This is a genomic window from Paraburkholderia sp. CHISQ3 (assembly GCF_030464945.1).
In the GTDB taxonomy this organism is placed as follows: Bacteria; Pseudomonadota; Gammaproteobacteria; order Burkholderiales; family Burkholderiaceae; genus Paraburkholderia; species Paraburkholderia megapolitana.
The window spans coordinates 115,344-346,029 of record NZ_JALPRG010000003.1; the positions used below are offsets into that span (position 1 = coordinate 115,344).

At 63.2% G+C, this 230,686-nt stretch carries 191 protein-coding genes and 2 pseudogenes (2 of these 193 only partly in view); 99 read left to right on the forward strand and 94 right to left on the reverse strand.

All coding sequences use genetic code 11. From position 1 onward, the window contains the following. The 5 genes from M0D65_RS07620 to M0D65_RS07640 all read right to left on the reverse strand — a co-directional run. Positions 1–1,081 carry the start of an efflux RND transporter permease subunit gene (locus tag M0D65_RS07620; RefSeq protein ID WP_266252127.1) on the reverse strand. The gene continues 2,114 nt to the left of window position 1, outside the view, so 1,081 of the gene's 3,195 nt are visible here — the first part of the coding sequence; it begins with the start codon at positions 1,079–1,081; its stop codon lies off the left edge, out of view. Between the two features lie 454 nt (positions 1,082–1,535). Further along, complete coding sequence (locus tag M0D65_RS07625; RefSeq protein ID WP_266252128.1) at positions 1,536–2,369, reverse strand: class I SAM-dependent methyltransferase; 834 nt, start codon at positions 2,367–2,369, stop codon at positions 1,536–1,538. 411 nt (positions 2,370–2,780) lie between these two features. Beyond that, positions 2,781–3,704: a CPBP family intramembrane glutamic endopeptidase gene (locus M0D65_RS07630; protein WP_266252129.1), complete on the reverse strand. Its 924-nt coding sequence runs from the start codon at positions 3,702–3,704 to the stop codon at positions 2,781–2,783. Positions 3,705–3,741: 37 nt separating this feature from the next. Further along, positions 3,742–4,296: a TetR/AcrR family transcriptional regulator gene (locus M0D65_RS07635; protein ID WP_266252130.1), complete on the reverse strand. Its 555-nt coding sequence runs from the start codon at positions 4,294–4,296 to the stop codon at positions 3,742–3,744. A 110-nt stretch (positions 4,297–4,406) separates the two neighbouring features. Continuing rightward, the gene (locus M0D65_RS07640) at positions 4,407–5,303 is read right to left on the reverse strand and encodes a fructose bisphosphate aldolase (RefSeq protein ID WP_266252131.1); all 897 of its coding nucleotides are present in this window, start codon (positions 5,301–5,303) and stop codon (positions 4,407–4,409) included. Between the two features lie 238 nt (positions 5,304–5,541). Between M0D65_RS07640 and M0D65_RS07645 the strand changes: the two genes are divergently transcribed. After that, the gene (locus tag M0D65_RS07645; RefSeq protein ID WP_266252132.1) at positions 5,542–6,165 is read left to right on the forward strand and encodes a histidine phosphatase family protein; all 624 of its coding nucleotides are present in this window, start codon (positions 5,542–5,544) and stop codon (positions 6,163–6,165) included. Positions 6,166–6,220: 55 nt separating this feature from the next. Here M0D65_RS07645 and M0D65_RS07650 read toward each other — a convergent pair whose 3' ends face one another. The 8 genes from M0D65_RS07650 to M0D65_RS07685 all read right to left on the reverse strand — a co-directional run bounded on the left by M0D65_RS07650 (position 6,221) and on the right by M0D65_RS07685 (position 15,280). After that, entirely contained in the window at positions 6,221–7,372 is a 1,152-nt protein-coding gene (locus M0D65_RS07650; protein ID WP_266252133.1) for a CmpA/NrtA family ABC transporter substrate-binding protein, read from the reverse strand. A gap of 10 nt (positions 7,373–7,382) precedes the next feature. Beyond that, positions 7,383–7,958, reverse strand: coding sequence for an ANTAR domain-containing response regulator (locus M0D65_RS07655; protein WP_091007173.1), 576 nt, complete (start codon positions 7,956–7,958; stop codon positions 7,383–7,385). Between the two features lie 27 nt (positions 7,959–7,985). Then, positions 7,986–10,676, reverse strand: a complete 2,691-nt coding sequence (locus tag M0D65_RS07660; protein WP_266252134.1) for a nitrate reductase — start codon at positions 10,674–10,676, stop codon at positions 7,986–7,988. A 48-nt stretch (positions 10,677–10,724) separates the two neighbouring features. Next, complete coding sequence (gene nirD / locus M0D65_RS07665; protein WP_266252135.1) at positions 10,725–11,054, reverse strand: nitrite reductase small subunit NirD; 330 nt, start codon at positions 11,052–11,054, stop codon at positions 10,725–10,727. An 11-nt stretch (positions 11,055–11,065) separates the two neighbouring features. Continuing rightward, complete coding sequence (nirB, locus tag M0D65_RS07670; RefSeq protein ID WP_266252136.1) at positions 11,066–13,498, reverse strand: nitrite reductase large subunit NirB; 2,433 nt, start codon at positions 13,496–13,498, stop codon at positions 11,066–11,068. A 501-nt stretch (positions 13,499–13,999) separates the two neighbouring features. Next, positions 14,000–14,287 (reverse strand): translation initiation factor IF-1, encoded by a 288-nt coding sequence (gene infA, locus M0D65_RS07675; RefSeq protein WP_091007167.1) that lies wholly within the window; start codon positions 14,285–14,287, stop codon positions 14,000–14,002. Between the two features lie 21 nt (positions 14,288–14,308). Beyond that, the gene (locus tag M0D65_RS07680) at positions 14,309–14,590 is read right to left on the reverse strand and encodes a hypothetical protein (RefSeq protein WP_091008793.1); all 282 of its coding nucleotides are present in this window, start codon (positions 14,588–14,590) and stop codon (positions 14,309–14,311) included. A 474-nt stretch (positions 14,591–15,064) separates the two neighbouring features. Continuing rightward, entirely contained in the window at positions 15,065–15,280 is a 216-nt protein-coding gene (locus M0D65_RS07685; RefSeq protein WP_091007165.1) for a hypothetical protein, read from the reverse strand. A gap of 198 nt (positions 15,281–15,478) precedes the next feature. Between M0D65_RS07685 and M0D65_RS07690 the strand changes: the two genes are divergently transcribed. The 5 genes from M0D65_RS07690 to M0D65_RS07710 all read left to right on the forward strand — a co-directional run bounded on the left by M0D65_RS07690 (position 15,479) and on the right by M0D65_RS07710 (position 18,045). Then, positions 15,479–16,186 (forward strand): transcriptional regulator, encoded by a 708-nt coding sequence (locus M0D65_RS07690; protein ID WP_301718281.1) that lies wholly within the window; start codon positions 15,479–15,481, stop codon positions 16,184–16,186. A gap of 71 nt (positions 16,187–16,257) precedes the next feature. Continuing rightward, the gene (locus M0D65_RS07695) at positions 16,258–16,449 is read left to right on the forward strand and encodes a DUF1653 domain-containing protein (RefSeq protein WP_266252507.1); all 192 of its coding nucleotides are present in this window, start codon (positions 16,258–16,260) and stop codon (positions 16,447–16,449) included. A 153-nt stretch (positions 16,450–16,602) separates the two neighbouring features. Beyond that, the gene (locus M0D65_RS07700) at positions 16,603–16,884 is read left to right on the forward strand and encodes a type II toxin-antitoxin system HigB family toxin (RefSeq protein WP_266252138.1); all 282 of its coding nucleotides are present in this window, start codon (positions 16,603–16,605) and stop codon (positions 16,882–16,884) included. Continuing rightward, the gene (locus M0D65_RS07705) at positions 16,872–17,297 is read left to right on the forward strand and encodes a type II toxin-antitoxin system HigA family antitoxin (RefSeq protein WP_266252139.1); all 426 of its coding nucleotides are present in this window, start codon (positions 16,872–16,874) and stop codon (positions 17,295–17,297) included. The genes M0D65_RS07700 and M0D65_RS07705 overlap by 13 nt, the downstream gene beginning before the upstream one ends. Positions 17,298–17,526: 229 nt before the next feature. Continuing rightward, positions 17,527–18,045, forward strand: coding sequence for a hypothetical protein (locus M0D65_RS07710; protein WP_266252140.1), 519 nt, complete (start codon positions 17,527–17,529; stop codon positions 18,043–18,045). 118 nt (positions 18,046–18,163) lie between these two features. Here the strand turns inward: M0D65_RS07710 and M0D65_RS07715 are convergent, their stop codons facing one another. The 3 genes from M0D65_RS07715 to M0D65_RS07725 form a co-directional block, all read right to left on the reverse strand. Continuing rightward, the gene (locus M0D65_RS07715; protein WP_266252141.1) at positions 18,164–18,457 is read right to left on the reverse strand and encodes a 2Fe-2S iron-sulfur cluster-binding protein; all 294 of its coding nucleotides are present in this window, start codon (positions 18,455–18,457) and stop codon (positions 18,164–18,166) included. A 7-nt stretch (positions 18,458–18,464) separates the two neighbouring features. Further along, entirely contained in the window at positions 18,465–19,595 is a 1,131-nt protein-coding gene (locus tag M0D65_RS07720; protein WP_266252142.1) for a VIT1/CCC1 transporter family protein, read from the reverse strand. A 136-nt stretch (positions 19,596–19,731) separates the two neighbouring features. After that, positions 19,732–21,684, reverse strand: coding sequence for a sigma-54-dependent Fis family transcriptional regulator (locus M0D65_RS07725; RefSeq protein WP_266252508.1), 1,953 nt, complete (start codon positions 21,682–21,684; stop codon positions 19,732–19,734). 377 nt (positions 21,685–22,061) lie between these two features. Between M0D65_RS07725 and M0D65_RS07730 the strand changes: the two genes are divergently transcribed. Further along, the gene (locus M0D65_RS07730; RefSeq protein WP_091007147.1) at positions 22,062–22,352 is read left to right on the forward strand and encodes a DUF1488 domain-containing protein; all 291 of its coding nucleotides are present in this window, start codon (positions 22,062–22,064) and stop codon (positions 22,350–22,352) included. A 78-nt stretch (positions 22,353–22,430) separates the two neighbouring features. Here M0D65_RS07730 and M0D65_RS07735 read toward each other — a convergent pair whose 3' ends face one another. The 3 genes from M0D65_RS07735 to M0D65_RS07745 form a co-directional block, all read right to left on the reverse strand. Continuing rightward, positions 22,431–22,961, reverse strand: coding sequence for a cytochrome b (locus tag M0D65_RS07735; RefSeq protein ID WP_091007145.1), 531 nt, complete (start codon positions 22,959–22,961; stop codon positions 22,431–22,433). A 53-nt stretch (positions 22,962–23,014) separates the two neighbouring features. Further along, positions 23,015–24,316: an NCS2 family permease gene (locus M0D65_RS07740; protein WP_091007143.1), complete on the reverse strand. Its 1,302-nt coding sequence runs from the start codon at positions 24,314–24,316 to the stop codon at positions 23,015–23,017. A gap of 113 nt (positions 24,317–24,429) precedes the next feature. Further along, positions 24,430–25,479, reverse strand: coding sequence for an AraC family transcriptional regulator (locus M0D65_RS07745; protein ID WP_266252143.1), 1,050 nt, complete (start codon positions 25,477–25,479; stop codon positions 24,430–24,432). 263 nt (positions 25,480–25,742) lie between these two features. On the opposite strand from M0D65_RS07745, the gene M0D65_RS07750 reads away from it, so the two are divergent. Together M0D65_RS07750 and M0D65_RS07755 are read left to right on the forward strand one after the other, a co-directional pair. After that, complete coding sequence (locus M0D65_RS07750) at positions 25,743–26,876, forward strand: acyl-CoA dehydrogenase family protein (RefSeq protein ID WP_266252144.1); 1,134 nt, start codon at positions 25,743–25,745, stop codon at positions 26,874–26,876. A gap of 50 nt (positions 26,877–26,926) precedes the next feature. Further along, on the forward strand, positions 26,927–28,660 hold the full coding sequence (locus M0D65_RS07755) for an AMP-binding protein (protein ID WP_266252145.1): 1,734 nt from the start codon (positions 26,927–26,929) through the stop codon (positions 28,658–28,660). A 71-nt stretch (positions 28,661–28,731) separates the two neighbouring features. On the opposite strand, the gene M0D65_RS07760 is transcribed toward M0D65_RS07755, so the two are convergent. The 3 genes from M0D65_RS07760 to M0D65_RS07770 form a co-directional block, all read right to left on the reverse strand. Beyond that, the gene (locus tag M0D65_RS07760) at positions 28,732–29,988 is read right to left on the reverse strand and encodes an MFS transporter (RefSeq protein ID WP_266252146.1); all 1,257 of its coding nucleotides are present in this window, start codon (positions 29,986–29,988) and stop codon (positions 28,732–28,734) included. A 52-nt stretch (positions 29,989–30,040) separates the two neighbouring features. Next, positions 30,041–30,853 carry a siderophore-interacting protein gene (locus tag M0D65_RS07765; RefSeq protein WP_266252147.1) on the reverse strand — a complete coding sequence of 271 codons (813 nt, stop codon included), beginning with the start codon at positions 30,851–30,853 and terminating at the stop codon, positions 30,041–30,043. 79 nt (positions 30,854–30,932) lie between these two features. Then, positions 30,933–31,721: a PadR family transcriptional regulator gene (locus M0D65_RS07770; RefSeq protein ID WP_266252148.1), complete on the reverse strand. Its 789-nt coding sequence runs from the start codon at positions 31,719–31,721 to the stop codon at positions 30,933–30,935. Between the two features lie 208 nt (positions 31,722–31,929). Here M0D65_RS07770 and M0D65_RS07775 point away from each other — a divergent pair. Next, positions 31,930–32,124, forward strand: a pseudogene (locus tag M0D65_RS07775) (type II toxin-antitoxin system HigA family antitoxin); the annotation flags it as partial. A gap of 69 nt (positions 32,125–32,193) precedes the next feature. Here M0D65_RS07775 and M0D65_RS07780 read toward each other — a convergent pair. Next, a complete protein-coding gene (locus M0D65_RS07780; RefSeq protein ID WP_091007133.1) occupies positions 32,194–33,108 on the reverse strand; it encodes a glutaminase in 915 nt (304 codons plus the stop codon). A gap of 212 nt (positions 33,109–33,320) precedes the next feature. Between M0D65_RS07780 and M0D65_RS07785 the strand changes: the two genes are divergently transcribed. Then, a complete protein-coding gene (locus tag M0D65_RS07785; RefSeq protein ID WP_266252150.1) occupies positions 33,321–34,091 on the forward strand; it encodes a helix-turn-helix domain-containing protein in 771 nt (256 codons plus the stop codon). Positions 34,092–34,216: 125 nt separating this feature from the next. On the opposite strand, the gene M0D65_RS07790 is transcribed toward M0D65_RS07785, so the two are convergent. After that, on the reverse strand, positions 34,217–35,782 hold the full coding sequence (locus tag M0D65_RS07790; RefSeq protein ID WP_266252151.1) for a DHA2 family efflux MFS transporter permease subunit: 1,566 nt from the start codon (positions 35,780–35,782) through the stop codon (positions 34,217–34,219). 199 nt (positions 35,783–35,981) lie between these two features. Here M0D65_RS07790 and M0D65_RS07795 point away from each other — a divergent pair, with 199 nt between their 5' ends. From M0D65_RS07795 to M0D65_RS07805, 3 genes are all read left to right on the forward strand, one after another. Next, entirely contained in the window at positions 35,982–36,626 is a 645-nt protein-coding gene (locus M0D65_RS07795; protein WP_266252152.1) for an alpha/beta hydrolase, read from the forward strand. Positions 36,627–36,850: 224 nt separating this feature from the next. Beyond that, complete coding sequence (locus M0D65_RS07800; RefSeq protein ID WP_091007128.1) at positions 36,851–37,921, forward strand: rod shape-determining protein; 1,071 nt, start codon at positions 36,851–36,853, stop codon at positions 37,919–37,921. A gap of 178 nt (positions 37,922–38,099) precedes the next feature. Then, complete coding sequence (locus M0D65_RS07805) at positions 38,100–38,912, forward strand: alpha/beta fold hydrolase (protein ID WP_266252153.1); 813 nt, start codon at positions 38,100–38,102, stop codon at positions 38,910–38,912. A gap of 42 nt (positions 38,913–38,954) precedes the next feature. Here M0D65_RS07805 and M0D65_RS07810 read toward each other — a convergent pair whose 3' ends face one another. After that, the gene (locus M0D65_RS07810; protein ID WP_091007124.1) at positions 38,955–39,356 is read right to left on the reverse strand and encodes a hypothetical protein; all 402 of its coding nucleotides are present in this window, start codon (positions 39,354–39,356) and stop codon (positions 38,955–38,957) included. A gap of 443 nt (positions 39,357–39,799) precedes the next feature. On the opposite strand from M0D65_RS07810, the gene gltA reads away from it, so the two are divergent. The 5 genes from gltA (at position 39,800) to M0D65_RS07835 (ending at position 46,556) form a co-directional block, all read left to right on the forward strand. Beyond that, positions 39,800–41,101: a citrate synthase gene (gene gltA, locus M0D65_RS07815; protein WP_266252154.1), complete on the forward strand. Its 1,302-nt coding sequence runs from the start codon at positions 39,800–39,802 to the stop codon at positions 41,099–41,101. Between the two features lie 174 nt (positions 41,102–41,275). Continuing rightward, positions 41,276–43,558, forward strand: coding sequence for an amylo-alpha-1,6-glucosidase (locus M0D65_RS07820; RefSeq protein WP_091007121.1), 2,283 nt, complete (start codon positions 41,276–41,278; stop codon positions 43,556–43,558). A 123-nt stretch (positions 43,559–43,681) separates the two neighbouring features. After that, on the forward strand, positions 43,682–44,542 hold the full coding sequence (locus M0D65_RS07825; protein WP_266252155.1) for a MurR/RpiR family transcriptional regulator: 861 nt from the start codon (positions 43,682–43,684) through the stop codon (positions 44,540–44,542). Positions 44,543–44,651: 109 nt separating this feature from the next. Then, complete coding sequence (locus M0D65_RS07830) at positions 44,652–45,980, forward strand: aspartate aminotransferase family protein (protein ID WP_266252156.1); 1,329 nt, start codon at positions 44,652–44,654, stop codon at positions 45,978–45,980. Positions 45,981–46,001: 21 nt separating this feature from the next. Further along, positions 46,002–46,556, forward strand: coding sequence for a carboxymuconolactone decarboxylase family protein (locus M0D65_RS07835; protein WP_266252157.1), 555 nt, complete (start codon positions 46,002–46,004; stop codon positions 46,554–46,556). A gap of 10 nt (positions 46,557–46,566) precedes the next feature. Here the strand turns inward: M0D65_RS07835 and M0D65_RS07840 are convergent, their stop codons facing one another. Beyond that, positions 46,567–47,877, reverse strand: coding sequence for a carbohydrate porin (locus M0D65_RS07840; protein WP_266252158.1), 1,311 nt, complete (start codon positions 47,875–47,877; stop codon positions 46,567–46,569). Between the two features lie 127 nt (positions 47,878–48,004). Continuing rightward, positions 48,005–49,210 carry an MFS transporter gene (locus tag M0D65_RS07845; RefSeq protein ID WP_266252159.1) on the reverse strand — a complete coding sequence of 402 codons (1,206 nt, stop codon included), beginning with the start codon at positions 49,208–49,210 and terminating at the stop codon, positions 48,005–48,007. A 343-nt stretch (positions 49,211–49,553) separates the two neighbouring features. Here M0D65_RS07845 and M0D65_RS07850 point away from each other — a divergent pair, with 343 nt between their 5' ends. Further along, complete coding sequence (locus M0D65_RS07850; protein WP_266252160.1) at positions 49,554–50,522, forward strand: substrate-binding domain-containing protein; 969 nt, start codon at positions 49,554–49,556, stop codon at positions 50,520–50,522. Positions 50,523–50,526: 4 nt separating this feature from the next. Here the strand turns inward: M0D65_RS07850 and M0D65_RS07855 are convergent, their stop codons facing one another. After that, positions 50,527–51,456, reverse strand: coding sequence for an alpha/beta hydrolase (locus M0D65_RS07855; RefSeq protein WP_266252161.1), 930 nt, complete (start codon positions 51,454–51,456; stop codon positions 50,527–50,529). A 246-nt stretch (positions 51,457–51,702) separates the two neighbouring features. Between M0D65_RS07855 and M0D65_RS07860 the strand changes: the two genes are divergently transcribed. Together M0D65_RS07860 and M0D65_RS07865 are read left to right on the forward strand one after the other, a co-directional pair. Further along, positions 51,703–52,608: an alpha/beta hydrolase gene (locus M0D65_RS07860; protein ID WP_266252162.1), complete on the forward strand. Its 906-nt coding sequence runs from the start codon at positions 51,703–51,705 to the stop codon at positions 52,606–52,608. 36 nt (positions 52,609–52,644) lie between these two features. Beyond that, on the forward strand, positions 52,645–54,477 hold the full coding sequence (locus tag M0D65_RS07865; RefSeq protein WP_266252163.1) for a glycoside hydrolase family 15 protein: 1,833 nt from the start codon (positions 52,645–52,647) through the stop codon (positions 54,475–54,477). Positions 54,478–54,623: 146 nt separating this feature from the next. Here the strand turns inward: M0D65_RS07865 and M0D65_RS33085 are convergent, their stop codons facing one another. Continuing rightward, positions 54,624–54,935, reverse strand: coding sequence for a DUF4148 domain-containing protein (locus M0D65_RS33085; protein ID WP_308076615.1), 312 nt, complete (start codon positions 54,933–54,935; stop codon positions 54,624–54,626). Positions 54,936–55,276: 341 nt separating this feature from the next. Here M0D65_RS33085 and M0D65_RS07875 point away from each other — a divergent pair, with 341 nt between their 5' ends. The 5 genes from M0D65_RS07875 to M0D65_RS07895 all read left to right on the forward strand — a co-directional run bounded on the left by M0D65_RS07875 (position 55,277) and on the right by M0D65_RS07895 (position 59,677). After that, positions 55,277–55,702, forward strand: a complete 426-nt coding sequence (locus M0D65_RS07875) for an OsmC family protein (RefSeq protein WP_091007096.1) — start codon at positions 55,277–55,279, stop codon at positions 55,700–55,702. Positions 55,703–55,818: 116 nt separating this feature from the next. Continuing rightward, complete coding sequence (locus M0D65_RS07880) at positions 55,819–56,664, forward strand: oxaloacetate decarboxylase (RefSeq protein ID WP_266252164.1); 846 nt, start codon at positions 55,819–55,821, stop codon at positions 56,662–56,664. A gap of 111 nt (positions 56,665–56,775) precedes the next feature. After that, positions 56,776–57,402: a TetR/AcrR family transcriptional regulator gene (locus M0D65_RS07885; RefSeq protein WP_266252165.1), complete on the forward strand. Its 627-nt coding sequence runs from the start codon at positions 56,776–56,778 to the stop codon at positions 57,400–57,402. A 31-nt stretch (positions 57,403–57,433) separates the two neighbouring features. Further along, positions 57,434–58,924, forward strand: a complete 1,491-nt coding sequence (locus tag M0D65_RS07890; protein ID WP_266252166.1) for an MFS transporter — start codon at positions 57,434–57,436, stop codon at positions 58,922–58,924. A gap of 453 nt (positions 58,925–59,377) precedes the next feature. Beyond that, complete coding sequence (locus tag M0D65_RS07895) at positions 59,378–59,677, forward strand: YodC family protein (protein ID WP_266252167.1); 300 nt, start codon at positions 59,378–59,380, stop codon at positions 59,675–59,677. Here M0D65_RS07895 and M0D65_RS07900 read toward each other — a convergent pair. Beyond that, positions 59,640–60,206, reverse strand: a complete 567-nt coding sequence (locus M0D65_RS07900) for a helix-turn-helix domain-containing protein (RefSeq protein ID WP_266252168.1) — start codon at positions 60,204–60,206, stop codon at positions 59,640–59,642. The genes M0D65_RS07895 and M0D65_RS07900 overlap by 38 nt on opposite strands. 39 nt (positions 60,207–60,245) lie before the next feature. Continuing rightward, positions 60,246–60,770, reverse strand: a complete 525-nt coding sequence (locus M0D65_RS07905; protein WP_266252169.1) for a lipocalin-like domain-containing protein — start codon at positions 60,768–60,770, stop codon at positions 60,246–60,248. Positions 60,771–60,883: 113 nt separating this feature from the next. Here M0D65_RS07905 and M0D65_RS07910 point away from each other — a divergent pair, with 113 nt between their 5' ends. Then, the gene (locus M0D65_RS07910; RefSeq protein WP_091007076.1) at positions 60,884–61,777 is read left to right on the forward strand and encodes a LysR substrate-binding domain-containing protein; all 894 of its coding nucleotides are present in this window, start codon (positions 60,884–60,886) and stop codon (positions 61,775–61,777) included. A gap of 24 nt (positions 61,778–61,801) precedes the next feature. Here the strand turns inward: M0D65_RS07910 and M0D65_RS07915 are convergent, their stop codons facing one another. Beyond that, a complete protein-coding gene (locus tag M0D65_RS07915) occupies positions 61,802–62,821 on the reverse strand; it encodes a helix-turn-helix domain-containing protein (RefSeq protein WP_266252170.1) in 1,020 nt (339 codons plus the stop codon). Positions 62,822–63,359: 538 nt separating this feature from the next. On the opposite strand from M0D65_RS07915, the gene M0D65_RS07920 reads away from it, so the two are divergent. Next, on the forward strand, positions 63,360–64,880 hold the full coding sequence (locus M0D65_RS07920) for a hypothetical protein (RefSeq protein WP_308076616.1): 1,521 nt from the start codon (positions 63,360–63,362) through the stop codon (positions 64,878–64,880). A 146-nt stretch (positions 64,881–65,026) separates the two neighbouring features. Here the strand turns inward: M0D65_RS07920 and M0D65_RS07925 are convergent, their stop codons facing one another. Together M0D65_RS07925 and M0D65_RS07930 are read right to left on the reverse strand one after the other, a co-directional pair. Continuing rightward, positions 65,027–66,184 (reverse strand): epoxide hydrolase family protein, encoded by a 1,158-nt coding sequence (locus M0D65_RS07925; protein WP_266252171.1) that lies wholly within the window; start codon positions 66,182–66,184, stop codon positions 65,027–65,029. Positions 66,185–66,222: 38 nt separating this feature from the next. Then, the gene (locus tag M0D65_RS07930) at positions 66,223–66,531 is read right to left on the reverse strand and encodes a superinfection immunity protein (protein ID WP_266252172.1); all 309 of its coding nucleotides are present in this window, start codon (positions 66,529–66,531) and stop codon (positions 66,223–66,225) included. Between the two features lie 232 nt (positions 66,532–66,763). Between M0D65_RS07930 and M0D65_RS07935 the strand changes: the two genes are divergently transcribed. Both M0D65_RS07935 and M0D65_RS07940 read left to right on the forward strand, forming a co-directional pair. Beyond that, on the forward strand, positions 66,764–68,227 hold the full coding sequence (locus tag M0D65_RS07935; RefSeq protein WP_266252173.1) for a M20 family metallopeptidase: 1,464 nt from the start codon (positions 66,764–66,766) through the stop codon (positions 68,225–68,227). Between the two features lie 38 nt (positions 68,228–68,265). After that, complete coding sequence (locus tag M0D65_RS07940; RefSeq protein WP_266252174.1) at positions 68,266–69,384, forward strand: malate/lactate/ureidoglycolate dehydrogenase; 1,119 nt, start codon at positions 68,266–68,268, stop codon at positions 69,382–69,384. A gap of 139 nt (positions 69,385–69,523) precedes the next feature. Here M0D65_RS07940 and M0D65_RS07945 read toward each other — a convergent pair whose 3' ends face one another. The 5 genes from M0D65_RS07945 to M0D65_RS07965 form a co-directional block, all read right to left on the reverse strand. Beyond that, on the reverse strand, positions 69,524–71,719 hold the full coding sequence (locus tag M0D65_RS07945; RefSeq protein ID WP_266252175.1) for a winged helix-turn-helix domain-containing protein: 2,196 nt from the start codon (positions 71,717–71,719) through the stop codon (positions 69,524–69,526). Positions 71,720–72,058: 339 nt separating this feature from the next. Continuing rightward, positions 72,059–72,670 (reverse strand): ankyrin repeat domain-containing protein, encoded by a 612-nt coding sequence (locus M0D65_RS07950; RefSeq protein ID WP_266252176.1) that lies wholly within the window; start codon positions 72,668–72,670, stop codon positions 72,059–72,061. Positions 72,671–72,788: 118 nt separating this feature from the next. After that, complete coding sequence (locus tag M0D65_RS07955) at positions 72,789–74,321, reverse strand: catalase (RefSeq protein ID WP_266252177.1); 1,533 nt, start codon at positions 74,319–74,321, stop codon at positions 72,789–72,791. Positions 74,322–74,625: 304 nt separating this feature from the next. After that, entirely contained in the window at positions 74,626–75,015 is a 390-nt protein-coding gene (locus M0D65_RS07960; RefSeq protein WP_091007060.1) for an HrpB1 family type III secretion system apparatus protein, read from the reverse strand. Positions 75,016–75,023: 8 nt separating this feature from the next. Beyond that, a complete protein-coding gene (locus tag M0D65_RS07965) occupies positions 75,024–75,347 on the reverse strand; it encodes a hypothetical protein (RefSeq protein ID WP_091007058.1) in 324 nt (107 codons plus the stop codon). A gap of 315 nt (positions 75,348–75,662) precedes the next feature. Here M0D65_RS07965 and M0D65_RS07970 point away from each other — a divergent pair, with 315 nt between their 5' ends. The 10 genes and pseudogenes from M0D65_RS07970 to M0D65_RS08015 all read left to right on the forward strand — a co-directional run bounded on the left by M0D65_RS07970 (position 75,663) and on the right by M0D65_RS08015 (position 87,791). After that, entirely contained in the window at positions 75,663–76,847 is a 1,185-nt protein-coding gene (locus M0D65_RS07970; RefSeq protein WP_266252178.1) for a hypothetical protein, read from the forward strand. A 1,333-nt stretch (positions 76,848–78,180) separates the two neighbouring features. After that, positions 78,181–78,429: pseudogene (locus M0D65_RS33090) on the forward strand (toxin co-regulated pilus biosynthesis Q family protein); the annotation flags it as partial. Further along, positions 78,429–80,156, forward strand: a complete 1,728-nt coding sequence (locus tag M0D65_RS07980) for a PilN family type IVB pilus formation outer membrane protein (protein ID WP_266252180.1) — start codon at positions 78,429–78,431, stop codon at positions 80,154–80,156. The pseudogene M0D65_RS33090 and the gene M0D65_RS07980, both read left to right, overlap by 1 nt. Positions 80,157–80,181: 25 nt before the next feature. Further along, positions 80,182–81,456 carry a type 4b pilus protein PilO2 gene (gene pilO2, locus M0D65_RS07985; RefSeq protein WP_266252181.1) on the forward strand — a complete coding sequence of 425 codons (1,275 nt, stop codon included), beginning with the start codon at positions 80,182–80,184 and terminating at the stop codon, positions 81,454–81,456. Then, positions 81,446–82,039 (forward strand): type IV pilus biogenesis protein PilP, encoded by a 594-nt coding sequence (gene pilP / locus M0D65_RS07990; protein WP_266252182.1) that lies wholly within the window; start codon positions 81,446–81,448, stop codon positions 82,037–82,039. The genes pilO2 and pilP overlap by 11 nt, the downstream gene beginning before the upstream one ends. A 5-nt stretch (positions 82,040–82,044) precedes the next feature. Continuing rightward, positions 82,045–83,868 (forward strand): GspE/PulE family protein, encoded by a 1,824-nt coding sequence (locus M0D65_RS07995; protein WP_266252183.1) that lies wholly within the window; start codon positions 82,045–82,047, stop codon positions 83,866–83,868. Continuing rightward, positions 83,858–84,934 carry a type II secretion system F family protein gene (locus M0D65_RS08000; RefSeq protein ID WP_266252184.1) on the forward strand — a complete coding sequence of 359 codons (1,077 nt, stop codon included), beginning with the start codon at positions 83,858–83,860 and terminating at the stop codon, positions 84,932–84,934. Before M0D65_RS07995 ends, M0D65_RS08000 begins: the two co-directional genes overlap by 11 nt. 76 nt (positions 84,935–85,010) lie before the next feature. Then, positions 85,011–85,592, forward strand: coding sequence for a type 4 pilus major pilin (locus M0D65_RS08005; RefSeq protein WP_266252185.1), 582 nt, complete (start codon positions 85,011–85,013; stop codon positions 85,590–85,592). A 56-nt stretch (positions 85,593–85,648) separates the two neighbouring features. Further along, positions 85,649–86,122, forward strand: a complete 474-nt coding sequence (locus M0D65_RS08010; protein ID WP_266252186.1) for a pilus assembly protein PilM — start codon at positions 85,649–85,651, stop codon at positions 86,120–86,122. Then, positions 86,115–87,791 (forward strand): prepilin-type N-terminal cleavage/methylation domain-containing protein, encoded by a 1,677-nt coding sequence (locus M0D65_RS08015; RefSeq protein WP_266252187.1) that lies wholly within the window; start codon positions 86,115–86,117, stop codon positions 87,789–87,791. Before M0D65_RS08010 ends, M0D65_RS08015 begins: the two co-directional genes overlap by 8 nt. A gap of 196 nt (positions 87,792–87,987) precedes the next feature. Here the strand turns inward: M0D65_RS08015 and M0D65_RS08020 are convergent, their stop codons facing one another. Then, positions 87,988–89,088, reverse strand: coding sequence for a type IV pilus twitching motility protein PilT (locus M0D65_RS08020; protein ID WP_266252188.1), 1,101 nt, complete (start codon positions 89,086–89,088; stop codon positions 87,988–87,990). Positions 89,089–89,204: 116 nt separating this feature from the next. On the opposite strand from M0D65_RS08020, the gene sctC (M0D65_RS08025) reads away from it, so the two are divergent. Genes sctC (M0D65_RS08025) through M0D65_RS08040 form a run of 4 tightly spaced genes read left to right on the forward strand, consistent with a single transcriptional unit; the run spans position 89,205 to position 94,258 of the window. Next, positions 89,205–90,983 carry a type III secretion system outer membrane ring subunit SctC gene (gene sctC / locus M0D65_RS08025; RefSeq protein ID WP_266252510.1) on the forward strand — a complete coding sequence of 593 codons (1,779 nt, stop codon included), beginning with the start codon at positions 89,205–89,207 and terminating at the stop codon, positions 90,981–90,983. Positions 90,984–91,000: 17 nt separating this feature from the next. Further along, the gene (locus M0D65_RS08030) at positions 91,001–92,092 is read left to right on the forward strand and encodes a PAS domain-containing sensor histidine kinase (protein WP_266252189.1); all 1,092 of its coding nucleotides are present in this window, start codon (positions 91,001–91,003) and stop codon (positions 92,090–92,092) included. 33 nt (positions 92,093–92,125) lie between these two features. Continuing rightward, entirely contained in the window at positions 92,126–92,884 is a 759-nt protein-coding gene (locus tag M0D65_RS08035) for a response regulator transcription factor (protein ID WP_266252190.1), read from the forward strand. Positions 92,885–92,887: 3 nt separating this feature from the next. Beyond that, on the forward strand, positions 92,888–94,258 hold the full coding sequence (locus tag M0D65_RS08040; protein WP_266252191.1) for a type II/III secretion system family protein: 1,371 nt from the start codon (positions 92,888–92,890) through the stop codon (positions 94,256–94,258). A 62-nt stretch (positions 94,259–94,320) separates the two neighbouring features. Here M0D65_RS08040 and M0D65_RS08045 read toward each other — a convergent pair whose 3' ends face one another. From M0D65_RS08045 to M0D65_RS08095, 11 genes are all read right to left on the reverse strand, one after another. Continuing rightward, positions 94,321–94,776 (reverse strand): CesT family type III secretion system chaperone, encoded by a 456-nt coding sequence (locus tag M0D65_RS08045; RefSeq protein ID WP_091007024.1) that lies wholly within the window; start codon positions 94,774–94,776, stop codon positions 94,321–94,323. 112 nt (positions 94,777–94,888) lie between these two features. Next, positions 94,889–95,098, reverse strand: coding sequence for a hypothetical protein (locus tag M0D65_RS08050; protein ID WP_091007021.1), 210 nt, complete (start codon positions 95,096–95,098; stop codon positions 94,889–94,891). 123 nt (positions 95,099–95,221) lie between these two features. Then, positions 95,222–95,503, reverse strand: a complete 282-nt coding sequence (locus M0D65_RS08055; RefSeq protein WP_266252192.1) for a type III secretion system protein — start codon at positions 95,501–95,503, stop codon at positions 95,222–95,224. Continuing rightward, entirely contained in the window at positions 95,500–96,510 is a 1,011-nt protein-coding gene (hrpD5, locus tag M0D65_RS08060) for an HrpD5 family protein (protein WP_266252193.1), read from the reverse strand. Before hrpD5 ends, M0D65_RS08055 begins: the two co-directional genes overlap by 4 nt. Before the next feature lie 45 nt (positions 96,511–96,555). Further along, complete coding sequence (locus tag M0D65_RS08065) at positions 96,556–97,713, reverse strand: hypothetical protein (protein WP_091007015.1); 1,158 nt, start codon at positions 97,711–97,713, stop codon at positions 96,556–96,558. Then, the gene (gene sctS, locus M0D65_RS08070; protein ID WP_091007013.1) at positions 97,710–97,973 is read right to left on the reverse strand and encodes a type III secretion system export apparatus subunit SctS; all 264 of its coding nucleotides are present in this window, start codon (positions 97,971–97,973) and stop codon (positions 97,710–97,712) included. Before sctS ends, M0D65_RS08065 begins: the two co-directional genes overlap by 4 nt. Before the next feature lie 22 nt (positions 97,974–97,995). Continuing rightward, positions 97,996–98,649 carry a type III secretion system export apparatus subunit SctR gene (sctR, locus tag M0D65_RS08075; RefSeq protein ID WP_091007011.1) on the reverse strand — a complete coding sequence of 218 codons (654 nt, stop codon included), beginning with the start codon at positions 98,647–98,649 and terminating at the stop codon, positions 97,996–97,998. 3 nt (positions 98,650–98,652) lie between these two features. Next, positions 98,653–99,789: a type III secretion system cytoplasmic ring protein SctQ gene (gene sctQ, locus M0D65_RS08080; protein ID WP_266252194.1), complete on the reverse strand. Its 1,137-nt coding sequence runs from the start codon at positions 99,787–99,789 to the stop codon at positions 98,653–98,655. Between the two features lie 27 nt (positions 99,790–99,816). Beyond that, the gene (gene sctP / locus M0D65_RS08085; protein ID WP_266252195.1) at positions 99,817–100,758 is read right to left on the reverse strand and encodes a type III secretion system protein SctP; all 942 of its coding nucleotides are present in this window, start codon (positions 100,756–100,758) and stop codon (positions 99,817–99,819) included. 16 nt (positions 100,759–100,774) lie between these two features. After that, the gene (sctV, locus tag M0D65_RS08090) at positions 100,775–102,820 is read right to left on the reverse strand and encodes a type III secretion system export apparatus subunit SctV (RefSeq protein ID WP_266252196.1); all 2,046 of its coding nucleotides are present in this window, start codon (positions 102,818–102,820) and stop codon (positions 100,775–100,777) included. 5 nt (positions 102,821–102,825) lie between these two features. Then, a complete protein-coding gene (locus M0D65_RS08095; protein ID WP_091007005.1) occupies positions 102,826–103,884 on the reverse strand; it encodes an EscU/YscU/HrcU family type III secretion system export apparatus switch protein in 1,059 nt (352 codons plus the stop codon). Positions 103,885–104,248: 364 nt separating this feature from the next. Between M0D65_RS08095 and M0D65_RS08100 the strand changes: the two genes are divergently transcribed. From M0D65_RS08100 to M0D65_RS08140, 9 genes are all read left to right on the forward strand, one after another. Further along, complete coding sequence (locus M0D65_RS08100; protein WP_091007003.1) at positions 104,249–104,827, forward strand: HrpB1 family type III secretion system apparatus protein; 579 nt, start codon at positions 104,249–104,251, stop codon at positions 104,825–104,827. A gap of 62 nt (positions 104,828–104,889) precedes the next feature. Then, positions 104,890–105,279 (forward strand): serine kinase, encoded by a 390-nt coding sequence (locus M0D65_RS08105; RefSeq protein ID WP_091007001.1) that lies wholly within the window; start codon positions 104,890–104,892, stop codon positions 105,277–105,279. Between the two features lies 1 nt (position 105,280). Then, positions 105,281–106,084 (forward strand): type III secretion system inner membrane ring lipoprotein SctJ, encoded by an 804-nt coding sequence (sctJ, locus tag M0D65_RS08110; protein ID WP_266252197.1) that lies wholly within the window; start codon positions 105,281–105,283, stop codon positions 106,082–106,084. A gap of 44 nt (positions 106,085–106,128) precedes the next feature. Further along, the gene (locus tag M0D65_RS08115; protein WP_266252198.1) at positions 106,129–106,944 is read left to right on the forward strand and encodes a type III secretion protein HrpB4; all 816 of its coding nucleotides are present in this window, start codon (positions 106,129–106,131) and stop codon (positions 106,942–106,944) included. Beyond that, positions 106,938–107,945 (forward strand): type III secretion system stator protein SctL, encoded by a 1,008-nt coding sequence (sctL, locus tag M0D65_RS08120; RefSeq protein ID WP_266252199.1) that lies wholly within the window; start codon positions 106,938–106,940, stop codon positions 107,943–107,945. Before M0D65_RS08115 ends, sctL (M0D65_RS08120) begins: the two co-directional genes overlap by 7 nt. Positions 107,946–108,047: 102 nt before the next feature. Then, on the forward strand, positions 108,048–109,352 hold the full coding sequence (sctN, locus tag M0D65_RS08125; protein WP_245811383.1) for a type III secretion system ATPase SctN: 1,305 nt from the start codon (positions 108,048–108,050) through the stop codon (positions 109,350–109,352). Positions 109,353–109,368: 16 nt separating this feature from the next. Beyond that, positions 109,369–109,854, forward strand: a complete 486-nt coding sequence (locus M0D65_RS08130; protein WP_266252200.1) for a type III secretion system protein — start codon at positions 109,369–109,371, stop codon at positions 109,852–109,854. Positions 109,855–109,890: 36 nt separating this feature from the next. Then, positions 109,891–110,697 carry a type III secretion system export apparatus subunit SctT gene (gene sctT / locus M0D65_RS08135; protein ID WP_091006989.1) on the forward strand — a complete coding sequence of 269 codons (807 nt, stop codon included), beginning with the start codon at positions 109,891–109,893 and terminating at the stop codon, positions 110,695–110,697. 82 nt (positions 110,698–110,779) lie between these two features. Continuing rightward, positions 110,780–111,196 carry an HrpB1 family type III secretion system apparatus protein gene (locus M0D65_RS08140; protein WP_245811316.1) on the forward strand — a complete coding sequence of 139 codons (417 nt, stop codon included), beginning with the start codon at positions 110,780–110,782 and terminating at the stop codon, positions 111,194–111,196. 58 nt (positions 111,197–111,254) lie between these two features. Here the strand turns inward: M0D65_RS08140 and M0D65_RS08145 are convergent, their stop codons facing one another. The 13 genes from M0D65_RS08145 to M0D65_RS08205 form a co-directional block, all read right to left on the reverse strand. Next, positions 111,255–115,589, reverse strand: a complete 4,335-nt coding sequence (locus M0D65_RS08145) for a hypothetical protein (protein ID WP_266252201.1) — start codon at positions 115,587–115,589, stop codon at positions 111,255–111,257. A gap of 165 nt (positions 115,590–115,754) precedes the next feature. Beyond that, entirely contained in the window at positions 115,755–116,381 is a 627-nt protein-coding gene (locus tag M0D65_RS08150) for a hypothetical protein (protein WP_266252202.1), read from the reverse strand. Positions 116,382–116,473: 92 nt separating this feature from the next. Continuing rightward, positions 116,474–117,523, reverse strand: coding sequence for a phage tail tip lysozyme (locus M0D65_RS08155; RefSeq protein ID WP_308076622.1), 1,050 nt, complete (start codon positions 117,521–117,523; stop codon positions 116,474–116,476). Between the two features lie 250 nt (positions 117,524–117,773). Then, the gene (locus M0D65_RS08160; protein WP_266252203.1) at positions 117,774–118,361 is read right to left on the reverse strand and encodes a hypothetical protein; all 588 of its coding nucleotides are present in this window, start codon (positions 118,359–118,361) and stop codon (positions 117,774–117,776) included. Between the two features lie 134 nt (positions 118,362–118,495). Next, the gene (locus tag M0D65_RS08165; protein WP_266252204.1) at positions 118,496–119,350 is read right to left on the reverse strand and encodes a methionyl-tRNA formyltransferase; all 855 of its coding nucleotides are present in this window, start codon (positions 119,348–119,350) and stop codon (positions 118,496–118,498) included. Between the two features lie 301 nt (positions 119,351–119,651). Then, positions 119,652–120,242, reverse strand: coding sequence for a hypothetical protein (locus M0D65_RS08170; protein WP_266252205.1), 591 nt, complete (start codon positions 120,240–120,242; stop codon positions 119,652–119,654). Between the two features lie 181 nt (positions 120,243–120,423). Then, positions 120,424–120,942, reverse strand: coding sequence for an HrpB1 family type III secretion system apparatus protein (locus M0D65_RS08175; protein ID WP_266252206.1), 519 nt, complete (start codon positions 120,940–120,942; stop codon positions 120,424–120,426). Between the two features lie 197 nt (positions 120,943–121,139). Then, complete coding sequence (locus M0D65_RS08180) at positions 121,140–121,634, reverse strand: lytic transglycosylase domain-containing protein (protein ID WP_266252207.1); 495 nt, start codon at positions 121,632–121,634, stop codon at positions 121,140–121,142. Positions 121,635–121,673: 39 nt separating this feature from the next. After that, complete coding sequence (locus tag M0D65_RS08185) at positions 121,674–123,098, reverse strand: helix-turn-helix transcriptional regulator (RefSeq protein WP_266252208.1); 1,425 nt, start codon at positions 123,096–123,098, stop codon at positions 121,674–121,676. Between the two features lie 162 nt (positions 123,099–123,260). Then, positions 123,261–123,977, reverse strand: coding sequence for a hypothetical protein (locus tag M0D65_RS08190; protein WP_266252209.1), 717 nt, complete (start codon positions 123,975–123,977; stop codon positions 123,261–123,263). A 400-nt stretch (positions 123,978–124,377) separates the two neighbouring features. Beyond that, positions 124,378–125,265: a response regulator transcription factor gene (locus M0D65_RS08195; RefSeq protein WP_266252210.1), complete on the reverse strand. Its 888-nt coding sequence runs from the start codon at positions 125,263–125,265 to the stop codon at positions 124,378–124,380. A 551-nt stretch (positions 125,266–125,816) separates the two neighbouring features. Beyond that, positions 125,817–130,235: a DEAD/DEAH box helicase gene (locus tag M0D65_RS08200; protein ID WP_266252211.1), complete on the reverse strand. Its 4,419-nt coding sequence runs from the start codon at positions 130,233–130,235 to the stop codon at positions 125,817–125,819. Positions 130,236–130,284: 49 nt separating this feature from the next. Beyond that, positions 130,285–130,419: an entericidin A/B family lipoprotein gene (locus M0D65_RS08205; RefSeq protein ID WP_266252212.1), complete on the reverse strand. Its 135-nt coding sequence runs from the start codon at positions 130,417–130,419 to the stop codon at positions 130,285–130,287. A 209-nt stretch (positions 130,420–130,628) separates the two neighbouring features. On the opposite strand from M0D65_RS08205, the gene M0D65_RS08210 reads away from it, so the two are divergent. Then, positions 130,629–132,668 carry a M3 family metallopeptidase gene (locus M0D65_RS08210; protein ID WP_266252213.1) on the forward strand — a complete coding sequence of 680 codons (2,040 nt, stop codon included), beginning with the start codon at positions 130,629–130,631 and terminating at the stop codon, positions 132,666–132,668. Positions 132,669–132,754: 86 nt separating this feature from the next. On the opposite strand, the gene M0D65_RS08215 is transcribed toward M0D65_RS08210, so the two are convergent. Continuing rightward, positions 132,755–133,663 (reverse strand): LuxR family transcriptional regulator, encoded by a 909-nt coding sequence (locus tag M0D65_RS08215; protein ID WP_266252214.1) that lies wholly within the window; start codon positions 133,661–133,663, stop codon positions 132,755–132,757. A 297-nt stretch (positions 133,664–133,960) separates the two neighbouring features. Between M0D65_RS08215 and M0D65_RS08220 the strand changes: the two genes are divergently transcribed. The 3 genes from M0D65_RS08220 to M0D65_RS08230 all read left to right on the forward strand — a co-directional run bounded on the left by M0D65_RS08220 (position 133,961) and on the right by M0D65_RS08230 (position 137,220). After that, positions 133,961–134,815, forward strand: coding sequence for a LuxR family transcriptional regulator (locus tag M0D65_RS08220; protein ID WP_091006962.1), 855 nt, complete (start codon positions 133,961–133,963; stop codon positions 134,813–134,815). A 653-nt stretch (positions 134,816–135,468) separates the two neighbouring features. Next, a complete protein-coding gene (locus tag M0D65_RS08225; protein WP_266252215.1) occupies positions 135,469–136,359 on the forward strand; it encodes a LuxR family transcriptional regulator in 891 nt (296 codons plus the stop codon). Between the two features lie 63 nt (positions 136,360–136,422). Continuing rightward, a complete protein-coding gene (locus M0D65_RS08230; protein WP_266252216.1) occupies positions 136,423–137,220 on the forward strand; it encodes a putative hydro-lyase in 798 nt (265 codons plus the stop codon). A gap of 105 nt (positions 137,221–137,325) precedes the next feature. Here the strand turns inward: M0D65_RS08230 and M0D65_RS08235 are convergent, their stop codons facing one another. Next, positions 137,326–140,640, reverse strand: coding sequence for a hypothetical protein (locus M0D65_RS08235; protein ID WP_266252217.1), 3,315 nt, complete (start codon positions 140,638–140,640; stop codon positions 137,326–137,328). A 327-nt stretch (positions 140,641–140,967) separates the two neighbouring features. Between M0D65_RS08235 and M0D65_RS08240 the strand changes: the two genes are divergently transcribed. After that, positions 140,968–155,151 carry an LWXIA domain-containing protein gene (locus M0D65_RS08240; protein ID WP_266252218.1) on the forward strand — a complete coding sequence of 4,728 codons (14,184 nt, stop codon included), beginning with the start codon at positions 140,968–140,970 and terminating at the stop codon, positions 155,149–155,151. Between the two features lie 128 nt (positions 155,152–155,279). Here the strand turns inward: M0D65_RS08240 and M0D65_RS08245 are convergent, their stop codons facing one another. From M0D65_RS08245 to M0D65_RS08260, 4 genes are read right to left on the reverse strand one after another with little or no spacing between them, the layout of a single operon-like run. Next, on the reverse strand, positions 155,280–156,116 hold the full coding sequence (locus M0D65_RS08245) for a lytic transglycosylase domain-containing protein (protein ID WP_266252219.1): 837 nt from the start codon (positions 156,114–156,116) through the stop codon (positions 155,280–155,282). Between the two features lie 9 nt (positions 156,117–156,125). Beyond that, positions 156,126–156,785, reverse strand: coding sequence for a type III secretion system export apparatus subunit SctR (gene sctR, locus M0D65_RS08250; protein ID WP_266252220.1), 660 nt, complete (start codon positions 156,783–156,785; stop codon positions 156,126–156,128). Further along, a complete protein-coding gene (gene sctQ / locus M0D65_RS08255; RefSeq protein WP_266252221.1) occupies positions 156,778–157,932 on the reverse strand; it encodes a type III secretion system cytoplasmic ring protein SctQ in 1,155 nt (384 codons plus the stop codon). Before sctQ (M0D65_RS08255) ends, sctR (M0D65_RS08250) begins: the two co-directional genes overlap by 8 nt. Beyond that, positions 157,929–158,795: a LuxR family transcriptional regulator gene (locus M0D65_RS08260; RefSeq protein WP_266252222.1), complete on the reverse strand. Its 867-nt coding sequence runs from the start codon at positions 158,793–158,795 to the stop codon at positions 157,929–157,931. Before M0D65_RS08260 ends, sctQ (M0D65_RS08255) begins: the two co-directional genes overlap by 4 nt. Before the next feature lie 241 nt (positions 158,796–159,036). Between M0D65_RS08260 and sctV (M0D65_RS08265) the strand changes: the two genes are divergently transcribed. The 13 genes from sctV (M0D65_RS08265) to M0D65_RS08325 all read left to right on the forward strand — a co-directional run bounded on the left by sctV (M0D65_RS08265) (position 159,037) and on the right by M0D65_RS08325 (position 171,819). After that, entirely contained in the window at positions 159,037–161,184 is a 2,148-nt protein-coding gene (gene sctV / locus M0D65_RS08265) for a type III secretion system export apparatus subunit SctV (protein WP_266252223.1), read from the forward strand. A 69-nt stretch (positions 161,185–161,253) separates the two neighbouring features. After that, positions 161,254–161,532 carry a flagellar biosynthetic protein FliQ gene (locus tag M0D65_RS08270; protein ID WP_235851500.1) on the forward strand — a complete coding sequence of 93 codons (279 nt, stop codon included), beginning with the start codon at positions 161,254–161,256 and terminating at the stop codon, positions 161,530–161,532. A 79-nt stretch (positions 161,533–161,611) separates the two neighbouring features. Next, the gene (gene sctC, locus M0D65_RS08275; protein WP_266252512.1) at positions 161,612–163,591 is read left to right on the forward strand and encodes a type III secretion system outer membrane ring subunit SctC; all 1,980 of its coding nucleotides are present in this window, start codon (positions 161,612–161,614) and stop codon (positions 163,589–163,591) included. Further along, positions 163,578–164,924 carry an FHA domain-containing protein gene (locus tag M0D65_RS08280; protein ID WP_266252224.1) on the forward strand — a complete coding sequence of 449 codons (1,347 nt, stop codon included), beginning with the start codon at positions 163,578–163,580 and terminating at the stop codon, positions 164,922–164,924. The genes sctC (M0D65_RS08275) and M0D65_RS08280 overlap by 14 nt, the downstream gene beginning before the upstream one ends. Positions 164,925–165,027: 103 nt before the next feature. Next, positions 165,028–165,234: a hypothetical protein gene (locus M0D65_RS08285; RefSeq protein WP_266252225.1), complete on the forward strand. Its 207-nt coding sequence runs from the start codon at positions 165,028–165,030 to the stop codon at positions 165,232–165,234. Between the two features lie 109 nt (positions 165,235–165,343). Further along, entirely contained in the window at positions 165,344–165,790 is a 447-nt protein-coding gene (locus tag M0D65_RS08290) for a hypothetical protein (protein WP_266252226.1), read from the forward strand. A gap of 80 nt (positions 165,791–165,870) precedes the next feature. Then, complete coding sequence (sctJ, locus tag M0D65_RS08295) at positions 165,871–166,728, forward strand: type III secretion system inner membrane ring lipoprotein SctJ (RefSeq protein ID WP_266252227.1); 858 nt, start codon at positions 165,871–165,873, stop codon at positions 166,726–166,728. Position 166,729: 1 nt separating this feature from the next. Continuing rightward, the gene (locus M0D65_RS08300; RefSeq protein WP_266252228.1) at positions 166,730–167,380 is read left to right on the forward strand and encodes a SctK family type III secretion system sorting platform protein; all 651 of its coding nucleotides are present in this window, start codon (positions 166,730–166,732) and stop codon (positions 167,378–167,380) included. Beyond that, positions 167,362–167,976 carry a type III secretion system stator protein SctL gene (gene sctL / locus M0D65_RS08305; protein ID WP_266252229.1) on the forward strand — a complete coding sequence of 205 codons (615 nt, stop codon included), beginning with the start codon at positions 167,362–167,364 and terminating at the stop codon, positions 167,974–167,976. The genes M0D65_RS08300 and sctL (M0D65_RS08305) overlap by 19 nt, the downstream gene beginning before the upstream one ends. Next, complete coding sequence (locus M0D65_RS08310; protein ID WP_266252230.1) at positions 167,973–169,400, forward strand: FliI/YscN family ATPase; 1,428 nt, start codon at positions 167,973–167,975, stop codon at positions 169,398–169,400. Before sctL (M0D65_RS08305) ends, M0D65_RS08310 begins: the two co-directional genes overlap by 4 nt. Then, entirely contained in the window at positions 169,372–169,935 is a 564-nt protein-coding gene (locus M0D65_RS08315; RefSeq protein ID WP_266252231.1) for a hypothetical protein, read from the forward strand. The genes M0D65_RS08310 and M0D65_RS08315 overlap by 29 nt, the downstream gene beginning before the upstream one ends. After that, positions 169,919–170,710, forward strand: coding sequence for a type III secretion system export apparatus subunit SctT (sctT, locus tag M0D65_RS08320; protein WP_266252513.1), 792 nt, complete (start codon positions 169,919–169,921; stop codon positions 170,708–170,710). The genes M0D65_RS08315 and sctT (M0D65_RS08320) overlap by 17 nt, the downstream gene beginning before the upstream one ends. 17 nt (positions 170,711–170,727) lie before the next feature. Then, positions 170,728–171,819, forward strand: a complete 1,092-nt coding sequence (locus M0D65_RS08325; RefSeq protein ID WP_266252232.1) for an EscU/YscU/HrcU family type III secretion system export apparatus switch protein — start codon at positions 170,728–170,730, stop codon at positions 171,817–171,819. A 24-nt stretch (positions 171,820–171,843) separates the two neighbouring features. On the opposite strand, the gene M0D65_RS08330 is transcribed toward M0D65_RS08325, so the two are convergent. Both M0D65_RS08330 and M0D65_RS08335 read right to left on the reverse strand, forming a co-directional pair. After that, positions 171,844–172,674 carry a LuxR family transcriptional regulator gene (locus tag M0D65_RS08330; RefSeq protein WP_266252233.1) on the reverse strand — a complete coding sequence of 277 codons (831 nt, stop codon included), beginning with the start codon at positions 172,672–172,674 and terminating at the stop codon, positions 171,844–171,846. 221 nt (positions 172,675–172,895) lie between these two features. Further along, complete coding sequence (locus tag M0D65_RS08335; protein ID WP_266252234.1) at positions 172,896–173,828, reverse strand: LysR family transcriptional regulator; 933 nt, start codon at positions 173,826–173,828, stop codon at positions 172,896–172,898. 347 nt (positions 173,829–174,175) lie between these two features. Here M0D65_RS08335 and M0D65_RS08340 point away from each other — a divergent pair, with 347 nt between their 5' ends. The 3 genes from M0D65_RS08340 (at position 174,176) to M0D65_RS08350 (ending at position 179,995) form a co-directional block, all read left to right on the forward strand. Next, entirely contained in the window at positions 174,176–174,946 is a 771-nt protein-coding gene (locus M0D65_RS08340; RefSeq protein ID WP_266252235.1) for a putative hydro-lyase, read from the forward strand. 99 nt (positions 174,947–175,045) lie between these two features. Next, positions 175,046–176,281 carry an MFS transporter gene (locus M0D65_RS08345; protein WP_266252514.1) on the forward strand — a complete coding sequence of 412 codons (1,236 nt, stop codon included), beginning with the start codon at positions 175,046–175,048 and terminating at the stop codon, positions 176,279–176,281. A 36-nt stretch (positions 176,282–176,317) separates the two neighbouring features. Then, positions 176,318–179,995 carry a hydantoinase B/oxoprolinase family protein gene (locus M0D65_RS08350; RefSeq protein WP_266252236.1) on the forward strand — a complete coding sequence of 1,226 codons (3,678 nt, stop codon included), beginning with the start codon at positions 176,318–176,320 and terminating at the stop codon, positions 179,993–179,995. Between the two features lie 87 nt (positions 179,996–180,082). On the opposite strand, the gene M0D65_RS08355 is transcribed toward M0D65_RS08350, so the two are convergent. After that, a complete protein-coding gene (locus M0D65_RS08355; protein WP_266252237.1) occupies positions 180,083–180,535 on the reverse strand; it encodes a mobile mystery protein A in 453 nt (150 codons plus the stop codon). Between the two features lie 335 nt (positions 180,536–180,870). On the opposite strand from M0D65_RS08355, the gene M0D65_RS08360 reads away from it, so the two are divergent. The 3 genes from M0D65_RS08360 to M0D65_RS08370 are packed head-to-tail and all read left to right on the forward strand — an operon-like array spanning position 180,871 to position 183,272. After that, positions 180,871–181,212, forward strand: coding sequence for a PadR family transcriptional regulator (locus M0D65_RS08360; RefSeq protein WP_091006928.1), 342 nt, complete (start codon positions 180,871–180,873; stop codon positions 181,210–181,212). After that, entirely contained in the window at positions 181,209–182,414 is a 1,206-nt protein-coding gene (locus M0D65_RS08365; RefSeq protein ID WP_266252238.1) for a DUF1700 domain-containing protein, read from the forward strand. Before M0D65_RS08360 ends, M0D65_RS08365 begins: the two co-directional genes overlap by 4 nt. A 60-nt stretch (positions 182,415–182,474) precedes the next feature. Then, positions 182,475–183,272, forward strand: coding sequence for a BPSS1780 family membrane protein (locus tag M0D65_RS08370; protein ID WP_266252239.1), 798 nt, complete (start codon positions 182,475–182,477; stop codon positions 183,270–183,272). A gap of 78 nt (positions 183,273–183,350) precedes the next feature. Here the strand turns inward: M0D65_RS08370 and M0D65_RS08375 are convergent, their stop codons facing one another. Next, positions 183,351–186,638 carry an autotransporter outer membrane beta-barrel domain-containing protein gene (locus tag M0D65_RS08375; protein WP_266252240.1) on the reverse strand — a complete coding sequence of 1,096 codons (3,288 nt, stop codon included), beginning with the start codon at positions 186,636–186,638 and terminating at the stop codon, positions 183,351–183,353. A gap of 181 nt (positions 186,639–186,819) precedes the next feature. On the opposite strand from M0D65_RS08375, the gene M0D65_RS08380 reads away from it, so the two are divergent. Together M0D65_RS08380 and M0D65_RS08385 are read left to right on the forward strand one after the other, a co-directional pair. After that, the gene (locus M0D65_RS08380; RefSeq protein ID WP_091008765.1) at positions 186,820–187,869 is read left to right on the forward strand and encodes an aldo/keto reductase; all 1,050 of its coding nucleotides are present in this window, start codon (positions 186,820–186,822) and stop codon (positions 187,867–187,869) included. A 498-nt stretch (positions 187,870–188,367) separates the two neighbouring features. Continuing rightward, on the forward strand, positions 188,368–190,932 hold the full coding sequence (locus M0D65_RS08385; protein ID WP_266252241.1) for a di-heme oxidoredictase family protein: 2,565 nt from the start codon (positions 188,368–188,370) through the stop codon (positions 190,930–190,932). A 109-nt stretch (positions 190,933–191,041) separates the two neighbouring features. Here the strand turns inward: M0D65_RS08385 and M0D65_RS08390 are convergent, their stop codons facing one another. Further along, positions 191,042–191,383 (reverse strand): carboxymuconolactone decarboxylase family protein, encoded by a 342-nt coding sequence (locus M0D65_RS08390; RefSeq protein ID WP_266252242.1) that lies wholly within the window; start codon positions 191,381–191,383, stop codon positions 191,042–191,044. A gap of 116 nt (positions 191,384–191,499) precedes the next feature. Here M0D65_RS08390 and M0D65_RS08395 point away from each other — a divergent pair, with 116 nt between their 5' ends. Then, positions 191,500–192,453, forward strand: coding sequence for an AraC family transcriptional regulator (locus M0D65_RS08395; protein WP_266252243.1), 954 nt, complete (start codon positions 191,500–191,502; stop codon positions 192,451–192,453). A gap of 145 nt (positions 192,454–192,598) precedes the next feature. Here M0D65_RS08395 and M0D65_RS08400 read toward each other — a convergent pair whose 3' ends face one another. Continuing rightward, a complete protein-coding gene (locus tag M0D65_RS08400) occupies positions 192,599–193,273 on the reverse strand; it encodes an HAD family hydrolase (RefSeq protein WP_091006917.1) in 675 nt (224 codons plus the stop codon). Positions 193,274–193,506: 233 nt separating this feature from the next. On the opposite strand from M0D65_RS08400, the gene M0D65_RS08405 reads away from it, so the two are divergent. From M0D65_RS08405 to M0D65_RS08415, 3 genes are all read left to right on the forward strand, one after another. Continuing rightward, positions 193,507–193,776 (forward strand): hypothetical protein, encoded by a 270-nt coding sequence (locus M0D65_RS08405; protein WP_091006916.1) that lies wholly within the window; start codon positions 193,507–193,509, stop codon positions 193,774–193,776. Positions 193,777–193,968: 192 nt separating this feature from the next. After that, positions 193,969–194,574, forward strand: a complete 606-nt coding sequence (locus M0D65_RS08410; RefSeq protein ID WP_266252244.1) for a hypothetical protein — start codon at positions 193,969–193,971, stop codon at positions 194,572–194,574. Positions 194,575–194,786: 212 nt separating this feature from the next. Next, positions 194,787–195,239 carry a PA2169 family four-helix-bundle protein gene (locus M0D65_RS08415; protein WP_266252245.1) on the forward strand — a complete coding sequence of 151 codons (453 nt, stop codon included), beginning with the start codon at positions 194,787–194,789 and terminating at the stop codon, positions 195,237–195,239. Positions 195,240–195,324: 85 nt separating this feature from the next. Here the strand turns inward: M0D65_RS08415 and M0D65_RS08420 are convergent, their stop codons facing one another. Further along, a complete protein-coding gene (locus M0D65_RS08420; RefSeq protein ID WP_091006912.1) occupies positions 195,325–195,663 on the reverse strand; it encodes a BON domain-containing protein in 339 nt (112 codons plus the stop codon). Between the two features lie 466 nt (positions 195,664–196,129). Between M0D65_RS08420 and M0D65_RS08425 the strand changes: the two genes are divergently transcribed. Together M0D65_RS08425 and M0D65_RS08430 are read left to right on the forward strand one after the other, a co-directional pair. Next, a complete protein-coding gene (locus M0D65_RS08425) occupies positions 196,130–197,641 on the forward strand; it encodes an RNA polymerase factor sigma-54 (protein ID WP_266252246.1) in 1,512 nt (503 codons plus the stop codon). A gap of 383 nt (positions 197,642–198,024) precedes the next feature. Continuing rightward, positions 198,025–199,797: a CPBP family intramembrane glutamic endopeptidase gene (locus tag M0D65_RS08430; protein ID WP_266252247.1), complete on the forward strand. Its 1,773-nt coding sequence runs from the start codon at positions 198,025–198,027 to the stop codon at positions 199,795–199,797. A gap of 28 nt (positions 199,798–199,825) precedes the next feature. Here M0D65_RS08430 and M0D65_RS08435 read toward each other — a convergent pair whose 3' ends face one another. Then, a complete protein-coding gene (locus tag M0D65_RS08435) occupies positions 199,826–202,273 on the reverse strand; it encodes a mechanosensitive ion channel family protein (RefSeq protein WP_266252248.1) in 2,448 nt (815 codons plus the stop codon). Positions 202,274–202,388: 115 nt separating this feature from the next. Further along, complete coding sequence (locus M0D65_RS08440; RefSeq protein ID WP_266252249.1) at positions 202,389–204,008, reverse strand: MFS transporter; 1,620 nt, start codon at positions 204,006–204,008, stop codon at positions 202,389–202,391. Between the two features lie 170 nt (positions 204,009–204,178). On the opposite strand from M0D65_RS08440, the gene M0D65_RS08445 reads away from it, so the two are divergent. The 4 genes from M0D65_RS08445 (at position 204,179) to M0D65_RS08460 (ending at position 207,299) form a co-directional block, all read left to right on the forward strand. Then, a complete protein-coding gene (locus M0D65_RS08445) occupies positions 204,179–204,925 on the forward strand; it encodes an isoprenylcysteine carboxylmethyltransferase family protein (protein WP_266252250.1) in 747 nt (248 codons plus the stop codon). A gap of 65 nt (positions 204,926–204,990) precedes the next feature. Next, positions 204,991–205,563, forward strand: a complete 573-nt coding sequence (locus M0D65_RS08450) for a TetR/AcrR family transcriptional regulator (RefSeq protein WP_266252251.1) — start codon at positions 204,991–204,993, stop codon at positions 205,561–205,563. Between the two features lie 90 nt (positions 205,564–205,653). Beyond that, complete coding sequence (locus M0D65_RS08455) at positions 205,654–206,619, forward strand: SDR family oxidoreductase (protein ID WP_266252252.1); 966 nt, start codon at positions 205,654–205,656, stop codon at positions 206,617–206,619. Then, positions 206,616–207,299 carry an NAD-dependent epimerase/dehydratase family protein gene (locus M0D65_RS08460; RefSeq protein WP_266252253.1) on the forward strand — a complete coding sequence of 228 codons (684 nt, stop codon included), beginning with the start codon at positions 206,616–206,618 and terminating at the stop codon, positions 207,297–207,299. Before M0D65_RS08455 ends, M0D65_RS08460 begins: the two co-directional genes overlap by 4 nt. A gap of 23 nt (positions 207,300–207,322) precedes the next feature. On the opposite strand, the gene M0D65_RS08465 is transcribed toward M0D65_RS08460, so the two are convergent. The 3 genes from M0D65_RS08465 to M0D65_RS08475 are packed head-to-tail and all read right to left on the reverse strand — an operon-like array spanning position 207,323 to position 209,338. Next, positions 207,323–208,183 (reverse strand): 4'-phosphopantetheinyl transferase superfamily protein, encoded by an 861-nt coding sequence (locus tag M0D65_RS08465; RefSeq protein WP_266252254.1) that lies wholly within the window; start codon positions 208,181–208,183, stop codon positions 207,323–207,325. 13 nt (positions 208,184–208,196) lie between these two features. Further along, positions 208,197–208,676 carry a hypothetical protein gene (locus M0D65_RS08470; RefSeq protein WP_091006895.1) on the reverse strand — a complete coding sequence of 160 codons (480 nt, stop codon included), beginning with the start codon at positions 208,674–208,676 and terminating at the stop codon, positions 208,197–208,199. A gap of 23 nt (positions 208,677–208,699) precedes the next feature. Beyond that, positions 208,700–209,338, reverse strand: a complete 639-nt coding sequence (locus M0D65_RS08475) for a nitroreductase (protein ID WP_266252255.1) — start codon at positions 209,336–209,338, stop codon at positions 208,700–208,702. A gap of 326 nt (positions 209,339–209,664) precedes the next feature. Here M0D65_RS08475 and M0D65_RS08480 point away from each other — a divergent pair, with 326 nt between their 5' ends. Then, complete coding sequence (locus M0D65_RS08480) at positions 209,665–210,534, forward strand: MOSC domain-containing protein (RefSeq protein WP_266252256.1); 870 nt, start codon at positions 209,665–209,667, stop codon at positions 210,532–210,534. 21 nt (positions 210,535–210,555) lie between these two features. Here M0D65_RS08480 and M0D65_RS08485 read toward each other — a convergent pair whose 3' ends face one another. After that, positions 210,556–211,449, reverse strand: coding sequence for a transcriptional regulator GcvA (locus M0D65_RS08485; protein WP_266252257.1), 894 nt, complete (start codon positions 211,447–211,449; stop codon positions 210,556–210,558). 104 nt (positions 211,450–211,553) lie between these two features. Between M0D65_RS08485 and M0D65_RS08490 the strand changes: the two genes are divergently transcribed. Together M0D65_RS08490 and M0D65_RS08495 are read left to right on the forward strand one after the other, a co-directional pair. After that, positions 211,554–212,039: a VOC family protein gene (locus M0D65_RS08490; RefSeq protein ID WP_266252258.1), complete on the forward strand. Its 486-nt coding sequence runs from the start codon at positions 211,554–211,556 to the stop codon at positions 212,037–212,039. A gap of 51 nt (positions 212,040–212,090) precedes the next feature. Continuing rightward, positions 212,091–212,822 carry an SDR family oxidoreductase gene (locus tag M0D65_RS08495; protein WP_266252259.1) on the forward strand — a complete coding sequence of 244 codons (732 nt, stop codon included), beginning with the start codon at positions 212,091–212,093 and terminating at the stop codon, positions 212,820–212,822. Positions 212,823–212,947: 125 nt separating this feature from the next. On the opposite strand, the gene M0D65_RS08500 is transcribed toward M0D65_RS08495, so the two are convergent. Both M0D65_RS08500 and M0D65_RS08505 read right to left on the reverse strand, forming a co-directional pair. After that, positions 212,948–213,784 carry a cation diffusion facilitator family transporter gene (locus M0D65_RS08500; protein WP_266252260.1) on the reverse strand — a complete coding sequence of 279 codons (837 nt, stop codon included), beginning with the start codon at positions 213,782–213,784 and terminating at the stop codon, positions 212,948–212,950. A gap of 137 nt (positions 213,785–213,921) precedes the next feature. Then, positions 213,922–214,803: an arginase family protein gene (locus M0D65_RS08505; RefSeq protein ID WP_266252261.1), complete on the reverse strand. Its 882-nt coding sequence runs from the start codon at positions 214,801–214,803 to the stop codon at positions 213,922–213,924. Positions 214,804–214,983: 180 nt separating this feature from the next. Here M0D65_RS08505 and M0D65_RS08510 point away from each other — a divergent pair, with 180 nt between their 5' ends. After that, complete coding sequence (locus M0D65_RS08510) at positions 214,984–215,814, forward strand: DMT family transporter (RefSeq protein ID WP_266252262.1); 831 nt, start codon at positions 214,984–214,986, stop codon at positions 215,812–215,814. A 24-nt stretch (positions 215,815–215,838) separates the two neighbouring features. Here the strand turns inward: M0D65_RS08510 and M0D65_RS08515 are convergent, their stop codons facing one another. Then, positions 215,839–216,432, reverse strand: a complete 594-nt coding sequence (locus tag M0D65_RS08515; RefSeq protein ID WP_266252263.1) for a dihydrofolate reductase family protein — start codon at positions 216,430–216,432, stop codon at positions 215,839–215,841. Positions 216,433–216,448: 16 nt separating this feature from the next. Continuing rightward, positions 216,449–217,231, reverse strand: a complete 783-nt coding sequence (locus M0D65_RS08520) for a helix-turn-helix domain-containing protein (protein WP_266252264.1) — start codon at positions 217,229–217,231, stop codon at positions 216,449–216,451. A 151-nt stretch (positions 217,232–217,382) separates the two neighbouring features. On the opposite strand from M0D65_RS08520, the gene M0D65_RS08525 reads away from it, so the two are divergent. The 5 genes from M0D65_RS08525 to M0D65_RS08545 all read left to right on the forward strand — a co-directional run bounded on the left by M0D65_RS08525 (position 217,383) and on the right by M0D65_RS08545 (position 222,926). Then, on the forward strand, positions 217,383–218,099 hold the full coding sequence (locus tag M0D65_RS08525) for a YebB family permuted papain-like enzyme (protein ID WP_266252265.1): 717 nt from the start codon (positions 217,383–217,385) through the stop codon (positions 218,097–218,099). Beyond that, entirely contained in the window at positions 218,093–218,821 is a 729-nt protein-coding gene (locus M0D65_RS08530) for a sterol desaturase family protein (protein ID WP_266252266.1), read from the forward strand. The genes M0D65_RS08525 and M0D65_RS08530 overlap by 7 nt, the downstream gene beginning before the upstream one ends. A 270-nt stretch (positions 218,822–219,091) precedes the next feature. Next, positions 219,092–220,693 (forward strand): sugar ABC transporter ATP-binding protein, encoded by a 1,602-nt coding sequence (locus M0D65_RS08535; protein ID WP_266252267.1) that lies wholly within the window; start codon positions 219,092–219,094, stop codon positions 220,691–220,693. After that, positions 220,690–221,694: an ABC transporter permease gene (locus M0D65_RS08540; RefSeq protein WP_266252268.1), complete on the forward strand. Its 1,005-nt coding sequence runs from the start codon at positions 220,690–220,692 to the stop codon at positions 221,692–221,694. Before M0D65_RS08535 ends, M0D65_RS08540 begins: the two co-directional genes overlap by 4 nt. Positions 221,695–221,777: 83 nt before the next feature. Next, positions 221,778–222,926: a substrate-binding domain-containing protein gene (locus M0D65_RS08545; protein ID WP_266252269.1), complete on the forward strand. Its 1,149-nt coding sequence runs from the start codon at positions 221,778–221,780 to the stop codon at positions 222,924–222,926. An 86-nt stretch (positions 222,927–223,012) separates the two neighbouring features. Here the strand turns inward: M0D65_RS08545 and M0D65_RS08550 are convergent, their stop codons facing one another. The 7 genes from M0D65_RS08550 to M0D65_RS08580 all read right to left on the reverse strand — a co-directional run. Then, entirely contained in the window at positions 223,013–224,029 is a 1,017-nt protein-coding gene (locus M0D65_RS08550) for a hypothetical protein (protein ID WP_266252270.1), read from the reverse strand. A gap of 76 nt (positions 224,030–224,105) precedes the next feature. Beyond that, the gene (locus tag M0D65_RS08555; protein WP_266252271.1) at positions 224,106–225,398 is read right to left on the reverse strand and encodes an NAD(P)/FAD-dependent oxidoreductase; all 1,293 of its coding nucleotides are present in this window, start codon (positions 225,396–225,398) and stop codon (positions 224,106–224,108) included. 82 nt (positions 225,399–225,480) lie between these two features. After that, positions 225,481–226,059: a phage tail protein gene (locus M0D65_RS08560; protein WP_266252272.1), complete on the reverse strand. Its 579-nt coding sequence runs from the start codon at positions 226,057–226,059 to the stop codon at positions 225,481–225,483. Then, on the reverse strand, positions 226,056–229,001 hold the full coding sequence (locus M0D65_RS08565) for a hypothetical protein (protein ID WP_266252273.1): 2,946 nt from the start codon (positions 228,999–229,001) through the stop codon (positions 226,056–226,058). Before M0D65_RS08565 ends, M0D65_RS08560 begins: the two co-directional genes overlap by 4 nt. An 18-nt stretch (positions 229,002–229,019) precedes the next feature. Further along, positions 229,020–229,286 carry a hypothetical protein gene (locus tag M0D65_RS08570; protein WP_266252274.1) on the reverse strand — a complete coding sequence of 89 codons (267 nt, stop codon included), beginning with the start codon at positions 229,284–229,286 and terminating at the stop codon, positions 229,020–229,022. Between the two features lie 8 nt (positions 229,287–229,294). After that, a complete protein-coding gene (locus M0D65_RS08575; protein WP_266252275.1) occupies positions 229,295–230,185 on the reverse strand; it encodes a papain-like cysteine protease family protein in 891 nt (296 codons plus the stop codon). 70 nt (positions 230,186–230,255) lie between these two features. Continuing rightward, positions 230,256–230,686, reverse strand: partial view of a hypothetical protein gene (locus M0D65_RS08580; RefSeq protein WP_266252276.1) — the 3' portion only. 166 nt of this gene lie beyond the right edge of the window; only the last 431 of its 597 coding nucleotides appear in the window; the start codon falls outside the window, past its right edge; it ends in the stop codon at positions 230,256–230,258.

A 230,686-nucleotide genomic window follows, 5' to 3' on the forward strand; every position in this document is an offset into this window, starting at 1 on the left:
CCGTCGAGCGCCAGCTGCCGAGGAACAGCAGGATCATCAGGCTCGTCAGCGCGGCAGCGATCACGCCTTCGCGCGCCACACCGCTGATAGCTGCCCGCACGAACAGCGACTGGTCGCCGATCGGATCGATCCGCAGGTTATCGGGTAGCGACTGCTTCGCGATCTGCAGGCGGTCCTTGATGCCGGAAATAATCCCGAGCGTAGACGCCGAGCCGTTTTTCAACACGGACATCAGCACCGAGCGGTGACCGTTCACATGAACGATGTTGGTCTGCGGCGGGCTACCGTCCAGCACACTTGCCACATCGCGGATATACACGACGGTGCCGTTGACGGTCTTGATCGGCAGGTCGCCGAGCGCCTTGATCGCGGAGGGCGCGTTGTTCAGTTGCAGCACGTATTCGTGGTCGCCGATCTTCTCCGTGCCGACCGGTGTGATCAGGTTTTGCCCAGCCAGCGCGTTCGCGACGTCCTGCGCGGACAGACCGTGTGCCTGTAGCGCCGCCGGGTCGACATCGATCTGGACCTGGCGTGTCTTGCCGCCAAACGGGTAAGGAATCGCCGCCCCGGCCACGGTGACGAGCTGCGGACGCAACGCATTCAACCCAAGGTCGCCGAGATTCTGCTCGGAGAGGCCCGCGCCCGACAGCGCAAGCTGGATGATCGGCACGGTCGACGCGTTGTAGTTGAGGATTAGCGGCGGCGTGCTGCCGGGCGGTAACTGGCGCAGGATAGTTTGCGACACCGCGGTCACCTGCGCATTCGCCGTGCTGATGTTCACGCCAGGCTGGAAGAAGATCTTGACGATGCCGAAGCCGTTCACCGATTCCGCTTCGATGTGCTGGATGTCGTTCACGGTGGTCGTGAGCACGCGTTCGTACGGCGACGTGATCCGGCCGGCCATCTGGTCCGGCGGCAGACCCGTGTATTGCCACACGACGCTGATCACCGGGATGCGGATGTCAGGGAAGATGTCGGTCGGCGTTCCCAATGCGGAAAGAACGCCGATGATCAGAATGAAGATCGCCAGGACCACAAACGTGTACGGTCGGGAAAGGGCGATACGTACCAGGGCGAGCATTGGAATTCCAGAGCTTGGGGTCGATCGAAGCGGTATCCCGCACTGGCTGGCGTGAGGCGTCACTCAAGCGGGTCAGGGTGAGATTGAAGGCGGGGGTGGGTGGCCGTATGAGATCGTTTCCGCTCCGGCAAGCCTGCCCCGGTGTCCGTTTTTGCTACGGACTCCGCATGGTTGTCAGGTTGCCGTCAGTGGTTTCGTACGCAGTTTCAGCCGCACGCAGGTCCGCGCGAATTCTTTCTTGGATCTTACGGTTTCAGCACATCAGAAGCCTTTTGCAATCGTTCTCGACAAGGAAGACAACGGTGCAGTGACGCGAAGCGCGAATGTACACAAACGGCGGAAAGCTTGCAGCGCACCGCGCATCACGAACAGGACGAGTGATGCTAACTCAATCATTTTTTTCGCGCTGGGAGCGCGGCAGGGCGCGAGTGATATGCGATCGAACCTGAGCGCTTCAGACTGTGTGAGGTAAGCCGTGCGGCTTGCGAGCGATGAAATGAAACCACCATACGTCGCCGGTTGGCGTGTCGTCAGTGACAGGCTGGTCGTCGCTGCTTCCAAACACGGCTTCGATGGTGAGACCAAGCGATCTGAGCTGGCGCTGTTGTTCAGCCAACGTCGTATAGACGATCAAGATACCGAAGTCGTGTGCGGCCGCGGTTCTGATCGAATACCCCGGGTAATCGCGATGAAAGCGCACGTGCCGCAGGTAGTTCCAGGTGGCGGGCGGAAAGGTTCTTAGCGTGCGCAGAATCCGCCAGCCGTAACGTAACGGGTTCGGTGTAAAGCGCGGCATCAGCTGCCAGATGTTCTGGCGAAATCCGGGGCCATCGCGGTTATGGCTCGAAAACAGCATCAGGCCGCCGGGCCGCGTGACACGCGACATCTCCCGCAGGATCAACAAGCGGTCTTCGCCGGTCACGCAGTCGATGCCGTTCCAGCTGAACGTCGTGAGCGCGTAATGGTTGGACGGCAGCTTTGACATGTCGCGCGCGTCCATGTGGAACAGCCTCGCAGCAGGGAAGCGAACACGCGACTGCTCGAGCAGCCTGGCTGTGTAGTCGATACCGGTGTAGTCGGACGATATCTGCATCATCAGCGGTATCGTGCGGCCTGCACCGATGCCGATGTCGAGCAGCGGTTGATCGCGACACTCCGCGGCGACCCGGGCGAAGGCGGCTTGTTCGCCCGGGTCGGTCCATGTCTTGCTGCGGGTGAACTCACGCAATGCATCGCGTGAGTTCCACGCGCGCCGGTTGATCCGGTCGAGCGGCGGGCGGATGCTCATCGACATGCTCCTCCGTCGGGACCTTGTCGTTTTGCGTGCCGCTTGCGCACGGAACTCGAACTGCAAGTTCATCGACGGTGCCAACCCGATCGTCGAATACGGGACGAGCGAGCGCGGCGACTGTCGGCAACGACAGGACCCGGTTGTCATTCTCGTGCGATGGCTTCGCGAGACTACAGGTTCGTCGAAGTTCGCTCTGGTCTCCTCCACCCATACAGCCGGCGCAGCGGACTGCGGGCCGTATACGACGGGCATGACCGAGATTTAACGCACGCAGCGCAGGCGTATCTGTACGCCTGCGCACATCGTGGATGCGATACGTGTCGGAGATGTTCCGGAGATTGTTTCAGATGAGGATTGCAACGCGTGTGAAGCGCTTGAATCTTCGAGGTCGCGAATTTTTCGCGGTTTTTAGCCTGTCGTTTGCTGGTGGCGTGAAGGTAAGGTGCGCAGAGCGATGAGCGCCACCAGGAACATCGCAGGAAACATCAGCAGACTTCCTTCGGGACCGGTGGAACCGCCGCTCAACCAGTCGGGGCCGATCGCGCGGGTAATCAGAAAATGATTGCCGACGATTGATCCGCCGCTGTTCGCGGTACCGAACAAAAAGGATTCGCTCCAGTCCCATGCTGCATGTACGCCGATTACCCACCAGAGCGAACCTGTGCGCCACACGGCAACGCAGGCGGCCAGTCCGAACAAGGTGGCCTGGATCAGTCCTATGATGCTTTCCCCGTGATTGCTCAGGTGCGCGGCCCCGAACAGCAAAGAGGTGAGAATGGTTGCGACAAGGGGATGTGTTCCCGTTGCCAGCTTGAAAAACAGGTAACCGCGGCACGTCAGTTCTTCGGCGATGGCGACGAGCAGGAAAACCACGGCCCACAGCGCAGCCGCCGAGATCAGTGAATGAAAATCGATCCCGGAGAATTCGATCTTTGCTCCGCCAGAGAGGACCAGCGCGGCCATCGTGCCCGACACCAACACGACACCCCAGAAAAGCCCCTGTGCAAAATGCGCTGCACGATGTGGCGCTCGCAAACCGTAATCGAGCCACGACTTTCTGTCGATCAGACTCAAGACTTTGGTCGCGACTAACACCGCACAGATCAGAACGGTATCGAGGACAATCTGCCGCCCCGGCGTAAGTTCACCCCGATGTTGCAAAGGATGATGTAACACGTACGCGACATGACCGACGCCCACCACTACCGCAACGCAAATAACCATGAACAGCAGAACGGCCCATCCCGCGCGCAAACCATTTCGCCCCATCCAGATGGCCTTGAAACACGACCATGTAACCGAACGATGTTTTGTGAGTGCAGCAGTTTCCATATGCGGCCGTCCCGTTGTCGAGTGGATGAGCGTGCTGTCAGGATTTACGTTTGTCGGGCTTCGGGCCTTTCAGCATTCGCCCAAAAATATCGAGCGCCTCGGTCGTACGATCGAGATCGCCACTACTCAGATATTCCAGTATCAAACCGTCGATTACGGCGCCGCATAGCGTGGCTTTCGCACGGCGATCGGCTGACGGCGGAAGGGCGCTTTCGATCAGGTCGAGCCAGCTGGACGAATTACGTTCGACGTAACGGCCATAGTCGGTGGGGTTTTGCAACGCGAGCATCTGCACCTCGAAGAACAGGCGCAAATAAGGACTGTTTTGCGGATGCGTCGCCCACTTCCAGACCGTCGTCAAACCGTCGGATTGATCGCTTTCGCTCATCAGTGCCGCAAGCGACTGCTGGATGCGCAGGCGTGCTTCGTCCATCACCGTAGTGATCAGCCCTTCCTTGGATTCGAAGTGGTAGATGAGCAGCCGCGAGCTACTGCCGATCTCGGCGGCGAGCGGGCGCAGCGACAGATCCGCCAGCCCATGTTCAAGGAAATACTCGAGTGCCTTGTCGCAGAGTTCGTCTTTACGTTGCATGAAGCGAACGTTACATGAAGCGACTGCTTCATGCAAGTGCAGTGGCAGAACGGGCCCGCTTGCCGGGCCCGTTCTGGGGAAATGCGCGCTAAATCTTCAACCGATCCTCACTAAACCTTCACCACCGAAGCCTGATAAATTTCATCGACGGCTTCCCCCAGCGTCGCATCGAACTCGCTGTCGCTCATCGGTTCCCTGAGTTCGTTGATCAAGGCGCGCGAGAAACTGGCGATCATGCCGTGATTGTGCGCAAGGCGCTTGCAGGCATCGGTACGCGTGTAGCCGCCGGACAGCGCGACGACGCGTGCAACGCGCGGGTGGTCGATCAGTGGACGATAGAAATCGGCGACTTCGGGAATCGTCACCTTGAGCATGACTTGACGGTCAGCCGGCAACGCGTCGAGACCCTTGAGCAACTCCGCCATCAAAATCGCTTCCGCTTCTTTCTTGTCCGGAATGTTGATCGTGACCTCGGGCTCTAGGATCGGCACGAGTCCGTGCGCATCGATTTGCGCGCCCACTTCGAACTGTTGCGCGGCGATTGCGGCGATACCGGCCGGCGAGGCCTTGCCGATCACCGAACGCATCTTGGTGCCGAACACGCCGAGCCTGGCCGCGCGGTCGAGCAGCGCGTCGAGTCCGGGATTCGGTTTCATCAGACGCACCCCGTCGGCTTCGGCTTCGAGCCCCTTGTCGACCTTGAGAAACGGTACGACACCGCGGTCTTCCCACAGGAAGGAAGGGGCGGGTTTGCCGCGTACCTGTCCGTCCATGGTGGCTTCGAACAGGATGGCGCAGATGATCTTGTCGCCGGTGAAGGCGGGCGCGGTGATGATACGCACGCGCATTTCATGCATCAGCTTGAACATTTCGGCGTCGCCGTTGTAGGCGCTTTCCGGAATGCCGTACTGTTTCAACGCACCTGGCGTCGAGCCGCCGCTCTGGTCGAGAGCGGCGATAAAGCCTTGTTTTTCACGAACTTGCGCAAGCATCCTGTCATTGGCCATGAGTATTTCCCTTTTCAAAACCCAACACCGGACAGTAGCACTTCTGATCCGGGCCTTTTACGTTCATGCAACAAGTGTACCGGTATTGTCGGCCGATTCTGCCGAAACGCGGTGATGGGATGGATTGCGGCTTGCACGCGGCATTCACGCTGCCGTCGTAAAATCCACCCCTGCAGGAATCCACCCCGATGTCGCCGCGCCGTTCGTCCGGTGCGACGTCACTTCACGGAGCGCTTCGATGAACGCTGCTGTAGCCGCACACGACGCACACAATACGCACCCGCCCGAAATCTGGCTGTTCCGCCACGGCGAAACCGAATGGAGCCTGTCCGGCCAGCACACGGGCCGCACCGACATGCCGTTGACCGAGCACGGGCGCGAGCAGGCGCGTGCGCTGATTCCGGTGGTCGCGGCCCAGCCTTTCGATACGGTGCTGTCCAGTCCGCTGTCGCGTGCGATCGAAACCTGCAATCTGGCCGGACTCGGCGCGCAGATGCAGCGCGAACCCGATCTGCGCGAGTGGGACTACGGCATCTACGAAGGCCGCACCACCAAAGAGATTCGCGAGAAGCAACCGGACTGGGCCGTATGGAGTTCGCCGATTCCCGAAGGCGAGAGTCTCGAGCAGATTCAGGCGCGTGCGCTATCGCTGGTTGGGCGTCTTCTGACGATGCATGGACGTATCGCGCTGTTCTCGCACGCGCACTTTCTGCGTGTGCTCGCGGGCTGCTGGATGGGGGACTCGGCTGTGTTGGGAGCACATCTTGTGCTCGATACCGCGTCTGTCAGCGTGCTCGGTTTCGATCACGAAAACCGCGCGATACGTCAATGGAACCTGCGGCCGCCGGTGCTGGCCACCTGAGGCGGTTCTTAACCGGGTGTCCTTGCAAGAAGCGCAATCGCAGCGCGCCCGCCCGCTACGCGTGGATGTCGAAGCTCGTCGTATAGGCGGCATAGGCATCCGCATCGCGCGCATCCCACACACGCCCGTCGAGCATCACAGGCGCCGCACGTTCGTCGGGAACGGCGATGCCGACGCCTGCCGCCGCTTCGCGGTATAGCGCAGTCTGATTGATCGCCGACGCGATCGCCGCAAAATCGTGGCCCGCGTCGATCATGCCCCAGCGCTGGTACTGCGTGAGAAACCAGACACCTTCGGACGGCCGCGGGTAATTCACTGCGCCACCGTCGAAGAAGCGCATCGGCAAGCGTCGCTCACTGTGCGCGTTTTCGATCAACCGCGCGGCGATCGTCTCTGCACCGATGCCGACAAACTCGGGCCGCGCGAGCCAGTCCGCAATCTCCCGCCGATGCCCGGCATCGTCGAGCCAGCGACATGCTTCGAGCATCGTCTGCACGAGCGCACGCGCGGTGTTCGGATAACGCCGCACGAAATCGCGTCGGCATGCGAGTACCTTCTCCGGATGATCCGGCCAGATCTCGCTTGTATAGAGGTTCGTCGTGCCGAGTTCGCGCGTTTGCGCGAGCGTATTCCATGGCTCGCCGACGCAGAATCCGTCGAGCTTTTCTTCGGCGAGCGCGGCGACCATCTGCGGCGGCGGAATCGCGACACTGTCGACCTCCCGCAACGGATGCACGCCCTGCGCCGCAAGCCAGTAGTACAGCCACATCGCATGCGTGCCGGTCGGAAAGGTATGTGCGAACACGGGCGTGCGGCCAAGCGCCGCGAGCGCCCGCGGCAGCGTGCCGTGTTCGGCGAGCGCGGCGGCGAGGCGGTTCGACAGCGTGATTGCCTGGCCGTTGCGGTTGAGCACCATCAGCACGGCCATGTCCGTCTGCGGACCGCCGACGCCCAGTTCGACGCCATACACGAGCCCATACAGCGTATGCGCTGCATCGAGATCGCCGGATAGCAGCTTGTCGCGCACCGCGGCCCACGAAGGCTGGCGCTGCAGTTCGAGCGTGAGGCCGTGTGCGTGGCCAAATTCGAGCAGCTTCGCGGCGACGAGCGGGGCGGCATCGGAGAGCGCGACGAAACCGAGCCGCAGATGCGTTTTCTCGAGCCGGCCCGCGGCGGATGCAGGGGCGAGGGGAGTGGATGGGTTCATGGGCGGGGCATCATTGGGGCGACTCGGACGCGGCGACGATCTGCCGCGCGACTTCCGCGAGCTTTATGCCCTGGTTCATCGCGAGTCTGCGCAGTGCGGCGTAGGCGGCGGGTTCGGTGAGCTTCTGGCTATCCATCAGCAGACGTTTCGCGCGATCGATCAGCTTGCGTTCGGCCAGTTCGTTCTCGGCCTGCGCGAGCCGTTGTCGTAGTTGTGCTTCCTGGGCGAAGCGCGCGAGCGCGACTTCGAGTATGGGAGCCAGGCGTTCGGTGGCGAGTCCTTCGACCAGATACGCGGTTACGCCTGCGTTGACTGCATCGCGGATCAACTGCTGGTTCGAATCGTTGCTGAACATCAGCACCGGGCGCGGTGCGGTTTCGTTCATCACGGCAAGCTGTTCGAGCGTGTCGCGCGACGGCGATTCCGTATCGATGATGATCACATCGGGCCGTTCGCTTTCCACCACACGATGCAGCGCCTGCGGTGTCGCGGTGCCGGCCAGCATGTCGTAGCCGAGCCGCGCGAGCGTGTCGCGCAGATCGCCAATCGGCTTGTCGGTATCGGTGACGAGCAGTACGCGGAGCATCGAGGGTGTGTCGTTGTCGGTAAAGAATTAATGGGCGACGGCGGCTGCGTCACATAGCCGTTTCAGTTCCGGCACGCATGAGCCGCACACTGTGCCGCAGCCGAGTGTCGCTTTCAGTTCGGCCACGTCCGCGCCGCGTGCGATGGCCGCATTGATCTGCGTTTCGCCGACCTGCTTGCAACTGCATACCGTGCGTTCGCGCGGCGCAGTGTTGCCGCGTCGCGCCGCGAATACCGTGAAACGCGGGCCGACCCACGGCTTGCGTTCGCGCAGATCGGCGAGCAATGCGTCGGCGTTTGCGGTATCGCCGGCCATGACGAAGCCGTCGATCATGTTGTCGCGCCATACGACGCGCTTGTCAAGGCCGCGCCGCGCGTCGCGGTATTCGAGTGTGTCGTCGCCGGTGGTGAGGTCGAGTGCCGTGTACAGGCGCTCGAGCCAGCCAGGCGGAGCCGCAAGGTTGGCGGCGCGCAGCACGATCAGATCGTCGGCTTCGACGGCGAGCGCGGCATAAGTGCATTCCGCCAGCAACGGTTGCAGTGCGGCCTGCATCGCAAGCATTTCGCCGCGTCGCACGGCGACCGCGCGCCACGGCAGATCGACCGCTTCGATGCGCACCGCCGAGTGCTTCAGTTCGGGCTGTGCGGACAGCGGATCGACAGCCGGTACGGTCGTTTCATTGATGCCGCCACTCGCGAGAAACTGCGCGCTCCAGTGCATCGGCGCGTACACGGTGCCCGATTGCAGTTCGTCGGACAGTTGCAGCGGCAGCACGAGACTGCCGCGCCGGCTCGCGACGCGCACGAGGTCGCCTTCACGCAGACCACGCCGGGCTGCGTCGCCGCGCGCGATGCTCAACGCGGGCGCGCTTGCATGCGTGAACAGCTTCGCGGTACGTCCGCTGCGGCTCATGCCATGCCACTGGTCGCGCAGACGTCCTGTTAGCAGACGGAACGGATAGCGCGCGTTGACGGGATCGGCGACCGGCAGATAGCGCGTCGCGTGGAAGCGGGCGCGGCCGTCGGCGGTGGCGAACACGGCATCGGTGTAGCGTCGCGCGGCGCCAGTTTGCGCGCCGTCCGGGAACGGCCACTGTTGCGGACCGAGTGCTTCGAGCGTCGCATAGCCGAGCCCGCCGATGTCGAGATCGCGGCCCTTCGTCAACACACGATGCTCGTCGAAGATCGCTTCCGGCGATGCATGCTCGAACAGTTTCACCGGGCTGCCAACCAGCCGTTCGATGCGCTGCGCGACCTGCGCGGCGATCCACCAGTCCGCGCGCGCATCGCCGGCCGGCGGGACAGCTGCGCGCACGCGCGAGATGCGCCGCTCCGAATTGGTCACCGTGCCCGACTTCTCGCCCCATGTGGCGGCGGGCAACACGACATCGGCATACGGCACCGTGTCGGTCTGCATGAACGCTTCCTGCACGACGACGAATTCGGCAGTGGAGAGCGCTTCGCGTACGCGGGCGATGTCGGGCATCGAATGAACCGGGTTCGTACACGCGATCCAGACCGCCTTGACCTTGCCGCTGCGTACCGCATCGAACAGTTCGACGGCCGGCAGCCCCGGCCGGTCCGACAACGTGCGGATGCCTTCGAGCCCCCACAGTGCCTCGACTTCGCTGCGATGCGCGGGGTTGCCGATGTCGCGATGGGCGGCGAGCATCGTCGCCATGCCGCCCACTTCGCGACCACCCATTGCGTTCGGCTGGCCAGTCAGCGAGAACGGGCCTGCACCGGGACGACCGATCTGGCGCGTCGCGAGATGCAGGTTGATCAATGCGAGGTTCTTGTCGGTGCCATGGCTCGACTGGTTCAGGCCCATGCAATACAGCGACAACGCGGCGTCGCTCGCACCGAACCATTCGGCCGCTTGCATCAGGTCGCGCTCGGCGATGCCGCATATCTCAGCGGCGACACGCGGCGTGAAATCGCGCACGAGCGTCTTCAGTGCGTCGAAGCCCGAGGTGTACTCAGCGATGAACTCGCGGTCGATCAACCCTTCCCAGATCAGGTGATGCAGCATGCCGTTGAACAGCGCGACATCGGTGCCGGGCTGGATCGCGAGATGCAGATCGGCCATCGCGGCGGTGTCGGTGCGGCGCGGATCGATGACGATCCAGCGCACATCAGGGTTGGCCGCCTTCGCTTCTTCGAGCCGCCGGTACAGGACAGGGTGCGCCCAGGCCATGTTGCTGCCGGCGAACAGCACGGTCTGCGCATGTTCGAGATCTTCGTAGCAGGTAGGCGGGCCGTCGGCGCCGAGCGCCATCTTGTAGGCGACCACCGCGCTCGACATGCAGAGCCGCGAATTGGTATCGATGTTGTTCGTGCCGATCAACCCTTTCGCGAGCTTGTTGAAGACGTAATAGTCTTCGGTGAGCAACTGGCCGGAGACATAGAAGGCGACCGCATCCGGACCGTGTTGCGCGACGATATCGGTGAAGCGCTGCGCGACTGTATCGAGCGCGGTGTCCCACGTGACGGGCACGCGAGCAGCGTCGCGCGTCGTGCGCAGTTCGGGTTGCAGCGCACGGCCAGTGTCGCTCTGCGCCGTCAACGCGAGCGCCAGGCCCTTGCTGCACAGCTTGCCGAAATTCGCCGGATGATCAGGGTCTCCCGCCACGCCGGTGATGCGTCCATCCTCCGCTTCGATCAGCACGCCGCAGCCGACGCCGCAATAGCAGCAGGTGGAGCGGGTGACAGTCTTCATCGGATCTCCGGGCGGATGGGGGCGGTGTTCATGATGTACTCATGCGGCTCAGGCGAGGCTGACAAACACCGAACCATCGTCATCGACGCGCACCGGAAAATGACGCGCGCAGCCTTCGTCCGGCGCTTTTGCCTCACCCGATGCAAGATCGATATTCCATGCATGCAGCGGACACGTGACGCTCTCGCCATGCACGATACCTTGCGACAATGCGCCGCCCTTATGCGGGCAGTGATCGAGCAACGCGAACACGGCGTTCTGCGCGGTGCGGAAAATCGCGACGTTGCCGTCGGCACGCTCGAGCACGCGGCTACCGAGCGGCGGAATGTCGTTCACGTCGCACACGCGCGTCCATGAGTGAGTGACTTGCATATCCATAGAGGCGTCCTTCATGCGACGATTTTCAGCGGAATGTATTCCTGCTTCTGCACGCCGCCGATACGCGCTTCCCACGGGTCGGGCAATCCTTCGAGCGAATACAGCAGCCGTTCGTGGAGCGCCTTGCGGTTGGCCGCATCGTCGACCACCTTCTGCTTCACGTAGTCGAGCCCGACGCGCGCGTTGTAGTGCACGGTGCGATCGAGGTAATACGCTTCCTCGCGATACAACTGCAGGAACGCGCCGCTGTATTCCTTCACTTCGTCGGCGGTCTTGACCTTGACGAGGAACTGCGCGACCTCGGTCTTGATGCCGCCGTTGCCGCCCACATACAGTTCCCAGCCGCTATCCACCGCAATTACGCCGACGTCCTTGATACCCGCTTCGGCACAGTTGCGCGGACAACCGGACACCGCGAGCTTGACCTTGTGCGGCGACCACATGTTCGCAAGCATCGTCTCCAGATCGATGCCCATCTGCGTGCTGTTCTGCGTGCCGAAGCGGCAGAACTCGCTGCCGACGCAGGTCTTCACGGTGCGGATCGATTTGCCGTAGGCGTGGCCGGACTTCATGCCGAGGTCCTGCCAGACGTGCGGCAGGTCCTCCTTGCGGATGCCGAGCAGGTCGATGCGCTGGCCGCCCGTTACCTTCACCATTGGCACATGGTATTTGTCCGCGACGTCCGCGATGCGGCGCAGTTCCGCGGCGGTGGTTACGCCGCCCTTCATCTGCGGAATCACCGAGAACGTGTTGTCCTTCTGGATGTTGGCGTGCACGCGTTCGTTGACGAAACGGCTTTGCGGATCGTCGACGGCTTCGCGCGGCCAGGTGGACAGCAGGTAGTAGTTGATCGCGGGCCGGCAGGTCGCGCAACCGTTCGGCGTGCGCCATTCGAGGAAATCGTAGACCGCGCGATGCGTCAGCAGATGATGTTCGCGGATCGCCTTGCGCACTTCGCCGTGATTGCGATCGGTGCAACTGCATACCGCCTTCGTTTTCGGCGTTTCCTGGAAGCTGGAGCCGACCGTACTCATCAGGATCTGCTCGACGAGACCGGTGCAGGAGCCGCAGGAGCTCGATGCTTTCGTGTGCTTCTTCACGTCGTCGAGTGTGAAGAGACCCTTTTCGGTGATTGCCTTGACGATGGTGCCCTTGCACACACCGTTGCAGCCGCACACTTCGTCGCTGTCGGCCATCGCAGCGGCGCGGCTTTGACCCTGCACGCCCGCATCGCCGACGCTGGATTCGCCGAACATGATGTGATCGCGCAACTCGCCGAGCTTGCGGCCTTCGCGCAGCAGTTTGAAGTACCACGCGCCGTCGGTGGTGTCGCCATAGAGGCACGCGCCGACCAGTTGATCGTCCTTGATCACGAGCTTCTTGTAGACGCCGCCCGCGGGGTCCGACAGCACGATTTCCTCGGTGTGTTCGCCGCCGTAGAAATTGCCGGCCGAAAACAGGTCGATGCCGGTGACCTTGAGCTTGGTCGACAGCACCGAGCCCTTGTAGCTGCCGATGCCCATCAGCGCGAGATGGTTCGCGCAGACCTTCGCCTGTTCGAATAGCGGTGCCACGAGGCCATACGCGATACCGCGATGGCTTACGCACTCGCCGACGGCATAGATGCGCGGATCGTAGGTCTGCAACGCATCGCTGACGACGATGCCGCGATTGCAATAGAGCCCCGCCGATTCCGCCAGCGTCGTGTTCGGGCGAATGCCGGCGGCCATCACGACGAGATCGGCGGGAATGTTCTCGCCGTCCTTGAAACTGACGCCGGTCACTTCACCGGCTTCGTTGCCGGTGATCGCGGCGGTTTGCCGGTTCAGCAGAAACTGCAGGCCGCGTGCTTCGAGCGAGCGTTGCAGCAGCTTGCCCGCGGTGGCATCGAGCTGACGTTCGAGCAATGTGTCGGCCAGATGCACGACGGTTACTTCCATGCCGCGCAGCTTCAGGCCGTTCGCCGCTTCGAGACCGAGCAAGCCACCGCCGATCACGATGGCCCGACGCTTGACCGTGGCCGCATCGATCATCGATTGCGTGTCGTGAATGTCGCGATAGGTGATCACGCCTTTCAGCGTGTTGCCGGGCACCGGCAGAATGAACGGCACGGAGCCGGTGGCGATCAGCAGGCGGTCGTAGGGGGCTTCGGTACCGTCGCTGGCGGTGACGATGCGGCGCACGCGGTCGATGCGCTCGACGGTCTTGCCGACGTGCAGACGGATGCCATGCTCCTCGTACCACGCGAGCGGATTGAGCACGATATCGTTGAAGGTCTGTTCGCCCGCGAGCACCGGCGAAAGCAGGATGCGGTTGTAGTTCGGATGCGGTTCCGCGCCGAACACGGTGATGTCGTAGTGACCGGGGGCGATCGCCAGCAGCTCCTCGAGCGTGCGGATACCGGCCATGCCGTTGCCGATGACGACGAGTCGGGGTTGAGTCATGATGATCCGTCGTTGGAGCGCTCCGCTACGCGATGCGGCGGATGCGACAAACGTCGAACGTCGTTGCCCGACTAGATTGACCGGACGCGGCAGGTACGTTGCGCGGTGCGGCCAGATTCATGCTGTCTTGCATCGTTGCAAGCGCTGCAACGTATTAAGCAACCTGTATGCCATCTGGCGTTTCGCGGTGATTTCGCGGCGCCGGAGCGGGTTATGGCGAGCGATGCTCGCGCATGGCGCACCGCGCCTGTGCGCATGCTGCGGCGCTGCACAGATGTGGCGCAGCGATGAGTTGGGGGGGGCGAGCGAGAGGGCGTCGCCGATGCGGCTACCCAGGCGGGACGATGGAGGGTGTCCCGATACAACGCCTCATCGTCGCTGCACGTCTCACCGGCCGGACTGGGCCGATGCAGACGCGCGACGTGGTTCGCCGATGAACCGGACGACGAGGAACTTCGATGTGACGCCAGCAACATGCAGCCGCGATGGCTGCATGCCTTATCAACGGCGACGCTGTGCTGCCGCGTTCCGGTTGCCGCCAGCACCACCGCCGCCACCGCCGGCGCGCTCGTCCTTGTGACGGAAATTGATCCGCCCTTTGGTCAGGTCGTAGACCGAGAGTTCGAGCGTGACGCGGTCGCCCGCGAGAATACGGATGTGATTCTTGCGCATGCGTCCGGACGCATAGGCACCTACCACGACGCCGTTGTCGAGCGTGACGCGATAGCGGCTATCCGGAAGTACTTCGTCGACGATACCGTCCAGTTCAAGCAGTTCTTCTTTTGCCATGCATAGCTCCTCGGCGATGAATCAAAGATCGGCGACCGACTGGCCGTCAACACGGCCGTCGATCAGTTGTTCCGCGTGCGCCATGCACGCAAGCCGTGCCTTGCCTGAGGCTTCGAACGGCCAGAGGTAAGGCAGGCGGAATACGCGGCCGTCTGCAGCCGGATTCGCACCGACGCGGCAGATGCGTACCGAAGCCTCGTAGCCCGCATCGGGCCGTCGGCTCGGCTGGCCCTCCGCCGGGCGGCGCGGGTAGATCAGCGGATGAATTTCGTAACCTTTGTAGGTCTTTACAGCTTGAGTCATAAACATGTCCTGTGTAGTACGTTGCCGCAGTTTTCGCGCAGGGCGCGGCCACAGCAGCTCAGCGGCGCCGCGCACGAGGGCGCGCCGCAATGGAAAAAGCCTGGCTCAGGCCCAAACGAGGGCTTGAACGCAGCCGCGAACGCGCGGATTCGATGGAGAAGAAACACGCTGGCATCGCGCGGATGCCGGGCGCATGAAAAGCTGTGCAACTCGCGACGGCGAATGCGTGCAGCGCATTGCCGAAATGACGGGACCGCCGGCAGGCGGCGGTCTCGAGCAGTCGGGGGTGTTGCGGAAATGCCGGTCGGTACAGCCGACTGGTACAGCAATACTGCGGGCTACAACTATCCCGCTATGATGCCCTAAATGCGGCTTTTTGGATAGTGGAATGTTCCGACGCCCCGCTGGACGACCGGAAGATGCGGGCATCCGCCGTGGGCGGAGCCGCCGGTAGGCAAGGGTATAGAGCCGGTTTCAACCGGGTTCGACGACCCGCTTTTTCAGTTCCCGGGACGCGGCGAGCGGAATCCGCGCGTCGTCCCAGACGGCGAGCCATTCGACTTCCTTCGCAGTGAAGACCTGTCCGTGATTGCGCAGCGTGTACTGCAGCGAATCGATGATGTGATTGCGAATGATCTCGGGCGTGCGTTCGTCGTCGAGCACGGCACGGAACGCTTCGAGCGTGGCCATCGGGTTGCTCCGGTAAAGGGATGCTCCCGTTATCGCATGTCAAAAAGACCGGTGCAGGCGGACAAAATTCACGACGGTGTTGTGTGCGACGGTTGGTCTCGCCGCGCTTTCCGTGTGCTTCGCTGTTATGCGAAACGTGCCGGTCGGTGTGGCTACAATGCGGGGCGGGCGTTTTGCCTGTTTAAGAAGACTGAATCCATCCCGGCTGTTTCCGCTCTGCCCAGGCAGCGCGCCGCCGATCCACCGAAGGTAGCGATTTCGATGCGCAAGAAAAAAGCCTCTCCTGTGAAGGACCTGCTGCTGACGCGCTATGCGCCGATCGCGGACGCCATCGCCGCGCTTTTTTTCCCTTACGCCGAGGTCGTGATTCACGACCTGCATGACCAGACGGTGCTGTATCTCTCGAACAACCTGTCGAAGCGCGAGATCGGCGACGATTCCGCGCTCGAGGAAATCGGCCGTTCCGCGCGCGAACGCGTTATCGGTCCGTATGAAAAGCTGAACTGGGACGGCCGGCGGATGCGCTGCGTGAGTAACGTCCTGTTCGACGATCTCGGTCAGCCGGCCGGCATGATGTGCATCAACTTCAACATCGCTGTGTTCGAAGACGTGCGCTCGGCGCTCGATATTTTCATCAAAGGTGCCGGTATCGTGGCACAGCCCGATGAGCTGTTTCGCGACGACTGGCAGGAGCGCATCAACACGTTTTTGCACGGCTGGTTGCGCGAACGGCAACTCGGCCTGAACGGTCTCACGCGCGAACATCGACGCGAACTGGTCGAGGCGCTGTATGCGGAAGGCGCGTTTCGCGGCCGCAGCTCGGCGGACTATGTTGCGAGCGTGCTGGGTATGGGGCGCGCGACGGTCTATAAACATCTGAAGCAGATGAAGGAGAGTGCAAGTTGATGTCGCCTGAAAAGCCCGAAGGTATCGATCGCAATACCCGTTCCACTACCTCCTTTGAGGAAAAGAAAACCGTGCGCTACCGGCACTACAAGGGCGGTCTTTATGAACTCGTCTGCGAGGCTACACTCGAGTCCGACCCGAGCGTGACGATGGTGGTCTACCGCGCGCACAACGGAACGATCTGGACGCGTCCGGCTTCCGTGTTCTTCGAGCAGGTTGAGCACGAGGGGCGGTTGGTTGCGCGGTTTGCGCTGGTCAATTGAATGTCGATTTCTTTTGAGTAGTCCGTTAGGCCGAGGGTACAAGGCGAGGCCTCGAAGTCATACTTTGCCGGCAGTCCGAGGTCGACCGGCAGACCGCTGGTTGAATGATGTTTACAGCGTATCTCAAGTTGAGATACTATCTTTTGCATGTTCATGCGAGTCATTTCCAACAAGGCGCTGGTCGATTTTTCGGTGAAGCATCCCGATGCTGGCATTCCACTTCAAATTTGGCGAAAGACCGTTGAGGCTATTTTTTTCACGAATTTTGCGGGTCTGAAACGAGCCTTCAACTCAGTTGATAAGGTGGGGGGGCTCTACGTTTTCAATATTGGCGGCAACAAGTTCAGGCTGGTTGCAGCCGTGTACTTTGATGCTCAGAGGCTGCATGTGCGGCACATTTTCACGCACAAGGAGTACGACAAATGGACGCGCTGAAATTTTCCCGTGCTGACATCAAGGATCTGTCAGAGCACTTCGAAGCCATTTCGCACAAGGTTCCGCTGCGTCCCATCACTTCGGATGAGGACTACGACTTTGCAGTGCGTGCGCTGAATGGGTTGCTCGACGCCGGCGCTGCTGACGAAAATCATAGGCTGGCGGCACTAGTGAACGCGTTGGGTGAGTTCATCGGTGAGTATGACGACGCACACCACCAATTGCCAAACGTTCCAGCCGGAGACATCTTGAAGTATTTGATGCTCGAGAACGATGTCCGCCAGGCCGACTTGCCGGAAATCGGAAGCCAGGGCGTCGTGTCCGAGATTCTTAGCGGAAAGCGAGAGCTCAACGTGAGGCAAATCCGCGCGGTCTCCGAGCGCTTTGGCGTCAATCCGGCCATCTTTCTCTGATCTGACTCTCAGGTCTACTGATGCGGTCGCCGGGAACTTCATCCCGGTACCACTGAAATCTCTGCATGCCGAAATACGCGCATGCCTAGACCCCACTCCCTTACAAAAAAAACGGATTGCATCGTTTGACATGTGCTGCGCGTTGAAATTGCGCGCATCTGTCTATGAGCGCCTTCGTACGATTTCCGCAACGAAGCGCGCATTTATGCATCTATCCGGAGGTAATGACATGAGCGGAGTATTTGAACGATTGAGTAGAGGGTTCCGGGACGCGAGATTTTCAGTGGGGGCGTTGCTGCTGTGCATGACGGTACTAGGCTCGCCGGCTGCGCACGCGTTGACGCCCACCGAGCAGGATGAAGTTCAGAATTTCACGTTGACGGAAGACTTCGTGCAACGCTTTGGGGCCGCCAACCAGGAGGTTCAGGCAAAAGGTGTTGGTACGCACCCGGGTCAAATCCAGAAACAAACCTCGGGTAAAACGCCCACGCTCGATACGTTCACCGTCGCCATAGAACAGAATTCCGGCGAAATGGATATCTTGAAGCGTCATGGTTTGACGGCACGGCAGGCCGTGCTGGGCACGTTCATCCTGGCAAGCGCCAGGATGCGCGACATGCAGTTGACCCGCGACCCGGAACTGGCGAAGAAACTAGGTCCCCCGAAGGACGTGAGCCCGGCCAACATGGCGTTCTACGAGGCGCATAAGGACGAGATTCATCAGTTGCTTGCTGTGAAGCCTCATTAAGAAAAGTGCATGGCGCAGCGAGGCCAGGTTGGTCTTGCAGCCTGGAAGTGAGCCGAATACTTCGAACTGGCACAGATGCATATGCCGGACCGATTCTGGATCGACGCACGCACGGTCGTCACTCCAGGGTCGCGTCCGGTACCTCGATCACCAGATCCGCCTGCGCTACCGCCACACACGGCAGGATAAAACCTTCCGCCTTTTCCTCGCGCGACACGCCGGGCCATTCGATCAGATAGCGCACTTCGCCGCTCGTCATCCGGCATAGACAGGTCCGGCATGTGCCGTTGCGGCACATGCGCGGCAACCGCAAGTTCGCAAAGCCCGCAGCTTCGAGGACCGTGAGCGAATCGGGTGCTTCGAACGTCTGTCCGAGCGGTTCGACACGCACCGAAAATACGCGCTCGCTCATGAGGTCCTCATGAGATCGACACGCCCAGCAATCGTCCCGCGCCGTAAGTAAAGGCCGCGGCGACCAACCCGATCGCGATCTGGCGAAACGCTGAGAATGCAGCGCTGCGCCCGTTGAAAAGCGACGTGAACACACCGACTGCGGCAAGACCGAACGCGCTCAAACCGATGCACTGATAGATCGCGACGACACCGTGCGCCCAGAGGAACGGCATCGCCGGGAAAATCGCCCCGAGCGAAAAGAGGCAAAACGACACGCCCGCCGCCGACCACGGGTTGCCGCCCAGTTCTGCCGGATCGATACCCAACTCTTCGCGCGTGAGTGTGTCGAGTGCTTTCTGCTTGTCGCGCATGATCTGGTCGGCAACGCGCCGCGCTTCTTCCGCATCGATGCCCTTCGCCTGATAGATCAGCGTCAGTTCGTTGCGCTCGGCATCGGGTGTGTGCTCGATTTCATCGGCTTCCTTCGCGATCTGCGTACGCGCCAGTTCGCGTGCGTTGGTGACCGACAGCCATTCGCCGAGCGCCATCGAGCATGCACCCGCGATCAATCCGGCGAGTCCGGTCAGCAGGATCGCCTTGTTGCCGGTACCCGCGCCAGCCACGCCCATGATCAGGCAGAAGTTCGATACGAGACCATCGTTTGCGCCGAGCACTGCGGCGCGCAAATCGTTGCCCGATGTCACGCCCTTGTGCCACGCCTCCGCGTCTGCGATCTGCGCGCCGACCGAGGTGCGCTTTTGCTTGTCCTCGGTGACGACGGCCTGGACGGCGGCTGCGTGACGATGCTCGTCGGCGGAGAGGTGCGCTGCGTCGGGCTGGTTTGCGTACTTGTCGCGGTCCGAGTATTCGGCGGCAGCGAGCGACGGCAGCACGAACGATGGCCCGAACGTATGGATCAGCACGCGCATCAGATGGGTCTTGAGGCTGCGCCGATGCGGCCGCACGCGTATGCCGTTCGCGCTCAGCTTGTTGTGCCAGATGCGGGCATGCTCACGCTCGGAAGCGGCCAGCTGGCCGTATAGCTTGCTGCGCGCGGGGTCTTTTTCGATGCGCGCCAGCGTCTCGTAGAGCGTTGCGCTATCGAGTTCGTCGGCGAGGTTGGTGCGAAAGCGCTTGAGATCGTGTCGGGAAGCCATGTCGGGTCGGCGTACGAGCCTGCATTCGGTACGCTCGAAGCTTACCCTGGCACGTGGATGTCATGTCAGGTGGTGCGTTCGCTGATCCGCAGAGAACGGTGCCCACCCGGTGGTCTAGCCATTAACCGCGCGCAGGTCAGTGCGCGTCGCGTCGCCGCAGGAAGCGATAGACCGTATTGCGTGCCAACCCCAGCTCGCGTGCTGCCGCCGATATGTTGCCGCGATGTCGCGCGAGTGTCTGCTCGATCAAGGTGGTTTGCCAGTCTTCCATCCGGTGCGCGGACGTTGTTGGGCGTTGCATCGCAGGGGCATCGATCGTTGCGGATTCCGATGCGGTAACGCTGTCGTCGACACCGGTCGCATCGGCAATGCAGTCCTGCAGAAAATCATCAGGTAGATGTTCGACGTCGATTTGCGCCGCGCCTTCGGCCATGATGCCGGCCGTGCGCAACACGTTGGCCAGTTGCCGCAGGTTGCCGGGCCAGCGGCAGCGCGCAAAGCGCTCGAGCACAGCCGCCGACACGCGCAGCGGAATCCGTTCGCTGTCGCGTTGCTGTTCGAGTATCCGGCTGACCAGCGCGGCGAGATCGGTACGCTCGGCAAGCGCAGGCAATGTGACGACGAGCCCGTTGATCCGGTAGTACAGGTCTTCGCGGAACGTGCCCGCTTCGATCATCGCGCGCAGGTTGCGATGGGTCGCACAGACGATCCGCAGATCGACCGGCACCGCCCGTGTGCCACCGAGCGGCACGACTGTGCGCTCCTGTAGCACGCGCATCAACCGGACCTGCTGCGCAGGCGGCATGTCGCCGATCTCGTCGAGAAACAGTGTGCCGCCGTCCGCCTGCACGATCTTGCCCGCACTGCCGCGTTTTTTCGCGCCTGTGAATGCGCCATCTTCGTAGCCGAACAGTTCGGCTTCGATCAACGTGTCTGGCAGCGACGCGCAATTCACCGCGACAAACGGCGCGTCGCGACGAGGCGAATCCTGATGGATCGCGCGCGCGATCCATTCCTTGCCGGTGCCGGTTTTGCCGAGCACCAGAATCGGAATATCGCGTCCGTGCACTTTCTCGACGCGGCGCAGGATCGCGGCGATCTGCGCGTCGCCGGTATCGAGCGCGGCGAGCGTGATGGCATCGGCGGCTTGCGTTGCCGGGCGTGCACCCGATGTGGCAAGCACATCGTGGCGCTCGATGAATTTCGTCAGCGCAGTCGCCATCCGCTCGCGCGGCGCATTGAATTCGCCGCGCGCGACGACGCGCACACCGCTCGGCAGCGTCAGCGTCATGGCTTCGCCGGGTGCGCGTGCCACCTGCTGCAGCAGCGCAGGAAAGCCGAAACCGAACAGCGCTTCGAACGGCTGCCGCAGCATGCCACCGAGCGGCCGTCCCAATTGAAACAGTGCACTACGATTCGCCGACAGAAAGAGGCCATCGGGCGTAAACGCAGCGAGCCCTTCAAACAGCGTACCGATGAATTCAGCACGTGCATGAAAATGAATCCGCACGGCATCGGCGAACTGGTTCGAGAACAGGTGGTTCTCGATCATCTGCGCGGACATCCGCACGAGCGCCAGCGTGTGTTTGTGAAAGCCGCGCGTGTCGCCGCTCACGTCGAGCGCACCGATCGTGTTGCCGAACGGATCGACGATCGGCGCGCACGAGCAGGTGAGGATGTGGTTCGCTTGCAGGAAGTGTTCGCCGGCATGCACGACAGTCGGCTGGCCGTCGACGAGCGCGGTGCCGATCGCATTCGTGCCGCGGTCGCTTTCGGCCCACGAAACGCCGGGGCACAGCGCCACGCGGTTGGCCTTTTCGATGAAGTCGCTGTCGCCGAGACTGTGCAGGATCACGCCGTTGCTGTCGGTGAGCACCACCATGCTTTGCGTATCGACGATCTGTGCGTGCAGCGTTTCCATTACCGGTAACGCGTGCGTGTAGAGCGACTGGTTACGCTCGATCACGCTGCGCAGCATGGAACGTGCGAGTGGCTGGAAATCGGGTATTTCGGACGCTCGCAGTCCGACCTGCAGCGAACGCGCATGAGCCTGCGCGATCACGTCGGGCCGACCGGCCGTCGAGGGCATGGCGGGACGATGGGTCACTGCTTGTCTCCGGTGATATCGGTGGCGTTGCAAGGTGCGTTGCCTTGCGCGGCGAACTGCGTGCACTGCAGCAAATGCCGCTGGCGCGGCGCGGCCGAGCAACCATGGTACAGGATCGCAGCGCATGGAACTCACGCAGGCGGTGCCCCATCTACCCCGCGTCGGAGCGCGACAGCGCGGGCAGGCTCAGTAAAACTTGCAGCGCGCTGGAAGTCGTCTAAAGTGAATAAGATCAGCCGGAGAAAGTGGGCGTTTCCCCCGCAGCCCGGCTGGGCAGCCCGCGCGTGAGATCACAGGGAGGCAGGCTCAATAGAAGCAGGCGCGGCCCCGAGACGGTTGGTCAATCGAAGGTGAATCCCATGCAGATCAATTTCCCGTACGAAACCCCGGCGTATTCGGGGCCCGAGTTGACCCTGGCATTTCCGGCCCTGGTCGACGGCGAAAGGGTGGAATGCATGATCACCGCCGAGGCGCTGGAAGATCACTTCGGGGCGGCATCGACGCGGCTCGAAGATATGGTCGGCGCATTCGATACGCATCGCGAGCGGATCGAGGCAGCCACTCGCCGTCTGCTGTCGGAAACGCGCGCGCAGTGTCTCGTACTGCGCAGCGGCTACGTCCGGTTCTACAACGCGAACTGGCGCAACTGATTTCTTCCCAACTCTTGCTTCCGCGCGCTGGCTCGATGCCGGCGCGCGGCATTCGCGTGGCCCAAAGGTCGAAAGCGGTTACAGCATCCGCTGTAGCGTCCGGTCGCGGAATATGACCTGATGCCCGATCGCCGCGAGCGCATGCACGCCGATCACCCAATAGAACGCGTTGCCGAGCAGCACGTGCAGGGTTTTCAGCGCTGCACGGGCAGCGGGGTCCGCGCCGACCAGCGTGATGTTCAGATTCAATCCGGCCAGCGTGACCGGATGCCCGCCGGTATTGACCATCAGCATGCCCAGCAGCGGCTGCGCAAAAATGAACACATAGAGCGCGAGATGGACGAGCCGTGCGAGAAACGCGAGCAGCACGTTCGTATTGACCTCAGGCGGCGCGGGGCGCCACAGGCGCCATAGCAGCCGCAGGATCGCGAGCGTGAGCACGAGCGTGCCGGCCCACAGATGTAGCGCGGTCCAGAACACACGGCTGTCGCTGCCTTTCGGGCCGCGAATCTCGATGGCCAGATAGGCGAGTGCGATCAGCAGGACGATCGCCCAATGGAAAAAGATGGCCGGCCGCGAATAGCGGTCGGCGGACGAACGGGAATGCATATGGGCTGCTCCGGTAACCGGCCTGGGCGTGCGAACAGGGTCTGTAACAGCGGCTATTCCGCGCCGAGATAGAAGAACCGGAACAGGAAGACCGCCGCGATGACCCAGACGACGAGCTTCACTTTGCGCGCCTGTCCGGTCAGCAGTTTGAGCCCCGCGTATGAAATGAAGCCGAACGCGACGCCGTTTGCGATCGAATACGTGAACGGCATCAGCAGTGCGGTGAGTGCGGCCGGGACGACTTCGGTTGCATCGTCCCACGGCAGTTCGGCCATTTCGCGCAGCATCAGGCACGACACGTACAGCAGCGCCGGTGCGGTCGCGTAAGCGGGCACAACGCCCGCGAGCGGCGCGAAGAACAGGCAGGCGAGAAACAGCACGGCTACGGTGATCGCCGTCATGCCGGTGCGCCCGCCAGCCTGCACGCCCGAGGCGCTTTCGATATACGCGGTTGTCGACGACGTGCCGAGCAGGGAGCCCGCAAGGATGGCGGTACTGTCGGCGAGCAGCGCCTTGTTCAACCGGTGCATCTTGCCTTCGACCAGCAGCCCGGCGCGGTTCGCGACACCCATCAACGTACCGGTCGCATCGAACAGCTCGACGAGGAAGAACACGAGGATCACGTTCAGCACACCGGCGGACAGCGCACCGCGGATGTCGAGATGAAACAGCGTCGTGTCGATCGACGGCGGCGCCGAGACGACACCATGAAACTGGTTGCCGCCGAAAAAGAAGCTAAGCACCGTCACACCGACGATGCCGATCAGGATCGCGCCGCGCACGCGCAGGAAGTCGAGCGTGACGATGGTGAAGAAGCCGATGATCGCGAGTACGACATGCGGATCGTGCAGGTTGCCGAGCGTGACGAGCGTAGCCGGATTGCCGACCACGACGCCGGCCGATTTCAGCGAAATGATCGCGAGGAACAACCCGATGCCGCCGGTAATCGCAATGCGGATCGAATGCGGAATACCGTTGACGATCACCTCGCGCACGCGAAACAGCGTCACGATGAGAAACAGACACCCTGAGATGAACACCGCGCCGAGGGCAGCCTGCCAGGTGAACCCCATACCCTTGACGACCGTGTACGCGAAGTACGCGTTGAGCCCCATGCCGGGTGCGCAGGCGATCGGGTAGTTAGCGTACAGCCCCATGATCAGCGAGGCGAGTGCCGCGACGAGACAGGTGGCGACGAACACGGCGTCTTTCGGCATGCCCGCATCGCCGAGAATCGACGGATTGACGAAGACGATGTAGGCCATCGTCAGGAAGGTGGTGAGGCCCGCGAGCACTTCCGTGCGCAGGTTCGTGCCCGCTTCGTCGAAGCCGAAATACTGTTTGACGGAGTTCATGAGCCGGATCTCTTGTTATGTGAGGGGATCGAAGGGTGAGGTGCGGCGGCCGTCTGCATGAGTGCGGCCGGGGCCGGGGTATGCGCAGGCTGAATTGTAATCAGGATCGGGCTTCAGGTGACGGTTTGCCGCGCTCGCGGCGGATGGTGCATTGCTGCGCGTGCTGCGCGGTAGTCAGTCGGCCGCATGCCGGTCCACTTACGGAACGCGCGATGAAACGCGCTCGGTTCCGCGAAACCGACCGCCTGCGCGATGTCCGCGATCGTCCGGTCGGTGTCCTGCAACTCGGCGATCGCGATATCGCGGCGCAGGTCGTCCTTGATCGACTGGTACGTGTGGCCTTCCTGCTTCAGCCGTCTGCGCATCGTCGCCTCCGCGACGTTCAGCGATGCGGCCATCTGGTCGGCGGCGGGCCATGCAGACATAGCGAGGGCGCGCAGCGTCTTGCGTACCCGCGCGGCGAACGAGCCAGGGTTGCGGTACTTGACGACGAAGCTGCCCGGCGCATCGCGCAGGAACGGTTTGACGGAGCGCGTGGTCTGCACGACCGGCAGGCTCATGAAATCGGGCGCGAGATCGACATACGACGCGGGCTGCCCGAACGCCATGTCGTCGCAGAACATCAAGCGGTATTCGTGCGCGGCCGGCGGCTCCGCGCAACGAAAGCGTGCCTGCTGCAGCGGAATGCGCCGTCCCACGAGCCAGCAGACCAGGCCGTAGACCAGAATGAAGTACGTCGCATACGCGAACATCGTCGGTAGTGGGGTGCCTTCGCGATGCGTGAACACCAGGCGCACGCGCGTCGCGTCGGTGTCGATCTCCACGCGCAGATCGTCGAGAATCAGCCGCATGAAGCCGACTGCACGCGAGAGCGCATGCGCGCCATCGCGCGCGCCGAGCGCGGCATGGGTCATCGCGATGAAGCTGCCGCTGCGCATCGGATGCGAATCCTGGCCGAAGAACTCGTCGTCGAGCGCGCGAGCGATGCCGGCCCACAGCGCGCCGTATTGCTCAGGCGAGACACGTCCTTTGGGCGAGGCGAGCATCGGCGGCGCGATGCCGGCGGCTTCGACGAGCGGCCCGACGTCGAGGCCGCCGGCGCGTGCGAGCGCCAGGGTTTCCTCGACGAGACTGACGGAGATGGTTCCCTTGTCGCTTTTCATCGGGCATCGTGCTGGTAGGTGAAGGTTGTGCGGCGGGACGAAGGCTGGCAAATTCGCTCAGTTGATGAGCTGATTTGTGGTCGCCCGCGCAGGTCCTTAAGCCGCAATTGCTGCGAGCGCAAATGTGAGTATGGCAAATGCGCTCATCCAGAATGATCGGCCCCGGCATCGAACCTGTCCAGCAGGTTGCCTACACTGGGCCGGGGCACGCTTTGTCGCAACGGCGATAAAGTCGCTATGAACACGCACGAAAGGCGGACGCAATGAACGATTTCTATACCGAAGATCAACGGATGATCCGCGACGCAGCGCGCGATTTCTCAACCGGGCGGCTCGCGCCGAACGCGGCGCAGTGGGATCGCGAGAGCCGGCTGCCGCCGGAAGTGGTGACCGAGATGGGCGCGCTCGGGCTGCTCGGCATGATCGTGCCGTCGGAGTGGGACGGCTCGTATACCGACTACATTGCCTATGCGCTTGCGCTCGAAGAGGTGGCCGTGGGTTGCGCTTCCTGCGCAACGTTGATGAGTGTGCATAACTCGGTCGGCTGCGGGCCGATTCTGAGCTTCGGCAACGAGGACCAGAAACAGCGCTATCTGCGCGACCTCGCGACCGGCCGCAAGCTTGGCGCGTTCTGTCTGACTGAGCCGCACGCGGGTTCCGAAGCGAGCAACCTGCGCACACGCGCGACGCTGCGCGATGGTAAGTGGGTGCTGGACGGCAGCAAGCAGTTCGTCACGAACGGTTCGCGCGCCGACCTCGCGATCGTCTTCGCGGTCACCGATCCGGAACTGGGTAAGCGCGGCCTGTCGGCCTTCATCGTGCCCACTGATACACCGGGCTTCAACGTCGGGCCTCCCGAAAAAAAGCTCGGCATCCGCGCGTCGGATACTTGCCCGATCTCCTTCGATCAGTGCGCGGTACCCGAAGCGAATCTGCTCGGCACGCGCGGCGACGGCTTGCGCATCGCGCTGTCGAATCTCGAGGGCGGGCGGATCGGTATCGCGGCCCAGGCGGTTGGCATCGCGCGCGCGGCATTCGAAGCGGCGCGCGCGTATGCGAACGAGCGCGTCCAGTTCGGCAAGGCGATCAAGGAACACCAGAGCATCGCCAATCTGCTCGCCGACATGACGACACAGCTGAACGCCGCGCGGCTGCTCGTGCATCACGCGGCGCGTCTGCGCAGTGCGGGGCTGCCGTGTCTGTCCGAGGCATCGCAGGCAAAACTGTTTGCATCGGAAATGGCCGAAGAGGTCTGCTCGAATGCGATCCAGATCCACGGCGGCTACGGTTATCTGCAGGACTACGCGGTCGAGCGTCACTACCGCGATGCCCGCATTACGCAGATCTACGAAGGCACCAGCGAAGTACAGAGAATGGTGATCGCGCGTCAGGTTTGAGCGCAGAATAATCCGCCAGAGAGCGCAGCCGCGCCAGTGAGGAGACAATCATGAACGGGACGACTACCGCCACCGCCGCGCAGGCTTTTCTCGACGCGCGCGATCTGCTGTTGCGACATCGCAGCGACTACGCGAGCGCGTACCGCGAATTCGCGTGGCCCGTGCTCGGCGAATTCAACTGGGCACTCGACTATTTCGACGTGATCGCGCGCGGCAACGACAATCCGGCGTTGTGGATCGTCGACGATCCGGCCAGCCCCGGGCTCAAGCTCTCGTTTGCACAGATGTCGGAGCGCTCGGCGCGTATGGCGAACTTTCTGCGCGGGCTCGGCGTGCGTCGCGGCGACCGTCTGCTGCTGATGCTGCCCAATCGCGTCGAACTGTGGGACGTGATGCTCGCTGCGATGAAGCTCGGTGCGATCGTGTTGCCGGCTACGACCCAGTTGTCGGCGGACGATGTGCGTGATCGCGTGCAGATCGGCGGTGCGGATTACGTTGTCGTGGATAGTGCGGAACTCAGCAAATTCGATGCGCTCGATGCGAACCTCAAGCGCATTTCGGTTGGCACGCCGCGTGCGGGCTGGACCGATCTGGCCGCCGCCTACGATGCGCCCGCGTCGTTCGTGCCCGACGCGCCGACCCGCGCGAGCGATCCGATGCTGCTGTACTTCACGTCCGGCACGACCTCGAAGCCGAAGCTCGTCGAGCATACGCATGAGAGCTATCCGGTAGGCCATCTGTCGACGATGTACTGGATCGGCCTGCAACCTGGCGACATCCACTGGAACATCAGCTCGCCGGGCTGGGCGAAGCATGCGTGGAGCTGCTTCTTTGCACCGTGGAATGCGCAGGCCTGCGTGTTCATCTACAACTACGCGCGCTTCGTGCCGAAGGACACGCTCGATGTATTGGTGAATTTCCGCGTGACCACGCTGTGCGCACCGCCGACCGTCTGGCGCATGCTCGTGCAGGAGCCGCTCGCGTCGTATCCGGTGCAGTTGCGTGAGATTGTCGGGGCAGGCGAGCCCCTGAATCCGGAAGTGATCGAGCGTGTTCGCCACGCCTGGAACGTGACGATACGCGACGGTTTCGGTCAGACGGAAACGACCTGCCAGATCGGCAATTCGCCGGGCCAGCCGGTCGTGCCGGGATCGATGGGGCGGCCGTTGCCCGGTTATACGATCGAACTCGTCGATGCCGACGACCAACCGGCTACTGAAGGCGAGATCGCGCTGTCGCTTGCACACCGTCCGGTCGCCTTGATGACCGGCTATGCAAACAACCCGGACGCCACGGCACACGCAATGCGCAACGGCTATTACCACACGTCGGATGTCGCGCTGCGTCGCGAGGATGGCTACTACGTGTACGTCGGCCGCGCCGACGATGTGTTCAAGTCGTCCGACTACCGGCTAAGCCCGTTCGAACTCGAAAGCGTGCTGATCGAGCATGAAGCGATCGCCGAGGCAGCAGTCGTGCCGAGCGCCGACCCACTGCGTCTGTCGGTGCCGAAAGCGTTCGTCACCGTGCGTCACGGCTTCGAAGCCGGACCCGAACTCGCGCGTAGCGTGTTCGCGTTCTCGCGGGAAAAGCTGTCGCCGTACAAGCGGATTCGCCGGTTGCAATTCAGCGAGTTGCCGAAGACCATTTCCGGCAAGATCCGTCGTGTCGAATTGCGGCGCCGCGAACTGGAGCGCGAAGCGGAGCCGGCGCGATTGCCGGGCGAGTATTGGGAAGAGGATTTCCCGGATCTCTCGACCCGCCGCGAAGGCGACGCATCGTGAGATCAACGCTGTGCTGAACGAGGCCGGTGCCGCGCAGCGGTCTCGTTCAGCATGTTGCTTCGATGACGCGATTACATCTCGCTCATTGCTTCACCGCCCACCGGCGGCCGCGAGGTCGGATGGTCCCCCGCTGAAGTAACACGGCCAACCCACACGATCGCGCACACTGCGATCGCCACGGCGACCCAACCGACGACGCCATAGCCTTCGATCTGTCCGGCAGGACCTGTCGACAGCATCAGCCCGCCGATCCATGCGCCGCAACCCATACCGAGTGCCTGCAACGCACTGTTCGCGCTAAGGAATGCGCCGCGCTGTTGCGGTTGCGGCACGGTCGTGAGGAGCGCCTGCATCGGCACGAAGCGTCCGGACATCGCGACCATGAAGATCGGGAAGAACACCAGCATCACGGCAAGCGATACGTCGGGCAGATGCGTCACGAACAGAACCGGCAGCATCGACAGCAGTACGACGATGCGAAACACCCGATGCTTGCCGTAGCGGTCCGACAGTTTGCCCACCGCGCGCGACGTGAAGAACGTTGCCGCGCCGCCCGCCATGTACAGCCACGACAACTGAGCCGGTGCGATGCCGTGGTTGGCCACGAGCGTCGGCGAGATGAACGGGATCACCAGCATGTGCGACACCATCACCATGAAGGTCAGCGCAAACGCGTTCAGGTGCCGCCGGTTGGCAAACAGCCGGTACAACTCCGGCAGGACCTGCGAGAGCGGTGCGGGCCGCTGCGACAGATGCTGGTCGAGCGACGGCAGGATGCGCGAGCAACCGAACCAGACCAGTACCGACAGCACGACCAGCAGCACGAACGGCGCTGCCCAGCTGAAATGCGCACCGAGCATCACACCGGCCGGCACGCCGGCAATCGCCGCGATGGAGAATGCGGTCATGATCGTGCCGCTTGCCGCACCGCGCCGCGCGACCGGAATCAGGTCGCCCACGATCGCCATGATGATCGAGCCGAGTATGCCGCCGGTCAGGCCCGCGAATGCTCGTGCAGCGAGCAGCAACGGATAGCTGCTGGCAAACGCGCACGCGAGATTCGACACGGCAAACAACGCGTACACGGTGAGCAGCAGCTTGCGCCGGTCGAAGCGGTCGATGTAGGTGGCGGCGAACAGACCCGACAGGCCCGAACACCAGGAATACGCCGAGACGGCCGCGGCAAACGCGGCCGGCGTGATGTGGAACGCATGCATGATCTGCGGTCCGAGCGGCATCATCACCATGAAGTCCATGATGACGGTGAACTGCGTCAGCGCGAGCAGCCAGAGCAACTGGCGTTCGCGCGGTGCACTCAATGAGTACATGAAGGGTCCTTGCGGCCGAGCGGGCCGCGGTAAAGAGAGAGAATGCGTGGCATCAGTCGTCGAGGTTTTCGTGGACGGCCTGCGCACCTTGTTTCCAGTAGCTGGCAGCACGGATACGCGACTTGTCTACGCCGCGCTCCGTGCACAGGTGATAGCGCACCGCGCGCATGGTCGCCGACTCGCCGGCTGCCCATACGTAACCCACGCCTTCGGGCAGGTAGGTGTCGCGTACCGCCTGCAGCAAGGCATCGCCGCGGTACGGCGAGTCGCTGCGATAGCGCCAGACGATATGCAGGTTCGCCGCCGTCTCGAACTCGATACGCGCCGACGGATCGGCGACTTCGACCACGGCCGCGACACGGGTGTTCGCAGGCAGTTCTTCGAGGCGCCGCGCGATGGCGGGCAACGCTGTGTCGTCGCCGATCAGCAGATGCCAGTCGAAGCCGGTCGGGATCACGAGCGAACCGCGCGGGCCGCCTATACCCAGGTACTGGCCGACCTGCGCCTTCGCAGCCCATTCGGCAGCCGGGCCGGCTTCGTGCAGCGCGAACTCGAGATCGAGTTCGCGTGCTTCGCGGTCGAAGCGCCGCGGCGTGAAGTCGCGTGCCACCGGCCGGGTCCCTTCGGCGAACACCGGGCCGTTCGGACCGGCCGTGGGCAGCGCCGGTTTGTCTTCGCCGGGAGCGGGGAAAAAGACCTTCACGTGATCGTCGAATGACGCCGAGGCGAAGTCGTGCAGGTCGTCGCCGGTCAAGGTGACGCGCAACATATGCGGTGTGATGGAGTCGATGCGTGCGACGCGCAGCAGACGGAACTTCAGCGGATGGCGCACGCGGACGACTGTCAGATCGGTTTGCTCTTGCATGGTGTTCCTGTTTCTGGATATCGGAGGGCGGCGGGTGTGTCCGCGCGGCTCGCGAGCGCGCGGTGCCCGAGGCGCCCGGTCAGGGATTGCTGCCGTCCTGTTTGCCGTCGCTCTGCTTGCCACCGTCTTCGATTTCCTGCGTCGCCCGTTGCAGGATCGCAGCAATGCGACGCTGTTCGGCGGCAGGCACGTTGTCGAGACTGAACAGCAGGGTTTTCAGCGCACGGCGTGCCTGGATCAGCTCCGGCACCCAGCCGCCTTCGGCGGCGTCGGACGGGTCTTCGCCAGCAAACGCGCGCCGTACCGAATCCATCTTGCGGGCGATGTGCGAGAGCTTCGCCAGCATCATGTCGGCGCGTTCGCGGTTCACGGCGAGGTGCGCGCCGCCCGGCTCGGCGAGCGCATAGCGCTTGCGGTTGCCTTCCACTTCGACGGTAACGAAGCCTACTTCTTCGAGGTACGTCAGCGACGGATAGACCATGCCCGGGCTCGGGCTATAGAAGCCGTTCGAACGCGCTTCGAGCGCCTTGATCAGTTCGTAGCCGTGGCTGGGTTCTTTATCGAGCAGCGCCAGCAATAACAGTTGCAGATCGGCAGAGGTGAAGGTCCGGCCGCGCGGAAAACCGTCGCCGTCGCCGAAACCGCCACGGCCGCCAAAACTACCGGGAAAGCCGCCGTCACCGGTGCCGCCACCGAAGGCGCCGCCACGACCGCCACCGCCTCCACCACCGCCGCGATGACGGCCGATGGCGTGCCACAGCGCATGGAGGGGGTCCCGGAAACGCTCGGGGAAGCTCAGGCCGTCGCGGTCGGACGCGTGGCGGCGGGAATGGTGTGAATGATGGGTGTGATGAGAGTTACGGTGCATCGCGACACTCCTGATGTGTCATAAGATGTGTCGTAAGATATATATCTTAAGAGTGTTTGTCAAATTTCTTTTTGGGGTTGGAGGATGGTAGGTACGATGGCCGGCGACGGTTGGAGCGGCCCGGTTTAAGTGAAATTGGCAGACGCATACGGCGCATGCGCCGCGTTCGACAGGTCAATGCCGAAACGGTGGAGATGGAGTAAGACACATGGATATTTGCCCGCTACACACCGAGGAAGATTACGAGGCCGCGCTCGCAGTGGTATCGGAACTCGTCGACGCCGATCCGAAACCCGGCACGCCCGATGGCGATCGTCTCGAGATCCTGTCGATCCTGGTGGAGCGCTATGAAGATGCGCACTTCCCGTTGCCGGGCTTGAACCCGATCGAGGCGATCAGGTTTTGAATGTAGCGGGCGGGGTCAGGCGCAAGCTGCGATGCAAGCCGCTTCCGCAGCGCGCCACGAAGCCGCTCAAAAAATCGACTGCCCCGTATGCGTAGTCAGCCACTCGAGCGCCAGCGTCCCCGCCAGCGAATTCCCATTGCTATCGAGCCCCGGCGACCACACGCACACGGCCATCTCACCCGGCAGCACCGCGACGATACCGCCGCCCACGCCGCTTTTCGCCGGCAGCCCCACCCGAAAGACGAAATCGCCGGCGGCATCGTAAGTACCGCAGGTCAACATCAGCGCGGAGAGCCGCTTCGTCGAACTACTGTCGAGAATCCGTTCGCCGGTTGCCGGCACGACACCGCCGTTGCATAGAAACAGCGCCGCGCGCGCAAGCTCGACGCAGCTCATCGAAATCGCGCACTGCCGGCAATAAGCATCGACGACCACTTCGGCCGGCATCTCGAGATTGCCGAAGCTCGCGATGAAATGCGCCATCGCGCGGTTGCGGTGCGCGTTCGCCAGCTCCGATTGCGCGACACGCAGGTCGTAGTCGACCGTGCGCTCGCCGGTCAGCCGGCGCATGAATTCCACCAGGGCGGTTTCGGCGCTCACGAAGCGGCGGCACAGCACGTCGGTGACGACCAGCGCGCCCGCATTGATGAACGGATTGCGCGGCTTGCCCTGTTCCGTTTCGAGCTGAACCAGCGAGTTGAACGCGGTGCCCGACGGCTCGCGCCCGACCCGCGACCATAGCTCGTCATCGATCAGTTGAAACGCCAGCGTGCACGCGAACAGCTTCGAAATACTCTGGACCGAAAAGCGCTCGTCGGCGTCGCCGATGCGATGGACGTCGCCCGCGGCGGTGACGACCGCCATGCCGAAGCGGTCGGCGGGTATCTTCGCCAGCTCGGGAATGTAGTCGGCCACGCGGCCGGTACCGAGGTAGGGCTGGATATCGCGGTGAATCTGTTCGAGGATCGCGGGATAGTTCATGGGGGAGACTGGTTGAGCGCGGGGCCAACGCACCATGCAGGGCACGCAGCCGCGATTGTAATGGCCCACGATGACGGCCGGCGAGTGCGTAGCCGCAGCTGTCTCAACCCTTGCTGGCCGCGCCGCCACTACCGCACTGCACCGTGCACAGAGATGGGGCGCCGTGCTAGTCTGATTCGTTTTGAATACCCGTAGGGCAAAACGAAAGCCTCATGGAAGTAACCGATCCGGATGGCACCGATTGCGCGGCGTTCGTCGTCGCGCAACACACGGAGACACTCGACGAACCCTGGCACGCGTCCCGTCGCCTGCAGCTGCTGCATGCGTGCGATGGCGTGCTGACCGTGCGCACGGAGAACGGCCTGTGGGTGATCCCGCCGCAGCACGCGCTGTGGATCGCTCCGGGGCTGCTGTTCCGGCTGTCGTCGTCGCGGCCGCTTGCGTGGCACACGCTCTATGTGGACACGGATGACTGGCCGTCGCTGCCGGACGCGTTGCCGGGCCGTGTCGTGGCGATCGACCGGCTTGCCGATGCGCTGCTGCGCGCCGCGGCCCGGTTCGGTGCCGACTATGCGGCCGACGGACCCGACGCGCGGTTGATGCGCGTGCTGCTCGATCGTCTTCCGCAGCTTGCCGCGGTGCCGCTCGCGTTGGCGTATCCGCGCGATCCGCGCATCCAGCGCATCGCCGGGGTGCTGACCACCCATCCCGCCGATCCCACCGTGCTCGACGACCATGCGCTCGCGGCCGGCGTCACCGCGCGCACGGCGGCGCGTCTCTTCGTCAAGGAAACCGGCCAGACCTTCGGACAGTGGCGCCAGCAGCTACGGTTGCTGGTTGCACTCGAACGACTCGACACCGGTGCGAGCGTGACGGAGGTCGCACTCGAAGTCGGTTACAGCGACGTGTCGTCGTTCATCGCCGTATTCAAGGATTTACTGGGCGAGACGCCGGCGCGTTACTTCCGGCAGGACGGGCGCTGAAGTCTCAACCGATGCATTCGCGCCCGCCGCATTCGATGCTCAATGATCAACCTTATGCATTCGCGCCCGCTGCGTTCAGCGTTCAATGATCAACCTTATGCATTCGCGCCCGCCGCGTTCAGCGTTCAATGCGCGCCCGCCGCATCCGCTCCGCCACCACCCTTCGCCGGCCGCGTAATCCAGATCAGCGGAATGATCAGCAGAAAGATGATCGCTGACACATAGAAAATATCGTTGAGCCCCATCATCGCCGCCTGCGTGTTCACGGTGAAGTCGAACAGCGCATGCGACGACTGCGTGTTCAGTTGCAGCAGCGATTGTGTCGACGCGATCTGCTGGTTGAAGAGCGGATTATCGATGCTGGCCTGCTCGGTAAGCCGCACATGATGCAGCACCGTACGATTGTTCCAGGCATTGCCCGCCAGCGACGTACCGACCGCACCGCAAAACACCCGCACGAAATTCGATAGCCCCGCGGCCGCCGGAATGCGATGCGGCGGCTGGCCCGACAGAATGATCGCGGTGAGCGGCACGAAGAACATCGCCATCGGGATGCCTTGCAGCAAGGTGGGCAGCACGAGATGCCATGTGTCGATCTCGATCAGGTACTTCGAGCGCATGTAGAACACGATCGCAAAGCCGATAAACGCGAAGGTCGCGATGATGCGCGCGTCGGAGCGCGGCAGCACACGTCCCATGATCGGCGCGAGAATCACCGCGAACACGCCGAGCGGCGCAGTGACGAGCCCGGCATCGACGGAACGATAGTTGAGGTACTCCTGCATCCATTGCGGCAGCAGCACGAAGTTGCCGAAGAACACGCCATAGGCAATCGAAATCGCCACGGTGCCGCCCAGAAAATTACGCTGCCCGAAGAGCCGTATATCGACGATCGGGTTTTCGGCGGTCAGCTCCCACACGAGGAAGAACGCGAAGCTGATCACCGCCGACAAACCGAGAATGACGATGGTCGGCGAATTGAACCAGTCGAGGTCCTTGCCTTTGTCGAGCATGATCTGCAGCGACGCAACCCACGCGATGAGCAGCCCAAGGCCGACGACGTCGATCGGCAGGCGCTTGGTCTGCGTTTCGCGATGGCGGTAGATGCTCCACGTCACACCCGCCGCAAAGATGCCGACCGGAATGTTGACGAAGAAGATCCACGCCCAGCTGTAGCTGTCGGTGATCCAGCCGCCGAGCAAAGGTCCGGCAATCGGCCCGACGGTCGCGGTCATCGCCCATAAGGCGAGCGCGGTCGACGACTTGTGCTTCGGATATGAGCCGAGCAGGATGGCCTGCGACAGCGGAATCAACGGGCCGGCCACCGCACCTTGCAGCACGCGCGCGAGCAGCAGGATCGGCAGGGTTGGCGCGATGCCGCACAACCACGAAGCGACCACGAACGCGAGGATCGCGCCGACGAACAGCTTGATCTGGCCGATGCGCTGCGTGAGCCATCCAGTGAGTGGAATGGAAACGGCGTTGGCCGCCGCGAATACGGTGATGACCCACGTGCCCTGATCGACCGACGCCCCGAGATTGCCCGAGATGGTCGGGATCGCGACGTTGGCGATCGACGAATCGAGCACGGTCATGAAGGTCGCGAGCGCGACCGCGATGGTCGCGAGCACCAGTTGTCCACCCTGGAGCGGTGGTGGCGAGGCGGGTGCGGGGGCGGCGGGCTGACTCAAACGGAACTCCGGGCTTGGAACTATAAGGGCTGTAAGGCGTTGAAAAGGATACCTGCATTCGCCGGAACGCGGCGTCGAACTCAACAGGGGCGCGGCAATTCAGGGTATACAAGCTGCCGCAAAACATAGTGGTGAAGTATCCTCGCGGCTGTGCGCGGCGAGGTTCGCGTTGCGCGAACTTGATCGATGGGATTCGGCGATGGCGTGGGAGCAATTCGAACATGGCTGGCGGCTTGCACCGGCGAACCTGCCTGCGCAGTCGCTGGTGGTGCTGCTGCACGGCGTGGGCAGCAACGCGCGCGACCTGATGCCGCTCGCCGATCTCTGGCGCGGCGCGTTGCCCGATACGGCGTTCGTGTCGCTGGACGGCAGCGAGCCGTTCGACGGCGGTTTCGGCGGACGTCAGTGGTTCAGCCTGCGGGAGATCGACGCGGCGAATCGCGTGGAGCGTGTCGCGGATGCCTACCCGGCGCTGCTCCGCGTGCTGACCGCCGAACTCGCGCATTGGGGCATTGCTTACGAAAAGCTTGCGCTGGTTGGTTTTTCGCAGGGCTCAATTATGTCGTTGCATCATGTCGCGTCCAATCCGGATGGCGCGGCCGCGGTGGTTGCCTATTCGGGGCGTCTGTCGTCGCCGGTCGGCGTACACAGCAGCACGGCGATCACGCTGATTCACGGCACCGACGACGAAGTCATCCCGGTTCGCGAACTCGAACATGCGGCTACTGCGCTCGAGGATGCGGGCTACACGGTCGACGCGTACGCGCTGTCGGGCGTCGGCCACACGATTTCCGCCGAAGGCGCTGCGCTCGGACGCGATGCGCTGGTGAAGGCGCTGGGTTAAGGGGATTCAGGGGATTCAGGCAGTCGTCATACCGGCTCGCACAGGCGCCTAAAGTTTCTCGCCGGTGCTGCCGTTAGAAGTTATCAACACGAAGCGCAAGAACAGCACGAAAACAGCACCCGACACGCGGGCCTGGACCAGGCCGGACAGTCGTCAACGCGCAGCCGGGGCCGATTATTCGCGCCGCCGCAGACAACGGGCGGCCACACACGCAGAGCCACGCTATGGCCCAACCGACGTCGCACCCACCGCTGTTCAGCCGCCTGTTCCGTCAGAACGTGGCGGTCGACCTCGGCACGGCGAATACGCTGATCTATACCGACGACGGCGGCATCGTGCTCAACCAGCCGTCCGTCGTCTGTTTCCAGAAGCAGGGCGAAGCGCGCCGCGATCATGTCACGGCCGGCGGTACGCCGATCGTGGCCGCTGTCGGCAACGAGGCAAAGCAGATGCTCGGCCGTGCGCCCGGCAATCTCGAAGCGGTCCGGCCGATGCGACACGGCGTCATCGCCGACTTTCCCGCCGCCGAACACATGATCCGGCAGTTCGTGGCGATGGCTCGCCCGCGCCAGCTGTTCGGCCGTCGCGCGACGTTCACGATCTGCGTGCCGGCGGGCGCGACCCAGGTCGAACGGCGCGCGATCAAGGAAGCGGCGGTATCGGCGGGGGCGTGGAAGGTGAGCCTGATCGGCGAATCGCTCGCGTCGGCGGTCGGTGCGGGATTGCCGGTGGCGTCGGCGACTGGATCGATGGTGGTCGATATCGGCGGCGGCACCACCGAGGTCGGTGTGATCGCGCTGGGCGGCGCCGTGTACAGCGGGTCGATCCGCGTCGGCGGCGACCAGTTCGACCAGGCGATCGTCAATCATGTGCGCAGCGTGTATGGCGTGCTGCTCGGCGAGCAGACAGCCGAATACGTGAAGAAAACCATCGGCTCGGCGTTGCGCGACGTACCGCTCGAGCGCATGAACGCGACCGGGCGCAGCGTCGAAGACGGCCTGCCGCGCACGGTCCAGCTAAGCAACCATGACATCGCCGAGGCAATCGTCGCGCCGCTGCGGCAGGTGATCGGCGCGGTGAAAACCGGGCTCGAAAGCGCACCGCCCGAATTGATCACCGATATCGCCGGTAGCGGCATCGTGCTGACCGGCGGCGGCGCGTTGCTCGGCCATCTGGATCGCTGCCTGAGCGAACAGCTTGGTGTCGCCGTGCGGGTGGCCGACGAACCGCTGACGTGTGCTGTCCGCGGAGCAGGCGCGGCGCTCGGCATGGTGGACGCGTTCGCGTTCGATTGAGCAGGCGCTGCGCTACCAAGATCAGGCGATTGCCGGCGCGGGCCGGCAGCATGGTTCGATAAGTGGCCTATGTGACAATAGGCGCTCTTTTCGTTGCCGGCGTTGGCCGCCCGTGTCCGTGAATCAGCCTGTTCCCGCTTCCTCACCATCGTTCGTTTCCCTGCGGAACCGCCTGCGCATGCCTTATGTCAAGGCCGGCGAGGGAGAACTGCTGCTTTTCGTGCACGGCTCGCTCTGCGACTACCGCTACTGGCAGCCGCAACTTGCGGGTCTGTCGGCGCGTTATCGCTGTGTCGCCGTGAGCCTCACGCACTACTGGCCGGTCACCGATACACCCACCGACCTTCCATTCAGCTGGAGCGATCACGCGGACGAGCTGGCCGAATTTATCGAACGATTCGGTGCCGGGCCGGCGCATGTGGTCGGTCATTCGCGCGGTGGCTGTGTGGCGTTTCATTTCGCGAGGCGTCATTCGCAGTGGCTGCGCACACTGACGCTGGCCGATCCGGGCGGTCCACTGCAGATCGCGGGACGCACGCCGGCGAAGCTCCCTGAAACAGCCAATGCGCTGCGCGCAAGGGCTGCACAGTTGATCGAAACGGGCGAGGTGGATGCGGGATTGCAGCTGTTCGTCGACTCGGTGAGCCGGCCGGGTTTCTGGGCGAAGAGCACGACGGCGTTCCGCACGATGGCGACAGACAATGCCCATACGCTCGCACGACAGTTTCGCGATCCGTTGCCGGCCTACACACCGGAGGATGCTGCCGAAATACGCTGCCCGCTGTTGCTGATCGATGGAGAGAAGAGTCCCGACATGTTTCGCCGCACGGCTACGGCGCTGGCAACATGGTGTCCGGATGCGCGCCGCGAGACCGTACGCGGCGCATCGCACGGCATGAATCTGGCACATCCGGCCGCATTCAACCGCTACATCGACACGTTCATTCGCGAGGTGGGTAGCGCGCCCGCCGTCACTGCCGCCGACCGCTAAACCCGGTGGCAGTGCTGGCCGGCGCACACACGTTTCAACGCTTCAACCCTTGCGATGCGCGTCGACGTCGAGCACCTGCTCGGCGGCCTGGCCGACAAGGCCGTTGTAATACAGATGTACACCGATCGCGAGCGAGTCGTTGCGGATTTCCTGGAACGCCCTCCACGCCTTCACCGGGTCTTTGAACAGCAGGTAGTGCGCTTCCTGTGCGACGAGGTGCGCGACCTGGTGCAGCCCGTGGCCATGCAACGCTGCGACGAGCGAGTCGAGACTGCGGTGCGTGCGTGCATCGGTGCGCGGATACAGCATATGCAGTACCGCAACCTTTTTTGGCGCCAGTGCCGCCGATAGCGCGACAACGATATCCTGATGGCTGAGCGCGGTGACGATGCTTTCGTCTTCCTGTTCGCTTTCCGGGAATAATGTTTCGACGGTGAGATTCATCGGGTCCATCCTGTTTTTTCAGCTGATGTTTCGACTTGAGCTTCGACTCGAATTCCGGTTTGAGTGTCAGCCCGGATTTCACTTGATACTGGCTGGTAAAAAAAGCCCGCCGCAGAACGGCGGGCTGAAACGACAATGTGCTTGCGAGGGGAAGCAAAACACGACTTCAGTATGTCAGAGCGGACGCGCCTGTGCAGGCTGCGCCCGGCAAAACACTGTTGCACGCAGTGTGCAGGTTTCATTTTCCCGACATGTCGGGGACATCTTTGACAACGAGTGTTGCGTCGGGCGAGATGGTTTGTTGTGCGCGATCGATCCAATAACCGGACGCGCGCGCCGTAGAATGCATTGCCAACGCGGGTCGGTCCCGGCCCGCATGCGCCGTGACCATCGATGTAACCGACCGGTGCGACACAATCGGTGCAACAAATAAAGGAACGCAGATGAACGATTCGACGACACACGCAACGCTCACGTTTTCCGATGGTAGCGAAGCCATCGATCTGCCGATCTACAAGGGCACGCTCGGCCCGGACGTGATCGACATCCGCAAACTGTACGGCCAGACCGGCAAGTTCACGTACGACCCCGGCTTCATGTCGACGGCGTCGTGCAACTCGGCGATTACGTATATCGATGGGGACAAGGGCGAACTGCTGTACCGCGGCTACCCGATCGATAACCTCGCGCAGAACGCGGACTTCCTCGAAACCTGCTTCCTGCTGCTGACGGGCGAACTGCCGAACCAGCAGCAGAAGGACGAGTTCGTCGAGACCGTCACGAAGCACACGATGGTGCACGAACAGATGCACATCTTCTTCCGCGGCTTCCGGCGCGATGCGCACCCGATGGCGATTCTGGTTGCCGCTGTCGGCGCGCTGTCGGCGTTCTATCACGACTCGCTCGACATCAATAACCCGCGGCATCGCGAGATTTCGGCGACGCGCATGATCGCCAAGCTGCCGACACTCGTCGCAATGGCCTACAAGTACAGCATCGGCCAGCCGTTCGTGTATCCGCAGAACGATCTGTCGTACAGCGCGAACTTCATGCAGATGATGTTCTCGACGCCGGCCGAAGAGTACAAGGTCAACGATGTACTGGTGCGTGCGCTCGACCGTATCCTGATCCTGCATGCGGACCACGAACAGAATGCGTCGACGTCGACGGTGCGGCTGGCGGGTTCGTCGGGTGCGAATCCGTTTGCGTGTATCGCAGCGGGGATTGCATGCCTGTGGGGCCCAGCACACGGCGGCGCGAATGAAGCGGCGCTGAACATGCTCGAAGAAATTGGTTCGGTCGACAAGATCCCCGAGTTCATCAAGCAGGTGAAGGACAAGAACTCGGGTGTGAAGCTGATGGGCTTCGGTCACCGCGTGTACAAGAACTACGATCCGCGTGCGAAGCTGATGCGCGAGACCTGCTACGAAGTGCTGGAAGAACTGGGCCTGCATGACGACCCGCTCTTCAAGCTCGCCATGGAACTCGAAAAGATCGCGCTCGAAGATGACTATTTCGTGTCACGCAAGCTGTATCCGAATGTCGACTTCTACTCCGGCATCGTGCAACGTGCGCTCGGTATCCCGACGTCGATGTTCACGTGCATCTTCGCGATGGCGCGTACTGTCGGCTGGATTGCGCAATGGAACGAGATGATTGCCGATCCGGAACAGAAGATCGGTCGTCCGCGTCAGTTGTTTGTCGGCGAAACGTCGCGCGAAGCGAAGCCGATCGCGCAGCGTTAGGAGCTTGCCTGCACGAGGCGAGCAGGTGGCCTCGTGTGACTGTAGTGGTTCGACTGCCGCGCTCCTGCGCGGCAGTTTCGTTTACGGCATCTCGCGCGCATACGGAACGAAACTCCTCGGCTGGCCTCATACCCTCTACAATCGCAACAAGGCCAACAGCACAGGAGCAAGCTGATGCAGGATCCAGAAGCACTCGGCGGACTGACACACACGGGCGGTGCAACACCGGCCGCACCTGACGCATTCATCGCACCCGAAAACCAGAACACCGCGAGCCCGGCACAGTACGTGCTGAAATCCGGCGACACCTTCATCGTCAACGATGCATTGGGCGACATCACCGGTCGCGACGACGGATTGTTCGTCAACGACACGCGCGTGCTGTCGCAATTGCGGCTCACTTTCGGCGGCCGCGCACCGTCGCTGTTGTCGGGCAGTGTTAGCAGCGACAACGCGGCCTTCACCGCGCACCTGACCAACCGGCCGCTGCCGCCGCTTGGCGGCGACATTACACCGGAAGGTGTGATTCACGTCGAGCGTGTGCGCGTGCTGTCGGGCACGGTGCTCAACGAAGCGATCGAACTCACCAACTACGGCACGAGCGATGCAGTCGTGCCGCTGTCCATTTCGTTCGCCAGCGACTTCCGCGACATGTTCGAAGTGCGCGGCCTGAAGCGCGACAAGCACGGCACGCTCGAGCCGGCTCGTGTCGAGAACGAAGACGTGCTGATCAACTACATCGGGCTCGACGATGTCGAGCGGCGCGTACAGATCGCCTTTTCGCCGAAGCCGGACAACCTGCTTGCCGGACGTGCCGATTACACGGTAAGCCTGCCTGCGCAAGCGTGCGTGTCGATCTACCTGTCGGTGTCGGTACAGGTCAAGGCGTTGACGCAAGCGCAGGCTGACGCGCCGAGCGCGGGTGTCCAGCAGCCGCTGCACTACCTGAGCGGCGCGCACCTGTCGCAGATCGATGCGGCGCGTCCGCGTGTGGGTCGTGCTGCGGTGCGTGCCGGCCTCGTCGATGCGCACCTGGTGATGCGCGAGCGCCGCCGCGCGTCTGCGCACATCCGTTCGAGCAATCCGTTGTTCAACGCGTGGATCGACCGTTCGCTGGCCGACATCGGCCTGCTGACCACCGATCTCCCCTCCGGCCCGTATCCGTACGCCGGCATCCCGTGGTTCTCGACGCCGTTCGGCCGCGATGCGGTCATTACGTCGATGCAAACGCTGTGGCTGCAGCCTTCGCTCGCGGCCGGCGTGCTGCGCTTTCAGGCCGAACACCAGGCGCGCGAGAACTCGGCGTTCCGCGACGCGGCGGTCGGCAAGATTATCCACGAGATGCGCAAGAGCGAGATGGCGGCAACCGGCGAGGTGCCGTTCGCGCAGTACTACGGCGGTGTCGATACGACGCCGCTGTTTATCGGGCTGGCCGGCGCCTATGCGGAACGCACCGGCGATCTCGCGCTGATCGACGAACTGTGGCCTGCGCTCGATCGCGCAGCCGGCTGGGTGAAGGGTGTGTGCGACAAGAACCGTTACGGGCTGCTCGACTATCAGCGCGAATCGGATGGTGGACTCGCGAACCAGGGCTGGAAGGACAGCCACGATTCCGTGTTCCACGCGGACGGTCGTTTCCCCGATGGACCGATCGCACTGGTCGAAGTGCAGGCGTACGCGAGCGCCGCGTTCGACACGATGGCGCATTTCTCGACGCTGCGCGGCCTGACCAGCGATGCCGCCGACTACGCTCAACGCGCGAAGGCAATTCGTGCGTGCGTCGAGGACAAGTACTGGATGGAGGACGCGGGCTTCTACGGCATTGCGCTCGACGGTCATGGCGAGCTGTGCCGCGTGCTTGCGTCGAATGCGGGGCACCTGCTCGCGTTCGGCTTGCCCGAGCGCAGCCGCGGCGAAGCGGTGGCGCGTGCGCTCGAGTCGACGCTGTTCCATACGGGCTGGGGCGTGCGTACGCTCGCCGCGGGGCAACCGCGCTTCAATCCGATGGCGTATCACAATGGTTCGGTCTGGCCGCACGACAACGCGCTGTGTGCTCGCGGCGCGGCGCGCTACGGCGGCAAGGCGACCGCGGTGCGTCTATTGCAGGCGCTGTTTCAGGCCGCGGTGAATTTCGACATGCGCCTGCCCGAGCTGTTCTGCGGTTTCCCGCGTCGTCGTGGCGAACCGCCTACGGCATACCCGGTCGCCTGCTTGCCGCAAGCGTGGGCGGCTGGCTCGCCGTTCATGATGCTCGAAGCATGCCTCGGCGTGACGATCGACGCCGCGCGGCGCGAAGTCCGCATCGAACAGCCGATGCTGCCCGACGGTATCGACTGGCTCGAAGTCGGCGATCTGCGGGTGGGCGACGCGACGGTCACGATCACGTTCCGGCGCGTGGCGGGGAAGGTGGTGGCGTCGGCGGAGCAGGGGGATGTGCGGGTCGTGGCGTTGTTGTAAGCGGGCGGTCTGCTGCGGCGAGAACGTCTGCTGGATGCCACGCGAAAGCCCGTGCCGGGTGCACAAACCCGCACGGGCGCCGGTGGTAACATTTGTTGTCAACCATCATCGCCGGTACACCGCATGCCAGACAGCTTCGACGAGCTTGCCGTTCTGATCCGCACACGTTTTGCCGAACTGAGTCCGCAGTTTCAGATGGGTGCGGCATTCCTGCTCGATCATCCGGATGAAGTCGCGGTGTCGTCGATGCGCAAGGTGGCCGAGCGGGCGCAGGTGCAGCCTGCATCGCTCGTGCGGTTGTCGCAGCAACTTGGTTTTCCGGGCTGGAACGAGTTGCGCGAGTTGTTCGTTGCGCGTGTGCGCACGCGGCCTGAGCGCCTCACCAGCAAGGCGCGTTCGCTCGTCAAGACCAGTGCAAAAGACGCGCTCGCACACGATCTGCTCGTTGCCCAGCAGCACAATCTCGAACTGACGGCCGCGCACAACGCGCGCACGACTGTCGAAGCGGCGCGTCTGCTGCGGCGCGCATCGCACGTGCATGTGGCCGGTTTTCGTTCGTGCTATTCGGTTGCATTCGGACTGGTATATGGATACCGGCTGTTTCGTTCGTCGGTGTCGCTGCTCAATGGCGAAGCGGGCACGCTCGAATTGCAATTGCACGGTATCCAGCGCGACAGCGCGACCGTCGTCGTCAGTTTCGCGCCTTATTCCGCCGAAGCGGCACGCGTGGCCGAGGCTGCGCGGGAGAAGGGCAGCCGGTTGATCGCGATCACCGACAGCGCGGTGTCGCCGATTGCACTGCATGCCGACAAAGTGCTGATCTTTTCACACGACAGTCCGTCGTTTTTCCCTTCGCTAGTCGCAGCGACCGCGATTGCCGAATCGCTGGTTGCGCATCTGCTGGCGCTCGAAGGCGCGCGCGGTGTCGAGCAGATCGAAAAAGCCGAGCACGCGTTTCATTCGAAGGGCGCTTACCTCTCCTGAAGCTATTCGCGCGGATTGATCCGCAGTGGATAGCGACACCTCATTTGACAACAAACGTTGTGCAGATGTATAAATACACATCGTGTGGTGATTCAAGATGAGGAGTGCCATGTCCACCGTATTTCACCGTACGCCGAAGAAGACGCTGCCGGTCGCCGTGACCGGCGACGGCATCGAGATCGTCGATGCTACCGGCAAGCGTTATATCGACGCATGCGGCGGTGCCGCCGTGTCGTGCCTTGGGCACAGCAACGCGCGCGTGATCGAGGCGATCGGGCGGCAATCGCAGCAATTGCCGTACGCGCACACATCGTTCTTCACGACCGAACCGGCCGAAGCGTTGGCGGACCGCCTGGTCGCCGCGGCACCGCAAGGGCTCGAGCATGTGTACTTCGTATCCGGCGGTTCGGAGGCCATCGAAGCGGCGTTGAAACTCGCGCGTCAGTACTTCGTCGAGACGGGCCAGCCGCAACGACGACATTTCATCGCGCGTCGGCAGAGCTATCACGGCAACACGCTCGGGGCACTCGCAATAGGCGGCAACGCGTGGCGGCGTGAGCCGTTTCTGCCGCTGCTGATCGAGACGCATCATGTGAGCCCCTGCTACGCGTACCGTGGGCGGCTCACAGACGAAACCGACGCAGCCTATGCCCAGCGCCTCGCGGACGAGCTCGAACAGAAAATCCTCGCACTCGGCCCCGACACGGTGGCTGCCTTCGTCGCGGAGACCGTGGTCGGTGCCACGGCTGGCGCAGTGCCGCCGGTGCGCGACTATTTCCGCAAGATCCGCGCGGTGTGCGACCGCTACGGCGTGCTGCTGATCCTCGACGAAATCATGTCGGGCATGGGGCGCACCGGCCATCTCTATGCGTGCGACGAAGACGGTGTCGCGCCCGATCTGCTGACCATCGCAAAGGGGCTCGGCGCCGGTTATCAACCGATCGGAGCAACGCTCGTGAGCGCGAAGATCTACGACGCGATTGTCGGCGGCAGCGGGTTCTTCCAGCATGGCCACACATATATCGGTCATGCGACCGCGTGTGCGGCGGCGCTCGAAGTGCAGAACGTGATCGCCGAAGACAACCTGCTCGCGAACGTGCAGGCACGCGGCGAGCAATTGCGCGCGCAACTACGTGCGCATTATGCGCAGCATCCGCATATCGGCGACGTGCGTGGCCGCGGGCTGTTCGTCGGTATCGAACTGGTGCGGGACCGGACGACGAAAACACCGTTCGATCCGGCGCTGAAACTGCATGCGGCGGTCCGCAACGAGTCGTTCAATCGCGGGCTGATGGTTTATCCGATGGGCGGCACCGTGGACGGCAAGATCGGCGATCATGTGCTGCTTGCACCGCCGTTCATCTGTACGGCGAGCGATATCGACAGAATCGTCGAGCGCCTGACCGATGCGATCGATGCGGCGCTGCCGGCGTCCTGAACCTCCCTCACGAGCCTCGCTATGACCGATCGTCTTCCGCACTTCGATGCCGCCGCCGCAACGCCAGAACAGAAAACCGTGCTCGACGAAATCCTGTCCGGGCCGCGCGGCAATCTGAACGGCCCGTTTCTCGGCTGGATTCGCAGCCCTGAACTTGCACAGCATGCGCAACGCCTTGGCGCATTCTGCCGGTATCAAACGGGGTTGCCGTTACGCCTGTCGGAACTCGCGATCCTCGTGACAGCCGCACGCTGGCAAGCGCAGGCCGAGTGGTACATCCACTATCCGATCGCGCTGCAGGCCGGTGTGCGGGAAGAGGATGCACAGGTTTTGCTGCAAGGCAAGCGTCCCGCGTTCGCGGATGCCGACGATGCGCTGATCTACGCATTCGCCAGCGAGCTCTATGACGCGAAGCGCGTGTCCGATGCGACCTATGCGCAAACGGTCGAGCGCTTCGGTCACACGGTGACGATCAATCTGGTCGCGCTGCTCGGCTATTACGCGCTGGTGGCGATGACGCTGAATGTGTTCGATATGCGTGCGCAAGGGCAGGCGACCCTGCCGTTTGCGGAATAGCGTTGGCGGCTTAGAACTCCAGCGTCACCGAGCTGAGTATGCTGAGCGCCGCTTTGCGCTGCGGCGCAACCGTCGGCGTGCTCGAGTAAAGAAACGCGTTGTTCCAGTAGATACCGCGTTTCACCAGGTACGCGTAGCTCACCGATGCGGTCGTGATGCCTCGTGTTGCACCGATGCCTGCTGAATCGGCAAAATCGACGAAGTCGCTACTAATGAAGTTCCGGCCCACCGAAAGCGAAAGCAGGTCGAACGGTCTCGATGCAAAGGTCCCAATTTTGTAGAGAGTCAATCCAACGTCGGACGAGAAAACGTTGACCAGTTGAGAGCCGTAGTCGGCCTTGACGTTGACGTACCACCCCTGAAACGGAAGGCCCGGATTGGGCTGGGTAAGTTGATAGTCGAGAATCCCGTAGAACCCATAGTTGCGATTGGTATAGCTTCCCGAGAGATAAGGCTGGGTATGAATCGAATTCACGGTCGGGAATCCCGATGTGTTGTAGATCGCGCCGGCACGGAACCACACCTTGTTCTGCCCGGCAGCCGGATTTACCTTGTAGCCCACTTCGTCGATAAAGGCTGGTCGACCGCCCCTGACGTAGGGGTTAAGTCCGGACCGGTTGTTGTTCCATTCGTATAGTGGATCGACGGGATCGGCACTCCGCGTGACGCCGAAGTGATTGTAGAAATGTTTGTCGCCAAAGTATGTCGTGATATCCAGGGCCGGGGTTGGCAGCCAGCCCTGAATGCCTGTCGCAAACGGTAGTGTGCTGCTCGGACCCAAAATCGCAGCTCCCGCAATGTCACCAATATTGGTTCCATAAAAAATGGAAGCAGCGTAATAGAAGCCAGCTTGAACGATTACATTATTGTCGTAAAAGGGCAGATAAACGGAAAGCTGGTTGGCCGAAAAACCAGTCTGTCCATTACCGCGAAACGAGTTGTAGTTGAATACCGGTTTGAACGTGAACTGCGAGCCTTGATTGAGGCCAAGCCTGCCGAGATCGTAGGTAAACATCGGCAAGAACGTGCTGTTGTAGGTAGGCTTTTGCCCCGAGTAAAGCTGTTGAGGTGTTCCGCCGTCGCCCCTCAGGTTGTAAGTCACGAGGCCAGCAAGAGAAACGGAAATCCCGATCCCATTCGCGGCCAGTGCCTTGCGCAAACCACCCAGTTCCGGGTCTACCGTTTGACACGGAGACGGAATGGGATCGACGCCGCCGCGAGGAACAAACTGGTCATACTGCTGACAGTCCTGTGCCGCTTGTGCCGCGGCGTCATTCGAATTAGCCAGCGAAAAAAGCATCAGTGCGAGCGTAGGCACCATGCGAGCGCATGTTAATTTATTCAAGTCTCCCCCCATCTATTCTGGAAATTAACGCCGATTCAAGAGGCATTCACTTCATGTATTCGCGAATGATTCGTTCGCGATGAAACTGGTATTCGAACTCGCGTTAAGCCGCGGCACGGCGCCACGACGATGCGAGTACAGGTAGCGACAGCAAGGCGAGTACGGCCATAGCCAGATAGGCTTTTGCCGGCCCAAGCTGCCATAGCCATCCAGAGCCTGCGATCACCGCCGCTAGCGTTGCGCCGAGCAAAACGGCATACAGTCCTTGCGCACTGGGGACCAGGATGTCCTCGACCCGGCTGGCGATCATCAGGACCGGCGCGAGAAGTGCGCCCGCGACGAGGAAGCACTGCAGAATCTGTGCAAAAACGAGCATCGGCAGAGCCGGAGAGGTTGCCATGATTGCCCAGCGCAAGGCGCTAAACAGGGCGCCAATCACCATCATGATGCGCGGGTCGCGCTTGCCGAGTAGCTTCGCACCGAACGTGAAAATAACGATTTCGGACGACACGGAAATCGCATTGAGAATGCCGATCGTGCTTTCGTGAATTCCCGCGCTTTTCCATTGAATCGATCCGAAGCCGGTGATAACGCCGCTGCTACCCATCAAGAGCGAAGCAGTGATCAGGACGGACATCAACGTCCGGTCGCGAAAGATTTCACGCCAGCTGCCACTGCCATGCGACGACTCGTGGACGAGCGTGCTATCGCGTGGCAGCAACGGCAGAATCGCCAGTGGGAATAGCAGCAGGACAGCGATTGCCCACGGAAGCGATTTGATGCCCAGCTTTTCGATGACCCAGCCCGCCAGACCGCTCGAGGCAATCACGGCGATGGAACCCCAGACACGCAGCCGGCCAAAATCCAGCTTGCGACTGCGCACGGTCAGAATCGCATACGCGTCCATGAGCACCGGTATCTGATCCCAGATGATCGAGAAGACAAGGAACAGCGCGAGCCGGCTCCAGTGCGTCGTCGCTTGAGGGAAAAATACGAGAACGACCGCGGCGCTAAATACCGTCAGCGCAATGCCATTACGAACCCGGCCGTGCCGCCCGCACCACGCGGCGAACGGTGCGACGGTCAGGATGCGCAGGATCAATGGGATCGAAATCAACGTGCCGATCTCGGTCGCTGAAGAGCCTGCATCCTTGAGCCATACGGGCATCCAGGCGAAGAAGCCGAAATGGAAGTACAGCGCCAGATAGAGCAGCGAAACACCTGTTGCGAGCTGTCTTCCCGCTATCCGCTCGCTAGGGAGCTGGGTCGTGTGTGCCATCTGTTGCGGTTCCGGAATGGTGGCCGCCATGATTGTCTCCTGCGTCGTGTTTGTACTGCAAATGACATCGATAACATAGTCTATCGAGATACATTGAAATTGGCTCTACGGGTTTGCCCTTGTGACGTAAATTCGTGCCGATCTAGCGTCAATATGGGGGTGATTCGGTGTCATGTGCCGGATTGACGGCTCATTCAGACGTCATTTGGTCCGACAATGCCGGGGTGCTATGATATCGGGACCATGACGTCGGGCAGGCAGGCCAGCTGTCTTATCCCCTCACCAGATTCGAAGCGATATCTCTTCTATGTCGAAGCGCAAGTACGTTTTGGCCGCCCCTAAAGTCAGCGATGTGGCCCATCAACGGCCAACCATGGAAATGGTTGCCGAGCTGGCCGGCGTGTCGAAAATCACCGTGTCCCGCGCGCTGCGGGATAGCGATCTGGTTCGTCCCGAGGTTCGCGAACGGATCGTCGAAGTTGCACGTGAAATTGGCTACCGCCTCAATACGACGGCTCGCAGCCTGCGCACACAGCGCACCCACACGATCGCGGTCGTGATCGAGAAGCTTGTCGACGGTGACCGGCCGGCCACCGACCCGATCCTGCTGCTAGTGTTAGGCAGCCTGCTTGAATCATTGGCGGCGATCGACCACGTCATGCTGGTCACGACGAGCGACCTCTTTCTGGCATCGAACAACGTGTCCGCCGATGGCGTCATCATGCTGGGCCAGGGCGAGCGTGGTGGGCGTGCCGCCGAAGTGGCCGCGTGCGGACTGCCTACCGTGATATGGGGGCATGCCGGCGACACCGGGCTCGCGGTGGTGGGCAGCGACAACCGGAAAGGGGGCGAACTGGCTGCGAGTCATCTGCTGGAGATCGGGCGCAAGCGCTTTGTCTTTCTGGGCAATCCAAAGCATCCGGAAGTGGCGAGCCGTCTCGATGGGGTCCGGGGCGTGCTCGCGGAGAGTTCGGCGATGCTCGTCAAGGCGTCTGCATGTGATTTTTCGCGTCCAGCGGGCCAGCGTGTGGTGGCAGATCTGCTCGACGAAGGCGTGCAATTCGATGCGGTCATCGCGGCGAGCGACCAGATTGCTGCCGGCGCGTGTGACGCGTTGTCTGCGCGTGGAGTTGCGATCCCTGGCGATGTCGCGGTTGTCGGCTACGACGACAGCTCGATTGCCTTGAGCAATATTCCACCGCTTACTTCCATCCGGCAGGATTGGGCGCTTGCCGGACGCGCGCTCGTTGAAGTCGTATTGAGCCTCATCAACAATCGCGAGTCCGAGGTGCCGGGGCCGCTGCCGGTAGAGCTGACCGTGCGGGCCTCGACGATCGGGTAGCGGGCTACTTCAGATGCGTGGCAAAAAAGCGCGCAAGCAGCTCAAACACCTCGCGCGACTCCGGTAACCCGGTATCGACGTGATGCGTGTGCCACAGGCCGTCGAATACAACCAGCTCCGCAGGCACGCCCGCCATATGCAACCGGCGATGCATCGTGAACACCGAGCTCGCCGCAAAGTCGCGCGTACCGGTGACGAGCAGGCTCGGAGGAAAGTGTTCGAATACGGCCCGACGCTCGCCGGGAGTAACTAGCGGGTCGCCAGGATGCGTGCCTGCGAGGTAGGGCAGTACAGGGCGGGGCACAGAGACGCCCTGCGCCGCCATGCCGTTCAGCCAGGGGGCGACGGCCATTGAGTCACCGTCCAGATCCAGGCCGGCTCCATGCAGCATGGCCACCGCGCCGGGTAGGGGCGTGCCGTCCGCAATGAGTCGCGCGATGACCTGGGCGCTCAGCATCGCGCCGGCCGAACTACCGTAAAGGGCGATGCGGGTCGCAGGTCGATCCGCCAGAAGCGCTCGATAGCACGCGACAACATCATCCGTTGCGACAGGAAACAGGTGCTCGGGCGCCAGTCGATAGTCCACTGCGATAACCGTGCAGCCGGATACGGCAGCGACGGGGATGGCTTCGACCAAAGCGCCATCGCCGCTGCCCCACATAAACGCGCCGCCATGCAGGCAGATCAGGCGATGCCCGTTATCGGGTTGCCCGAGAGGCGATACGACATCGACAGGCACACCGTTCAGCACCTGTCGTTCCACGCTGGTGGGGAAGAGCTGTTTTGCGAGTTCGACGCGAGCGTGATTGATCGTGTCGTAGTGCGCGCGAGTCGACTCAATGTCGCCCGGTGGCGCGACGATTCCGGCCACATTCGCTGCAAAGTGCGATTGCGCTTCCTGACTGACCCAGCTGGCTAGTGCCGGCGGTTGCATGCTTTTATCCTCGGGTATGGCGTATGACATCGATATCAATTCTCTCGCTGGATGTTCGATAAATTTGCGTGCAGGCATCAGACCATGCTTTGCCTAGTTTGACAATAGCGGGAAACAGGGAGTTTATCGACGCATCATTGCAGCGGTGAGCCTTCAGTCTGGCCTTGACTTCTTAAAATGACATCGATACCATTTCGTGCAACATATCGATCGGGTTCACTTCTAAAAAATGGACAAGGAGACGGAATGCCCCTAGATCCCGACCTGGCAGCGTTGCTCGATGCGACGCCGCCCGTACCGCTAACGCCAGAAGTCATACCCCAGGTTCGTGCCTGGATGCGCGCGCTGGGAGATACCTTTCCGCGTCCCGATGGCGTGGCGACGCAAGACTTTCACGCTGGGGACGTCCCGGTTCGGCTTTATCGTCCGGACAACGCGTTGAGCAACCGGTTGCTCGTCTTTATCCACGGTGGCGGCTGGTTTCAGGGCGACCTCGATACGCACGATGCGATGTGCGCGTGGGTCTCGAAGAAATCGGGCTACGCGCTGCTGGCGGTCGGTTACCGGCTCGCACCGGAGCATCGCTTTCCAGCTGGACTGGATGATTGCGACACGGCCTTTTCCTGGGCGGTAAGCCATGCGCGCGAACTTGGGTGCGACCCGGCGTTAATCGCATTGGGCGGGGAGAGCGCAGGAGCCAACCTGGCCGCGGCAGTCGTTTTGCGCCGTGCGGCGAGAAACGAGTCGCAGCCGCTGTTTCAATGCCTGATCTATCCGCCCACCGACATGCGCCTGACTTCGCCTTTGATACGTGAGGCGAAGTGGCCGGACATTACGCTCGAGAGCGCACAGTTCATGTGTGCCCAGTACGGCCTCGGAACCGCAGACATCGCTAATCCGGACGTCTCTCCCGTGCTGGCGGAATCGCATCGGTCGCTCGCGCCCGCGATCGTACTGACAGCGGAATACGATTCCCTGCGCGACGATGGCGAAGCCTATGCGCTGAAGCTGGCGGCCGCGGGCGTCGAAACCCTGGTGCAGCGATTGCCCGGTTTGCCTCACGGGTTCCTGTTCTTCAATCACGATATTCCGGCTATTTCCAACGCATTCAGTGTCGTCGGCAAAATATTGCGCCGTCACGCGGGACTGTGATCGTTCGCGCCTCCCGAGCTACAAACAAAAATTTTCATGGCTAACCTCATCGAAGACTACGCCCTCGTCGGCGACGGCCACACCGCGGCGCTGATCTCGCGCGACGGTTCGGTCGACTGGCTCTGCTGGCCTCGTTTCGACTCCGGCGCATGTTTTGCCGCGCTCGTCGGTACGCCCGAACACGGCCGCTGGCTACTCGCGCCGGCCGAAGATGCGAACGTGACAGCGACGACGCGACGCTACCGTGGCGACACGCTGATTCTCGAAACCGACTACGAAAGTGCCGACGGCGCAGTCACGGTAATCGACTTCATGCCGCCCGATAACGGCTGGTCGGAGCTCGTGCGGATTGTCGTCGGCAGGCGCGGCGCGATGAAGATGCGCACGGAACTCGTATTGCGCTTCGACTACGGCTGCTCGATTCCGTGGGTGACGCAGTTGTCGCACGAAGCCGGCATGAAGGCGACTGCGGGCCCCGATACCGTGGTGTTGCGCACGCCGGTGCCGCTGTCCGGCGAAAACCTGCGCGCGACAGTCGCGGAGTTCATGGTCCACGCGGATGAACGCGTGCCGTTCGCGCTCGCTTACTCGGCGTCGCATCTGCGCGTGCCGCCTGCGCGCGATCCGCTGTCGTTGCTCGCGCTCACCGAGAACTACTGGCTCGAATGGTCGGCGCGCTGCCAGGTGCAGGGCCGCTACGCATCCGCGGTACGACGTTCGTTGATCACGTTGAAGGCGCTCACCTACGAACCGACAGGCGGGATCGTCGCCGCGCCGACCACGTCGCTGCCCGAACACATCGGCGGCACGCGCAACTGGGATTACCGCTATTGCTGGCTGCGCGACGCGACGATCACGCTGCTCGCGCTGATGCGCGGCGGCCACTACGACGAGGCGCGCGCGTGGCGCAGTTGGCTCGGTCGTGTCATGGCCGGCTCGCCCGAGCAGATCCAGATCATGTACGGCATCGCGGGCGAGCGCCGGTTGCCCGAGATCGAACTCGACTGGTTGCCTGGCTATGAGGAATCGAAGCCGGTGCGGGTCGGCAATGGAGCCGCGAACCAGCTGCAACTCGATGTGTTCGGCGAGGTGATGGGTGCGCTCCACGTTGCGCGTGTCGGCGGATTGCAGGCCGACGACACGGTGTGGTCGGTGGAGTGTTCGCTCCTCGCGCACCTCGAAACGATCTGGCGCGAACCGGATGAGGGGATCTGGGAGACACGCGGTGGCCGCCGGCATTTCACGTTCTCGAAGGTGATGGCGTGGGTCGCGTTCGACTGCGCGCTGAAGTCCGCGGAGAAATTCGGCTTGCCTGGACCGCTCGAACGCTGGCGCGAGCTGCGCGACGAGATTCACGCGGATGTGTGCGAGAAGGGCTGGAATCCGGCCAAGCAGGCGTTTACGCAGAGCTATGGCAGCGACGAACTCGACGCGAGCATCCTGATGCTGCCGATTGTCGGCTTCCTGCCGCCGTCGGACTCGCGCATCGCGAGCACGGTCGCGGCGGTCGAGCGCGAGCTGCTGCACGATGGCCTCGTGCTGCGCTACCGCACGACTGAATACGACGATGGGCTACCGCCTGGAGAAGGCACGTTCCTCGCGTGTAGCTTCTGGCTTGTCGACAATCTCGCGTTGCTCGGTCGCATCGACGATGCGCATCGGTTGTTCCGGCGCCTGCTGGCGCTGTCGAACGATCTCGGCTTGCTGGCGGAGGAATACGATCCGGTCGCGGGCCGGCTCGTCGGTAATTTTCCGCAGGCGTTTTCGCATGTGGCGCTCGTTCACACTGCGATGAACCTGATGCACCACGAGGACCAGATGGTCCGCGCGGCGGGGCATCCTGTGCAGGCCGAAACTGCCGCGGGGTGATAGTGGTGGGTTTATGTGCCGACGCCTTTACGCCGGCGCAGATGTGACGAGGGGACGCAACGTGTTCTGTTGCATCCCCTCGTTCATATGCATGTCGCTGGCTGCCGCTACAGGCGCGGCTTACTACCCGCGCTTATTGTCCACGCTCACTGGCCACGATACGTCGCAAAGATCCCTTGATCAGGCGCCGTACGCACGCCCCATTGCGACCGGCTCACCGCCACGCTGCCAACTGCCGCGTCCCCTTGCGGCGCGACCGAGGCAACCGTCTGAACGTTCGCGGCGTTACGCGGATAGACCGGATCGGGCTGGCTCAGCAGACCTGCCTGTTGCGCCGATACGAGTTCGGCGCGAACCTGTGCGCGCGTGACCGTGCTGTCGGATTGCTGAGCGAACGACACAGCGGGCACTGCGAGCGCAACGGCGACGAGAACAGCTGCAGGAATAAACGATTTCATGGTGACCTCCGACGATCGATTGTTGATCAGACCGGGGCGAATGACGTTGCGCCGTTGCCAGATCTGTTGCGGCGAGTGTATTTGGTAAGGCAAGCCGCAAAAAGCGGAGATCCGGATATAGATTCTTGCGTGAATTGCATCAATGGCCGATTCGCCCGGCAGTGCCGCAGTCACAACGCTGCATTGAGAACGGCCTATGATGAAGTTCGGTCCACGCCCGCGCCCTGTCGTGCGCAGCGTCACGCGATCGATGCCGGTCCGCGCAATCAGGGCGTGGCCGCTGCGGCAGGCATCGAGACAACGCGTCGCCGTGCAGGCACGGTTCCTACTGGAGAAGCGAGATGAAGCGCAAGGCATCGGCGGTCTGGCAAGGCGGCCTGCAGGACGGCAAGGGAGCGATTTCCACCGACAGCGGCGTCCTCAAGGACACCCAGTATTCGTTTGCGACACGTTTCGAAAACGGCATCGGCACGAACCCCGAGGAACTGATCGCAGCGGCCCATGCAGGGTGCTTTTCGATGGCGCTGTCCGCGGAACTCGGCCAGGCCGGTATCAAGCCCGAGCGCATCGGCACGACTGCGACGCTCACGCTCGATAAAGTCGACGGCGGCTTTGCGATTACCGCGGTGCACCTCGACGTCGCGGTGAAGATTCCGGGTGGCGACCAGGCCGCGTTCGAGAAGGCGACCGCCAGTGCGAAGGCCAATTGCCCGGTATCGAAAGTACTGAAAGCGACTATCACGATGGACGCGAAGCTCGAGACCTGACACGGCGTTGTGCGTCGCAGGCGGGCAGGGTGCTCGCCTGTTTTCAGTGGCGGCGCTGTGCGCGAGAGCCGCGTGGTGCCGCCAGCGCAACCAACCCCCTCGATCACGGACTCCAGATGAAATCGCAGGCAGAAAAGGCGCAGGACTTCGCGGCCGCTCATCAGGCCGCGGGCGCATTCGTCATTCCGAACCCATGGGACATCGGCAGCGCGCGACTACTCGCGCTTGCCGGCTTCAAGGCGCTCGCGACCAGCAGCGCCGGCTACGCATTTTCACGCGGCTTGCCGGACAACGCGGTCGGCCGCGACCAGATGATGGTGCATCTCGCCGAGATCGTCGCGGCCACCGACTTGCCGGTCAGCGCGGATCTCGAGAACGGCTTCGGCGACCGCCCCGAAGATGCCGCCGAAACGATTCGTCGCGCGGCAGCCGCGGGCGTAGTGGGCGGATCGATCGAAGACTCGACCGGCCGTCCCGACGACCCGCTGTACGCGCACGATCTCGCGGTCGAGCGCGTGCGCGCGGCCGTCGAAGCGGCGCGCAGTCTACCGTTTCCGTTCACGCTGACGGCGCGCGCCGAAAACTATCTGGTCGGCCGACCCAATCTCGACGACACGATTCGCCGTTTGCACGCGTATCAGGAAGCCGGTGCCGACGTGCTGTACGCGCCGGGACTGAAGACACGCGACGACATCGCGGCAGTCACGGCGGCACTCCAGCGGCCGGTCAACGTGCTGATGGGACTGCAAGGCGGCCTTTTCAGCGTGGACGAACTGGCAGCACTTGGCGTAAAGCGGGTCAGCGTGGGCGGCTCGCTAGCCCGTGCGGCGCTCGGCGCGTTCTTGCGCGCCGCGCACGAGATACGCGACCACGGCACGTTCGGTTATTCGGCCGAAGCGGCGAATAACCAGCAGGTCAACGAGCTATTTGCGACCGCGGCGCGTACCTGGCCGGCGCCTTAGTGGCCTGACAGCGCGGACTGACAGCGCTCAACCGACGCGATGGCCTACTGATAGCAGGGTTGATCACCGTTTGGCTTGAATTCTTGAACAGGCAGTCATAAAATTCGGCCTATGAATCAAGCCACCGCCCCGAAAAAGCCGTCCGACGTCTGCGTGCGCGGCCGTCCGCGCGAGTTCGATACGGACAGCGTGCTGACCGAAGCGAGTCACACGTTCTGGCGTCACGGCTATCACGCAACCTCGATCGACGATCTCTGCAAGGCGACCGGCGTGCTGCGCGGCAGCCTGTACGGCGTGTTCGGCGACAAGCGCGGCATCATGCTCGCCGCGCTCGATCACTACGCGGACGGTTCGATTGCGCGCCTGTGCGAGCGGCTCAATGCCAGCCTGCCGCCGGACGAAGCATTGCGCAACGCCTTGCTGCACCACACGCGGATTGCGTCTTCGCTGACGGGGCTGCGCAGCTGCTTCATCACCAATGCCACGCTGGAAATGTCGCTTGAAGATGCGGAGGTGCGCGAGCGCATCGAATCGATCCAGCGGCGCATCGCGACGCTACTTGCGGGGGCTGTGATTCGCGGCCAGGCGAGCGGTGTATTCAATTCGCGGCTCGATGAAAAAGCGGTGGCCGATTTTCTGTTGTGCATGACCCAGGGGTTGCGCGTCCTCGGCAAAGTCAAAAGCGATGAGCGCGAGCTCGAAGCGATCGTGGACATTGCGATGCGCGCGCTCGTCTGAATTTTTTTCACTAATTCTTGAACGGATAGTCATGAATAGCGAATGCATCAAATCGGCGCCGAATGGCGTTGCCGTGCGCGGGACGGGTGGGCGACGCGCCGCGCCCGCCGAACTGAGCAAGGTCGCGCTCGGCGTGCTGTTCATCGGTGCGTTCCTCGCGCCGCTCGATTACTTCATCGTCAATCTCGCGCTGCCGGCAATTCACACCGGCCTCGGCGCCACCGATGCCCAGCTGCAACTGATCGTCTCCGCGTACGCGTCGGCGTATGCGGTGCTGCTGATCACCGGCGGCCGGCTTGGCGATATTTTCGGCCGGCGCAAGGTCTTTCTCGCCGGGATGGCCGGCTTCGTGATTTCGTCGGCGATGTGCGGCTTCGCGACGAGCGGCCACATGCTGGTGCTCGCACGCATCGTGCAGGGTATTGCGGCCGCGGTGATGGCGCCGCAGGTGCTGGCGACCATCCGCGCCGTCGTACCGGCACACCGGCAAACGAAGGTGATGAGCATCTACGGTTTCGTGTTCGGTCTGTCGTCGATCGTCGGGCAGCTTGGGGGCGGTGCGCTGATTACCTATCGGCCGTTCGGTCTCGACTGGCGGATCATTTTTCTGCTCAACGTGCCGGTCGGCATCCTGGCGTTCATCGGTACGTGGAAGTTCGTGCCCGAGAATCGTCCGACCACGAAGACCGGTGTCGACCTGAAGGGCGTCGCGCTGCTGTCGCTGTTGCTGCTGCTGGTCATCTATCCGATGACGCATGGCCGTGAAGCCGGTTGGCCCGCGTGGACCTTCGTGATGTTCGCACTCGCGGTGCCGGCGTTCGCATGGTTCGTTGCGACGGAAAAGCGCGTCGAGCGAGCCGGCGGTCATCCGCTCGTCGATCTGCTGCTGTTCCGCAATCCGGCGTTTTCTCTGGGGCTCGTGCTCGCGTTCCTGTTCTATTGCAACAGCGCGTTCTTCCTGACCTATGGCATCTATCTGCAGACAGGTCTGCACTGGACACCGCTCGCCTCCGGCATTGCCATCATGCCGTTCGCGATCGGCTTCCTGATCGGACCGCTGACCTCGCCTGCGGTGGTGCGGCGTATCGGCAGTCATGTGCTGACGCTCGGCTTCACGATGCTGGCCAGCGGTTTCGCCGTGACAGGATGGGCCGCAACGCATGCCGAAACGCCCGACCTGTTGTTCTATGTCGGTCTGGTGTGCGCGGGTATCGGCCACGGCTTGCTGTTGCCGTCGATCGTGCGCATCGTGCTCACCGAAGTCGAGCCTGCCAAGGCCGGGCTCGCATCGGGTGTCGTGTCGTCGACGTTGCAGATCGGTTCGGCATTCGGTACCGCGGCGATCAGCGGTGCGTTCTTCGGTGTGCTCGCCGGCCGCTCGACACCGGAAAGTTACGCGCACGCATTCCAGTCGAGCCTCGCGATCAACGCCGTGTTGATGGCGATCTGCATCGGGCTGAGTACGCTGCTCGTGCACCATCAGCGCATCGCGTTGCAACGGAGCGCGGCGGTTGCGGGGTGAATGACGCATAGGTCGCAGCGGCATTGCGGCAGAGCATTAAGGGTAAGTACCAAATAATGCTATTGATCTGAAAAAACTGTTTGATCGGGATTTACACGATATTGGCATAAACGAGGAATATGATCGGCATGTTTTACGCTGGCGAGAGACGGCGAAAAGTAAATTGTGCCGCGCTCGAATCGAGGAACCGAGGCATTCGCCGACCAGCCGGTCAGCCTTTATGGGAAACGATTCCAGCGAAAGGATGCAAGACCCGGAGTGCGCCGTTTCAAACTTCCCGATCATGAAAACGATATTAATGAAAAGCGCTTGCCGGGCAGAAATATGGTTTGTTAGTCTTCGGCAATCTTTAAAAATCCATGCCGTTCGAACGTCTTCGGCAAAGGTGATTTAAACGACCAGGCGCGCTTCGTATAACGCGCTTGACGCAACGCTCCAGTAACGGGGACTTCAATGCTTACCGCTGCTCCTGACGCATTCGACGCATCGCTCGCCTTCAAGGTGGGCGACGTCGTCACGCTCAAAACCGGCGGCCCGCGTATGACGGTGACCTACGCGGGTGCGGTTGCGCCCGCGCCGGGCGAATGGTTGATCTGCCAGTGGTTCGATGCGCACGGAGAATTGCGTCAGGAAATGTTCGAACGCGATCGCGTGCAGCTCGAACCGCGCTCGATTCCCGCGGCGGCTGCCAGGGTCGCAGCGGCGCGGCACGGTGCTACAGGAGCCGAGGGCTACCTGTCCAGACTACGGTAGTTTCCGCGGCACTACCGTTCGCCCAGCAATGCACCTGGTTCGATCGGTAGTACGCTGCATCCCCGGCTCGCAGGACGAGGGTTTCGCTTTCCAGCGAAAGTGTCAGTTCGCCGGCGGTCACGAACAGGGATTCTTCTAACGCATGAGTGGTGACGGCGGGCTGTTGCGAGCCCGCCGGCATGCGCACGAGGATGCTCTGCAATTGCCCATGCGGCAGCGGCGCCGTCAGATGCGCGAACGAGCAGGCCGAACCCTCCAGCCCGAAACATTGCCGCTGCTGCGAACGCGATACGCAGATGTCCGCGGCATCGATGAAGTACTGCATCGGCATATCCAGCGCTTCAGCAATTTTCGCGAGCGACCTCACCGAGGGCGTCGTCAAGTCGCGCTCGACCTGAGAGAGAAACGAGGTCGACATGCCCGCGGCCGTCGCGGTTTGCTCCAGCGTGTGATTGATGATTCTTCGACGCGTGCGAATCCGGGCGCCGAGGCCAGGCGCCAGCAGAGCAGGAGCGAGCGGTGCATTCATAACGGTGGCGATGCGTTGAGTGATGGGAGATGAAGCGCTTCAGTTCAGATGACGCCAGACGGAGATGGGGACATCGCCGTTGGCGCGCGCCGGAACGCGATAACTCAATTCGCCATCCTTCAATTCATAAATGCGGACCTGTTCGGTGCCTTCCCAGTTCGGATAAGAGGCCTTGTGGATATGAAAGGTCAGTGCCTTGCGCGATCGGTCGTCACTGAGCATGCCGAAATGCGAACTGAGGCCGAGCGCGGCGGCTCTGTACTCGTCGGGTGTCGCGGTGTCCCTGTCGCCGGACGCGAACGGCTTGCGTTCGCTGTTGAAGATCTGCAGCGAATAGTGTCCTTGCGCATCGATGAAGAGCATGCCCTTGGGCATCGGGCCGTAGTCGTGCGTGCGTGTACCGTCGGTGTGCTGCACGTCGGCGCTGACTAGCGTCCATGTGCCGACAAGGGGAAGATCGACCGTATTCATCTCCGCGTGGGCAGGGGCCGTCGCGAGCATGAGCGATACCAGCGACACCATGGCAGCAGTGCAACCGATCCAGGAAAATGCGCGTTTATTCATGGTGAGGAATCCCGTAAATGATCTGAGCGTCATGCCACGCCCTGAAAATTACGGCAGGTGGACAAATAATAAAATACAATTATTCCGTTCATATACATCGGAATAACTGAACAATGGCCCATACCAATCTGGACATGGATGTCCTGCGGACGGTCGTCATCGCTCATCGGCTCGGTAGCTTCAACAAGGCCGCGGAATACATCGGGCGATCGCAATCGGCGGTGAGCCAGCAGATTCACAAGCTGGAGGAACAGGTCGGAGTGCCGCTGTTCGTCAAGCAGGGACGCGGGCTGGCACTGACCGAAGCGGGCGACGTCATGCTGGCCTACGCGCGGCGCATGCTCGATCTGAACGATGAGGTCGTAGCGACGATCCGCGGGCGCGCCGTGGCCGGCCGCGTACGTTTTGGTTTGCCGCCGGACTTTGCGGAAGCCTGGCTACCGGCTGCGCTGGGGCGTTTCAAGAGAGCGCATCCATCGGTCCTGATCGACGTCGTGGTGGACGCAAACCGGCGCCTGCTCGAGCGTCTCGACGAAGAGGAACTGGACCTTGTCCTGGCACTCGGCAACGATAGTCGCAAGGACGCCGAGGTCGTGGCTGCGTTGCCGTTCGTCTGGATCGGTCCTGCCGCGTCGACGCCGGTCTGGGAGCCCGGCGAGCCGATTCCGATTGTTGCCTTCGAGGCGCCCTGTTTCTTCCGCAAGCGTGCGCTCGATTCGCTGGACCAGGCGGGGATCGCGTGGCGCATCGCATTTACCAGCCCGAGCTTGCACGGCTTATGGGCGGCCATCGAAGCCGGTCTGGGCGTGACCGTGCGCACGCCGTTGGGCCTGCCCGATAGATTGCGCGTGTGGAATGAGGCGAGCGGTTTACCGCCCATCGTGAGCGGGCCGCTCAGGGCCTGTCTGCATACACGACACCGCACGCTGGAGCCGGCGCTGGCAAAGTTCAAGGCTGTGGTGCTGGAGACGATGGCCGAGCAACTGGGCGATGCGCTGGCGGCGTGACGCGTTGAACCCGTCAGGCGGCGCTCACGTGCTCTCTCTCGCTTTGTTCTGCACGGATAGTGGATCGTCTGTCTCGTCCCGATGCTGTCGACGCTCGAAAGTGTCGCGCGGCGTATAGCCGAACTGCGCCTTGAAAATCCGGATGAAGTATTTCTCGTCCGTGAAGCCGTGACGCAATGCCACGTCGCGAATACGTTCCCTGGGACGGCGGGGGGTCGACAGGACCTGATGTACCCGATACAGGCGGCGGTGACGGATCTCACGCATGATGCCGTCCGTGTGGTCGAACAATCGATAGAGCGTCGCACGCGATATCCCGACGTCCCTGCATATCCGGTCGGCCGTCAGATCGGGCTGTAGTAGATGGGCATCGATGTAGCGCTGGACACGATCCTTCAGCACGTTCTGGACCGGCACCTGTGCGGCGACCTGGGCATCGCGCCCCGGCTGAAGGGTTGCGGTCAACAGGTGCATCGTTGCCTTGGTCACGTTCGGTATGTCGCGTGTCGTGAGCCGGGGCAACGTCTGGTACAGATGCGAAAGGTAGTGGCCGAACAGCGAGGCCATGCCCCGTGTCAGAGACCGGCCATGCCATGGTTCGGCGCCGGCCGGGAGCAGGTCGCGGGGAACCGAAAGCGAGATCTCGGTACTCGGCATGATCACGCGCTCGAACGCGCGCCCGAAATCCAGCACATACAGTTCTCCGGCCGGCTTGATGCAGGCAAACGCGTCGGAGCGCAGCGCGACAGATCCATCCAGCTGAAGACTGAAGCTAAGAAAGTCGCGCTGATCGGCACGCAGGCGCGCGGCAGTGCGGCGGGCCTCGTAGGAGACCGACGGATTCGGGTGCCGCCAGGTGCGACTCGCGAGCACCAGCGGTCCGATCAGGACATGTTCACAGCGGACGTCGAACGGTATGTCCGACTGATACGCGGCCACGTAATCACACGAGATGCTGCTTGCAACCCAGGCGTCGAATCGTTCGTCGGCAGGGACATCGCGGGTGGAAAAACGGCGCACATCCAGGGGAGAACAGTCGGGCACGTCGCGACTCCTTGCTGATGACGAGGTGTTCGCTATGGAAAGAGATCACGTATGGCACGGGGGAAAGCATGGTTTGTATTGTCATTTGCCCCGCGCTATTAAATAACCTGGGTTTATACGAATGGATTGTGCAATATTCAATGGCGCAGGTTAAAAAATTGCAGCCGATATTAAAAATATCTTGCGATGTGTCCTGTAAATTGATTTCCCGGTTCAAGCTGTTTGTCTAAACATTTCGTTCGATACGAAATAATCTGGTTCCGATACCGGTTGAAACAAAAGTCCACCCAATTAGAGACATCCCGATACCCATGATGCGTAAGGATCGACCTAGAATCCGTCTGCGATTCATTCGATAACGATCGTGGGTCGTGGCGATGTGCGGCACGGAGTATCCGCTAAAAAATCTGCTCGCAGGATGCGGTGTCGATATTCAAGGTTCGCCGTTCTATTTATCCAAAACCAACAGTGTCACTATCACGCGCTGTCATTCGTGATTTATCGGCGCAAGAACGTAACTTTCATTCTGGGGATACTCATGAAATCCATGGCAGCGGTTGCGACGGTTGCAGTCGCAACTTGTCTCGTGTTGTCAGCCTGCGGCGGCGACGTGTCCAAGTCGGGCGGCGGCTCATCCTCGGGTGCGCCGGGCTCTTCGGGCGCGCCTTCGGGTCCGGGTAACCCGACGAGCCCGGGGGGCGGAGGAACGACCGCCAAGGCGGGTTGGTCCGCGCTGGCGCCTGTGGATGGGAAAGGCCCCGAATTCTTGCCGTCGGTGACCATCGATGCCCAGGGCAATGCGCTCGCTTTGTGGATGACGAACGGCCCCAATAACGGTCCGGGCAACGAGATGTGGGCGAGCCGGTATGTTCCCGGCACCGGGTGGGCGACGCCGACGCGGGTCGACACGACCGACGGTACGCCCAACATGACGGGGCCCGGAACGAGCGCACCGCAACTCGTCGGTAGCGCCGACGGGCATGCCGTGGCGCTGTGGGAGCAGTTCGTGGCTAGCGTCGGTTACGGGCTGTGGGCACGGCCCTACGATCCCGCCACGGGATGGGGCACGGCCGTGCAGCTGGCGCCGGACGAAACCAGCGAGACCTACGCCGCCGGAATCGATGCGAAGGGCAATGCCATCGTCGCCTGGACGCAGAGGACCGATGTAGTCGACACGCGCGTCTTTGCGACGCGTTATACGGTCGGCGGCACCTGGTCGACGCCGGCGCAGATCCAGCAGCCTGCGCAGACGGGCCCGGGCGCTGTCACGGGCGTAAGTGGCCAGGACATCTACAACGAAAGCGTGAACATCGCGGTGACGTCATCGGGAAACGCCGCACTGACGTGGCTGCAGACGGATACGACCAATACGGCGCTGTGGACCGCGACCTTCGATCCGGCCAACGGCTGGACCAACGTGAATCCGGTCGTCACCACCCCCGATCCGCTGACCAAGCATGTGTTTTCACCGGACGTCGGCATGGACGCGAAAGGGAACCTCACACTGGTGTGGGCAGAACTCGATATCGAGACGACCGGCAACTTTGCGGCGACGATGTCCCAGCGCTACGTCGCCGGCACTGGCTGGCAGACACCGCAGGCGGTGACGACCCCGTTCACGGAAACCGCGAGTCTCACCTATCCGCCGGTGGTGACAGTCAATGAACAGGGCATCGCTGCAGTGATGTGGATCTGGCCCGACGGTACGTTGCAAGCCAGCGTGGCCGACGCCACCGGCAAATGGGGGGCGACGCAACAGATCTCGGCACATCCCTATCTGCTGGGCTCGCGCTTGCCCCAACTGGTGGTCGATGCCGCAGGCAACGCGACGCTGGCCTGGGCGGACACGGGGACGTCGGGATCGAACGACATCTTCACCAGTCGTTATTCGAACGGGGCATGGGGTACGGCGACGCTCTTTGGCCAGAATCCCCAGGATGCCAATTATCCGGCGCTCGCGGTCAACGCCTCTGGTGTCACGGCGCTCGTCTGGCAGCTGTACAAGGACAACACAGTGGGCAACGTGCTGCAGGCGAGTTTCTATACGCCGGGCACGTGACGTATCGCGTGGGCACCACGGATGCGCAGACCGTGGTGCCGTTCGCATCGACAAATTCATCCATCAGGACGCACACATGTTTTTCCGCAACTGAAGAAAGATATCTGGGCATACTCCTACCGGGCATGACGCGCGCTGCGTCAACGTTACCGCTGACGCAGCCCCCTGAAGAACCGCCGGATCTCCTCCGCGAGCAACGCCGGCTGCTCCAGCGCAGCGAAGTGCCCGCCGCGCGGCATGTCGCTCCACTGCGCGATATCGAACACACGCCCGACCCAGGACTGTGGCGGCCGGCTGATCTCCTTCGGAAAACGCGCGAAGCCGAGTGGCGGCTTCACGCGCTCGCCGGCGGCAAAGCGCAGCGGCTGCAGACGGTTTTCCCAATAGAAGCGCATCGACGAACTGATCGTTTGCGTGTGCCAGTACAACGACAGGTTGGTCAGCAGTTCGTCCTTCGAAAACACGCGCTCGATGTCCCCCTCGCAATCGCTCCATGAACGGAATTTCTCGACGATCCATGCGGCGAGACCAGTCGGCGAGTCGTTGAGCGCATAGGCCGCGGTCTGCGGCTTCGTGGCGTGCACATGCGAGTAGCCGGCTTCGAGTGCGGCCCATGCGTTCTTTGCATCGAGGAATGCGCGTTCGTCATCGGTGAGCGGCGGCGCGGACGCATCGAGCGACGGTTCGTACGACCCTGGCAGGTAGTTCAGATGCACACCGTCGACCTGCTGCGGATGCCGACGTGCAAGCTCCGCCGACACAAACGCACCGAAGTCGCCGCCCTGCGCGCCGAAGTGCGCATACCCGAGGCAGCGCATCAATTCGGCCCACATATCGGCGGTTTGCGCGGCTGCGACGCCTGGCTCGGCAGGACGCTCCGAAAAACCGAAACCCGGTAGCGACGGCACGACGACATCGAACGCATCGGCGGGGTCGCCCCCTGTCGATGCGGGATCGCACAACAGGTCGATCAACGGCAGGAACTCGATGAACGATCCGGGCCAGCCGTGCGTGAGGATGAGCGGGTACGGCTGCGGACCATTACCGCGCCGGTGCACATAGTGAATGCGCAGCCCGTTGATGCGCGCAGTGAACTGCGGCTGCTGGTTCAAGCGCTGCTCGGCGGCGCGCCAGTCGAAGGTGGTCGCCCAATAGTGAATCAGTTCGCGCAGCCACGCGATATCGGTGCCGAGCGCCCACGCATCGCCCGCATACTGGTCCGGCCAGCGCGTGTGACGCAGGCGCTGGGCGAGTGCATCGAGTTCGGAATCGGGAATCGAAATCTGGAACGGCGTGGCTTGCATCGGTGGGTCTCCGCGGTCGCATGCGTGTTCTTGGACATTCATTTCGGCGGCCGTGAGCGCGACACCCGCGTCTGCACATGATCGAGCAACGACTTCGAAAACGCGCGCATGCTCACAACGCGCCGCGTCTTCACGATATCGCCCGCCAGATTGACCGGCGGATTCGGCTGCCACGCCCAGTAGAGCGCGAGCAGCCAGCCTAGCACGGTCCATCCGACGCATGCGTTGAAGAGCGCAATCGTCAGCACGTCGTGGCGCTGGCGCCGGTCGGCGAGGATCGACGGCAGGAAGTACAGCGCGAGTGCGCAGACTGCCAGCGCGATCTGAACGATGAGGGTACGGCCCATGTACGCGCTCCGGCGGGATGATTCGATGACAAGATTGTCGCGCGATTGCGCAGCGATTGTCGAATCGCTGTCGGTGGGTTTCGTTCCGCTTTCACGGTGCGACGTGTGCGCTGTATCGGCGTTCGGCGCGGCGGGTTAGCGGTGCGTTATGCACAGCGGTGCGCCGTGGTGTCTTTAACGCGAGCGGTCAACGGGACTATCATGTTCGTTTTGAACGCACCGGACCGCCCCCATGATTTCCGACGACACCACCCAGCAGAACCGCCAGGTCGATCACGATGCGCTGCGCGCATTTGTCGACCGTAAATGGAACGACGAGATCGTGCCGGCGCTGACCGACTACATCGCCGTGCCCGCGAAGAGCCCCGCATTCGATCCTGACTGGGTGCGCCACGGTTTCCTCGAACGCGTCGTCACCGATGCGGCCACGTGGGCCGAACAACAGCCGGTGCGCGGACTGAAGCTCGAAGTGGTGCGCTTGCCGGGCCGCACACCGGTGATCTTCTTCGAAACGCCGGCCACGCGCTCGGGCAGCACCGACACGATCGTGCTGTATGGCCACCTCGACAAGCAACCTGAGTTTTCCGGCTGGCGCAACGACCTCGGCCCGTGGACGCCGAAGTTCGAAGACGGCAAGCTCTATGGCCGCGGCGGTGCCGACGATGGTTACGCGATCTACGCGAGCCTGACTGCGCTCGCCGCGCTGGACGCGCAGGGCATCGAGCGGCCGCGCTGCGTCGGGCTGATCGAAACCTGCGAAGAATCGGGTAGTTACGATCTGCTGCCGTATGTCGATGCGTTGCGCGAGCGGCTCGGCAAGGTCGGGCTCGTCGTGTGTCTCGACTCGGGCGCGGGCAATTACGATCAGCTGTGGCTGACCACCTCGCTGCGCGGTCTCGTCGCCGGCGATCTCGAAGTCGCGGTACTCGACGAAGGTATTCATTCGGGTGGCTACGGCGGCGTCGCGCCATCGAGCTTCCGCATCATGCGGCAACTGTTCGAGCGCCTCGAAGATGCCTCGAACGGCAACCTGCTGCCGAAGGGTTTCCACTGTGCGATTCCGCCGCAGCGTCTGCTTGAAGCCGAGGCGACCGCGCAGATTCTCGGCGACAGCGTGTGGAAGAGCGTGCCGTGGGCGTGCGGCCAGGATGGTCGCCCCGTGTTGCCCACTACCACCGATCCGCAAGAGGCATTGATCAATTCCACATGGCGTCCGTCGCTGTCGGTGACGGGTGCAGCGGGTCTGCCCGCGCTGGCCGATGCGGGCAATGTGCTGCGTCCGCGCACCGCGTTCAAACTGTCGCTGCGGTTGCCGCCGCTCGTCGACGCGGCGAAGGCGGTCGCTGAACTGAAAGCGCTGCTCGAATTCGATCCGCCGTACAACGCGAAAGTGACGTTCAAGGCCGACGCCGGTGCGGCGACCGGCTGGAGCGCGCCAGACGTCGCGCCGTGGCTTGCGAGCGCGCTCAACGACGCATCGCGCGAGCATTACGGCGCGGACGTCGCCTACATGGGCCAGGGCGGCACGATTCCGTTGATGAACGTGCTCAAGGAAGGTTTCCCGCAATCGCAGTTCATGGTGTGCGGCGTGCTCGGTCCGAAGTCGAACGCGCATGGGCCGAACGAATTCCTGCATGTACCGTATGGCAGGAAGCTGACCGCCACCGTTGCCGAAGTGATCGCTGCGGCGCAGTAATGGCCGCCCGATCCCGCTGACTTCACCCACTGCGCCGAATGAACCCAACCGACGATACCCGCACCGCCTCCGCCATTCCTCCTGCTCCCGCGTTACGCATTCCCGTCGATCGTCTGCACGCAATCGTGCGCGCGATCTGGGAGCAGGCCGGCAGCGCGCCGCGCGAAGCCGAACTGGTCGCCGACCATCTGCTGGCCGCGAATCTGAGCGGCCACGATTCGCACGGCGTCGGCATGATTCCGCGCTATGTCGAGTCGTTGCGCGGTGGGCAGCTGAAACTGAACCTGCACGCACAGGTTGTGCGCGACGCGGGCGCGGTGCTGACGCTCGACGGCGTGAAGGGCTTTGGCCAGGTCGTTGCCTACGAAGCGATGGAGCGCGGTATCGAACGCGCACAAAAACTCGGCGTATGCGCGGTTGCGCTGCGCGGCGCGCATCACATCGGTCGCATCGGGCATTGGGCCGAGCAGTGCGCGCGGGCAGGGCTCGTGTCGTTCCATTTCGTCAACGTCGCGGGCGACCCGCTTGTCGCGCCGTTCGGCGGTGCCGATCGGCGCATCGGTACGAATCCATTTTGCGCGGCGTTTCCGCGCGCAGGGCGGCCGCCGCTCGTGCTCGATTTCGCGACCAGCACGGTCGCCTTCGGCAAGGCGCGCGTTGCGTACAACATGGGCAAGCAGGTGCCGGCCGGCGCATTGATCGACCATCAGGGACATGCAACGCGCGAACCCAAAATCATGCTCGAGGCGCCGTTCGGATCGCTGACGCCGTTTGGCGGCCACAAGGGTTTTGGTCTCGCGGCGATGTGCGAAATTTTCGCTGGCGCGCTGAGCGGCGGTTACACCACGCATGCCGATACGGTGGATCACAGCCGCGCGATCATCAACTGCATGTTGTCGGTGATCATCGACCCCACGGCATTCGATGCACCGAATGCCGAGGCCGAAGCGGATGCGTTTGTCGAGTGGGTGAAGGCATCGCCGCTGGCCGATGGTGTCGAGCGGATTCTCGCGCCGGGCGAACCGGAACGCGCGACGCGCGCAGAGCGCGAAGCGCACGGTGTGCCCGTCGATCCGGCCACGTGGCAGCAGATCTGCGCGGCGGCTGCGGCGGTGGGGGTGCCGGCGCAGCAGGTGGAGGCGTGGTCGTTCGATTGAGAGTCAATTGACGCTCATTGATAGGGCCAATCTGGCGTGCGCGACTCCCGGATTCGCAGCGTCGAACGGGCGACTGCCTGCGATCATGCGTCGGGAGACGGAGTCCTCGACCGTGGCCCATCAGGGCGCGGTGCCCAATTCACGCGTCGCGACGTACCCGGCGTGACTCTTCCGCTTCGCTTGCCCGCGCGGTGCGGTCATCGCGTATCGGCTCGCCGGTGACAGGTCCGCTGTCACCCGCCTTCGCCAGAGACGCGACGAGGCCGGTCAGCGCATGCTGCCGGTAAGCGCTATCGGCACATGCGTTGGCGAGGTCATACGCTTCCTGCCATGCCGCGGAGATCTCGTCGAGCGGCGCATGCGCAAGCGGCAATGCGCGTGCAAGCGTGATGCGCAAACGCATTTCGTCGCGCATGCGGCGGGTTGCGCTCGCATCGACGCGCGCGAGCGCCGTACGGATCGCACGCAGATATTCCTGCGCAAGCGTGAGTGCGCGCCACAGCGGTTCCGAGCCGTCGAGCAGCGCAATCGCGATTTCGAAGCGGTCGTTGCTCACGGCCCAGTCGAGCGCGGCACGCAGATCGCCGAGGTCGTTGCGATCGACTGCGTCGCCAGGCACGCGCGCGCGCCTCGAACTGCTCGCGGCGAGCCGAGGCACGAGCGTCTGCGCATGCGCCGCCGCCGCACATTCCAGTTCGCCGTGTTGCCACAGGATATTGCGCGCCAGCTGACGCACCGGGTCGCGCAGACAGAACGTCGTTTCGCCGTCGCCTTCGATGCGCTCGATGAGTCCTACATCGAGCAGCGTATCGATCTGCGTATTGGCCTGCAAATCAGTCTGCACATCGGGTACTGAATCGCTCGATGTTTCGCTCACGGCACGAGGCTGGCCCACAGTCTGCAAAGCAGCGAATTCCACCAGCAGCCGCGCGGCCGAGGCGCGCGTGAACTCACCCGGAAAAGCGCCGAGGCGCCTGAACTGCGTGCGCGCCGCGTCATCGAGTGCGGCCATCTGCAGATCGAGTACCGCGGCAAGCGGTGTCGAGCGGAGCAGCAACAGGTTTGCACCGACCGTGCGCTGCGCCATCAGGCGATCGAGATCGTGCGCGAACGAATGCACCGCGGGATCGAACGGCGTGTGGGTGGGAATGCGCCGTGCGATGGCTGCCGCGGCGAGTTCGAGCGCGAGCGGCACGCCATCGAGGCGACGCGCGATCAACGCGGCGGCGGCCAGCGTGTCCGGTGCGAGGCGACCCGCGTCGAACATGGCGAGCGGGTCCGCATCGGCCCTGCTACGTATCGAGGCCGTGCGACCCGGCGTATCGGTTATGACGGAAGGTAAAACCGCCGAGAGCGCAGCAGGCAGCGCCGTGAGCAACACGGTAAGCCGTGCAAACAGCAGCCGCAGTGCGTCGAGTTCCGGCGCTTCGCTCGCATTGAGCCGTGTGTGTCTGGGGATGCGCAGCGGTCCAAGCGGCACGACATGTTCGCCGGCGATGGACAGCGGCGCGTTCGCCGTAGCGATCACGCGCAGGTTCGGCGCTGCCTCGACGAGCGTCGTGAGCAGATAGCCGGCCGGTTTGCGCAGCGTCTCGCAGCAATCGACGATCAGCAGCAGGCGCCGGTCGCCGATCGCCGACAGCAGGCGCTCGTGGGTCGTCGCACCGATTTCGGCCGGCACGCGCAGTGCTATCGCGAGCGTATCGGCGAGACTGTCCGCTTGCAGTTGCGGTGTGAACGCGACCGCGACCATGCCGTCGGGCACATGCGCCGCAAGCCGCCGCGCGACTTCGTACGCGAGCCGGCGTTTGCCGAGACCGGCTTCGCCCGCGAGCGTCACGACGCGCGCAAGCGACACGAGCCCGAGCAGCTCCGACAGTTCCGCGTGACGACCGATGAACGGCGTGGTGCGAACGGGCATGCGCAGCATGAGCGGCAGTGGGGGCGGTTTCGGCGTGGAGACACTGACATTGGTAACCGGATTCGCGCGAACGGCGGGGCCGGCATCGTCGAGAAACTGCAAGGTGCCGGCGAAGCGATATCCGTAGCCAGGCACGGTGACAATGAGATCGCGGTCCGCACCCAGCGCGCGGCGCAGTGCCGACACCTGGGCCTGCACGGTGTTCGTGTCGACCGCGCCGCGCGACCATGCGCGCCGCGCGAGTTCGGCCAACGGAACCGAACGCCCCCTGGCTTCGACGAGTGCGAGCAGCAGTTCGAGCGCACGGCCGCTCATGTCGACGCGCGCTTCGTCGGCGACGAGGCGCACAGGGTTCTGCAATAGCCGGTAGCGGCCGAACGCGATTACCGGCCCTGTCGGTCGCGGTAGCGACATCAAGGGTCTCCAGCCATGGGTTGGGCGGGCCAGGGTGGTGGCCCTCGCGGCGCGCGACAGGTGCGCAAACGCCGCGTTGCGACGAATGTGAATGAAGCCGGCGAACCGGTTTCCAGATAATGAGTAGCCGCAAGCTTATTGCCTCGCGGCCGGATGAGCAAGGAGGGTGTATTCAGTGAGGACGATGATGTGCCAAAACGAATTTCAGGCCGCTCGTCGAGATCTCTGCGCGGGTAAGTGCGCGGACATCGTGAGCCCTGTCATGGCGGACAGCGCAGCGTTTGCTGCGACGCAACTGCTGCAGATGCGGAATGGTTTTTTTTAATCTGCCTGTCGCAATCAGTGGCTCGCGCCGACCTTTCTCAATGCATTAGCAGCAGCGCGGTTGCCCTGGGCTTCAGCCATCTGCAATGCGGTGCCGCCATGCGCGTCCGTGTGATCCGGATTCGCGCCGCGCGATACCAGTTCGGGCAGCAGCGTAAGGCGTCCGAACAGCGCCGCGAACGACAACGCTGTCTCGCCAGCGTTGTTGGTCTGATCGATAGCGCAATGCGTGTTCATCAAGCTTCGTGCGATCGGCAGTTCGCCTTTGAAGAGTGCGCCCATCAGCGCGGTGTTGCCGTGCTTGTCGCCGAGACACGGATTCGCGCCGGCCTGCATCAGGAAGTCGAGCGCGGCCGGTTGATCGTCGTATGCGGACAGAATCAGGGCGGTATAGCCGGCGTCGGTCGTGCTGTCGATCGGGTAGCCGGCCTCGAGCAGCGCCTTCAGGATATCGATCCTGCCAAGACGCGCGGCGGCGAACCATTCGTCGTCGTACTGGTGAGGATTCGATATCGCTGCGCCTTGAGGCGGCGCGACGAGTTCCGGTGTCGAACGGCAGCCGGCCGCGAAGGCGATACACGCGACGGCGCCGGCCGCCGCGAGTTTCAGTCGGGTGTGGTGGTGCATGGCAACGCTCTCTTGCAGAGTGCCGCGGGCCGGCGCCTTGCCGTGGAACAACCGAACGGCGCCGGCCCGCGAGTACAACAATTCAACAACGTTTGCGACGATCGCCGCGAGCAACGCGTCAGTCGTTCAGCTTCGCGGCCTGCGCAGCGACGCGCGAGACGTCGGCGTGGGTTGCGCCCGCAAGACGCGTCCCATAGTCCACATCCGCCTTGTAGAAGTACGAGAGCATCGTGTACTTGTTGGTCTCGTTCGTCACATGGTTCAGATCCGCGGACAACGCCGTGACCAGATCACCCTTGTCCTGCGCGGACAGCGACCGGTAGTACTCGCCGGCCTGGCGGAAATTCAGCGTCTTGTGGATCGCCTGTTGCTGCGTCGTGCCGGCCAGCGGTGTCTGCGTGTATTTGTATTGCGGGTCCTGTGCGAGCTCGGCAATGCCCGATGGTTCATAGTTGACGTCGCCTTTGCGGTCGCCGAAGTTCATCAGGCCGTCCTGATTGTTGTTCGTGACGCTCGCGAGCGGACGGTTGATCGGCAGTTCGTTGTAGTTCGTGCCGATCCGGTAGATCTGCGTATCCGCATACGAGAAGAGCCGTCCCTGCAACATGCGGTCTTCCGACGGCTCGATGCCCGGCACCATGCGCGACGGCGCAAATGCCGATTCCTCGGTGGTCTGGAAGTAGTTGTCCGGCACGCGATTCAGCGTCAGCGTGCCGATCTTGCGCTCGGGCACCGTCGACCAGATCTTCGTATCGTCGAGCGCGTCATAGTCGAACTGCGCGAGCTCTTCGGGCTTCAGCACCTGAATGGTCAGATCCCATTTCGGATCGTCGCCGTTCTTCAATGCCGTATACAAATCGTTCGACATCAGATTCCAGTCTTTGCCGATTGACGTCGGAATGTCCTGAGGCCGGATTCCGTGAATGCCCTGCACGCTTTTCCAGTGGAATTTCACGTAATGGACTTCGCCTTTTGCATTCACGAATTTGAACGCGTGCACGCCAAAGCCATCCATGTGGCGGTACGAATCGGGCATGCCCTGAACGGTGTACAGATGGGTGAGCATGCTGGTCGCTTCAGGCGTATGCGCGAAGAAATCGAAAGCGAGGTTCGCATCCTGCACGCCGGTCACGGCGCTCGGTTTGTTCGCATGAACGAAGTCGGGGAATTTGATCGCGTCGCGAATGAAGAAGATCGGCCAGTTGATGCCGACCAGATCCCAGTTGCCTTGCTGCGTATAGAACTTGGTCGCGAAGCCACGCGGATCGCGTGCCTGTTCCGGCGATCCGCGATAACCCATCACCGTGGAAAAGCGCACGAACACGGGTGTGTGCGTACCCGGCGTGAAGAGCTGCGCCTTGGTCAGATCGGAGATGTCGGCATCGGCGACGAACTCGCCGAAGGCACCGGTGCCGCGCGCGTGCACGACACGTTCGGGAATGCGTTCTCGATCGAAGCGCTGCAGTTTTTCGATCAGTTGCGAGTCTTGTAGTACGACCGGGCCAGCGGGCCCGGCGGTCTGCGAATTCTGGTTGTCGCCGACTGGCGAACCGTTGTCGCGTGTGAGGTCGGCTGCAAACGAAGTCGATGCGAACGCAACGATGAGTGCTGCGGGAAGATACTTGAGTGGGTGCCTGGCGGAGGTCGCCATGATCGTCTCCTGCTGATTGTGGGGGGGCGGATGACCCAGCAGATCGTATTGAACGCAATGCCCGCTTACCAATCGGATTTAGACATTGTCGGGATAGCGACTTTTAATCGGCGGTAGCGGATAAGACGGGCAATGGCACCGTGCATTCAGGTGGCATATTGGAGAAATGAAAGCGACGAATTTTGTATCTATTTTTGCGTCGCGTCATCGATTGCGATGGACGATCGAGGTGCGATGTGACAGGCGTGAGGCAGGCTAATCGCGTATCGCGGCGCGCTGGATAGCGCGACTAGCCGACCATGGTTCAGCGATAAAACGGGTGAATGTCATCGGCTTCGGAACGATCGAGCAGATTGCGCATGGCTTTGCGTATATTCGCATCGGGGTGATCCACACACGATTCCGCATAGCCATACCAACTGGGGTCGTTCATCTGCCGCAGACACAGCGCCTTCAGTTCGGGGCACTGATCATCCGGCAAGCCGTTGACGAGTTGCCACGCTTCGGTAGTGAAGCCGCGCTGAATCGCGATCATCACCGGAAAAACCAGCTTGTTGCGCGTCTCCGGATAAGCGTCGTTGAGTTCCTGAAGGAGCGCTTCCGCTTCGTCGAGCCGGTTTTCGATGATGTGGTCGGCGACAACCTGGCCCATCGAAGCCGCATCGGTTGCGTGGTGCGTTTCGGCGATATTCATTTCGTCGCTCAGCCGTTTTCGCTGTTGCCGTCGTTACCCTTGAGCTCGTCCACTCCGCCTTTCAGGAGGTTGAGCCCCGCACTGCCCGCAAGTGCTTCGGGTGTCAGCGACATGCCGCTCGTCACGGTCGTAAATGCGCCTTTACCGACATCGAGCGCACCCTTTCCCATCTCTTTGGGGTTCAGTGTCAATGCGCCTTTTGCGAGCTCGCCGACGCCCCCCAAAGCTTTGCCGGCGCCTTTGACAATGCCAGCCACGTCGTCGCCGATCCCTTTAACCGTACTCGTAACGGCATGTTCGAGGGCTCCACCTATTTTTCCGATGATGCTCATTTCGTTTTCCTCTTGATCCAGGTGAGAGGTCATTTCCCGACGAAGGCGCGGGAAGCGTGAATGGGAATCCGCCAAGCGCCGATCCCGTATTCAAGGTAGCTGCGATGCTCCGGTAAGGTGCATTACATTGCGAAAGCAGACGCCGAAATACGAAGCGCCGCTTCCGCTAGCGAATTCATCGTAGTGGTCGCGTCTTCGCGCAGCGCGTCGTGGTTTCGCGTCGAGTCGTATGCGCGCAGATTTCCCGCCGTACATTGGGACGTACCAGGTGCATCGTGCGGACACCTCGATACCTACTGACGGATGGGAGCGATCATGACGGGCCTAAGCATTCAGAATAACTACGCGGTCAATCCGTTCGGTTCGGTGAACGGCGGCAGTTCGGGCGGCGGGTTGAACACGCAGCAGATCGAACAGATCATCGAGGAACTGCTCGCGGCGTGTCAGAGCCTGCTGCCCGGATCGGACAGCGATGGCATTTCGCCGACGCAAGGGGCGGGGTCCAGCAGCGCTCCGTCGAACTTCAATACGTCGCCGGCTAACTCGATCGATCCGTCGTCGGGCAACAGTCCGGCCGGCGGTCTGAACATGCAGCAGATCGAGCAGATCATCCAGGAGCTGATCGCGGCGTTTCAGAACGTGTTGCCGGGATCGGACGATAACAGCATGTCGTCTCCACAAGGCGGTGGTGGTGGAGGGGGCGGTGGATCTCCATCGTTCAATGCCATGCCGCAGCCGGGTGGAGCACCCGGTGGAGCCCCATCGGGCGGCAACAACGCGCCGCCACCCGCGTCGAACCCTCCAGGCGGCTCGCCCGGTGGATCTCCATCCGGCTCAAGCAATCCGCCGCCGCCCGCGTCGAACCCACCAGGCGGCTCGCCCGGTGGATCTCCATCCGGCTCAAGCAATCCGCCGCCGCCGGCATCGAACCCGCCAGTGGGCTCGTCCAGCTCCGCAGCATCAGGGGTGACCAACAATGCCGGCGGCGTTCCGCAGGCCGGCGCGGTCGACGGCGTCAGTCCGGCATCGACGCAAACGATGAACACCGGCACCGGCAACGACAAGACCTTCAACGTGACCAACGATACGAACCGCACCGAGTCGTTCACCTACTCCGTGCAGGGCGCGAACAAGGCGACGATGACGCTCGCACCCGGTCAGACCGGAACGTTCACGGCGGGCTCGGGCGATATCGGCGTGCGCATTTCGCCGTCGGATGCGAACGGCAATACGAAACCGAACGAAGTGCTCTATGAGGACGGCGGTGCCGGCAGCGGACAGGCGGCGGGCGCCGGGAATCCCGACATCAGCAAGGTGGATGGCAACAAGGATTTTGGCGGCAACGCGGAGAACATGACGGTCACGTTGTCCGACGGCCGCACGGCCGGCGACGGCGATGCGATTCATGCGTACCAGTATCCGACCGACGATGCGGCTTCGATGGGACTCGCGGGCGATACCAGCAAGACGGCGAACATCGTGATGTCCGATGCGACGTAGTAAATCGTCGTGCGGCCTTACCTGCGGTTACTTCTGTTCGTCTATTCGATTTATCGACCAGAGGCAAGCGATGCTCACTGAGTCTCAAAGTATGGTTTCAGCATACTTCTATGACTAATATTTGTCCGCCGCGCTCGTAAACCATTAATATTTTTATTAAAGAATCTTCCTGACTTGTCGTAAACTCGGCGAAGATGCCAACCTGGCCTCTGGCTTAAGCTTTCAATATGTCAGGTGGCAGGAGTCCGTGTTGCGGAATGAATATTTACGCGCCTCACCTCGGGGTGGCAAGTGAATTTTCGCGGCGTCGACGCCTGTCAGCAGGGCATCGGATGAAGCCGGATAGGGCGTGGAAATTCATCAATATTCATTTCGCATAATGGCTTCATTGCGAAATGGAGTCGGCGCAGTTCCGCGTGACGGGGCGCGTCAAGAACATACATGAGAGAGCGCATGGCGATTGGGCGGCCAGGGATACCTGTGCACGCAGAACTCGCACGACGATGAAAGCAATAGAGAAGGCGAAGACGGTATGCGAAAGCTAACGGCAGGTGTGTGGGTGGGGCTCTCTTTCTGTTGTGGCTGGACCGCGAGCGTTGATGCGGTTGCGTCGGACTCGCAGGTGATTGTCGAGGGCAGCCGCTATTCGGGGGGCGACACGGTCAAGGCGGGCGGTCATGGTGTACCGCTGTTGCGCGCGCTCGAGCGGATCGTGCCGTCCAGTTACGGGGTCAATGTGCCAAACGCCGGCGCGTGGGCCGATGTGCCGGTGAGCTGGCACGGCGGCGAATCGTTCGTGACGGCGCTGGGCGAAATACTCGCGGGCAATCCTTCGCTGCAGGCACACGTCGACACCGATCGTCATCTGGTCACTGTGAGCGCGGTTGCACCGATGCCGGGGCAGACGCTGCCCGCGGCTCAAACGCTCGCCACGGCCAGTGCGGCGCCGCTGCCGGTGCCGCCGCGTGTGGATAGCACGAACAACATGGCGCCGCGCTCCAGCGATTCTGCTGCGGCACTCGTTACGATTCCCGTTGCACGCCCAGTCGCAACCAGCACATCGACAAACCCGGTTTACATGGCTGCACTCGCGCCGGCACCGCGCGCACGGCAACTGCCGGTTGCAGCCCCTGCCCCTGCGCCTGCGCCGATGCGCATCCTCGCATCCGCGCCTTCGCCTTCAACTTCGCCTGCGCCGCAAGCGATGCCGCTTAACGTCGCTGTGTCGAATTCGACGGTGGGCATGGCACCTACGATCGCGCCCGCCGCTACGCAAGTCATCGTCCCCGCCAGCATGCCCGCACAGAACACGGCCGACACCGGCCTCATGGTGTGGGACCTGAGGCCATCCGACGGCTCCGTACGCAACGCACTCGCGCGCTGGGCACGCGAGGCAGGGTGGCAGTTCATCTGGGCGGTGCCGACCGACTTCTCGATCGATGCGGCCGCGACCATCCAGGGCACCTTCGAACAGGCATTGAATTCAGTCGTCGATGCGCTGAGTCATTCGGAAGTACCGATCCAGGCAATCTTGTACAAGGGTAATCACGTTCTGCGGGTTACCGCGAAGGGAGCAGGTTGATGCGCGTACTCCGCCAGGTTGCCGTTATCGGCGTATCGCTTTGTATGCTGGCCGGGTGTACTGGTTTGCTTCAGGGCGTTCAACATGACACGCAGACGGATATGAAGCGTCAGCAGGGTTTGCTCGATGGCATTAATCGAGGCGATAACCGCGAGCACGACACCGACGCGGTCATCACGAACAACGGCCTGTGGCTGTCCGGCAATACGCTCAAACTCTCCGCGTCGACTGCGCTGCCCGGAGTGTTCAACGAACCGGCCAGCTTCGACGGTACCGTCGATTCGCTGCGCGCGTTCGCCGATCGCATCACGCGCATGACGAATATTCCGGCGAAGGTTGCGCCGGGTACTGAGAGTGCAGCGCAAAGCGCTTCGTCCTCGACAGGCGGTGCCGCAGGATCGACCTATCCGGGTCTGCCGCCGCTACCGGCCGGGATGCTGCAAGGACCGTCGCCGGGCGGCGCGCGTGGTGCTGCGATGGCGCCAGAATTGTCGGCGGTGCACATCGTATATGCACATGGCGATCTGCGCGGTCTGCTCGATGCGGCTAGCGCGCGCTTCGGCGTGTTCTGGAAATACGCGGACGGCGCGATCGACTTCTTCTACACCGACACGCGCGTGTATCAGGTGTCGGCGATTCCCGGCGATTCGAAGCTCGATGCGAATGTGGTCAGCGGCGCGAGCAGCAGCGGCTCGGGTGGGGGCAGTGGAGGAGGTAGCGGAGGCGGTGCAAGCGGTGGCGGCAGCAGCGGGTCCGGCTCGACACCGTCGATCTCGTCCGACAACACTACCAATACCGTGATGAACGCCCAGTTGTCGGTGTACAGCGGCCTGCAGGCGGCGATCAAGGGGATGTTGTCGCCAGTTGGCTCAGTCGTTCCCTCGCCGGCCACCGGTTCGATCACGGTGACTGATACGCCGGACGTGCTTGCCCGTGTCGGCGAGTTCATGGATCAGCAGAACCGTGTGCTGTCCCGGCAGATACTCGTCAACGTTACGGTACTGTCAGTCACGCTGAACGCCGACGATAGTTACGGCATCAACTGGAACGCGGTGTATCAGGCGCTTGGTACCAAGTTCACCCTCGGCGGCGTCGGCGGCCAGATCTTCTCGGGGCTCAACGGCATCACGCCAGCTCAGGGATCGGCTACGGTCATCACGCCGAACAGCCGCGCCAATACCACAAACGCGGTGATCTCGGCGTTGTCCGACCAGGGGACGGTGCGACGCAAGACATCGGCTTCGGTGACGACGCTCAATGACCAGCCCGTGCCCGTGCAGGTTGCGACCCTGACAACGTATCTGGCGTCGGTGTCGACCACCAACACGGCCAATGTGGGCAGCCAGACCTCGCTCACGCCAGGCACCGTGACGACCGGTTTCAATCTCACGCTACTGCCGCATATCCTGGACGACGGCACGGTGATGATGCAGTTCTATAGCAACATTTCGACGCTGGAGCCGTTGGCGACTGTCACCAGCGGCTCGGGCGCCAACGCGCAGCAGATCCAGTTGCCCACCGTCAACACGCGCAACTTCTTGCAGCGCGTGTCGATGAAGTCAGGTCAGACGCTGGTGATCGGTGGCTATGAAGGCGTCGTCGACAACGGTACCCAGTCCGGCACTATTACGCCCGCCAACTTTCTGTTTGGCGGCGGTTATAACGCACAGCGTTCGCGTGAAGTGATCGTGATTCTGATCACGCCGGTCACGATGAACGGCGCCTGAGCCAGCACGGACCGATAGCTCTATCATGGCGACGCAAATCATCCAGATCGACCGCTACCGCTTTGTCTGCGGTCTGTTCTGGCAATCGTTATCGCGGCGGCACGAACTGCGCGCCGAGGCGATCGAACTCGCGACCCGGCTGAACTTCGATGCGATGGTGTTGCGCATCGATCGAAGCTTCGCGGGCGCCGGTTTTGCGAGTACGCGCGAAGGCGCGCAGTTCGGTTTGCCGTCGCTTGGCGCGATGGTGTCGAAAGCGATCGCGACCGAAGGGGCGTTCTACGAAGGCCGCCAGCAACCCGCGCCGAACTGGCTCGGTGCGTTCAGTCTGCCGGACGGCCGCTGGGCGTATTTCGCGGTACGCGACGGCGCGTTTCTGCCGAACGGCGACTGGATTGGCACCAGCGATGAAGTCTTCGAGCGGCTGCACGGCGACTACAGCCTTGGTGGATGGAATGTCGTGATCGGCGACCCGAGCATCGAGTCGCAAGGCTTCCACAATTTCTATCCGCGCCGCATTGAGGACATGATTCCGCGGCGCGGCGGTAAACCGCGCTTGCCGGGCTGGCTCAATCTCGTACCGGTATCGCACAAGTTGCAGAGACGCAGGCTCGCACTTGTCGCCGGGGCGGCCGTTCTGATTCTCGGGCTGGTTTACGCCGGGCTGCTGTATCGCTCGTACCGGCAGAACATCGCCCGCGAGCGTGCATTCGAATTCGCGCGTCAGCAGTTGATTTTGCATCCGTCGACTGCGCTCAGCAAACCGCCGCCGGTTCATCCGTGGGCGAGTGCTCCGCTGCCTTCGACGTTCGCACGTTACTGCCTTGATCACTTCGAGATGGTTGGCCCCGGTGGCTGGCAACTCGACGACTATGTCTGCCGTCCGAACAACGTTGCATATAGCTGGTCGCGTAGCGATTCGAACGTGGCGATCCTGCTCGCGGCAGAACCGCGCGCGGTGACCGATGTCAGCGGCGACCACGCATCGCTCGTCAAGTCGTTCTCGCTGCCATCTGCCGGCGACGAATCGATCGTCGGTGTGCGCGGTGTGCGGGTCCGCCTGCTGTCCGCTTTTCAGTTACTGGGTATTCCGCTGCATTTCACGTTGCAGCGACCGCTGGTCGCAGGGCAAGCCTCTGCCGACGCGCCACCGTGGCAGGCATGGCAGTTTTCCGCGCAACTCGGCGAACTGTCGCCGCGCAATGTGATGAGCTATCTGGACGAGCCGGGCGTGCGGCTGGACATGCTGTCGTACAAGCCGGGGCAATGGACTGTTGAAGGAGTGGTATATGAACAATAACGACCGTTCGCTCCGCAGTTGGGCGCTCGTCTGCTGTCTCGCGTGGCCCGCGCTCGCGAGTGCGCAGGCTGCGTCCACGCCGCTCACTATCAAGCCGACAAATCCGCGCGCTGCGTCGGGAGCGGTGGCCGTCGGTGCAGTGTCCGCGGCGTCTGATGCTGCACCTTCGCCGGCCGCGCTCGCGGCCGCGCAAGAGTTGATGAGCCTGCAGGAAGACACCGTCATCCTGAAGGCGCAACTGAAGAAACTCGATGCGCAGGCCGAAGTGGCCGAGCGTCAGGAAGCGCTCGGCAGAATGGGCCGGGCGGTGACCAACGACGAGGTTGCCGTGATCGCGACTCAGGGTCTCGGCCGTTCGATGATGGCGACGCTCAACGTGAATGACAGCAGCGAAGTCGACGTGCATGCCGGCGACACGTTGCCGAACGGAATGCGCGTTGTATCGATCCGTCCGGGCGTCGTGGTGATCGAAAGCCACGGCATGCGCAATACGCTGACGGTGTCGTCGTCGCGTTCGCAGCCGCACATGGTCGCAACGAGCGGTATGCCGCCGATTCCGACCATCCCTATGCCAGGGAGGTAAGCATCATGGCCACTCCGCTGTATTCCCCCGGTCCGTCGAAGAAACATGTCGTGTCGCCGGGAGCACCTGCCGCGTCGGCTGCGCCGTCGTCATCGTCTGTCGTGACGCCGCTGTTGTCACCGGCCGTTGCAAAGGTGCAGAAACCGGATGGCAGCGAGTTGCTCAAACCGCCGGTTTCGACTACGCCACCGCCTGGGGATCTACTGGCTCAGTTGCCGGTTCCGTTACCCGAACCGATCGCTGTGGACGCCACCGTGCAGGTACCGGCTCAACCGCGCGCAGAAGCGGTGCCACGGCCGGCCGCACGGCCGTTGTCTGATGCCGGCGAATATGCCGCGAGTGCCGAAGAGCGCAAATTCCTCTGCCTGCTCGACGACGGCACGCTGCTGGTCGCGGAAGGGCACGACATGAATCCGTTCGTGCTGTCGTATTGCGCACGCCTCGAGCGGCTCAATTATCGCTACTCGACGCGCCTCGCCAGTCTCGATACCGTGCGGCGCTCGTATCAGGGCAAGCGTCGCGACGGCACCGGCGAGCGGGTCGATCACACGCAGATGCAGGTGGTCGCGAAGAATCTGATCGCGCGGGCTTGCACGGAGCGCGCGTCGGACATTCACATTCGCGTGAATCGCTTCAGCACGGAGATCCTGTTCCGGATTCACAACGAACTCACGCGTATCAGCGAACAGACGCGCGAATACGGTGAACGGCTGCTAGCAACGTTGTATTCGGCGATGGCCAGCGTGTCGGATAACACCTACAAACCGAACGAGCGTCAGGACGCGAGCATTGGCGATCGCGACAAGTTGCCTGAGCGGCTGTTCGGCGTGCGGATTGCAACGGCGCCGACAAGCCTCGGCAGTGTGATGGTGATGCGGCTGCTCTACAACGACGCAGGCGAAACCATCGCGCTCGAAGATCTCGGGTTTACCGCGCGACAATCGGAGATGATCGAACTGCTCAAGCAGCAGCCGCACGGGATGAACATCATCAGCGGGCCGACCGGTTCAGGTAAATCGACGACGTTGCAGCGCGTGCTGGCGAGTCAGATTCGCGACATGGCGGGATCGATCCACGTGATCACCGTTGAAGATCCGGTCGAGTATCCGATCACGGGCGCAGTGCAGACACCGGTCGTCAACGCAAACAGCGAAGAGGCTCGCTCTACTGCGTTTTCCGCAGCGATTGCTAATGCGATGCGGCTCGACCCCGACACCATCATGATCGGCGAAATGCGCGACCGTGCGTCCGCACAGAGCGCCTTGCGCGCATCGATGACAGGCCACCAGGTGTGGACCACCGTGCACGCCAACAGCGCGATTGCGATTGCGGACCGGTTGACCGATCTGGGCTTGCCGCTTTCGATGGTGACCGATGAAACGTTGATTACCGGCCTCATCAGCCAGCGTCTCGTCAAGTTGCTGTGTCAGCACTGTTCGCAACCGTTCGCCGACGTGATGCATACGCTCGATCCGGCTCTGGTCGGACGCGTAAAGCGTGCGGTTGGTGCGCGCTTCGATCAGGTGCGGGTCGCTGGGCCGGGTTGCCCGCATTGTGGCCACGGGACGATTGGGCGGACCGTGGTTGCGGAGGTGATCCGTACCGACACTACGTTTAGCGAACTGTTGCGCGAGGGGCGCAAGAACGCCGCGCACGAATACTGGCTCCGTGAGATGGGTGGCCAGACTGTCGCACAGCATGCAGTCGACAAGGTCGCGGCCGGGCTCGTCGATCCACGTATGGCGGAGCGGGTAGTCGGGCCACTTCCACCGGCATCAGATGCCGAGCGTGGGCTCTTCGTCGCAGGCGGGGAAGGTCATGGCGGTTGATGTATATCGGACCTGGGCACGCCTGCAGTTCACGACGCAGGCGCGGCTGCGGCTGTATCGCAAGATTGCAAAGATGATCAGCAACGGTTTGCCGTTGCTGAAGGTGCTTGAGGAACTTGAATTTCGCGCTTCGCATGAGGGCCGCAAGCCGAACGAGCCCGATGCCGTGACGCTCACTGACTGGCGACGTGTGGTGCAGAACGGCGGCATGTTGTCTGAGGCGATGGAGTGGTGGGTGCCGCACACCGAACAGATGATCGTGATGGCTGGCGAACAGTCGGGACGTCTTGAGGTTGCGCTGCAGATGGTGTCCGGCGTCGTGATGTCGGGACGACGGATTCGCTTTGCGATCATTGGCGGGCTTATCTATCCGATCGTGATCTTCGTCATGACGCTCGGGTATCTGTTTCTGTTCGGCAAGCTGGTGATTCCGCGTTTCGCGTCGATCGTTAGTCCGGACCGCTGGCATGGCGTCGCGCATTCGCTGTACACGATGTCGCGTTTTGTACAGGGCGGGATGGTCTATTGCGTGATTCTGGTGGTGCTGGCGTTGGCGGCGCTGTTCTATTCGATGCCGCGCTGGGCCGGTAGCGCACGGGTCGTGCTCGATCGTTTTCCCCCGTATTCGGTGTATCGATTGATTGTGGGTTGCGGCTTTCTCGTGGCGTTTTCTTCGTTGCAGGCCGCGGGTTTTACCGTCGAGAAATCTCTGGGGCGTCTCGCGGACAACGCGAAGCCGTGGTTGCGTCAACGAATAGACGACATGCTGTTCGGCGTGAAGTCGGGCTTGAACGTCGGCGAGGCGATGAAGAATACCGGTTACGGTTTTCCGTCGGAAGAGATCGTCGACGACCTATGTGTATATGCGGAATACAAGGGATTCGCTGAAGCGCTGCAGTCGCTCGCGGACGAATGGATGCAGGAAGGCGTCACGATCATCGAGGCGCAGATGCGTGTCGTGAACGGGGTCGCGATCGTTACGCTGGCACTGGTTCTGTCGTGGCTGATCACCGGCTTCTTCGGGATTCAGCAGGAAATTGCCGCCATGTCTCGCTCGATGCATTGAGCGCGGTATTCAATCGTCATGCAGCGTCGCTGCATGGAAGCCGGATGGGCGGGGCACCCGCCGGCAGCGGACATTTATGTTTATCGAGGAGAGCAACATGCAACAGACAGTGAAACTGGCTTCCCGGCTCGGCATGCGTGCCGTTTGTGTGTCTCGTCGAGCGCAACGCGGTGCGTCGCTGCTGGAGGCGATCGCATACCTCGGCATTGCGGCGATCGTTGTGATCGGGGCGGTGGCGTTGCTTAACGGGGCGTTCAGCAGTGCGGGATCGAATGCGGTAGCAGAGCAGGTGAACGCGATCCAGACGGGGGTGAAGAAGCTGTATATGACGCAAGGGAACGGTTATACCAATGTCTCAAACCTGATTCTTTCGCAGGCCGGCGTATTTCCTGGCGACCTTGCGGCTAGTGGCGCGACGGTCACGGATAACTGGGGGGGGGCGGTGACGATTGCTGCGGCCGGTACTGCCGGCTCTCAGTTCACGATCGAGTTCAAGAATGTTCCGCAATCTGTGTGCATCAGTGCTGTGACTGCAGGCGGAAGCTGGTCGGCGATTTCGGTTGGTGGTACGGCTGCAACCAGTCTCCCAGTCACCCTGACGAATGCGGAGGCCATTTGCGTTACCGGTGGGAACGACATCGTATGGACCTCGACCTAGCCATCCGCTGAACGAGTTCCGACCATCCACCATTACCACCGCATAGGGACACAAGCATGTACGTGATATGGACCATCGTGATTCTCGGCATGTTGACCGGTGCGTATGCGCTGTTCGACAGTGAAGCGATGTTGTCCACGCCCTCGGCCATCAATGTGAATCTCGCTGACAGTATGAGTGTGTACCGTCAGGCGGTGGTTAGTTACGCGCTCGGCAAGCCGACGTTTCAAGGGCGGGTAGCGGCCAGCGCTCTGTCGTTACCGGATGCCCAAACTGCGCCGTGGCAGAACTACGTGGTGCCGAACGGCGGTGGCGTCACGGGCAGTCTGGTGGTGGTCTATGGTGTCTCGCCGAGTTCGGGTGCAGCGGCCAGTCAGGTCGAACAGTTGGCGCAAGGCTCAGCGTTTGCGGGCGTCGCGTTCGGCGGCTACGTGCAGTCGCCTGGTAATTCACCGGTGCCGATGCCGCCGCAGCTGGCAAGCAGCGTGCCGGACGGTACGCTGGTCTGGATGGCGCAAGCCTATGAATAAGTCATCCGTTGTGACGAAGCGCGCGCGTTTGCGAGGCTTCACGTTGATCGAGGTTCTGGTTGCGCTCGCGCTCACGGCCCTGATGGTCGGGGGCGTGGCGACGATGATCAATTCATCGCTTGAGGACACACGCGGACAGCAGGCCGCGCTGTATCAACAACTACTGAGCGGGGCGGCGAGGCAGTATATCCAGCAGAATTTCGCGTCACTGTCAAAGTATGCGAGCGCGGGCACGCCAGTCGTGGTGGGTGTGACGGGTGGGACGACTAACCTGTCAACGTTTCTGCCACCCAATACGACGCCCACTAATCCTTACGGCCAGACGCCTTGCCTGCTGGTCTACTCTGACGCGAGCGGCATGTTGAACGGACTGCTTGTCACCGAGGGTGGCACGACGATTCCAGACCCCGAACTCGGCTACATTGCGGCGAACTCAGGGCAAGGAGCGGGCTCGATTCCGGCGACCAACAATGGCGCGGGTACTGCAATCGGCGCGTTCGGCGAGTGGAAGCGATTGTCGCCGAACCCGGCGGGTAAGTCGTGCTCGGGAACGAAGACCGGCACGGGACATCTCGCAACGGAGGTGTACTACAACGGCAACCAGGTGCAGAACACGGATTACCTCTACCGAGTCTCGGTGCCGGGCAACATCCAGGCGAATACGATGCAGGTGCCGATCGTGCTCGCGCCGCAGACGGATTATCAGGGTTGCGTGCAAACGCAGTCCGGCTCCATTGCGGCGGATTCGACCGGCAATGTGGTGGTCTGCCAAAACACTAACCTGGGCTACGTCTGGGCGCCTCAAGCTTCTTTCCACTGGCGCGGCCAGGTGACCGATGAGGCGTCGTTGGTGGATCTGACTTCGACGGCGATGCCCGGCGATGTGGCGATGACGTTAAAGACCAACCGCGCATACACCTACAACGGCGCTACTAAAACCTGGCAGGCGCTCGCTGTTAACGAGGCGGGTAATCTCGATCTCGGTAACTCGCAAACGCTCGGCGCGACGTGTACACCGGACAATCCGGCGAGCGCCACATCAGTCACTACCGATGCAACTGGGACCGTGATGTCATGCGAGCCCAACCCGCAGGGCACAGGTGGCAACACATGGCAGAGTGCATCGGCAATTACCCCGGTCACAAACGCCGTGGTATGCGCGGTGTTATTGCCGGAGGGCAACGGCAGCGGGGCCAACGACTATCCGTGTCAGGTGACAGGTGCGCCTTCATCAGATCCTACGACTAACACCCAATACTACGATGTGCAAACTAAGGTCGTACTCAATAAGACCGGGGTGATAAACGTCTCGGCTTGGGAGCACATGAATGACGGTACGGCGGGTACTACTTACACTTCAGGCGCTGAGATTGCACAGTACATCTATATTGAGGACAGCACGGGTAACAGTAACACTGCCCTGGCACACAACGAGAGCCAGAGTCCGATATTGATCAACGATTCATCGGGGATCAACAACAGCCTCTCGTATGCCGGCGTTGCAGGTACCTACTACGTTGAAGTGAAAAGCGCCTACGCGCACTTTGCGGAGACGGGAACAAATCCTTTGCCGGCCAGGTGGACCAGCAGCTACGTGGGCGGAAACAACGGGAACATTGTTTTTAATACCCCAGTGGCCGCGGGATGGACCATCAGTACTTACTATTGAACGGACACCTCGCCAATCGATGAACGCATCACTATTCGACACTGCTGCGAGGCCCCGTGGGGCGCCGGACGCCCAGTCCCGGCGACACTATCAGCACGCTCTCGCAGGTAGAAGCGAGAGCGTTCGCATTGCCACTGGCGTGCCGAAAAGTAGCGCGCGCAGCGAGCCATCACACTCGCCGCACAGCGTGCCGAATTCACCGCGGCACAATAGCCTGCAACATATCGTGCAGCTCCATCCGGTTATAAGTCGACCGCATCACATCACGTGCCGTACAAACATTCTTCGCAACCAGACTAGCCAGATGCTCGTTGAGCAACCGCGACATGTTGTCATGCTTGCGCTTCAGCAGGTCGCCGATCAGCGGCACCTTTGTAGGATCGACGAGCATCGGACTGATCTGCTGATTGTTATTGAACAGCAACTCGCTGGCGAGCACGAAGTTCTCACCATCCTGAGTCGGCACGAGACACTGACAGACCACTCCGATCAACGAATTAGCGAGCGACGTGGCATAGCGCTCACGATGCTCGGGCGGAAAGAACGACAACAGCCGCGTGAGCGTACCAACCGCGCTACCGGTGTGCATCGTAGCAAGCACCAGGTGACCCGACTCACTGGCCTGCAACGCAGTCTCAGCAGTATCGGGATCGCGAATCTCGCCAACCATGATCACATCGGCCTTCTGCCGCAGCGCCTCACGCAAACCCGCCGTAAAACTCGGCGCATCGGTCGGCACTTCGCGTTGCGACACGATCGACGTATGGCTTTCGAGTTCGTATTCGATCGGCTCCTCGATCGTGACGATGTGACCGTTGCGCGTGTGGTTGATGTAATCGAGCATCGACGCAATCGTTGTCGTCTTGCCCGAACCGGTCGGACCGGTAACCAGCACCAGACCCTTCGGACTTTCGATCATCGTGCGCACGTAAGCGGGCAGACCAAGCTTGTCGAGCGCGAGCGGTTGCAACGGCAGCCGACGAATCGAGATCACGAGTTTGCGGCCGCCGTACGTGCGATAGATATTGCAACGCAGCCGGCAACGCGTCAGCACGAACGGACGATCGATCGCGCCGTGCTGCAAAAAATTTTCCCAGTCGGACTCGATCGATTCGAGCGTGGGCACCATTTCCTCGAGCAGCACCGGTTCCTCGCCGACCGCGAGCCAGCCGCGCGGCGTCTTGATCATGATCGGCCGGTCCTGCTCGATATGGATATCGGTGAAGACCTGGCGCAGATCGATCAGGTCGAGAATCTCGCGGGTGAGATCGCGCCGGTCGTGGTGGGGGATGTTCATGGTCGTGGTCTGCCGAATGAGGACGGATGGGAAATTCTCACATGAAATCGCCTTCGACGTACCGAACCGATCGCCCAGTACCAGCAATTAACCGGATCAGGCAAGCAATGGCAATGATGAAGTGGAGCAGAAAGCTGAATACCGCCGCGATGTGCGCTGCGCTCGCACTCGCCACGATTGCGCCCACTGCACACGCGGCGCCGCTCCGGTTGCGCTCGTCGGTGGTCGATTATGCCGCCGACGGCAAGGACATCAAGGACGTGCTGCGCGATTTCGGCGCAAGCCAGGGGATCGCGACGAATATCGCTCCGGGCGTGACCGGCACGGTAAGCGGCAAATTTCATCTGTCGCCGCGCAAGTTCCTCGACACGCTTGCTGCATCGTTCGGTTTCGCGTGGTACTTCGACGGCCAGGTGCTCGATGTGGTCGCATCATCCGATCTGCAAAGCTCGCTGATCAAGCTCGATAACGCCAGTACCCAGTCGTTGCGCGAGACGCTCGACAAGATGCAGGTGTCCGACGACCGTTTTCCGATCAACTACGACTCCACTCAGGGTACGGCGATCGTCAGCGGGCCGCCGCGCTATGTGCAACTCGTCACGCAGATCGCCGCGCGAGTTGACGCCAATGCGTCGCGCCGCAGCGGCACGATGGTGCGTGTGTTCCCGCTGTATCACGGCTGGGCGCAGGATCGCACCGTGATGATCGAAGGCGACAAGGTGAAGCTGGAAGGCGTGGCGACCGTGCTCAACAATCTTTACCATCCCGACTCGGGCAAGGACAAAGACAAGGGCAAGAGTGGCGAGGGCCGTAGCAGCGGGCAGTCGTCGGGTGTGACGCGCAACGAGCCGGTCACCGATGTAAACGGCCAGACCTACAACGGTCCGTACATTCCGCCGCCGCTGCCGTCGGGCGGGGCCAGCAAGGGCATGCTTTCGGGGCTGACCGGCGAGCCGTCGCCGCAGCTCCAGGCGGTCATCGGCAGCTCGCCGCCGCCGCTGCCCTCAGAGGTGGCTTCGCCAGGCAGCGACGGTTCATTGCCGGTGATCGTCGCCGACCAGCGCACCAACTCGGTCGTGATCCGTGATACCGGCGACCACATGGCGCAATACGACTCGCTGATCCAGCGCCTCGACATCAAGCCGCAGCTCATCGAAATCGAAGCGCACATCATCGAGATCGACGACAACGCACTCAGCGAACTCGGCGTCGACTGGACCGCGCACAACAGTCACATCGACATTCAGACCGGATCGGGCGCGAATACGCAGAACGGCTACAACGGCAACCTGACACAGAGTTTCGGCAACACCACGTTGCAGGGCAACGTCACGGCACTGGCGTCGCCGGCCGGTCTCTCGATGGCCGCGGTACTCGGCGATGCCGGCCGCTATCTGATGGCACGCGTCTCGGCGTTGCAGCAGACCAACCTCGCGAAGATCGACGCGAGCCCGAAGGTCGTGACGTTGAACAACATCGAAGCGGTCATGGACAACAAGACGAAATTCTTCGTCCAGGTGTCGGGCTACACGGCGGGCGACCTGTACAGCATTTCGACGGGGGTATCGCTGCGCGTGCTGCCGATGGTCGTCGAGGAAGACGGTCAGACCCGCATCAAGCTCGACGTCGCGATTGAAGACGGCGAGCTGACCGGGACGAACGTAGGGACGCTGCCCGTGATCCAGACCAGCAACATCACGACGCAAGCGTTCATCAACGAAGGCCAGGCGCTGCTGATCGCCGGTTATCACAAGAACGAGGACACGTTCGGCAGATCCGGCGTGCCGCTCCTGTCGAAGATTCCGCTGCTCGGCGCATTGTTCCGCACGGATAACACGAACAAGCAGCACATGGAGCAGTTGTTCCTGTTGTCGCCGCGTGTCATCACGCCGTAGTAACGAGGTCACCGAGCGTGGACGACGAGACCCGACAATCCGCAGAGCAGACCCGGCGCATGCGCGCCGTGCTGGATGGCATGCCGTGCGGCGTGGTCGCGCTCGACAGTAGCGGTGTGGTGCTCGACGCAAACGAACGCGCGGCGAAGCTATTGAACATGTCGCTGCCTGCGGGCGGCGATTTCGCGACCATGCTGGGCGACCAGTTCGCGACTTCGGAAGTGCTGCGTCGCGAAGACTTCGAGCGTGGCTTCGATCTGCACGTCGAAGACACCACGCTGTGGATTCAGGCGAATGTCAGCGCGAGCGACGCGGTCGGCATGGTCGTCACGGTGACCGACGTGTCGGAGTTCAGCCGCTCGATCGACGAGCGGGCCATGTCGCTGCGTTTCCTGCTGCACGACCTGCGCTCGCCGCTCAATTCGATCAACGCTTTGACGCAGCTCGATTCGAGCGACCCGGAAGCGTTCGAACGTTGTGGCGGCATGCAGCAGATCACGCAACTCGCGCAATACGTACTGGCGCTGGGCGAGCAGTACATTTTCAGTTCGGTGACCGAGCACCTGCATGCGCGCGATTTCAAGCGCTTCGATCTGCGGACCACGGTGCGGCAGATCATTTCGCAACTCGAAGTCACCGCGACGTATTACGGTGTGCCGTTGCAGTTGTGGTTACCGAACGGGTCGCCGGCATGGGTGAACGGCATGCGCAACTTCGTCGCGCGCGCGATCCAGAACGTAATCGACAACGCGGTACGTGCGTCGCCGCGCGGCGATGCGGTGACGGTTTCGCTGCGCTATCGGGAGCGTCTCGTCGAAGTGACGGTGACGGATCGCGCGGGCGGTCTGCCGGGTCTGCGGGAAGCAGGCGGACGGCTGACCACTTTCGAAGCGGTCGGCAAGAAGAGCGCAACGGGCTTCGGTCTCGGCCTGAAGCTTGCGGTGCAGATCGTCGAGTTGCATGCCGGCACGCTGTACGCGGAACTGAACGAGGAGGGCGGCACGACGTTCGTGCTGCAACTGCCTTGTCTGAATTCGAATTCGGTGCGCTCGTCGGGCGGATCGTCGCTGGTCGATGCGGATCGGGCACTGCATGCGTCGCGTAAGTGATGCGTGCATGCCAATCATGAATGAGGTTCGACGATGAAACTAATGTCAGGCAGACCGGTGCGCGTCCTGCTGGTCGAGGACGATCCGGCGCATCACGCGTTGATGCTCTCGTGGCTGAAAACCGAGGGTTACCAGGTCAATGCGTTTCATAACGGTCTCGAAGCGCAGCAGCATCTGACCGATAACTGGGCCGATCTCGCGATTCTCGACTGGGATATTCCGGGCGTATCGGGCGACAAGCTGTTGCAGAAGATTCGTGGCCGTTCGCAGTCGACGATGCCGGTGCTGTTCCAGACCGTGCATTCCGCGGAGTCGGACATCGTGCGGATACTCGATGCCGGTGCCGACGATTATCTCGTCAAGCCGTTCGATCGTGAGGTGTTGCTGGCGCGTGTGCGTGCGCTGCTGCGGCGCTTCGGTTCGTCGAACGTGCAGGGCCGCAAGATGATGATCGAAGACAGCGTGCTCGACCAGCAGGCGCGTTCGCTTGTGACACCGGGTGGTGAAGCGCATCGGCTCGGTACCAAGGAGTTCGACATTCTCTGGCATCTCGCGTCGCATCTCGGTGCGGTGGTGCTGCGCCAGGATTTGATGAGCGTGGTGTGGGGGTGGGATGCGGCGGTGCAGAGCCGTTCGGTGGATATGTACGTGAGCCGGGTGCGGAATAACCTGAAGTCGGCGGGTGTCGACTGGACGGTGCAGTCGGTGTACGCGACCGGCTACCGGCTCACGCTGCGGCCCGATAGCAGTCCGGCTGACGCTCCACCCGATTCGCTCGCTGCACGGAAATAACTCATGTCGATCCGAATTCTCCTGCGTTGTTCAATGCTGGCTGGCGTACTCGCTGTCGCGATGGGCAGCATTGGCGCGCTGGGTGCGCCTGGCGTCAACTGGCAAGGCAGCCGCTTCGTGTACGACACCAACGGCAGCAGCCTTGTCGATACGTTGAATGCGTTCTCTACCGGACAGAATGTGCCGATTCGTATGAGCGGCAACATTCAGGGCACCGTGCACGGACACTTCGTGATGCCGCCGCGGCAGTTTCTCGACACTATCTGTGCGCGGTTCGATCTGGACTGGTATTACGACGGCACGGCGATCCAGATATCGCCTATTAGCGACGAACAGACGCTTGCGATCCGCTTGAACTATCTGACGCCTGATGCCCTAGCCGCCGGTCTCGCCAAGTCGGGCGTTACCGATGCGCGTTTCCCGTTGCAATTCGATCCGGTGCATCACACGGTAGTTGTTAAAGGGCCCGCTGCATATATCGCTCAATTGAGCAGCGCAGCGGGGCGTCTTGAACTCGACGCGCAAGCCCGCACCCGAACAACAGTGAAGGTAGTGCGTCTCCAGTCGGCACTTGCTGCGGATCAGGTTCGCTCGATCGGTGGGCACGATGTCATCGTGCAGGGCGTGGCGACGTTATTGCAGCAACGCTTCATGCATGGGCGGCTCGGCACGGATGCGAATCAGAACGTGGTGCAGCCGGTTGAGTTCGCCGCAGCGTTACCGATCGTGGAAGCGGATGCCTCGACTAATTCCGTGCTGATCCGCGACAAGCCGGAACGGATCGACGGCGATGCGGTGCTGGTTGCCGATCTCGACACACGGCCGAAACTGGTGTCGGTTGAAGCATGGGTCGTCGATGTCAATCGCGATGCGCTGGCCGAGCTTGGCGCTACGTTGCCGCTTGCTGCAACAAGCGGCGATGCCGGCGCAGGCAGCAGCGACACGCCAGGTTTTGCAACCGCCACCGATGGCGGACACGATCTGGTCGTACAGCTACACGCACTCGAACAGGCACAGCGTGCGCATACGGAAGTCTCGCGCACGATGCTTACGCTCGACGGAACGCCCGCTGTGATCGATCGTCACGAAGCACGGCTTGCGTTACGCGAAGGGGATGTGCCCGATAGTGCGGACAATCTCTGGTTATCGGTCAAACCGACACTCGACGCTGAAGCGGCGTTTCAACGTGTTGCGTTACGTGTCGATCTTGGTCCCTCGAATAAGAAGGCTGGAGATACGCCCGCACACGAACAGATCGTGGCCGCGAATCTCGCGCCGGGAGAGTGCCTGGTAATTGCCGCGCCGTCGCCGGGTCAAACCGATCCGAACGCGCCGCAGCGTCTCGTGCTGTTAATTCCACACATCGCGGCCTGACACATGTCACGCCAGCTCATTCATGCGCCGATGCGACGGTGCGTGAATGAGCGAGCACCACTTCAAGCCCGCAACCACAAATAATTCCCCGAAACGATCCCCTCGAACATCTCGTCCGAGGACTCGATGATATTGGTCTGCCAGTACCGCCCATGCTCGGCATAGTGCGCAAACAGTTCGGCGAGGTACTCGCCGGTAAGGTCGTCGGTAAGCGGCACATGCACGAGCAGCACGATGCTGCCCGTGTCGGCATCGAGACATAGCTGCGCCTGATCCTGCGCATAGATCAGCAGGTTGGCTTCGAGCATCAACCTGAAAACGACGAGCGTGCGCCCAGGCGAAATCGCGCCGTAGTGAAAATTCACGTACAGCGAGCCCGGGTCGTTTTCGTAGTTCTCGAGCCGGACTTCGAAGCCTTCGATCTCGATCGTCTTCGTTTCGAGCACGTAGTCCGCGTCCGGCAGGTCTACTACCTGGCAGATGTCGCGGACCAGTTCCTCGTATCGTTCCCGGCTCATGAATGCAGTTGCTGTGACTGAAAAACAAAAGAAAAAAGGCTACGGAACCGGATACCGCCCAACGCTTTCCAGTCCCGCAACCCCCAGGTACCGCGTCGCAAACTTCTTGCGCTTACTGCCCCTTCGCGGCATCGGCGACGTTTTTTGCGCCGTTGTTGCCCACCGATGCGATCGCGCTCGTCATCTGCTGTTGCATGTTGATCTGCATGCTCGCCATCGTCATTGCGTTGTTCTGGTTGGCCATGTTCTGCATCTCGGCCACCGAGTCCTGGTTGCCCTGCGTTGCCTGATTTACACCGGATGACTGGATCCCACTGCTCATGATGATTCTCCAGATTAAAGATGAAGTTAACCAAAACCGCTGCCAAGGTTGAAGGTCACGACTGCCACTGCAACAAACCCGGAGCGCGACAGCCGGACCTGATGATCCGGCGCTCCGCGAACCTCACACCATCACGCCGCGCTCGTTGTGACGTTCGTGAAGCGTGAGGACGATGCGCTGCGCCGCGATCATGCCGCGGTACAGCTTTTGCAGCTCGAGCCGCTCGTGGTCGCTTTTCGCGGCCTGCGTCGCCGAACTGATCCGTCGGGCCGTCTCTTCGAACGCCCCGACAATCCGTGCGACGCGCTGCTGACTATCCGGCGCGTTGAGCGTCGCATCGAGGGTATTGAGGTCTTGCGCAACAGGGAGCAATGCGTCGTACATGTCGGTTCCTTTTGGGTTCATTCGCTTTCTTTGCTGTTGCTGGTGGTATCCAGCAGATGCTTGGTGCCGTCCGGTGTTTCGATGTAGTGCACGCTACCCACCGAGACAACCTCGGCATACCGGATATCCGGTACCGGTGAGCGCGTTTCCTTCACATCGACGTCGAGCCGTTTGACGTTCTCATCCAGATCCGGCTTGACGTTGGCGAGCAGTTGCTGAAATTTCTTGAGCGACTGCACGTTTCCGGTTACGCGAAACACACCGTTGCCCTTGTACTCGACCCGTGCGCCCGCATTGCCGAGCGACTGCTGGATGTTGTCGATGTCCTGCTGCGCGACGTCGTACTCACGCAGTGTCTTGCCACGTGCAAGGGTGTCCATGATCCTGCGCGCGGTGTCGCTGCCGTCCGCGTTGGTGACGATGCCGCTCACGACGACGTTGGTGCCGCGCGGCGCGGCCGTCAGTTCTTTCAGCCCGGCGCGATGCAGCGCTTCGGTCATCTGCTTCGACAGTTCGGTTGCATCGAAGCGGACTGTCGCGGCTTCGGTGGACTGCGCGCCTGCCATCATCACGCCGGCCGTCAACAAGCCGCCAATCAGTGCCGTGCAGGCCAGTGCGACGCCGGCGGTGCGCAGCGCTTTGGTACGCGATGCCGCGGACAACGTCTCGGGCTGCGCATCTGCCGCTTCCGCTGCCACCGTTTCTTCTTCCGGTAAGTCGGGCTCGGCGGTTTTCCACAATCCTGCGAGCAGATCCAGATCGCGCGGCCAGTGCGCATCGTCGGGGCCGACGCAGAACACGACATCGCCATACGGCACGGCGATGAAATCCGCGATCAGGACTTCTTCCGCGCCGTCGAGCCGTACCCGTGTGACCCCGTCTTCACCGAGCGTCAACGCGAGCGTGTCGACCTGCCAGTCGCTGATGCAGATGTCCGCATCGGCGCCGGCGCTCAGAAGGTAGGTGCCGACCGTCAAGCGGATTTGCGCGCCGGCGTGCGTGCCGGTTAGTACTCTCAGCGCTTTCATGCTCGTTAGTCCCGTTAGGCGTTACCTGGATTCGATGCTTTCAGTTTATGAGCCGACGGCAGGGGGCGCGGGCGCAACGCGAAGTTCCGGCGGATTATCCGAACCGGTCGGCACGCCGTGCGACGCCACGAGCGTGGGCATGGTGGCCTTCGCATCGATCATGATCTGGCGGATCGACATCATGCTTTGATCTTCCATCGGGTACTCGACGCCGAAGATTTGCCGCGTGCGCGACATATCGTAGGTGTGACTGAGCAAGCCAACCGATGCGGACGTTTTGGCCGCTGCAGGGCCATTCACGACCCGCGAGTTGAAGTTGAACGTCGCGGCCGAGATCTGCGCCTGCAGTCGTCCTGGTGCGCGCCGCATCGCGGCCGGCGAGGTCGCAATGAGCACCGCGAGCGGCGCGAGCGCAAAACCGTGGTCCAGCTGCGCGAAAAGGCGCAATGCGACCTTGGCGAAGGTTTGCAGCAGCACGCGGTTTCTTTCGGCGGGCGGCGCGTCCTTCAGCTTTGCACCGAGCACCTGAAAGTTCTCCATGACTTTCACGGCCGTGCTGACCTTTTTGCGCGTGACGGCAAATTTTGCAGCGCCGTTTTCGCCCTTGCCCTCGCGTTTCTGTTGCTGCCCCTGCTGTTGCTGGGGCTGGCCGTCGCTGTTCTGCCGCTGCTCCCGGCCCTGATGTTGTTGCTGTTGCTGCTGCGGGTCGGAGTCTTTCTGCTGTTCCTTGCCCGACTGCTGTTGCTGCTGCCGTTCCTTGTCCTTTTCTTTCTCGCGCTCGCGTTCTCTTTCCTTCTGAGGCAACTGGTCGTGCTCGCGCGGGTGGTCCTTCTCGAGATGTTCCTTGTCGACCTCTTTTTCGTGGTCGGGATCCTTGATTTCCTTACCGAGCGCCTTGTCGCGTTCGCGCAGACGGGCTTGCTTGCCCCCTGGAGTTCCGCGCTGCGGCGTCGTGCCGAACGGCGCCATGCGCTTTTGTGCAGCCGCACTCATCGCCCGCTTGTTACGGCTTTCCGCAATCTTGATGCCTTTCCAGTGTGCAACTGCCTCCTTCTGGCCCAGCATTCTCTGGGCTCTAACCTTCATGTTTCGAAACTTCCGCACCTTGAACAACTGGTTCGTATGGGCGCCGAACTCCTGCTGCTCCTGGTGATGCGCGGCTTGCGGTTGCTGCGACTGACTGTCGACGCGCCGGCTACTCATGACGGCACCGCCAGCACGACAATTTCGTTAGCGAAACGCAGCACCGCCGAGGCCCCCCACGTTCCCATGATCAGCACGGTCGCGACCACGGCGACCAGTTTCACCGCATACGAGATGCTCTGATCCTGCATCGAGGTGATCGCCTGGATGAACGAGATCGCGAGGCCGGAGACGGCCGCGACGATCACGACCGGCAGCGAGATCGACAGGCAGAGCAGCAGGCCCTGGGTGGTGATGCGAACCAGCGTGTCGGTTTCCATCGCGTGTCCGTTTAGCGGTGATTTAGCGGTAAGTGAGCACGAGGCCGTGTATCAACGTCGACCAGCCGTTCATCACGACGAACAGCAGCAGCTTGAACGGAATCGCCACGTTGGTTGGCTGCACCTGGTTCAGGCCCATCGCCATCAGCACATTGGCAATCACGATGTCGACGACGACAAAAGCGATGTAAAGCAGGAAGCCGATCTTGAACGCGTCGGTCATTTCGGTCAGCGTGAAGGCCGGTGCGAGCACGATCAGGTCGTCGTCGTGCAGTTTCGCGGCCATGTCCTTCGGCCAGATCGCGGCGGCGGAGCGCACGAAGAAGCGCTTTTCGCGCTCATGCGCATGGGCCTTGAGGAACGCGCGGAACGGTTCCTTGCCGGCATCAAACGCATCGAGCATCAGCGCCGACGAGTCGCCCTGGCGGTGCGGCATGTTCTGCATGTTCTGCATCGCCTGCATGCCGATCGGCGCCATGATGTAGGCGGTGACGAGAATCGCGATGCCGTTGAGGACCATGTTCGGCGGCACCTGCTGCACGCCGAGCGCGTTGCGCAGCAGCCCGAGCACGACGACGATCTTGGCGTACGACGTGGCCACCATCGCGACGAACGGGATCAGGCTGATTACGACAACCGCAATCAGTAGCCCCGTGAGGTCGTTGAACTGAACCATGATCTACGACAGCTGGACGACGCGCACGCCGAGATGATCGCCGACGGTGACGAGTTCGCCGAAGCCGATCGTCTGGCCGTAGGTCACGAGGCGGATGCGGGTGTCGTGCAGGGCGGTCGGCAGTTCGAGCACGTAGCCGGCGCGCAACGCTGACAACTGGGCGACCGGCAGCGACACGGTATCGATTTCAAGCTTCAACGGCAGATCGAGATGGTCGATCTCGACGAGCGTATCGCTCGATTCCGTCAGGGGCGTGTTGAAGCGCGTGTCGTGGCTCATGGTGGGGTTTCCGGTCAGGGTAAGTACGTTGTCGGCTACGTCGGCCATCGCGTGCAGTTGCCGGGTGCCGTGATGGCCCCACACAATCGGCAACCTCACCGAGGCAGTCTCTTTCATGAAAAACGCGCGCACGGCATCGGGCAGCGCGCGCAGGATGATGTCGCCAGGTTGCAGCGAGTCGAGCGTCGTGAGGCTGATCGACTTTTCGCCGAGCAGCAGCCGGCCGCGCACTTCGATTTCGCTGATGTGCGTCGCGAGCGGCATGCAGTGGTCGCCGAGTCGTCGCTCGAACGCGTCGAGCCAGCCGTCGTCGATGTGATCGAGCACGGCGTCGTAGCGTGTGTCGCCGATGCAGAACGAGATCGCGCAGCATTCGACAGGCCGTTCCACCGGCTTGGTGTTGCGCTCGAGCGAAATCACTTCGACGCCCTGCATGCCGAGTTGCGCGAAGCCCTTTAGCAACGGTTCGAGCAGGATCGCGGACACCGTCGCACGCAGGCTCGCGTCGGTCTGCGCATCGTCCTGCTCTGGGTCATCGGCGCGCAGCACGCTCGCTAGACCTGCCGGTTGCGTCAGATCGATCAGTACCGTTGCGGTGCGCGCGCCCCAGCGCAGACGCAGCGTTGCCGTACGCGCGGGATCGAGCGGATTGCGGTTGCCCGCGCTCCAGTCGGTGATGTCGAGCGTATGGAACAGCAGCGCGCCGAACCGTTCGTCGACTGCCAGCCGGTGCTGACGCGCAGTGCTGCGCATGACTGCCGGCAGAAGGCCGAAGTCGAGCGCGACCGGGGTCCGGCTGCCCACCTGCGTGGCAGTATCGGGGGCAGCGGTATCGGCTAGTCGCGAATCGGTATGGACCATGGTGTTGTTGTGTTTTTGGCGCGCTGTTTATGCAACGATGATGTCGATTTTCCGGCGGTTCTCTTCATGAAGACCGGGTAGCGCTTCAAGCCGCTCCCGTAGTGCATCTGCATGTTGCAAGACTAATTGCTGGGAGGCCGGGGCCGCGGTGATGAAGCGAAGCGTCAGGTCGAAATGCGAAAGCATCAGGCTCAACTGGCAGTCGGGCAGCACTTCGGGGTCGAGCGGCAACGTGATATGCCAGGGATTGCACGAATGCACGGCCGGGTTGGCGCAGAAATCCGCGACGCTCGAGACGATCGAGTCGACCAGTGGGTTGGCCTGTTGCGCGTTGTTTAGCGCGCCGAGGGCGTATGTGCCGGTGGTCGCTTCGACGCGGGCATGCGCGGGTTGCGGCGGTGTGGTCGGAATTTCGCCGGGTATGGGCAGGGCAGCTGTCGGCGTGAATTGTGGAGATGGCGATGCGGTGTTGTTCGTTGCTGAGGTGGAGGCAGTCGAGGCGGCCGCAGCGCATGAAGCATTCGAAGCGCGGAACAACGCCGACGCGAGAGCCGCGATCGACCCCGTGCCCGCGGGTTTCGCGACCAACCCGTTGGGCTGCGGATGACGACCGCCGTCGCTATCGCTGTTGCCGCCGTTACCATCGCCGCCATTAGCGTCCTGCTGGCTCCCGCCGTTCTGTTTTTGCTCCCCTTCGGCGAGCGTGAGTGGTGGCATCGGGAGATCGAGTTCGCCATGCGCGCTGGACGGACTATCCGACGCGGATTCCGGGTCGTGCGTCTGCGCAGGTTCCGACGCCAGCACCGGCTCCTGCGCATCGATCGCCTCGCCATCTTGCAGAACCGCGTCGCGGTGCGCGTTGAACAGCGCAGCCATACGCCGCATCTGCGGCGTACCGCTGTGCAACGGTTCATGTTCCGGCGCCGGGCCTGCAATCACATGCGCGCGATGCGTTCCTGAAGTGTGCACGGTCTACCCTCCGGGCCTAGTTCATCAGCCGGCCGATCGGCTGCAGGTCGATATGCGCACCGAGTTCCTGGTAGGAATACACGGGCAGCCAGCCAAGACGCGCTTCGATCATCCGCTTCACATAGCGGCGAATATCCATCGATGCAATCAGCGCCAGCGGCCCGCGCGGTGACTCGCCGACCAGCTGGACCAGGTTGTCGACGAGATGGCCAATCTCGTCGGGTGGCAGGGCGAGGAAGTTGCCGGTCGGCGTTTGCTTGATCGACTGGCGGATATGCTGCTCGACCTGCACATCGACGAGCACAGCCGGCAGATCGCGTGGCCCGCCGGTTGCGCGGTAGGCGATCATCTTGCCGAGGTCGACACGGATGTACTCCGTGAGCATCAGCATGTCTTTCTCTTTCGGACCCCACGTAATCAGGCTTTCCGTGATGCTGCGGATATTGCGGATCGGCACCTGTTCTTCGAGCAACCGGCGCAGGACGTCGGCCATCTTCTGCAGCGGCAGCGCCTTTTGCACTTCGGCTACGAGCCCCGGATAGTCGGTCTCCAGCTGGTCGAGCATCCATTGCGTTTCCTGGATGCCGAGGAACAGATGCGCGCTGCCGCGTAACAGCGAGATGGTGTGCTGCGCGATGACGACTTCGGCCTTGCGCGGCGTGTTGTCGACAACTTCGGCGACTGCGGCTGTTTCGGCAGGCACGACCGCGCCATCCTCTTCCGTGACCATGGCCGCGGCCGCAGCCGTTGCAGCCGGCGCGAGCAGTTCCGCCGCGGCGGCGCTGAGGTTCGCGCGCGCATGCGGCACGTCGAAGATCACGACTTCGTAGGTATCGTCGGGCAGGGTTTCATCGGCCCACATCATGATGCCGGGGAAGGGCAGGCCGACTTCGGCCTGCAGCTTCGCGCGCTGGGTATCGAACGCCTTGTCGAGCGCGTCGCCGGACAGGCGCGCGCTCAGGTCCTTCGACATGCGCACGCCGATCGGGCAGGTGAACTGCGGCGCCCGCGAGAGGATGGACGGCGCTTCGCCTTTCGCGCCGGCGCGTTGCAGCGACACGACCGGCTTGCCCGAACTGCCGCCCTTGCGGCCCGACTTCTTTTGCAGGCGGTAGCCGACGAATGCGAGCAGGAACGACAGCAGCAGGAACAGCGGCGCCGGAAAGCCCGGCACCGCGGCGAAGCCGAGCAGCATCAGGGCGGCGAAGTAGAGCGCGCGCGAGCTGCTGCCGAACTGGCGGGTGATGTCGTCGCCAAGCGAACGCTCTTCGTCGCCGTGCGAGTCGTCGCCGACCCGCGTGATCATCACGCCGGCCGCCACCGAGATCAGCAGCGACGGGATCTGCGACACCATTGCATCGCCGATCGACAGTACCGAGAACCGGTTGGCCGCATCGCCCGCCGTCATGCCGTGATACGCGACGCCTACCGCAATGCCGGCCACGATGTTGATCATCGTGATCATCAGCCCCGCGATCGCATCGCCCTTGACGAACTTCATCGCACCGTCCATGCCGCCATGCAACTGGCTTTCCATCGCGAGCATCGCGCGCTTCTTGCGCGCTTCGTCGGCGGTCAGGATGTTGGCGCGCAGGTCGGCGTCGATACTCATCTGCTTGCCCGGCATCGCGTCCAGCGTGAAGCGCGCGCCGACTTCCGCAACCCGCTCGGAGCCTTTCGCGATCACGATGAACTGCACCACGGCGATGATCATGAACACCACGAGCCCGACCACGAGGTTGCCGCCCACCACCAGCTCGCCGAAGCTTTCGATGATGTCGCCGGCATCCGCGTGCAGCAGGATCGACTTGGTCGACGCGATGTTCAGCGACAGGCGGAACAGCGTCGTGAACAGCAGCATCGACGGGAACGACGACAGCGACGTGATGCTGCCGATATACATCGTCACCATCAGCAGCGTCACGCTGATCGTGATGTTGATCGACAGCAGGATGTCGATGACGATGGTCGGCAGCGGCAGGATCATCAGCGAAATGATCGCGACCAGTAGAAGCGCGATACCGGCTTCACCAAACCCGGGAATCTTGAAGTTCTTGAACATGTGGACTACTCCGTGAGCGCGACTTTGGTGCCGATACCGCTGACCCAGCGAAGAATCGCTGCGACGACTTCGAACAACTCTTCGGGAATCGGCTGGTTTTCCGGGATTTTGTGCAACTGGCGCGCGACCGGCGGGTTGGCGACGATCGGAATGCCCATGGCGGCGGCGCGCCGGCGCAGCAGCAGCGCATCGCCGTCAAGCCCCTTGGCGATCACCACCGGCAGCGGGAATTCGCTCGGGTCGTAACGCAGCGCGACCGCGTAGTGAACCGGGTTGACGACCACCACGTTGGCCCGCTTCAGGCCGCCGGTCGGGCCTTCGTTCGCGAACTGGTGCGCGAGCTTCTTGCGCTCGCCCTTGACCTCCTGGTTGCCCTCGCTGTCCTTGAATTCGCGCTTGACCTCGTCCTTGCTCATCTTGTGTTTCTTGATGAACATCATGGCCTGCAGTTTGTAATCCACCGCGGCGATGACGATGAAAACGCCGAGCGCCGTGGCGAACACCTTCATCACGACCGACCACAACACGTGGATCAGTTGCGCGAGCGGCTGGTCCAGCGCGCTCGCGACGACCGGCATGACCGAGACGATGGTCGTCTTCATCACGGCGAGGATCAGGACGCCTTTCACGGTCATCTTCGCCAGATCGAGCATCGAGTTCGCCGAGAAGATCTTTTGCAGCCCGGCGGCGGGATTGACCGCATCGAACTTCGGAGCCATCGCTTCGAAGGAAAACTGCAGGCCGGTTTGCGGCACCAGTGCGAGGATCGCTGCGAACAGGCCGATCGCGGCGACGCCGCACACCATGCCGAGCGTATGGCCCGCCATGTCGGCGAACGCGACGTAGAGCGCGTCGAGCGATCTAGGCCCGCTCATGAAATCGAGTGCAGTTTTGATCACCGCGCGAAACGAATCGACCATGTAGTGCTGACCCGCCTGCAGCACGAGCAGCATGCTGCCGAGCGCTGCGACTTCGACGACGTCGGTGCTCTTCGCGACCTCGCCTTTTTCGCGCGCCTTGCGCAGCTTCTGCTCACTGGGTTCTTCGGTTTTATCGTCGGCCATCTTTCTCTACGCACCGTGGTGAGTTGCTGGTCGGCTTGTTGCTCAGGGCGGCAGCCGGGTGAGGCGCCGCCGTAGACATACGTTATCTGTTCGGGTCTTCGCAACGGCGGCCCGATGCGAAGACCGGGCGGGGCGTGCGAAGCGATGCGCCGCAGTGGGGCAGCTATCAGGCAGACGCATGGAAATATCCCGTAACGACGCCCCGGCAGCCCCGTTCGCGGGTTGCTTCGCATATCGGTGTGCGACTTCGTGCCAGACGCCCGGCGCGAAGCTGTCGCCACGTAATGTCTCGATCATGGTCGGCAGAAATATGTCGGGCAGAAGAGGGGCTTTCCGCAATCTTTGATTTTCTTGGGGAAAAGGAATGAGTGATCAGAGGGAACACGCGACATGCGCGCCGGCGGTGCTAGGCTGCCTCGCCGATCTGGTCGGTGCGGCGTTTGGCGGGTCCGATGGGCCGGCGACGAAGGTCGACGTGGACGACATCGAGCAGCTGGTCGAGGCCTTGCATGTGCTGCGGCCCACGTGTGTGGAATTCGCATTCTTCGACGGCTGGCTGTTCATGCTCCGCAAGGAGTGGGCCGAAGCGGAATCGGTATATCGCGGCCTGATCGAGCGTTCGGTATGCATGCCGGCTAGCCGCGGCATGCTGCTTCAATGCATGAAGGCGACCCATACGTTCGGCTGGCAGGACGAAGCGCGCAAGGTCATCGAGGAATGCGGCAACGACGACGTGACGCGCCTCGCGAAGACGCTGATCGCCAACGACGATCTGCAGCACGCGTACGCCGCGGCGCGTCGTACGGGGCAGTTCGTGACGCCCGAGTCGACCCGCGAACTGGAACAGGAAAAAGAAAAGGCCGCGCAGGAGCCACAACCGAGCGTGGCGCGCACGCTGACAGCCGACGACATGCTGATGTCGATGCAGTACATCCGCATCTAGTCCTGCCTCTGGTAGTAGCGGTACCCAGACGTTTCGATCTTCGTAGGAGAGCCGACGTGGACATGGCGATGATTGCGCAGTTTCAGCAGCAGATCGCATCGACATCGTCGAGTACCGGCGTCGATGCTTCGGTTTCGCCGCAACAGGCGGACCGGTTCCAGGCGTTGATGAACGAGGGTGTGCCGACGCCACCGGTGCAGAGCGTGCCCGAGCACCCGGACCACAACATCGTGGCGAAGGCCGTCGCGGAACAGGCGACTTACTACCAGCAGGCGCCGAACGACGTGATGTATCTGACGCAGCACATGAGTTCGCTGTCGATGGAACGCATGGCCGCCGCGAACATGACGGTGCAGCTCGAAATTGCCAGCCTCAATGCCGATCTGCAGGTGAAGATGGCTGCCGTCTCGTCGTCGAAAGACGCCGTTCAGACTCTGATGAAGAACCAATAACATGACCCCTCTCTCACGCAATGTTGCGCGCGGATGCAAGCTGCTGACCTGCGCAGCCCTCGTTTTCATGCTGAGCGCCTGCCACAAGGAGCTGTATGGCCAGTTGAACGAGCGCGACTGTAATGAAATCGTCGCCGCGCTGGTCCAGTACGGCGTCGATGCCGAGAAGAGCACACCCGACGGCGGCAAGACGTGGTCGGTCAGCGTCGAGGAAAAGCAGCTCGTGCGCGCGATGGAGATTCTGCGGGCACGCGGTATTCCGTCGAAGAAATTCGACGACCTGGGCGGGCTCTTCAAGAAGGACGGCCTCGTCTCCACGCCGACCGAGGAACGCGTGCGTTTTATCTATGGTCTGTCGCAGGAACTCGACGATACGTTGACGAAAATCGACGGGGTGGTCGAAGCGCGCGTGCAGATCGTGCTGCCGAACAACGATCCGCTCGCGGAATTGGCCCGTCCTTCGTCGGCTTCGGTATTCATCAAATACCGCTCGGACGCGAACGTCGAAACGCTGACGCCCGCGATCAAGAATCTCGTCGTGCATAGCATCGAAGGGCTGACCTACGACCAGGTCAGCGTGATCTCGGTGCCTGCCGATCCGCTTACGGTGCCGACGGCGTATGTGCAGAGCGGGGGCGGCACGCTCGGTTATGTGGCGCTCGCGTTCGGTGTCGTCCTGATCGGGCTGGCGGGGGCGTTCCTGCGCTGGCGCGACAGGTTCGCGGGACTGATGCAGGGCCAGCTGTCGGGCGTGCTGGCAAAACGTGGTGCGCGTGCGCCGAAGGCATCCAAAACAGCGGCCTGAGCGGCGGCCTGAAATTCGACCTCTGAGCGTGTACCGGGAGTGAGATGAGCGATGCTCAGACTATCGACGACAGCGTATTTGCCGACGACTTCAGCGCGGCGATCGACGCGGCGGAGCAGTTCACGCAGGCTGCGTCGGATGCTCCGCAAGCATCCGATGTAGCGGACGCGTCCGACCCGTCCGAAGCATCCGACACGGCGTCGCCCGAACCCACCGTCGATCCAGCGGTGAAGCTTTCGCTCACCATCGCGGCAAACCTGGCCGAATACCACCAGCGCCGCCGCACGCTGTTCGAGTGGATGCATCCGGCCCGCGTCGCCTCGTTTGCGTATGCAGCCTGTTTGCCCGGGCTCAACGCCCGGCGCGGCGCGCAACTGGCCGAAGCCTTCCTCGACAGCGTCGGATTTACAGCGGCGCCACTACCCGCGTTCGGCGATGCGAGCGTCGCGTTGATGCGCCTGCCGCTGGCGGACTGCCTGAAAGTATTGCGCATGCGCGTACTGGTCGAGCACGTCTACGAGCTACGCCTGTGGATCGACCGGCCGCGCCGCGTGCTGCTCGACGAATGGCTCGGCCCGCATCTGACACGCATGCTGCTCGCGCAACGCGGCGGCCTGACTGCCGGCCAGCCGCTGCGCGGCGAACCCAGCGCGGATTCGCTTGCGCTGCAAGGCTTTCGCCTGTTCGAGCGCGACTGTCGCTGGAGCGCCGACCATCCCATGATGCTGCTGCAGTTCGCATTGCCGGACGAGACTGCGCCCGCGCGTCTACCGGACACACCCGGCCATGCGAAAGTGAGCAAAACCAGCCTCACGCTGGTTTCTCAACTAGCCGACTTTTTCCCGACACGATCATGGTGATCTGGTTACGCAATCCGGATGCGCTGAGGGATGGCATGGGCCACGGTGTCGGCATTACCGACGACGTGGTGCGCGCCGAACACTTTGGAGCGCTGGTCGAGATCGACCGCGCATATGAAGATCTGAACCGGCGCTGCGCGGCGGTGTTAGAGGAAGCGCGCGCGCAGGCTCAGGCCATTCTCGATGCGGCGCAGGCGCAAGCGGACGAACTGGTTGCGCAGGCGCAGGCGACCTATGAGGGCTCGGCCAGAATGGGCTACGAAGCGGGCTGGGAGCAGGGGCTCGCCGACTGGCACGAACGCAGCCTGCGCATGCTGGCCGACATGCCTTCGATCGGGCAGCGCCAGCGCGACCGGCTTGCGCAACTGGTGGCGCTCGCGGTCGAACAGATCGTCGCGACGGCCGATCCGATTGCGCTGTTCAGACAGGCCGCGTCGACGGTCGAGTGCATCGTTGCCGACGGTAGTCCGGTCAAGGTACGCGTCCATCCGCACGATCTCGCGGCAGCGACGGCGGCGTTCGGCGCGGTGGCACGCGAGTGGCGCGAGGTTGGGCGCGTGGTGAATCTGCAGGTGAGTTCCGATGCGCAACTGGAGCGCGGCTACTGCATCTGCGAGACCGATCTCGGTGCGGTCGATGCGAGTCTGCCGCAGCAACTGGCCGCGATTCGCGACGCACTGTCGCGTGCGATCGACGGCTTGCCGCCCGATGACGACGAACCCGAATCCGAACCCGCTATGCAGAACGAAAACGACGTCGAGCGGCTGGAGCGGGGCGGGGACCAGGACTTCGTCGCCGCGCAGGATACCGCTGATGACGAATACGCCCGCACGGCGAGCCATACCGAATTGCTCGCTGCGCAGCAGAGCGAAGCCGGCAATCCGGCAGACCCCGAAGAACAGAACTTCTTTGCCGACGCCGTTGCCGCTGTCGAGCATACGCACGCTCCCACCGCCGACATCGGCGCCGAATTCGAAACCGCAGAGCGCGATGTCGCTTGACGCCGTACTGCCACGCTTGCCCAGGGACACTTCCACATGAAGACTTTCGACACCGACGATCAACCCGACACGGGGCTCGCCAGCGATGACCGCTTCGATTTCATGGCCAATGCGATCGAACGCGAGCTGCGCGCGCGGGTGCGTCCGACGGCTGCCGGCAAGGTTCAGGAAGTGATCGGTACGCTGCTGAAAGTCAGCGGACTCGACGCGACGCTTGGCGAGCTGTGCGAGCTGCGTTCGCCACAGGGACAGCTGCTGCAAAGCGCCGAAGTGGTCGGTTTCTCGCGCGATATCGCGTTGCTGTCGCCGTTCGGCCGGCTCGGCAGCATCTCGCGCGAAACGCGTGTGGTCGGTCTGAAGCGTCCACTCGCGATCCGCATCGGCGATGGGTTGCTGGGACGTGTGATCGACAGTCTCGGGCAACCGATCGACGGCAAGGGCGAGCTCGATTGCCACGAATTCCAGCCGGTTTTCGCGGACCCGCCGTCGCCGATGAGTCGCCCTGTGATCGACCGGCCGATGCCGACCGGCGTGCGTGCGGTGGACGGCATGATGACGCTCGCCGAAGGCCAGCGGATGGGTATCTTCGCACCGGCCGGCGCGGGCAAGAGCACGTTGATGGGCATGTTCGCGCGCGGTGCGCAATGCGACATCAACGTGATTGCGCTGATCGGCGAACGCGGCCGCGAAGTCCGCGAATTCGTCGAACACATTCTCGGCCCGGAAGGCATGGCGCGCTCGGTGGTGGTGTGCGCGACCTCCGACCGCTCGTCGATCGAGCGCGCGAAAGCCGCTTACGCGGCGACCGCGGTGGCCGAATACTTCCGCGATCGCGGCCTGCGTGTGCTGCTGATGATGGACTCGCTCACGCGCTTCGCCCGCGCGCAGCGCGAGATCGGTCTGGCAATGGGCGAACCGCCGACCCGCCGCGGTTTCCCGCCGTCGATCTTCGCCGAACTGCCGCGTCTGCTCGAGCGCGCGGGTCTCGGTGTGCGCGGCTCGATTACCGCGCTCTACACCGTGCTCGCCGAAGACGAATCGGGTGGCGATCCGATCGCGGAGGAAGTGCGCGGGATTCTCGACGGTCACATGATCCTGTCGCGTGAAATCGCGGCGCAAAACCGCTATCCGGCCATCGACGTGCTGGGCAGCCTGTCGCGCGTGATGACCCAGGTCGTGCCGCGCGAACACGTCGCATCGGCCGGTCACATCCGCCGCCTGATGGCGCGGCACAAGGAAGTCGAACTGCTGTTGCAGGTCGGCGAATACCAGAGCGGCAGCGATCCGCTCGCCGACGAAGCGATTCGCAAGATCGAGGTGATTCGCGCGTTCCTCGCGCAAGAGACCGACGAACTCGTCGACCCGGCCGTCACGGTCGACTTCCTGCATCAGATCGTTCAGGCGTAAGGAGGCGCAACACATCGTGAAGGATCGCCGGGTCGTCTCGCTCGAACGGGTGCTGTCGCGTCGCAAGACGCTCGACCGCAAGCTGAACGACGCGCTGCTTGCGTTGCGCGGCGAGCGTCAGGCGCTAGAGGGCGTGGTCACCGAATGCCGCAACGCAGCCGATCAGCAAGCCGAGGTGGTTGCAGAACAGGACCGCAAGCTCGACGAGATGATGGGCCAGGCGTTCAGCCCCGATGCGTACCTGCGCCTGCGCGAACATCAGCTCGCGATGGGCGAGCGTCACGCGCAGTTGCAAAACGAAACGGCGCGCGCCGTTGCGCAGGTCGAAAGCAAGCAGGCGGAAATCGACCAGAGCCGCGCGAAGATCGTGCAGAACCGCGCGCGCATCGATATCTACGGCGAACGGCGCGACAAGTTGTGTCTCGCCATCAACACGGCCATCGAAGACGCCCAGGACGAGGAAGCCTCCGAGAGCAGGCGACCGGGACCGCGACCGTTTTGACGCGACGCACGTCCTCCCATTACTGAAGAAACCATCATGAGCAGCCTGAGTTACGAAGCGATCGAGTCGAGCCATCAACTGGTTCGCTACATGATGACGCTGGCGCTGTGCAGCGAGCGTCTGATCGTGCTGATGATCATCTTCCCGCCTACCAGCGACAGCGTCGTGCAGGGCCGTCTGCGCACCGCACTCTCGTTGTTGTGGGGCAGCTTCGTCGCTTATGGCCAGCACGGCACGCTCGATCAGCAGAGCGGGTTGTTTCTCGTCGGGGTCGGCCTGAAGGAAGCGTTGATCGGCGTGGGCCTCGGCTTTGCGGCGTCGACGGTGTTCTGGGCCGCGGAAAGCGTCGGCACCTACGTCGACGATCTGACCGGCTTCAACAATATCCAGATGTCCAACCCGAGCTCGGGACAACAGACCTCGTTGACCTCGACGCTGCTCAGTCAGTTCGCGATCGCGGCGTTCTGGGTGCTGGGCGGCATGATGTCGCTGCTCGGCGCGGTGTACGAATCGTATCAATGGTGGCCACTCGAAAATCTCGCGCCGGTGGGCGGTCGAATCATCGAAGCCTTCGTGATGCACAAGACCGATTCCCTGATGGAAACGGTTGCCAAGCTGGCAACCCCGCTCATGCTGTTGCTGTTGTTGATCGATATCGGTTTCGGCTTTACCGGCAAGGTGTCGTCGAAGCTGAACCTGACGTCGCTAGGGCAGCCGGTCAAGGGCGCGCTGACAGTGCTGATGCTGGCGCTGCTGGCCAGCGTCTTCATCGACGAGGTGCGCGGCCAGCTTTCGCTCAGCAACATCACCGCGGAATCGCGCGCGATCGCACATGGCAATTGAGCAAACCGTACGTTGCAGGGAGCGATTTTGTGTAACCCACGGGGTAGCGATGAAATGGATGACCAATAAGCGGAACCGCGGCTTGAACCGTGGTCCACACGACAAAGACGAACTCGTCGAAGGCATGCTCGGCGTGTTGTGGGCCGGCGCGCAACTCGATCTGCCCGGCGATCTGCGCGTGCTGGAAGATCTGCTCGATGCGATTGGCGTGATGCAGCCGGAGGTGGAGGAAGACCGCGTCGCGCTTGCGTGGTGGCATGTGCGTGCGCGGGCGTGGGCGGATGCACTGGCCGAGTTGCGGCGTACCGAGCGTGGCGGTGCGTTGTCGTCGCTTGGAACGGCCTTAATGGCCGTGTGCCTGTTTGCGCTGAAAGACCCGACGTGGCGAACTTATGCGTATGCGGCGGCGTATCAGTCGGACAATGCGCTTGCGACGAAGACGGCGCTTGCGTTGCTGGCCGCGCCGGAGATCGAGCCGTTTGGGGGCGATGTGGAGTGAAAACGCGTGAGCGGCGGCGCTGTCACGCGCCAGCCTCGATTGACGCGGAGAACATGCCCTAGGCGGGAAACACGGAGACGGCGCGGCTGCTTTCAGACGACGCCGTTTTCTGCCACCGCAGAAAGAAGTCGATACCCATGTCTTCCGACGTTTTACCCTTGCTCCGCACCGCCATATTCTTGGCGGTCCAGCATGCGCGGTACGACAGGATCGAGTTCATCGCCTTTCGTGTTTCGGCCGCGGTAGCCATGTCGCCTTGCAGCACGGCCAGTGCTTCGACACCGCGGAGGCCGTCGATCAGGCCGCTGATCCGCGGATTCATTTCGTATTTGATATTGAACTGGAAGCTCGAATTCGAGCCTGCCGCGCGGAGATCGCTTTCGAATTGCGCGAGGATGCCGGCAGCGACGGTGCGCCGCTCGAACGTGTCGGCCTCTTCGGTCTTCTCCCGCGGGAGTACATCGAGACAGCGCAGCAACCAGTCCTCGCGATTCGTTTCGATCTCGGCCAGCAGATCCTTGGGCGTTCCGTAGCTGCGGTCCACGCTGCCGCCGGTCAGGTCGCCGATCGGGAATCGTGTCGCGCCATTCTTCTCGAAGTTCGATGCGAGTTCGCGCGACACTTCCACGAGGTTGCCGGTGAGATTGATGTGTGCCTCGCCGGTGCCCTTGCCGTCGGCGCCGATCTTGCCGATCGGCTGCTGAAATGGCGTGCCCATTACGCCAGCACTTGCCGATGCATTGGCGCGTTGACGGGTCTGGCTACTCTGGTCGTATACGGCCTGGTGAGGGTAGCCGGTTTGCTCGGTTCCGCGCTCGGTGGTTCTCTCCGCCTTCAAGGAAAGCGGCGTTACGGTAGCGCCCACCGAAAAGTGGTGTCCCGGCGTGCGAAGACGGGCGATCGCACCGGCTTCCATGGTGAACTGATTCGTTTGCGCTTTCCTTTCTCCCGACGCGACGAGCGCATCGGGACACATCGCGAAGATCGCTTCCAGCGGGTCGGCGAATGGCGCACCGTCGTCGGCCACCTTCTCGTCCCAGGCGAGCATGACGTCCAGCAGATTGAGCGTGTCGTCGATCGCCTCCTGCTCCTTGCGCGCACCCTTCTCATCCTTGCCACGCAGAATCCTGAAGGTCGTGGAGGTGGTGACGGGGCGCGCCATTTCGAATTTGACCGTACCGGAAGGCGCGGTCAAGGTTGCGATGCCGACCTCGAGCCTGTGTCCCAGGGTGACTTTTGCATCGCGCACGGTAGAGTCGATCGTACCGACCTGGATTTCCGAAGCGAACGTCGGGCTTTTGATCTGTATGTAGGATTCTGCACGTTTGGCATGAACGCCTATCGACGCGGTCATCGGAAACTTGGGCACGGCCGGCAGGATCGGAATGCCACCGCCGAGCGTACCGCCGCTCGTCAGCGTGATTTGATCGCGCAGGCGCAATGTTTCGAGCATCGGCCGGAAGAATTCCTTGACGTCGCCCTTCGAATGGACGCCGCGCATTTTCGCGAGGCGAACCTTGTCTTCGATTTTCGCGCCGCTGTCGGAGTCCGTCGCAAAGTCCTCGCGGAGTGCCGTGATCGACGATGCCATCGCGGCCTTTGTCGCATCGGGGCTCGAGCCTAGCGTCTGCTCGAGCGTTTTCAGCAGATCGACGATCGATACGCGTTCGTTCTCAAAGAGCGCTTCGATTGCTGGCGGCAACGCGACAACGTGGTTCGGATTGGGCTTGGTCAATCTGCGCGGGCCGGACGTCGGCCTGGGCGGGACGAGCAGGGCGTAGACGGCCTGGCGTATGCGGGTCTTTTCGTTCGGCCCGAGCTGGGCATCGTATATGCGTTTCGTGTGCCTGAAATCCGGCGGGCTCATCGGGCTAGCCAGACGACTGACTAGCGACGGGCTGCGCTGCTCATGGCCTACGTAATCACTCAGTGCAATGAGGGTCGCGCTGAGCAGACGCTCCTGTTCGCCTCCGGCGGCGCCGGCGGAGCTCTGAGCCGGGATTGCCGCGGTCCCTGCGCGTTGCGCTGGCTGGGTTGACTGTGCCGACAGTTCGCCGAAATGTTTTCTCGCGTCTTTGCCGAGCTGCTCGAACGTGGTCATGATGCTCGCCTCGGCACGCGTCTTGGTCGTCTCCATGCCTTGCGCTTCCATCTGCCTCTGGGCGAATTTCACCGCTCTCGGATGGAACGGCGAGGCGAGTTTTGCCGGATGCGCCGTGCGCGGCAACCAGCTCGAATAGGCCGGGCGAGTGTCTTCGAGATGTTCGATCGAATCGGTCACCTTCAACAGATTCTGGTTGTTGAGGTCGTAGTCCGATCCTTTCGCATTCGAGAGGAATCCGTTGCGAACCGCGTTGAACGCAGCTCTCTCCCTAAGCGGAAGTCCATCGACATCGAGTACCGTTTGTTCCTTGCTATTGCGCACCACACGGGAAGCGACGTTCATCGCCTTGCCCAACCACGTCTTGACATCGTCGGTTGCGCTCTTTTGAGTCTCATGCGCAATCCAGTACGCCTGGACGGCCTCTACCTGCGCTCGCTCAAGTCCGTCGCTCAACGGCGCGGTCGATGCGAGATTGAGCACCTCGGTGCCGCGCGGTATGTGCGCCATGAACTTCAGCAGATGCTCCATCTGGGCGCTCGGGGCGGTGTAGCCGATCTCGCTTCCGTCGTTTTCTGGCGGCCTGATCCAATGGTTGAGCGGATGCGCGGTCAAATCATCAAGGAGTTGGCCGGCGTCCTTCAGATTGCCACCTGTTGCTACGGCTAGCGCGCGGGAAATCATTTCCATTGCCGCGGCGCGAGGCAACATTCGCTCTGCAGTCGTATCGTCTGGCGGCAATGCTTCGGCGACTTTCTGAAGCCTGGCGACGAGGTCTCTGCCATCTGTACCCGCGAGGCTCGCAGGATCGAAACCGGGCGCGGTGGAGGCGATCGTATGGGTGCCGAGTATGCTCAGTTGCTGCTCGAGCTCCCGATTCCAGTCCAGTTGAGTCTGAGTGGTTTTTTGCTTGTTGCTAACGGATGCTCCTGGACCTTCGAGCTTGTCGCTCGCCGCTTTTAGCTTGCCTTGCAATTGACCCAGCCGGCCGATTTCTTCATCGAGGTAAGGGATGAATTCCGTCCGCGCGCGCTGCGCGTCATGAGCTTCCTCCTGACGGGTCTTGAGTATCCGGCCTGCCGAGTTTTTCAAGGCGTCTCGTGCGATTCTTTCCTGCGCGGCTTTTGCGTTCGCGCCGGGAGGGATCTGCAGTGTGGTCTGAACTTCTGCGAGCTGATTCTCCAGCTGTTCCAGTTCTTCCACGAGCGCAACCGTTTCGTCGTGCAGCTGTTGCGCGTCGGCGAGGTTCTTCGTACTCGATTGATACTTCCTGTCGATCTGCGTCTTGAGCGTTGTCAGGTGATCGACGATCCCGGCGGCATGTTCGTCTTCGTGACCCAACGCGTTGCGCACATGGGTGATCTGTGTGTCGACGAACTTGATCTTCTGGTGAACGAGATCCGTCGAGAGAACCTGCGCGCCGACATCGAGCAACGAGCTAACGGGCGCGCTTGCCCGCAGGTCTGCCGCCGCTTTCGTGAACTGGTTGTGCGCTTCCTTGAGCGATTGCTCTTTTGCCTTTACGAGTTCCGCCGCCGTGCTCGACGACGCCGGTGCGGACGCCTGGCGTTTCGCGCTTTCGAGATCGCCCTCGGCCTGCTGCACATTCCTCGCTGCCTGCTCGTAGATCTGGCGATGTGTGTCGAGCTGTTCAAGCATGCGGACCTGGCGGGCCCGGGTTTCCGTGGCGCTACTGCTCCGGTCGCCTGTGGTTAGCGTTGCCGTCCCGGAAGTCGCCTTGTAGGCGGGATCGCTAGCCATCAACTGGCGTATCGTCTTGGGCTTCACGGCGTGACCGAGGCCTGGAATCGCAGCCAGCGCACGCATCCCGAGCGAGCGCTGTGGCCTCTTGTTGATTTCCGGTAGTACCGCCAGAGATGTATCGAGTGTCGCGTCGACCCGATCGGCGATCTCATCTGCCTGGGTCAATAAACCGGAATCCGGAACGGGACCGATGGTCGACTCCGTAGACGGCTCTGTGAGGAATGCAGGATTCGGCGTGTCGCTTGAGCGGGTTTTGCCGGTTCCCAGTATCCGGCTTCCCACCGTCATCGGGCGCCCCCGGAAGTTCGCGCGTATTGCCTTGAGCTTGCCGGGTGCCGGCCGCATGAATTCGCCGGCGGACTTGAGACCGTCGATCAGCGTGTTCTGTTTTGCTTCGACCGGCGGCGTACGGGTACTTTCGTTGTTCGCGATAGCACCGTCAGTTTGCGTGACCTGTGGACGCATGTCCCGCAGTTCGATCGCATCGTCGGATGCGGTGCGGCGAGGAGGGCGGACAGTCGATGACATGGCGCGGATCGTAGTGATGAGATGCTCGTGCTAGCCGGTAGCAGCGAAGTGCTGAACCTGTAAGTGCATCTTTTAATCCGCGTGTGACACCAGTATGTGTTTGTGACGCTCTGTTACCTTCCGGACAATGATTTGAGCTGCGTCTGCGCAATCGTTCCCGTCGTCTTACGAAGCACCATCCGCGCCGGTATCGAGCGGACTGCGCTGCGCGAGCAACACATCGCGCAGAAAGTCCTGGTTGACGGCATGCCACTCCGGCGAACGCACCGATACTTCATGCGGATTCTTCTTGCCCTGCGCCTTGCGGATAACGAGCACGGTCAGTGTCAGCGCGTGTGCTTCGAGACCGTTTTCGACGGTGGAGCGCGTCGCCGCCGCGGTGTGAGTCAGCCGCTTCGCGCAGGCTGCGCGGATCGTGTGCAGCACAGGCGAGCGGAAATTCAGGCGCCAGATATCGAACGACAGTTCCGCGAGTATGGCCGCGTTCCTGTACGTCTGTTGCCTTTCGAATGCCTGTGCGAGAGCGGCGGCCATGCGCGCGAGCCGCACGTGTTCGACGTGCGTCGTGTGGGTGCGGTGCGCGCCGTGCCAAAGCCGTATCGATTCGGCGACGCGTGCCGCGCGTAGCCAGGTGTGACTGGCTGCATGCTCGACGAGCTGCCTGACGACGAGGTGGCAGAGCAGGTCGCATTGTGCTTCGTGATCCGGGCGCTCAGGTGCGGTCATATTGTTGTGTTCGGCAGGCACCGGGGTGCGCCGCGTCGAGATCGTGAGGGTGGGCTGGAACGGCATGGCCGCGATTGAACTTCGCAGCCGCACGGCAAGCGGGCGAGACGCGCTCGCTACGACACGCGCCGGATGAGTACCCGGTGCGTGTCGCCGGATCAACCCTGGACTAGCGAAAGATCGGCCAGACGCGAGGCGAGTTCTGGATCGCTCGGTTTTTCGAACGACGTCATGAACGCCGAGGTGGCGTCTTGCGCGTTGCTGGTGCCCTTGACCGCCGAGATCGCACCCGATTGCGTCGTCTGCAGCTCCTGCTTCAGGTAGCCATAGTTCGCTGCTTCACTCGACGGATCGAGACCGTTCTGCTTCGCATATGCTTCCAGACCTTCCTTGCGCGAACCGCCCCATTGCGCGATGCCATAACCGTTGGCGTTGTCGTCGGCGTTGTTGCCGGTTGGCGCACCGATCTGCCCGCCCTGGTTGATGCCCGAATTCATCCCGCCGCTTTCGTGCCACAGGTTCGCGACGATGCCTTGAGCCTGCGGCTTCGTGAGGCCGAAGTCGCTCATCAGGTTGTTGACGTACTGGTCCGCGACCTGTTGGCCTTGCGACTGCGAAAGAGCGGTGGTCTGCGGCGCGGTGCTGAGGCCGAACATCGTTGGCCCTGAGCTCGAACCTGAACTGCCGTTGGCCGGAGGTGGCGGGTTGTTCGTTGTTTGCGTGCTGCTGCCGGCAGGGGGCGCACCGTTGTTGCCGCTGTTGTTGCCACCGTTGTTGACCGGTGGTGGGTTGCTGGGGGGCGGTGGCGCGTTGCTGGTCACCGGAGGTGCGCCGTTCGTTGCAGGCGGTTGGCTGCCAGCCAACGGAGGCGCATTGCCTCCGCTACCCACCGGCGGCGCGGAACTGTAGTCCTGAGGGAAAGGGTTGCTGCTGCCGCCCGGCGACGATCCACTGCCCACCGGTGGCGCACCGCCTCCCGAGTCGTCGCCGTCAGAATTTTGCAGCACCTGCTGGAGCATCTGAAGCAATTCTTCGATGATCTGCAGGATTTGCTGTTCGTTCATGCCGGTGCCGGAGTTATTGCCGTTCAGTCCGTTAACTCCGCCCGATCCACCCGAAATATCCGACGAGCCGTAACCGTAGCTGTTGCTGTTGCTCAGATAGTCCATCGGGTTGGTCGAGTAGCCTTGCACTGCAGCGCTTGACATGACTTTCTCCGTGTATGACCGGCGTTGAGAAGTGTGCGGCCATGCACCCGATGTGCCGCTCGTTCAATCAATATAGAATTCGCGCGCCTGGCGTTCGACGTCGGCCAGGAAGTTGTGTCCAGCGGTGCGAAGCGGATTTCGCGGCATGCGAGCGAAGTGCAACGTTCGAGCGGTACATCGCGCTGCACTTCGGCTTCGGGAAAATCTGCGCTTGCACACGGCCATCAACCATTCACCGTTTCCCAGTTTGCTACCGGGTGAGGACGTTTCCGCCGAGTGCCTGTTGCAGGTCGTATCCCGCATGGTTGCTGATCTGGCCGCCGCCGTTTGCGTAGGCTGTCTGTTGCAATTGCGCACCGATCTTGGCGCCGTCGGTCTGACTCAACTTGCCGGAGGAAACCGCATGCGCGAGGATTTCCGAGGCTGCGTTGCCGTCGCCTTTGGAGAGCGCATTCTGGAAGTTCTCGAAATCGACGGGATCGCTGTTCTTGAAATTGGTCATCCCGGTCTGCGCGTCGCCTTGTTGCAAGGCCGAGCCGATCTGCGTCAGGTTGTTTCCGCCGGGTAGCGGTTGGGCATTGGGCTGCTGGGCGCCGCCGTTACCTGCCGGCGGTGCGCTATTGGCCGGCGGAGCGCCTGTGCCACCCGTGCTACCTGTACCACCCGAGCCACCGGAACCGCCCTGCTGTGCCTGCAGCAACGCCTCGATTTCGTTGAGGAGCTGCTTGATGATGTTCATCTGTTCACTGCTGCTGAGGCCGCCCAGAGAATTGCCGCCAATCGAATTGGCTGATGACAGATTCAATGGGGTGGGGCTGTTAGAGACCGCTGCGACCATGGTGAGCTCCAGTAGTAGAAAGTGCCTGGGTGATGACCGAAGGAGATCGGTAAGCTCAGTCTAGGTTTACAGCGGCTTACGGTACGTCGTGGAAGCGAACATCGCGGTCGAAACGCGAAACCTTTAGCGCAATGTCAAGGCCCCATCTGCGCGCGAATTGCCAGCGGCAGCGGGCTCCATTCGATCAATGCAATGAAACCGTCGCGTGCCGCGATCACGATCGAGCGGCGATACTCGTGCACAACTTCGCCTGGTTGATAACGGTGTGCTTCCGTCCAGCCTTCGGCACGCTTGACGGAGACCTTCGTGTCGCGCAACGGCGCGAAGCATTCGAACAGTCCGCACGCGCGCACGACGCGCATCACGTCGGCAACCGGTTGATTGAAGTCGAGCGTGCGGCGCTCGTCGTCGAGACGCGGCCAGTAGCTGCCCGGCGCTTGCGGCCGGCGTTCGTCCCACAGACGATGAAAATCGATTGCCACACGCGCGGCAAGCCGCTGTATGGCCATGCGCAGTTTCAGTTGCAGCGTTTCATGGCATTCGTCGGCGGCCATCGGAAAGTGTTCGGCATCGAGGATGTCGCCGGTATCGAATTCCGCTGCGATGCGATGACAGGTCACGCCCCACGCCGGACGTTGCTCGAGCAGGGCCTGTAGCAGCGGGTACGGACCGCGCCCCTCGGGCAACGGTGACGGATGAAAATTGATCGCGTGCGCAAGATCGTGCGTCCAGTCGGGAATTTTCCACTTATAGCCTGCTACGACGAGCGCATCGCAGCGCAGCTCACGCAGCATGGACAGATCGTCTTCGCGGATGCGCGAAAGTTTGATCGGCACGCGGTGCAGCTCCGCACGCGCAGCGGTCTCGATGTTGAAGTCGGTCTGGTTGTCGACCGGCATGGTGAACATCGCCACCGGCTCCCAACCTGACTGCACGAAAGTGTCGAACGCGGTGTTATAGCGATCGAAGCCGGCGTAAGCGAAACGCATGGTTGGTCCTGATAGAAAGGTGCGAACACGAGGAGGGGTGACCGGTCTGCGCCCGAGTAGTCTCTTTGAGGCCGGCAACCAGTCAGTGCGGATAGTCGCGACCGGTAGTCATGTCGTCGTTACCCACGCATGCTTAGTCGTGAGCGTACCGCCGCTGGTGGCGGACGGGGGGCAGGTGGCTAGAATTTTTGTTGATGAGCGCGAACCGGGGTGGTTCGCGCTCACGTGCCGTCGGCCTGCACCTGCGTGGCGTTTCGATCTGACCGGCGACTTCACATGCTTCGCCGGCAGGACCCAGGCATTATCCGCCGCTCGCCGCTTTTGCCGTGTTAGCGGCTCCTTTGTTCCCTAGCGAAGCGACTCCGGATGTTTGCTCTTCGGACTGGTTGGCGGCTGCGGCTGCCTCGGTTTTAGCGTTGGCGATGTCCGCTTCCGTAGTGAACTGTGCAGCATCTGCTTTTCCTTGCAGATAATGTTTTCCGGTGGACATTAGCTGGCCCACTGGGCTACCCGACCCGAACAGACCCGCAGCTTTACCCCCAACGGCCATCGCGCCGTTCGCCATGTTGCTGACGAAATTTCCACCGCCCCTCGAGCTGTCGCCGATCTCTCTGAAACTAGACGGACTTCCTTCAGCCCCACCATCGCTCCGCTTCAAGCTTCCGGAGCCACCCGCGTCGGGGCGAAAATCAGCGAGGCTGTTACTACGTCGTAACGAGCCTACGGAACTGGGGACGGCGCCCGCCAGTTTTTCGATCCCGGACGCCAGACCGCCGATAATGCCAGTCGGAGAACTCGGCTCGGAATTGCTGCCGGTCGATGCGGGTTTTAGGTCCTTGGCTGTTTCAAGGAGCTTACCAAGGACGGCCTGTGCACCGGTCTTGATTGCCATGCCACCCATAGTGAATCTCCCAAAGACGGCGAAAATTCGCCCATGAAAAAGAAGGCACTTCTTCCAAACCTGTCGAACTGCCTCTACATGAAGAAACTCTACGTCAATGCGTGAAGCGATCCGGTACAGATGCGAAGTGCGGGTCCATTTTGCGAAGCAATCTCTCGAACCGACCGCAACCTCAAGCCCGCATCCAGCTCGCCTGCATGAGCATCATCGCTTCCGCCGACGTCGCTGGCCGTGCCGACGCAGTCGCCGGCTCAACTGCCACCGGCTCTGCCGACGCAGACTCCGCCGCATGCACGCTGCCGCCGCCACTCATCTTCGCCGCCCGCTCCAGCAACTTGCTACCGATACTCGCCGCCTCGCGGTGTTCGCGCTGCTCCGCCGCCGTGCGCGCATAGCTCTGCCAGAGCGGGTCCTGCATTCCGAACAGGCACACCGCCATCAGCGCCGCATGCAGTGCCGTGCGCTTGGCGTCCTGATCGTCGTCTTCGAGCACGCGCAATGCGTCGATCCAGGACTGACGGCGCAGATGGCGCCATGCAACCACGGTGCCGGCGCCGGTCCAGCGCGGTCGCAGCACGCGGATCGCGTCGAGCAGATCTTCGAAGTCGGATAGATCATCGAGTTGCGACGCGGTCCACAGCACCTTGGTGAGGCCGCCCGCCACGTCGTCCCTGCATCCTGTGTCATTCACGATTTCGTCACCTGTGTGGGAGTTGCATATAAAGACCGTGACATCTCGCTCCATCCGTTCAGCCGCGTCTTCCTCGGCCCATGCTGTCAGTAAGGCCGACAGGATCAGTGTGTCGCATCTGCTGACGGTCCGATTTAGCCGATGCGAACGAAACGACTGCGGAGCGAAGGGGTTTCGTCATCCTGCGGGGAACGCGCTTACGACGGATCGTCGTTCGGTTCCACCCGCATGAAACGTGCGACAAGCATCTCGATCGAATGCGCGTAGCGGTCGCGCTCGGCCGGTGTTTCCGAGTGATACGCGCCGATCGCGGTCCATGTGTTGCCATACTTGACGGTCATGCGATGCAGGTACCAGGCGGCGATAAAGACGTTCTTGCACGGCACGATCAGGTCGTTCACCGAGATGCCGTAGCGCGATAGCGCCGGCAAATGGATGGAGTTGATCTGCATCATCCCGTAGTCGGTCGAACCGTTGGCGTTGTGATGGATCGCGCGCGCGTTGGCGTGCGACTCCTGCCACGCGATTGCGCGCAGGACCAGAGGGCTCACGTGCTGGTATTGCGCCGCGGCGGTGAAGCAATCGGTCTGTGTTTGCCCCTGCGCCTGTGCTTGCGCCTGTGCAACGAGCGGACAGAGGCCGAGTGAGACAAGTGCTGCCAGCAAGCAAGCGATGCGGCGTGAAATCTGCATGATGTCGTGCCCGAAGCAAAGATGACGGGTAGCGAACGATCAGCGGCCCATGGTTTGCGAAGGGGCTTCGTTAAAGACGCTGCGATAGCCGTTGATGAGCGTCGAGCGATGCTGCACGCCCCATTTCTTCGCGACGTCGAGCACGCGTGCGACCGGTGCATCGTCGTCGAGCAGTTCGTCGCGAATGCGCTCCATGCGTTGACGGCGGATCAGCTCGCTCGGCGAAAGACCCAGGTGCTTGCGGAACGCGCCTTGCATCGCGCGCTCGGTCACGCCGATCTGCGACGCGACTTCGCGTACCGACAGGTCCTTCTGATCGAGGTGATCCATCAGGTAGCGATAGGCGCGGCGATACTTCGCGGGCAGACGGGCACTGACGTCATCGGCGCGCGGCGTGCTGCGCGACTGCGCGGCTTCCGGTGCGGCCGCGGGCAGCGATACGCTGTCGGCGCGCACGTGCTGGATCGAGGCGAGCGCATAGCGGCCGTAGAGCGTTGCAAACTCCTGGGTGCGCATCTGTTGTTGCATGATCTTGGCGCGGCAGTACAGATAGTCGAGATACCAGCGCGCGTTCTGGCTCCCGTGCAGCGCCGCGGCGCCGGATTGTTCGAGCAGTTCTTCGGCTGCTGCGGTTGCATGAGCGGCGATCGCGCCGAGCGCCATCTCGAGGCACAGGCTGCGATGGTAATCGGCAAGCCCTGCCTTGCGGCTCCAGCTCGCATACGTCTTCAGAGCGGCGCGCTCTTGCGTATGGCCGGCCGCAAACGACTTCAGATGACCCAGATAAGCGAGGCGTTCGTCGAGCAGCGGCATCGACATACCGGCGGCGAGCACGGCGGGCGCACCGAGCGCAGTCTGCGAACCGGTAACCACCGAGCGCCAGTAGATGTGGTCGCCCAGCGGTTCGGTGTCGTGCAGTTCGTGCTGGGCGAGCAGGTCGCGGCGCAGCATCTCGACGAGGTAGGCCCAACGCGTGTCCGGATGAGCGGCTGCGAGCGGGGCAAGCTCGGCGAGCCGGTCGCAGGCAGCTTGCACGCAGCCCAGATGAAACAGTACGAGCGTGGCGCCGATGAGGCTGTCGAGTTGCTGCGCAGGCGTCGCGCAACGTTCTTCGGCGACGCGGCGGAAGCAGGTCAGCGCGACGTGGAACTGGTTGCGAAAGCACGCTTGCCAACCGGCGTTGCGCACCGAGACGACGCGCATGGCGTCGCGCGAGTGACGCACGGCCTTTTGCGTCTTGCGGTAGGTCTCCTCGGCTTCCTCGTGGCGTCCGAGGGCGAGTTCGAGGTCGGCGTGAATCTGCAGGGCAGTGTATTCGTCATGCGCATGATCGCTGTCTGCGAGGCTCGCGGCCAGGTGGACCGCTTCATTGAGCTGGCCGTCGAGTACGCGGGCGGCGAGGGCGGCGGGTACGCCGTCGCAGGAGAGGACCGAGGAAGCTGCAAAGTAGACTGTCGAGAACATGGTGTCGCTCCTGACTCAAAAGGCACTCGTGAGAGCTGGTAGCAGCGAAGTGCTGAACCTGTGAGTGCATCTTTTCATCGGGGCGCGACGTTGACGCGCATTTGTGATGGTCTGTTACCTTCGGCCGGATAGGCCCTTGCGGTTGGGCTATGCGACGGAGGATCAATAAGCGAACATGGTATTGGGCAGGGTATTGGCGGGGATTCGCGTGGCTACGTGCGCAAGGAGCGCACTCTTGTCGGGTCGATTGGCCGATTCAATCGCGATGTTAAGCATCGCTGCCATCACGACGTGATGTTCTTCGGGTAAGCCCACCACGATAGCTGCGACTCCGTCGATGGCCTGCTGCGCTTGCCCGTATACCCCAGGTAGCTTGATCTGCTTGATCAGCGCATGCAACGGTTCGATCTGCAATTCAGAGGGGTTCAGGCGCTGAGTGATATTGCAAAGGTCGTCGAAGGCGACCGCCTGATGGTCGTCGCTCAGCGAGCCGATTCGATCAGCAAATGCACTCACCAACCGTGCCTTGTATTTGGGGGGCAAAGAACCGTCTGGAAAAGTGAATGCGCTTGCCGCGTCCAGGAATGCCACGGACGGGTCTTTATCAGTTGCCGGCGATCCGATCTGGGAAACGCTCTGTTCCAGCGCCCGGCAGAATTCGTCCTGATGAGCAGCTTTGGCGGGAATGTCGGGCAGGCGTCTGATGAACACGGCCGTACCAAGCATTTCTTCCCGTGTCGCTACTTTCACGCGCTGCTCTACGTTCCGCTCCAGGGCATGCCGGAATACGTCCAGATGAGCGGCTCTGTTGGGGCCGTCGGGCAGGCCGTCGATGAACGCTGCCGTATCAAGCGCCTCTTCGCATGTCGCTACTTTCACGTGCTGCTCAATGGACCTCGTCAGATCCAGGATCGGGGATCTTGCGGGCGCTGTCGCGACCGGGTGCCTGATCCCTTGAGTCCGGTTAATAACCGGAAGAGAGCCCAGCGCCCCACGTGGCGCTAATGGGCGCGCGTTGGCAGATGCGGGTCCATTACCTTGTCCTTGTCTCCCAGTGCCGACCCGGACTTCACCATCGTGCGTATAGGTGGCCGGTGCAACCGGTCGCATTGATGGAGCGTTCGAGCGCGTCATGTCCAGATTCCCAGGAGTTAAGCAATATTTCTATCTGGACTCCATTATGCGAAGGGACATGAGGCGGTTACGCTAGCCAGCCGAACTAACGTACATTCGCACGAAGTGACAGCCGGCGGACCCGGGCGGACGGTAGAGCCGCGCGTTACGGACGCGCGTCGCACGCAGCGACGCTCGCCACCGGATGAATCTCCGCGTGCTGCACGACGACGCGCCGTGCGAGCGCTTCGACAGATTCGCGCAAACCTGCATTTGCATCGAGTGGCGCCACGATCGGTGTCTGCGCGTACGCGAGGCTCGGTGCAACCGCTGCGGCCACTTTCGCCACTTCGGCCGACGGCACATCGACCCGCTCGATCCGGTAACCGTGCGCGTACATCGTCCGTAGATGGACGCCATGCGCACCGTTCAGGTTGAGCTTTTTGCGCAGCTTGTAGATGTGCTGCTCGAGCGTGCGTCCGACGATATCTTCCGAACTGCTCCACACCGCACCGGCAATCTGCCGGCGGCTCACGTATTCACCGGGGCGTGAGAACAGCAGCCATGCAATCGCGAATTCGCGCGACGTGAGACGGATCGAATCGCCTTCGATCTGCACCGTGCATGAGCCGCGGTCGAGCCGGTAGGCGCCGCACTCGAGATCGTCGTCGCGAGGCGTACCGGGAGCAGTTTGAAAGCGTCGCAGCGCGAGATGCACACGCAACACGAGTTCGCGCGAGTCGATCGGCGCGAGCACGACGTCGTCGGCACCCGCGTCCAGCGTATCGGTGATGCTTGCGCGGTCGTGGACCGCGCCGACCACGATCAGCGGTGCGCGGCGGTCCGCGTAGCACGTGCGTCGTGCAAGGACGGGACGCAACGGGCTCACACCGGTTTCGGCATCGACGAGTATCGCAGTGAAGTCTTCCCGATAGACGGCACGCGCGAGCGCCACGTCGTCCGCGAACCGGCTGCATACCGCACCATCGGCCTCGAAACACCGGCAGATCAACCTGAACAGACTCGTGTTCCGGGTCATGACTGCAAGCTTCATTATTTTCCTCCGGGTGGTCCCTGTCGGATGCGGACCTTGACGCGAAGCGAACTGCGAACCTATGCCAGTTCGTTGCGAGTGATCCGACAGTAGAGCGCCAGATGTTTCAGGTATGTAACGGTTTGTTTCAGCGGACCTGGTTGTGCACACAACGGGAGTATGCGCAATCGCATAGGAACCGCCGGGGTTCGTGCGTAGTGGATCGTTGGCGCGGATTTGGGTGCGATTTCTCCGCGTCATGCGAATGCGGTAGTTTTCTCGAACCCTGCGAAACTTACGGTCAGTTCGACCGATAGAGATTGAAAGCCTTTGCCGGCGCGCGTCTTCGTTATTCCTTACAAGCGTGTAAGCACAATTTAAGTTTCGTTGTGCATTAGTTGTCGGACAGGCGAATATTTAATCGCGGTTACTCAGCACGCAACCTCAGCGCAACAACTTCGTGGCAAGTAACCGAGGCAAGTACTTGTGGTCGCAACCATCGGTGGGTCGGCGCGCGCCTCGACGCCGGTGCAATCGAGGCATGCGGCGCGCATAGCAATGCCTCCAATGCCTTAGTAATGTCGCGTCAACATCGTGCGCATCTCGCTCTTCGCTGCGCTGTCCGGATCGTGCAGCCAGATGAATTCGGCGCCGACCAAAGTCGCGACCGGCACGCCGTCGCAAAACAGTACGCGGTTGCCGGCGACGGCCGGTACCTTGTCGCCGGGCAGCATCGTGCCGAGCAGATTCAATGGATCGGTCGCGGCGACGCACACGTAGAGTCCGTCGTTCGCGTGATGGCGCATCTCGCGCAGCAGTGGGATCGCTTCGGGCAATGCAAACTGTTCGCCCGACGGCCCGTTGACGAAGCGGCCACCGCGTACCTGGCCGCGTGCTTCGAGCCGTTGCAACACACGCAGCAGATCGCGCCACGGCGGCAACCAGTCCGCTTCGCGTTCGAGTAGCCGCCAGAACACGACGCCGTAGCGGCGCAGCAGCGCCATCGCGATGTGTTCGAGCACGTCGGGCGCGATCCGCGGAGTGCGAGGGTTCGTCGTTGCCGCAGCGGTGGTTTCTGCTGTTGCGTCCGCGTTTGCGGTTGAGTCGGTCACGGGCCGTCGCAGCAGCGCCCAGCGTCCCGCGTCGTCCATTCCGCCAATCAGCGCGCCGACCCGGCCGCGCCGGCTGCCGTAGTACGCATTGCGTTTGGCCACCGGCTTGAGCAGCGCCCGCAGTCCCGCGAAGCTGTCCGAGTTCACGAGGCCGGCTGCGACGAGTTCGCCGAGCGCGTTTTCGAGTTCGATGCGCAGCCCGTGCACGTCGGCCAGCAGCTCGTCGAAGAACATCGCGCCATGTCGTGCCAGTGCATCGTGCACATGCTGCGCGCGCGGCGAGAGATCGGTGGGTTTCGACGGGTCGAGCAGTGCGCTCCACACGGTCACTTCGCGGCGTGGCAACAGCACGATCGGCGTGCTGCGCACCGGCCCGGCGGTCGCACGCGCGCGTTCGGTGAGCCGGGTCCAGACAATCTTGCCGGAGCGGCACAGTTCGTCGAGCGAGGTGATCGAATAGTCCTTCAGACGCGCGGGCAGGATGTCGTCTTCCCACGCGCCCGCCGCTGCCTGAAAGCCTTCGAGCTGGTCGAGTATCGCGGCGAGCGCGTCGCGGCCTTCGCCGCGTGTGGACGGGCTCACATGCTGCCATTCGAACAGGAAGCGCATGAAGTCGTGTCGTTCGACCGGTTCGATTTCGCGCCGCAGCCGCCGTACCGTGTAGCGATGAATGCGTGCCAGCAGATGGCGCTCGCACCATTCTTCTTCGCGTGTGCCGGGTGTGAAACGGCCGCGCATCACGTAGCCTTCCGATTCGAGCCGCGTCAGCGCGAGCGCGACCGCGGACGCGGGCAGTGCCAACGGTCGCGCGATCGCGGACACGGAGAGCGGACCGAAACCAGTGAGCCTTGCGCGTACGACGTCGACGATCGCATCGTCTTCGGTCCACGGGTCGGCGTAGCCTTTCGGCGGCTCGATAACGGGCTCGATGGGCGCGACCGGGTAGATCGCCCGCAGACACGCAAGGCGTTCGGCCGCGACCCAGAGCGTCTCCTGCTGCGCGATCTGCATGCGCGTGGCCCGGCCCGCTTTTGCCAGAGCGTCGAGCCATTTCGGCCAGCCGTCGTTGCGCTGCGCTTCGGCATCGGCATCGGCTTCTGCGTCTGTTATGCAGGCTAGACCGGTCAGTGCTTCGTGCATTTCGTCGGCATCGCGTGCTTGCGGCCATGCCTCGTCGCATACGCTTGCGATCGCATCGGCATCGAGTGCGCCGAGATCGTCGGTGCTTTCGGGATCGGTCCAGCGGCGGTTCAGGACCGCTTGCGTGCGGCGTTCCTCGATTGGCGCATCGTCGAGGAACGCATACGGTTTCGCGCTGAGAATCTCGGCGGCGAGCGGCGACGGAGCGGGCAATTCGCGTGTGACGAGCGCGACGTCACCGCGCTCGATGCGGCGCAGCAGACGCAACCAGCCGTCGGTATCCATCGCTTCGTGCAGGCAGTCGTCGACGGTTTGATCGACGAGCGGATGCACCGGCAACTCGCGCTCGCCGACGATGTTCTCGAGGCACGCCACCTGATCCGGAAACACCGTGGCAAGCAGATCTTCACTGCGCATACGTTGCAATTGCGGTGCGGTCTTGCGGCCACCGGTATAGCGTGGCAACGCGAGCGCGGTCGTGGCATTCCAGCGCCAGCGCACGCCGAAGAGCGGTGCGTCGAGCAGCGCCTGAATCAGGATGTGTTGCGCGGTATTCGAATGCAGATAGCGCCACACTTCGTCGAGGGCGAAGCTGTGACTGCCGGTCAGCGAGAGGATGATCGCGTCTTCGGTGGCCGCGGCCTGCAGTTCGAAGTTGAACGTGCGGCAAAAGCGCTTGCGCAGCGCGAGACCCCACGCGCGATTGAGCCGGCTGCCGAACGGCGCGTGAATGACAAGCTGTGTGCCGCCCGACTCGTCGAAGAAGCGCTCCATCACGAGCGTGTTCTGCGTCGGCAACACGGTGAGGGCGGCGCGGGCACGGGCGAGGTATTCGACGATCTGGCGGGCGGCGGGTTCGGACAGGCTTAGCTCGTCTGTGAGCCAGGCGATCGCGCGATTGAGGTTATTCGCTGCGCCCTCGTCTCCGTCGCTCCCGAGTAGCGTATCGATCTGCGCCCGCAACCGCGCAACGCCGAACGACAGTTCGTCGCTGCGCCCGGGTGCTTCACCGAGCCAGAACGGAATATTCGGCGGTTGTCCTTCCGCATCGATGACGCGCACCCGGCCGGTCTCGACGCGCAGGATCCGGTACGACGCGTTGCCGAGCTGGAACACGTCGCCGGCGAGACTTTCCACCGCGAAGTCTTCGTTGACCGTGCCGATGTTCACGCCCTGCGGTTCGAGCAGCACCGAGTAGTCGGCGTTCTCGGGTATCGTGCCGCCCGATGTCACGGCGACCAGCTTGCCGCCGCGTCGTCCACGCAGCGTGCCGTTCACGGCATCGCGATGCAGATAGGCGGCACGCGGCCCATGGCGGCTCGTATACCCTTCGGCGAGCATGCGCAGCACGGCATCGTACTGCTCGCGCGCGAGGTCCGCATACGGCGCGGCGTTGCGAATGAGATCGAACAGCGCATCCTCGCGCCACTCGTCATTCGATACTTCGGCGACGATCTGCTGGGCGAGCACGTCGAGCGGCGCGCGCGGAATCTGCAAGGCGTCGAGTTCGCCGCGTCGCACGCAATCGAGCAGCGCCGCACATTCGAGCAGATCGTCGCGCGAGTTAGGAAAGAGTCGTCCCTTCGGCATCCCGCCGACCTGGTGCCCCGAGCGCCCGACGCGTTGCAGAAACGGTGCGATGGCGCGCGGCGAACCAAGCTGGCAGACGAGATCGACGTCGCCGATATCGATGCCGAGTTCCAGCGAAGCCGTCGCGATCAACACGCGCAACTCGCCGCGTTTCAAACGTTGTTCTGCGTCGAAGCGCAGTTCTTTGGCGAGGCTGCCGTGATGGGCGGCCACCGCATCTTTGCCGAGACGTTCGGTCAGATACCGCGCGGCGCGCTCGGCCATGCGCCGCGTGTTGACGAAGACGAGCGTCGTGCGATGCTGCGCCACGAGTTCGGCGAGCCGGTCGTAGACGCGCTCCCATACCTCGTTGGCCATCACCGCTTCGAGCGGGACCGGCGGCAGTTCGAGTGCGAGATCGCGTTTGCGCGCATGACCGACGTCGACGATCGCGCAATCGGGCGTCGCGTCGCTGTCGAGACTCGCGCCGCCGACCAGAAACCGAGCTACGAGGCCGATCGGTTTTTGCGTGGCCGACAGGCCGATGCGCGGCAGGCGCCGGCCGCACAGCGCATCGAGCCGTTCGAGACTGAGCGCGAGATGGCTACCGCGTTTGGTGCCCGCAATCGCGTGGATTTCATCGACGATCACCGTGCGCGTGCTCGCGAGCATACGACGCCCCGACGCGGAACCGAGCAGCACGTAGAGCGATTCGGGCGTCGTCACGAGGATGTGCGGTGCGCGTTTGCGCAGCGCGGTGCGCTCCTGCTGCGATGTGTCGCCGGTGCGCACGGCGGTACGGATGTCGAGCGCAGGTAGCCCGCGTTGCGCGAGTTCGTTGGCGATGCCTTCGAGTGGCATCTGCAGATTCAAACGGATGTCGTTCGACAGCGCCTTGAGTGGCGACACATACACCACCAGCGTTTCGTCGGGCAGCGTGCCGCCGTGCGCGAGACCGTCGCGGACCAGCTCGTCGAGCGCCGACAGAAACGCGGTCAACGTCTTGCCGGAACCGGTCGGTGCTGCGACCAGCGTCGAGCGGCCGCTGCGGATCGACGGCCACGCCGCGACCTGCGCATCGGTCGGCGCCGCGAACGTCTTCAGAAACCAGCCGGCGACCGCCGGATGAAAATCGGCGAGTACGCTGGCTGGGGGCAGCGCGGAAGTCATGGGTCGGTCCTACTTGAAACAGTACTGCGGGGCATGCGGGTCAGGTCGGTTACTTGGCCTTGTCCGCCGCGTTGGAAATGGCCTGGCCGCCGCTGGAGAGATCCTGCCCGGCACCGGCAATCGTGTTGCAGGCCGCGAGGCCGGCGCTCAGAACGAGAAGAATGGCGATCATCGTGCGCGTCATGATTTTTCTCCGATTAGGTGTGGTTAGGTGCAGCTAGGTGCAGCTAGGTGCAGCTAGGTGCAGGTAAAGGCACCGGATCACATTTTATGGCCGATCTGCTCAACCTGGGTAAAGCACCATCGACCCAGCTACATCGCTGCCAGTGTGCGTGACCGCCGTGCCTTATCATGTGCGTTCCCTCCACCCTGACGCCCACAAGGCAGATCGAGATGACCGAGCACAGCAACCCGCTGTTACAGGACTGGCAAACGCCTTACCAGTTGCCGCCGTTCGCGCAGATCAAGCCCGAACATTTTGCCCCGGCTTTTGCCACATTGTTCGCCGAACATCTGGCTGAGATCGATGCGCTGGCTGCGCAGCCGGATGCGCCTACGTTCGAGAACACCGTGGCTGCGTTCGACGCCGCGGGTGCGCGACTCGAGCTCATCAGTCTTGTTTTCATGAACCTCTGCTGGTCCGATTCGCCGCCCGCGTTGCAGGCGGTGGAGCGCGAAATGGCGCCACTGCTGGCCGCGCACGAGAGCAAGGTTGCGATGCATGCGGCGTTCTTTGCAAGACTCGATGCGGTTCACGACCAGGCAGAGCAGCTCGAACTGAACGAAGAGCAGCAGCGCCTGCTGCAACGTTTGCATACCGATTTCGTGCGCACCGGAGCCACACTGCAAGGCGCGCCACGCGCACGTTTTGCGGTCGTTGCGGAGCGACTCGCCGATCTCTACACACAGTTCGCGCAGAACGTGCTGGCCGACGAATCGAGCTACCAGTTACCGCTGAAAACCGAAGCCGATCTGGCAGGTCTACCCGATTTTCTGCGCGCGGCCGCGCGCAACGCCGCTCAGGAACGCGGTGTGGATGGCTACTTGATTACGTTGTCGCGCTCGCTGGTCGTGCCGTTTCTCACACGCTCGACGCGCCGCGATCTGCGCGAGACCGCGTGGCGCGCATGGACGAGCCGCGGCGAAACGGCGGGGCGCGACAACCGGCCGCTCGCCCGCGAAATCCTGATGTTGCGTCAGGAGCAGGCGCGCCTGCTCGGCTACGACAGCTTTGCCGATTACGCGCTCGCCGACCGCATGGCAGGCAAGCCCGCAGCCGTGTACGACCTGCTCAGCCAGGTATGGGAGCCCGCGAAGGCGAGCGCCGAACAGGAGCGGCAGGCGCTGGTTGCACAAGCCGCGGCACTGGGCGAGCCGACCGATATCGAACCGTGGGACTGGTATTTTCTCGCCGAAAAAGTGCGCGTTGCGCGCTACGCGCTCGACGACGCAGAAGTAAAACCGTACTTCAGTCTGGAAGCGATGATCGGTGCGATGTTCGATTGCGCGAACCGTTTGTTCGGCGTGCATTTCGTCGAGCAGACTGGCGTCCCGCTGTATCACCCGGATGTGCGTCTGTGGGAAGTGCATCGCGGCGACGAGCAGGTGGGCGTGTTCCTCGCCGATAACTTTGCGCGACCGAACAAGAAGGGCGGCGCGTGGATGAGCGTCTATCGCAAGCAGAAGCGCAACGGCGGCACGGCGACACCTATCGTGGTGAACAACAACAACTTCGCGCGCGGCGGCGACGGTCCGACGCTGCTCAGCTTCGACGACGTGCGCACGTTGTTCCACGAATTCGGCCACGGCCTGCATGGGCTGTTGTCCAGCGTGAGCTACAGCCGTCTGTCAGGCACCTGGGTGCCGCGAGACTATGTGGAGCTGCCGTCGCAATTGATGGAGAACTGGGCCACGGTGCCCGACGTACTGGCGAGGCATGCACGCCACGTGACGACGGGCGAGCCGATTCCCGCCGCGTTGATCGAGCGCATTCGCGCATCGCAAACCTTCAATCTGGGCTTCGACACGGTTGCCTACACGTCGTCGGCGCTGATCGACATGGCGCTGCATGCGCACGACGATCCAGCTGCGCTCGACATCGCGAGTTTCGAGGCGCAGGAACGCGAGCGTCTGCAAGTGCCGCGCGAAGTGGGTCTGCGTCATCGCCTGCCGCACTTCAGTCATATTTTTAGCGGCGACAGTTACGCAGCCGGCTACTACGTCTACATGTGGGCGGAAGTGCTCGAGGCAGAGGCGTTCGATGCGTTCGAGGAAGCCGGCGACGCATTCGATCCGGTACTCGCCGACAAACTGCAACGCTATATCTACAGCGCCGGCGACAGTCGCGAACAGCGTGCCGCATTCCGCGCGTTTCGCGGCCGCGATCCGCAAGCGGCGCCGATGTTGCGCAAACGTGGTTTGCCGGCGGGCTGATGATGGTGTGCAACGCCGGTTGCGCAATGCGCCGGCGCCAGAAGAGAAGTGGGGCACGCCGCATGTGCGTGCCCCAGGCCCAGACGTCAGATCAGTTCGAGCTTCGAAGTCAGATAGGTCAATTCGATCCGGTTCGACACGCCGAACCGCTTGCGCAGTTTGCGCAGGTGATAGTCGACGTTGTGCGGGCTCGTGTCGAGCCGCTTGCCGATTTCCTTGTCGGACGCACCCTCGGCGATGCCGGTCAGCAGTCTCTGCTCGAACGCGGTGAGGCCGTTGACCGAATGCTCGCGCGCGGTGGCAATCAGTTTCGGCGAGCTGAATTTGTGCACCGACAGTCCGATCGATAACGCCTGTTCGATCGTGGTCGGTGTGATCCAGTCGCGGTTCAGGCGCGGCGCCGTAAAGCTCATGAAAGCATGCAGGCGCGTGCCCGGAATCCCCATCGAATACATGATGCCGCTGCACATGCCGTCGCTGCGCATGGTTTGCAGAAAGTCGTCGAGCGCTTCGCGGTCGGCGGCCGACACCGTATCGCGGTCGCCATGCTGTTGCCGCAATTTGCGCAGGTCCCACACCATCGGCACATTGCACATGCGAGCGCCGAACGTGCGCGGGTCGACGTCGAAGTAACGGCGCTCGACGTACTCACCGCGATAATTGGCGGGCGCGAACGTATCGTGCACGAAGAGACGTTGCACACACTCATGCGTGTACTCGAGCGCGAAGTAGGCGAACGTCGAGAAACCAGTCAGACGCACGAGACTCGCCACGATGCGCGCACGTTCCGCTTCGCTCTGCGCGCTTGCTAGCATCTCGGCGACGCCGAGCCGCGGAGCGTCTTTCTGTTCGATGAAAACCTGTTTCGCGTCGTTGAAGCGCACGACAGGAATCTGGCGCGTATGCGTCACGTCGTCGTGCACAGAAAACGTATCCGACGTGTCGTCGAATATTTGATCAGCAGGCGGGCTTTCGCACAAAGCGAAGTCGGGCATGGAGATGGTCCTTGACTCAACATCGCAGGATTTCGCGCGGACGGACGATGGCAGCGGGGTGTTGAACCGGGCCCTCACGCGCGAATACGCAACGACAAAAAAGATGCAATTGGAGAAATTGCGAAGAAACATTCGAGCGGTTGGCGGTGTACATATCGCGGATCGCTCAAGTAACATATCGTAATATCAAAACGTGAGCCGATTCAAGCGGACTCGCGAAGAAAAAAAAAAACACACTAATCGACCAGAGCATATCGGGGCTCTAAAAGAATCGCCTGGCAGAACAAAGGACCCCTGATGACCCTGTGTGAAGGCACGCCTGTACTCGACTGGTTTTCGCACACCGATGTGCTCGCACATCGCGTCCGACCCCCATCCCACGTTTTGGACGAAGCCGTGCCGGCACGCGGGGATGCTGCTGTTCTTACCGCATGGCGCGACAACGTCGGCAAATCCGACCTGTTCGAGTTCGACCTCGACGAATGCCGCGCGCAGATGCGGCGCGCGGGCTTCAGTACGCTCAACTACGGCGCGTACGAAATGATTGGCCAGCGTCTGCTGCACGCGCATCTGCTGCGCGATCTCGTGCCGGTGTCGTCGGTCCAGCCATACTTCGAAGGCGGGTGGCACGAAGCCGATCCGCGCTTCGCGAGTGTGCTGCAAAGCGGTTTTCCGGTGGCGTGGCGACTCGACTGCATCGAGGAGGAGGCACAGCGAAGCGGAGATCGCCGCACGCGTGCGCTTGCCGCATCGTTGCGCGCGCATGCAATGAATAGCGGCGTGATCTTCAGCCTGTCGGCCCCGCAGCTCGAACTGCGCGTCGGCGTCGGGCTCACGTCGGAGATGCACGACTCCGACTGGATCGACGACCGCGTGACGGGCGCGGCGCTTGCGGTAAGCCTGAGCGTGCATCGTTTCGTACAACCGTTTCTCGAGGCACGCGTGCGCGCGCGTCGCGCGATCACGCTCGAACACGAACAGGAGGCAGTCCTCGAAAGGTTGGTGCAAGGTTTGTCCGACCAGGAGATTGCCGATGCGTTGAACCTGTCGTTGCACAAGGTCAGTTATCACATCCACAGACTCGAACGAACGTTTAACGTGCACAACCGCGCGCAGCTTGCTTATCTGGCTGCGCGACGCGTGCGCGCATGAAGCTTTGCGCGGTGCCAGGTCATGCAGTGTGTTTCGTAGTCGATCGCGCGGTTGCCCCGCAAAGCACATGAATCGCTACGAGGCATCTGCGTTGCTCCGATGTAAGGCGCCGCTACACTCGATCGCATTTGTATGACCCGCCATGCTCGTTTCATTGCGCACGCGCGGTCGTGGAGTGTTTGCGCTTCGTCGTCGGGTGGTGCTAAACGGTTGCGAGCGCAAACATATTGCATGAGATCGGAGTAGATGCTAAAGCACTCGCCGATATCGCGTACATCTTGCATGAGATGGGAGTAAGTGACGTGACGTTCGCTCCTGTCTACAGCTAAAGCGTTAACTCAGTTCGACAGTTTTTCGTGAGACCCGGGTAAGCACTAAAGCGCTAACCCGGGCCTCGCGCTTTGCATGAGGATCAAGCACGTTTTTGAAACGCTAACGCGCGGCGACGTCTCTACATGGAAGGGGGCAAATAGCCGCAAGCGGTCGTGCGCGCGTTCAGTACGAATCACGTGCGCCGCGCCGTTAAGAAAAACTTGACACCTGTGCGCGCAATAACTTGCTGGCGCGCTGCCTGTTGCGGACATAACCTGAAAACGCCCCAACTGCAAATGGCTACCAACGGAGTGTCTGCGATGTACGCGATGAATTCTGCAATGCGAACGGCAGTCATGTGCGCGAGCCGCGATGGCGACGAGCCGCGGTTGCCCGAGCCCGAACCTGCGCAACTGGACGTTCGTCATTTCGACGACGGTGATCGGGATACGCGCGGAGACACCCGCGGCGATCGAAATGACATCGGCGCTGACGGCCAGATGCATCTGGCCGGCGACCTCGCATCCGCGCGCAACGCCGACGAGCGCGCGCGGCTCGTGCGGGGCATGCTGAGCCTCGTCGGTTTCAGCGAGCTTGCGTATGTGACGGTGAGGCGCGATGCGCGCGGTGAAATCGACCGGTTGTTTTTTGCGAACGGTTATCGTTCAGCGCATCTCGGACCCGCCTGGTTCGAGGCCGGATTTCATCGTCGCGACGTCCGGCTAAAAGCTGCGCTTGCAAGCAACGCGCCGTTCGTATGGGACCTGCACTCGATCACGGATGCGTGGCGGCAGGCGGGCTCGCCGTCATCGTTTCGTCCGGCATTCGACGCACTGCGCGACTGCGGTGCGTGCTGCGGATTGATGTTCGGCATCCAGGTACCGCAGACTCCGCTGCGCGCGATCGTCAGCTTCGCGTCGCCGTCCATGTACGCGGACTGGATCACGGATGGCGTGATCTCGCAGGCGCTCGTGCTCGGTCTGTCGGTGCATCAGCGTTGCTCGGCGACGGTACGCGCGCTCGATCGCGGCAATGCCGTGCAGGATCTGTCCGACGTGCAGAGACGGATTCTCGGTTTTCTGGCGGCCGGTCTGTCCGACAAGGAAATCGCGCTGCGCATGCAGACTACGTCGCACAACGTCGACTATCACCTGCGCCGCCTCAGGCAGAAATGCAATGTCAGCAGCCGGACCCAGCTCGCGTTTCTTGCAGGACAGTTGCTGGCGTCGTGACGTTTGGTCCGATGGCGGCCATCAACGCATCGCACCTGCAATAACATTCCCGGAGACGCTCCGATGTCACACGAGTCTCACGAGCTATACGAGTCGCAAGACTTTCGCCAGCGCGTCCGCAACCAGACCTTCAGCGGCCCGACCGCCGGCCATTGCGGCGGTTACGCGCAAGCCAACCTCGCGATCGTGCCCGCGGAATTCGCCGGCGACTTCCTGCGTTTCTGTGTGAGCAATCCGCGCGCGTGTCCGCTACTCGGTGTGAGCGAAGCGGGGCAATGGAACATTCCCGCGCTCGGCCACGATCTCGACGTGCGCACCGACGTGCCAGGCTACAACGTCTATCGTCACGGCGAACTGTGCGAGCAGCCGCGCGATCTGCTCGAACTATGGCGCGACGATCTCGTCACGTTTGCGATCGGCTGTTCGTTCTCGTTCGAGCAGATGCTCGCGCAGGAGCACATTCCGTTGCGGCATGTCGACGAAGGCGTCAACGTACCGATGTACCGCACGTCGATCGACAACCAGCGGGCGGGACGCTTCGGCGGCAAGCTCGTCGTGTCGATGCGACCGATGAGCGGCGCGCATGCGGTGCGCGCCGTACAGATCACGAGTCGCTTCCCGGCGGTACATGGCGCGCCGATCCATATCGGCAGTCCCGCGGCGCTCGGCATCCGCAATCTGTCGCGGCCCGACTACGGCGACGCCGTGTCGATCCACGAGCATGAGGTGCCGGTGTTCTGGGCCTGCGGCGTGACGCCGCAAAGCGCGCTGGAAAGCGCGAAGCTGCCGTTCGCGATCGCGCATCGGCCCGGGCATATGCTGATGACCGACATTCCGAATGCGTCGCTGGCAGCGTTGTGAACGCGCGGTGAACGAGCGGATCGCGACGAAGACGCCTGATTCAGGCACGTTCTCATTTCGATCCGTACGCGGCGCACTGTGGCGTCGACATAACCCACACCACCATCACGTCAACTGGATCGGCGGCATCACACCGTATTGCAGCAACGCATTGTCGAACGATTGCGCGAGCTGCTGCATCGGCACGTGTTCCCAGTCGTCGCCGAGCGACTTGAGCGCGCTCGCAATCGCGTCGGCCTGCTTCGGCGTGAGCGAGTTTAGCCACGAAACCATCTGCTGCTGCGACTGGTGCCCGTTCTTGAAGTACGCACCGAGGAACGGCCCTGCGCTCGGCGGCTGACCTCCCACCGAAGTTGCGTGCTTTGCGAGCTGTGCGGCGACGTCGCCGTGCACGCCCATCGCTTCGAGCAGTTGCTGGTCGTTGCCGTCGTAGGCGTGCGAATGCGAGTACGCGGTTGCCGCGGTGTAGATCGCCGCGCCTGCAAGCACGAGCACCGCACCGATGCCGGTCCAGCCGGCCGCGTCGAGTCCGAGCACGGTCGCACCCGCGGGCAGCTCGGACGCATCGATACCGGGTCCCGTCAGCAGCGATGCGTAGCCGAGCGCGTTCAACGTGTTGCCCACGCCCTGCCATGTTTCGCCGCTTGCAAACTCCTGACCGGCCTCGACCGCGCCGAGGATCATCGATGCCAGGTCGGAAGTGTCCTGCATGCCCAGATGCACGGCGATTTTCAGCGGCGAACTGACCGCCTTCGATAGACCGAGTTCGTCGATCTGCGACTCGATCTGCTCGTAGCCGCGCGCGAGCGTCGTTGTACCGGAACCGGGGCGGATCGACGACAGCATATCGTCGGGAATCGTCGCCGACATCGCGTACGAGATGCCCGCGAGATCCTGGCGAATCCCCGACGCGCCGTTCGTCAGCAGCGACGACAGACCGCCGTCGGCGGCTTCGCCAAGCGAGTAGGTCGCGTTCTGGAAATACAGCACCGCGCCGAGCGACTTGTTCGCGCGGCTCCAGATCTTGCTCGCGAGCTTCGCGCCGCCCGGTGTCAGCACGGCATCGGCACCGCCGCTCTTCAGACTGGCGATCATCTTCTTGCCGATCTGATCGACGACCTTGCGCATCGATCGTTGCAGCCACAACGTGTTGGTCGACGGTTGCGACGGCGCATCGGTACCTGGCTTGCCGGCGCCCGCGAGGGTCGGCAACGCGCTGACTCCCTTCGTGACGTTTGCCGTATTGGCCACCGACCAGTTGTACTGGCCGGGCGTGAAGGACGTCGGGGCATCGACGTCGAACCCCGTCACGCCGTGCAGTTCGCTGCCGTATTCGGCGACGGCCATGCGCACGCTGTCGGTGGTTTCCTGCATCTGCGCGATCTGGTCGCCGTCCTTGTCGAGCGTGCGCGCCTTGTCCGGGTTGTCCGCGAGCAGTTGCTGGACCAGCTTCTGTTGTTGTGCGGCCGAACTGTCGCCGCCCCAGTCGCTGAGCGGCACGGTGAGGAACGCGGCGTCCTGTGCGGTCTGGTCGTCGAGCTGTTTAACCGACGAGGCGAGCGTGTCGAGGCCGAGACGCACACCGTCGAGCGCCGCGCTCGCGTACGGCTCGTTCAGGTAGCGATGCGCGGCGGACGCGACTGCGAGCGCGAGCGACACATTCCCCTGGCCCGCGGCATCGGCGAACACCTGGCGTGCGAGCGGGATGTCCTGGAACACGTCGAGACCGCTGTCGGGCGGCACACCGTCCGCTTCGCTGACGAAATACGTCGCGATGCGATCCACCGCCTGCTTGCCGAGCCCCGCCTGGCCCTGGTCGCTTTCGGTCGCATGCTGGCACGCGGCGCTCAGATAGCCGATCACCTGGCCCGGCGTCGCACCGGTGCCGCTGTAGCTCGAGATGTCGTGCAACACCTTCTGCACGAGTTGCTGGATGCGCGGGTCCGCCATGATCTGCGCGACCTGGGCGGGACTGGCCGTCTGCGGATCGGTTGCAGTAGAGAGCGCCTGCATCGCGGCAAGCGATCCGCCGTGCTGATACGCGTTCAGCACGCTGTTCACCGGACGGTCGATCAGCACGGCCTTGCGCGCATCGCCGATGCCGGCCTGGATCGCCGCCGCGAAGTGCGGGTCGCCGCCCGCGTAGGTCAGGTAGACGCTGCCGCGCGCGGTGATGTCGCCGAGCGCGGTCGAGCCCTGGTCGGAGCCGACGGTCGCTTCGATCTGCTGCGCGGCAAGCGAGCGCACTTTGGCCCAGTTGCCGGCGGCCGCTGCGGCATCGATTGCGCCCAGCTGGGTCGGTGTGCGGCCCTGTGTCTGGAGTGTGGCTTTGTACATCGCGACGGCATCGTCGACCGCGTGCTGGAACGTCGCATCACCGGGCGCGCGGGCGCGGATCGTGGCGGCGAGCGCATCGGCAGCGGGCACCGACTGCTTCGTGCCCGCGTAATCGAGCTCCTGGTAGACCGTCGCCGACAAGGTCGCGATGCTCGACGAGCGCTGCGCGGTGGGCGCTTTTTCCGCGGCGGCGAGTTCGGTGCGTTCCTGTCCGAGCAGCGCGAGCCGGGTCGGATCGAGCACCGTCACCGACGTACCGATCGGCAGACTGTAGACGTCGTTCACCGGATTGCCCGCACGTGTGCCGAACGGCAACCGGTCGAGCGACGGCGTCGCGGAGAGATTCGCATTCAGCAGCGGCGTGTCGTTGGCGAGGCCCGGCTGCGCGAACACCTGCTGGTGCGCGAGCACGTCGTACGCGGATGAACCAGGCGCGAGCGGCGTCAGCGAAATGCCCAGTTCGCCCGCACCGGGCGCGAACACACCGATCGCGCCGGACGGCATGGTGTTCGTGTCAGACGCGCTCGATGTGTCGGTTGCAGGCAACGGCGGAAGTGCACCTGGCACTTCGGCAATCGGCACACCGCTCGACCACAGATCGTTGCCGCCCTGTGGTTTGCCCGACGGGTACACGACCAGATTGCCGTCGTTCTGCACCGACAGCCACGCACCCGTATTGCCCGAGGTGCTGCTCGACCAGACCGCGTCGCCGGTGGTCTTGCCATCGGGCGTCGTGTTCGGTGTGCCGCGATACAGCACGAGGTTGCCGTCCTTCTGCATCACCGCGCAGGTCGCCCCCGAGCCGTTGGTATGGCTCGCCCATACGACGACGTTGTTGCTCAGATCGATTTCGACGAGGTTGCCGTCTCTCTGCATCGACAGTTGGAAACGGCCGTTTGCCGAGCGCACGCTTTGTCCCGCGGCGAGGCGCGCGCCGGCGGCGAGTTGCCCCGGTGTCGGTGCGGCTGCGGGAGCGCTGCTGGGGGAGGCCGCAGGATGTGCCGCGGGCGTGGTCGCGGCTGGTTGCACAGGCATCTGAAGGCCGGCAGTTGCGCCGACACCGCCGTCGATACGAAAGATCATGACGCTCCGGATTCGGTAGTGGGATCGCAGCGAGCGTCGCGGCCGGCGATGACAGCGCGATGTCATCGCGGGACGCGCTACGGGATGTAGTAGCCGGGCAAGGCCGACAGTGGCGAAAGCTACGCACCCGGGCGGCGTGTGCCGCCCGCCGCGTTCGTATGAACGCATGCACGACGCTCGTCTGCGGGCCCATGCTGTCGAAATCCGTAGCGTTTCGGCGCGTGCTCCGGTCTGCGGCGCGAAACTACGAAACTGGCGTCTGGACGCTCGATTCGGCTTCCCCTAGCCTGATCTCTTGATTGGCGATGACCTGCCAGGAGAAGACGTATGTTGATCGGACCGGATGGAAGAGCTGTGCCGATGCACTACACGCCGCCGCCTCCGCCGCCCCCCCCGACGGCGAACGATGTGTCGACGGCGAAGCAGGCGCTGCAAAAGCAGCTGGGCAACAACGCGCCCGACGACACGGCCGCGCTCAAGGCCGCCATCCAGAAGATCCAGCAGGAAAACGCCGAGCTGACTCAGGAAGCGCTCGCGCGCGCCGCAATCCTGCTGCAGGAGCAGTACGACGCGAGCCATCATCAGGCGCAGAACCCCGCAGTCGATCCGATCAAGGAAGCCGAGAGCCAGGTCGCGCTCACGCATCAGTTCGACAACCCGACCCTCGACGCCGCGGCGAACGCGCTGTCGAACAGCCCGCTCGCGACCGCGGCGCCAGGCACTTCGAACGCGGCGCCCGTCTCGCTGAGCGACGCGCGCAATACGATCCAGTCCGGCCTCGCTGCGGGTCTGAGCTGGCAGGAAGCCGTCAACGCCGCGCGTGTGCAGTTCGGCGGTCTGCCGCAAAACGAAACGGTGCTCGATGAAGCGGCGCTGACCATCAAGGGCGATCAGCTCGAGAGCGGCCCCGATGGCGCGAGCGGCAACGAGCTGAACGATGCGGCGCAACAGCTGGCCGGGCTGCATCTGTTCGCCGGCGCGAGCGACAAGGCAGCGCTCGCCGCGTTGACTGTCACGTCGAAGCAGCCTGGCGTGCCCGCAGGCGACGCGAAACTCGCGGATTCGGCATGGGCCACGCTGCAGAAAGACAAGGCCGCGCACGCGAGCGCTGCGCAGCTCGCCCAGGACCAGCAGGCCTACGATCAGTCGCTCACGACCGAACTCGACCACGCCGCGAACCAGCCGGTTGGCGGTTCGCAGGCATGGCTGACTGACCCGTCGAAGAGCGATCTGCGCTGGCAGGCCGAACACGCCGTGGTTGCTGCAAACACGGCAACCGGTCTGACGGGCGCACCGACTGCTAACGACGTCGTCACGTCGCTGCGCGCGGCGCAGATCGTCGATACGGTCGACGCTGCACGCGGCGCCGGCACGCCGAACGCCGCCGCGAATCTGAAGGCGGCGCAGACGTTGACGCAGTTGTTGCAGGGCGCCTCGCCGACCGGCGCGTTGTATCAGCAGGTGATGGGTGACGCGCGTACGGTCTCGCTGCAGCAGGCCGCACAGGCCGACATCACTGGCGCGCACGGCGACAATCCGCAGAACACACTCATCGCCGAGGGCAATGCGCTCTCGAGCTACCGCAACACGGTGCTGTTTCCGGAGCTGTCGAAAGCGGTGCTCGCTTCGTCGGCGACGCAGCACAACCTCGAGGCCGTCGGCACGCCGGGCCAGCTCACCGATATTGCGAACCTGCTGGACCCGCTCGCGAAGGCGTCGCCGGAACTCGCGCAGGCGTTGTACGCGAAGCTGCAGGGCAAGATCGTCTCGCTGGTCGACCAGGGGCCGCAGTACATCTTCGCCGGCACGGAGACGCTGCGGCAGATGGACTCGTACTACGGTCCGCTCGCCCGCATCGTCAACGATGCCGGCGGTCCGCAGAGCGCGGCTGCGCAGCCCGTCGTGAGCGCACTGAAGACGACATTGCAGCAACGGCAGACGCAGATGACACGCGAGCAGAACGCGGGGCTGCTATCGACACAGAATCCATTCCAGCCGCTCGCGTATCTGAGCAACTCGCAACTGAACGATCCGACTGCGCTGTATCAGTCGCTCATCAACCAGGATCCGAACAGCGCGCTCGGCAAGACGCTCATGCAGTACGTCGGGCTCAAGGCGCAACCCGCGACGCCCAAGCCCGCAGCGGACGATGCCGGCACGCTCGCGACCGCGCAGGCCGCGCTCGCGGCCCAGTTGCCGTCTTCCGGACCGGCGCCCGATGCAGTCGCGATGCAGAAGGCGCTGGCCGCAGCCCAGAAGGCCTGGAACTCGGCGACGCCACAAAATCCGCCGATCAGCGACAAGACGTGGGCCGAAGCGGCGATCGCCGTGCAGGCGCAGGCCGATGCGCGCGCCATCAATAACGGCACGGCGAAAGCGCCGACCGATCTGATTGCCCAGGCATCGGGCGAAATCACCGCCGATCAGGTGTTCGACGCCGACACGATGAACTCGGCAACCGGCGCGCTGCAAAGCGGCCAGATCGCCGATGGCGGTCTGCAGCCGAAGGTGGCGATGGCGAACCAGACCGGTCAGCCGAACGCGGCGCAGTATCTGCAGGGGCTCGTCGCCGACGGCATGACGATGCCCGAGGCAATCGCATTGACGCGCGCATTTCTGGGCGGCTCCGCGGATTCCGAGCTGACGCTTGCGCAGGCGGCGCTGACCGCGCAGGGCGCAGCGAACCTGACCACGTACTACGGCGATCCGACCGGCCCCGATCCGATCGCGCTTGCTGCGCCGCAGTTGAAGAAGATGAACGTGATCGATCCTGCGACGATCGATCTCGCGGTGAACGGCGCGCCTGCTTCAAAAGGCAAGCCGGCCGTGATCGGCATGGAGCAGCAGGTCACGCCGGACATGCATGCGCTGTCCGGCGCACGCCACGACCCGGGGCTGATCGACAAGGTGAACACCACGTATAGCGCGTGGGTAGCGGCGCAGAAGTCAGCCGGGCAGCCGGGCAGCACGACCGCGCAGAAAGACGCCGCGGCCACGGCGCTGCAGCAGTATCACGCGGCGCTGTCCGCCGCGCTCAATGCGGCCGCGGGACGCGCGCCCGACGACAGTAGCTGGCAAGCGAATCCGCTCTACGCGGACACGATGTGGCAGGCGCAGAACACGCTGGAAACCACCGCGCTCTCGTCGCAGCTCCAGGCCGCCGCCGATGCGGGCAAGGATTCGCCGGAATACACGGCGCTGCAGGCCGATTTCACGCAGTGGCAGAACGGGCTCGACGCGCTGCAGGTCATCGCGCAGGTGCAACAGGCGCAACAGAGCGCGCCCGGCAGCAGCACGGATCCGACAGCGGGCGATGTGGCGGCCGCGCAGACGCTCACCAGCGACATCTACGGTCTTCCGAGCACCGATCCGCTGTATGCGCAGGTGATGGGCGACCCGACGATCCAGAACCTGCAGGCTTCGGCGCTGAAGTCGGTGACGGGCGGCGCCGCGATGCCGGTGGCGTGCACCGTCAACGGCAACGACGACCCGAGCGTGACGGCGCGCCTGCATGCCGAAGGCACGCGGCTGCAGGCGTACGCGGGCACGATGCTCTACACGCAGCTGCTCGACGGCGTCGCGAACGATCCGACCACGCAGAAGCTGTTCTCGGAGATTCACGCGTCGGTGTTCGGCCAGAAGAGCGATGAAGACAAACTGAAGACGCTGGCCGGTATCGTCGAAGGCACGAGTCCGGATCTTGCGGCGATGCTGATCCACCAGATGTTCCCGACGAGCGGCAAGGACGCGACGTTCTCGCCTGCGCAACTCGTCGCGTGGACCAAGAACGCGAACGACCTGACGCAGGTCTCGCGCATCTACGTCGCGGCGGGCGGCGCGCCGAACGCCGACATGACGGCGATGCGCAAGGCGCTCGAAACGATGGTCACGGGCGACGAGAATTTCGGCAAGGTCGGCTACAGTTCGCGTCTCAATACGCAGACCGTCGTGGACGAAGGCGGCGCTGTAGTGTGGGGCGAGGATCTGGGTTTCGGCGACGTGAAGAAGAGCGGCGTGCAGATGCAGCTCGCCCAGGACATGCTCGACGACGATCCGAATAGCGACCTCGGTGTCGAGATCGCGCGCGAGACGGGCTTCCCGAGTCTCGGCAAGCCGGCCACGCCGGTCAGCGTGAACCCCACGGGCAAGGCTGCGCCCGCGGCGGCCACGGCCAACGCATCCGACCATAGTCCGCTCGTCACGCCAGGCAACCACCTTGCCGGCCTGCAATGGCAGGACGGTATGCAGACCGCCACGAGCTACGACGCGCTGCTCAACCAGATCGGCGAAGCGAACGGCCTGCAGACCGACTATGCGCCGAACACGCTGGCCGACGAGCAGGCGCTCGCGCTTGGCAACTTCGCGCTCTACAACCCGGACGACAAGGTGTTCGACCAGAACGGCCATGCCACGACGCTTGGCCAGGTCGCGCAGAGCCTGATGCACGGCGAACACGTGACGACACCCTCGGGCGATGCGCCCGTCACGGTTGCGTCGCTGAGCGGCGAATGGTGGAACACGCGCACACCCGGCGAAAACCAGCAGGCAAGCGCCGATTTCACGCTGCTCGAAGGCCTCTCGGGCAGCGGCCAGCTGATCGACGTCGGCCCGGCCGACACGACCGTACGTCATGGCTATTCGGACTGGCAGTCGAACACCGGTTTCGACAAAGGCTACCTGCTCGCGCAGCCGCACTGGGTCGTCGATGCCAACGGCACGGCGCAAATGGGCAGCGCGTACTTTGTCGACTACAAGCCGTACGACCACTGGTACGACTGGGACAACCTGAAGGGCGACCTCGAGATGGGCGGCATGATCGTCGCCGGTATCGTTGCGCTGATCACTGTGCCGGAAAGCGCACCGCTGTGGATGCTGGCGCTGTCCGAAGCCGCCGACGCGTACTTTGCGGTGACCGCCGCGATGGGCACGATCAACTCGATCCAGCAGTTGAGCGCGCCGGGCGGAACGCACAAGTGGACGAACTGGTTGAGCCTCGCCGCGAACGCGTTTGGCGGTGCGGCGAGCGGGCTCGGTGTGCTTGCGCGCACCGGCACGATCATGGACCGCGTCGCAGTGGGCTCGGACGCGTTCGTCAACGCATCGCGCGTCGTGACGGTATCGCGCGATGCGTCGCCGCTTGATTTCGCGCGCGCGAAGGTCGAAGCGCAACTGGCCGGCACGCGCGCCGTGCGCGGCCTCGACGACTCGCGGCTCGCGAGCTTCCTGAGAAGTCGTCTGGTGCACGGCGGCAATCTGTTGGGAACCGTGGATACGACCCGCGTGCTGCACGCGATGCAGGAATCCACGGCGTTCCGGCTGACCGGCATGGGCGCGATGGGCACGAACGGCGTCTCGACCTTGATGCAAGGCTACCAGTTGCTCTCCGCGCCGAACCAGGCGAGCGGACAGGACTGGCTCAATTTTCTGACTTCGGCGGGGCTGATGGCCTCGGGCGTCGGGATCGAGCGCATCCGCGCGGGCGATCCGGACGTGGGCGCGGCGCGTGTCCAGGCGGTCAACGAGAATCTGCCCGCGGGCGTGCGCCTGCTCGATTCGGGCGACGTGGCGCTCACGCCGTCGCGCCTGGGCGACCTCGGTCGCGACGACGAGGCGCGTATCGCACTGCTGACCGGAAGAAGGTCGGTCGCGGGCGTGAACCAGACTATCGTCGCGCTACGCAACCTCGACCTGTTGCCGCGCGCGGGTGACGACGCGTCTTCGACCGGTTCCGACGAACCGCTCACGGCGGACCAACTCGCGACGCTGAACAAGGGGCTCCCGTCCGGCATGAAGATCACCGCTTCGGGCGATCTGATACTCGGCGCCGCGAAGGGCCGCGACACCGTTGCACAGACCGCCGCGCTCATCGTCGCACTGCGCACGCTGAGCGGACAGCGCGAGCGCGACGACACGGTACTCGACGACCTGATCGTGTCTCCCGACGGCGCGCTGCGCCTGCTCGGCATGCCGGCCCGCGTCGCGTTGACGAACACGCCCGCGGACGCGGCTACCTACGAGGCGATGCTCCCGCACATCGCCACGCTGCAGGCATTCTGGCGGCGCGTGGCCGACGCGACGACGCAGGCGCGCCAGAACGACGGCCTGATCCCCGACACATGGCCTGACGAAACCGATACCGCGCTAGCCCAGGCCGCGTGGTCCGGGTTGCCCGGCGAATGGAACCTGCACGAGCCGGATAGCATCGAGCGCTCCGTTGTCGACGCGTCCGCCGATTCGCTGACACCGGAGCAGATGAATCTGCTCGACAGGACGAGCGGATTTGCGGGCGCATTGCTCGACGCCGCGGGGCTCGATGCGCACGATATGCTGCGCATACTGAACGGCGAGGTGGACTCGCGCGATGCCTACGCGATCCTGCGCGTGCTGTATGAGCAGCGCTTTAACGGCTCACGTGAAGGGAACGAATTCGGCATTAATAGCATCCGTGGCGGCGAGCCTTCGGTCCAGCGTCTGATACGACGCGGCGACGTGCCGTACTGGGATCTGACCGACGAGCAGATCGCCGCGCAAGGCGTGCATCTCGACGTGTTCGGCGAGGCGGACGACAGCCCGTTCCGTACCGCCGACGGCAACCTGCGCGTGCGTCTGCACTACGCCGAATACGACGACCTGATGCGCATGAATGACAAATTCGGCTGGCCCACGGGTTACGAGCGCGGCTTCATGACGAGCTCGCTGCGCACGGTGCAGGTCGAAACGCAGGACGGCTGGCAACTGCTGAAGTTCTCGATGCCCGACAACGAGGACACCTTCGGCTATTCGGACGGCAACAAGACACTCGCACCGGAGCAACTGACGACAGCCGTGCAGGCATCGGATGCGGCGCGCGCGTTTCCCGATCTCGCCGACGAACCGGCGGGCCTGTCGCTCGATCTCGGCGACGGTAACCGGCCGATCACGCAACTGTGGCGCACGCTGCCGGTTGCGGAGCGCGGTTATCAGGCCGGCGATTTCGTCGCGCCGCTGCATGTGTTCACCTCCGGCGACTTCGCGAACACGCCGCTCGGCGCACGCTTCTTCGGCACCGAGGCCGGCAACGACGGCCTGACCCCGCAGCAACAATGGCTCACCGGCGAACTCGCGCCGAAACTGGCCGACACGCTGCTGCGCATGGTGACGGATCTGCAGGTGCATCCGATGCTGCACGAGCAGAACGTCGACGTCGTCGTCAGCGCGGGTGGCCGTGTGCTCGACGTGGTCGTGAAGGATCTGAGCGACGTGAAGCTCGATCCGCGCGCGGCTGCCGTGTTCGGCGAAGACAACACGGGTGCGCCTGTCTCGGCGTTGCTGTATGACCCGAACGAAGCCTCGAGTATCGAAGCGCAGTTCAAGCAGATCGTGCAGTTTCACGACAAGTATCTTGGCCAGATGGGCGACCGCTTCAAGCAGCCTGGCGATCAGCGCAACAACCTGCTGCTCCGGGCAATCGCCGATCGCGTTGTCGAGTCGATGCAGGCGTGCGTGTCCGCCGACTGGCTCGCAAACCGCGCAGACGCCGACTTTGTCGAGGTTGCACGCAACGCGGATAACCAGTACCCGCCCACATGGCGCATCGCCGCCGTGCGCGAACTGCTGCTCGATTTCGCGGAACAGGGTGGCGTGAGCGCGACGGATGCGGCGCGCGGACGCAGCGACGAAGCCGGTCCCACCACGCCCGAGGAAGCGGCGCAGGCGCGCGTGACGCTGTTCACGAATACGCAGGACACGCTCGCCGCAACCGGACAACGTACGGGCGGCATCGATGCCGATTCGCTCGCGCCGATCGATGTGGTCGGCGAACAGAATGCGGGTGAGCAGCGCGAGCGCCAGCAGCGCGCACTTGCGCGGTTCGAGTTGAGCAACGAGGAGAGTGCACGTTCGAATGCTGCCGGCACGGTGCGCGTGCGGAGCGTGAACAGCGAGGAAGAGTCGCGCGGAACGAGCGGCGGGGCCAGGCAGGAGCAGCAAGCTCAGGAGCAGGGCATACAGCAGGCGCCGGCAAAACAGATGGTCGCGTCTGCGCAAGAATCGTCGGCGGTGACACGTGCCGAAACGGATCAGGCGCCCGACTTGCCGCGTGCGCCGCAAGCGGCTCAATCTGCGGATACCGCATCCAGCGATGCCGCAAAAGAAAGTACCGCTACACCGTCGCACACGTCCATGATCGGCGCGGAAGCCGGCCAGACCATCGCGCGCTACGACGTGACGAATGCGATCCGCGTGATCAACGCGCGCTTCCGCGATCTGATCCTGCCTTCGCGGGTGCCGGACGAAGACCAGGTGGCATTGCTCGACGCGCAGGCATTCGCGGCCGCGCGGGAGCAGGCGGCAAGCGAAGGCCGCGGGTCGTTCGACGAAACGGTTACCGGCTTCACCGTGGTCGACGGCACGATGACGATCGACGGACACGAGGTACGTGTCGTGCTGCCGGCATCGATCGCGCCGGAGAACGTCGGCGCGACGTCGCCGCTAATGCACGACATGCTGCACTTTGCGCAGAGCCCGGAGTTCGTTACATGGGCGCGCGATCTGAACGCGCGGCTGAATGCGGATGAACAGATCCGCGCAAACGGCTGGTTCGGCATCGATACGCACGAAGGGCTGACCGAGCTCTTCAATGTCAGGCTCGCAGGCGGCGCGAGCGCGCCCGATGGTGGCGACGGATCGTTCGAACAGCATGTGTACGAGAGCTATCGCCAGGGCTATGCCGCGATCCTCTATCCGCTCGACGGTGCGGCAAACGAGGCCGTCGTCGCGCGGATCGGCGAAAAGACCGCAGCGCTCGCGTACTTCCAGGCCGACTCCGACGCGCTGGCCGCTTACGAAAAAGCGATGTTCGACGTCTATCGGGACTCGCCGGCGACGCTGCTCGATCTGCGCGATTTCGTTGCGGGTCGCACTAACGGTTCGCCCGATACGCAAGCGGAAACGACGGCGGCAAGCGACGACCACGCGAGCGCCGCTCAGGCCACTGCGGCGAACGAAGCGCAAGCAGAGACGCACGCAGAAGCAGAAGCCGCAAAAATCGCATCGCGCCTGCTCGACGAGATACGCAGCAACACGTACGGCACAAACGAGGCCGTCGCCGCGCGCGGTAGCCGCTGGCGTCGAGGCGCGGCTTCGACCGGGCACCGGTTCGGCGCGAAACGCGGCAATGGCGCTGGCCCCGCCCACGCGCGGGCAGCCACCGGACCCGGCCACGCGGTTCCCGAGGCGCAGCGTTCGCAACAGGCCAACACCTCGCTCGATGCCGCGCTCGACCAGGTGCTGGCGACGAACGCACGCTCTCTCAAGACGATCGACGCAGCGATTCGCGGCAGCGCGGGCCCGCTGTCAGACGAACTGAATGCGAAGGGCGCGCGCGTTCGCGTGCGCAAGCAGCAGGCCTATCTGGATGCGCTCGCGAACCTCGCCGGTCGTCGCGGCCCGCAGCGCGGCGAAAGCGTGCGCATGGATACCGGCGCACCGCTCGACGGCGCCGCTGTGCAGGACCAGAGCGCACGTGCGGCGCACTACCAGTTTCTGCGCGATCGGGGCGTGCGCCCGACGGCCGGGAGCGTGACCGATCATATCTACATCGGCGCGAAGCCGCGCTTCGTGCCCGAGGTGACGCGTTACCTCGTCGAGACGATCGTCGACGATCCCGTCAAGTGGCGGGCTGTCGAGGGTGTCGAGGTACTCGGGCCCGACTCGGCGCACACGGCGCATGGCAATGTGATCGTGAGCGTCGCCGGTAATGCCGCGCGCGAACGCGTTCTCGATGCGCTTGGCCGTTATCAGCGCGCGCATCCGGAGCAGTTTGCCGACACGATCGCGCCGGTGCTTGCCGAGCCGCGGCTGCCGGCGATCTCCGTGCTCGCGCGCGCAACCGATGCCATGACGCGAGATGTGAATGCTTCGCTCACCGAGCCGGTCGTACCGAAGCTGAAATCAAGGACGATCTTCGGCAGATCGCTTGGGCGTTTCGACCGCCAGGCCGTGCGCCGCGCACGCAACGCAGCAGCACGGCAGGCGCGCCGCGCCGCCGATGCGAGCCAGGCGCACGTGAGCCCTGGCGAGAACCAGGCGCTCGCCGCCAGTCTCGGCATCACGACACCGGTGCACGCCGACCAGGTGCGTGCGCTCGCGATCCTGTTCGCGCGCGCCGATACCGATGAGGATCTCCGGGTCGCGAACGAGGCCGGCGAGTCGTTCGACGAAGCCACCGCGTTGCGTGCGCACACGCGTGCCCGTCTCGATTCATTCGGTTTCGGGCGGGACAATCCCGCGCAGGTCCAGCCGCATGACGCGGCTGTTCTGCACGGTAGCCGTAACGGTGAACGGCAGGTGGTGGACCCCGACATGCAGGCGCTGCGAGCCGAAACGCAACCGGGCTTGCAGGCGCAGGCGGATGTCTGGCGCAACCCGGGTAGCCCGCGCGCAGCGGCCGGCGTCGACCACGTAGTGCTTGGCCACCTGACCTTGCCGTATGCGCTGCCGATGTACGAATACGGGATGCTGCGCGAGCCCGAGGACACCTGGGTGTACGCGCTGCACGTCGACAAGGACAAGGCGGGCGATCCGCTCACGCTCGACGATAGCTCGGTGCATGCGCGCGGCTTCATTCGTGCCGGCTCGGATCATATCGAGTGGTTGTGGGGGCATCCTACGAGTGTCACCGATCCACGCAGTCGCGACGAACTGCTCGGCGCGGCTCCGCAGGGGAAAGTGCACGCGGTGGTGATGACGCGCAGCACGCCTGCGCAGCTCAAGGCGGGCGAGACCTTCGAGGCGACGCACTGGTACATGACGCCGAACGATCTGCCGCTGCCCGATGGCGCCATATGGAAAGACCGTGAGCATGGCAATCGCAATCACGAAGATAACAACGTGAATGCCGCGGCGCTAACGGCAGCGAAGATCGTCGGTAATCACTTTGCCAAGGCAGAAGAAGCAACGAAAGGCAAGAAGGCCGACCAGACCGGCGCCGGCTTTTACCCCAACAAGGAGGTGATGCTGAATCTCGGCCGTGCACCGGTGCCGCGGACTGATCCGGCGAACGGGCGCATCTATTGGTACGACATGCACAACCACTTCACGACGTTTGCCAAGCCGCGCAGTGCAAGTGCCGAAGCGTTCCATGAGCGCATGGGTAAGGGCCCACAGATGCCCGACGATGGCAACGAGGGGCACGCGACGTTCACGCTGATGTCGCTGCCGTATACCACGCGCGCGAACGCGGGCAACTGGCTGCCCTACACGGGACACGGCGTGGCGGAGATCGCGTCGTCGCAGCATGGCGACTTCCGCCTGTTCGACAGCTACCTCAAGCTCGAACCCGAAGAACGGCAACGTTACGTGCCCTGCATCGTCGGCGTCGAAATCATGGCGCTCAACGAGATCAAGTTCAAGGGGCATCGGGTGTCGCCGCAAGCGCACCTGGCGATGCTCGCGCTCGCCTACCCGGAGGTGGACCGGGTCATGATCGGCGAAGTGAACCTCGACTCGAAGGAGCTGATGACCGGGTTGCGCGGACGTCCGTTGCGTCAGCAGATTCATCCGGTCGGCTACGGCGAGATGGGCATGGACATGGATCTGGTCGCGACGGCGCGCGCGGAGATTCTGCAGGCCGGGCGCGAGTCGGGCCTCCACATGGTGGTGCATGCGGACAAGGGCTTGATCCAGCATGGTCGCGACGGTCTGCCGATTCGCGGCAGAGAGGCCGGCCAGAATTTCCACAAGCTGATGAGGTCGTTCATGGAGGTGGGTCCGTACGACCTGTCCCGTTATCAGAAAGAGTTCGGGAGGGACTTCGACAGTTCCGATTTCGTCATGAGCGACGACGTGATCCGGGAGGTCGTCAATGGGCCACGGCAACGACCGTTGAGCATCCAGCACGCGCATATGTTCGGTCTCGGCAACTGGACCGAAATGTCGCTGAACCATCTCGCCGATATCGAGTGGATCCTGAATCACCCGCTTTTGAAGCACGTGATGGGCGACGACTCGTGGTATCCGGTCAAGCAGGGCATGCACCTCGACCCGCACATCCGCGAGGAAATGATCGCTCTCATGCAACTGCTCCGGATCATGCATGGCGCCGACCAGGTCAATGCGCAGTCGCTGCTCCAGGCGATTGCGCCGTGGGGCTACCAGCAGGGATTGCTGCGCGAGCTCGATGCGCGCGATCCGTACACGTTGAACCAGTACGCCGGCGGTATTGCCCACGACGTGATCGAACGTAGCGTGGCGGGCTTGAGGTGGTTCCGCTACAGGTCGTACAAGAGTGACGATCCGGCGGTACGGGCCTTTCTCGACTCGTTGCCCACAGGGCGAAGAGATGTGATCGATGACTGGGTGGCAGCCTACGAGCGAGCGAATCCCGGCGTGCGCGACGGCAAGCAGCCGGCCGACGTATGGACCGGCGAGGATCTCGTCGAACGGGCGGTTAAGGACGCACTGTCGCCGGCCGCACCCATCATCAAGGAGTCCCGCGAGGCAGAGGCGATCCGTATGCTCGCGCCGGCCGCGCTCGACGGATCGCTGACCGACGACGAAATCGCCGGTGCGTTCGATCACGCGAAGCTGGCCGCGATGATTGACTGCAAGCAGGGCATTCCGTTGGCGCGTACGCCGGACCCTGCAACCGGTGCGGCGCTCGATCCCGCGACCCCCGCGCCGGTAGCGCAAGGGCCGGGTGCGCCTGTGAGCGAGCCCGATAGCTATTTCGCCAAAACCCATGCGCGCAACGCCGAGCTGATGCGCACGAACCGCGATGCTGCGGTCGAACTGCTCGACGGGCCGCCGTTCAGCAAAGAGGATCTCAAGCTCCTGCAGGAGTGGCGCGAAACACACGGCCATGCGCCACTGACAAAACGTGCGATAGAGGCTGGACGCGACATCGCGCGGCTCGGCGGCCGGACGCTTGCCTATCAGTTGATGGCCATGGCGGACATAGATCGGGTCGATCGGGTGCAGGCCGAGAACCACGCCGCGGTTCGCGACACGAGCCACCGGCGTAACGTCGCGATCGTCGTCAGTCTCGGGGCGAGCGCGGCCGCCATGGTAGCGCTCGGTGTCGTCTCGCTGCGCTTTTTCCCCAACCATGTCATTACGCCCGCCGCGACGGCGGCGGCGCTGCTCGTGCGCGCGGTGGCGTCCGATCTGAAGGTGGCGAGCACGCAGATCAACCGCAAAAGCACCGAGGTCGTTCTGGAGCAGTCGTTGCTCGGCCGCTGGTCGCGTGGGTTGATGACGCTTCAGCAGAAGCGGCTCACGCGCAACATCCCGAACGCGGGTCTCGAGCCGTCACGGGTGGACGAGGCGGTGCGGGTGCTCGGCGAGACCCGCGCCTCGGCGCTGCTGGGGCAACTGTTGCCGGTGAACGTCGCAAACGGCGAGGGCGCAGACGGGCGGCAACTGTACATGGCAGGCGGAACGTCCAGCGTGTCGCCGCGTGTCGATCAGGCGACGGGGGTGTCGAGCGGCACGCTCGAACCGACCAACTTCGCGACGCGCACCGGCGCTGTCCTCTCGCTCGCGACGGCCTTCGCCTACAGCGAGGGCGTGCTCAATTCGATTCACGGCGGGCTCACGTGGTCGATGCCGGCGCTGCTGGTCGGCAATACGCTGTTCACCGCGTATCAACTGGTGGGCGGTATCAGCGGGCTTGCGCACAAAAACTTCACTGAACTCACGTTTGTGCGCAAGACGATGAACCTCGTGGGCTGGCCGGCGATCGCCGCCGGCAATACGTTGCTGACTGCACAGTCGGTATTCCTCGGTGTGACGGCGCCGACCCTGGCATTGAAAATCGCGGAAGGGACGATGGCGGCCGCCGCATTCGGCGTCTCGTATGCGACGGTGCGGATTACGCGCGTCGCCATGCGTGTCGAGTCGATCGGTCCGCGAGCGGAAAGGATCGGTGGGGTCGACGCGCCGCGCGCGATTCCGAAGCTCACGGTTTATGCGTCGATCGGACTCATCGGGTTGGGTGTTGGCGGGTTGCTGATCTCATGGGCGAAGCACGACGCGAAGCGTCAGACGACACTGCCTAAGTCAGGTGGCAAGGGGGCGTCGGGTAGTTCGCCGACGAGTCCTGCTGTGCCGACGACAGGGGCTTCGCCGACAGGCGTATCACCGACAGGCGCTTCACCGACGAACTCTCCATCAACGAGCGCTACATCGAGCAATCCGTCGTCAACGGGTTCGCCCGGCGGCCAGGCCGGCAATGGATCGACCCAACAACATGGAGGCACGGGCTCGCATGGCGGTGCGACGAACCCGAACGGCGGAGGCCCGTTGACCTACACCGTGCAGCACGACGATTCGCTGTGGGCGATCAGCGACGGTCATCTGCACGAGATCCTGTCGGCAGGACAGGTTGCGACCGCCCAGCCGCAAGGGCGCAACGCCGAAATAGAGACGGCACTCGAACAGCTGCTGCAATTGAACCCAGGATTCGACGCGAACCCCGATCTGATTTTCGCTGGCCAGACGGTCGTACTGAATCCCGATCCGCCGAGCCGTTGAGTGCAGTTCAGTGTAGTGCTTCGCAGCGCGTACCGGGTCGAGGTTGCCCGGCGCGCGGTGCCGCACAGAAAGCATGAGATGCCGTACTTCGGTGAAACGCTGTGTGGCACCGCGCACGCATCCAACCCTCAGCGAGTCACGACAAGCCCATCGCGTGCCGCGGCCGTACTCGTCGAAATACACCGTGTGCACCAGCGATGCGCATCGTGCGCACAGCGCACCGTGACGCTCTGCGCGACGTTCGCGTCGCAGCGAGAAGACGTGCTTACTACAACGCTTTTAACTTGCGGCGCAACGCTCGCATGCATGTCGCCGGTACGCGGCCGCTCGAAGCCGTTCGCGATGCGCCAGTTCGCATACGCACCGGCGATGATCTTCGCGACATAACCCTGCCGATAGCCGGTCAGAAAATTCCCGCTGTAGTAGCACGACAGCGCATCGCGCAACGCCCCCTGGGTGTCGCCCGCATGCGCGCTCGCACGCGCGAAGCATTGCTGCAGGATCTGGCTGCTCGCGCGCAGATTGCGGCACGGATCGAAAATGGTCGAGAGATTTTCGCCGACACGCGTGAGGTTGTGCACATTCACCTGACCGAGCCCGACGCTGAAATTGTAGCCACGCGCGACCAGCGCCTGCGCGGTTGCAAGGGCCTGTGCGTAGCTCGTCGGTTGATACTGAAGATGCTCGCCGACCACGCCGATCGCATACGGATTGAAACCCGATTCGACACGTACGAGCGCGGCGAGCGTCGTCACGTCGACGTGCGGCGCGCAGACTCGCGCGAGTGCGGTGAAGCTGGCGGACGCGGGTGGTTCATCGGCGCGCGCCGCGAGCGGATGCAATGATGTGAGTGTAGCGAGCATCGAGAGCGCGGCAACCGCCACACCGCGCATTAACGCGAACCACGCAAGCGGCGCAAGCGACGAGCGAAGAAAACGAAGAGAGCGAAGCCAACCATTCGCCATCGTAAGCCTCTACCGGTACGACAGCACCAGCCCGTGAACCAGCACCGACCAGCCGTCGAGCATCACGAACAGCAGCAACTTGAACGGCACCGAGATCACGGTCGGCGAGATCATCTGCATGCCAAGCGCAAGCAGCACGTTCGCCACGACCAGATCGACGACGAGGAACACGAGGTACAGCACGAAACCGATCTCGAACGCCTTCATCAGTTCGGACAGCGTGAAACTCGGCACCAGCACGATCAGATCGTCCTGTTGCAGGTTTTTCGCGCGCTCCGGCGGCCACATCGTCGTCGCCGAGCGCACGAAGAAGTTGCGCTCGCGCTCGGGGGTGTGCTGCATCATGAACGTCTTGATCGGCGGCGACGCCGCGTCCATCAACTGCGTCACGTCCTGCATCGACATTTCGTTGCCGAGCGTAAAGTTGGCTGTCTTCAGGTTGTCCATGATGCTCATGCCGACCGGCGCCATGATGTACACGGACAGGATCAGCGCGATGCCGTTGAGCACGATATTGGGCGGTACCTGCTGGATACCCAGCGCGCTGCGCAGCAACCCGAACACGACGACGAGCTTCGTATAGCTCGTCACCATCAACGCGGCAAACGGCGCAACGCCGAGTGCCGCGATCACCGCCACCATCGCGGCGGGATTGGGCAGATTACCCATCGTCGCGTTCCGGCTGCGGCTCGGCGGCGCCGAGTGCCGAGATGCGTACGCCGAGCTTGTTGCCGACCGCGATCAGGTGGCCGGTGCCGACCTGCATGCCGTTCGCGAGAATCCGGATCACGCTCTGGTTCAGCGGTTGATCGAGTTCGATCACGAAGCCCGGTTGCATCGCCTTCAGCTGTGCGAGCGTGAGCGTGCGCCGTTCGAGTTCGAAGCTTGCATGCACTTCGAGCGCATCGAGCACGCCGGCTGCGCCAGGCGCGCCGCTGCCGTCGGATGCCGGGTCGGGTGGGGAAGACGTATTCATGCTGGGGACCTCTCTCGTCTGGATCTCGTCGATCGTGATCTTTGCGCCGAGCACGCGCGCATTTAATTGCAGGCCGCGCGTGCCCGGCGTCGCGGCGCGGCACACGAGCCCCGCTCCCGCCGATTTCCATTGCTCGATTGCGATGATGTCGCCGTGCTGCAAGGCGGCCAGTTCGCGCTGCGTCAGCAGTGTCGAGCCGATGCCAAACGCGAGCGGCACGGGCAACGCGTCGAAGTCGTGCGGTTCGAGCGTCGGCGCGGGCGGCGTGGTCGGGCAGGCCAGCATGAGATAGCGCGGATCGTCGAACAGCAGCGCGCCATGTGCGTGCCATGAGCCGTCCGGCACACCGCACACGAAGCGCAACGGCGAGACGTCGCTGTCCGTGTGTGCGGCCGCGCTTGCTTCGGGAGTGGTGTTTTCATCGTGCACTACCGGCGCTTGAGCGTTCTCCGGCACGCTGAGGCTGATCGATTGCCGGGTGGCCTGCTCGAGCGTGGCCGTGAGCGGCGCGAGTGCATCGGCGAGCAGGGCGCAACGGATCTCGTCGGGGACGGCGTCATTGGCGGCGTCCCCGATCAGCGCCTGTTCGGCGCGTGCTTCCAGCAGCAGCCAGCCGGCTGCGGGTCCGAAGCGGAAACGGTAGCGGCGCGGCGCGCCCGGCGCGAGCTGCGCGGTGTAATCCCAGCGCAGCGTGCGACGCGCGCCGCCGGCGTCGAATTCGAACGTGCGGCGCCATGCGTACGCGCGGCTCGCCGCCTGCGCCGCGGGCGCCGACAGATGCGGCAGCGGCAACGGGCCGTCCGCAGCGAGTGCATTGCGCTCCGGGAACGGACCGTTCATCGCAGTTCACCCTGACCCGCCAGATAGGCGAGATGCACGCGGTTGGTCGCGCCGCAGCGTTTCTTCAGCAGGCGCAGGTGGTAATCGACGTTGTGCGTCGACATGTGCAGCGACTCCGCGATCTGCCGGTCGCTGAGCCCGCGCACGAGCGCATCGAGAATGTGCCGCTGGATCTTCGAGATCGACTTGTGCTGCGCGGGTTCGCCGCGGGCGATGAGCGGCGCCGCGTAGTCGATCAGGTACTCATGCAGTGCGAGCCCCAGCGCGTACGCCTGGCCGACGATGCGGTCGCTGATCCAGTGCCGCGACAGGTTCGCGCAACTGAGCGACAGCACGCTCTGCTGCGGGCTGGACGGGCTCGCCAGGCTGAATGTAATGCCGCTGCGCAGGCCCGCTTCGTGCGCGTCCGACAGCAGGCTTTTAAGGCGTGTGGCGGTCTCGTCGGAGGGCGTGGCGTGGCCCACGGTATCGCGCGCGGGTTGCGTCGAAGACAGTGTGGCGAGATCCCAGATCAGCGGCCATTCGCGGCGGCACGCGAACGCGATGCGCGGATCGACCTCCAGATAACGCTGGTCGATATAGCGCTCCGGCCAGCCAGGGGCCGTGTAGTCGCGCACGTACCATGCGCGCGTGATCGTGTCGCTCACACAGTTCAGGCGCCAGTAGCACAGCCAGTCGAAACCGATCGCGCCCAGCAGCGTGCGGATCAGCAGGCTGCGCTGCGCGGGCGTGCGGGCGTCGCTGAGTTCGTCGGCGATCGCCGAGCGCGGCGTCGCGCCACGTCCGGGCGGGGCGACACCCAGGCCGATCGGGCAATAGTCCAGCATCACGAAAGTCTGCTCGACGCCGTCGCGCGCTTTCAACCCGACCTCCTTGTGTGATGAGCGTCCTCAGCACTGTAGCGGCGAGTGCACGCGCGAGGCACTACCGCGTTCCGTAGTGGCGAGACGAAGAATCGCGCGTTGAACGACGAAATCCCACGAATCTGGTGCGCGTCCCTACGAGGCGGTTTATCTACACTGGTTGCACGATCTTCAACCAGTGGGCGGCCAGAGGTGCGTGTGCCTCGGGCAATCCGCTGTACCTTCGCAGGTCACGTATCGCATGCCTTTCGACAACGTCAACCGGTTCTGGCAGAACGGCCTCGGCGAGCGCTGGCGTAGCCGCGTGCCGCAGTTCGCGCTGACGCGGCAATACGACCTGCTACTCGCGCTTTTCATCGCCGCGGTCGTCGCGCTGTTCGTGCTGCCGCTGCCGACGATGCTGCTCGACGGCCTGATCTCGCTGAACCTGTCGCTGTCGATCCTGCTGCTGACGGTATCGACCTATCTGCCTTCGGCCGTCTCGTTCTCGTCGTTTCCCGCGCTGCTGCTGTTCACGACGTTGTTGCGTCTTGCGCTGAACATCGCGTCGTGCAAGCTGATCCTGCTGCAGGCCAATGCGGGCCATGTCATTGATACCTTTGGACGGTTGATCGTCGGTAACAATTTCGTCGTCGGCGGCGTGGTGTTCCTCGTCATTGCGATCGTGCAGTTCATCGTTATTGCGAAGGGTTCGGAGCGGGTGGCGGAAGTCGGCGCGCGGTTCTCGCTGGATGCGATGCCCGGCAAGCAGATGAGCATCGACGCGGACCTGCGCGCGGGCATCATCACGTCCGACGAAGCGAAGCGCCGCCGCGAATGGCTCGAACAGGAATCGCAGCTGCACGGCGCAATGGACGGCGCGATGAAGTTCGTGAAGGGCGACGCCATCGCGGGGATCATCATCGCGTTCATCAATATCCTGGCCGGCATTGCGGTCGGAACGCTGATGCACGGTATGAGCGTGTCGGAGGCGCTGCACCGCTATGCGGTGCTGACGGTCGGCGACGGCATGGCCTCGCAGATTCCGTCGCTGCTGGTGTCGATCGCGGCCGGCGTGGTGACGACGAGAGTCGCGTCACGCGACGCGCAACAACGCCATCTCGGCGAACAGATCGGCACGCAGATCACCAATCATCCGCGCGCGGTGGTGATCGCGGGCACGATCGTGCTGGCGTTCGTGTTCGTGCCGGGCTTTCCGAAGTGGTCGTTCCTGCTGCTCTCGGTACTGCTGATAGGCGGCGGCATCCTGCTGATGCGGCGTCGCAAAACCATCCCCACGCTGAATCTGATCACGCTCGCCGATACGCCTACGGAAGCCGACGCGAGCATTGCCGCGTCCGGCTCGCAGGTGCATCCGCTCGGCATGACGGCGTTGCTCGCCATCGTGTTTGCGCAGGACCTGCGCGCGCATCTGAATCTGGTGCAGTTGCAGGCGGCGCTCAGCGACGCGAAGGCGCGCGTCGACGTCGATCTCGGCCCGGTGTTTCCGCGGATGAATCTGCGCTTCGATCCGCAGGCGCCGACGCATACCTATCGCGTGTTGCTGCAGGACGTGCTCGCGTCGCGCGGCTATCTGCGCCCGGGGCGGTTCCTGTGGGACGGTGTATCGGCGCTGCCCGACACGCTCGAACGCGAAGCCGGCGAGCCGTTCGGGCCGTTCACGCAACCGGTCTGGCTGGTGCCGTCGGGAGCGACCGGGCGCGCGCTGCTTGGCAACATGGTCGGCAACCTGAGTCTCGAGCAGGTGCTCGCGCAGCATCTCGAAGCGGTTGTGCGCGCCAATCCGTCGGCGCTGATCGGCATTCAGGAAACCCAGGCGCTCGTGCATCTCGCACGCCGGGATCACCCCGAGCTGATCGCCGAACTGACGCGCATCGTGCCATTGCAGCGCATTACCGAAGTGCTGCGTCGGCTACTGCTCGAACACATTCCGATCCGTAACCTGCGGGTGATTTTCGAAAGCCTGATCACGTGGGCGCCGAAAGAACCGGACGACACGATCACGCTCGTCGAGCAGGTACGTGTCGATCTCAAGCGAATGATCACCGACCGCTATTGCGGCGGTCTGCGCACGCTCGAAGCGATTCTCTTCGAGCAGAGCTTGCAGGACCGTGTGCAGTCGTCGATCCAGCGCACCCAGCAAGGCGTTTTTCTTGGACTTGCGCGCGATGTGAAGGACAACGTTTGCGAGCAGACCCGCGCGGTGATCGAGTCGCTGCGCGGCAGGGAGCGCAGCGCGCGCGTCGCGGTGCTGGTGCCGATGGCGGTGCGCTTCTATGTGAAATCGATCCTCGAGCCCGTGCTGCCGGAACTGCCGGTGCTGTCGTATCAGGAGATTGAGGAAGACGTGCGGTTGCAGACCATCGGCTGGGTCAAGAACCCGGCGTGAGGTACTGGCCCAACCTGCTGGATCGTTGAAACCGGAGCGCCGTGGGCGCTTCACATGGGGGAGACATACGTGGCCGACGCAGCGATTCTGGACATTACGCGCGAAGCGCTGCTGCTGGTGTTGATGCTGTCGCTACCGGTCGTAGCGGTGGCGACCATCGCGGCGGTGACGGTGGCGATCGTGCAGGCGGTGACGCAGGTGCAGGACTCGAGCATCGGTCTGTCGGTGCGGATGATCGTCGTGATGGTGACGGTCATCGTGCTGTCGGGCTGGGGGGCGAGGCAGTTGATGGTATTTGGCCGGCAGGCGCTCGAACGCGTGTTCGGGATCGCGCCCGGTCTCTTTTGATCGAACCATGTCACGGAATGCGACCTTGAGAACAATAATCCAGTCGATCCTCGCAATACGGTCCCGTCAGTTGCTGCTGATGCTGGCCGCGTTATGCCTGTCCGGTCACGCGACGCGGCCGCGCGCGGCGGAGTTGCAATGGCGCGGACGTTCCTACGAAATCGTCGCGAACGGTCGCGCGTTGCCGGACTTCCTGCGTGAGCTCGCGGCGTCGCAGGGAACGACGGCCATCATCGATCCGAAAGTGACCGGCAGCATCAGCGGACGCTTCGGCGGCACGCCGGTGCAAACGCTCAATAGCGTGTGCACGACCTACGGTCTCACGTGGTTCTACGACGGTTCGTTCCTCTACATCGAACGCGCTTCCGATACGCAGACGCAGATGCTGCGCATTCCGCCGGGTTCGGCGTCGCGCCTCACGCAACTGCTGCAGTCGATGCAGGTGCCCGACAAGCGCTTCGCGCTCAACATCAGCGACCGCGATAACACGGTCTATGTATCGGGCCCGGTGCGCTACGTCGAGATGGTGCGCGAGGCGGCCGATTCCGTCACCAACGGCGGTGGCTCGACGGAAAGCGCCGTGATCCGCGCGTTTCCGCTGCGCTACAACTGGGCCGCCGACGTCACGATCAACCGCTCCGGCAAGGATGTGACGCTGCCGGGCGTGGCGACGATCCTGCGGCAACTGTATGGCCAGCAGTCGCCGACGATGGGTCCGGGCAGCAATGCGCTGCGGCTCGGCGGCCCGACTCGCGAGGTGAAGCTCAGCTCCGGCGACTCGATCAACGTGCCGCGCATCGACATCCCGCTGTCGGGCGACGTGGGCAACAGCCTGTCGATCAGCGGCGGTCCCGGCGTGAGCGGCTACACCGGCAGCACGCCGGGCCTCGGTGCCTATGCCAACGGCGCAGGGGCGACGGGGGGAGGCGGCAACCAGTTGCCGCAGATCGTCCCCGATCCGTCGATCAACGCCGTGCTGATCCGCGATCTGCCCGAGAACATGGCGCGCTATGCGCCGCTGATCCAGCAGCTCGATGCGCGTCCGCGCCTCGTCGAGATCAGCGTGACGATCATGGACATCAACCTCAATTCGCTCGATCAGCTCGGCATCGACTGGCGCTTGCATACACCGCACGGCGACTTCCAGTTCGGCAACGGTGCGAATCCGCCGCTGACCTTCGCGGTCGGCTCGACCGAGTCGGGGCAGACCGGCACTACGGTGCCGAACGGCATCGCGCTGACGGCATCGATTGGCGGATCGCTGCGCGACTATCTGCTCACGCGCATCAGTGCGCTCGCGACAGCCGGCAACGCGAAGCTGTATTCGAAGCCGAAAGTGCTGACGATGGACAACAGCGAAGCGGTGCTGGAGAACCTGACTGAGTTCTACGTGCAGGTATCGGGCTTCCAGGACGCGTCGCTGTACGGCATCACCACCGGCCAGAGCGTGCGCGTGACGCCGATGATCATCGACGACGACAGCGTGCAGCGCGTGATGATGTCGCTCGACATCCAGGACGGCGAGGTGTTGCCAAACTCCACCGTATCGAACGTGCCGGTGATCCAGCAGCGCAACATCGTTACGAAGACGATGATCGACGAAGGCCGCAGCCTGTTGATCGCCGGTTTCAACGACGACCAGTTGAATCTCAACAAGAGCGGCATTCCGTTCATCTCCGACATTCCGCTGATCGGCAACCTGTTCAAGTACACGAACAACACCGGTTCGCACATGGAGCGCTTCTACCTGATCACGCCGCGTGTGGTGACGCCGGCGGCTGTGTATGCGTCGGACGGCTCGGCGGAGAACTTCACGTCGCCGCTGATGGAAGGCGTCGTGAGACCGCCCGATAACAACGCACTGATCAAGCAGGCACAGCCGCTCGTGCCACCGCCGACGAACGGTGCTGCGGCCGCGCCTGGTACGCCGGCCGTACCCGCACCGCAGCCCGGCGTACAGACGACGCCCGTTGCACCGCCGATGTCCCAAACTCAACCCGCACCGGCGACGCAGATTGCGCCCACCGGCGCTCCCGGAGGTCAGGGTGGCAGCCAGTAGTCACGACGGCTCAGGCTGGAGCCTGTGCTTCCTGAGCGGCCCGATGTCGGGCCGCACGCTGTGGCTGACCCCGGGCGAGAACTGGGTCGGCACCGGCGCGGACTGCGAGGTGATTTTGCCGGACCGCGACATCGCGGCGCGGCAGCTGTGCTTGCAGGTCGGTGCGATCGCGGCATCGGTGCAGAACCTGGGCGGCGCACCGGTGACGCTGAACGGCGCGCCGCTGGCGGAGATGCGCCGCGCGCTCGCGCCTGGCGACACGATGACGGTCGGCTCGATCAAGTTCGGTGTCGAGCATGCGGCAGGTACGCTGCCGCTCGCGGCGGGCGCGGGCGGCGCGCTGGCTGCGCGCGGCAACGCGCGCGAACATTCGTGGCTGACGATGCACGCGCCCGCGTGGCTCGCGGCGCTCGGCGCGCGTCGTCTGCTGTTGATGCTGCTCGCGTTGTGGAGCGCGTTTGCGCTCGCCGCCGGCAGCTACGTCGCGGTCGCGACGCATGGGCAGTTCTGGTGGTCGCACGAAAGTCGTTATGAGCGCGTGCGTGAAGTCGAAGCGGCGCTGAGCGCGTATCCGGAGCTCACCGTTGCGCCGGGCGAAGGCGAGCAGATCGTAATCTCCGGGTATCTGCGCAATGCCGATGAGCGGACTCGCGTCGGCACGATCGCGGCGAGCTTTGCAAACGTGCAGGTCGGTACCGTCTATGTGGTGGATCAGTTGCTCGGCGCAACGCGCCAGACGTTGTCGGACACGTCGGTGAGCGCGCAGTACGCGGGGCGCGGGCGCATCGTGCTGACCGGTGTCGCGAGCCGCGCGGTCGCGCAGCGCGTACAGAACTTCGCGCGCGATGCGAAGCCGGCGCTCGAGGTGATCGATCACGTGAATTACGACGACAACGCGGCGGGGGAATTCATCGCATCGACGGGCGGCGCGGTGCCGGCGGATATCGCGGGGATGTATGGCGACGACAGCGGCACGCGCTACATCGTGACGCGCGACGGTCGGCATTTCTTCGAAGGCGCGACGCTGCCGAACGGTTTGATGATCGCGTCGATCGAAACGAACCGCGTGGTGTTCGAACGCAACGGGGCGCAGTACATCGTGAAACTCGGCAACGCGGCGCCCGCTGCACTCGATGCTCAGGCGGCGGCACCGGTGGTGGCCGCGAGCGGTGCGGATGCAAGCGGTGCGGTCGCTGACAGTGCGGCTGCAAGTGGCGTGACCACAGGCAACACAGCCACAGGCAGTGCGGCAACAAGCAATGCAGCAACAGCAACAAACATAAGGAATGCGGCAGGCAACCCGCCCGGTACGGGCGCGGCGCCGCATTCATAACGGTGTTGGCCGGGCGCGCGGCAACGTGGCGCGTCCGGGCGGCAAGGCAGCCGCGGCGAGCGGCAGTTTTTGGATTGCAGCAATCCGATCAAAGGAGCAAATCATGGCAGGCGGATCCAACCCGGTGACAAGTCTTCCGGACAACACGCAGCAGATGCAGGCCTTCGAAGAGCAGTTGTTCCAGCAGCAGATGCAGATGCAGTCGATCGGTATGGTCGGTCAGTCGCACGCCCAGACGATCAGCGTGCTGAACAACATGACCAGTTCCGAGGCCGGCGCAAACTCTTCCGCGGGACGTCTGGGTTCTTGAGTGTCGCGGCGGCGGTTCTCACGCGCACCGGCGCGTGTGGCACCGCTCGGCCTGCCGCCGCAGCGCACTCAATCGCGGTATCCCGCAACGTATTTGGGGAGAACGAATCATGACTGGAACACCCGTGACGGCGGTCGGCGCCAACGCGGTGCTGGCGAATGCGCCGGCACAGCAGGCGCCCACCGCCCAGTGGGTCGGAGCCGGTTCGCCACCGGCCACCGCGCCTTCCGGCGACGACGCGCAACTGTTCGCGCAGCAACTTGCCGGCAATCTCAGCGGTACGGCGAACGGCGGCGTGGGTGCGACGGGCGGCGCGAGCGAGTCGTTCACGAACATGTTCGGCTATCTCGACGATCTCGGCCAACGCTTCACGAAGCTTTCGTCGATGCGCCATCAGGTGCTGAAGCCGAGCGGCGACTGGGGCATGGATATGGCGCGGATGATGGAATACAACTGGGATCTGTCGATGACAGCCAACGGTTGCGAGTTCGCGCTTTCGGCTGCGCAAGCGGCCAATAACTGCTCGCGTTCGGTGCTATCGCCGGATAAGGGCTAGGCGAGAGTCGTGGCGGTGGGCGCCGGGTCGGATGCGGCGCTCACCGCACTCGTCGCGACCGGAACCGGCAGGGAGTGGCAATGACGAGATTGGCCAGATGGACCGGCGCGGCCGTGCTGCTCGCGTGCGTCGCCGGATGCAGCCAGGAACTGTATTCCGGGCTCGAAGAGCGCGACGCGAACCAGATGATCTCGGTGCTCTCGGATGCGGGCATCAATGCGTCGAAGGAAAACGTCGAAACGCGCGACGGCGGATCGAGCTGGCAGGTCGACGTCGATAGCGGCGAAGTGGGCGACGCACTCAAGGTATTGCGCGCGCACGGTTTGCCGCGTCAACAGCTGGAAAGCCTCGGGCAGATCTTCCAGCAGCAGGGACTCGTTGCAACGCCTTCCGAAGAACGCGTGCGCTACATCTACGGCGTGCAGCAGGAACTCGCGCGCACGCTCGACGACGTCGACGGTGTGGTGGTCGCGCACGTGCAGGTCGTGATTCCGGAAAACGATCCGCTGTCGGACAAGGTCAAGCCTTCGTCGGCATCGGTATATATCAAGTACCGTCCGGGTGTCGACCTGCAGGTGATGGCGCCGATGGTGAAGGAACTCGTGACGCATAGCATTGAAGGGCTCTCGTACGACAATGTGTCGCTGTTCCTGCAGGCCGAGTCGCCGGGCGCACAGACGGCGAGTCAGAGCAGCGGCGGTATGTTGCCAGGCCTGCTGCTGATGCGCAGTCCGTTTGCCTGGCTGATGGCCGTGCTGCTCGCGCTGACATTGTGCGTCGTAGCCTTGCTCGGTGCACGGCGCGGTGTGTTCGGCTCGCGGCTCGCGGGTGTGTTCGGCGGCGATCGTGGCAACGGCGGTGGCAACGGCGGCGGCAACGTCGGCAGCGGCGGCCCGGAGTTCGCAACGCAGCGCGGCGGACCGTCGCGAGGCAACTGACATGCACGAAGCGCGGATGCAGCGGCTCGCGGTCGAATTCAATCTGCGTCCCGACTGCTATATCGGTGCGGACTGGCTGCCCGACGAATGGCCGGCGCGCTATCGCGACCTCGCCGCGTTCGGCGCGCGTGGTCGCGCGGTGCTGGCCACGGCGCTGCTCGCGCGGCTGGGACCCGGCGCGCCGCCGGCGTTCGCGTTCGGCAGTCGCACCGCGCGCCTTGCCTTGCTCGACCGCGCCGCGCTCGCGACGCTCGGCGCGTATTGCGGGCTGATGCTGCACCGTGCGTGGCTGCGCGATGCGGCGAACTGGCGCACGCACCCGGCGCTCGTCGATGCGTTCGGACATAGCGCGATGCCGTTCGTGCTGAACCGCGCGCCGCCGTTCGATGCGATCCGCGAAACGCTCGAGCCGTATCGTCGCGCGCCGCAGGAAGCAGTCGAGGTGATCCGGCGGCGCGGTTGCCGGCTGCTGTTCGACTTCATCGTGGCCGAGCACGCCCAGGTCGCGGCGCGCCTCGCACTCAAGTTTCCGCGCACGCTGTCGAATGAGCCGTCGTACGGATTGAACACGCAGCACCGGCAGCATCTGGCGGAGCTGATTTTCCTGTGCCTGATACCGGAGAGATTCGCGCAATGGGACTGGCTTTTCTGATCACGAGCGAAAACCTGCAGATCCTCTCGGAGCGCAAGGTACTCCGGCAGCACGAGTATTCCGCGCTGCTCGATGCGGGTTCGCTCGTGTCGACCGCACAGGCCGAGCGCGCGCGGATTCTCGAGGATGCCGAGAAGGTCTTCGAACAGAAGCGCAGCGAAGGGCATGCGCGTGGGCTCGAGGAGGGCCGCCAGGAATACGCGCAGAAGGCCTGCGGCGCCGCGCTCGATGCGGCACGCACGCTCGATGCGTTGCGCGAAACGATGGCGAAGATCGTCGTCAAGGCGGTTCGGCAGATGGTCGGCTCCGTCGATCAGCGCACCGTGCTCGAACAGTCGCTGCGGCGCATCGACGCGCTGGTGCGCGAGGAACCGATGCTGGTGCTGCGGGTGCCGCCGGAGCAGCGCGAAGCGGCTACGGAAGCGTTAGCGCGGGCGTGGCCGGACCGCGCCGCGTCGCACGCGGTGCGGGTGCTGCCCGACGACACGCTGCACGCCGACCAGTGCGTGATCGAAACCGCATCGGGCAGCATCGATGCCGGGCTCGATGCGCAACTCGAGGCGCTTGCCGCCGCGATCCGGCAGCGCGGATCATGAGCAGCGCCGACGACCTCGCCGGCCGCCTCGAACGCTTCGCGGGCGAATTCGGCCAGCTTGCGGAGAGCTTCGACAGCGATGCCGCGCAACGCGCGCTTGCCGACGAACTGGAACACGGCGTCGATGTGTTCAACCCGGTGCGGATGCGCGGCCGCGTGAGTCATGCCGTGGGGCTGCTCGTCAACGCGTCCGGGCTGCATGCGAAGCTCGGCGAAATCTGCGAACTGCGCACGCCGGGCGAGCTGTCGATGCTCGCCGAGGTGGTCGGCTTCGCACGACAGACCACGCTGCTCACACCGCTCGGTGCGACGAGCGGACTATCGCCGTCAACCGAAGTCATTCCGTCGGGCCGCGGCCATCGCTTTGCGGTCGGTAACGCGTTGCGCTCGCGCGTGCTGAACGGGCTCGGCGCGCCGCTCGACGAGCGCGGCGAAGTGCCTGGCGCGGTATTCGTGCCGGCCCACAACGAGCCGATCAATCCGTTGCGCCGCCGCACGATCGATACCTCGCTCGCGACCGGCGTGCGTGTGATCGACACGCTGCTGACGGTCGGCGTCGGCCAGCGGATCGGCGTGTTTGCGCCTTCGGGTGTGGGCAAGAGCACGCTGCTCGGCATGATCGCGCGCGGCACGCCCTGCGATGTGATCGTGATCGGTCTGGTCGGCGAGCGCGGCCGCGAAGTGCGCGAGTTCATCGAGCACAACCTGTCGCCCGAGGCGCGCGAGAAAACGGTGATCGTCGCATCGACATCGGACCGGCCCGCGATGGAGCGCGTCAAGTCCGCGCATGTAGCGACCGCGATCGCCGAATACTTCCGCGATCAGGGGTTGTCCGTCCTGCTGCTGATCGATTCGCTGACGCGCTTCGCCCGCGCGCAGCGCGAGGTGGGTCTCGCGTCCGGCGAACCGCCGACGCGCCGCAGCTTTCCCCCGTCGACGTTCTCGGTGCTGCCGCAATTGCTTGAGCGCGCGGGGCAGGGCGAGCGTGGTTCGATCACGGCGTTCTACACGGTACTCGTCGAAGGCGACGAAGAGACCGATCCGATTGCCGAAGAAGTCCGCTCGATTGTCGACGGCCATATCGTGCTGTCGCGCAAGGTGGCGAGCGCCAACCGTTATCCGGCGATCGACGTGCTGGCGAGCCTGTCGCGCGTGATGTCGCAAGTGGTGGCCTCGCCGCATCGCGCGGCGGCGGCGCAGGTGCGCTCGCTGCTGTCGCGTTACCAGGACATCGAACTGCTGGTGCAGATCGGCGAATATCGTGCGGGCGCGGATCCGCTTGCCGACGCCGCGCTGGCCGCAAAGCCCGAGCTCGACACATTTTTTACGCAGCCGTCGCACGCGCTCGAACCCTTCGACGCGAGCGTGAACGCGCTAATCGAACTGGCACGACGTCATGGACTCGACCATCACGCGAACGCTTGACGCGTTGCGCCGCGTGCGCGACGCGCGGCAGCGCAAGGCGGCGATCGAAAAGGTGCGCCAGGAGCGGGTGGCCGCGCGGACCGCGCAGGACGTCGTCGATGCGCAGACACGCATGATGCGCGAAATCGCGGCGCGCCTTGCGCTGGCGCAACGTATCGATCGCGATTCGGGCAGCAGCGCCGTCACGCCGCGCTCGCTCGCGGACATGTTCTTCGAGGACATGTCGCGCACGCGCGCCGCCGGTCTCGCGCGGCTCGACGTGATGCGCGCCGGCGAGGTACATCGCCGCGAAGAAGCGACGCTCGACGAACTGCGGCAGCAACTGGGCCGCGCGCAAGCCAACCTCGACAAGATCGACCGGGTGGCCGGCGAAGTGGACCGCGCGGCACAGCGACGCGCCGACGCGCGCGAGGACGACGAGGCGGATGCCGCGGCGCTGCGCGGACGGGGCCATGCGGCAGGCACGGCAGGTGAGCCGGTCACGCCGCACGCAGCCCATGCAGCTTCACAGAGGCGCGATGGCAATCGGTCATGACGACATCGTGGCGTTGCAGGCCGCGGTGCATCCGGTGCTGCTCGTGATGCCGCGTCTGTTGCCGATGATGCTGATCATGCCGATCTTCAACGCGCAGATCATGACGCCGATGGCGCGCAACGGTCTGATCGTCGTGCTCGCCGTCTTCACCGCACCGCTGATCGACTACTCGACGATGGTCGACGTGCCGTACGGGATGTGGCTCGTGCTGTGCGCGAAGGAGATGCTGATCGGCGTGCTGCTCGGCTTCGCGTTCAGCGCGATGCTATGGGCGATAGGAAACGTCGGGCATCTGATCGACTTCCAGACCGGCTCGGGGAATTTCGCGTTCTTCGATCCGGTGGCGGGCGATCAGAGCGGACCCACGGCGGTGTTCCTGAATCTGCTCGCGTGCACGCTGTTCGTCACCGGCGGCGGCTTGCACGTGATGCTCGACATGCTTTTCCAGTCGTATCGTTTGTGGCCGGTCGCGTCGTTGCTGCCGGATTCGCAGCGACTGATGCAGGAGTTCGCGCTGCGTGCGACCGATTCGATCATGCAGGCGAGCGTGAAACTCGCGGCGCCCGTGATCATTGTGCTGGTGCTGGTCGAACTCGGTTTGAGCCTGATCGGGCGTTCGGTCACTCAGCTGAACGTGTTCCTGATTTCGCAACCGGTGAAGGGCGTGATCGCGCTCCTGATGATGGCGTTGTTCCTTTACTTCGTGTATGGCTCGCTGCACGCGTATCTCGGGCCCGACGGGCCGCTGTTCGCGTTGCTGCGTGCGACGCTTTAGTGGCGCTTGAGTCGAGCTTGAGCACCGTTTCAACGTGCTGGCTCGCGGCGAGTTTCAAGGGAGTTCCGGCGATGGCCGAGAAGAATCATCCGGCGACTGCGCGCAGGCTGCGCGAAGCGCGCCGCAAGGGCGAGGTCGCGCGCAGTGGCGATGTCATCACGACCGTGCAGTTCATCGTGCTGCTCGCCTTGATCGCCGGTGTGGCGCCGCTAGGCATCGGCCTGTTGCATGGGCTGATGGATGTCGCCCAGCAGGTGATCGCCGCGCGCGACCCCGGCGCGCGGCTCGCGGTGCTGCTCGTCGCGGTACGTCATGTGCTGCTGATCAGCGTGTTGTCGCTGAGCGGTGCGGTACTGCTGGCCGGCGTGATCGCGGGCATCGTTCAGGTGGGCGGTATCGTCGCATGGGCGCGCCTCACGCCGCAGATATCGCGGCTCAATCCGGCGGCCGGACTGAAGCGCATCGTTTCGATGCGCGCGCTGATCGATCTCGCGAAGGCCGTCGGTAAGGCGCTGGCAATCGGCTTGATCCTGTATGCGGTGATTCGCGGTTCGATCGGCGCGGCGGTCGAGGCCGGCTTCACACCGCCCGCGCAGATTCTCGCGCTGATGGGGCGGCTGCTGTCATTGCTGTTCGGCTGGGCGGCGGTTATCTACGCGATCATCGCGGGGCTCGATTTCGTGCATCAACGCTGGGAGTTCGCGCGTAATCACCGCATGAGCACTGAAGAACTGCGGCGCGAACATCGCGAGATGGAGGGCGATCCGCAGGTTTCGTCGCGGCGCTCGCAACTCGCGCGCGAGGCGCAGTTCGCTTCGATGCAGGACGTGCTGCGCGGGGCTTCGGTGGTGATCTATTCGGCGCGTGTAGCGGTGGCGCTGCACTATGCGGGCGAACCGACGTTGCCGCGGGTCATCGCGCGCGGCGAGGGCGAAGCCGCCGAGCGTATCCGTACGATCGCGCAGGAACTGCTGCGGCCGGCCGTGGCGAATACCGGGCTCGCCGAAAAGCTGTACGAGCAGATTCCGCTCGGGCTTTACATCGATCGCGGGCTCTTTCGCGAGGTAGCCGATGCGCTGCGCTGGGCCGGTGGCGGCGAAGTGGGATGAGCGTCGCGTGGTCAGGCGGCGCGCTCAGTCGTCAAGCAGACGACCGGCAATGTACGCGAGCTGCACGCGGTTCTGCGCGTTGTAGATCTTCTTCAGCTGGCGCAGGTGATAGCGCACGTTGTGCGGCGACATCACGAGTTTCTCGGCCATCTCGCGGTCGCTGATGCCTTGCGTGACGAAGCGCAGGATCGCGCGTTGCGCTTCGCTCAGGCGCTCGCCGGATGGCACCGGCAGCAGATGCCGAGCACGCGCTTCGATGAACGCATGAATCGCCGTGCCGATCGCGTAGGCGGCGCCGAGGGTGGTGTCGACGATCCATGCGCGGCCGTGCTGCGCGCTCGACAGCATCACGATGCTGTGTTCGAGCGGATGGGCGGTCGCGACGCCGAAGCTCACGCCGCTGTTCAGACCATGCTGCTGGGCCACCGAGACGAAACGTCGCGCGAACGTCTCGCAGCGCGGTGCGAGCGTGCCGCTGAACAACGTATCGAGGTCCCACGCCGCGGGCCATTCGACGCAGGCCGTAATGCCCGGCCGCGGATCGATCTGGAAGAAGTCTTCCTGCGCATACCGCGCCGGCCAGCCGGGCGGCGAGTAGGTATCGAACCACGCGCAGCGGCTGATGAATTCACCGATGCGCAGCACGCGGCAATAGCACAGCGAGTCGAAGCCCGCCGCGCGCAATGCCGTGCGGACCAGTTGCTGACGGGTGGCGCTGTCGGGGGCCGCCGCCAGATGTTGCGCGAGCTGGCCGAACAGACGGTCGCCCGGTTCGGGGGCCGTGCCGGTGCGACCGTTCAGGTCGGCATCGCCGAACGTGATGAACCGTGTGCCTTCTTCGTCCGTGTCGTTCATCGCACCTGATCGGATCGCGCGGGTTGTGCGCGGGTTGCGTCTGACAGGCCGGCACGCAACGCAGCGTTGCGCAAGCCGGCTTATCCAGTGTGATCGGCCATGCTACTAGCATCGCATGCGGTTTATCGAAGGCAATCTCGTAGTTTTTATGGTGGATGTGCCGTCGAGTTACGTGTTTTTCACTGATGCAGCGCTTGCGCTGTTCTCATACCGCGAGATTGCTAGAGCCCTTCCAGAAACTCCTTCTTGATCGATCTGGTGTACGACGTACAGGCAATTCGCGCAGCGTTAGCCGCTGCGTCGACCATCACGCTGGCGTCGACCGGTTTGCATAGCGATACGATGATTGGTGGCGGGACCGGCTTGAGCGGCAACTCGACGAATTCGCCGCTCTGGAGTTCCTTGGCCACGAAGAGCCCCGGAATTCCTGCTACGCCATAGCCGTCGCGCACCAGTTGAACGATCGCGGCGACCGACGGCGAGCAGGTAATCCGCGTCTGCTCCGGGCGCATGTTTTCCTGGCGCGCCAGCGTGTGCACGATGCTTTCCAGCGCGATCTGCGGGGCGGTGCCGCGGCCAAACGTGACGATCGGGCGTTGCAGGACGCTAAGCGCGAGTCCTGTCGCGCGGCGCGGCAACAGTCCACGTCGGGCGATCCAGCGGACCGGGTAACTGGCTATCGCACTCGAAGCAATCTTGCTGCTGTCGATGCCTTCCACGCGAATCACCAGATCGAGTTCGCCGCTCAGCAGACGGCGCTGCAATACCGAGCTTGAGTCGACGGTGAGATCGACATCGAGCTTGGGATAGTTCGCATTCAGATACGTGATGTAAACCGAGAGCCAGCTATGAACCACGGTTTCGATCACCCCGAGCCGCAGCTTGCCGCCGACGACGACTTCCTGACCCGCCGCCTCACGCAACGCACGGGCCGCTTCCACAACGTTTCGCGCCGGGCCGAGCAGGCTCTGTCCCGACGTCGTCAAACGGAATGTCTGCGAGCTGCGGTCGATCAGTTCGGTCTTCAGTTCGTCTTCTAGCGACTTGATACGCAGCGAAATGGTCGCGGGCGTGGAGTGCAGGACGCGCGCCGTTGCCCGGAAACTTTCCAGTTCGGCGAGCTTGACGAAGGTTTCGAGGAAGCGGGTATTCATGGGAGCTTCAACCTTTGTGGAGCTTTGTGGAGAGCGAATCGACACAAGGAGGAATTATTAACGCCGCCAAAAAAGCGCGTTCACCTGATTGAATCTTTTTGAGCCTTGGCGATGAGCAGACGGGACGTTTTCCGCGCGCTGCCGGTTGCACAGAAAACCTCCTTATACAAGGCTGTACAGCCTGTTTTAACGGCTACTGAGCCAGCCACGCGATGCCGTGGCATTAGTAAAAACCCGCACGATTCCGTTAAGAAAAACCTAACACAGGCGAGCGAAATAACTCGCTGGCGTCGTCTTTATTGCGACTCTACTCTTCAATGCATCGAACGTGAGAGGGGCTCGACGCCATGCCACATCATTTCCGCCAGCAAGTCCGCAGCAAGCGTTTTACCGGTCCGACGGCCGGTCAGTGTGGCGAGTTCGCCCAGGCCAACCTCGCCATCATCCCGAGCCTCTACGCCGAGGATTTCCTGCGTTTTTGCGTACGCAACCCGAAGGCTTGCCCGCTGCTCGGCGTAGGCGAACCCGGGCAATGGAACGTGCCGGCACTCGGTCGCGATCTCGACGTCTGCACCGATGTGCCCGGCTATAACGTGTATCGCGAAGGCGTGCTGTGCGAGCAGCCCGACGACATCGTCGACCTCTGGCGCGACGACCTGGTGGTCTTCGCCATCGGTTGCTCGTTTTCATTCGAGCAGATGATGGCGCGCGAACGTATCCCGTTGCGCCATATCGATGAGGGCGTCAACGTGCCGATGTACCGCACGAATATCGCCAACCAGATGGCCGGACCGTTCGGCGGCCAGCTGGTCGTGTCGATGCGCCCGATGAGCGGCGCGGACGCGATCCGCGCCATTCAGATCACGAGCCGGTTCCCTTCGGTGCATGGCGCGCCCGTGCATCTGGGCAGCCCGGCCGCACTCGGCATCGAAGACCTGATGCAGCCGCATTACGGCGACAGCGTCTCGGTGCATGAGCATGAAATCCCCGTGTTCTGGGCGTGCGGTGTGACGCCGCAAAGCGCCATCGAAAGCGCACGTCTGCCGTTCGCAATCGCGCATCGACCCGGTCATATGTTGATGACCGATATCCCCAACTCATCGCTTGCTGTGCTCTGAGCACCGGCTCAGGCTACCTGGAGACAAGGCATGAATACCGAAGCACACTTTGCGGGCACGCCAGCCGAGACGCCATCGAGCGAACCTGAGAGCGGCGGCATGTTCGGCTGGTACCGGCACACGACGAAAAACGAACGACGTGCGTTCTGGAGTTGCAAGCTTGGCTACGGGCTCGACGCCATGGACACACAGTTTCTGAGCTTCGTGATCCCGACGCTGATCGCAACGTGGGGGCTCACGAAGGGCGAGGCGGGCCTGATCGGTACCGTCACGCTGCTGACCTCGGCGCTCGGCGGCTGGGTGGCCGGCATTCTGTCGGACCGGATCGGTCGTGTGAAGACGCTGCAGATCACGATCGTCTGGTTCGCTTTCTTCACGCTGCTCTGTGGGCTTGCGCAGAACTACACACAGTTGCTGGTCGCGCGCGGTCTGATGGGTTTTGGTTTTGGCGGCGAGTGGACGGCGGGCGCCGTGCTGATCGGTGAAGTGATCCGGCCGCGCGATCGCGGCAAGGCAGTCGGCATGGTGCAGGCGGGATGGGCGATCGGTTGGGCGGTCGCGGCCGGGCTCTATACGCTGGTGTTTTCTTTCGTACCGGCTGACATGGCGTGGCGCGTGCTGTTTGCAATCGGAATTCTGCCCGCGCCGTTCGTGATCCTGATCCGGCGTCTTGTCGACGAACCCGAAGTCCACAAGCAGCAGAAGCAGCGCGAGCTTGAAGCCGGCGGACGCAGTTCGTTCCTCGAAATCTTCGGCCCCGGTGTCTGGTCGACCACGCTGCGCACGGCCATTCTCGCAACCGGCACGCAGGGCGGGTATTACGCGATCACCACGTGGCTGCCGACTTACCTCAAGACCGAACAGCACCTTAGTGTGGTCGGCACAGGCGGCTATCTTGCCGTCGTGATCGCCGGGTCGTATGCCGGGTATCTGTATGGCGCATTTCTCAGCGACCGGATCGGCAGGAAGCTCACGTTCATGCTCTATGCGCTGGCTTCCATGACCATCGCGCTCGTCTATACCCGCGTACCGATGAGCAACACCTTGCTTCTGCTGCTCGGCTTCCCACTCGGGTTTTTTGCCTCGGGGATATTTTCCGGCATGGGCGCGTTCATGACCGAACTGTTTCCCACTCGCATCCGCGGTTCGGGTCAGGGTTTTTGCTACAACTTCGGCCGCGCCGTCGGTGCGACCTTTCCGTTCCTGATCGGTTATGTGGCGCAGAAAATGCCGCTGGGCATCGCGATTGGAACGTTTGCCGCTGCCGCGTATGGCGTGGTGATCCTCGCTGCGTTGACGCTGCCCGAGACGCGCGGCGCGAAACTGGTCTCCTAAGTTATCCCTCGTACTCTCGCAACTGGACTCGATCTCATGAAGCAGGCCGCCCTCAAATCCGTTCCTCAAGACCGCCGCTGGCAATTCTGGATCGACCGTGGAGGCACGTTCACCGATATCGTCGCGCGTCGCCCCGATGGGCGCATCGTCACGCACAAGCTGTTGTCGGAGAACCCCGAGCGGTACCGCGATTCGGCTGTGCACGGCATTCGTGAACTGCTCGGCATCGGTCGCGATGAAGCCGTGCCCGCGGAGTTGATCGATAGCGTCCGGATGGGCACGACCGTCGCGACGAATGCGCTGCTCGAACGCAAGGGCGCGTCGACCGTGCTCGCCATTACGAAAGGTTTTGCCGATGCGCTGCGGGTCGCGTATCAAAGCCGGCCGAAGCTGTTCGTGCGCAATATCGTCTTGCCGACGCTGCTGTACGAGCAGGTTGTCGAGATCGATGAACGGATCGGGGCGCGCGGGGAAGTGGTGCGCGAACTCGATGTCGGGCAGGCACGCGTGGCGTTGCAAGGCGCCTTCGACAACGGCATTCGTTCATGCGCAATCGTGCTGATGCACGGCTACGCTTATCCCTTGCACGAAAGCAGGCTCAAGGAACTCGCGGAGCAGATCGGCTTCACGCAGATCTCGGTCAGTCACGAAGTCAGCCCATTGATGAAGCTGATCTCGCGCGGCGACACGACCGTGGTCGATGCGTATCTCTCGCCGATTTTGCGTCGCTACGTCCGGCAGGTCGAGAGCGATCTCGGCGCGGTGCCGTTGCAGTTCATGCAGAGCAACGGCGGTCTCACCGACGCCCATCGCTTCCAGGGCAAGGACGCGATTCTGTCGGGGCCGGCGGGCGGCATCGTGGGTGCTGCGCAGGTGGCGAGGCTGGCGGGCTTCGACAAGATCATCGGTTTCGATATGGGCGGCACGTCGACCGACGTCACGCACTACGCCGGCGAATACGAACGGGAGTTCGCGACGGAAGTGGCAGGCGTGCGCATCCGTGCGCCGATGATGAAGATTCACACCGTCGCGGCGGGTGGCGGTTCGATCTGCAGCTTCGACGGTGCGCGCTTTCGCGTCGGACCGGAAAGCGCGGGCGCCAATCCCGGGCCGGCGTCATACCGGCGCGGCGGCCCGTTGAGCGTCACCGACTGCAACGTGATGACAGGCAAGATCAGCGCGCGCTGGTTCCCGCGCGTATTCGGCCCGGACGGCGACCTGCCGCTCGACGATCAGGTCGTGCAGCGCAAGTTCTCCGACATGGCCTCGGCGGTGGAAGCTGCGACCGGGATCGCGCGCAGCCCCGAAGCCATCGCCGATGGATTCCTGAGGATCGCCGTCGAGAACATGGCTAATGCGATCAAGCAGATTTCGGTGCAACGCGGCTACGACGTGACGAAGTACACGCTGGCGTGTTTCGGCGGTGCGGGCGGTCAGCATGCGTGTCTCGTCGCCGATGCGCTGGGGATGAAGCGGGTTTTCATCCATCCGCTCGCGGGCGTGCTGTCGGCCTACGGCATGGGTCTGGCCGATGTGCGCGCACTGCGGCAGCAGGCGGTCGAAAGGCGGCTCGACGCGCAAGCGCTCGCCGAGTGCGACTGCCTGTACGAACCACTGGAAGCCGCCACACGAAACGAAGTCGCCGAACAACGTATTCCCCCTGGCAGCATCGCGTTGCGGCACACGTTGCATATCAAATACGACGGCACGGATACGGCGCTCGAAGTCGACTTCTCGATGGAACCGGCGGCCATCGTTGCAACGTTCGAGACCGCGTACCGCACCCGTTACGGCTTCCTGATGCCGAACAAGGCGCTCGTCATCGAGGCCATCGCGGTCGAGGCAATCGGCCGTACTCAGGATGCCGGCGAAGAACAGTGGCCGCTCGCGGACCATGCATCGGTGCATCCCGAGGTGCTCGCGACCACGCGCATTTTCTCGGGCGGCGAATGGCACGATACGCCGGTCTACGATCGCGATGCGCTGGCGCCCGGCGCGCGCATCGATGGGCCGGCCATCGTCAACGAGCGCACCGGGACGACGGTGATCGAACCGGGGTGGCAGGTGGTCGTGAGCGGGCACAATCATCTCGTCGTCGAGCGAACGACGGCGCTCGTCAACCGTCATGCAGCGGGTACGCAGGCAGACCCCGTGCTGCTCGAAGTGTTCAATAACCTGTTCATGTCGATTGCCGAGCAGATGGGCGTTGCGCTTGCGAACACCTCCTACTCGGTCAACATCAAGGAGCGTCTCGACTTTTCCTGTGCGCTGTTCGATGCCGGCGGCAACCTGATCGCCAACGCACCGCATATGCCGGTGCATCTCGGGTCGATGGGAGAGAGCGTGCAGACGATCATCGAGCGGCGCGCCGGGACGATGCAGGCCGGCGATGTCTACGTACTCAACGCGCCCTACGCGGGTGGTACACACTTGCCGGATGTGACTGTCATCATGCCGGTGTTCGTCGATGGCGGTACGGTGCCGGCTTTCTATGTGGCGGCGCGCGGGCATCATGCGGATATCGGCGGCATCACGCCAGGCTCCATGCCGCCTGATTCCACGCACGTGGACCAGGAAGGCGTGTTGCTCGACAACATTCAACTCGTCGCGCAAGGGCGTTTTCTCGAGCGGGAGATCAGCGACATCCTGAGCGCCGGTCCGTATCCCGTGCGCAACGTGGAGCAGAATCTGGCCGATCTGCGCGCGCAGGTCGCCGCATGTACGAAGGGCGCGCAGGAGCTCGAACGGATGTGCGCGCAGTTTGGCCTCGATGTCGTGTGCGCGTATATGCAGCACGTGCAGGACAACGCGGAAGAAGTCGTGCGGCGCACGCTGACCGTGTTGAACGACGGCCGCTTCGAATATGCGCTCGACGACGGCGCGAAGATCGCGGTGTCGGTATCGATCGATCGCGAGACGCGCTCGGCCGTGATCGACTTCGCGGGCACGAGTGCACAACAGCCGAACAACTACAACGCGCCGTCGTCGATCTGCAAGGCGGCCGTGCTGTATGTTTTCCGCACGCTGGTCGACGACGATATTCCGCTGAACGCCGGTTGCCTGAAGCCGCTGGAGATTCGCATCCCGGCGGGATCGATGCTGAATCCCAACTACCCGGCAGCGGTCGTGGCGGGCAATGTCGAGACCTCGCAGGTCGTCACCGATGCGCTGTACGGCGCGCTCGGCGTGGTGGCAGCCGCTCAAGGCACGATGAACAACTTCACGTTCGGCAACGAGCAGTTCCAGTACTACGAGACGATTTGCGGCGGCGCGGGAGCGGGTCCCGATTTCGACGGGTGCAGCGCTGTGCAGACGCATATGACGAACTCACGCCTGACCGACCCTGAGGTACTCGAATGGCGCTTCCCTGTGCGGCTCGACGATTTCCGTCTGCGACACGGCAGCGGTGGGGCGGGGCTGCGTCGCGGCGGCGACGGCACGGAGCGACGAATCCGTTTCCTCGAACCGATGACAGCGGGAATCCTGTCCAACCGGCGGCTTGTCGCGCCGTTCGGTCTTGCGGGCGGCAAGAGCGGTGCGGTCGGTGTGAACTGGGTTGAGCGGGCGGGGCGGAGCGAGCGCGAGCTGTTCGGTGCGCGGCATGAGACGCAGATGAATCGCGACGATGTTTTTGTGATTCAGACGCCGGGTGGGGGTGGGTATGGCGAAGCGGTGACATTGCGGCCAGGATGTTCTTCGGCTCCCGGTTATTAAGCGCGCGCTGTGTGGTCAGGTGCGTCGGTATGAGTCCGGCGATTTCGTCGGAGCGGGAGGGGTTTGCCCCTCCCGCTCGTCAAAAATCTATCGCCATAGTGCCGACCATCGACCCCGAAGCAACGTTTCCGTGCGCTGCTCGACCTGTTTCTGGAGGCGAGCAGTATCTGGGCGCTGGTCCTCCAGACTCATGGTGTGCGCTACCGCGCCGACCTCTTGCAGCGCAATAGCGCCAGCCCGCTCCGCGACTACCTGGGTGAGCGGCTTCCGGGGCACCAACGCGTAGACCAGCTCGCAGTCCAACCCCTCCGCCAGTTTGCGCAATTGCCCAAGCGAGATTCGTTCATCGGCTTCCGCTTGCTCTGACTTGTGCAAGGTCGGGGCAGAGATACCGAGGCGCGCCGCCTGCTGTCGCTCGGTCAGGCCCAACGATTCTCGAATGAGCTTCAACCAGCCTCGCGGCGGCGCGCGATGCTTCGCCAGGTCGGCATACGCTTCGACCGATGCCTGGACTTGTTCAAGTCGGATCTGGTTCATCATGGCGTTCATCTGCTTGCCTATAGGCTAACGAAAAGTCCTGACATGGTAGCCGATAGGCAAGCACGAGCGTATGCCTCCATCTCGTGAACGGAAATAATCCTATCGGCGAGTCGCTTCAACGACGCCCCGCGAGACGCTGCCACAGCGTGCGAAGGAGCGCCGGGTGGGCCATTTTTTTCCCGCTTTTGCTCACCAACCCGTGCGTGCATAAAAAGGTACCTTGCATAAAACAGTAGCTGTTGCTACAGTACGGACATGACGCCGCGGGCCTTACTGCATTCTGTCATTGTGCATAGCAAGGTACTGGGCGGTGCACATTAGTGTAATGGAAATGAATGAAAACCCAGCTCAAGAAAGGAACGCTCGACATGTGCGTGCTTGCCGTCCTCGCCCGTGGTGACAGCTACGCGTACGAGCTCGTGTCGACGCTCTCCGAAACCATGGAAATCAGCGAAGGCACGATCTACCCGCTGATGCGCCGGCTGCAGGCCGAAGCATGGGTATCGACGTATTTCGTCGAATCCAGCTCGGGGCCGCCGCGCAAGTACTACTCGCTGACGTCGGTGGGACGCAAGAGCCTGACCGAGATGGAAGAGGAGTGGCGCAGTTTTGTCGATGAAGTCAACGGTGTACTCGGATTGCCGGGTGTGCCAACGGGAACAGGGGAAACGCAATGACGCAGGACGAATTCATCCAGAAGCTACGGCACGAACTGGGGAATTTTCCGAAGCAGGCCGTCGACGAAATCATCGCCGACTACCGCGAGTACTTCAGCGACGCGCTCGCCGCGGGCCGCAGCGAAGCCGAAGTCGTCGCCGCGCTCGGCGACCCGGTCAAGCTTGCTCGCGAACTGAAGGCGCAGGCTACGTTCCGGCAATGGGAAACGCGCCGCTCGTTCGGCAATCTGGTCCGCGTAGTGATGTCGATTGCCGGTCTCGGGCTGCTGCAGTTGCTGCTGCTCATCCCGTTCATGCTCTATCTGTTCATCCTGACGATCGGTTACGTGGCATCTGCCGGGTTGATGGTGGCGGGGCTGGTGACGGTGGTGGCGCTCGGTAGCCATCATCTGTTCGGCTGGCCGTCGTTCGATTCGCTCCCGTTCAGCTTCAGTAGCGGCAGCTCGCATGCGAGCCAGCCGGCGGGCAGCGTGAGCGTAGAAAAGAACGCCGCCCAGCAGACGAAGAGCAAGGATAGCGATGACGAGGATGACGACGATGCCGATAACTCCAATGACTCGAAAACCGATGCTCATCTTTTTATAAGCAATCTCAAGGATTTCAAGGTCGTCGGTGACCGCTTCGTGTTGCAGGTCCACTCGGGTGCGCGAATTTCGGTGGTCACGCGCGTGGGTCCGCTCGAACTGAAAAACGACGACGGCAAGCTCAAGGTCAACTCGGTCGGCGGTGCCAGCAGCCTGTTCACCGTAGAGCCGAATGGGGCGTGGTCGATCGCCCGCGCAGACGTCATCGCCCTCAATATGAAGAACGACGAGGATGACGAGCGCGTGTCGGTTGCACGCGTCGGGAGCGATCCGAAGTCATTGGCGTGGAGCCTTTCGGATGGCGACGACCATGTGTCCTTCGTAGAGGGCGGGTCCGACGGAAAAGCGCACCTGTCCCTGAAGAGCGGCTCGGATTCGGTCGTGATCGACAACGATCGCGTCGCGATCAAGAGCGACGACGACAACGTCATCATCGTCGGCCCGCATGGCTCCGGCATCGGCGCGATGGTTTACGGGTTCGCGATGCTGGTTGCCGGTGTCGTCGGACTATGGCTGTGCATGTGGTTGACGCGCATCACGTGGCGGGGTTTGGTCCGCTACGTACGCCGTCAGCTCGACCTCATTACGGCGCGACTCGACGAAGGGCAATCCACCTGAGCGAGCCGCGCATCACTCAACGATGTCTGTATCCCCCTTGCGATGAAAAAGGAAACGGTCATGAACACGCATTCCACAAGCAGCACGGTCAACGCAGTACGTCCCCAACGTTCCGCCGGGTTCGCCTTCCCGGGCAGCCGCGGTGTCCATCCGTCGCGTATCGTCGACTGGCTCGCAGAAGGATTCGGCCTCGTTCGCGCACGGCCGTTGCTGTGGGTCGCGGCGATCCTCGGTTGCGCCGATCTCGCGACACTGCTCGAACTCGTGCCGCCGCTGCGCCTGCTCGCAGCACTCGTCGTGCCGGTAATCGTCGCGGCACTGGTCTTGATGCAAGAGCGTTCGCACAATGCACGCCCCTGGTCGATCGGCGAAACGCTCACAGCGGTCAACGGGCATCGCAGCGCGCTCTTCACGATCGGGCTGTGCGGCATGGTCGTGGTCGGTCTCGGACATCTGATCTCGGTGGCCGCATTCCACACGACGGTCGCGACTTCGGTAGCGGCGAACGGCGTGCACAACCTGTCGATCGTCTACGGTGCGAATTACGGTGCAGCGAACATGCTCGAGCTGCTCGTGACCGTGCCGACGCTCATCATTGCCGCGGCGGTAGTGTGGTTTGCGCCGGCCCTCGTCGTGTTGCGCAACCTGTCGCCCTGGAACGCGATGATCGAGAGCCTGCATGCCGTGCTGCGTAACTGGCGCGTGGCTGCGGTCTACCTGCTCGCGATTGCTGCTGAAGTCCTGCTCGCGCCGGTCGTGCCGCCGCTCGTGCGCGGCGTGGTCGTGACGCCGCTGGTTGCCGCGCTGGTTGTGCTGACGATGTACGGCAGCTACCGCGATGTTTTCGCAGCACGGTAACGGGCGCTGACACGATGAGGTGATGGAGCAATGAGTCGACAGGTTCCGGGCCGGTTCCGGAGCCGCCGATCACACCGATCACCACGCCCAGCGCACACCCGCGTCTCCGAGCACCGTGCGTTGATGCGAACCGCCGAGATTGGTCTGCCAGTTCACCGTCGCATACACGCTCGCCGACTTACCGGTTTTCGCAACGACACCCGCGCCGATCTGTCCAGCGGTTTGACCGACCTGCGTACCGATCGCAGTTGCACCGCCGAACGTCGCGCTGTCGCTCGCACCGAACGAACGTAGCAGACTGATCCGCGCGTAGGGCTGCCAGTCGATGCCGGCACGATCGAAGTGAGCTTTCAGACGCACACCGAACCGGCCGACGAAGGTGTTGCCGTCGCTGAACGTGACGCTCGACACGCCGTCGTTCAGATCGTTGATCGACAGATGCTGCCACGTGATCTGCGCCTGCGGTTCGATCGTCAGCGTTGCGTTGAGCGGCACCGGCAAACCGGCTTCGATCGATCCGCTCACCGACGTACCGTGTGTCGTGGCACCGATGTTGTCGTTCGAGCGCGGATCGATGGTCAGCGTGCTGCCCATCAGCACCGTGTCCGTGTACCAGCCGCCGGGCCCGATATGCGTCCAGTAGCCACCGAGGCTGTAGGTGTTGATCGACAGATGGCCGGCGTCGAGATTCGGCGTGCCGAGCGCAAAGCCGGCCACGTCGCCGGTTGCCCGCGCGAAGCCGACGAAGAGGCCGTAGTGATTGCGATGGCCGCTCGCGGTCCGGTCCGCGTACAGGTCCTGGCCGGCCTGGGCGCCGTAGATCGAACCGTCGAACTGCGGGTTCACGGTGCCGCTTTCGCTCAGCACATCGTGACCGCCCCATGCGCGTGCCCACGCGGCCGGTACGGTGCCGCTTTCGTCGAGTAGCGACTGGTCGCCCTGGCGATCATGGAACGTATCGATCTGTAGCAGACCGAGCTGCCGGGCCACACCGGGAATCGCCGCGTACACCGGCACTTCCATCCGGTAGAGCGCTACCGGATCGGCACCGGGCGGCGGCGGCTCGGGCAGCGGCGGCGTGCCGATGGCCGGCGTCGGCGTTTCGGGCTCGGGTTCGCCGGGCGGGGGCGGTTCGGGTTGCGGCGCGACGGTGTTGCGCAGATACCAGTCGTTGCCGGTGCCGCTCGTCACGCCGCCTTTGGCAAGGTAGTAGCTGAACGCACCGGCCTCCACAGGCGCGGCGAGACTGAATGCGGTGCTGGTGGTCGTCGCACCGTTCGTCGCCTGCACGACCTCGATGCCGTTCGCGACCGTCTGCGCGCCGCCGCCACCGACATTGGTCACCTTCAGGGCGGTCGTACCGCCACCGGTGCCACCGTTGATCACCAGCTTGTCGGATGCGGCGCCGTCGCCGGCAACGACGGTATTCAGGCCGATCGTGCCGTTCTGGCCGGTGTAGTTGCCGTTCACGATCAACTGGTTGCCAACCCCCGCGCCGCCGATCTGCACGAGCGACGCATTGGTCAAGGCTCCGTTGATCGTGAAGCTGCCGTTCGCCGCGCCGCTAAACGACGGAATGCTCGCGAGCGCATTCGCGACGGCGATCGTCCCGTTGTTCGTTACCGGGCCGCTCACGCTGCCGTAGCCGCCGAGCGTCGCGCCCGCGGCAAGCGTTGCGCCGCCGTTGCCGGCGAGCGCGGCATTCGTGTGTGCGGCGTCGCCGATGGCGAGCGTGCCGGCTGCAACCGTAGTCGCACCGGTGTAGGTGCTGATGCCGGTCATCAGCAGGCTGCCGGCGCCGGCTTTGGTCAAGGCACCGTTGCCGGTGACCGGTTGCGCGAGTGTCGACGTGAGCGACTGCGTGTCGATCGTCCCGCCTCCCGTGGAGAGCGCAACCGGACGGCTCGCCGACAGATCGAAGCTCTGTGTGAGTTGCAGCGTGCCGCCGTTGAAGGTAAGGCCACCGGTTGCTGCGCCGAGCGCGTTGTCCGCGCCGATCGCAAGCGTGCCCCCGTCGATCGTCGTGCCGCCTGAGTACGTGTTGCCGCCGCTCGCCGCCGGTGCGAGCGTCAGCGTGCCTGCACCGGTCTTGTCGAGCGCGCCGGTGCCCGAGATCGATCCTGCATACGTGCCAGCCGCGTCCTGGGCGAGGCGCACGAGACCGTTGTCGGTGACGTTTTGCGGCAGATTCTGTGCATTGGCCTGCAGCGTCGCGCCCGCGTCGACCAGTGCCGCAGCCGAGGCGCCGAGCGTACCGGTCAGGTCGAGCGTGCCGGTCTGCACGTGCGCGAGTGTGAACGTGCCGCTGCCGGTCCAGTTCCACAGCGTGCCCTGCATCTGCAGTGTCTGGAAATTCGTGAATGCATTCGATGCCGTGCCGGTTCCTTGCAGGAACACGGTGTTCGACCCGTTGCCGCCGTCGGCCGCACCGTCGATCACCGAACCGGTTTGCAGGATCAGCGAATTGTTGCCGTTGCCCATCGAGATCGCGGTACCCACGCCGCTTTGCAGCAACCCGGCATTGATGACGGTCGTATTGCCGTTCAGCGTGCGGACCGCGGACGCGTTCTGGCTGATGATCCGGCCGCCTGCCTGGTTCTCGATCGTCGCCGTGAAGCTCGACCCGACGGTGTTCGAGAACACCGCATCGGCACCCGTGCCGGTGGCGCTGATCGTGCCGCTGTTGACCAACGTGTCGTTGTTGCCCTGCATGTAGGCGGCGGTGCTCGACGTCCCCGTGGTGCTCAGCGTGCCGCTGTTCGTGATTGAACCGCTGCCGCCAAGAATCGAAGCAGCGCGCGCGTTGCTGCCGGTTGTCGAAACAGAGCCGGTGTTGATCAGTGTGTTGTTCGACTGGCCAGTATTCGTCTGGCCCCAGGCAGCGCTCATGCCGTATGCATTCGGACCGGCTGTCGTGATGGTGCCGTGATTGGCTAGCGTGTTGCCGCTGCCGTTGGCCGCGATGCCGTCGTTGAATGCACCGCTTGTTGTGATCGTCGCGCCCGCGGCGTTGGTCAGCGTATTGTCGTTGTTGACCCCGAGCAGCACGGCGCCGCGCACGGTGCCCGAACCGCCACCTCCCGTCAGCGACAGCGTGCCGCTATTCGTCACCTGACTGCTGGTGTCGACATTGAAGACGGTGGCCGTTGTGCTGCGCACGAAACTGCCTGAGGTCGTCGCATCGGCGGCGATCGTGACGTTCGTGCTGCCGGTTGCCGCGGTTACCGGTTGCGTGACTGTGCCGCTGCAGGTAACGGACGCTCCGGTGCCGGGTGCGCTGCTGCTGCACGCGGCCATTGCTGCGGGAATACATGCTTTCGACAAGAGCACGAATCCGCCCACGCTAATTCCGAGTGACTTCTTCATCGTTATTGTCCTTGGGGGAGGGGAATAAGACGACGTGCACCAGAATGAGCGGGTTATACCATTTCTTGCAGGTGTCGGGGGATTGCTGCTGCCCGGTTCGCGGAAGGATTCTCATCGCTGCGCTATGCTGAACCTCGGTTTTCTTCGACTCTTCGACTCTTCGACGAAAGGGGTTCTGGCAATGCGATACAACCAGCTTGGCCGTACAGGCGTATTCGTTTCGGAACTGTGCCTCGGCACCATGACGTTCGGCGGTGGCGAGGGCATCTATCAGCACATTGGCAAGTTGCAGCAGGATGAGGCGGAACAGCTCGTCGGTCGGTCGCTCGATGCGGGCATCAATTTCATCGATACCGCCGACGTCTACGCGCAAGGTCTATCCGAGCAGATTACCGGGCAGGCCCTGAAGAACCTGAAGGTGCCGCGCGATCGCGTCGTGGTCGCGACCAAGGTGTTCGGCCCGACGGGAGATGCTCCGAATACGCGCGGAGCGTCGCGCTATCACATCATCGACGGCGTGAAAGCGAGTTTGAAGCGCCTGCAACTCGATCATGTCGATCTATACCAGATCCACGGCTTCGATCCCGCGACACCGATCGAAGAAACGGTACGCGCACTCGACACACTCGTGCAGCAAGGCCACGTGCGCTACGTCGGCGTGTCGAACTGGGCCGCATGGCAAATCGTGAAGGCGCTCGGTGTAGCGGAACGACACGGTCTTGCGCGCTTCGAAACGTTGCAGGCGTATTACACGCTCGCAGGTCGCGATCTCGAACGCGAACTGGTACCGATGTTGCGCAGCGAAGGTCTTGGCTTGATGGTGTGGAGTCCGCTGGCAGGCGGCTTGTTGAGCGGCAAGTACGGTCGCGAGCAGCAGGGCGAGGCGGGTAGCCGTCGCACGACGTTCGATTTTCCGCCGGTCCAGCGCGAACGCGCCTACGACTGTATCGATGCGATGCGTGTCATCGCCGATGCGAAGCAGGTGTCGGTTGCGCAGATCGCGCTTGCGTGGCTGCTGCATCAGCGCGTGGTGACGACGGTGATTGTCGGGGCGAAGAAAGTCGAGCAGCTCGACGACAACATCGCGGCAACGCAAGTCGAACTGAGCGCCGACGATCTCGCGAAACTCGATGCAGTCAGCACGCTACCCGCCGAGTATCCTGGCTGGATGCTCGCGCGCCAGGGCGACGCGCGGCGTGAACAGCTCGCAAAGGCACGACATCCGGATTGACGCGACAGAACGCCTGGCTTTCGCAAGGACGTGAGACGGTGCGAATTCCTGGATTCGCAACCGTCATGTCGGGACAAGCTCACGCGTTAATCGCGTGAGCTTGTCAAAGCACGATTGTGCTTTCAGTGTTGCCCCAGTTCAGCCACTAACACGCACTTCACATTCGTTTGTGAGGAACATGAGCGCATAAATATGCGTAATCGCACAATAGCGACGCTTCTAAAATACGCTGCCCCTTAGAGACATTGTAAAAGACCATCAAAAAGCAGCATAAGCCTTTCCGAGATCGATCAGCATATAAAAACCAATCGATTTATCCAGCGGGCATGGCGATATCCGACAAAACCTGGAGAATCGGTCGAGCATTTCCTATTACACAGGAAGTGGCCGTTAATTATCATGCGCCACGATCGCCCTTTACTAAAAAATTGATTCGCCTCATTAAATAAAAATCCCAATATCTGGATGCTCAATATTAACGAGTCCAAGGAGCGCATCTTGAAGCGAAATTTTCTCGACCGTCTACCACCATTCCGTCTAACCGCTAGTGCCTTAACGCTGCTCGCGGGCGCTACGTTGCTGACTGCGTGCGGCGGCGAATCAGGTTCTGACAGTGCCGGTTCCAGTAGCGAAAGTGCGCGGTCGGTGGTGGCCGCATCTGCCCATGAGCAGCCGGCGAATGCCGATCCGGTATCCGATCCGTCTTCAGAAAAACCTGCGGCATTCGTCCAGACGCCGGTTGTCTCGCCATCGACGGGATCAGCGAGACCACTCCCCCTGCTCACAACCTCGCCGTTGCCATTTCCGCATGACGGCGCGGGTCTCGTGCCGTTGTGGCCTGCATCGCAAGAGCCGATCGAATCGACCCAGTTCACGTTGCCGGACGGTACGCTCGTGACCCGCTTCGGTCTGGTCGGCCGCAACCGCCACGCGCGCGAGCGCGGCGAGACATGGAACGAAATCGGCTATGGGCCAAACGATACAGTCGATGCCAAAGGCAATCCCGTCGACAAGGGACCGGGCCACTACCTGGACTTCGTGAAGAACTACTTCAAGAACCGCACGTGGGGCGTCGAGATCATCGACAACAGCCACGTTGCCGGCGTGCTCCGTCCGACCTTGCGCATCAACAACTACTTCCAGGAAGCGCAGCGGGCGGGCGGCCGGTCATTCTTCCATCGCTTCGACAGCGCCAACGTCACGGGTTTCGGCTGGATGTCGCCAGGGAAGCTAAAAGATCAATCGCTGTATGGCGTCGACGCCGCTAATTGCCCGGTCGTGCCGAAACCGCCCAATGGGGCGCTACTCCACCCCGATACCGTTCTCAACGATGGTTGCAGCGCGACAGTGGATGGCTTTCCTGGTCACGACGCGCTCAGCTACGACGCCAACGGCGTGCTCGCACCGAGCAAGAGCGTTGCTGGCGCCACGCAGTTCTACGACTATGCGGTGACAAACGGCGTGACCGGCGTGCCTGTCGCCGGCCGGAATGTCCCGGGGCGCCCGCTGAAGATCGGTGATGCCGTCGAGGTCACGCAGGCCTTCTTTTCAACACCGGAAGCGATGCTCGCCGTGGGCGACGACGGGGCCTATCACTACTACACCACCGAACTGACCTACGTGGTCGGAACGGGCCTGCGCCCATGGTATGGCGTGCAGCCACGACTGAACAACGCGCCCTTGCCGGACGAGACGTTGCAGGGCGGCACCGGCTCGGTGTCGTACGACTACAGTGACGGCAGCGCGTTTATTTTTCAGCAGCAGCAAAACGACATCGGTATGCAGGACATGCAGCGCTTTGTCGAAGGACGACGGCTGCTCCATAGCAATATGACCACCGGCGAACACAACGAACCGGGCAACGATCGCGATACCGCGGTCGTAGGTCTGCAGGGGCCGAGTTTCAACCAGTCCTCGTGCTTTGCCTGTCACGTCAACAACGGCCGTAGTCCGGCACCGGCGCTGCCGAACCAGCGTCTGGACCAGATGGCCGTCCGAGCCGCGACGATCGATGCCCAGGGGCAGCAGTTACCCGATCCGTACTACGGCGTGACGGTGCAGATGAACGGCAACGGTGCCAACGGCAAGCCGGTGGACCTCGGTCACAGCGTACGTGTCGCGGGCTTCGATACGCACACTGTGTATCTGGCCGACGGGACGCCGGTCGAACTGCGCAAGCCCAGGTTGTCTTTCGATGGCCCGGTACCGCAAGTCGTTTCGCTGCGCGCGGCCCAGCCGATTATCGGCATGGGTTTGCTCGAAGCCATTCCCGAAGCCGACATACTGGCGCGCGTGCGAACGACACCCGACGAGGACGGCGTGAAAGGCCAGGCGAACTTCGTGTTCGATCCCGATAGCGGCGTTGTGCGCCTCGGCCGTTTCGGCTGGAAGGCGGGCAAGTTCAGCCTGCGTCATCAGGCCGCTTCCGCGCTGCTCGAAGACATGTCGGTTACCACGACGGTCTATCCAAGCCGCGCATGTCTGACTGGACCTGCCACATGCAAATCCGCGCCGGCCGACAAAGGCCTCGTCGGCGCGGACCTGCTGTCGATCTCGCGTTACCTCGCGCTCGTCGCGGTGCCGGCGCAGCGCAGCATCAAGAGCGGCTTTCCGAAGGGCGTATCGCCGTTGCCGTATCTCGACGTCGATCCGGTCAAGATCGCGGCCGGTGCCACTGTGTTTCAGACGTTGCGCTGCGCCAGTTGTCACGTCGCGCAGATGAAGACGGGTGCGGGCGACGAGTTCCAGGAGTTGCGCGACCAGACGATCAAGCCGTACACCGATCTGTTGCTGCACGACATGGGTCCGGGTCTCGCCGACAACTACGCCGAGGGCCTCGCGAGCGGGAACATGTGGCGCACACCGCCGCTGTGGGGCATCGGCTACACGGAGCGGGTGATGGGCAGCGCGGGCACGGTCGGTTATCTGCATGACGGACGTGCTCGGACGCTCACCGAGGCTGTGATGTGGCATGACGGCGAAGCCGCGCGTTCGCGAGAACGCTTTCTGGCGCTCTCTACGAACGATCGTCAGGCGTTGCTGGCGTTCCTGCAGTCGCTTTGATTGGCTTCAGGGATCGCGACCCGGGAGACTAAACCCGGGACGCTCAAACAACGCGACCACACGGCGGGCAGCGCGCGATTCAACGCACTGTTCCGCCTGCCGCGCGTAATCAGGCGCCCGTGTATGCCGCCACCGCGTCCATCGTACGAGCCGAATACACAAGTGCCGCACCCGCATTGACCGAAATCGCCACGCCCAGCGCCTCGGCGATTTCTTCGCGGGTGGCGCCGTGTTTCAGCGCTGCGTCGGTATGCACCGTGATACAGCCATCGCAGCGCAGCGTCACGGCAACCGCGAGCGCAATCAGTTCGCGCGTTTTGGCGTCGAACTGATCGGTTTTCTGTCCCGCCGACGACAACATCTGATACGCCTTCACCGTCTCCGGCGAGAGCTTCGCGATTTCGCCGATACGGCCCATCAGTTCTTTGCGGTAGTCGATCCAGTCCAGCATGATGACGCTCCTTGTCGAGAGCACGTGAGCCCGATGCCCACGCGTTGACAGCAGTATTGCGCGTCACAGCGATCTCCTGAATACTCGTTCGACTCGACTTTTAGCGGGATCGTCTCATGGATACACTGAGCCGCCTGATCGACCTGGCGCGTCCGCAAGCCAGCCTCGATCTGCGCTGTCTGTTCGCGGGTCCGTTCGTGGTCGAGCATGAGCCCGAGGCGCCGGGTATCGCACCGTTTCATCTGGTGCTCGATGGTGAATGTGTGGTCGAGACGGCGCAGAACCGGGCGCCGCTACATCTGCGGCGCGGCGATTTCCTGCTGTTTGCGCGTGGCGGTGCGCATCGTTTGCGCGACCGTGCGGCTGCACCGTTGCACGACGTGGCACCGTTCAAGCTCTCGCACGACGGCGTGCTGCCGCTCCGGCATAACGGCACGTCTGAAGGCACCGCGGAGCTCGACCTGCTGTGCGGCCGTTTCGTTTATACGCACGGGCCAGCCGCGCTATTGCTCGGCTCGCTGCCCGATCCGCTGCATGTGTCGTTGCCAGGGGCGCATGCGCAAGGCGCACTGCAGACATTGATCGCGATGATGCGTAGCGAAGCCGAACGACGCGAGCCGGGCGCACTGGCGATCGTCACGGCGCTCAGTCATGCGTTGCTTGCGCTTGCCCTGCGTGCGCACAGCGGCGCTACCGATACGGCGAACCCGGTGGTAACGCCAGGCGTACTCGCGTTGCTATCCGATGCGCGCCTGCGTGCTTCCGTCGAGGCGATGATGAACGAGCCCGAACGCGCGTGGACGATCGCTACGCTCGGCGAGGTGGCCGCGATGTCGCGTGCCACTTACGCGCGGCATTTCAACGAGCGGGCCGGTGTCACCGTGATGGATTTCCTCACGCATCTGCGCATGGCGATCGCAAGCGACCTGTTGCTGCGCACGCAGCGTAGCGCCGCCGATATCGGCATGGCGGTCGGCTATCAATCGGAAGCGGCGTTCGGCAAGGCGTTCCAGCAGAGCGCCGGGATCACGCCGGGGCGCTATCGGCGGCAGCAGAAGGAGGGCGGATAGAGCATGGATTGCGGCGCGACCGGTGAGTCTTTCCAGGAGATATAACGGTCCTGCGGTGAGCTTTTCCAGGTAGGTGAGCTTTTCCAGGATCCACCGGTTCGCGCGCACTCGAGCGACGCTACGTAGCACGCCGCGCTACTACGCATCAGGGCCGTGCGGCAACCTCGTCGAGATGGTCCAGCAGGTCGGCGGGATCTTCGTAGACGCGCAGTGCGCCCGAACGCTCGAGTTCTTCCATGCCGTAGCCGCCCGATAGCAGGCCGACGCCCAGCGCCCGGCAGCGGCGTGCCGCGAGCATGTCCCAGATGCTGTCGCCGACCACGACCGCGTGTTCGATCGACGTGCCGAGCCGGTGGGCGGCGGCAATGAACAGGTCGGGGTCGGGCTTCGCATATTTGACGTCATCGCGTGTGACGACGACCGCCTTGTCCGGATCGACGCCGAGCGCTTCGAGATTGACGCGCGCGGTTTCCATCCGGCCGCTTGTCGCGATGGCCCAGCGCGTGCCCGCCTGCGTCAATGCTGCGAGCAAGGCCTTCGCGCCCGGTAGCGGGCACACCTGGGCGCGCATTCGCGTGTAAGCCTCGGCATGTGCGCGGCGCAGCCGCTCGACCCGCTCGCCGCTGATATCGCCGCCGGTTTCACGCAACAACTGGTTCGTGAAGAGACCGCCGCTCATGCCGATCTTGCGATGAATGCGCCACACCGACAGCTCGATGCCTTCCTGATCGAGCGCCTCCTTCCAGGCGAGGACGTGCTGATAAACGCTATCGACGAGGGTACCGTCGAGATCGAACAGGAAGGACGTTTCGATACGCATGATGTTCTCCGTGGAAAGAAGCAACCTTACATGATTCGCGGGGAGAGATTGCAATCCGCGCCGGCGGAAATGTAGGGATGGCAGAGCGTATCGTGCACTCCCTATGTTGCATCTGTGTGCCGCAGCGCAGCGAAGGCGATCGAGGCGAAAGGGGGCCGGGCGAGGCCGCGCCGGGACGCGGCACGGCGTTTGCTGCCCTCCAGTGGGTTGCCACGAAGCCAGGAGGGCTCGCAATGAATCTGAACTCGACACAGGTAAGGAAAAACATTCTGATCGCTGCATCGATTGCGCTGCTGGCGTTCGGCGCGGCCGGTTGCAAACGCTCGGACAGCGGCAGTGACAGTAGCGCCAGCAGCAGCGACAGCAGTGCCAGCAGCGGTGCGATGAGCGCGCCGTCGGCGGGCGCATCGTCCGACACGGCCGCGGCTAGCGCACCGTCGGACAGTGCGTCGGCGGATGCGGGCGCGAGTGCGCCGGCGGCTGCATCGGGCGCAAGCCAGTAACGCGAAGCGCAGGTCCGGCAGCCCGGCGCGGCGGAGTGTTCACCGCGCCGCGGTTGCCGCTTTTTTGCCTGTTTTCCGCACTTTTTGCTTCCGGCGCGCGAATCAGTGTCTAACATTCCTTGAATGGGGCCGTACACGCTCCAGCATTGCAAACCTCGTTTTCGAACGTTGGATCGAATGGAGGAGGCTGATATGTCGCTGATCGTCGCAGCACGTTTCACTACATTTCCCGTTGCCGAGGATGCCGCACAACGGTTGTTCGACAGCGGATTCGTCGAAGAGGACGTCACCCTGTTTTTCGTCAATCCCCGCGGGCAGCATGCACGCTTCCCGATCGGCGGCGATATGGACAATGATCCCGCCTCCACCGAGGCACCGAAAGGTGCGGGCAAGGGCGTCACGATTGGCGCCGTGGTGGGCGCAATCGTGGGCGTGGGAATTTTCGCGGCTTTTGCCGTGCCGCTGCTGGTGACGATCGTTGCCGCCGGTGTGGGCGCCTATGTCGGCTCGTTGGTCGGCGCGATGTCGCACACGCAGGGCGGCGGCAAACGTGAACATCGTGAGTTCGTGCATCGCGCGGAGCGCGGCTCGGGTGTACTGCTGGCCGTGCATGCGTCGCCCGATACTCAACCTCTCGCAGCGCGTGTACTACGTGAAGCGGGCGGCGTCGAGGTCGAACGGGCGAATGGTCGCTGGCAGCAGGGACGGTGGGCCGATTTCGATCCGACGCGCACACCTGTGCCTGCCGATGCCTCCACCGACGCATCCAGCGAAGGACTGCAGCACAAGTCTGCGTAGCGGATCGCTCACACTGTTGTGCAAAACGGCGGTCCGTCACTGCGACCGCCGTGTATGTCGCCGCACGCCATGTCTGAAATATCTACGCACTAAGGTAAATCCCGCCGGCACACGTGAGGTTCGTGCGACCGGGCATGCAGCGTGCGATCCGGTTGGCGGGCCCCGCTGATTGCAGCGGATATAGATGAGACAACCGTAACCGGGAGAATCGAATGGCGACGAACATGGTGGATGTGCTCAACGATCTGGTCGAAACGTCGAAAGACGGTGAGCGTGGTTTCCGCAAGGCTGCAGAAGATGCGCACGATACGCAGCTCAAGACGCTCTTTGTCGATCGTGCCGATGACTGCGCAAGCGGTGCACGCGAACTGCAGGATGTCGTGCTCAAGCTGGGCGGAAAACCAGAAAGTGGTGGGAGTGTCGGCGGTGCGTTGCGTCGCGGCTGGGTCGATGTGAAATCGGCAGTGGGTGGACGCAGCGATCACGCGATCCTCGCCGACTGCGAGAAGGGCGAAGACGTCGCGAAGAAGCAGTACAGCGACGCGCTTGAAAGCGAGTTGCCGGCCGACGTGCGTACCATCGTCGAACGGCAGTTCCAGGGCGTGCTGCAGACACACGACCGGATTCGCGATCTGCGTGATCAGTATGCTGCGATGAAGTCGTAGGAAGGTACGCAAAAGAGGGTACGCAAGCAAAGAAAGACCGCCTGCATCAGCAGGCGGTCTTTCTACATCCAGAACGCTAACGCGCTTACTCCGCTGCGACCTTCAGATGGTTCTTCACACCCTTCACACCGTCGACGTTCTGCACGACGTCCTGCGCAGCCGACTTGTCGTCAGCCGACGGCACCGTGCCCGTCAGCCACACGATGCCCTTGCGCGTTTTCACGTGAATGTGTGTCGATTTCACATTTTTCGCGCCGAGCAGATCGGCCTTTACCTTGGTCGTGATCGTTCCATCGTCGATATGCTGACCCACGGTTTCCGATGAGGCGGGCGGCGCAGAAGCGCTCGTCTGTGCCGTAGCGTTCAGTGCAAACGCGACGCATGCGATGCTGCCAGCAGCCTTGAGGAATTGAATCGTTTTCATGGTTTCTCCTTCCGGTTGTTGATGAATGCGGCGGTTATGAGTGCCTTGCTGCGGTCGATGCGACCAGGTTCGTTAAAGCGAGGGCAATCCGTCCACGGGTATCGAGGGCGCAAGCGCTATGCCCGGGAAAACGAGTGATTGATCTGCGACATGGCCCGCGATCGATCGATACGCGTGCGGGCCATGCTGCGACACGACGTCGACACTGTTTGCGCAGTACGTGGCCGTGCGTGAGCGTTGCATCGAGTACTGTTCGCGAGCGTCCGCATTTTTCCGGCTACTTGTAAAAATGGCGCATGAAACTTGCGCCACAGCCATCGCGAGAAGAACAAAACTTCGATAAAACAGGAGCTTGGAGAAAGTGGCACGGGAGTTGCGTTGTAGTGATCAGAACGTATGACAGGTGTGACTTTCCGCATGGCGTCGCGATGCCGCCCTGTCATCAATTTCACAGGACTCCCTGACCATGTCGCATTCACTTGAATTACGTGCAAGACAATCGCTGACGTTGACCCCGCGTCTGCAGCAATCGGTGCGTCTGTTGCAGCTGTCTTCGCTCGAATTCCAGCAGGAGCTGCGTACCGCACTCGATACGAACCCGTTCCTCGAATACGACGCCTCGCAGACCGACGACGTCGCGCTCGAAACGTCGACATCCGCATCGACCGATGCCGCGAGTGGCGACGAATCGATGCAAGCCGAGCACGCAGGAGCGTCGGATACGGCGGTGGCCGAGATGAACGATGCGCGCGATGGAGGTGCCGATTCTGCGCACGATGCACGCGACGATCAGGCGAACGATTTCCCCGGCGACCCGTATAGCCGCAGCTCGTCGCGCAACGGCACCGGCAGCAGCGGCGACGGCGATGCCGACCCGGCTGCGTGGGCGCGCGTGCAACCCACACTGCACGAACAGTTGCACGGCACGTTGTGCCTGTATCGCCTCGACGAACGCGACCGCGACGCCGCGCGCCTCATCGTCGAAGCACTCGATGACGACGGTTATCTACGCCAGTCGTTTGCCGATCTCGTCACGCTGGTCGATTTCGAACCGGCGCTGAGCGAAGACGAACTGCTGGTGGCATTGCGGCTCGTGCAGTCGTTCGACCGGCCCGGGATCGCCGCGCGCTCGCTGTCCGAATGCCTGATGCTGCAGATCGATGCGCTGCCCGAAGATACGCCCGCACGCGGCGTCGCGCGCGAGATCGTCGTGCATCACCTCGAACGGCTCGCGCGACGCGAGCATGCCGAATTGCAGAAGCAAACCGGCTGCGATGCCGACACGCTGCGCGATGCCTGCGCGCTGGTGCGCAAGCTCGATCCGAAGCCCGGCAACTGTTATGGCCGTACCGAAGACAACTACGTCGTGCCCGACGTGATCGTGCGACAGATACGCAACAAGTGGACGGTGGCGGTCAATCCGGCCGTGCTGCCGCGTGCGCGTATTCACCGGATGTATGCGGAGCTGTTTGCGCAGTCGGCGGGCGCGAGCCGCTCGCCGCTCGCGCAGCAACTGCAGGAAGCGCGCTGGCTGATCCGCAATGCGCAGCAGCGCTTCGACACGATCCAGCGCGTGGCCGAATGCATCGTGGCGCATCAGAAGGCGTTCTTCCAGTACGGCGAGATCGCGCTCAAGCCGCTCGTGCTGCGTGATGTTGCCGAGGAACTCGACCTGCACGAATCGACGATCTCGCGTGCGACGGGCAACAAGTACATGGCTACGCCGCGCGGCATTTTCGAATTCAAGCACTTCTTTCCGCGCGAACTCGGCACCGAAAGCGGCGGTACGTGTTCGGCGGCGGCGGTGCGTGCATTGCTGAAGGAGATGATCGCCGCGGAGAACGTTCGCGATCCGCTCTCCGACGTGACGCTCGCGAAGATGCTCGCCGATCAGGGCGTGCTGGTCGCACGGCGCACGGTGGCGAAGTATCGGCATCTGATGAAGGTGCCGCCGGCGGAGATGCGACGCCAGGTGTGACGCGACAGACGATCAGGGAGCGAGGAGAGCAGGGAGACGATGTGGTGCAGGAGACGGGCCGGCCTTGGTGCCGGCCCGTTGCATTGCGCGTGACGGATGCAGCGGGCGGCCCGAGTGCCGCTGATGCCTGTCACCAGCGCCATGCCGCCGGGGTTCGGCGCGGCGGCGCAGGCACCGGTTTGTCATTTCATGACACCCGCTGCGGCCGGGTTTCGGTAATATCGCATGAGCCAGTACGGTAGCAGCGGGCGCTAGTCCGAACGCAAACCGCCTGGCAGACCTGTCCGGCCGGCCAGCCGGAACCTGAGAACACACAACAAAACAGACCAATGCCACACGGGATCTTCGCGTTCATTTTCGCCGTTGCGACCAGCACGGCTGCTATGGCCAGCATCGCTGCGCCGACCGTCACTCCCTTATCGACCGATGTCCTGCACGCGCCCGAGCGCGCCGCGGCACTCGTCTCGAATCGCCAGCAGAGTGCCTACAACGAGGTGTTGTCCGCCTACCGCGACGCACTGCGGGCCAATCCCGGCGATGCCGCACTCGCGGTTGCCGAGTGCCGCTACATCCAGAACTTTGCGTGGTCGGAAGACCTGAGCTGGGCCGACGCTGCGGCGAAGGATCTCGATGATTGCAAGACACTGCTCGCGAAACACTTTGCGGCGGACCCCGATGCCGCGCTGCTGCAGCTCGAGCAACGCTATGGCAAGGCTGCAATCGACTATGGCGAACCGCTGCTGGCACGTTCCGCGAACTGGACGCCGGCGCAGCGCGCCCAGTTGCATACGCTGCTGTCGCGTGCGTACGCGATGCAGCACGATGACCATCGCGCCGGCGAGCAGGCGCTCCTCGCCGTACAACTCGATCCGGCCAGCGCGCAACTCGTCGCGGCGATCCGCTACCTCGCGAAAGACGGACGCGCGCCGGAGGCGGTCAAGTTGCTGACGGCCGCGCCGCTGCCGAAGTTTCAGTGGCAGGAGAGCGGCAGGATCATCGTTGCGGTCGACGTGCTGCCTGCACCGGCTGCACGCGACGAACTGCGCCGCGCGCAGCGGGCCGGACTGAAGATCGATGGCTACACGGCGGCACGTGCGTTGCGTCAGGCCGGTGATCTGGCCGCTGCCCAGGCGGCGCTCGCTGCCGATCCGCCGCCGGCTGCCAACGAGACCCCGCAGAAGCGGCAGTTTCGCCTCGATCTAGCGTTCGAAGCCCGCAATACGACTGCGGCGGCGCAGGTGCTGAGCGACTGGGTGAAGCAGTCCAGTAGCGCCACGCCGCTCGCGTATGGGTATGCACGTCTGCTTGCACTCGATCCCGCCAGGGCCATTGCTGCGCCAGGCCTTGCGTTGCTCGCCGGCATGCTGAGTGTGTATCTGCTGACGTTCGCGCTGTCTCCCGGGCTACTGCTGTTCCCGGTCCACTATCGCGGCACGGTTCGCGCCCGTCTCGGCAAACCGTTTACACCGCTGTTCGAGCGCATCGGATTGCGCCATGCGTGGTACGCGTTCGCGGTGTTTATCGTGGCGCTGTTCATGGTTCCTGCGTTCCGTTCCGGCTCCATGGGCGAGTTGCTCAGTACCGGTTCGCAATCGTCGCTCGACTGGCAACGCGAGGTCGCGATTTCGGAGTTCTGGATGATCGCGATCGCTACGCTGTGCCTCGGGTGGCTTGCGAGGCGTCTGTCGTGGCGCGAATGGCTCGGTAGCCACAACTGGAAAGCGGGCTGGTTGCTGTTGCCGTTCTGTTGCCTCGGCTACGTGTGGTTCGAATATGTGAAGCATCGGCATGGGCTGCCTGACGCGCACGCGACGGCACTCGCGCCGTGGCTCGCCGCGCTCATCGCGGGGGCGCGCTCGATGGGCGGGTTGCCGCTCGTGCTGCTGTTGCTCGCGGGGCTGGTTCCCGTTCTCGAGGAGTTTGTGTTTCGCGGCTGTCTGCTGGGCGGTCTTTCGCGTCATCTGAGCTTCGGCTGGGCGAACGTCTTGCAGGCCGTCGTGTTCTCGGGCATGCACCGTGACCCGCCGCGGATGGTCTTCTACTTCTTGCTGGCACTCGTCGCGGGCTGGATGGCGAAGAAGACCCGGGGTCTGGCGATGCCGATCCTGCTACATGCCATGAACAACGCGCTGTTCGTGTTGCTCGTGGCTGGATAGCGGCTGGACCTGGAGGCTGGTTTACCGGCTACGAACCTGCGCGGGGCGCACCGGTCTGCGGCGCCGTCGCATCGCTCCTGTCGCTCCCGTCGCTCCCGTCGCTCCCGTCGCTCCCGTCGCGCACCCACACACTACGCTGCGGATTCGCGATCTGAATACCGCGCGCGAGAAACTGCTCGGCGATCCTCCGGTTGAATTCGCGCTGCACCCCCCAGCGCGCGGTATCGCGGCATTGCACCTGGCCCGACAGGACCATTGCCGCGCCGTCCACCTGATCGATGCCCCAGTAGCTGAAATCGGACAGGATGCCGGCCTTGAACGCATCGTCGTTACGCAGCGATGTGCCGATTTCCTTGAGCGTCGCGACGGCGAGATCGATATCCTGCCCGTACGCGATGCTCACCTTGACGGCCGCATTGCCGAGCCCGCGATTCGTGTTGTTCACCGTCGTGACCGAACTGAACGGCACGGTAAACAACGAACCGTCGCTGGCGCGCAGTCGCACGGTGCGGATCGACAGATACTCGACGGTGCCGGACACGCTCGCCACGGTGACCGAGTCGCCGACCTGCATCGCGTTTTCCATGAGCAGAAAGATACCGGTGATGAAATCCTGCACGAGCTTCTGCGAGCCGAAGCCGAGTGCAACGCCGAAGATGCTCGCGCCGGCGAGCAGCGGCGCGGTATTCACGCCGAGTTGACTCAACCCCGTCAGCACGACCACTAGCGCGATCACGACGAAGAGCGTGGCGCGCAGCATCGGTAGCAGCGTGCGCAGGCGTGCGGCCCGCGCGATGTCGCCGCGCGCGGTCCACTGGTCGAGGCGGCGCTCCACCGCCACGTTGACCGCTTCCCAGACGAACAGCGCAACGGCTGCCGCGACGGCGATCGTCACGAGCGCGGACGCGAGCCGATGGCCGATCGAACCGCTGCTAAAGAGCTGCCGCAGATCGACGCCCCACGCAAGCAGCAGCAAAAACACCGTGCAGATGACGATCAGCACGGAGAGGGTTCGACGCAGTAACGGGTAGTAGCGGTACGCATGCTGATGCACCAGCGACAGCTGTGCGTCGCCTTCCACATGAAAGAACCGCGCGAGCGCGCCGAGCAGCACGATCGAAGCAACCCGCGCGCCGACCAGAATCGCGATCGTGATGCCGCCCACGTGCAGCAGCGCGTGATAGCCGTTTTCCACATCGAGTGCCCAGACGAACCAGAGCGCCATCACGAGGAAGATGGCGATCGCGGCCCATGCGTCGGCGAGGCCGTTGCCGACCAGCGACGTCGGACGGTTGCCCGACGTGTGGGCGCGAATCCATGCGGCGACGGGTTGGCGGCATTGCAGGATCATCAGGGAGAGCAGTACGTGGCCGATCAGGGCGACCGCTTTGGTCAGCGCAACGTGCGCGGTGTCGTTCAGGCCGAGTGCCGCCGCCGTTTCGACGATGGCCGAGCCGGCGCCGATCAGCGTGACGCTGCGTACGATCCAGCGTTGCAGCCACGCAGCCCAGGTATCGCCGAGTCGTAGCAGGCGCAGACCGGGTGCATCCGGTTGCGTGAAGAAGCCGGCCGCGATGACGACCACGCGGCAGATCACATAGATGTCGATCAGTGCGCCGATTGCTTCGTCTTGCGGTGTGCCGTCGTCGGTCAGTAGCGACATCGTTGCGCTCGCGGCGGCGACGAAGACGACAAGCGGTAACGCCTTGACGATCAGCCGCAATACCGCGTGGGGCAGGCGGCGCAACAGCGACCAGTGGAGTGCGACATGTTGTTCGCCATGTGCTTCGCGTAATGGGGCGATCGGATTGGCAGCGGCGGGTGTATTGCTTGAGGGCGCAGGTGCGTTTGGAGCCGAGGCCGAAGCCGGCAGATCCAATGCATCGCGCTGGCGCGCAGCGAGTGCGCTGCTGGCGCGCCGCAGCAGACGGCGCGCCAGCCATTCGAGCACCAGCGCCGGCAGCAGCGCAGCGAGCAAGGTGCCGAGCACGCGACCGAGTATCGCGCGATGCTGCGGGTTCGTCAGTTCGTCGCTCCACCACGCACGCAGCGACGACACGTCGAGCAGCGCCGCCAGCGAACTGCGCAGCACCGTGATCACGTGCAGGCTCCAGCGCGCACCCTGGCGGGCGAGTTGCGAGGCGAGACCGTTGGTCTGCAGCGCGGACACCGCCGATGCGCCGCTTGCCGGGCTTGCTGCCGCCGCTCCACTCGCCGCCGTTGCTGTTGCCGTTGTCGGAGCGGGCGCGCTGAGCGCACCGGCAGCGGCGATCGCCCGCAACGTGTCTTCGATCTGTGCACGACGCGTCGGATTGTTCAGCACTTCGAGCGCCTGACGCGCCTGATCCGGCGTCAGCGCGACGAGCGGAGTCGATGCCGCGGCGGGTGCGGTGGCGGCCTCGGTGGGTGCAACGAACCCTGGCAGTACCACAAGTGCGAACAGAAGAAGAAACGAGCTGATCAGGAGTTTACGCATGGTTGACGAACAGAACGACATGAGTGGAAGCGGACACGGTACCGCACGATTCGTGCCGCCTTGCACAGGATGATAAGCAACCGACCCACGCCCGGCAGTACAAGTTCCTGCGGACTCAGCGGCGCGTACGTTTGATGGTCACCGCGGCGCACACGGCGGCGGCCAGCGCGCAGGCGGCGCAGACCAGTGCCACGGCGGCGAGCGCGCGGTCGATCGCCTCGGCCTGGGCGGCGGCAACCGGCCTCGCAAGGTCTGCGGCGACCTGGGCATTCGCGTTCGCTCCGGGTTCGAGTGTGCGCAGCGACTGGCGCACAGTCGGCGACAGATCCAGCCGGTCGAGCCGCGCCGACAACGCCGCATCGTGCGACCACACGAAGACGATGCCGAGCACGGCGATCGCCAGCAGGCTCGCGACACGCGCAACCGCATTGTTGATCCCCGATGCAACGCCCGTGCGTTCGGGTGACACGGCGGCCATCACCGTAGTGGTGAGCGGCGCGACGGTGATCGTCATGCCGAGCCCGAGTACGACGAGTGCCGGAAAGAAGACGTTCCAGTAGTTGCCGCCCGGCAGCGCGAGCATCGCGAATCCGATGCCCGCAACGACCGGTCCCACCGTGAGCAGCGCACGCGCGCCGCAACGTGCCATCAGGCTGCCGGTGAAGCGCGACAGCAGACCGATGACGAGCGGCGCCGGCAACAGCGCGGCGCCTGCTTCGGTGGCCGTGTAACCGTGTGCGCGGATCAGCGCGTATGGCAGGAAGAACATCGCTCCGCCCACGCCGAAATACAGCAGCAGCGTGACGAGGTTCGTACCGACGAAGTCGCGCGAACGGAATACGTCGAGCGGCATCATCGGTTGCGCGCTTGTGCGTTCGATGATCAGAAACACCACCAGCAGCACGATGCCGGCTGCAACCGGACCGAGCACGACCGGCGCTGCGAAGCCATGCACCGGAGCCGCCGTCAGACCGTAGGTGAGTGCGCCGAGGCCCGCGGCAGCGGCCAGTGCGCCCGGCCAGTCGAGTCTGCCTTGCGCATCGGGGCTGCGGCTGTCTGGTATCGAGGCAAACGCCAGCGCGATCGTTACGCACGCCAGCGGGACGTTGAGAAAGAAGATTGCGCGCCACGACCACGTATCGACCAGCCAGCCGCCCATGACCGGGCCGAACGCACCGGTGATTGCAGCGACGCCCGCCCATGTGCCGATGGCCCGGCCGCGCTCGTGCTCGTCGAACACGGCGCCGATGATCGCGAGGCTGCTGGGCACGAGCAGCGCCGCGCCGATGCCCTGCACGGCGCGCGCAGCGATCAGCGTACCGACGCCCGGTGCGAAACCGCACGCAATCGACGCAAGTGTAAACAACCCGATGCCGGCAACGAACACCGTGCGCCGGCCGAGCCGGTCACCGGCGGCGCCGCCCACCAGCACCAGCGAACCGAGCAGCAGCAGGTACGCGTTGACGACCCACTGCATGGCGGCGACGCTCGCCGCGAGTTCGTTCTGGATCGACGATAGCGCGACATTGACCACAGAACCGTCGATAAACGCCATGCTCGATCCGAGGATCGTCGCGGCGAGCGCGAGGCGTTTGTGTCGCGACGGCCGGCCCGCGGCAGGGGGCTGGGTGCGGATGACCAGCGCATCGCAGGGGCTTGTCTGCGAGCCGACGACGTGAGCGGCGCGCTGTACGTTCGGCGGATCGAGTGCGTCGCGAACGTCGTGAATGGCCAAGGTCGCTCCTCGGAGGGGAATCGGGTCAAGCATAGCAACGTGGCGGATTTACTGCTATACGGGCACCACGCTTCGACCTACCATGCAGACATACCGTGATTCGGCACCCTGGCCAGGCGCCGATTGTGCCAAAGCGGAAATCCATCATCAAACAGACAAAACGCATCAATATGAATGTCGATCCTGTTGCATCGAATCCCGATACGGAATCGCCCGCAAACGCGAGCACTCGTATCGGCGATACCGGCAGCGAAGAGGGCAACGACGCAAAGAGTGCTCCGGTTAGTCAACCTAAGCGCCTGACCCAGAGGCAGATCGTCACGGAGATCCTGCTGCGCGCTGGTACAGCGGCGCTGCTGTTGCCGTTCTTCATCTCCGTCATGCATCGCTACCTGCTCGATCCGACGCGCATCGCGTTGCTGTTCTTTGCGATTGCCGAGGCAGTGACGCTGGTGTTCGTACTGTGCTCGCGCGTGCCGACAGAACGCGACTGGCATCCGGTGAGTGTGGTGACGTCGTTTTGTGCGACCTACTATTTTCTGGCCTTCAATCTCGCTCCGGGCGTACATCTGGTTTCCGAAAAATTCGCAGCAGGATTGCAGATCGTCGGTTTTCTCCTGACGATCGTCGCCAAGCTGTCGCTGCGCCGCTCGTTCGGTCTGCTGCCGGCGCATCGCGGGCTCGTGACCGACGGTGCGTATCGCTACGTACGCCATCCGATATACACCGGATATTTCATCCGCGATCTCGGCTTTCTGTTGCCCACCTTCGGGCTGCAAAATCTGCTGATCATCTTGCTGCATTGGGTATTGCAGGTTATCCGGATCGTGCGCGAGGAGCGGCTGCTGTCGAAAGACGACGCGTATCGCAGCTACAAGAAACGAGTCCGTTATCGGGTCGTGTGGGGCCTGTTCTGATCCCGCTTGCAGGAAACACGCACTCCGTCTATTATTGAGCGCTCACTCATTTAACGGAACAATTCGTGGCACGTCCTCGCAGCGAAGACAAGCGCAACGCCATCCTGTCGGCGGCTACCAAAGCCGTCGCGACGCTCGGCGTCGAAGCCACGACGGCGAAGATCGCCAAAGGGGCGGGCGTTGCGGAGGGGACGTTGTTTACCTACTTCGACAGCAAGGACGTGCTGTTCAACGAGCTGTATCTGGATCTCAAGCACGATCTGCGCGGCGAGATGACGCGCGGCTATCCGGCGGCGGGATCGGTTGTTGAGCGCGGCCGTCACGTGTGGGACCGCTATATCGACTGGGGCGTCGCGTATCCGTTCAAACGCAAGGCGATGAGCCAGCTGTCGATCTCCGGGCGCATCACCGAACACAGCCGCGATGCCGGCATGGCCGCGTTCGGCGAGATCAACGCGATGGTGCATCAGATCTCGTCGAACGGTCCGTTGAAGGACCAGTCGCCGTTGTTCGTCGCGGCAATGATGAATGCGATTGCCGAAGCGACGATGGAGTTTATCGAACGCGAACCGAAGCAGGCAAAGCGCTATAAGGCCGCTGGATTCCAGGCGTTCTGGAGCGCGGTAGCCGGTGTGTGATGCGTTTTTTTTAGCTTCGTAATGAGCGTGTATTCACTCAATTAATATGATCAGTTTGTTTTCTCCGATTCACCCCAGCAGGAGTGCGCAATGCCCAAAGTATCGAAGGTCTGGACCACCCAGGATATTCCGCGCCAGGACGGCCGGCTCGCGCTCGTGACTGGCGCAACTGGCGGCATCGGGTACGAAGCCGCTCTCGCGCTGGCGGGGGCCGGTGCGGAAGTCGTCCTCACCGGCCGCAACGATGCGAAAGGCGACGTCGCGCTCAACCGCATCCGGACAGTTCATCCGGGCGCGAATATTCGCTATGCGCACCTCGATCTCGCGAGCCTTGCATCGGTTCGCGCCTTCGTCGATGGTTTTGCGAGCCGGCATCAAGCGCTGGATCTCCTCGTGAACAACGCGGGTGTGATGATGCCGCCCACGCGCCATACCACTCAGGATGGTTTCGAATTGCAGTTCGGCACCAACTATCTCGGCCACTACGCGTTGACCGCGCGTTTGCTGCCGTTGTTGCGCGCGGGGCGCGACGTGCGGGTCGTCAACGTGAGCAGCGGAGCGCATCGAATCCAGGCGGACATTCATTTCGACGATCTGCAGTGGGAGCGCAGTTATCGTCCGTGGCCTGCGTATGCGCAGTCGAAACTCGCGATGTTGCTATTCGCCTTCGAACTGCAACGCCGCAGCGATACGCACGGCTGGGGGCTCACCTGCAACGCGTGCCATCCGGGCTATGCGCTGACCGGTTTGCAAAGCGCGGGTCCGGGGCTCGGAAGCAACGGGCGACGTACGCTGATCGAACGTCTGTCGGCTGCGCTCGGGCCATACGTGGCGCAGTCGGCAGCCGGTGGCGCGCTGCCGACGCTGTTCGCCGCAACCTCGCCCGATGCGAAGCCCGCGGGATACTATGGGCCGCAGGGGCGCTTCGAGCTGAAGGGGCCGGTCGGCGACGCAATCGTCGGCGAGAAGGCGCGCGACAAGTCGCTCGCCACGCGCCTGTGGGACGTTTCCGGTCCATTGGTCGGCGTGCAATGGACCGAGGAGGCAACGACGTGAAGGTAGTGATTTTTGGTGCGACGGGAATGGTCGGGCAGGGCGTGTTGCGCGAATGTCTGCGCGATCCCGATGTGACGGATGTGCTTACCGTCGGGCGTGCAACGACCGGGCAACTCGATCCGCGTCTTCACGAACTGGTGCGCAGCGACCTCACGCAGTACGCGGGCCTCGATGACGAGTTGTCGGGCTACGACGCGTGCTTCTTTTGTCTCGGAGTTTCGTCGGTGGGGATGAAGGAAGACGACTATTCGCGCGTCACCTACGACCTGACACTCGCCGCGGCCAGCGTGCTCGCGCGCCTCAATCCGTCGATGACGTTCGTCTACGTGTCCGGCACCGGTACCGACAGCAGCGAACAGGGCCGCGTGATGTGGGCGCGTGTCAAAGGGCGTACTGAGAATGCGTTGCGCCGGCTGCCGTTCAAGGCGGTGTATCTGTTCAGGCCCGGTGTGATTCAGCCGCTTCATGGCGTGCGTTCGAAGACCCGGCTGTATCACACGTTCTATGTGCTGCTGGCACCGCTGCTGTCTACTGCGCGGCGGCTCTTTCCCGCGCATGTGCAAACCACGGAAAGCCTGGGACGCGCGATGCTTGTGGTCGCGCGACATGGCGCACCGAGCGCGGTGCTCGAACCCGCCGATCTGAACGCACTTGCTCAGGACAGTACCGCAAGGGCATAAGCAGACATCAAGCAGCTAGACCATCAACGATCGTCTACACGGCCGTCAGGCCCAGCCCAACCGAACGCATGCACGCGCGTGACCGGTTGCGCGGCCGCTACGGCCGCGCAGATCGCACCTGGCATCGGCACATCGAGCACGTGCCAGCGGCCCGCCTCGCCGGTATCGACGAAGAACGCCGCGCTCTCCTGACGCAGCACATTGGCATCGGCGTCGAGTAGCGGCTTGCCTGCGGCAGCAAGAAGGCTCGCGTGGCGCACGTGGCTGCGCAGCGCGATCGAATGAGCGATCGTCGTACGTTCCTTGAGCGCTGCCGTGAACGTGCCGTTGCCGGTGTCGATGTCGATTTCATCGGTGGGCAGCGGCAGGCGGGTGCCGAGTCCAAACGGGCTCGCGCTGATGCCGATCATGATCCACACCCCCGCATAGGCGACCTGTACCTCGATGCCCGCACGATGGATGTCGGCGAGCACCGGCTGGCCGAGCGGGTTATCGGTGAGCGCGACGTCGGTCGGCGCACAGTCGAGCATCTGCGCGAGCACGCCGCGCAGCACCGCCCGGCCCACCGCGAAGCGCTTGCCGAGCGCCGGGTTCGGATGATTCTTCACGCGCGCGAGTTCGGCTTTCGACAGCCGCATATACGCCGCTTCTTTCGATACGACCTGCCATTCGGGACGCACGCGCCAGAGCAGCAACTCGCCGGCGGGCGGCAACGGGTCGCCTTCCGGGCGGCGCCACGCGAGCCGTTGCGGCAGGAACGCGAGGTCCGGAACGCGATAGATCGCGTGACGCGGTGTTTCGCGGCGGCCGTTCGTGCCCTGTGCGGCTTGCGCAACGTGGTTGCCGTGCGGCGTGCGGGCAGAGACGAAAGTGATTCGTGGCAAATCCGGCTGCCTTTCAATGCATATACGTGACGCGCCGCACGCGCACGCGGATCACGATGCCCGCGTCGAGCAGCGAAATCGCGAACCAGCGCGCGATCTTCAGCATGCCGCTCACGGCGGGCTGCGGCAGCCAGTCGTTCAGCAACTGCATGGCGGCGTGGCTATGGGTTTTCTGTAGCAGCGCGATGGTTTGCAGCAGCGAGGCTTCGTCCTTCGCGAGATCGCTGGCGCAGCGGCAGCGTGTGTCGAGCCGGCGGCACGTCGTGCGCATCAGGCCACGCATCAGCATGTCGAAGTAGGTCAGGCCGTCGGCGGTCATGCCGGCTTCCGACAGGACTTCGCGCCAACTGTTGCGCATGCGTACCGCGTCGCACTGCGGACGCAGCCAGGTGCGTACCGCGCTGACCACGGTTTGCTCGGCGATGTCGGGATGTTCGGCGAGCGAGTCGTCGAGCAACGAATGCTGTCTCGCGGGTGGGCTATGAAAGTGCATGCGACCTCCAACCTCGTGGATGCTTAACGCGACGACGGACCGGTCCATTCGCGCACGTGGGCCGCGCGCTCGGGACGAACGGCATCGCGTTGCGCCGATGCCGGCGTACCGATGAACAGAAAGCCGAGCAACTGTTCCGACGGTTCGAAGCCGAGCGCGTCATGCATGCGCACATCGTACGAATCGACGCCGGTGGCCCAGAAGCCGCCGTAACCGAGCACATGAATCGCGTTCAGCATGTTCATCGCGGCGGCGCCGACGGAGAGCAGTTGTTCCACTTCAGGGACGGTCGAAGTGCCGTCGACCGCTGCGGCGATCGCGATGATGATCGGGGCCGCCTGCGCTTTCCTGCTGCGATGCTGATGAGCGGAGCGCGGCTCGTCCGGCATACGCGCGCTTGCGATGTCGACCAGCACTTCACCGAGTGCTTCGCGCGCTGCGCCACGCACGAGGACAAAGCGCCACGGGCGCAGGTTGCCGTGATCCGGCGCGCGCAACGCGACATCGAAGATCGAGGCGAGTTCGGCGTCGTTCGGTCCGGGACTGGTCAGCGGCCAGTACGACTGGCGCGACAACAGCGACTGCAATACGATGTGCGCGCGGTCCGGGGCGGCATCGTGGGCGCTACGTTCGGCGGATTCAACGGGCAGGGGTGAGTTCATGGACGGAAGGATCGAGAGTTTTGAGACATGCCGAATCATGGAGCAAATTCCGCACAATTGCAAATGATTCTCATTTGTATGTGAGACAGGTATGAGCAGAATGCCAGTGCAACCTGGCTGGCTTGTGTCACAGCGAAAAACGGGGCGGAGGGCCGGCCCGCCTGGTTCGGACGCTATTCATGCGACTCGCTGACGGCGTCGCGCGCACCTTGCAGCGGATGCAATGGCGGGCGAAAATCACACGATCGCGGCGCTGAGCGCTGCGCTCCGCCGCATCCAACGCGTCTTTCCCGCGCGCCTTATTTCCCCTGTGCCGGTTCCCACCCATGCCATCCGTCAGTGCGTTGTTCATTTATCCCGTGAAATCGTGCGGCGCGATCGCGCTCGACCATGCGCTGCTGGAGCCGCACGGGCTCGAATGGGACCGGCACTGGATGGTCGTCGACGGCAACGGGCGCTTCGTGTCGCAACGCGAGTACCCCGCGATGGCGCTGATCCGGCCGGTATTCACGCACGCTTCGCTGGATCTGTCGGCGCCGGGCGCGGCCGACGTGCTGCGCCTGCCTCTGGAGGCGCCGCGCGACGCGACACGCGTGCCCGTGACGATCTGGCGTGACAGCCTCGAGGCGCTCGATGAGGGCGATGGAGCGGCGCGCTGGTTTTCGGAGGTACTCGGTGTGCCGGTGCGGCTCGCGCGATTCGATCGTGAGGTGACGCGGCTTGCGAACAAGATGTGGACCACAGGCACCGACGCGCCGACGAAGTTCGCCGACGGCTTCCCGTTACTCGTCACGACCGAAGCCTCGCTCGACGAACTGAACCAGCGTCTGCGCGCGAAAGGCGCCCCTTCAATACCGATGAACCGTTTCCGGCCGAACATCGTACTGAACGGCGTCGACGCGTTCGAAGAGGACTTTGTCGAGACGCTGTCGATCGGCGCGGACGACGCCATCGTGTTGCGCTTCGTCAAACCGTGCGCGCGTTGTCCGATCACGACGGTCGATCAACTCGAGGGGCGCCCCGATCCGCAGTGGCCGACCGAGCCGCTCGATACGATGATGGGCTGGCGCGCCAATCCGCGCGTGGATGGTGGCCTGACGTTCGGGCAGAACGCGATTGTGGTCGGCGGTGCGGGGCGGCGCGTGAATGTTGGGACCGATGTCAGCTGGGAGCTGGCCTTTCCCGACGACTTCTGAAGATACTTTCCCCTTGCGCGACTAATTGCCGGGTGGCGCCAGTTCCGCCAGCAGCCAGTCGCGAAACGCCTTGACCTTGCGTTGACGGATGGCGCCCGGCGGGTAGACCACGTAAAAGCTCGACGTCGATTTCAATGCATGTGCGAACGGTCGAACCAGTCGCCCGGTAGCGAGGTCGGCGGCCACCAGCATGGTCCGGCCGAGCACGACGCCTTCGCCTTGCACCGCTGCCTCGACGGCGAACGTCGCGGAGTCGAACGTAATCCCGCTTTGCGGATCGACGCCTTCCACACCCGCGCTGGCGAGCCACGTCGCCCAGTCGATTGGAAAAGCGTCGTGGATCAGCGTGTGATGTTTCAGGTCCGCGGGCTTGCGCAATGCTCGCTTGCCTGCGACGAGTCTGGGACTGCACACCGGAAATACCTCTTCCTCAGTGAGAAATTCCGCAGTAAGCCCTGGGTAATTCCCGCCGCCATAGCGGATCGCAATGTCGATACCGTCACCGAGAAAGCTGCTCAACTGGCCGGTCGTCGAGACCCGCACGTCGATCTCGCTGTGCTCGCGATGAAAACGATAGAGACGCGGTACCAGCCATTTCCCGGCAAAGCCATCGGAGGTGCTGACGTTCAACGTCGAGTTCGAATGGCGCGTCGTGGCCGTTGCGGTCGCGCTCGACAGCCGGTCCAGCGCTTCGCGAACCGCCCGCGCGTACGGTTCGCCGACAGCAGTGAGGCGCACCGAACGCGTCGCGCGCTCGAACAACTGGACGTCGAGCTGATCTTCGAGGTGCTTGATGGCACGGCTGATGGCGCCGTGCGTGACGTTGAGTTCCTCCGCCGCTCTGGAGAAACTCAGATGCCGGGCAGCCGCTTCAAAGCTCGGCAATGAATTGAGTGGCGGTAGTTTGCGGGGCATGGCGATTAGTGAGTGTTAGTCACAGATTGATGCCAAAGAATGGTTTGTCTGTCAACCCGCCGATGACCAGAATGTCCTTCATAGCTACCACTCAGGAGAACGACATGGCCACCATTCACCCATTTCTCTGGTTCGAGACCGATGCGCAAGATGCACGCGATTTTTATCTGTCGGTCTTCAGGAACAGCAAGGCGCTCGACTCGGTGGAGTTCAGCGACAAGGTTTCCGGCAACAACAAGACGGCGCCGATGGCCGTTCATGGCTTCGAACTCGAAGGATTGCGTTTTACTGCGCTCAACGCGGGATCGGCGCCGCGGTTCAACGAAAGAGTCTCGCTCTACATCGAGACGAAGGACCAGGGCGAAACCGATTACTACTGGCACGCGCTGACGGCAGGCGGTGGCGTCGAAAAGCAGTGCGGCTGGCTGATGGACCGGTATGGCGTCCACTGGCAGGTCGTGCCGGAAATCATGCTGCGGCTTCTGGCCGACCCGGACCGCGAGAAGGCCGACCGGGTGCGGTACGCGATGTACAAGATGTCCAGAATCATCGTCGCCGATATTGAAGCTGCGTATGCGGGCAATGCGTGAGTGCGTCAGTACGTAACGCGCCCGCGCTCACCATCGAAAACGGAGACTGACATGGCATCGCTCAAGGGACAAAAGATTGTCGTCGTGGGGGGTAGTTCGGGTATCGGTCTTGGTGTTGCGGCCGCGGCTTTGCAGCATGGTGCAGACGTCGTAATCGTCGGGCGATCTTCTGAGAAGCTGGAGGCCGCACAGCGCTCGCTTGGCCAGGGTCGTCGTGTGACAAGCCTGGCTGTCGATATCACGAAAGAGCACGACGTCGCCCGCGCTTTCGACGACGTCGGCCCGTTCGATCACCTCGTGTCGACTGCGGGAACGCCGCCCCCAGGCGATCCGATCGAGCGGATCGACATCGATGTCGTGCGACGCTTTTTCGACAGCAAACTGATCAGCGCTGTGACGCTTGCAAAACACGCTGCGCGCACGCTCAGAAAGGGCGGTTCGATGACCTTCACGTCGGGCATCAACAAGGATCGGCCGCCCGTTCCTGGCGGCGCGGTCGTGGCGGCGATTGCAGGTTCGTTCGGCTATTTCGCCCACGCGCTTGCGCTGGAACTGGCGCCGACGCGCGTCAATGTCGTGTCGCCGGGGTGGGTCGATACGCCGATGTGGGATGACATGGTCGGCGAGGCCAAGGTGGGCTACTTCGCGCAGATGGCCGCCCGCTTGCCGGCGGGCAGGATTGCGACGCCCGCGGATGTGGCTGCCGCCTATGTCTATCTGATGGAGAGCGAGCTGACGACCGGCGAGACGATGCATATCGATGGCGGGCAGCGGCTGATCTAGGCGCCTGTGGGCGAGAAAGGCCTTCGGGCATTCTGGACACTACGCCGGTCAGAGCGGCGGGTGTGCGGTTCACCAGCGGGACGGAGTCGCACGGGCCGTCGATGCCGTGCGCTGCCTCGTACCGCTCACGCAGCGCTGCGACTTTCCAGCACCGGTGCGTCCTGATCGACGGGGATGAGACGGGTGGCTGTGCGGTCGTGCGAAGGTTGCAACGGCAGCACGCGCGCGTCGAGCGGCATCGTCAGCGCGTCAGTGCGTACGACGTGCATACGGGCGGGCGTCGTGGCGGCCGGGCGCTGCGCAGTATGCCGACGTTGTTTCAGATCCCGCAGCCCACGCGATCCGAAGCCGTAGCCCGTCTTGACGATCATCAGGCCGATCAGTGCCGCGGCCAGGTCGTCGAGCCGCGTAAGACCCGCAAGACTGCCGCCGATCGCCACCGTCACGACCAGCGAAGACAGCGCATCGGCGCGCACATGCCATGCGTTGGCGAGCAGCAGGGTCGAACGGCTGCGTTTTGCTTCGCGCGCCATCCAGCGGAACAGCGTTTCCTTGCTGGCGAGCGCGAGTACGGCGACGCCGAGCGTCACGATATCGAAGTGGCTGTCGGGATTCACACCGGAGCGCACCGCCGACTCCCACGATTGCCACACCATCTGGAGCCCCGTTGCGCCAAGCAGCGCGCCGAGCGCAAGCAGCGCGAGCGGTTCGTACTTCGGATGCCGGCGCGTCGGATCGGCGGCCGCGGCGCGGGCGTCGAGAGCGCAGGCGAGCAGGACGAGCGCGTCGGCGAGCATGTCGACGAACGAGTGCAACGCATCCGCCAGCATCCCGGACGAATGGGCGGACAGGCCCACCGTTACCTGTAGCGCCATCAACAGCAGATTCAGCACGATGCTTGCGACGAGCACCTTCGACGTCGTGCTTATCGACGACGTTCGTTCCTGCAACGGGGTTGTCATGGCATCCCGGTTGTGTGTGGGGATGCCAGAACATACCGACGCTACGTTGCGGCTACGTGACAGTGGGCGTGTCGGGCGGGCGGCGTCGCTTGAGGGCTCCGGCGGCGGGCATCAGGTCGCAGCGTCGGGTTCGGATGTCAGGCCCGATCCGGTGCCACCAGCAGCGGCGCCAGCGCATCGAGCAGGGCGTCCGGCGAGCAGGTATCCGGGCTGCCCTCAAGCCGCTTCCGGTCGGCCCAGGCGCCGCTCCAGGCGACCTCGAATTCCGCGATTTCGAGCCCGATCAGCCCACAGTCCGCGAGTACCTGCGCCGCAGCGGACAGGTCGTCCAGCGACAGCCCGTCGTCGACCGCGTACTCGGTCGGCACGACGCCGGGATTGAGCACATCGCAGTCGAGATGCACATAGACCTCGCGACCGGCGATTGCGCTGCGCAGGCGTTCGGGCAGGCCGTCGCCGACGGGCACCAGCGCGATCGTGCCGGCGTCGATCAGGGCGCGCTCGGCGGGATCGAGATCGCGGGCGCCGACGAGGATCACGTTCGCCAGATCGAGGTCGCCGCCCAGGCCGGTATTGTCTTTCCAGTCGGTGTCCCAGCGGCCGGCCGCGCCGGTGAGCACCAGGCCGCCCAGATAGCCCGACGAAGATGTCGACGGCGTATTGCAGTCGCCGTGTGCATCGAACCAGACGATCGCCGCATCCGGCCGGTGGCGCGCGACGACCGGCAGCGTTGCAAGCGCGCTGGCACAGCGCCCCATCGTGGTTAGCAGAGGCGCGCTGCCGTCTCTCAGCAACGCGTCGTAGTGGGCGGACAGACACCGCAGCCAAGGCGTAGCCGCGGTCAACTGCTCGCGCCATCCACCGGGGAATGCTGCCTCCGGTTCGCCGATGCGGGCCGGCTCGAGTCCGAGCCGTCGTGTGAGCGCAAGGCCGACAACGAGCGAGCCGGCCATGCCGCGCTCGTTGCGATCGGCGGTGCGGCCGGTGAAAACGGTGAGGGCGGGGCGATGGTTATGCATGAGCCGGATTCCGCTGACGATGGTCGAGCGAGTATCGCATGGGCCAGGAGTGGTGCTGCAGCGGCGCTTCGTAGCCTCGTGCAACGCATTGCACAAGTACCTGTGCAAGTACATCTATACGTATAAACGTCTATACGTTTAAAATTCAACCTTCGACGTTTTTCCGTATCGAGGTACCGCATGATCAGTTCCATGAGCGGCTTCGTTCTGCTCGCCGCGCTGCTGCATGCCACATGGAACGCGATGCTACATGGCAACCGCGACCGTTTTCTGTCGATGACATGGATGAGCATCGGCATTGCATCGATCGCCACGGCGGTAGCGCTCTCGGTGCCTGTTCCGGCGCAGGCCGCGTGGCCCTACATCGCCGTGTCCGGCCTCGTTCACGGCCTGTACAACCTGTGCCTCGTGTATGCGTACCAACGCAGCGATCTCGGCGAGGCGTATCCGATCGCCCGCGGTTCTTCGCCGATGCTCGTGGCGCTCGGTGCGGCGATATTTGCCAACGAACAGATCCACGTCTTGCAGGCCGCCGGCATTGCGCTGGTGTCGTGCGGCATCATCAGCTTTGCGTTGCAGCGCCGGCGGCCGTCGCGCGAGAGCATCGTCGCGGCGCTGCTTACCGGAGCGACCATCGCCTTATATACGGTGATCGACGGGATCGGCGTGCGACGTGCCGGCGATCATGCGATTGCGTATACCGCGTGGATGTTCGCGTTCTACTGGCTGATGCCCGCGATCTTCATCGCGAAGCGCGGTCGCTCTGCGCTGCGCGCGTCGTTTGCCGACATCGGGACGTCGGTGTCGGGCGGTGTCGTATCGATAGCGGCGTACGGGATCGTGATCTGGGCGATGCAGTTCGGCGCGATGGGCACGGTGTCGGCGCTGCGCGAAACCAGCGTGGTGTTTGCCGTGCTGATCGGCCGTCTGTTCCTGCGGGAAGAGGTGACGTTCGCGCGCTTTGTTTCGTGTGTCGTGATTGCGGCGGGGGCCGTTTGTATTGGGCTGTGAGCTAGCTTGGGCTGAGCGCTATCGCTACCGGCCTGGCGCATACCGGTTCACGACGATTCCGCAGTCATAGGCATCCGACTGGATCAGCCTGAGGCGGGTGCCCTCGCGCGAATCGCCGAATACAGAGCGTCCGGCCCCGACCGCGATCGGGTTCACGAAGAACTGGAATTCATCGACGAGCTCCGCGGCGACGAGTGCCGAAGCAAAACCGACTCCGCCAAACGTGATGATGTTTCCTCCACCCTGGCTTTTCAGTGCGGTGATTTCCGCAGTCATATCACCGCTGGCGATCGCGGCGCGGTCCCACTGCGATTCATCGAGCTTGTTCGTCAACACGACTTTCCGGACATCGACGATGCGTTGGGCGAAAGCGTAATGGCGATTGGCGGGAAAATTTTTTGCCGCGTTGCCCCAATGGCTCAGATAACCTTCTTCCGCCATCTTGCGGCTCAGCAGGATGCAATCGATCGATTCGAACACGCGGTTGAAGTCCTGCTTCAACCGCTCGTCCCAACTCCATTCAGCGCCGAAATTCCAGACCAGCCAGTCGAGTTCTTGATTGGCGGCGGACACATAGCCGTCGACCGACATCTGCATTTGCAAGATCAGCTTTCTCACGGTTGCTCTCCTTGAGTCAGTGTTGCTCACGCCGGACGCCCTGGGCCCCGGTTTCGCCAGCATCCGCTGGCCGCTTGAGTTTTCTGAACGCATCCGGCTCCCACACGCGCATCGCCAGCAAAAGCGCGGTGCCGTGCCGCTCGCTCAATGCCTCGGTCGCCGACTCATCGTGCAACGACGTGAATTTGCGGCGCAGTTTGCGCAATTCGGCCTGCAGTTGCGCATAGGCGGATGTAGTCAACATGCCATGCACGAAATCCATCGATTCTTCCGGCATGTCGAACCGGCTTTCCATGAAATCGGGCAGTCCCCGCTGCAGGAAGTACTGGCGGATCGGCCCATCCGGCAGCCAGTCGAAGTCCCGTGCGACCAGCAAGCGGATGCGGTTGCCGGGTTTGAGATTCGCAAAGCCCATACGATCCAGCACGAGTAGATGCTTGATGCACTCGGCTTTAGACAGTTGATACCTCGACACCATGTCTTCGAGCGACCAGTAATTCAACGTGCACACAGCCACCAGCAAGAGTTTTTCGTTCGACACGAGCTGCGCTTCCTGGTCGCGCGTGAGCACGTGCAGACGTGGCACCGCCAGCTCGGCTTCCTGCAACAGTTCCGCCATGGTCAGCCCGAACAGGTCGCAGAACTGCGCGAGACGATCGATCGTCAGGCGTCCTCCGGCCAGTAGCCGCTTCACACTGGGCTCCGACAGACGCAACGCCTGAGCGACGTCGCGATAGGTCATGCCTTCGGTTTTGAGGCGGCGCTTGATGGTTGCGATGATCTGGGTAATCTCGGTCATGGCCGGGCTCTGATGATGTGGGTGCGTGGGGCAGTAAAGGTATCGAGATACGATACCGTGAGTGTGATTCTAGTCAAATAAAAACATTGAAAGTGCAAAAAGTGCGACCACGGAGCATGCTGGCCTCCGTTGTTAGCCCATGGAGACCAGTATGACCACCGGCACCCGGACAACCGATGTAAGTGGTGGGGACCACGCGCATGCAGGCTCCCGTCTCGTTCCGCACGCGGCGGGAGCGTACGGTGCGTCCGGTGTGTCGCCGGTGCATGACCTGCAAGTCGGGGATCTCGTTTTTATCCGCGTGACTGCGCGTCCGTTTCTCGAAGTGGCTTATGCCACGCTTTCGTGGACGAATCATGTCGGCATCGTTGTCGACGCGCAGGGCGACGATCCGCTGATCGCGGAAAGCACCTTTCCGTTTGCTCGCACTACCCGCATCAAGCGTTTTCTGGAGCGCTCCGAAAACGGCCGCTACACCATCGCGAGGCTCGCGATACCGCTCGACAGTCGGCACCGCAGCAAACTGATCGCGGCGACGACGAGGCGAATGGGCACGTTCTACGACACCGGCTTCAACCTGCATTCGCGACGCCAGTTCTGCTCGCGCTTCGTGCGCGAAGTTATCGAGGAAGCGACGGGCATCCAGCTCGGCGAGACGGAGACCTTCTCGACCTTGCTTGAGCGTAATCCTGATCCGAGGCTCGGTTTCTGGCGGCTCTGGTACTTCGGCCGCATTCCATGGCGGCGCCTTACCGTCACACCGGCGAGCGTGCTGGACAGTCCGCATCTTCGTGTGGTCCGCGATTCCGGCAGTGAAACGACTGCGCGCACGCAACCTTCGATCGATCAGGAGGCACGCTCATGCTGATCATCGTTTTTCTCCTGTTCGGGTTCTGCTTCGCGCTGGAGCGGATGAATCCAGGCTGGACGCTCCCACATGTGCGCACGTGGGGCGTGCGTGTACTGCTGCTCAACGGGGTTCAGCTGGGTGTGGTGGTCGCAGCGGGACTGACGTGGCAGCAATGGTTTTCATCGCGATCGCTTTTTCATCTGTCGGCGCATCTATCGCCGGTGGCCGCCGGCCTGCTGGCGTATTTCATCGCGACCTTCGTGTTTTACTGGTGGCATCGCTGGCGTCACGAATACGATCTGCTCTGGCGTGGGTTCCACCAGATTCACCACAGCGCGCAGCGGCTCGAAGTGATCACGTCGTTCTACAAGCATCCGGGCGAGATGATCGTCAATTCAGTGATTGGCAGTGTGCTCGTGTACACGTTGCTGGGGATGTCGCCCGAAGCGGGTGCGGTCTATACGCTGTGCACGGCCGTCGGGGAGTTCTTCTATCACACGAATTGCCGCACGCCACGCTGGGTCGGATATGTCTTTCAGCGCCCGGAGATGCATCGCATCCATCACGAGTACGCGCATCATAAGAACAACTACGGCGATATCACGTGGTGGGACATGATGTTCGGTACGTATGAGAACCCGCCGGCGTGGGATGGCGTCTGCGGATTCGATTCTGAGAAGGAGCAGCAACTCGGCGCCATGCTGCGCTACCGCGACGTGCATCGTGTGGAGGAACGCTGAACCGATACGATCGCCCTGTTTCTGAAACGCCCTCGCTTGCCCCGAGGGCGTTTCTTTTTGGGTTCTTCTGAGGTCGGTACACGCGCTCCGGTTGTTACGATCATTACATCTGGCGATCGAATATCGGGCTTTGATATGCAGATGGCACGCCAAACCGGCCATAAATGTTATTGACGCATCATTTCGATGATGACAAGATAACAATCGATTTCGCGACACCCGATCGCGCTACATAAAAATTTCGTCGCGCCGACGAAGGAGACAGACGAGATGAGTGCGCCGGTTCCGGCCGCGGCCAGTTCATCGCCCGAGCGAACAGTTCAGGTGCCGTCTCAGGCGCCGTTGGTCCGCGTGGCGGGCGTCACCAAACGGTTTGGCGGCGTACAGGCGCTGCGCGGCGTCGACCTCGAAGTCTTGCCCGGCGAAGTCCATGCGCTGCTTGGCGAAAACGGCGCCGGCAAATCCACGCTGATCAAGATCCTCAGTGGTGTGCACACCTACGACGAAGGCTCCATCGAGATCGCCGGTCAGAAAGTGGCGTTCGATTCTCCCGCCCGCTCGCGCGATGCCGGTATCGCCGTCGTCTACCAGGATCTGAGTCTGGTCGAGTCGCTTTCTGTGGCGGCCAACCTGATGCTGGGGCGCGAACCGCGCACCCGGCTCGGCTTCGTGAAGAAACGCGCACTGCTGGCGCAAGTCAGCGATTTCCTGCACGAACACGGCATTCCACTCGACCCGCGTGTGCCGGTCGGTTCGCTGCCGTTTGCCTACCGGCAGATGACCGAGATCTGCAAGGCGCTGATGGGCGACGTGCGTGTGCTGATCCTCGACGAACCGACCTCGGCGCTGACGGGCGGCGAAGAGCAGATCCTGTTCGACGCGATTCGCGCGGTAACCGATCGCGGCGTGGGCGTAATCTACGTCACGCATCGCTTGAACGAGGTGTTTCGTATTTCACAGCGCGTGACCGTATTCCGCGACGGCCGGAACGCAGGCATGTTCGCCACCGCCGATACCGACATGAAGCAGCTCGTCGCAGCGATCGTCGGTCCGGGGCACGCCGCGGTGCAGATGCGCGAACAGCGTCGCGGTACTGCCGCGAACGATCCTGCAGCCGCTGTCGGCACACCGGTTCTCACGTTGTCCGGTGTCAGCAACGACCGGCTGCGCGATGTGAGCCTCACGCTGCGCAAAGGCGAGATTCACGGGCTTGCGGGATTGATCGGCAGTGGCCGCACTGAGATCCTGCAAACGGTGTTCGGATTGCGTTCCGCCGATAGCGGCGAGATCGCGATCGACGGTCGCACGGTTGCGCGCCATACGCCCGCGGATGCGATCAAGCTCGGGATCGCACTGGTACCGGAAGATCGTCATCTCCAGGGGCTCGTGCTCGATCATTCGATCGAACGCAATCTGACCTTGCCGCGACTTGCGCATTTCTCGCGCTGGGGCTGGCTGCGCAGCGGCGCTGCACTCCAGCAGGCGCAGGGCGCGATGAAGAAGCTAGCCGTGAAAGCACCGGGCGCGTCCACCGACGTCAAGTTTCTGTCGGGCGGCAATCAGCAGAAGGTCGTCTTCGCCAAGTGGAATCATCCGCGGCCGGCTGTCCTGCTGCTCGACGAACCGACCGTCGGCGTCGATGTCGGCGCGCGCGAAGAAATCTACGGTGTCGTGCACGACGCGGCGCTGGCCGGAACCGGCGTGCTCGTCGTGTCGTCGGATCTCGACGAACTGCTGCGTCTGTGCGATCGCATCTCCATCGTGGTCGACGGCCGCATTGTCGATACCGTCGAGCGCGCGACGCTTGCCAACGCCGAAGAGCTTCATCATCTGATTCAACTCTCGCGGTCCTCGAACGAGCACGCAACATGAACGACTCCGTCCCGTCGCTGGCCACCGACCAGCAGGTTTCGCAAATGCAGCAACAGAGCCGCGCACGACGGCTCGCGCAATTGCTGCTGCAAGGCGACCGACCATATGCGCTCTATTTCGCCTTTGCGATCCTGCTCGTCGTCTTCAGCGTCGCGTCGCCGTGGTTCCTGTCCATCGACAACTTTCTGAACATCGGCCGCCAGACCGCGCTCGTGTCGATCATCGCGATCGGCATGACGTTCGTGATCATTGCGCGGCAGATCGACCTGTCGGTGGGTTCGACGCTTGCGTTGTCGGGCATGTCCGCGGCGCTGGCGATGGCGTACATCGGCGACAACTGGTTTATCGGCGCGGTGGCGGGTATCGGCACGGGCGCCGTGGTGGGGCTGATCAACGGCGTGATCACGACGCGACTGAACATTCCTTCGTTTCTCGTCACGCTCGGTACGCTCAGCGCGGCACGCGGGCTCGCGCTGCTGCTCACGACGACGCGCCCCGTCATCATCACCAACGACTCATTCATCTCGATCTTCGGCGAAGGCGACATCGCCGGCGTGCCGGTGCCGATCATCTGGACCGGACTCGCGGTGACCGGCGGCATTTTGCTGCTGCATTACAGCGTGTTCGGCCGCCAGGTTTACGCGGCGGGCGGCAATCCGACCGCGGCGCTGTACTCGGGCATCAACATCCGGCGCGTCACTACGCTGGCGTTCGTGCTGACCGGCATGCTCGCGGGTGTTGCGGCGCTCGTGCTGTCGGCGCGTTCGCACGCGGCGCGGCCCGATGTGGTGCAGGGGCTCGAACTCGATGTGATTGCGTCGGTGACGCTCGGCGGTTGCAGTCTGTTCGGCGGGCGCGGGTTTGTGCTTGGGACGTTGCTCGGCAGCCTGATCATCGGGACGCTCAACAACGGCCTCGTGCTGCTCGGCGTCAGTTCGTCGCTGCAGCTCGTCATCAAGGGGGCGATCATCGTCGCGGCGGTGGCGTTTACGAAGAAGTGACGCAGGGTGTGAACGGTTCGCAGTAGTCGGGCAAGTCAGGACAATCAGGAGACTCAATACATGAAGACCAACGGAGGGGAATCATGAAACAACGTCGTGTCTCGAGCGTGGTGTGGGCCAGTGTGATTGCAGCGGCAAGCCTGGCGGTATTCGCTTCGTCCGGCGCCAGTGCGCAGACGTGCATGAAGGGATTGTCGCCGGCGACGATCGGACCGAAGACGATCGTCGGGCAAGGACCGAATGGCGAAAAAGCGGCCTCCGTCGATACCGTGCAGCTCAGTGCCGCCGAAGCAGCCAAGGTGAAAGCAGGCAAATTCAAGGTCGGCATTTCGATGCAGACGATGAATCTGGACTGGTCGCAACTGCAGGTGCAGGGCATTACCGATACGCTGAAGAAATACGGCGTCGAAGTGATCGGCACCGCATCGGCCGAGTATCAGGTCGACAAGCAGATCGCCGATATCGAGAACACCATTCAGCGGCATCCGGACGGCATCATCTCGATTCCGGTCGACGGCATGGCGACGGCCGCGACGTACAAGAAGGTGTCCGCGGCCGGTATCAAGCTGGTGTTCATGGATAACGTGCCGGGCGGACTGCGTCATCCGGAGCAATACTCGGCGATGGTGTCCGCCGACAGCGAAGGCAACGGCCAGATCGCCGCGAAGGTGCTCGCGTCGTGCATTCCGCAGGGTGGCACGGTCGGGCTCGTCAACTTCGGTGTCGACTACTTCAGCACGAAGGAGCGCACCAAGGCCGTCAACGACTGGATGAAGAAGAACCGGCCCGACATCAAGATCAAGCAGGTCGACTTCACGGATCCGTCGAAGGTCGGGCAGATTGCCGGCGACTTCCTCACGGCGAATCCCGATGTGAAGGGCGTGTTCGCGGTGTGGGATCAACCGGCGCTCGATACCTTGACCTCGATGCGCGCCCAGGGCCTGAATATCCCGGTTACGACTGTCGACCTGGGCCTTGAATCCGCGATCGAAATTGCCAAAGGTGGACCGTTGAAGGCAACCGGTTCGCAACGTCCATACGATCAGGGCGTTGCCGAAGCGCTCGCGATGATGAAGTCGCTGATCGGGCAAACGCCGCCGGCCTGGATCGGGGTTCAGTCGCTGCCGGTCGTGCAGTCGAATGTGCTCGAGTCCTATAAGACGGTGTTCAAGAAAGATCCGCCGCCGCAGCTGGCGGATGCGTGCAAGAAGGCAGGGCCGTCCTGCGGTTGATGAATGGTTGATCTGAAGAGGATACGGTCGGGCCGGGCAGTGAAGCTTGCCCCGACCGTGTCCTCAAGGTCTTTACAGAGCGAGACTCAGTCGAGGCCCAGATCGCTCTTGATGTTGGCCCACGGGCTGATAATCGCGTAGGCGCCGTCTGCAGGAAGCCACTTCGGGTCTGGCGTGGGATTGGTGTCGCCCGGCTCGGCGGCCCCGACGTTCATTCCGATCAACTCCACCGATGACCCGGCCTGAGGATCGGTGAATACCGGCGCACCGCTGTCGCCTTTTTCGCTTTGATAGTCCGCGAGTAGTTGACCGGTCAGTGTGCCGCCGTCCGAAAACGTGACGGTCACGTTGTCGCCGCGGATTTTTCCGCTACGCAGCGTTTTCGCCGTCGAGGCACCTTGCATCGATACATCCGTACCGAAGCGAGGTGCGGCGGAAATGCCGGTCACCGTATAGTTCGTACTCGAGCTTTTCCAGATTGCGTTTGCCGTCGCCTGTACGCTTGCTTCAAGCGTGACGAATGCGCTGTCGCTGGCGGCCACTCCGTTGTAATTGGTGACTTCGGTGGCCGTCCCGACCTTGAATTGTTGCGACGTGCTCTGGGGCTGGAAGACATCGCTACCTTGTGCGCCGACCACATGTCCGCAGGTTACGAACCCCGCGACGCCCGAACGCGTCGCGGCGATACACAGTGTGCCCTTGCCGTTGGTGCCGCCGCCGGCCGGACACCACAGCAGCAACCCGCCCACAAGCGGCCGGTTGTAGCCGGTCTTGTTGGCATGACGTACCGCCGGTGCGCAGCGAAACGCGCGCATCGGCACACCGCCTGCCAGCACACTCAATTCCCGATGCGCGCGCCGGATTGCTGCCGTCGTGTCGGCGAAACCGATCGCGAGGCAGTCGTACACGTAGTCGACATAGCAGAGCACGATGGGCAGCCGACAGGTTCCGTCCGCCAGCGCGATGCTGATGCGTTCGTGCGCGCGCTGCACGGCCGAGTGCAGCGCGGGTCCGCTGCCGGACGCGGGGAAAGACAAGCCTTCCGGATTCAAACCTCCGGCCGATGATGCGCGACGCGTTTTTCCTTCGAGATCGGTTCGCATGATTTCACTCCTTCAATTGCGGTTGATCCTGCATGAATGTGGTCCGTCGAAAGCGCAAGCGGCGGGCCGGACCGCTTCAGGTCAACGCCTCTTGCGCCGCGCGCACGCCTTCGAAATAGGCGGCCTGCAGCGTGCCGTAGTACTCGATGTTGGTTGCTTCGCCTGCGAAGTACAGGCGCTTCACCGGTTTGCGTAACGTCTCGCGGGCTGCTAGTGCATCCGGGTCGTCGGGGCCGCCGCCTTTGAACGCGGTATACGAATACGCCCCACGCGCGAACGGCTCCTTGCTCCAGTTCGTGATCGCCTCGCCGGTCGTGAAGCACACGTCTTTGCAAGCAGTTTTGATGCGGTCCTTGAAGAGCTTGATGACCTCGTCATCGGCGATGGCGTCGAGTACGGCAGCGAAATCCCCGGCGGCATGCGCGACGAGCACGTCGGGCGCATGAGGAAGGCGGTAGTACTGCCAGACGCCGGCCGGTTCGTTTTCGATCAGGAAGTAGTTGGTGCCCGGGACGATATCCTCCGGTGGCGTGCGTAGCCGCAGCGCGAGCTTCTTGTAGGAGCCAAGACGCAGCACGGTGAGCGCGTTGCGGTGGGCGGGTGGGAGCTCCGGCGCGAAGGCGATGCCGTCGTTGCCAAGAATCGACACCGGCACCGTGACGATGCAGGCGTCCACGACCAGGCTCTCGCTGTTGAAGCCGAGCGTTACTTGGGTATCGTCGTAGACGATCTTCGAAACGATAGCTTCGAAATGCTCGAAGTAACGATCACCGCGTTTTGACCTGATGTCCTCGCCATAAGCGGCGACCAGGCTGCCTATACCTCTCTTCACAAAGAGATTGGGCCCGTGGTTGCCCCCGGCTTCTCGTGCGCGGTCGGCTGCGATGTACTGCCAGCTTTCAGCCGATTCGGTAAACGGCCCATACGTCGAGGCCGCATGGCCGAACAGTTCGGCGTTGTCGACTTTGTCGGGTCTCGCCGACACGATGACATTGGGATGCTCGCGCGCCTTCTCGTAGGAAACCTCGATCCTGTCGATGACGTGCTGAACATCGCGATTGCGGAATGGCTCCTCGCTTACCCACCCGTCGCCCGTTTCCACGCGCAACATGTAATCGGCTTCTTCCTCGACGGTTTCGAAGTCGAGCTGCTTTGCAATCTGCGTCAACGGATTGATGCCCGGGTCCTGGATGTACTGCGCACCCTTGTCGAACGCAAAACCGGCAATCGACGTGGTGTCGGTGCACGCACGTCCGCCGTAGCGGCCGGTGGCTTCGAGCAGATGGACTTCGGTAACCTTGCTGTTCGCGAGCAGTGTGTAGGCAGCAGCGATGCCGGCAAGGCCACCGCCAATGATGGCGACTTTCATGAGAGCACTCCTTTTGCGGTAGAGAGCACGACGGGGGTGGAACAACCTGCGGCGGATCGCTCCGCCGTTTTTGTCGCGAGGTTCAGCGATAGCGGATCAGATAGTTCAGCGCGAGGTTCAGCGCGCGCGTTTCGGACGACACACGCGGCGTGCCGTGTGTACCGTCGGTCGTCACGCTGGTCGTGACCTGATCCGGTTGCGGCATCAGCACCGGGCTGCCCGCAGGCTCAGCGGTATCGGGGCTTTCCATCGTCGACGTATAAAAGTGCTCGTGGCCCTGGAACGCGTCGGCCTGATACGAGCCGACGTGATCGCCGGACGCGCCTCCCGCCGGATTGGCGACGCGTGTGGCCGCATCCGGATCGTTACCTGCGCCGCCGTCGACGCCGCGCACGAAGCGGCCGCGCAGATCGGGCACGTTGAAGTCGGTGGCATTGCCGCCGAAGCTCGTGCCGATCACGCCATACAGCTGCCAGTACGCCTGCGCGGAGTACAAACTGCCGTCGCAATAGAGCCAGCCCTTCTGGCTCAGATCCGTGCGGATCTGGTTCAGCGTGGCGGAGTCTGTGTCCGTGTTCGCCAGTAGTCCGGCGTAGGGAATCACCGCGCCGATCGGCCATTCGTCGTGCGCGGGGTGGGGACGCAGCAGAGGGAGTTTCATAGGACCTCCTTGAGTGGGGGGAGCGGGCCAAAGCGCGGCAGCGCGTCGCCGGCCTGCAGGTAGATGAGCGGCAAGGGCAGGCGCAGTGTCCAGCCGGGCCGCACGAGGGCAGCGGGCACGTCTTTGCTGCGCTGTTCTTCGAGCGGCGCGACTGTCGAGCCGCTAACCGGTACATCGGCGATGCCGTCGGGGCGCGGCAGCGGCGGGCTCGGCCAGCGCGGCTGCCACTGCAGCGCAAACAGCAGGGCGGTTTGCGTATCCGGAAGGAGCGGCAGCAGGACCCATGCGACACGCGCATCGAGGAAGCGGCGGAACAGGCGCGCCGAAGCCGGCTCGGTGAACACGGACGCAGCGGGCGCATCGGTCAGTCGCGGACCGGCGCCAGCCACCGGCGAGTCGTAGTGCCAGCTCATGCCGGACCAGTCGAGCAGACCGGTCAGAACCTGCGGATCGGTGGTCGCGCTGCTCGCGCACAGCAGACCGAGGCAGGCAGCCTGCAACACCTGGCGCTGTACCTCGCCGCCCTGACCGGCACTGGCGCTCGCGATGGACCCGGCGAGCCCGCTGTCGTAAGCACGGGTCTGTTCCTGCCAGGCCAGCAGCAACTGGTTGTAGACGCGCATCTGCCAGTCGACCAGCAGCGGGTCCACGACGGCCTTGCTGACCGGATCGGTCAGCGTGACGCGCTGGCAAACCAGTTCGACACTCAGGCCGAACAGCGGCGCATCGCTCATCACGGTGACCGGCACCGCGCCGCGCAAACCGATCACAGGATCGCTGCTCTTGAAGACCGTCGTGCCGAGCCATGCGGTGCCCGGTGCGGGTGGCGTGACGCTCAGATTGCCGACGCTCGTCGATGACGACGCAGACGGTACGACGACGGTGATCGCCGTCGGCGGCACGACCGTGTCGCCCGGCAGTGTCGTACCGCCGACGCTCGCCGCGAGGCTGAACGCGGTGCTCGCGAGCGCGAGCGTCGCCGTACCCGAAGCGACGGCGTAGCCATCGGGGATGCGCAATAGCGACGTATCGGCAACCGTTACGCGGTTGATCTGTGCCGCGACGGTGAGCTGGTCGGCGGGCGGCGCGGGCAGATCGGCGAGACCGTACTGCGCGCCCCACGCCTGGTAGTTGGTGGGCGTGACGAGCGTGTAGCCCTGGCCTTCGGCGGTCGCGAACGCGGCCAGCTGCGTGGGCTTCACGAGCGGCACCGGGCCTTGCGCCGCCACCTCGGCGATCCACGCGCGCGCTGGCGTATCGATCTGCAATGCGAGAACGAGGCGCCGCCCCTGTGGTTTGAGCGATACCCGCATCAAGCGGTCGACCCAGCGATACACGCCGACCAGTCGCTCGCCGTCGCGGTTATCGATGGATTGCGATTCGCGCCGCTCATGCCACTCGCGCCAGACGTCGCGCCGCTGGGTGCTCACGCGGTCGGCGACTTTTTGCGCGGCCTGTTCGCTCATGCGCTGCACCAGGCGCGCGACGCTGCTGCCGTCGAGCTTGAGCTTGCCGGAACCGTCGGCGGCGCTGCCGGTGAGCAGCAGGTTCAGGTTGCTGTAGCTCGGCGTCACGTTGCTCAGGTTGCGCACCAGTCCTTCGGTGCACATGGCTTCCTTCAGCGTGTCGGCGAGCTCGCTCGCGGCGTCGCTCTGGCTCGTCTGATCGTCGGTGCGGCTGCGTGCTTCGCGTTGCTGCGTCTGCTGCTCGCTGCTTTGCACGCTGCGTTCGTGTCGCTCCTGGCGTTCGCGCGGCATCAGGTTGACGACCTCGGCGAGCTCGCCGGATGCATAGCCCTTCAGATGCTGGCGCGCCAGTTCGAGCTCGCCGACACCGAGCAGCGACCATTGGCCGGTGACCTTGGGGGCGGGTGCATCGGCAGGCGTGGCGGGTTCTGCCGCCGGCTTTTCGACGGTGCCTGCGAGCGGCGCCGCAGCGACCGCGTCCGGCAGGGCGGGCGTCGCGTATAGCAGCAGGCGCCGGATGTCTTGCGCGCACAGTGCGGGGTTCTTCGCGTTCAGTGCCTGCAGGTAGTGAAGCACGCGCAACACGTCGACCAGTCCGGCGGCCAGCGTTCCCTGTGCGGCGCTGCCCACCAGCGCGAGCGCGAATACGCTTTGCCACGCATCCTGCTGCGCGCTGACGCAGACTGTGCTGGCGAGGAAGTCGCTCACGGTTTCGCCGAGCAACTGGTGCGCTTCGTCGAGCAGCTCGTCCAGCGTGCGTGGTCCTTCGGTCGCGAGCAGTGCGACGCGGATGGCCGGCAAGCGGTTGATCGGCGCGGGCTGCGTGGACAGATCGGCGATAAACGGCGGAGACGTCTTGCAGAACGCGGTGGCCGCCTGCTGTTTCTGCGCCGCGGACCCCGGCCCCGTGAGCGCGGCCAGTTGCGTGTACAGCGCGAGACTCGACGGATCGGGGACGCGCATGTAACGCAGCAGCGCGTCGGCGAGTTCGAGGGCGCTGGGTGGGCGCAGCCACAGCAGCGGGAAGAGATCGGCGGCGCCGGGCAGTGCTTCGATCAGCACGTCGTCTGGATCGTCTGGCTCGTCCGGCTCCGGTGGCACCGGGATCGGCGGCGTGGGTTGCGGCTTCCATTGAGCGATCGCATCGGAGTAGAACTCATCCGTCTTGAGGGGCACGTTGGCCCACAGCAACGGCGCCGTACCCTCGTGTTCGTGGCGCAGGCTGAGCGTGACGTCGACGGGCGGGTCGTTCGTGCCGAATGCCCACGTGGCGTAACGCTGCTCCGTGGCGCCGAGACCGAGCGTTCCCGTGTAGTGATGCGGGCCGCCGGGTCCCGCCAGCTGGGTTAACTCCAGCTGGATACGCTGCCCGTTGTCCTGCCAGCGCCAGACCACGCGCAGCAGCACGCCGGTACGCGCGGTGATGTCCCACTTGCCGTCGCCTTGCGGCACCGGCGCTCTGGAGGATTCGCTCATGACGGACTCCGGTAGGCGTCAGTTTTGCGGTGTGCCGATCGGCCAGGACGCGATCACCTTGTGCACGCCTTCGGCCTGTGTGAGCGGATAGGACGCCCACAGATTGGCCTGCGTCGCCGGGCCGCCTGGGGTACCCGCTACGCTGCTGAGCGTGAGCGTCAGTTCGAGCGGCTCGGTGGCCGTGCCGAATCGCCAGATGCCTTGAGCCGCGGCACTGGGTGTGCTCTTGAGCGTTGCCTGGTAGTCACGCGGTACGCCGGGACCACTGGTCTGGGAAATCTTCAACTGGACGCTCAGGCCGTCGCTCGACGGTGTCCAATCCACTTCGAGCGTGACGCCGCCGCGTATTTCGCCTTTCCATGGGGTGGTGGGGGGCGTTGGTGTCGGCGTTGGTGTCGGCGTTGGTGTCGGCGTTGGTGTCGGCGTTGGTGTAGGCGTCGGAGTCGGAGTCGGTGTAGGAGTTGGTGTAGGAGTCGGCGTTGGTGTCGGAGTTGGAGTTGGAGTTGGAGTTGGAGTTGGAGTTGGAGTTGGAGTTGGAGTTGGAGTTGGATCGATGTCGATGTCGATGTCGATGTCGATGTCGATGTCGATGTCGATGTCGATGTCGATGTCGCGCCGACTCCATCTGGATCTTCTTGTTCCACATACACGGAATACTCGGAGACGTACGACGTGTTCTCCCAGTACACACCGGCCTGGTACGTAGCCGCGTTGTACGGCACGTTGTGAATCAGTCCGTCGTCCGGATCGAAGACATTCACCGTGGCGCTGATATCGTTGGTGCTGATGCCGATGATCACCACCCAGTGGCCCTTGTTGTACTTCGGCTGGCGCTTGCCACCCGGATTCGTGCTCCCCACGATGGCCAGCAGCGGTTCGCCGATATTGATCGAGCCGTAGATTTCGGCCGGCGTGGGAAACGGGCGGCCGTCCATGCCGTTGGCGAAGCCGAGGTCGATGAGCGCCCCCGCTGCGGATTGCTGGACGTTGATGTCGGCGTTGACCGGCTTGCCCGCTGGCGACTTGGCCCATGCCGTCGCCAGCTCCTGATCGGATGCAAAAACCGGAACGGGTCCGGAGCGTCCCTGGCTGTGATACCAGTTGATGATCGATCGCGCAGCGCACGCCCAGCATGAGTTGGGAACGGCCTGCTTCGCAATGGGGTAGGGGTCGAGTAACGGCATGATGGTTTACCTCAGCATGGAGTGGTGTACGGGCGGATGGAGCGTGACGAGGCAAAGCGCGTTCATGGGTTCACCTGTATCCCGAAGCAAGGTCCGCAAGCTCGCGCGCGTCCAGCCGCTCAAGCGCCGGAAAGCCTGCCGTTTCGGGCGGAGATGTGATGACCCATGCCCCGTCCGGTGTGGGCAGACTGCGCTGCGTGCTGCAGCCGTTTTGCACCACGACCAGATCCAGCAGCGAGTAGGCGACCTGCAGTGCGGCTCCCGGGTTGACGAAGCCGGTCAGCACGTAAGGACTGCCGGAATAGCGGGCAGAAAAATCCAGCGGGCAGTCGCTCCGGTTGATCAGTTGCAACGCACCGGCCACGGTGGCTTCCTGCGTGTCGAGCGCAAAGAAGCGCGCGCCGTTGCGCTGCTCGAGGCGGGCGACGATCGCGCTGTCCGAACGCGCGCCGACCGCGATGCTCAGGTAGGTCACCTGAGTCCGACGCTCGGTCACGCGTG

Coding starts and splice junctions, on each gene's coding strand:
- M0D65_RS07625 (WP_266252128.1), bottom strand. CDS start 2,369: ATGAGCATCCGCCCGCCGCTCGACCGGATCAACCGGCGCGCGTGGAAC.
- M0D65_RS07630 (WP_266252129.1), bottom strand. CDS start 3,704: ATGGAAACTGCTGCACTCACAAAACATCGTTCGGTTACATGGTCGTGT.
- M0D65_RS07635 (WP_266252130.1), bottom strand. CDS start 4,296: ATGCAACGTAAAGACGAACTCTGCGACAAGGCACTCGAGTATTTCCTT.
- M0D65_RS07640 (WP_266252131.1), bottom strand. CDS start 5,303: ATGGCCAATGACAGGATGCTTGCGCAAGTTCGTGAAAAACAAGGCTTT.
- M0D65_RS07645 (WP_266252132.1), top strand. CDS start 5,542: ATGAACGCTGCTGTAGCCGCACACGACGCACACAATACGCACCCGCCC.
- M0D65_RS07650 (WP_266252133.1), bottom strand. CDS start 7,372: ATGAACCCATCCACTCCCCTCGCCCCTGCATCCGCCGCGGGCCGGCTC.
- M0D65_RS07655 (WP_091007173.1), bottom strand. CDS start 7,958: ATGCTCCGCGTACTGCTCGTCACCGATACCGACAAGCCGATTGGCGAT.
- M0D65_RS07660 (WP_266252134.1), bottom strand. CDS start 10,676: ATGAAGACTGTCACCCGCTCCACCTGCTGCTATTGCGGCGTCGGCTGC.
- nirD (WP_266252135.1), bottom strand. CDS start 11,054: ATGGATATGCAAGTCACTCACTCATGGACGCGCGTGTGCGACGTGAAC.
- nirB (WP_266252136.1), bottom strand. CDS start 13,498: ATGACTCAACCCCGACTCGTCGTCATCGGCAACGGCATGGCCGGTATC.
- infA (WP_091007167.1), bottom strand. CDS start 14,287: ATGGCAAAAGAAGAACTGCTTGAACTGGACGGTATCGTCGACGAAGTA.
- M0D65_RS07680 (WP_091008793.1), bottom strand. CDS start 14,590: ATGACTCAAGCTGTAAAGACCTACAAAGGTTACGAAATTCATCCGCTG.
- M0D65_RS07685 (WP_091007165.1), bottom strand. CDS start 15,280: ATGGCCACGCTCGAAGCGTTCCGTGCCGTGCTCGACGACGAACGCACG.
- M0D65_RS07700 (WP_266252138.1), top strand. CDS start 16,603: ATGCGAGTCATTTCCAACAAGGCGCTGGTCGATTTTTCGGTGAAGCAT.
- M0D65_RS07705 (WP_266252139.1), top strand. CDS start 16,872: ATGGACGCGCTGAAATTTTCCCGTGCTGACATCAAGGATCTGTCAGAG.
- M0D65_RS07710 (WP_266252140.1), top strand. CDS start 17,527: ATGAGCGGAGTATTTGAACGATTGAGTAGAGGGTTCCGGGACGCGAGA.
- M0D65_RS07715 (WP_266252141.1), bottom strand. CDS start 18,457: ATGAGCGAGCGCGTATTTTCGGTGCGTGTCGAACCGCTCGGACAGACG.
- M0D65_RS07720 (WP_266252142.1), bottom strand. CDS start 19,595: ATGGCTTCCCGACACGATCTCAAGCGCTTTCGCACCAACCTCGCCGAC.
- M0D65_RS07725 (WP_266252508.1), bottom strand. CDS start 21,684: ATGCCCTCGACGGCCGGTCGGCCCGACGTGATCGCGCAGGCTCATGCG.
- M0D65_RS07730 (WP_091007147.1), top strand. CDS start 22,062: ATGCAGATCAATTTCCCGTACGAAACCCCGGCGTATTCGGGGCCCGAG.
- M0D65_RS07735 (WP_091007145.1), bottom strand. CDS start 22,961: ATGCATTCCCGTTCGTCCGCCGACCGCTATTCGCGGCCGGCCATCTTT.
- M0D65_RS07740 (WP_091007143.1), bottom strand. CDS start 24,316: ATGAACTCCGTCAAACAGTATTTCGGCTTCGACGAAGCGGGCACGAAC.
- M0D65_RS07745 (WP_266252143.1), bottom strand. CDS start 25,479: ATGAAAAGCGACAAGGGAACCATCTCCGTCAGTCTCGTCGAGGAAACC.
- M0D65_RS07750 (WP_266252144.1), top strand. CDS start 25,743: ATGAACGATTTCTATACCGAAGATCAACGGATGATCCGCGACGCAGCG.
- M0D65_RS07755 (WP_266252145.1), top strand. CDS start 26,927: ATGAACGGGACGACTACCGCCACCGCCGCGCAGGCTTTTCTCGACGCG.
- M0D65_RS07760 (WP_266252146.1), bottom strand. CDS start 29,988: ATGTACTCATTGAGTGCACCGCGCGAACGCCAGTTGCTCTGGCTGCTC.
- M0D65_RS07765 (WP_266252147.1), bottom strand. CDS start 30,853: ATGCAAGAGCAAACCGATCTGACAGTCGTCCGCGTGCGCCATCCGCTG.
- M0D65_RS07770 (WP_266252148.1), bottom strand. CDS start 31,721: ATGCACCGTAACTCTCATCACACCCATCATTCACACCATTCCCGCCGC.
- M0D65_RS07780 (WP_091007133.1), bottom strand. CDS start 33,108: ATGAACTATCCCGCGATCCTCGAACAGATTCACCGCGATATCCAGCCC.
- M0D65_RS07785 (WP_266252150.1), top strand. CDS start 33,321: ATGGAAGTAACCGATCCGGATGGCACCGATTGCGCGGCGTTCGTCGTC.
- M0D65_RS07795 (WP_266252152.1), top strand. CDS start 35,982: ATGGCGTGGGAGCAATTCGAACATGGCTGGCGGCTTGCACCGGCGAAC.
- M0D65_RS07800 (WP_091007128.1), top strand. CDS start 36,851: ATGGCCCAACCGACGTCGCACCCACCGCTGTTCAGCCGCCTGTTCCGT.
- M0D65_RS07805 (WP_266252153.1), top strand. CDS start 38,100: ATGCCTTATGTCAAGGCCGGCGAGGGAGAACTGCTGCTTTTCGTGCAC.
- M0D65_RS07810 (WP_091007124.1), bottom strand. CDS start 39,356: ATGAATCTCACCGTCGAAACATTATTCCCGGAAAGCGAACAGGAAGAC.
- gltA (WP_266252154.1), top strand. CDS start 39,800: ATGAACGATTCGACGACACACGCAACGCTCACGTTTTCCGATGGTAGC.
- M0D65_RS07820 (WP_091007121.1), top strand. CDS start 41,276: ATGCAGGATCCAGAAGCACTCGGCGGACTGACACACACGGGCGGTGCA.
- M0D65_RS07825 (WP_266252155.1), top strand. CDS start 43,682: ATGCCAGACAGCTTCGACGAGCTTGCCGTTCTGATCCGCACACGTTTT.
- M0D65_RS07830 (WP_266252156.1), top strand. CDS start 44,652: ATGTCCACCGTATTTCACCGTACGCCGAAGAAGACGCTGCCGGTCGCC.
- M0D65_RS07835 (WP_266252157.1), top strand. CDS start 46,002: ATGACCGATCGTCTTCCGCACTTCGATGCCGCCGCCGCAACGCCAGAA.
- M0D65_RS07840 (WP_266252158.1), bottom strand. CDS start 47,877: ATGGTGCCTACGCTCGCACTGATGCTTTTTTCGCTGGCTAATTCGAAT.
- M0D65_RS07845 (WP_266252159.1), bottom strand. CDS start 49,210: ATGGCGGCCACCATTCCGGAACCGCAACAGATGGCACACACGACCCAG.
- M0D65_RS07850 (WP_266252160.1), top strand. CDS start 49,554: ATGGAAATGGTTGCCGAGCTGGCCGGCGTGTCGAAAATCACCGTGTCC.
- M0D65_RS07855 (WP_266252161.1), bottom strand. CDS start 51,456: ATGCAACCGCCGGCACTAGCCAGCTGGGTCAGTCAGGAAGCGCAATCG.
- M0D65_RS07860 (WP_266252162.1), top strand. CDS start 51,703: ATGCCCCTAGATCCCGACCTGGCAGCGTTGCTCGATGCGACGCCGCCC.
- M0D65_RS07865 (WP_266252163.1), top strand. CDS start 52,645: ATGGCTAACCTCATCGAAGACTACGCCCTCGTCGGCGACGGCCACACC.
- M0D65_RS33085 (WP_308076615.1), bottom strand. CDS start 54,935: ATGAAATCGTTTATTCCTGCAGCTGTTCTCGTCGCCGTTGCGCTCGCA.
- M0D65_RS07875 (WP_091007096.1), top strand. CDS start 55,277: ATGAAGCGCAAGGCATCGGCGGTCTGGCAAGGCGGCCTGCAGGACGGC.
- M0D65_RS07880 (WP_266252164.1), top strand. CDS start 55,819: ATGAAATCGCAGGCAGAAAAGGCGCAGGACTTCGCGGCCGCTCATCAG.
- M0D65_RS07885 (WP_266252165.1), top strand. CDS start 56,776: ATGAATCAAGCCACCGCCCCGAAAAAGCCGTCCGACGTCTGCGTGCGC.
- M0D65_RS07890 (WP_266252166.1), top strand. CDS start 57,434: ATGAATAGCGAATGCATCAAATCGGCGCCGAATGGCGTTGCCGTGCGC.
- M0D65_RS07895 (WP_266252167.1), top strand. CDS start 59,378: ATGCTTACCGCTGCTCCTGACGCATTCGACGCATCGCTCGCCTTCAAG.
- M0D65_RS07900 (WP_266252168.1), bottom strand. CDS start 60,206: ATGAATGCACCGCTCGCTCCTGCTCTGCTGGCGCCTGGCCTCGGCGCC.
- M0D65_RS07905 (WP_266252169.1), bottom strand. CDS start 60,770: ATGAATAAACGCGCATTTTCCTGGATCGGTTGCACTGCTGCCATGGTG.
- M0D65_RS07910 (WP_091007076.1), top strand. CDS start 60,884: ATGGCCCATACCAATCTGGACATGGATGTCCTGCGGACGGTCGTCATC.
- M0D65_RS07920 (WP_308076616.1), top strand. CDS start 63,360: ATGAAATCCATGGCAGCGGTTGCGACGGTTGCAGTCGCAACTTGTCTC.
- M0D65_RS07925 (WP_266252171.1), bottom strand. CDS start 66,184: ATGCAAGCCACGCCGTTCCAGATTTCGATTCCCGATTCCGAACTCGAT.
- M0D65_RS07930 (WP_266252172.1), bottom strand. CDS start 66,531: ATGGGCCGTACCCTCATCGTTCAGATCGCGCTGGCAGTCTGCGCACTC.
- M0D65_RS07935 (WP_266252173.1), top strand. CDS start 66,764: ATGATTTCCGACGACACCACCCAGCAGAACCGCCAGGTCGATCACGAT.
- M0D65_RS07940 (WP_266252174.1), top strand. CDS start 68,266: ATGAACCCAACCGACGATACCCGCACCGCCTCCGCCATTCCTCCTGCT.
- M0D65_RS07945 (WP_266252175.1), bottom strand. CDS start 71,719: ATGTCGCTACCGCGACCGACAGGGCCGGTAATCGCGTTCGGCCGCTAC.
- M0D65_RS07950 (WP_266252176.1), bottom strand. CDS start 72,670: ATGCACCACCACACCCGACTGAAACTCGCGGCGGCCGGCGCCGTCGCG.
- M0D65_RS07955 (WP_266252177.1), bottom strand. CDS start 74,321: ATGGCGACCTCCGCCAGGCACCCACTCAAGTATCTTCCCGCAGCACTC.
- M0D65_RS07960 (WP_091007060.1), bottom strand. CDS start 75,015: ATGAATATCGCCGAAACGCACCACGCAACCGATGCGGCTTCGATGGGC.
- M0D65_RS07965 (WP_091007058.1), bottom strand. CDS start 75,347: ATGAGCATCATCGGAAAAATAGGTGGAGCCCTCGAACATGCCGTTACG.
- M0D65_RS07970 (WP_266252178.1), top strand. CDS start 75,663: ATGACGGGCCTAAGCATTCAGAATAACTACGCGGTCAATCCGTTCGGT.
- M0D65_RS07980 (WP_266252180.1), top strand. CDS start 78,429: ATGCGCGTACTCCGCCAGGTTGCCGTTATCGGCGTATCGCTTTGTATG.
- pilO2 (WP_266252181.1), top strand. CDS start 80,182: ATGGCGACGCAAATCATCCAGATCGACCGCTACCGCTTTGTCTGCGGT.
- pilP (WP_266252182.1), top strand. CDS start 81,446: ATGAACAATAACGACCGTTCGCTCCGCAGTTGGGCGCTCGTCTGCTGT.
- M0D65_RS07995 (WP_266252183.1), top strand. CDS start 82,045: ATGGCCACTCCGCTGTATTCCCCCGGTCCGTCGAAGAAACATGTCGTG.
- M0D65_RS08000 (WP_266252184.1), top strand. CDS start 83,858: ATGGCGGTTGATGTATATCGGACCTGGGCACGCCTGCAGTTCACGACG.
- M0D65_RS08005 (WP_266252185.1), top strand. CDS start 85,011: ATGTTTATCGAGGAGAGCAACATGCAACAGACAGTGAAACTGGCTTCC.
- M0D65_RS08010 (WP_266252186.1), top strand. CDS start 85,649: ATGTACGTGATATGGACCATCGTGATTCTCGGCATGTTGACCGGTGCG.
- M0D65_RS08015 (WP_266252187.1), top strand. CDS start 86,115: ATGAATAAGTCATCCGTTGTGACGAAGCGCGCGCGTTTGCGAGGCTTC.
- M0D65_RS08020 (WP_266252188.1), bottom strand. CDS start 89,088: ATGAACATCCCCCACCACGACCGGCGCGATCTCACCCGCGAGATTCTC.
- sctC (WP_266252510.1), top strand. CDS start 89,205: ATGAAGTGGAGCAGAAAGCTGAATACCGCCGCGATGTGCGCTGCGCTC.
- M0D65_RS08035 (WP_266252190.1), top strand. CDS start 92,126: ATGAAACTAATGTCAGGCAGACCGGTGCGCGTCCTGCTGGTCGAGGAC.
- M0D65_RS08040 (WP_266252191.1), top strand. CDS start 92,888: ATGTCGATCCGAATTCTCCTGCGTTGTTCAATGCTGGCTGGCGTACTC.
- M0D65_RS08045 (WP_091007024.1), bottom strand. CDS start 94,776: ATGAGCCGGGAACGATACGAGGAACTGGTCCGCGACATCTGCCAGGTA.
- M0D65_RS08050 (WP_091007021.1), bottom strand. CDS start 95,098: ATGAGCAGTGGGATCCAGTCATCCGGTGTAAATCAGGCAACGCAGGGC.
- M0D65_RS08055 (WP_266252192.1), bottom strand. CDS start 95,503: ATGAACCCAAAAGGAACCGACATGTACGACGCATTGCTCCCTGTTGCG.
- hrpD5 (WP_266252193.1), bottom strand. CDS start 96,510: ATGAAAGCGCTGAGAGTACTAACCGGCACGCACGCCGGCGCGCAAATC.
- M0D65_RS08065 (WP_091007015.1), bottom strand. CDS start 97,713: ATGAGTAGCCGGCGCGTCGACAGTCAGTCGCAGCAACCGCAAGCCGCG.
- sctS (WP_091007013.1), bottom strand. CDS start 97,973: ATGGAAACCGACACGCTGGTTCGCATCACCACCCAGGGCCTGCTGCTC.
- sctR (WP_091007011.1), bottom strand. CDS start 98,649: ATGGTTCAGTTCAACGACCTCACGGGGCTACTGATTGCGGTTGTCGTA.
- sctQ (WP_266252194.1), bottom strand. CDS start 99,789: ATGGTCCATACCGATTCGCGACTAGCCGATACCGCTGCCCCCGATACT.
- sctV (WP_266252196.1), bottom strand. CDS start 102,820: ATGTTCAAGAACTTCAAGATTCCCGGGTTTGGTGAAGCCGGTATCGCG.
- M0D65_RS08095 (WP_091007005.1), bottom strand. CDS start 103,884: ATGGCCGACGATAAAACCGAAGAACCCAGTGAGCAGAAGCTGCGCAAG.
- M0D65_RS08100 (WP_091007003.1), top strand. CDS start 104,249: ATGAGTGATCAGAGGGAACACGCGACATGCGCGCCGGCGGTGCTAGGC.
- M0D65_RS08105 (WP_091007001.1), top strand. CDS start 104,890: ATGGCGATGATTGCGCAGTTTCAGCAGCAGATCGCATCGACATCGTCG.
- sctJ (WP_266252197.1), top strand. CDS start 105,281: ATGACCCCTCTCTCACGCAATGTTGCGCGCGGATGCAAGCTGCTGACC.
- M0D65_RS08115 (WP_266252198.1), top strand. CDS start 106,129: ATGAGCGATGCTCAGACTATCGACGACAGCGTATTTGCCGACGACTTC.
- sctL (WP_266252199.1), top strand. CDS start 106,938: ATGGTGATCTGGTTACGCAATCCGGATGCGCTGAGGGATGGCATGGGC.
- sctN (WP_245811383.1), top strand. CDS start 108,048: ATGGCCAATGCGATCGAACGCGAGCTGCGCGCGCGGGTGCGTCCGACG.
- sctT (WP_091006989.1), top strand. CDS start 109,891: ATGAGCAGCCTGAGTTACGAAGCGATCGAGTCGAGCCATCAACTGGTT.
- M0D65_RS08145 (WP_266252201.1), bottom strand. CDS start 115,589: ATGTCATCGACTGTCCGCCCTCCTCGCCGCACCGCATCCGACGATGCG.
- M0D65_RS08150 (WP_266252202.1), bottom strand. CDS start 116,381: ATGCCGTTCCAGCCCACCCTCACGATCTCGACGCGGCGCACCCCGGTG.
- M0D65_RS08155 (WP_308076622.1), bottom strand. CDS start 117,523: ATGTCAAGCGCTGCAGTGCAAGGCTACTCGACCAACCCGATGGACTAT.
- M0D65_RS08160 (WP_266252203.1), bottom strand. CDS start 118,361: ATGGTCGCAGCGGTCTCTAACAGCCCCACCCCATTGAATCTGTCATCA.
- M0D65_RS08165 (WP_266252204.1), bottom strand. CDS start 119,350: ATGCGTTTCGCTTACGCCGGCTTCGATCGCTATAACACCGCGTTCGAC.
- M0D65_RS08170 (WP_266252205.1), bottom strand. CDS start 120,242: ATGGCAATCAAGACCGGTGCACAGGCCGTCCTTGGTAAGCTCCTTGAA.
- M0D65_RS08180 (WP_266252207.1), bottom strand. CDS start 121,634: ATGCAGATTTCACGCCGCATCGCTTGCTTGCTGGCAGCACTTGTCTCA.
- M0D65_RS08185 (WP_266252208.1), bottom strand. CDS start 123,098: ATGTTCTCGACAGTCTACTTTGCAGCTTCCTCGGTCCTCTCCTGCGAC.
- M0D65_RS08195 (WP_266252210.1), bottom strand. CDS start 125,265: ATGAAGCTTGCAGTCATGACCCGGAACACGAGTCTGTTCAGGTTGATC.
- M0D65_RS08200 (WP_266252211.1), bottom strand. CDS start 130,235: ATGACTTCCGCGCTGCCCCCAGCCAGCGTACTCGCCGATTTTCATCCG.
- M0D65_RS08205 (WP_266252212.1), bottom strand. CDS start 130,419: ATGACGCGCACGATGATCGCCATTCTTCTCGTTCTGAGCGCCGGCCTC.
- M0D65_RS08210 (WP_266252213.1), top strand. CDS start 130,629: ATGACCGAGCACAGCAACCCGCTGTTACAGGACTGGCAAACGCCTTAC.
- M0D65_RS08215 (WP_266252214.1), bottom strand. CDS start 133,663: ATGCCCGACTTCGCTTTGTGCGAAAGCCCGCCTGCTGATCAAATATTC.
- M0D65_RS08220 (WP_091006962.1), top strand. CDS start 133,961: ATGACCCTGTGTGAAGGCACGCCTGTACTCGACTGGTTTTCGCACACC.
- M0D65_RS08225 (WP_266252215.1), top strand. CDS start 135,469: ATGCGAACGGCAGTCATGTGCGCGAGCCGCGATGGCGACGAGCCGCGG.
- M0D65_RS08230 (WP_266252216.1), top strand. CDS start 136,423: ATGTCACACGAGTCTCACGAGCTATACGAGTCGCAAGACTTTCGCCAG.
- M0D65_RS08235 (WP_266252217.1), bottom strand. CDS start 140,640: ATGATCTTTCGTATCGACGGCGGTGTCGGCGCAACTGCCGGCCTTCAG.
- M0D65_RS08240 (WP_266252218.1), top strand. CDS start 140,968: ATGTTGATCGGACCGGATGGAAGAGCTGTGCCGATGCACTACACGCCG.
- M0D65_RS08245 (WP_266252219.1), bottom strand. CDS start 156,116: ATGGCGAATGGTTGGCTTCGCTCTCTTCGTTTTCTTCGCTCGTCGCTT.
- sctR (WP_266252220.1), bottom strand. CDS start 156,785: ATGGGTAATCTGCCCAATCCCGCCGCGATGGTGGCGGTGATCGCGGCA.
- sctQ (WP_266252221.1), bottom strand. CDS start 157,932: ATGAACGGTCCGTTCCCGGAGCGCAATGCACTCGCTGCGGACGGCCCG.
- sctV (WP_266252223.1), top strand. CDS start 159,037: ATGCCTTTCGACAACGTCAACCGGTTCTGGCAGAACGGCCTCGGCGAG.
- sctC (WP_266252512.1), top strand. CDS start 161,612: ATGCTGGCCGCGTTATGCCTGTCCGGTCACGCGACGCGGCCGCGCGCG.
- M0D65_RS08285 (WP_266252225.1), top strand. CDS start 165,028: ATGGCAGGCGGATCCAACCCGGTGACAAGTCTTCCGGACAACACGCAG.
- M0D65_RS08290 (WP_266252226.1), top strand. CDS start 165,344: ATGACTGGAACACCCGTGACGGCGGTCGGCGCCAACGCGGTGCTGGCG.
- sctJ (WP_266252227.1), top strand. CDS start 165,871: ATGACGAGATTGGCCAGATGGACCGGCGCGGCCGTGCTGCTCGCGTGC.
- M0D65_RS08300 (WP_266252228.1), top strand. CDS start 166,730: ATGCACGAAGCGCGGATGCAGCGGCTCGCGGTCGAATTCAATCTGCGT.
- sctL (WP_266252229.1), top strand. CDS start 167,362: ATGGGACTGGCTTTTCTGATCACGAGCGAAAACCTGCAGATCCTCTCG.
- M0D65_RS08310 (WP_266252230.1), top strand. CDS start 167,973: ATGAGCAGCGCCGACGACCTCGCCGGCCGCCTCGAACGCTTCGCGGGC.
- M0D65_RS08315 (WP_266252231.1), top strand. CDS start 169,372: ATGGACTCGACCATCACGCGAACGCTTGACGCGTTGCGCCGCGTGCGC.
- sctT (WP_266252513.1), top strand. CDS start 169,919: ATGGCAATCGGTCATGACGACATCGTGGCGTTGCAGGCCGCGGTGCAT.
- M0D65_RS08330 (WP_266252233.1), bottom strand. CDS start 172,674: ATGAACGACACGGACGAAGAAGGCACACGGTTCATCACGTTCGGCGAT.
- M0D65_RS08335 (WP_266252234.1), bottom strand. CDS start 173,828: ATGAATACCCGCTTCCTCGAAACCTTCGTCAAGCTCGCCGAACTGGAA.
- M0D65_RS08340 (WP_266252235.1), top strand. CDS start 174,176: ATGCCACATCATTTCCGCCAGCAAGTCCGCAGCAAGCGTTTTACCGGT.
- M0D65_RS08345 (WP_266252514.1), top strand. CDS start 175,046: ATGTTCGGCTGGTACCGGCACACGACGAAAAACGAACGACGTGCGTTC.
- M0D65_RS08350 (WP_266252236.1), top strand. CDS start 176,318: ATGAAGCAGGCCGCCCTCAAATCCGTTCCTCAAGACCGCCGCTGGCAA.
- M0D65_RS08355 (WP_266252237.1), bottom strand. CDS start 180,535: ATGATGAACCAGATCCGACTTGAACAAGTCCAGGCATCGGTCGAAGCG.
- M0D65_RS08360 (WP_091006928.1), top strand. CDS start 180,871: ATGAAAACCCAGCTCAAGAAAGGAACGCTCGACATGTGCGTGCTTGCC.
- M0D65_RS08365 (WP_266252238.1), top strand. CDS start 181,209: ATGACGCAGGACGAATTCATCCAGAAGCTACGGCACGAACTGGGGAAT.
- M0D65_RS08370 (WP_266252239.1), top strand. CDS start 182,475: ATGAACACGCATTCCACAAGCAGCACGGTCAACGCAGTACGTCCCCAA.
- M0D65_RS08375 (WP_266252240.1), bottom strand. CDS start 186,638: ATGAAGAAGTCACTCGGAATTAGCGTGGGCGGATTCGTGCTCTTGTCG.
- M0D65_RS08380 (WP_091008765.1), top strand. CDS start 186,820: ATGCGATACAACCAGCTTGGCCGTACAGGCGTATTCGTTTCGGAACTG.
- M0D65_RS08390 (WP_266252242.1), bottom strand. CDS start 191,383: ATGCTGGACTGGATCGACTACCGCAAAGAACTGATGGGCCGTATCGGC.
- M0D65_RS08395 (WP_266252243.1), top strand. CDS start 191,500: ATGGATACACTGAGCCGCCTGATCGACCTGGCGCGTCCGCAAGCCAGC.
- M0D65_RS08400 (WP_091006917.1), bottom strand. CDS start 193,273: ATGCGTATCGAAACGTCCTTCCTGTTCGATCTCGACGGTACCCTCGTC.
- M0D65_RS08405 (WP_091006916.1), top strand. CDS start 193,507: ATGAATCTGAACTCGACACAGGTAAGGAAAAACATTCTGATCGCTGCA.
- M0D65_RS08410 (WP_266252244.1), top strand. CDS start 193,969: ATGTCGCTGATCGTCGCAGCACGTTTCACTACATTTCCCGTTGCCGAG.
- M0D65_RS08415 (WP_266252245.1), top strand. CDS start 194,787: ATGGCGACGAACATGGTGGATGTGCTCAACGATCTGGTCGAAACGTCG.
- M0D65_RS08420 (WP_091006912.1), bottom strand. CDS start 195,663: ATGAAAACGATTCAATTCCTCAAGGCTGCTGGCAGCATCGCATGCGTC.
- M0D65_RS08425 (WP_266252246.1), top strand. CDS start 196,130: ATGTCGCATTCACTTGAATTACGTGCAAGACAATCGCTGACGTTGACC.
- M0D65_RS08430 (WP_266252247.1), top strand. CDS start 198,025: ATGGCCAGCATCGCTGCGCCGACCGTCACTCCCTTATCGACCGATGTC.
- M0D65_RS08435 (WP_266252248.1), bottom strand. CDS start 202,273: ATGCGTAAACTCCTGATCAGCTCGTTTCTTCTTCTGTTCGCACTTGTG.
- M0D65_RS08445 (WP_266252250.1), top strand. CDS start 204,179: ATGAATGTCGATCCTGTTGCATCGAATCCCGATACGGAATCGCCCGCA.
- M0D65_RS08455 (WP_266252252.1), top strand. CDS start 205,654: ATGCCCAAAGTATCGAAGGTCTGGACCACCCAGGATATTCCGCGCCAG.
- M0D65_RS08470 (WP_091006895.1), bottom strand. CDS start 208,676: ATGCACTTTCATAGCCCACCCGCGAGACAGCATTCGTTGCTCGACGAC.
- M0D65_RS08475 (WP_266252255.1), bottom strand. CDS start 209,338: ATGAACTCACCCCTGCCCGTTGAATCCGCCGAACGTAGCGCCCACGAT.
- M0D65_RS08480 (WP_266252256.1), top strand. CDS start 209,665: ATGCCATCCGTCAGTGCGTTGTTCATTTATCCCGTGAAATCGTGCGGC.
- M0D65_RS08485 (WP_266252257.1), bottom strand. CDS start 211,449: ATGCCCCGCAAACTACCGCCACTCAATTCATTGCCGAGCTTTGAAGCG.
- M0D65_RS08490 (WP_266252258.1), top strand. CDS start 211,554: ATGGCCACCATTCACCCATTTCTCTGGTTCGAGACCGATGCGCAAGAT.
- M0D65_RS08495 (WP_266252259.1), top strand. CDS start 212,091: ATGGCATCGCTCAAGGGACAAAAGATTGTCGTCGTGGGGGGTAGTTCG.
- M0D65_RS08500 (WP_266252260.1), bottom strand. CDS start 213,784: ATGACAACCCCGTTGCAGGAACGAACGTCGTCGATAAGCACGACGTCG.
- M0D65_RS08505 (WP_266252261.1), bottom strand. CDS start 214,803: ATGCATAACCATCGCCCCGCCCTCACCGTTTTCACCGGCCGCACCGCC.
- M0D65_RS08510 (WP_266252262.1), top strand. CDS start 214,984: ATGATCAGTTCCATGAGCGGCTTCGTTCTGCTCGCCGCGCTGCTGCAT.
- M0D65_RS08520 (WP_266252264.1), bottom strand. CDS start 217,231: ATGACCGAGATTACCCAGATCATCGCAACCATCAAGCGCCGCCTCAAA.
- M0D65_RS08525 (WP_266252265.1), top strand. CDS start 217,383: ATGACCACCGGCACCCGGACAACCGATGTAAGTGGTGGGGACCACGCG.
- M0D65_RS08530 (WP_266252266.1), top strand. CDS start 218,093: ATGCTGATCATCGTTTTTCTCCTGTTCGGGTTCTGCTTCGCGCTGGAG.
- M0D65_RS08535 (WP_266252267.1), top strand. CDS start 219,092: ATGAGTGCGCCGGTTCCGGCCGCGGCCAGTTCATCGCCCGAGCGAACA.
- M0D65_RS08540 (WP_266252268.1), top strand. CDS start 220,690: ATGAACGACTCCGTCCCGTCGCTGGCCACCGACCAGCAGGTTTCGCAA.
- M0D65_RS08545 (WP_266252269.1), top strand. CDS start 221,778: ATGAAACAACGTCGTGTCTCGAGCGTGGTGTGGGCCAGTGTGATTGCA.
- M0D65_RS08550 (WP_266252270.1), bottom strand. CDS start 224,029: ATGCGAACCGATCTCGAAGGAAAAACGCGTCGCGCATCATCGGCCGGA.
- M0D65_RS08555 (WP_266252271.1), bottom strand. CDS start 225,398: ATGAAAGTCGCCATCATTGGCGGTGGCCTTGCCGGCATCGCTGCTGCC.
- M0D65_RS08560 (WP_266252272.1), bottom strand. CDS start 226,059: ATGAAACTCCCTCTGCTGCGTCCCCACCCCGCGCACGACGAATGGCCG.
- M0D65_RS08565 (WP_266252273.1), bottom strand. CDS start 229,001: ATGAGCGAATCCTCCAGAGCGCCGGTGCCGCAAGGCGACGGCAAGTGG.
- M0D65_RS08575 (WP_266252275.1), bottom strand. CDS start 230,185: ATGCCGTTACTCGACCCCTACCCCATTGCGAAGCAGGCCGTTCCCAAC.